Source organism: Reichenbachiella sp. 5M10, assembly GCF_002742335.1.
Lineage (GTDB): Bacteria > Bacteroidota > Bacteroidia > Cytophagales > Cyclobacteriaceae > Reichenbachiella.
This window is the reverse complement of the sequence record NZ_MDGR01000007.1, coordinates 735,515-966,200: the sequence shown is the minus strand read 5'-3', so window position 1 is coordinate 966,200 and position 230,686 is coordinate 735,515. Positions and strand designations below refer to the sequence as shown.

At 43.7% G+C, this 230,686-nt stretch carries 214 protein-coding genes, 1 tRNA gene and 1 other RNA gene (2 of these 216 cut by a window edge); 79 read left to right on the top strand and 137 right to left on the bottom strand.

Features of this window, described 5'->3' with window-relative positions; genetic code table 11:
- The 4 genes from BFP72_RS04065 to BFP72_RS04050 all read left to right on the top strand — a co-directional run.
- A protein-coding gene (locus BFP72_RS04065; RefSeq protein ID WP_158233274.1) for a T9SS type A sorting domain-containing protein crosses the window boundary here: on the top strand, positions 1-1,430 show its 3' portion. Its footprint begins 559 nt before the window's first position; the window shows 1,430 of its 1,989 coding nt (coding positions 560-1,989); its start codon lies beyond the left edge, outside the window; the stop codon is at positions 1,428-1,430.
- Positions 1,431-1,508: 78 nt separating this feature from the next.
- Positions 1,509-2,804, top strand: coding sequence for an acyltransferase (locus BFP72_RS04060; protein ID WP_099597915.1), 1,296 nt, complete (start codon positions 1,509-1,511; stop codon positions 2,802-2,804).
- Positions 2,805-2,850: 46 nt separating this feature from the next.
- The gene (locus tag BFP72_RS04055; RefSeq protein ID WP_099597914.1) at positions 2,851-3,504 is read left to right on the top strand and encodes a bifunctional 2-polyprenyl-6-hydroxyphenol methylase/3-demethylubiquinol 3-O-methyltransferase UbiG; all 654 of its coding nucleotides are present in this window, start codon (positions 2,851-2,853) and stop codon (positions 3,502-3,504) included.
- 55 nt (positions 3,505-3,559) lie between these two features.
- The gene (locus tag BFP72_RS04050; RefSeq protein WP_099597912.1) at positions 3,560-4,585 is read left to right on the top strand and encodes a hypothetical protein; all 1,026 of its coding nucleotides are present in this window, start codon (positions 3,560-3,562) and stop codon (positions 4,583-4,585) included.
- Positions 4,586-4,595: 10 nt separating this feature from the next.
- On the opposite strand, the gene BFP72_RS19435 is transcribed toward BFP72_RS04050, so the two are convergent.
- The 4 genes from BFP72_RS19435 to BFP72_RS04030 are packed head-to-tail and all read right to left on the bottom strand — an operon-like array spanning position 4,596 to position 13,927.
- The gene (locus BFP72_RS19435) at positions 4,596-5,606 is read right to left on the bottom strand and encodes an acyltransferase (RefSeq protein ID WP_158233273.1); all 1,011 of its coding nucleotides are present in this window, start codon (positions 5,604-5,606) and stop codon (positions 4,596-4,598) included.
- Positions 5,582-6,550 carry an HTTM domain-containing protein gene (locus BFP72_RS04040; RefSeq protein ID WP_158233272.1) on the bottom strand — a complete coding sequence of 323 codons (969 nt, stop codon included), beginning with the start codon at positions 6,548-6,550 and terminating at the stop codon, positions 5,582-5,584. The genes BFP72_RS19435 and BFP72_RS04040 overlap by 25 nt, the downstream gene beginning before the upstream one ends.
- A 32-nt stretch (positions 6,551-6,582) precedes the next feature.
- Positions 6,583-7,068, bottom strand: coding sequence for a hypothetical protein (locus BFP72_RS04035; protein ID WP_099597908.1), 486 nt, complete (start codon positions 7,066-7,068; stop codon positions 6,583-6,585).
- Positions 7,069-7,096: 28 nt separating this feature from the next.
- The gene (locus tag BFP72_RS04030) at positions 7,097-13,927 is read right to left on the bottom strand and encodes a fibronectin type III domain-containing protein (RefSeq protein WP_099597907.1); all 6,831 of its coding nucleotides are present in this window, start codon (positions 13,925-13,927) and stop codon (positions 7,097-7,099) included.
- A gap of 535 nt (positions 13,928-14,462) precedes the next feature.
- Between BFP72_RS04030 and BFP72_RS04025 the strand changes: the two genes are divergently transcribed.
- From BFP72_RS04025 to BFP72_RS04015, 3 genes are read left to right on the top strand one after another with little or no spacing between them, the layout of a single operon-like run.
- Positions 14,463-15,809, top strand: coding sequence for an oligosaccharide flippase family protein (locus BFP72_RS04025; RefSeq protein WP_099597905.1), 1,347 nt, complete (start codon positions 14,463-14,465; stop codon positions 15,807-15,809).
- 3 nt (positions 15,810-15,812) lie between these two features.
- Complete coding sequence (locus BFP72_RS04020) at positions 15,813-16,994, top strand: glycosyltransferase (RefSeq protein ID WP_099597904.1); 1,182 nt, start codon at positions 15,813-15,815, stop codon at positions 16,992-16,994.
- Positions 16,994-17,680 carry a TolC family protein gene (locus BFP72_RS04015; protein WP_158233270.1) on the top strand — a complete coding sequence of 229 codons (687 nt, stop codon included), beginning with the start codon at positions 16,994-16,996 and terminating at the stop codon, positions 17,678-17,680. Before BFP72_RS04020 ends, BFP72_RS04015 begins: the two co-directional genes overlap by 1 nt.
- Before the next feature lie 72 nt (positions 17,681-17,752).
- On the opposite strand, the gene BFP72_RS04010 is transcribed toward BFP72_RS04015, so the two are convergent.
- The 3 genes from BFP72_RS04010 to BFP72_RS04000 form a co-directional block, all read right to left on the bottom strand.
- Positions 17,753-18,661, bottom strand: coding sequence for a beta-1,6-N-acetylglucosaminyltransferase (locus BFP72_RS04010; RefSeq protein ID WP_099597902.1), 909 nt, complete (start codon positions 18,659-18,661; stop codon positions 17,753-17,755).
- Complete coding sequence (locus BFP72_RS04005) at positions 18,654-19,817, bottom strand: O-antigen ligase (protein WP_158233269.1); 1,164 nt, start codon at positions 19,815-19,817, stop codon at positions 18,654-18,656. The genes BFP72_RS04010 and BFP72_RS04005 overlap by 8 nt, the downstream gene beginning before the upstream one ends.
- A 377-nt stretch (positions 19,818-20,194) precedes the next feature.
- A complete protein-coding gene (locus BFP72_RS04000; RefSeq protein WP_158233268.1) occupies positions 20,195-22,399 on the bottom strand; it encodes an exopolysaccharide transport family protein in 2,205 nt (734 codons plus the stop codon).
- 388 nt (positions 22,400-22,787) lie between these two features.
- Here BFP72_RS04000 and BFP72_RS03995 point away from each other — a divergent pair, with 388 nt between their 5' ends.
- Genes BFP72_RS03995 through BFP72_RS03985 form a run of 3 tightly spaced genes read left to right on the top strand, consistent with a single transcriptional unit; the run spans position 22,788 to position 25,422 of the window.
- Positions 22,788-23,663 (top strand): UbiA prenyltransferase family protein, encoded by an 876-nt coding sequence (locus tag BFP72_RS03995; RefSeq protein ID WP_099597897.1) that lies wholly within the window; start codon positions 22,788-22,790, stop codon positions 23,661-23,663.
- A gap of 6 nt (positions 23,664-23,669) precedes the next feature.
- Entirely contained in the window at positions 23,670-24,260 is a 591-nt protein-coding gene (locus BFP72_RS03990) for an HAD family hydrolase (RefSeq protein WP_099597895.1), read from the top strand.
- 1 nt (position 24,261) lies between these two features.
- On the top strand, positions 24,262-25,422 hold the full coding sequence (locus BFP72_RS03985; RefSeq protein ID WP_099597894.1) for a glycosyltransferase family 2 protein: 1,161 nt from the start codon (positions 24,262-24,264) through the stop codon (positions 25,420-25,422).
- A gap of 12 nt (positions 25,423-25,434) precedes the next feature.
- Here BFP72_RS03985 and BFP72_RS03980 read toward each other — a convergent pair whose 3' ends face one another.
- Genes BFP72_RS03980 through BFP72_RS03970 form a run of 3 tightly spaced genes read right to left on the bottom strand, consistent with a single transcriptional unit; the run spans position 25,435 to position 28,678 of the window.
- A complete protein-coding gene (locus BFP72_RS03980) occupies positions 25,435-26,028 on the bottom strand; it encodes a tRNA-(ms[2]io[6]A)-hydroxylase (RefSeq protein ID WP_099597892.1) in 594 nt (197 codons plus the stop codon).
- A 55-nt stretch (positions 26,029-26,083) separates the two neighbouring features.
- Complete coding sequence (locus tag BFP72_RS03975) at positions 26,084-27,913, bottom strand: putative porin (protein WP_099597891.1); 1,830 nt, start codon at positions 27,911-27,913, stop codon at positions 26,084-26,086.
- Positions 27,914-27,928: 15 nt separating this feature from the next.
- Complete coding sequence (locus tag BFP72_RS03970; RefSeq protein WP_143519929.1) at positions 27,929-28,678, bottom strand: hypothetical protein; 750 nt, start codon at positions 28,676-28,678, stop codon at positions 27,929-27,931.
- A gap of 42 nt (positions 28,679-28,720) precedes the next feature.
- Here BFP72_RS03970 and BFP72_RS03965 point away from each other — a divergent pair, with 42 nt between their 5' ends.
- From BFP72_RS03965 to BFP72_RS03955, 3 genes are read left to right on the top strand one after another with little or no spacing between them, the layout of a single operon-like run.
- Positions 28,721-29,860: a Nif3-like dinuclear metal center hexameric protein gene (locus BFP72_RS03965; protein WP_369824011.1), complete on the top strand. Its 1,140-nt coding sequence runs from the start codon at positions 28,721-28,723 to the stop codon at positions 29,858-29,860.
- A 7-nt stretch (positions 29,861-29,867) separates the two neighbouring features.
- A complete protein-coding gene (locus BFP72_RS03960) occupies positions 29,868-30,650 on the top strand; it encodes a zinc ribbon domain-containing protein (RefSeq protein ID WP_099597887.1) in 783 nt (260 codons plus the stop codon).
- Between the two features lie 37 nt (positions 30,651-30,687).
- Complete coding sequence (locus tag BFP72_RS03955) at positions 30,688-32,160, top strand: tol-pal system YbgF family protein (protein ID WP_099597886.1); 1,473 nt, start codon at positions 30,688-30,690, stop codon at positions 32,158-32,160.
- A 380-nt stretch (positions 32,161-32,540) separates the two neighbouring features.
- Here the strand turns inward: BFP72_RS03955 and BFP72_RS03950 are convergent, their stop codons facing one another.
- Positions 32,541-33,695, bottom strand: a complete 1,155-nt coding sequence (locus tag BFP72_RS03950) for a hypothetical protein (protein ID WP_099597885.1) — start codon at positions 33,693-33,695, stop codon at positions 32,541-32,543.
- Positions 33,696-33,713: 18 nt separating this feature from the next.
- On the bottom strand, positions 33,714-36,254 hold the full coding sequence (locus BFP72_RS03945; RefSeq protein ID WP_099597884.1) for a TonB-dependent receptor: 2,541 nt from the start codon (positions 36,252-36,254) through the stop codon (positions 33,714-33,716).
- Between the two features lie 201 nt (positions 36,255-36,455).
- On the opposite strand from BFP72_RS03945, the gene BFP72_RS03940 reads away from it, so the two are divergent.
- Positions 36,456-37,007, top strand: a complete 552-nt coding sequence (locus tag BFP72_RS03940) for a hypothetical protein (RefSeq protein ID WP_099597883.1) — start codon at positions 36,456-36,458, stop codon at positions 37,005-37,007.
- A gap of 6 nt (positions 37,008-37,013) precedes the next feature.
- Here BFP72_RS03940 and BFP72_RS03935 read toward each other — a convergent pair whose 3' ends face one another.
- Both BFP72_RS03935 and BFP72_RS03930 read right to left on the bottom strand, forming a co-directional pair.
- Positions 37,014-37,289 (bottom strand): acylphosphatase, encoded by a 276-nt coding sequence (locus tag BFP72_RS03935; RefSeq protein ID WP_099597881.1) that lies wholly within the window; start codon positions 37,287-37,289, stop codon positions 37,014-37,016.
- 29 nt (positions 37,290-37,318) lie between these two features.
- Positions 37,319-37,630: a hypothetical protein gene (locus BFP72_RS03930; RefSeq protein ID WP_143519928.1), complete on the bottom strand. Its 312-nt coding sequence runs from the start codon at positions 37,628-37,630 to the stop codon at positions 37,319-37,321.
- Between the two features lie 206 nt (positions 37,631-37,836).
- Between BFP72_RS03930 and BFP72_RS03925 the strand changes: the two genes are divergently transcribed.
- The gene (locus BFP72_RS03925) at positions 37,837-38,736 is read left to right on the top strand and encodes a sugar phosphate nucleotidyltransferase (RefSeq protein WP_099597879.1); all 900 of its coding nucleotides are present in this window, start codon (positions 37,837-37,839) and stop codon (positions 38,734-38,736) included.
- 72 nt (positions 38,737-38,808) lie between these two features.
- On the opposite strand, the gene BFP72_RS03920 is transcribed toward BFP72_RS03925, so the two are convergent.
- Positions 38,809-39,663 carry a hypothetical protein gene (locus BFP72_RS03920; protein WP_099597877.1) on the bottom strand — a complete coding sequence of 285 codons (855 nt, stop codon included), beginning with the start codon at positions 39,661-39,663 and terminating at the stop codon, positions 38,809-38,811.
- A gap of 131 nt (positions 39,664-39,794) precedes the next feature.
- On the opposite strand from BFP72_RS03920, the gene ffs reads away from it, so the two are divergent.
- The 3 genes from ffs to BFP72_RS03905 all read left to right on the top strand — a co-directional run bounded on the left by ffs (position 39,795) and on the right by BFP72_RS03905 (position 40,835).
- Positions 39,795-39,892, top strand: an RNA gene (gene ffs, locus BFP72_RS03915) — signal recognition particle sRNA small type.
- A 26-nt stretch (positions 39,893-39,918) separates the two neighbouring features.
- Entirely contained in the window at positions 39,919-40,122 is a 204-nt protein-coding gene (locus tag BFP72_RS03910) for a fructose-6-phosphate aldolase (RefSeq protein WP_099597876.1), read from the top strand.
- Positions 40,123-40,124: 2 nt separating this feature from the next.
- Positions 40,125-40,835 carry a cell division ATP-binding protein FtsE gene (locus tag BFP72_RS03905; RefSeq protein WP_099597875.1) on the top strand — a complete coding sequence of 237 codons (711 nt, stop codon included), beginning with the start codon at positions 40,125-40,127 and terminating at the stop codon, positions 40,833-40,835.
- Here the strand turns inward: BFP72_RS03905 and BFP72_RS03900 are convergent, their stop codons facing one another.
- The 3 genes from BFP72_RS03900 to BFP72_RS03890 are packed head-to-tail and all read right to left on the bottom strand — an operon-like array spanning position 40,836 to position 42,961.
- Complete coding sequence (locus tag BFP72_RS03900) at positions 40,836-41,885, bottom strand: hypothetical protein (RefSeq protein ID WP_099597873.1); 1,050 nt, start codon at positions 41,883-41,885, stop codon at positions 40,836-40,838.
- Positions 41,866-42,414 (bottom strand): hypothetical protein, encoded by a 549-nt coding sequence (locus tag BFP72_RS03895; protein ID WP_099597872.1) that lies wholly within the window; start codon positions 42,412-42,414, stop codon positions 41,866-41,868. The genes BFP72_RS03900 and BFP72_RS03895 overlap by 20 nt, the downstream gene beginning before the upstream one ends.
- Positions 42,404-42,961, bottom strand: coding sequence for an RNA polymerase sigma factor (locus BFP72_RS03890; RefSeq protein WP_255397152.1), 558 nt, complete (start codon positions 42,959-42,961; stop codon positions 42,404-42,406). The genes BFP72_RS03895 and BFP72_RS03890 overlap by 11 nt, the downstream gene beginning before the upstream one ends.
- Before the next feature lie 143 nt (positions 42,962-43,104).
- Here BFP72_RS03890 and BFP72_RS03885 point away from each other — a divergent pair, with 143 nt between their 5' ends.
- Both BFP72_RS03885 and BFP72_RS19110 read left to right on the top strand, forming a co-directional pair.
- Entirely contained in the window at positions 43,105-44,628 is a 1,524-nt protein-coding gene (locus tag BFP72_RS03885; protein ID WP_099597868.1) for an FMN-binding glutamate synthase family protein, read from the top strand.
- Between the two features lie 132 nt (positions 44,629-44,760).
- A complete protein-coding gene (locus tag BFP72_RS19110) occupies positions 44,761-44,901 on the top strand; it encodes a hypothetical protein (protein ID WP_158233267.1) in 141 nt (46 codons plus the stop codon).
- Here the strand turns inward: BFP72_RS19110 and BFP72_RS03880 are convergent.
- Positions 44,888-46,093 carry a molybdopterin molybdotransferase MoeA gene (locus BFP72_RS03880; RefSeq protein ID WP_099597867.1) on the bottom strand — a complete coding sequence of 402 codons (1,206 nt, stop codon included), beginning with the start codon at positions 46,091-46,093 and terminating at the stop codon, positions 44,888-44,890. The genes BFP72_RS19110 and BFP72_RS03880 overlap by 14 nt on opposite strands.
- Before the next feature lie 20 nt (positions 46,094-46,113).
- On the opposite strand from BFP72_RS03880, the gene moaC reads away from it, so the two are divergent.
- Entirely contained in the window at positions 46,114-46,632 is a 519-nt protein-coding gene (gene moaC, locus BFP72_RS03875) for a cyclic pyranopterin monophosphate synthase MoaC (protein ID WP_255397151.1), read from the top strand.
- On the top strand, positions 46,625-47,761 hold the full coding sequence (locus BFP72_RS03870; RefSeq protein ID WP_099597864.1) for an NTP transferase domain-containing protein: 1,137 nt from the start codon (positions 46,625-46,627) through the stop codon (positions 47,759-47,761). The genes moaC and BFP72_RS03870 overlap by 8 nt, the downstream gene beginning before the upstream one ends.
- Positions 47,762-47,766: 5 nt before the next feature.
- Here BFP72_RS03870 and BFP72_RS03865 read toward each other — a convergent pair whose 3' ends face one another.
- Together BFP72_RS03865 and moaD are read right to left on the bottom strand one after the other, a co-directional pair.
- On the bottom strand, positions 47,767-48,177 hold the full coding sequence (locus BFP72_RS03865) for a molybdenum cofactor biosynthesis protein MoaE (protein ID WP_099597862.1): 411 nt from the start codon (positions 48,175-48,177) through the stop codon (positions 47,767-47,769).
- A gap of 1 nt (position 48,178) precedes the next feature.
- The gene (gene moaD / locus BFP72_RS03860) at positions 48,179-48,421 is read right to left on the bottom strand and encodes a molybdopterin converting factor subunit 1 (RefSeq protein WP_099597861.1); all 243 of its coding nucleotides are present in this window, start codon (positions 48,419-48,421) and stop codon (positions 48,179-48,181) included.
- A 103-nt stretch (positions 48,422-48,524) separates the two neighbouring features.
- Here moaD and BFP72_RS03855 point away from each other — a divergent pair, with 103 nt between their 5' ends.
- Positions 48,525-48,881: a hypothetical protein gene (locus tag BFP72_RS03855; protein ID WP_099597859.1), complete on the top strand. Its 357-nt coding sequence runs from the start codon at positions 48,525-48,527 to the stop codon at positions 48,879-48,881.
- A gap of 10 nt (positions 48,882-48,891) precedes the next feature.
- Positions 48,892-49,896: a GTP 3',8-cyclase MoaA gene (moaA, locus tag BFP72_RS03850; RefSeq protein ID WP_099597858.1), complete on the top strand. Its 1,005-nt coding sequence runs from the start codon at positions 48,892-48,894 to the stop codon at positions 49,894-49,896.
- A gap of 53 nt (positions 49,897-49,949) precedes the next feature.
- Here moaA and BFP72_RS19430 read toward each other — a convergent pair whose 3' ends face one another.
- Positions 49,950-50,207, bottom strand: coding sequence for a hypothetical protein (locus BFP72_RS19430; protein WP_369824010.1), 258 nt, complete (start codon positions 50,205-50,207; stop codon positions 49,950-49,952).
- Between the two features lie 93 nt (positions 50,208-50,300).
- On the opposite strand from BFP72_RS19430, the gene BFP72_RS19425 reads away from it, so the two are divergent.
- Positions 50,301-50,555, top strand: coding sequence for a GxxExxY protein (locus tag BFP72_RS19425; RefSeq protein ID WP_369824009.1), 255 nt, complete (start codon positions 50,301-50,303; stop codon positions 50,553-50,555).
- Positions 50,556-50,917: 362 nt separating this feature from the next.
- Here BFP72_RS19425 and BFP72_RS03840 read toward each other — a convergent pair whose 3' ends face one another.
- A complete protein-coding gene (locus BFP72_RS03840) occupies positions 50,918-51,613 on the bottom strand; it encodes an NAD-dependent deacylase (RefSeq protein WP_099597855.1) in 696 nt (231 codons plus the stop codon).
- Positions 51,614-51,721: 108 nt separating this feature from the next.
- Here BFP72_RS03840 and pta point away from each other — a divergent pair, with 108 nt between their 5' ends.
- From pta to BFP72_RS03825, 3 genes are all read left to right on the top strand, one after another.
- Positions 51,722-53,827 (top strand): phosphate acetyltransferase, encoded by a 2,106-nt coding sequence (gene pta, locus BFP72_RS03835; RefSeq protein ID WP_099600677.1) that lies wholly within the window; start codon positions 51,722-51,724, stop codon positions 53,825-53,827.
- A gap of 56 nt (positions 53,828-53,883) precedes the next feature.
- Positions 53,884-55,080: an acetate/propionate family kinase gene (locus BFP72_RS03830; protein WP_099597854.1), complete on the top strand. Its 1,197-nt coding sequence runs from the start codon at positions 53,884-53,886 to the stop codon at positions 55,078-55,080.
- Between the two features lie 72 nt (positions 55,081-55,152).
- A complete protein-coding gene (locus BFP72_RS03825; RefSeq protein ID WP_099597852.1) occupies positions 55,153-56,121 on the top strand; it encodes a GSCFA domain-containing protein in 969 nt (322 codons plus the stop codon).
- An 81-nt stretch (positions 56,122-56,202) separates the two neighbouring features.
- On the opposite strand, the gene BFP72_RS03820 is transcribed toward BFP72_RS03825, so the two are convergent.
- Complete coding sequence (locus BFP72_RS03820; protein WP_099597850.1) at positions 56,203-57,153, bottom strand: ROK family protein; 951 nt, start codon at positions 57,151-57,153, stop codon at positions 56,203-56,205.
- An 89-nt stretch (positions 57,154-57,242) separates the two neighbouring features.
- Here BFP72_RS03820 and BFP72_RS03815 point away from each other — a divergent pair, with 89 nt between their 5' ends.
- Positions 57,243-58,229, top strand: coding sequence for a YheT family hydrolase (locus tag BFP72_RS03815; protein WP_099597848.1), 987 nt, complete (start codon positions 57,243-57,245; stop codon positions 58,227-58,229).
- Between the two features lie 3 nt (positions 58,230-58,232).
- Here BFP72_RS03815 and BFP72_RS03810 read toward each other — a convergent pair whose 3' ends face one another.
- The 4 genes from BFP72_RS03810 to BFP72_RS03795 form a co-directional block, all read right to left on the bottom strand.
- Positions 58,233-58,910, bottom strand: coding sequence for a porin family protein (locus tag BFP72_RS03810; protein ID WP_099597847.1), 678 nt, complete (start codon positions 58,908-58,910; stop codon positions 58,233-58,235).
- 50 nt (positions 58,911-58,960) lie between these two features.
- Positions 58,961-59,608: an alpha/beta hydrolase gene (locus BFP72_RS03805; protein ID WP_099597846.1), complete on the bottom strand. Its 648-nt coding sequence runs from the start codon at positions 59,606-59,608 to the stop codon at positions 58,961-58,963.
- A gap of 28 nt (positions 59,609-59,636) precedes the next feature.
- The gene (locus BFP72_RS03800) at positions 59,637-61,961 is read right to left on the bottom strand and encodes an acyl-CoA dehydrogenase (protein WP_099597844.1); all 2,325 of its coding nucleotides are present in this window, start codon (positions 61,959-61,961) and stop codon (positions 59,637-59,639) included.
- Between the two features lie 306 nt (positions 61,962-62,267).
- Positions 62,268-62,498 carry a hypothetical protein gene (locus tag BFP72_RS03795; RefSeq protein WP_143519926.1) on the bottom strand — a complete coding sequence of 77 codons (231 nt, stop codon included), beginning with the start codon at positions 62,496-62,498 and terminating at the stop codon, positions 62,268-62,270.
- A gap of 132 nt (positions 62,499-62,630) precedes the next feature.
- Here BFP72_RS03795 and BFP72_RS03790 point away from each other — a divergent pair, with 132 nt between their 5' ends.
- Both BFP72_RS03790 and BFP72_RS03785 read left to right on the top strand, forming a co-directional pair.
- On the top strand, positions 62,631-62,906 hold the full coding sequence (locus tag BFP72_RS03790; RefSeq protein ID WP_099597841.1) for a transposase: 276 nt from the start codon (positions 62,631-62,633) through the stop codon (positions 62,904-62,906).
- Positions 62,907-62,929: 23 nt separating this feature from the next.
- Positions 62,930-63,754: an IS3 family transposase gene (locus BFP72_RS03785; RefSeq protein WP_099597840.1), complete on the top strand. Its 825-nt coding sequence runs from the start codon at positions 62,930-62,932 to the stop codon at positions 63,752-63,754.
- Between the two features lie 388 nt (positions 63,755-64,142).
- Here BFP72_RS03785 and BFP72_RS03780 read toward each other — a convergent pair whose 3' ends face one another.
- The 4 genes from BFP72_RS03780 to BFP72_RS03765 all read right to left on the bottom strand — a co-directional run bounded on the left by BFP72_RS03780 (position 64,143) and on the right by BFP72_RS03765 (position 67,378).
- Positions 64,143-65,381, bottom strand: coding sequence for a hypothetical protein (locus BFP72_RS03780; protein WP_099597839.1), 1,239 nt, complete (start codon positions 65,379-65,381; stop codon positions 64,143-64,145).
- A gap of 249 nt (positions 65,382-65,630) precedes the next feature.
- Entirely contained in the window at positions 65,631-66,107 is a 477-nt protein-coding gene (locus BFP72_RS03775) for a hypothetical protein (RefSeq protein WP_099597838.1), read from the bottom strand.
- A 212-nt stretch (positions 66,108-66,319) separates the two neighbouring features.
- The gene (locus tag BFP72_RS03770) at positions 66,320-66,955 is read right to left on the bottom strand and encodes a hypothetical protein (RefSeq protein WP_099597836.1); all 636 of its coding nucleotides are present in this window, start codon (positions 66,953-66,955) and stop codon (positions 66,320-66,322) included.
- A gap of 21 nt (positions 66,956-66,976) precedes the next feature.
- On the bottom strand, positions 66,977-67,378 hold the full coding sequence (locus BFP72_RS03765; RefSeq protein WP_099597835.1) for a hypothetical protein: 402 nt from the start codon (positions 67,376-67,378) through the stop codon (positions 66,977-66,979).
- Positions 67,379-67,385: 7 nt separating this feature from the next.
- Between BFP72_RS03765 and BFP72_RS18950 the strand changes: the two genes are divergently transcribed.
- Positions 67,386-67,601 (top strand): hypothetical protein, encoded by a 216-nt coding sequence (locus tag BFP72_RS18950; protein ID WP_143519925.1) that lies wholly within the window; start codon positions 67,386-67,388, stop codon positions 67,599-67,601.
- 26 nt (positions 67,602-67,627) lie between these two features.
- Here BFP72_RS18950 and BFP72_RS03760 read toward each other — a convergent pair whose 3' ends face one another.
- The 20 genes from BFP72_RS03760 to xerA all read right to left on the bottom strand — a co-directional run bounded on the left by BFP72_RS03760 (position 67,628) and on the right by xerA (position 84,149).
- Positions 67,628-68,260, bottom strand: a complete 633-nt coding sequence (locus BFP72_RS03760) for a hypothetical protein (RefSeq protein ID WP_143519924.1) — start codon at positions 68,258-68,260, stop codon at positions 67,628-67,630.
- 490 nt (positions 68,261-68,750) lie between these two features.
- A complete protein-coding gene (locus tag BFP72_RS03755; RefSeq protein ID WP_099597832.1) occupies positions 68,751-69,131 on the bottom strand; it encodes a hypothetical protein in 381 nt (126 codons plus the stop codon).
- A 260-nt stretch (positions 69,132-69,391) separates the two neighbouring features.
- A complete protein-coding gene (locus BFP72_RS03750) occupies positions 69,392-69,970 on the bottom strand; it encodes a hypothetical protein (protein WP_143519923.1) in 579 nt (192 codons plus the stop codon).
- Between the two features lie 155 nt (positions 69,971-70,125).
- Positions 70,126-71,124, bottom strand: a complete 999-nt coding sequence (locus BFP72_RS03745; protein WP_099597829.1) for an aldo/keto reductase — start codon at positions 71,122-71,124, stop codon at positions 70,126-70,128.
- 92 nt (positions 71,125-71,216) lie between these two features.
- A complete protein-coding gene (locus tag BFP72_RS03740; protein WP_099597827.1) occupies positions 71,217-71,783 on the bottom strand; it encodes a Crp/Fnr family transcriptional regulator in 567 nt (188 codons plus the stop codon).
- A 222-nt stretch (positions 71,784-72,005) separates the two neighbouring features.
- Positions 72,006-72,542 (bottom strand): hypothetical protein, encoded by a 537-nt coding sequence (locus tag BFP72_RS03735; protein WP_143519922.1) that lies wholly within the window; start codon positions 72,540-72,542, stop codon positions 72,006-72,008.
- A 260-nt stretch (positions 72,543-72,802) separates the two neighbouring features.
- Positions 72,803-73,291, bottom strand: a complete 489-nt coding sequence (locus BFP72_RS03730) for a hypothetical protein (protein ID WP_099597825.1) — start codon at positions 73,289-73,291, stop codon at positions 72,803-72,805.
- 212 nt (positions 73,292-73,503) lie between these two features.
- Positions 73,504-74,145 carry a hypothetical protein gene (locus BFP72_RS03725; protein WP_099597147.1) on the bottom strand — a complete coding sequence of 214 codons (642 nt, stop codon included), beginning with the start codon at positions 74,143-74,145 and terminating at the stop codon, positions 73,504-73,506.
- Between the two features lie 11 nt (positions 74,146-74,156).
- Positions 74,157-74,309 carry a hypothetical protein gene (locus tag BFP72_RS19105; protein ID WP_158233261.1) on the bottom strand — a complete coding sequence of 51 codons (153 nt, stop codon included), beginning with the start codon at positions 74,307-74,309 and terminating at the stop codon, positions 74,157-74,159.
- Between the two features lie 225 nt (positions 74,310-74,534).
- Positions 74,535-75,356: a DUF4349 domain-containing protein gene (locus tag BFP72_RS03715; protein WP_099597824.1), complete on the bottom strand. Its 822-nt coding sequence runs from the start codon at positions 75,354-75,356 to the stop codon at positions 74,535-74,537.
- Between the two features lie 218 nt (positions 75,357-75,574).
- Positions 75,575-77,002, bottom strand: coding sequence for a hypothetical protein (locus BFP72_RS03710; RefSeq protein ID WP_099597823.1), 1,428 nt, complete (start codon positions 77,000-77,002; stop codon positions 75,575-75,577).
- Positions 77,003-77,228: 226 nt separating this feature from the next.
- Positions 77,229-77,510, bottom strand: coding sequence for a helix-turn-helix domain-containing protein (locus BFP72_RS03705; RefSeq protein ID WP_221406467.1), 282 nt, complete (start codon positions 77,508-77,510; stop codon positions 77,229-77,231).
- Positions 77,511-77,513: 3 nt separating this feature from the next.
- Positions 77,514-77,855: a type II toxin-antitoxin system RelE/ParE family toxin gene (locus BFP72_RS03700; protein ID WP_099597822.1), complete on the bottom strand. Its 342-nt coding sequence runs from the start codon at positions 77,853-77,855 to the stop codon at positions 77,514-77,516.
- Positions 77,856-78,705: 850 nt separating this feature from the next.
- Positions 78,706-79,230, bottom strand: a complete 525-nt coding sequence (locus BFP72_RS03690; RefSeq protein ID WP_099597819.1) for a hypothetical protein — start codon at positions 79,228-79,230, stop codon at positions 78,706-78,708.
- Between the two features lie 3 nt (positions 79,231-79,233).
- On the bottom strand, positions 79,234-79,569 hold the full coding sequence (locus BFP72_RS03685; RefSeq protein ID WP_099597818.1) for a hypothetical protein: 336 nt from the start codon (positions 79,567-79,569) through the stop codon (positions 79,234-79,236).
- A gap of 180 nt (positions 79,570-79,749) precedes the next feature.
- Complete coding sequence (locus BFP72_RS03680) at positions 79,750-80,484, bottom strand: hypothetical protein (RefSeq protein WP_221406466.1); 735 nt, start codon at positions 80,482-80,484, stop codon at positions 79,750-79,752.
- A 255-nt stretch (positions 80,485-80,739) separates the two neighbouring features.
- Positions 80,740-81,177, bottom strand: a complete 438-nt coding sequence (locus BFP72_RS03675; protein ID WP_158233265.1) for a DUF1493 family protein — start codon at positions 81,175-81,177, stop codon at positions 80,740-80,742.
- Positions 81,178-81,377: 200 nt separating this feature from the next.
- Positions 81,378-81,914, bottom strand: a complete 537-nt coding sequence (locus tag BFP72_RS03670; protein ID WP_143519921.1) for a hypothetical protein — start codon at positions 81,912-81,914, stop codon at positions 81,378-81,380.
- Positions 81,915-82,079: 165 nt separating this feature from the next.
- Entirely contained in the window at positions 82,080-82,943 is an 864-nt protein-coding gene (locus BFP72_RS03665) for a YiiX/YebB-like N1pC/P60 family cysteine hydrolase (protein ID WP_099597812.1), read from the bottom strand.
- Positions 82,944-83,003: 60 nt separating this feature from the next.
- On the bottom strand, positions 83,004-84,149 hold the full coding sequence (gene xerA, locus BFP72_RS03660) for a site-specific tyrosine recombinase/integron integrase (protein WP_099597810.1): 1,146 nt from the start codon (positions 84,147-84,149) through the stop codon (positions 83,004-83,006).
- Between the two features lie 174 nt (positions 84,150-84,323).
- On the opposite strand from xerA, the gene BFP72_RS03655 reads away from it, so the two are divergent.
- Entirely contained in the window at positions 84,324-84,653 is a 330-nt protein-coding gene (locus BFP72_RS03655; RefSeq protein ID WP_099597809.1) for a hypothetical protein, read from the top strand.
- Between the two features lie 817 nt (positions 84,654-85,470).
- Here the strand turns inward: BFP72_RS03655 and BFP72_RS03650 are convergent.
- Positions 85,471-87,540 (bottom strand): M3 family metallopeptidase, encoded by a 2,070-nt coding sequence (locus tag BFP72_RS03650; protein WP_099597808.1) that lies wholly within the window; start codon positions 87,538-87,540, stop codon positions 85,471-85,473.
- Between the two features lie 326 nt (positions 87,541-87,866).
- Here BFP72_RS03650 and BFP72_RS03645 point away from each other — a divergent pair, with 326 nt between their 5' ends.
- From BFP72_RS03645 to BFP72_RS03625, 5 genes are all read left to right on the top strand, one after another.
- The gene (locus BFP72_RS03645) at positions 87,867-88,361 is read left to right on the top strand and encodes an HAD family hydrolase (RefSeq protein WP_099597806.1); all 495 of its coding nucleotides are present in this window, start codon (positions 87,867-87,869) and stop codon (positions 88,359-88,361) included.
- A gap of 66 nt (positions 88,362-88,427) precedes the next feature.
- Entirely contained in the window at positions 88,428-89,300 is an 873-nt protein-coding gene (gene sucD, locus BFP72_RS03640) for a succinate--CoA ligase subunit alpha (RefSeq protein WP_099597805.1), read from the top strand.
- Between the two features lie 208 nt (positions 89,301-89,508).
- On the top strand, positions 89,509-90,462 hold the full coding sequence (locus tag BFP72_RS03635) for an aldo/keto reductase (protein ID WP_099597804.1): 954 nt from the start codon (positions 89,509-89,511) through the stop codon (positions 90,460-90,462).
- A gap of 84 nt (positions 90,463-90,546) precedes the next feature.
- Entirely contained in the window at positions 90,547-91,356 is an 810-nt protein-coding gene (locus BFP72_RS03630; protein ID WP_099597802.1) for a hypothetical protein, read from the top strand.
- Between the two features lie 86 nt (positions 91,357-91,442).
- Positions 91,443-94,529 (top strand): ATP-binding cassette domain-containing protein, encoded by a 3,087-nt coding sequence (locus tag BFP72_RS03625; RefSeq protein ID WP_158233264.1) that lies wholly within the window; start codon positions 91,443-91,445, stop codon positions 94,527-94,529.
- Positions 94,530-94,531: 2 nt separating this feature from the next.
- On the opposite strand, the gene BFP72_RS03620 is transcribed toward BFP72_RS03625, so the two are convergent.
- Genes BFP72_RS03620 through aspS form a run of 4 tightly spaced genes read right to left on the bottom strand, consistent with a single transcriptional unit; the run spans position 94,532 to position 98,217 of the window.
- The gene (locus BFP72_RS03620) at positions 94,532-94,933 is read right to left on the bottom strand and encodes a DUF2721 domain-containing protein (RefSeq protein ID WP_099597800.1); all 402 of its coding nucleotides are present in this window, start codon (positions 94,931-94,933) and stop codon (positions 94,532-94,534) included.
- A gap of 3 nt (positions 94,934-94,936) precedes the next feature.
- Positions 94,937-95,305: a response regulator gene (locus BFP72_RS03615; RefSeq protein ID WP_099597799.1), complete on the bottom strand. Its 369-nt coding sequence runs from the start codon at positions 95,303-95,305 to the stop codon at positions 94,937-94,939.
- A 57-nt stretch (positions 95,306-95,362) separates the two neighbouring features.
- Positions 95,363-96,430, bottom strand: coding sequence for a BamA/TamA family outer membrane protein (locus BFP72_RS03610; protein ID WP_158233263.1), 1,068 nt, complete (start codon positions 96,428-96,430; stop codon positions 95,363-95,365).
- 32 nt (positions 96,431-96,462) lie between these two features.
- The gene (gene aspS, locus BFP72_RS03605; RefSeq protein WP_099597797.1) at positions 96,463-98,217 is read right to left on the bottom strand and encodes an aspartate--tRNA ligase; all 1,755 of its coding nucleotides are present in this window, start codon (positions 98,215-98,217) and stop codon (positions 96,463-96,465) included.
- 118 nt (positions 98,218-98,335) lie between these two features.
- Between aspS and BFP72_RS03600 the strand changes: the two genes are divergently transcribed.
- The 3 genes from BFP72_RS03600 to BFP72_RS03590 all read left to right on the top strand — a co-directional run bounded on the left by BFP72_RS03600 (position 98,336) and on the right by BFP72_RS03590 (position 100,048).
- Positions 98,336-98,893: a hypothetical protein gene (locus BFP72_RS03600; RefSeq protein WP_099597796.1), complete on the top strand. Its 558-nt coding sequence runs from the start codon at positions 98,336-98,338 to the stop codon at positions 98,891-98,893.
- Entirely contained in the window at positions 98,890-99,339 is a 450-nt protein-coding gene (locus BFP72_RS03595) for a nucleoside deaminase (protein ID WP_099597795.1), read from the top strand. The genes BFP72_RS03600 and BFP72_RS03595 overlap by 4 nt, the downstream gene beginning before the upstream one ends.
- Before the next feature lie 106 nt (positions 99,340-99,445).
- Complete coding sequence (locus tag BFP72_RS03590; RefSeq protein WP_099597794.1) at positions 99,446-100,048, top strand: superoxide dismutase; 603 nt, start codon at positions 99,446-99,448, stop codon at positions 100,046-100,048.
- Positions 100,049-100,134: 86 nt separating this feature from the next.
- Here BFP72_RS03590 and BFP72_RS03585 read toward each other — a convergent pair whose 3' ends face one another.
- The 5 genes from BFP72_RS03585 to BFP72_RS03565 all read right to left on the bottom strand — a co-directional run bounded on the left by BFP72_RS03585 (position 100,135) and on the right by BFP72_RS03565 (position 105,545).
- The gene (locus tag BFP72_RS03585) at positions 100,135-101,214 is read right to left on the bottom strand and encodes a hypothetical protein (RefSeq protein WP_099597793.1); all 1,080 of its coding nucleotides are present in this window, start codon (positions 101,212-101,214) and stop codon (positions 100,135-100,137) included.
- 6 nt (positions 101,215-101,220) lie between these two features.
- Positions 101,221-101,862: a hypothetical protein gene (locus BFP72_RS03580; RefSeq protein ID WP_143519919.1), complete on the bottom strand. Its 642-nt coding sequence runs from the start codon at positions 101,860-101,862 to the stop codon at positions 101,221-101,223.
- Positions 101,852-102,484: an RNA polymerase sigma factor gene (locus BFP72_RS03575; protein ID WP_255397150.1), complete on the bottom strand. Its 633-nt coding sequence runs from the start codon at positions 102,482-102,484 to the stop codon at positions 101,852-101,854. The genes BFP72_RS03580 and BFP72_RS03575 overlap by 11 nt, the downstream gene beginning before the upstream one ends.
- 129 nt (positions 102,485-102,613) lie before the next feature.
- A complete protein-coding gene (locus tag BFP72_RS03570) occupies positions 102,614-105,154 on the bottom strand; it encodes a GIN domain-containing protein (protein ID WP_099597791.1) in 2,541 nt (846 codons plus the stop codon).
- Positions 105,155-105,209: 55 nt separating this feature from the next.
- Positions 105,210-105,545 carry a PadR family transcriptional regulator gene (locus BFP72_RS03565; RefSeq protein WP_099600674.1) on the bottom strand — a complete coding sequence of 112 codons (336 nt, stop codon included), beginning with the start codon at positions 105,543-105,545 and terminating at the stop codon, positions 105,210-105,212.
- 345 nt (positions 105,546-105,890) lie between these two features.
- Between BFP72_RS03565 and BFP72_RS03560 the strand changes: the two genes are divergently transcribed.
- On the top strand, positions 105,891-106,967 hold the full coding sequence (locus BFP72_RS03560; RefSeq protein WP_255397149.1) for a PorV/PorQ family protein: 1,077 nt from the start codon (positions 105,891-105,893) through the stop codon (positions 106,965-106,967).
- Positions 106,954-111,981 carry a C25 family cysteine peptidase gene (locus BFP72_RS03555; protein WP_099597790.1) on the top strand — a complete coding sequence of 1,676 codons (5,028 nt, stop codon included), beginning with the start codon at positions 106,954-106,956 and terminating at the stop codon, positions 111,979-111,981. The genes BFP72_RS03560 and BFP72_RS03555 overlap by 14 nt, the downstream gene beginning before the upstream one ends.
- 2 nt (positions 111,982-111,983) lie before the next feature.
- On the opposite strand, the gene BFP72_RS03550 is transcribed toward BFP72_RS03555, so the two are convergent.
- Together BFP72_RS03550 and BFP72_RS03545 are read right to left on the bottom strand one after the other, a co-directional pair.
- Positions 111,984-112,853, bottom strand: a complete 870-nt coding sequence (locus BFP72_RS03550; protein ID WP_099597789.1) for a hypothetical protein — start codon at positions 112,851-112,853, stop codon at positions 111,984-111,986.
- Positions 112,850-113,722, bottom strand: coding sequence for a hypothetical protein (locus tag BFP72_RS03545; RefSeq protein ID WP_143519918.1), 873 nt, complete (start codon positions 113,720-113,722; stop codon positions 112,850-112,852). The genes BFP72_RS03550 and BFP72_RS03545 overlap by 4 nt, the downstream gene beginning before the upstream one ends.
- 256 nt (positions 113,723-113,978) lie before the next feature.
- Between BFP72_RS03545 and BFP72_RS03540 the strand changes: the two genes are divergently transcribed.
- Positions 113,979-114,863: a cation diffusion facilitator family transporter gene (locus BFP72_RS03540; protein ID WP_099597787.1), complete on the top strand. Its 885-nt coding sequence runs from the start codon at positions 113,979-113,981 to the stop codon at positions 114,861-114,863.
- Positions 114,864-114,867: 4 nt separating this feature from the next.
- Here the strand turns inward: BFP72_RS03540 and BFP72_RS03535 are convergent, their stop codons facing one another.
- Entirely contained in the window at positions 114,868-115,863 is a 996-nt protein-coding gene (locus BFP72_RS03535) for an acyl-CoA reductase (RefSeq protein WP_099597786.1), read from the bottom strand.
- A 107-nt stretch (positions 115,864-115,970) separates the two neighbouring features.
- Between BFP72_RS03535 and BFP72_RS03530 the strand changes: the two genes are divergently transcribed.
- A complete protein-coding gene (locus BFP72_RS03530) occupies positions 115,971-116,318 on the top strand; it encodes a 4Fe-4S dicluster domain-containing protein (RefSeq protein ID WP_099597785.1) in 348 nt (115 codons plus the stop codon).
- Positions 116,319-116,556: 238 nt separating this feature from the next.
- On the opposite strand, the gene BFP72_RS03525 is transcribed toward BFP72_RS03530, so the two are convergent.
- The 18 genes from BFP72_RS03525 to BFP72_RS03440 form a co-directional block, all read right to left on the bottom strand.
- Positions 116,557-116,916 carry a response regulator gene (locus BFP72_RS03525; RefSeq protein ID WP_099597784.1) on the bottom strand — a complete coding sequence of 120 codons (360 nt, stop codon included), beginning with the start codon at positions 116,914-116,916 and terminating at the stop codon, positions 116,557-116,559.
- 4 nt (positions 116,917-116,920) lie between these two features.
- Positions 116,921-117,748: a protein-glutamate O-methyltransferase CheR gene (locus BFP72_RS03520; protein WP_099597783.1), complete on the bottom strand. Its 828-nt coding sequence runs from the start codon at positions 117,746-117,748 to the stop codon at positions 116,921-116,923.
- A gap of 39 nt (positions 117,749-117,787) precedes the next feature.
- Positions 117,788-118,423 carry a chemotaxis protein CheC gene (locus BFP72_RS03515; protein WP_099597782.1) on the bottom strand — a complete coding sequence of 212 codons (636 nt, stop codon included), beginning with the start codon at positions 118,421-118,423 and terminating at the stop codon, positions 117,788-117,790.
- A gap of 24 nt (positions 118,424-118,447) precedes the next feature.
- The gene (locus BFP72_RS03510; protein WP_099597781.1) at positions 118,448-120,223 is read right to left on the bottom strand and encodes a chemotaxis protein CheA; all 1,776 of its coding nucleotides are present in this window, start codon (positions 120,221-120,223) and stop codon (positions 118,448-118,450) included.
- A 10-nt stretch (positions 120,224-120,233) separates the two neighbouring features.
- Positions 120,234-121,268: a chemotaxis-specific protein-glutamate methyltransferase CheB gene (gene cheB, locus BFP72_RS03505; protein WP_099597780.1), complete on the bottom strand. Its 1,035-nt coding sequence runs from the start codon at positions 121,266-121,268 to the stop codon at positions 120,234-120,236.
- A gap of 11 nt (positions 121,269-121,279) precedes the next feature.
- Positions 121,280-122,323, bottom strand: a complete 1,044-nt coding sequence (locus tag BFP72_RS03500) for a chemotaxis protein CheW (RefSeq protein ID WP_099597779.1) — start codon at positions 122,321-122,323, stop codon at positions 121,280-121,282.
- 4 nt (positions 122,324-122,327) lie between these two features.
- Entirely contained in the window at positions 122,328-123,077 is a 750-nt protein-coding gene (locus BFP72_RS03495) for a ParA family protein (RefSeq protein ID WP_099597778.1), read from the bottom strand.
- A gap of 5 nt (positions 123,078-123,082) precedes the next feature.
- Positions 123,083-126,421, bottom strand: coding sequence for a methyl-accepting chemotaxis protein (locus tag BFP72_RS03490; protein ID WP_158233262.1), 3,339 nt, complete (start codon positions 126,419-126,421; stop codon positions 123,083-123,085).
- A gap of 20 nt (positions 126,422-126,441) precedes the next feature.
- Positions 126,442-127,038, bottom strand: a complete 597-nt coding sequence (locus tag BFP72_RS03485; RefSeq protein WP_099597776.1) for a chemotaxis protein CheW — start codon at positions 127,036-127,038, stop codon at positions 126,442-126,444.
- Positions 127,039-127,059: 21 nt separating this feature from the next.
- Positions 127,060-128,346, bottom strand: coding sequence for a response regulator (locus tag BFP72_RS03480; RefSeq protein ID WP_099597775.1), 1,287 nt, complete (start codon positions 128,344-128,346; stop codon positions 127,060-127,062).
- A 21-nt stretch (positions 128,347-128,367) separates the two neighbouring features.
- Positions 128,368-129,657: a sensor histidine kinase gene (locus BFP72_RS03475; RefSeq protein WP_143519917.1), complete on the bottom strand. Its 1,290-nt coding sequence runs from the start codon at positions 129,655-129,657 to the stop codon at positions 128,368-128,370.
- Between the two features lie 65 nt (positions 129,658-129,722).
- Entirely contained in the window at positions 129,723-130,127 is a 405-nt protein-coding gene (locus BFP72_RS03470; RefSeq protein ID WP_099597773.1) for a DUF1987 domain-containing protein, read from the bottom strand.
- A gap of 170 nt (positions 130,128-130,297) precedes the next feature.
- The gene (locus BFP72_RS03465; RefSeq protein WP_099597772.1) at positions 130,298-130,921 is read right to left on the bottom strand and encodes a SiaB family protein kinase; all 624 of its coding nucleotides are present in this window, start codon (positions 130,919-130,921) and stop codon (positions 130,298-130,300) included.
- 51 nt (positions 130,922-130,972) lie between these two features.
- Positions 130,973-131,566, bottom strand: coding sequence for an aminotransferase class IV (locus tag BFP72_RS03460; protein WP_099597771.1), 594 nt, complete (start codon positions 131,564-131,566; stop codon positions 130,973-130,975).
- Positions 131,550-132,524 carry an aminodeoxychorismate synthase component I gene (locus BFP72_RS03455; protein ID WP_099597770.1) on the bottom strand — a complete coding sequence of 325 codons (975 nt, stop codon included), beginning with the start codon at positions 132,522-132,524 and terminating at the stop codon, positions 131,550-131,552. Before BFP72_RS03455 ends, BFP72_RS03460 begins: the two co-directional genes overlap by 17 nt.
- Positions 132,514-132,828, bottom strand: coding sequence for a DUF6787 family protein (locus BFP72_RS03450; RefSeq protein WP_099597769.1), 315 nt, complete (start codon positions 132,826-132,828; stop codon positions 132,514-132,516). Before BFP72_RS03450 ends, BFP72_RS03455 begins: the two co-directional genes overlap by 11 nt.
- Positions 132,829-133,566, bottom strand: a complete 738-nt coding sequence (locus BFP72_RS03445) for an RluA family pseudouridine synthase (protein ID WP_099597768.1) — start codon at positions 133,564-133,566, stop codon at positions 132,829-132,831.
- 33 nt (positions 133,567-133,599) lie between these two features.
- Entirely contained in the window at positions 133,600-135,183 is a 1,584-nt protein-coding gene (locus BFP72_RS03440) for a peptide chain release factor 3 (RefSeq protein WP_099597767.1), read from the bottom strand.
- Between the two features lie 169 nt (positions 135,184-135,352).
- Between BFP72_RS03440 and BFP72_RS03435 the strand changes: the two genes are divergently transcribed.
- The 4 genes from BFP72_RS03435 (at position 135,353) to BFP72_RS03420 (ending at position 140,537) form a co-directional block, all read left to right on the top strand.
- Positions 135,353-135,697 carry a phage holin family protein gene (locus BFP72_RS03435; protein ID WP_099597766.1) on the top strand — a complete coding sequence of 115 codons (345 nt, stop codon included), beginning with the start codon at positions 135,353-135,355 and terminating at the stop codon, positions 135,695-135,697.
- 558 nt (positions 135,698-136,255) lie between these two features.
- Complete coding sequence (gene dnaK, locus BFP72_RS03430) at positions 136,256-138,178, top strand: molecular chaperone DnaK (protein ID WP_099597765.1); 1,923 nt, start codon at positions 136,256-136,258, stop codon at positions 138,176-138,178.
- A 417-nt stretch (positions 138,179-138,595) separates the two neighbouring features.
- The gene (locus BFP72_RS03425; RefSeq protein ID WP_099597764.1) at positions 138,596-139,186 is read left to right on the top strand and encodes an outer membrane beta-barrel protein; all 591 of its coding nucleotides are present in this window, start codon (positions 138,596-138,598) and stop codon (positions 139,184-139,186) included.
- An 88-nt stretch (positions 139,187-139,274) separates the two neighbouring features.
- On the top strand, positions 139,275-140,537 hold the full coding sequence (locus BFP72_RS03420; protein WP_099597763.1) for a glycosyltransferase: 1,263 nt from the start codon (positions 139,275-139,277) through the stop codon (positions 140,535-140,537).
- Here the strand turns inward: BFP72_RS03420 and BFP72_RS03415 are convergent.
- Both BFP72_RS03415 and BFP72_RS03410 read right to left on the bottom strand, forming a co-directional pair.
- Complete coding sequence (locus BFP72_RS03415) at positions 140,531-141,682, bottom strand: hypothetical protein (RefSeq protein WP_099597762.1); 1,152 nt, start codon at positions 141,680-141,682, stop codon at positions 140,531-140,533. The genes BFP72_RS03420 and BFP72_RS03415 overlap by 7 nt on opposite strands.
- Before the next feature lie 46 nt (positions 141,683-141,728).
- Complete coding sequence (locus tag BFP72_RS03410; protein ID WP_099597761.1) at positions 141,729-143,924, bottom strand: radical SAM protein; 2,196 nt, start codon at positions 143,922-143,924, stop codon at positions 141,729-141,731.
- 111 nt (positions 143,925-144,035) lie between these two features.
- Here BFP72_RS03410 and BFP72_RS03405 point away from each other — a divergent pair, with 111 nt between their 5' ends.
- The gene (locus BFP72_RS03405; RefSeq protein ID WP_099597760.1) at positions 144,036-144,605 is read left to right on the top strand and encodes an acyl-CoA thioesterase; all 570 of its coding nucleotides are present in this window, start codon (positions 144,036-144,038) and stop codon (positions 144,603-144,605) included.
- A gap of 7 nt (positions 144,606-144,612) precedes the next feature.
- On the opposite strand, the gene BFP72_RS03400 is transcribed toward BFP72_RS03405, so the two are convergent.
- From BFP72_RS03400 to BFP72_RS03345, 12 genes are all read right to left on the bottom strand, one after another.
- Positions 144,613-145,227: a hypothetical protein gene (locus BFP72_RS03400; protein WP_099597759.1), complete on the bottom strand. Its 615-nt coding sequence runs from the start codon at positions 145,225-145,227 to the stop codon at positions 144,613-144,615.
- Positions 145,224-145,778, bottom strand: coding sequence for a hypothetical protein (locus BFP72_RS03395; RefSeq protein WP_099597758.1), 555 nt, complete (start codon positions 145,776-145,778; stop codon positions 145,224-145,226). Before BFP72_RS03395 ends, BFP72_RS03400 begins: the two co-directional genes overlap by 4 nt.
- Before the next feature lie 32 nt (positions 145,779-145,810).
- Positions 145,811-146,680, bottom strand: a complete 870-nt coding sequence (gene purU, locus BFP72_RS03390; protein ID WP_099597757.1) for a formyltetrahydrofolate deformylase — start codon at positions 146,678-146,680, stop codon at positions 145,811-145,813.
- 389 nt (positions 146,681-147,069) lie between these two features.
- Positions 147,070-147,303: a hypothetical protein gene (locus tag BFP72_RS03385; RefSeq protein ID WP_215976413.1), complete on the bottom strand. Its 234-nt coding sequence runs from the start codon at positions 147,301-147,303 to the stop codon at positions 147,070-147,072.
- On the bottom strand, positions 147,304-147,906 hold the full coding sequence (gene msrA, locus BFP72_RS03380) for a peptide-methionine (S)-S-oxide reductase MsrA (RefSeq protein WP_369824008.1): 603 nt from the start codon (positions 147,904-147,906) through the stop codon (positions 147,304-147,306).
- A gap of 352 nt (positions 147,907-148,258) precedes the next feature.
- Complete coding sequence (locus tag BFP72_RS03375; RefSeq protein WP_143519916.1) at positions 148,259-148,678, bottom strand: hypothetical protein; 420 nt, start codon at positions 148,676-148,678, stop codon at positions 148,259-148,261.
- 153 nt (positions 148,679-148,831) lie between these two features.
- Positions 148,832-149,590, bottom strand: coding sequence for a LytTR family DNA-binding domain-containing protein (locus BFP72_RS03370; RefSeq protein ID WP_099597754.1), 759 nt, complete (start codon positions 149,588-149,590; stop codon positions 148,832-148,834).
- A complete protein-coding gene (locus BFP72_RS03365) occupies positions 149,587-150,669 on the bottom strand; it encodes a sensor histidine kinase (RefSeq protein ID WP_099597753.1) in 1,083 nt (360 codons plus the stop codon). The genes BFP72_RS03370 and BFP72_RS03365 overlap by 4 nt, the downstream gene beginning before the upstream one ends.
- Before the next feature lie 159 nt (positions 150,670-150,828).
- Positions 150,829-151,473 (bottom strand): hypothetical protein, encoded by a 645-nt coding sequence (locus BFP72_RS03360; RefSeq protein ID WP_099597752.1) that lies wholly within the window; start codon positions 151,471-151,473, stop codon positions 150,829-150,831.
- 20 nt (positions 151,474-151,493) lie between these two features.
- On the bottom strand, positions 151,494-151,910 hold the full coding sequence (locus BFP72_RS03355) for a DUF2141 domain-containing protein (protein WP_099597751.1): 417 nt from the start codon (positions 151,908-151,910) through the stop codon (positions 151,494-151,496).
- 22 nt (positions 151,911-151,932) lie between these two features.
- Positions 151,933-154,089, bottom strand: coding sequence for a TonB-dependent receptor (locus BFP72_RS03350; RefSeq protein WP_099597750.1), 2,157 nt, complete (start codon positions 154,087-154,089; stop codon positions 151,933-151,935).
- Between the two features lie 215 nt (positions 154,090-154,304).
- Positions 154,305-155,519 carry a multidrug effflux MFS transporter gene (locus BFP72_RS03345; RefSeq protein WP_099597749.1) on the bottom strand — a complete coding sequence of 405 codons (1,215 nt, stop codon included), beginning with the start codon at positions 155,517-155,519 and terminating at the stop codon, positions 154,305-154,307.
- 402 nt (positions 155,520-155,921) lie between these two features.
- Between BFP72_RS03345 and BFP72_RS03340 the strand changes: the two genes are divergently transcribed.
- Positions 155,922-157,718 carry an acyl-CoA dehydrogenase family protein gene (locus tag BFP72_RS03340; protein ID WP_099597748.1) on the top strand — a complete coding sequence of 599 codons (1,797 nt, stop codon included), beginning with the start codon at positions 155,922-155,924 and terminating at the stop codon, positions 157,716-157,718.
- Positions 157,719-158,252: 534 nt separating this feature from the next.
- Here BFP72_RS03340 and BFP72_RS03335 read toward each other — a convergent pair.
- From BFP72_RS03335 to BFP72_RS03195, 29 genes are all read right to left on the bottom strand, one after another.
- Positions 158,253-158,513, bottom strand: coding sequence for a type II toxin-antitoxin system PemK/MazF family toxin (locus BFP72_RS03335; protein WP_099597747.1), 261 nt, complete (start codon positions 158,511-158,513; stop codon positions 158,253-158,255).
- Positions 158,514-158,622: 109 nt separating this feature from the next.
- Complete coding sequence (locus BFP72_RS03330; protein ID WP_099600672.1) at positions 158,623-159,540, bottom strand: SDR family NAD(P)-dependent oxidoreductase; 918 nt, start codon at positions 159,538-159,540, stop codon at positions 158,623-158,625.
- 148 nt (positions 159,541-159,688) lie between these two features.
- The gene (locus tag BFP72_RS03325; protein ID WP_185123718.1) at positions 159,689-160,255 is read right to left on the bottom strand and encodes a Crp/Fnr family transcriptional regulator; all 567 of its coding nucleotides are present in this window, start codon (positions 160,253-160,255) and stop codon (positions 159,689-159,691) included.
- A gap of 237 nt (positions 160,256-160,492) precedes the next feature.
- Entirely contained in the window at positions 160,493-161,404 is a 912-nt protein-coding gene (locus tag BFP72_RS03320) for an AraC family transcriptional regulator (RefSeq protein WP_099597745.1), read from the bottom strand.
- Positions 161,405-161,545: 141 nt separating this feature from the next.
- Entirely contained in the window at positions 161,546-161,869 is a 324-nt protein-coding gene (locus BFP72_RS03315) for an SDR family NAD(P)-dependent oxidoreductase (protein WP_255397148.1), read from the bottom strand.
- Positions 161,870-161,928: 59 nt separating this feature from the next.
- The gene (locus BFP72_RS03310; protein WP_099597744.1) at positions 161,929-162,831 is read right to left on the bottom strand and encodes an NAD(P)H-binding protein; all 903 of its coding nucleotides are present in this window, start codon (positions 162,829-162,831) and stop codon (positions 161,929-161,931) included.
- A gap of 236 nt (positions 162,832-163,067) precedes the next feature.
- Positions 163,068-163,253, bottom strand: coding sequence for a hypothetical protein (locus BFP72_RS03305; RefSeq protein WP_099597743.1), 186 nt, complete (start codon positions 163,251-163,253; stop codon positions 163,068-163,070).
- The gene (locus tag BFP72_RS19305; RefSeq protein ID WP_221406465.1) at positions 163,243-163,416 is read right to left on the bottom strand and encodes a hypothetical protein; all 174 of its coding nucleotides are present in this window, start codon (positions 163,414-163,416) and stop codon (positions 163,243-163,245) included. Before BFP72_RS19305 ends, BFP72_RS03305 begins: the two co-directional genes overlap by 11 nt.
- 102 nt (positions 163,417-163,518) lie before the next feature.
- Positions 163,519-163,794: a hypothetical protein gene (locus BFP72_RS19300; RefSeq protein ID WP_255397264.1), complete on the bottom strand. Its 276-nt coding sequence runs from the start codon at positions 163,792-163,794 to the stop codon at positions 163,519-163,521.
- A 99-nt stretch (positions 163,795-163,893) separates the two neighbouring features.
- Positions 163,894-164,175 carry a hypothetical protein gene (locus BFP72_RS03295; protein ID WP_099597742.1) on the bottom strand — a complete coding sequence of 94 codons (282 nt, stop codon included), beginning with the start codon at positions 164,173-164,175 and terminating at the stop codon, positions 163,894-163,896.
- Between the two features lies 1 nt (position 164,176).
- Positions 164,177-164,575 (bottom strand): hypothetical protein, encoded by a 399-nt coding sequence (locus tag BFP72_RS03290; protein ID WP_099597741.1) that lies wholly within the window; start codon positions 164,573-164,575, stop codon positions 164,177-164,179.
- A 297-nt stretch (positions 164,576-164,872) separates the two neighbouring features.
- The gene (locus BFP72_RS03285; protein WP_099597740.1) at positions 164,873-165,442 is read right to left on the bottom strand and encodes a hypothetical protein; all 570 of its coding nucleotides are present in this window, start codon (positions 165,440-165,442) and stop codon (positions 164,873-164,875) included.
- Positions 165,443-165,692: 250 nt separating this feature from the next.
- Positions 165,693-166,043 (bottom strand): hypothetical protein, encoded by a 351-nt coding sequence (locus tag BFP72_RS03280; RefSeq protein WP_099597739.1) that lies wholly within the window; start codon positions 166,041-166,043, stop codon positions 165,693-165,695.
- Positions 166,044-166,304: 261 nt separating this feature from the next.
- The gene (locus BFP72_RS03275; protein WP_099597738.1) at positions 166,305-167,300 is read right to left on the bottom strand and encodes a DUF4365 domain-containing protein; all 996 of its coding nucleotides are present in this window, start codon (positions 167,298-167,300) and stop codon (positions 166,305-166,307) included.
- 215 nt (positions 167,301-167,515) lie between these two features.
- Entirely contained in the window at positions 167,516-168,157 is a 642-nt protein-coding gene (locus BFP72_RS03270; protein ID WP_099597147.1) for a hypothetical protein, read from the bottom strand.
- Between the two features lie 11 nt (positions 168,158-168,168).
- On the bottom strand, positions 168,169-168,321 hold the full coding sequence (locus BFP72_RS19100) for a hypothetical protein (protein WP_158233261.1): 153 nt from the start codon (positions 168,319-168,321) through the stop codon (positions 168,169-168,171).
- 682 nt (positions 168,322-169,003) lie between these two features.
- Positions 169,004-169,450, bottom strand: coding sequence for an acetyltransferase (locus BFP72_RS03260; RefSeq protein WP_099597736.1), 447 nt, complete (start codon positions 169,448-169,450; stop codon positions 169,004-169,006).
- A gap of 219 nt (positions 169,451-169,669) precedes the next feature.
- A complete protein-coding gene (locus BFP72_RS03250) occupies positions 169,670-170,224 on the bottom strand; it encodes a YbhB/YbcL family Raf kinase inhibitor-like protein (protein WP_099597734.1) in 555 nt (184 codons plus the stop codon).
- A gap of 88 nt (positions 170,225-170,312) precedes the next feature.
- Entirely contained in the window at positions 170,313-171,248 is a 936-nt protein-coding gene (locus tag BFP72_RS03245; protein WP_099597733.1) for an AraC family transcriptional regulator, read from the bottom strand.
- 130 nt (positions 171,249-171,378) lie between these two features.
- On the bottom strand, positions 171,379-172,068 hold the full coding sequence (locus BFP72_RS03240) for a hypothetical protein (protein ID WP_099597732.1): 690 nt from the start codon (positions 172,066-172,068) through the stop codon (positions 171,379-171,381).
- 164 nt (positions 172,069-172,232) lie between these two features.
- The gene (locus tag BFP72_RS03235) at positions 172,233-173,180 is read right to left on the bottom strand and encodes a hypothetical protein (protein ID WP_099597731.1); all 948 of its coding nucleotides are present in this window, start codon (positions 173,178-173,180) and stop codon (positions 172,233-172,235) included.
- A gap of 76 nt (positions 173,181-173,256) precedes the next feature.
- Positions 173,257-175,233 carry an ATP-binding protein gene (locus BFP72_RS03230; protein ID WP_099597730.1) on the bottom strand — a complete coding sequence of 659 codons (1,977 nt, stop codon included), beginning with the start codon at positions 175,231-175,233 and terminating at the stop codon, positions 173,257-173,259.
- A 191-nt stretch (positions 175,234-175,424) separates the two neighbouring features.
- On the bottom strand, positions 175,425-175,880 hold the full coding sequence (locus BFP72_RS03225) for a hypothetical protein (RefSeq protein ID WP_099597729.1): 456 nt from the start codon (positions 175,878-175,880) through the stop codon (positions 175,425-175,427).
- On the bottom strand, positions 175,880-176,278 hold the full coding sequence (locus tag BFP72_RS03220) for a hypothetical protein (RefSeq protein ID WP_099597728.1): 399 nt from the start codon (positions 176,276-176,278) through the stop codon (positions 175,880-175,882). Before BFP72_RS03220 ends, BFP72_RS03225 begins: the two co-directional genes overlap by 1 nt.
- Positions 176,279-176,914: 636 nt before the next feature.
- A complete protein-coding gene (locus tag BFP72_RS03215) occupies positions 176,915-177,616 on the bottom strand; it encodes a hypothetical protein (protein ID WP_099597727.1) in 702 nt (233 codons plus the stop codon).
- A 302-nt stretch (positions 177,617-177,918) separates the two neighbouring features.
- Positions 177,919-180,762 (bottom strand): PD-(D/E)XK nuclease family protein, encoded by a 2,844-nt coding sequence (locus BFP72_RS03210; RefSeq protein ID WP_143519915.1) that lies wholly within the window; start codon positions 180,760-180,762, stop codon positions 177,919-177,921.
- 12 nt (positions 180,763-180,774) lie between these two features.
- Complete coding sequence (locus BFP72_RS03205; protein ID WP_099597725.1) at positions 180,775-181,353, bottom strand: 3'-5' exonuclease; 579 nt, start codon at positions 181,351-181,353, stop codon at positions 180,775-180,777.
- Entirely contained in the window at positions 181,353-182,804 is a 1,452-nt protein-coding gene (gene nhaC / locus BFP72_RS03200; RefSeq protein WP_099597724.1) for a Na+/H+ antiporter NhaC, read from the bottom strand. The genes BFP72_RS03205 and nhaC overlap by 1 nt, the downstream gene beginning before the upstream one ends.
- 83 nt (positions 182,805-182,887) lie before the next feature.
- On the bottom strand, positions 182,888-184,069 hold the full coding sequence (locus tag BFP72_RS03195; RefSeq protein WP_099597723.1) for a proline dehydrogenase family protein: 1,182 nt from the start codon (positions 184,067-184,069) through the stop codon (positions 182,888-182,890).
- Between the two features lie 243 nt (positions 184,070-184,312).
- Between BFP72_RS03195 and BFP72_RS03190 the strand changes: the two genes are divergently transcribed.
- Positions 184,313-185,458 (top strand): TlpA disulfide reductase family protein, encoded by a 1,146-nt coding sequence (locus tag BFP72_RS03190; RefSeq protein WP_158233260.1) that lies wholly within the window; start codon positions 184,313-184,315, stop codon positions 185,456-185,458.
- 300 nt (positions 185,459-185,758) lie between these two features.
- On the opposite strand, the gene BFP72_RS03185 is transcribed toward BFP72_RS03190, so the two are convergent.
- The 4 genes from BFP72_RS03185 to BFP72_RS03170 are packed head-to-tail and all read right to left on the bottom strand — an operon-like array spanning position 185,759 to position 192,398.
- Positions 185,759-189,232 (bottom strand): efflux RND transporter permease subunit, encoded by a 3,474-nt coding sequence (locus BFP72_RS03185; protein ID WP_099597721.1) that lies wholly within the window; start codon positions 189,230-189,232, stop codon positions 185,759-185,761.
- Between the two features lie 3 nt (positions 189,233-189,235).
- Entirely contained in the window at positions 189,236-190,402 is a 1,167-nt protein-coding gene (locus BFP72_RS03180) for an efflux RND transporter periplasmic adaptor subunit (protein WP_099600671.1), read from the bottom strand.
- 33 nt (positions 190,403-190,435) lie between these two features.
- Positions 190,436-191,785 (bottom strand): TolC family protein, encoded by a 1,350-nt coding sequence (locus BFP72_RS03175; RefSeq protein ID WP_084190329.1) that lies wholly within the window; start codon positions 191,783-191,785, stop codon positions 190,436-190,438.
- Positions 191,778-192,398 (bottom strand): TetR/AcrR family transcriptional regulator, encoded by a 621-nt coding sequence (locus BFP72_RS03170; RefSeq protein ID WP_084190330.1) that lies wholly within the window; start codon positions 192,396-192,398, stop codon positions 191,778-191,780. Before BFP72_RS03170 ends, BFP72_RS03175 begins: the two co-directional genes overlap by 8 nt.
- Positions 192,399-192,509: 111 nt before the next feature.
- Here BFP72_RS03170 and BFP72_RS03165 point away from each other — a divergent pair, with 111 nt between their 5' ends.
- The 9 genes from BFP72_RS03165 (at position 192,510) to BFP72_RS03130 (ending at position 201,966) form a co-directional block, all read left to right on the top strand.
- Positions 192,510-193,355 (top strand): alpha/beta fold hydrolase, encoded by an 846-nt coding sequence (locus tag BFP72_RS03165; RefSeq protein ID WP_099597720.1) that lies wholly within the window; start codon positions 192,510-192,512, stop codon positions 193,353-193,355.
- Between the two features lie 103 nt (positions 193,356-193,458).
- On the top strand, positions 193,459-197,127 hold the full coding sequence (gene purL, locus BFP72_RS03160) for a phosphoribosylformylglycinamidine synthase (RefSeq protein ID WP_099597719.1): 3,669 nt from the start codon (positions 193,459-193,461) through the stop codon (positions 197,125-197,127).
- A gap of 96 nt (positions 197,128-197,223) precedes the next feature.
- A tRNA-Gln gene (locus BFP72_RS03155) sits at positions 197,224-197,296 on the top strand.
- A gap of 53 nt (positions 197,297-197,349) precedes the next feature.
- A complete protein-coding gene (locus BFP72_RS03150) occupies positions 197,350-198,279 on the top strand; it encodes a ribose-phosphate pyrophosphokinase (protein WP_099597718.1) in 930 nt (309 codons plus the stop codon).
- Between the two features lie 11 nt (positions 198,280-198,290).
- A complete protein-coding gene (locus BFP72_RS03145; protein ID WP_099597717.1) occupies positions 198,291-198,899 on the top strand; it encodes a 50S ribosomal protein L25/general stress protein Ctc in 609 nt (202 codons plus the stop codon).
- A 119-nt stretch (positions 198,900-199,018) separates the two neighbouring features.
- A complete protein-coding gene (gene pth, locus BFP72_RS03140) occupies positions 199,019-199,579 on the top strand; it encodes an aminoacyl-tRNA hydrolase (protein ID WP_099597716.1) in 561 nt (186 codons plus the stop codon).
- Between the two features lie 119 nt (positions 199,580-199,698).
- Positions 199,699-199,929 (top strand): hypothetical protein, encoded by a 231-nt coding sequence (locus BFP72_RS18945; protein WP_143519914.1) that lies wholly within the window; start codon positions 199,699-199,701, stop codon positions 199,927-199,929.
- Between the two features lie 250 nt (positions 199,930-200,179).
- On the top strand, positions 200,180-201,226 hold the full coding sequence (queA, locus tag BFP72_RS03135) for a tRNA preQ1(34) S-adenosylmethionine ribosyltransferase-isomerase QueA (RefSeq protein WP_099597715.1): 1,047 nt from the start codon (positions 200,180-200,182) through the stop codon (positions 201,224-201,226).
- 62 nt (positions 201,227-201,288) lie between these two features.
- A complete protein-coding gene (locus tag BFP72_RS03130) occupies positions 201,289-201,966 on the top strand; it encodes a 2-C-methyl-D-erythritol 4-phosphate cytidylyltransferase (RefSeq protein WP_099597714.1) in 678 nt (225 codons plus the stop codon).
- 57 nt (positions 201,967-202,023) lie between these two features.
- On the opposite strand, the gene BFP72_RS03125 is transcribed toward BFP72_RS03130, so the two are convergent.
- Both BFP72_RS03125 and BFP72_RS03120 read right to left on the bottom strand, forming a co-directional pair.
- Entirely contained in the window at positions 202,024-202,245 is a 222-nt protein-coding gene (locus BFP72_RS03125) for a DUF2795 domain-containing protein (protein WP_073119581.1), read from the bottom strand.
- Between the two features lie 186 nt (positions 202,246-202,431).
- Positions 202,432-203,745, bottom strand: a complete 1,314-nt coding sequence (locus BFP72_RS03120; protein ID WP_099597713.1) for a DUF349 domain-containing protein — start codon at positions 203,743-203,745, stop codon at positions 202,432-202,434.
- Positions 203,746-203,798: 53 nt separating this feature from the next.
- Here BFP72_RS03120 and ettA point away from each other — a divergent pair, with 53 nt between their 5' ends.
- Positions 203,799-205,478 carry an energy-dependent translational throttle protein EttA gene (gene ettA, locus BFP72_RS03115; RefSeq protein WP_099597712.1) on the top strand — a complete coding sequence of 560 codons (1,680 nt, stop codon included), beginning with the start codon at positions 203,799-203,801 and terminating at the stop codon, positions 205,476-205,478.
- A gap of 22 nt (positions 205,479-205,500) precedes the next feature.
- On the opposite strand, the gene BFP72_RS03110 is transcribed toward ettA, so the two are convergent.
- Positions 205,501-206,475 (bottom strand): zinc dependent phospholipase C family protein, encoded by a 975-nt coding sequence (locus tag BFP72_RS03110; protein WP_099597711.1) that lies wholly within the window; start codon positions 206,473-206,475, stop codon positions 205,501-205,503.
- 95 nt (positions 206,476-206,570) lie between these two features.
- On the opposite strand from BFP72_RS03110, the gene BFP72_RS03105 reads away from it, so the two are divergent.
- From BFP72_RS03105 to BFP72_RS03035, 16 genes are all read left to right on the top strand, one after another.
- Complete coding sequence (locus tag BFP72_RS03105) at positions 206,571-207,893, top strand: D-alanyl-D-alanine carboxypeptidase (protein ID WP_158233259.1); 1,323 nt, start codon at positions 206,571-206,573, stop codon at positions 207,891-207,893.
- Positions 207,894-207,996: 103 nt separating this feature from the next.
- Positions 207,997-208,455 carry a MarR family winged helix-turn-helix transcriptional regulator gene (locus tag BFP72_RS03100; protein WP_158233258.1) on the top strand — a complete coding sequence of 153 codons (459 nt, stop codon included), beginning with the start codon at positions 207,997-207,999 and terminating at the stop codon, positions 208,453-208,455.
- Between the two features lie 3 nt (positions 208,456-208,458).
- Positions 208,459-209,577, top strand: coding sequence for an efflux RND transporter periplasmic adaptor subunit (locus BFP72_RS03095; RefSeq protein WP_099597708.1), 1,119 nt, complete (start codon positions 208,459-208,461; stop codon positions 209,575-209,577).
- A gap of 3 nt (positions 209,578-209,580) precedes the next feature.
- On the top strand, positions 209,581-212,736 hold the full coding sequence (locus tag BFP72_RS03090; RefSeq protein WP_099597707.1) for an efflux RND transporter permease subunit: 3,156 nt from the start codon (positions 209,581-209,583) through the stop codon (positions 212,734-212,736).
- On the top strand, positions 212,729-214,042 hold the full coding sequence (locus BFP72_RS03085; RefSeq protein ID WP_221406463.1) for a TolC family protein: 1,314 nt from the start codon (positions 212,729-212,731) through the stop codon (positions 214,040-214,042). Before BFP72_RS03090 ends, BFP72_RS03085 begins: the two co-directional genes overlap by 8 nt.
- Positions 214,043-214,388: 346 nt before the next feature.
- On the top strand, positions 214,389-215,150 hold the full coding sequence (locus tag BFP72_RS03080) for an isocitrate lyase/phosphoenolpyruvate mutase family protein (RefSeq protein ID WP_099600669.1): 762 nt from the start codon (positions 214,389-214,391) through the stop codon (positions 215,148-215,150).
- Entirely contained in the window at positions 215,144-216,205 is a 1,062-nt protein-coding gene (locus BFP72_RS03075; protein WP_099597706.1) for a bifunctional transcriptional activator/DNA repair enzyme AdaA, read from the top strand. The genes BFP72_RS03080 and BFP72_RS03075 overlap by 7 nt, the downstream gene beginning before the upstream one ends.
- A gap of 163 nt (positions 216,206-216,368) precedes the next feature.
- A complete protein-coding gene (locus BFP72_RS03070; protein WP_099597705.1) occupies positions 216,369-217,208 on the top strand; it encodes a sterol desaturase family protein in 840 nt (279 codons plus the stop codon).
- 226 nt (positions 217,209-217,434) lie between these two features.
- Positions 217,435-217,584, top strand: a complete 150-nt coding sequence (locus BFP72_RS19095; protein WP_158233257.1) for a hypothetical protein — start codon at positions 217,435-217,437, stop codon at positions 217,582-217,584.
- Between the two features lie 162 nt (positions 217,585-217,746).
- Positions 217,747-220,650, top strand: a complete 2,904-nt coding sequence (locus BFP72_RS03065) for a hypothetical protein (RefSeq protein WP_099597704.1) — start codon at positions 217,747-217,749, stop codon at positions 220,648-220,650.
- Positions 220,647-221,375 carry a hypothetical protein gene (locus BFP72_RS03060; RefSeq protein WP_099597703.1) on the top strand — a complete coding sequence of 243 codons (729 nt, stop codon included), beginning with the start codon at positions 220,647-220,649 and terminating at the stop codon, positions 221,373-221,375. The genes BFP72_RS03065 and BFP72_RS03060 overlap by 4 nt, the downstream gene beginning before the upstream one ends.
- Before the next feature lie 122 nt (positions 221,376-221,497).
- A complete protein-coding gene (locus tag BFP72_RS03055) occupies positions 221,498-222,235 on the top strand; it encodes a hypothetical protein (RefSeq protein ID WP_099597702.1) in 738 nt (245 codons plus the stop codon).
- A 312-nt stretch (positions 222,236-222,547) separates the two neighbouring features.
- Positions 222,548-223,306, top strand: coding sequence for an SDR family NAD(P)-dependent oxidoreductase (locus BFP72_RS03050; RefSeq protein ID WP_099597701.1), 759 nt, complete (start codon positions 222,548-222,550; stop codon positions 223,304-223,306).
- 129 nt (positions 223,307-223,435) lie between these two features.
- A complete protein-coding gene (locus BFP72_RS03045; RefSeq protein WP_099597700.1) occupies positions 223,436-224,350 on the top strand; it encodes an AraC family transcriptional regulator in 915 nt (304 codons plus the stop codon).
- A 277-nt stretch (positions 224,351-224,627) separates the two neighbouring features.
- Positions 224,628-224,939 (top strand): hypothetical protein, encoded by a 312-nt coding sequence (locus BFP72_RS03040; protein WP_099597699.1) that lies wholly within the window; start codon positions 224,628-224,630, stop codon positions 224,937-224,939.
- A 35-nt stretch (positions 224,940-224,974) separates the two neighbouring features.
- Complete coding sequence (locus BFP72_RS03035) at positions 224,975-225,535, top strand: DUF2867 domain-containing protein (protein ID WP_158233256.1); 561 nt, start codon at positions 224,975-224,977, stop codon at positions 225,533-225,535.
- Positions 225,536-225,548: 13 nt separating this feature from the next.
- Here BFP72_RS03035 and BFP72_RS03030 read toward each other — a convergent pair whose 3' ends face one another.
- Positions 225,549-227,891, bottom strand: coding sequence for a type IA DNA topoisomerase (locus BFP72_RS03030; RefSeq protein WP_099597697.1), 2,343 nt, complete (start codon positions 227,889-227,891; stop codon positions 225,549-225,551).
- Between the two features lie 43 nt (positions 227,892-227,934).
- Positions 227,935-228,411, bottom strand: coding sequence for a YchJ family protein (locus BFP72_RS03025; RefSeq protein ID WP_099597696.1), 477 nt, complete (start codon positions 228,409-228,411; stop codon positions 227,935-227,937).
- A 198-nt stretch (positions 228,412-228,609) separates the two neighbouring features.
- Between BFP72_RS03025 and BFP72_RS03020 the strand changes: the two genes are divergently transcribed.
- The gene (locus BFP72_RS03020; protein WP_099597695.1) at positions 228,610-228,816 is read left to right on the top strand and encodes a hypothetical protein; all 207 of its coding nucleotides are present in this window, start codon (positions 228,610-228,612) and stop codon (positions 228,814-228,816) included.
- A gap of 17 nt (positions 228,817-228,833) precedes the next feature.
- Here the strand turns inward: BFP72_RS03020 and BFP72_RS03015 are convergent, their stop codons facing one another.
- Both BFP72_RS03015 and BFP72_RS03010 read right to left on the bottom strand, forming a co-directional pair.
- Complete coding sequence (locus BFP72_RS03015; protein WP_099600668.1) at positions 228,834-229,826, bottom strand: 2-hydroxyacid dehydrogenase; 993 nt, start codon at positions 229,824-229,826, stop codon at positions 228,834-228,836.
- Positions 229,827-229,950: 124 nt separating this feature from the next.
- On the bottom strand, positions 229,951-230,686 hold the 3' portion of the coding sequence (locus tag BFP72_RS03010; RefSeq protein ID WP_099597694.1) for a DUF952 domain-containing protein. It continues 26 nt past the right edge of the window; 736 of the gene's 762 nt are visible here — the last part of the coding sequence; its start codon lies off the right edge, out of view; its stop codon occupies positions 229,951-229,953.

The following is a 230,686-nucleotide window of genomic DNA, read 5'->3' as shown; positions in this document are numbered from 1 at the left end:
AAGTCCATGACACCTATGTATCTAATACAGGTGCAGAAGGCTTTTATGTAGGAGACTCTCACTATCAAAAATCTGTACCCTGTGTAGGTGGCGGAGGTACGACCGTCGAAGAGCAATCCATCCTAAAAGCGGAAATATACAATAACATAGTAGAGAATGTTGGAAATGACGGCATACAGGTAGGAAGCGTGATCGAAGAGGCTCTTTTATACAACAATGAAGTAAGAGGCTTTGGAATAAAAGACAACACAGGCGTGCACATGTCTGGTTTCCAAATCAACCCAGGAACCAAAGCTGTCATATATGACAATATAGTCGTCGATGGCAAAGGCACTGCATACTACCTCTCAGGTGATGGTGCCAAGGTCTACAACAACCTCTCCATCAACACCAAATCAGCCGTCGAAGGGTATGACGGAAACAGTCAATTGACTAGCCCTGGTTCAAAAATGGAAATCTACAACAACACTTTTGTAGATATCTTTGAATCAGGTGTATCCATACAAGCGGCCCCTGCTTCGGTAAGTTCAAACGTGTTTTACAACAACATCCTGCACATAGGCCCCAATGCTGTCAACTACGGTACCAACAGTGACTTGGCCTGGAAGGATGAAAACAACAAAAACAACATCTTCACCAAAGACAAAAGCTCATTAAACTTCGTAGACCCTGACAAACAAGACTATCGTCTGACCTCAGCATCTACACTTGCTGTTGATTTAGGCGACTGCAGTATCAATTCGGATATTAGCACGGATGCATCAGGTTATACACGTTCTGAGGGCAGTGCTTGTGATATTGGTGCACACGAGTATACTGTGGCTACCTTAAAGATTGACAACACAGAATTTGATTTTGGAGAACTCGCCGAAGAGTTCGATGTAGATGACGTTTCTTATACCATCACTGGAACTAACCTAAGAGATACAGTAAAAATCCCCATGCCAAAAAACTTTCTACTCTCTCTCGACGAAACAAATTTCGAAAAAGCTGACACACTAAAAGTAGTGTACGGCGATCTCCGTGCCTTGAATAAAAAGATCTACGTCAAGTTAGCACCTCAAACTTTAGGAGAAATCGAAGAAGATATCATTCACATATCTGAAGAAGTAGAAAGTGTGACACTTAAGTTAAAAGCTGAGGTTGGTGTATTGTCCACCGAGGATATTTTTGTGGAAAACATTAAAATATATCCGAACCCTCTCAAAAGATCTACACAAGAGCTACAAATAGAACTAAATAAAGCACCTCACTCTACTTCTACATTGGTCGTTTTCAATTCACTTGGTATGAAAATCCTAGAAGTGGACAATCTCAACAAAAAATTCACTATCAATCTCCCAGAGCAAACTCCGCCAGGAGTATACTTTGTAAAAGCTCGCATAGATGGTGAATGGGATGTGACTAAAAAAATACTCATTGCCAACTAATTGAATTAACACAATCTTTCAACCCAACGGTTCCATGCAATCGTTGGGCTGATCAACTTGAATCATGTTCTATTCTCAATGAACAAAAAAATCGCGCAGTATTTCCAAAGAAGAACCTCTGGAAAATATATTGAAGAAATAGATGGCCTTAGGTTCTTTGCCATATTCCCTGTATTGATCCACCACCTAGCAGAGAGGTTAATTCGACTATCAGAGACATCAGGACAGGCTACATCATTAGACATCATGTATTTTGAAGCCATTCCCAACGGAAAGCTTGGTGTAGAATTGTTTTTCATCATTAGTGGTTTTGTGATTTCATTGCCTCTGATCAAAAACTGGTACACCCAATTCCCTAACCCCATCAAGTTTGACTATCTGAAGTATTTTCTACGAAGATTGACACGCCTAGAGCCTCCCTATCTACTCGTAATGTTGATGAGTTTTATAGCCCTGTCTATCATCCTTACTCACAATCCGCACGCCTTCGATGGCACTCAATCTCTGTCTATAAACTCCATTCCTCTCGTCCAGAGTTTTTTGGTCAGCCTAGTCTATTTGCATGGGGTAGTATTCTACACTTATCCAAGAATCAACCCTCCGGCCTGGTCACTTGAGATTGAGTTTCAGTTCTATATACTTGCACCTATCCTTTTACTTGGTGTCTTTTACCTTGTCAAAAACTTGCCTTCCAAAAAATGGTTCATCCCTACTTTAACTGTTGCCGTGGTACTTATTAAACTAATTGCGCTCAATACGATTCCCAGTGGCAAACAAATCTTCTACGTGATGGATTACATCCAATATTTCGTGTTGGGTTTTGTCCTATGTTACCTATACGTTAGTGGAGTTTTTTCGCGGTACGAAAACCCCATCACTGGAAGTATCATGTTTCTAGTTGGTATCGGGATCTTTCTATTTACTAACCATCTGATGAAAGATTACTACCCCAATATCCTTAAATTCCCCTTGGAGGACAGAGTATACATCACTCTTCTCTCATTGACAAAACTTGTGGGATTTCTGACCTTTTTTATGGGCGTATTTCTAGGGGGTATAGGTAGGGTTGTTACGAAAAACACGTGGATTGCCACCATTGGTGGCATGTGTTACTCCATCTACTTGTTACATTTGTTCATCCTACAATTGGGGGTACCTTTACTTTTTCAACTTGACATACTACCTAAAGGATTCATGTTTCAGCTGATTTTTATGTCGACAGTTCTAATCCCTGTTGTACTTATCTGTTCAGCGATATTCTATGTACTGATAGAAAAACCATGCATGGATCATAGCTGGCCCAAAAAACTATTCCTGTGGTTTAGTTCCATATTTAGTGCGACCAATTCTAGTAGTAAAAACCCTATTTCTTAAGAAAACAAAATGAACCGAACTTACTTGCCAAACAGACCTTCTCACCATGTTGACTAATAAAGAACTTACTCAATTTCTCAAACAGACCTCAGTCAATCTCTCTTTTATAGACAAACTGAAAGTATACTATAGACCGTTAGTATGCCCTCTCAACACGCTACTATCTTATCTCAAACCTGGGGAAAAAGTATTTGACATTGGTTGTGGTTCTGGACAGTTCTCATTGTTAGTCGCACATTACTGCAAACCAAAAAAAATATTTGGAATAGAAATTTCCCAGACATTGGTTACAAATGCTCGGGCTCTACTACACCCCTACCGGGAGACACTAGATTACACATTCGAATACTTTGACGGAATCACCATACCAGATGCCATCAATGAGTACGACACCATTTTCATGATAGATGTCGTTCATCATATCCCTAAAGATGGCCAAAGAGCATTTATCAAGCAGCTTTATGAAAAAATGTCACCAGGAAGTAGACTTATTATAAAAGACATTAATGCAGCATCTCCACTGGTCTATTTCAATAAATTTCACGATTTAGTTTTCGCAAGAGAAATCGGGAATGAATGGACAAAGCAAAATATGCTCACATTATTATCAGACCTCAACCTAACAATTACTCTTTACAATGAAACCAGAACTCTACTCTACCCCCACTATACCATTATTGCCCAAAAAGAACCTGTATAAGGTCTTACTTTTCGCGGCAATAGCCTTCGCTTCTTTCCATTCCATATACACTACTTTGTATAGAGGAAAAGGGCTGGACAACTATGACCGTCACAGAGCTGTCATGGAGCAAACTACGATGTTCTATAACCCCTGGCAATACCGGATCCTTGCGCCTTTGGCTGTTGAAGGGGTATATCAAGTGATGGATCATACCATCTATCAAGCCATTGATTTCGAATTGATAGCAAAGCGCATGCAATCCGTAAACCTCGAAGGAAAAGATGATATCACCACCACACTGATCACTAGAGCTCAAAACCCAGACTATATCAAATACTTAATTGTATTCATCCTCGTTCGATGGGCTCTAAACATCCTCCTTTTCATCGTTCTGATACTCTATTGGAGACTATTTACCGACAATAAGTATCTTCTTTATTTAGCTCTGTTATTTTTCAGTTTAATACTTGGCAACTCGGTAAATGACAGTGATTTTTCATTCAATACTATTATTGACAACTTACTCTATCTATTTGCTGGAATTGTAATCCTGCAAAAACGACACCCCATCTACATTGTTCTGATAGCTATCATAGGGTCATTCAATAGAGAAACATCGATCATGATCCCTGGGCTCTATTTTTTAAATCAAGTTGATTTCAAAAACTTGAGTATCCATAACATCCTTGGTATGAAAAAACCCATCACGTACACGGCTGTGAGTTACCTACTGTTTTTCGCCATATTTATCGGTATTAGAATGCACTTTGGGTATGTCCCTCAAGAACAATGGAGAGTCCCTGCTGGTCTACCTATGCTCAAGCTAAATATGCTAAGCCTAGTCAGTGTAAAATCCTATTTCGAAATGTACGGTACAGTTCTTTTCCTTCCGTTCCTTATCTTCTTTGGTCTCAAAAAATACTCACACTACCTTATCATAGGTTTTTTCTACCTTGTACCCGTATGGTTCGCCATACACTTGGTAATGGTTGTTGCTTATCAGAGTAGGTTATTCTTAGTTCCAACCTTACTGATACTTATCCCTATGCTACTTCAATTGGTGAGCACCGAATCCAAACGCCTATACAAGCTAAACTAGGAGACACTCATCAACTTCCGATCAACCATCGACTGTATTTTCTAAATACCAATTGGACTATACAAACAATCAGAAATGAAATAACCATAACACCTATGAAAGAAACACACCACATCCATATCGTAGATGGGTACTCCGTGTGCAGATAGTACAAGGACAAGTATCTGACTCCCAGTACCACGTAAAAATGGATAAAATAGATCCCAAAACTAGTATCAGCCAAGTACTGCAACGGTCGATGGATCCATCGACTCCTAATATTTCGAAGGAGAAAGATCAATACAGGAATACAGAGGATCTTCTGTACAAACACAACTTGACTAGCATACTGCCAATCCATATAAGACAACCCCGTAAACAGCACAAAAACTGCTATTAGAGAATAAATATGTTTGAACACATAGACATCAACTACTGCTCTATACCTACTATAAAACATCCCTAGAACATACACTGATAAGAAGTGTCCTGCCATGACAAATATTTCATTGATGTTATAAGGGTCTCTAGGTAGACAAAAGGATAGTATAAAAAGAAGAGGGAGTATTCCATACCCTCTTCTTTCATCTATAAATTTGAACAACGGTGCACCCAAAAAATACAAAGCAATCATCGGTATATACCACAAGGGCAATAAATGAGCTCCCGTCCCCAAATAGTAGACAACCTGAAGTGCAAACGGCGAGTCCCCTATCGTAGGCCAATGATACAGAGCCATATAAGATGGTCCACCAGCCCAACGAATACCTATGGCAGGGATGGAAACTAGCAAATAAGGTAGAATTACGAATTTGGCCTTCTTTGTCAGATACTTAGCGTATTCGTATCGTCCCAGTAGATGCTGAAACAAATACCCCGAAATGAAAGCAAAAAAAATAGTAGAGTTTAAAAAAACAATACGCAACACCCCATACGATGACGATTCTAAATCTGCATACAAAATATGGCTTGCAACTATCAATAGTATCGCAAGTCCGCGAAAACTATGCAGCTCTGCTAAGTAGTTTTGCTTTTCATCCATATAAAAAATAGTGATAGTTTGGTAGAGACATACTTCCAATCGACAAGCGCCAGGCATATAACCTGATAGTCTAAAAACCCTAAGCCCATGAACACCCGAATGGAAAAATGGAAGAGTACGGCAGATAATAAATATAGGGTTCGGTAAGGCAACCAAAAAAGCATGAATATGGAACCTAACTCAAATATCAATGTAGCGATAGAAAGGAATATCATCATCACATCATTGGAGGCGACCCATTTTCCAAATTCAATAAACTGTGGTCTTGTCTGAAAGTTACCATACGTATACGCGACTATACCATCACTACCCTTCCAATCCAAATCCTCCGAAACTGGAATAAACTTTTGTGCTGGACTATTCACAAATGAAGCTCTACCCGATAAATAATATTGTAGAGTTTTACCATCTAACCATTCTACTCCCCCATACCTGATCTTGGAAACCCCTGCCGTAAAATACCCTACCATGACTAGCAGCAATACGAGTTTCAACCCCCAATCACTATACGAAACGATACTTTTGGTTGCACGATAACCATATTTGATCCATCGATCCAAAGACCAGTTTTGAACTCCGGGTGCAAAAATCAAAACGAACAAAATTTGAATAGTCAACCCAGCCTCGTGATTGTATATCCCGAGGCTATTATCAAAATAAAATAGAACGGAATACAAGAGAACATATACAGCCAAGCTGTACCGTGCCAACAAACCGACTGATGCAAGTACACCAAACAGTACTGCACCCCATATTAATACTTCGTGGTAGGTATACAAAAAATCGTATACAAAATCTGTCACTAGGCCTTCATGATAAAACAGGTACTCTGAAGAAAAGTACCCTCTCATTTTATGCCCCACGACAAGCACTTCCTTTAGGCTCACCAAAGTCAAAAATATCCGAAGACATGGAATGATTGGCTTAGATATTGATTTAAACATCAAATGATACAATTGATCTGTCCTGACTAGAATCATTTCATGGAGAATTTACCCTGTATAGGCGAATATGAACCGATGATTTTACGATTTTCAAGTTCATCCTGAGCATTGAGTTGGTCAATGGCTAGGTACAACTGGTTGTGCTGTACATCATTCGAAGCTAAGATCAGTGACAGCTTTTCAAAAAAGTGGGTATTTGCTTCAATAAACTCCTTTTGGCTTTTCCTTTCCCCCTGAGGCGAATGCTCTTGAGACGAGCCATAGACATAAGTCATATAATACCTCTTTAGCCTCACTTCCCATAGTCCTATCTCTTCGTACTGCAGACTAGATAAAGAATCATTGTCGGAGACTAAAAAGGTAAAAGTGACCAATCTATCCGTATCTTGTACATAATGCCCAAACATCGGATTATTTGAAAATGGAAAACTCTCCTTTTGAAATACAATAGCATAAATGTTGGGTGACAGCACCACAACAAAAAAGAACAGTACCAGTAAAGAGGTCCACTTTCGCATAATTTAGATGACTATCGTTTTTCCTCTTTTATCGTTTTGCCATTTTGAATACTACCACTTTACTGGATTCAGTTTGGACTTGAACAAAATAGAGTCCTGATCTCAAGGCAGCAGTATTTACGTTGATTTTCTGACCTATTGTCTGCAATCTATCACGATAAACCGTTTTACCCATCTGGTCGAATATCGCAATACTCAATTCCTCATCAGAAGGCATTCCACTGATGGTCAAACTATTATCAAATGGATTAGGGTATGATTGCAATTCTTGACTTTCAGTTTCTTGATCCACGCTCGAATCACCCACTGTCCTAGCAGCATACTGAGCATTGTCACCAAAAGCACTAGACGCCCGGATAACTATTGCGTTGATGTAAGCATTACCCAATCCTGCCATAGAGGTCATATCTACATATACATCTCCTAGCTCGTCTGATACTACATTTCGAATAGTCACCGTCTCAGAAGTATTGTAGGAGACATTCAATGATACAGATTCTCCATCGATAATAAACGTAGATCCTCTTTCTGGCCCAGCTCTACTACCAAAAAATTCAAAATCAAACTGCTGATTCAATGGAAGACTACTGAACTTCAAAGAAACATAGTCCCCTTGCACCCACCAGTAGTAGGACTGTGTCACCACATCGGGAAATACGCCCGAATCATCGCCTGTGATTGCTCCCAAATTCCCCGCAGCATCAAATTTGGTGTTATGCACATTTTCGATGATCTCCATGCTAATCCCCGTATTGTTACCTTGATCATTTTTCAGGTTAGCAGTCACATTTCCTACAAAAGGATCTTGTGCGGTATTGTTCCATGGTGCAGCTGCGATAGCACTTTCATCACCTATGTTCAAGAGTACTACATATGAATACGTTGACTCTCCGACTACCTCACTATACAGCGATGGACTCACTTCATTGAATGCCCTCACTTGGTAATAATAAACCGTATTAGGAGTCAAGTCACTATCCTCATAGCTTGTCACATTTGCTCCTACAATCGCTAGTAATTCCCAAGGCCCATTAGCATCATCGGAAGTATAGATCTCAAACCCATCTTCATTTCCGCTATTGTCGTTCCAGCTTAAGTCAATGGCTTGTTTTGATTTTGCATTTGCAACTAAGCCAGATGGAGCATCTGGATATTCTGGTTCCTCATAGTAGCGAATCTCTAGCGCATTGATATACTTAAATGGTGCTCCAGACAATTTGTTGACAGTGAAACGAATCTCACCATCTTCATTCGGCTTAATTGCACTGATAGTGGCAGTCTCTGAAGAGTTATTGGACACATTCAAATTGACCGAAACTCCATTGACCGTGTAAATAGAGACCCTAGCATCAGATACCGCTGCTCTACTACCAAAGAACACCAGCTCATACGTCTTGGATTCATCTAGACCTGATAAAACCATTTCTTTATTTAAGGTAGAGTTGTCAGCCAAGTAGGTATTCATGACTACATCAGGATAAACACCAGAATCATCTCCAGTAATCACTCCATTGCTATTGCCACCTGCCCAACCATCTATTAGAGTCAAAGCCATACCAGTATTTTGACCTTCGGTATCGTTGATGTTACTGATTGACAAGCCCGCTTCAGGCGTCCCAATCAAATTATTCCATGGCGATGGTGCCACTATATTGACCTCCGACAAATTGACCAATGCGACCTCATATGCTACATCTGTCACTGCCAGCTGTACAGTCACTATCGAGCTATTCCCTTGGTCATCAGAAGCATGTAGCTCAAACTCATAGGCCCCTAGGTCATATATACTCGCCAAAATATCAACACGTCCATGATTGGCATCTATCTGCGTAAACTCTGCAAAATCTGGTAAGCCTATTACCTCGATAAACATCGGGTTAGCCTCTGGATCAGTCACCTCGTAAACCAACTCTGCTAATACATTGGGATTCACGATGATATCTGACACCTCCCCAAATACAGGAGCTCTATTGGTATACGTATAATGAACTGATGCTGAAAAACTTGAATAACCAAACTGATTGACTGCTCGCACCTTGTAGAACTGATCCACTTGTCCAGTCGCATTGTCTACATAAGTATTATTGGGGGTCGTGTCGATGAGCTCATAGTTGTTTTCATCAACTGATGATCGATATATCTCAAAAGCCGTCTCATTGTAGGAATTATCTATCCACTCCAATTCAACTTCAGGGCTGCTTGAAAGCTGAAGGCCTGTAGGAGCTAATGGAGCTAACCCTTCTTGCGAAATCGCTTCTATTACCATTGAGTTCAAGTAAGCGACACTATACCCTGAACTACCAGAGATATTTTCAACAGAGATTACTAATTCTCCATTTTCATCAGGAATCACTCCTTCAATTCTTGCTACATCATTCGTGTTAAAAGCCGCTTGTAAAGAACTCGTTTGTCCTCCCACACCAAATATAGTCGTCCTATCTCCAGACTTGTTTCTACTTCCAAAAAACTCAAAATTATAGGTAGAGGATTGATCAAGTCCTGAGACTCTGATATACTCAGGGGAATTATCCGTCCAGAAATACGACATTCGTACTGGGTCCTCATAGATACCTGTAGGCATCCCACCTGCAACCCCCACTCCGTTCCATCCCGACTCCAAAGTGATCGATACATCCATAGGGAACCCCTGATCATTTATCAAACCCGAAAGTGCTGTACCTGACCCTGGCCAACCTATCATCATATTATTCCATGGTTCTGGAGCTTCGGATTGGTCTCCAAAGTTGACGTACAGTTTATGCTGAGGGTCATACGCCACTACCTGCAGTACAAGCTCTATTTCATCGACCCCTGTTCTAATCGGATTGTCATCTTCGACATGTATCGTGATCACATGCTGTCCACCATCATCAGACAAACTTGGGTTGAAAGTCAAGTTTACACTTTCTCCTGATTCACTGACTTCATAAGAAGCAAATGAAGGTAGATTTGAAAAAGACCAACTCAGGTTTTCTCCATTTTGATCTGTAGCAGCAACTTCCACACTCAGAGATTCCCCTCCTAGCATATTGTACGTTTCTAACGGAACGATGACCGGGTCATGATTACTAATCACGCTGACATCAAAGTACACCATACTATCCTCAAAACCATCATTGACGACCACTGCAATTTGCTCATACACTCCTTCATCAACTGCCTGTGGCGTGATACTCAATAGTGCAGTATTGTCTCCATTATCAGATAGATCGACAAAACTCGGAAAATTCACCCCTTCAAATGAAACTATGTCATTGTCATCATCTTGAGCTGTCAACAACAACGAGATATTCTCTGAGAAAAACAAACTATAGTCTGGAATCTTAGTCTCTAGGGCTGGCGTAGTGTTCAATGTACTCACCGATACTGTATCCGAATTGACAGAGTATCCAAATTCACTAAATGACCTGACTACATAAAAATACTCCATCCGAGGAGTCAATGTCGAATCCCTATAGTTCAACAGCCCTCCTTGTCGTACGGCAGCTAATGTGAAATTTTGATCATTGCCTTCAGATCGATAGACAAGATATGCGGAAGCACCCGTACTACTCCATGTCAACTCTACCGAGCGATTACTTAAGGCCGCTGCCTCCACATCAACTGGAGGATCTGTAGGCTTTGGCAATTCAAAGGTGGTCGCCTTGGAGGTATCCACTGAACGCTGAATCAGACGAGCTACTTCTACTGAAGTGATGGCTTGATCGAATACAAACAAATCATCTATCCAACCATTGAAATTATTGTTTGATTCATCAAAGGCATTGCTTCCATTGGTAGCACCTAACCCTCCCGCATCACTGTGAGCACTTACTTCGGTATACCCGACATTCAATTCCTCGGCTACCAAAACACCGTCCAGATATAGTCCCAAATATCCTTGTTCAAAAACTCCAACAATATGAACCCACTTATTGGATTGAATGGCCCCTGATACAATCATCATGTTTTGATCATCTCGTACTGCCAGCTCCACCGTACCATTGTTTATTCGTATACCAATTCCATTGGTACTCCCTCCCTCGTCAAACAAATCTTGAATACCGCTTGTAACATTGGCATACACCCAAAATGCAACTGATCGCTCAGAAAACTCCTCATGTATGAAGCGATTGCTATTGTCTAAGTTTACATAGTCTGCACTACCATGAAAATAGAGAGAATGTGAGCCTTGAACTCTTTGGTCTTCATCAAACAAAGGTGTTTTGACTAAAGTGGAAGAACCATTTTGTCCTGAATCATCGTCCAAATTATTATCTAACTCCAGTTGCAACACCACACCTTCAAATGTCTCTTCCAACATCTCTGATTGACTATATTCTCCTAGCGCGACTGCTTTATAAAAATAAGTTGTACCTGGCGCTAATCCCGAATCTGTATACTCTGTTGTCCCTGCCGGCAATACAGCAATGGAAGAATACACACTCGCCTCCCCTTGGGCTCTAAACACCTGAAATGAAATTTCATTATCACTGTTATCGTTCCATGTCAACAGTATCTCTTCAGTAGAAACAGCAGTTGCTACTACTTCAGAAGGGGACTCTACAAGCTCATTAGGCAGGTTTACTTCATCAGCAAATGCACTACTTGGCACAAGCTGCCTTGAGTTTCCAATCCCGTGGGCAGTATTTTTCCAGTACACCCGCATGGTATTCCCTCCCGTCTTCTCAAAATAAGTAATGACAATTGGGTAAGCTCCCGCAGCAGGAAAATCATAAGTCCCTTCTCTATACCTACTCCCGTGCAAGCCGTCATTGTCAACCAAAGGCGTAACATTATACCCATACTCTCCTATGTACAACCTGCTCCCATCATCCGAATAGGTCTCAAATGTATATTCCCCAGCAACAGGTATTTTGATATATCCCTCCCAATAAAAGGCAAAATTATCTCCTTGCTCTGCCGTTGAAATATCAACGTTCTCAGTAACTCCAGTTTTAATAGGAGTCAAAGCATCAAAATCAGGCAAGGCACTGCCCCATGACCCTTCAAAATATTTGTAATTAAGCCCGGCAAACACTGGAACGGCTATCACCCGATTGCTAAAGGCCGAAACATTGTTGGATACATCTACCGCTACCACATTGAACTTATAACTGACTCCCTCGGTCAAGTTGTATATGGTCATATCAGTATTGGTCGTGGAGAGTACTTTTACTCCATCTTGGTATACATCATATTTTTTGATTCCCACATCATCTGTAGATTCTTCCCATTCCAAACTCACACTAAAATTCGTCGTAGCTGAAATTCTCAAATTAGAAGGGGCCGATGGGTTTACCTGATCTCTATCTGTCAAACCAGAAATTTCAGGCGTCAAAGGCGAAGCGCCATTGACATTAATTGCTCTCAAAGAATAGATATAATCTGTCCCAGGTAGAAGTTCCTCGTCGGTATAACTAACTGCTCCTTCTCCCAAAACAGCAATCAAGGCATAAGGTTCATTTATTGTACCTCTTCTATACAATTCAAAACCCGATTCATTGTTTGAATTATCATTCCAGTTTATAATCAATTCCGTTTTGGAAGCTGTACTCACTGCAAGGTTTGAGGGTACTTCAGGAATATCCACACCTGTACTCCCTAAAACCTCATAGGGCTCAGAAAACTGACTCGAACAACCATACAACTCCTGCACAAGTGCTCGGTACACACCAGGAGTCGCATCAAGTACTTGATTGGTACCTACCAATATCTCACCTCTGTACCATTCATATGTCTCATACCCTTCTGGCAAGGTGAGCTGCACAGTAGTACTCCCATTTGGATCAGGAAGTACAGTACTACTCATCACTGTCTGAGAAATTGGCGGTGTTTGTGTCGGCTGTCGTTCTTCCACAGTCACCGTCTCAGCCCAACTCGTCCATTCATCATCTATCAGTACTCGTACTGAGTAATCACCATACTCAGTGACATGCAATTCATGACCAGATTCCCCTTCGATCACTACTCCATTTTTTGTCCACTCATAGGCAGCATTGCCTGGACTGACCCCCAAGCTAACATCTACCTCGTCCTCAGGACAGACATCCTTGTAGTCATATCTAACAAAAATCTTCTGAATGCTTTGTTCCAAAAACCAAGGAAAAAAGTCATTTCTATTGTACATATTGTTCCATGTACCATGCCCCGAATTCTCTAAATAAAAGTATTCAATATGCCCCCCTAAGTTTTGTATCTCTGTTACTTCACCGTTGGTAAAACTTGGAACCGGATTCTTATCCAAACCTCCCTGCACCAATCGAATAGGCGTATAAATGACGTCCGTATAATCTTCGTCCACGGCACCAGACATAGGAAATGCAGCTGCAACCAACTCAGGGTAATCCAACAGCATCTTCCAAGTGTAATTGGCTCCACCTGATAATCCATGTACATACACTCTGCTCTTATCGATAGGTAAACCTTCCTCAATGAGTCGATCAAACAATTTCTTCATGGTAGCCGCATCAGCATTCTGTGGAAACATAAGAAAGCCTGGAAACTTACCACTTTGTACGGCCTCTTTATGGATTTTCCCTCCATGCTTCAATTGCAGGTTATTCCCATTTCCTGCTTCGCCACGCCCATGAAAGAACATAATAATAGGATACTTTTCTCCTTCCTCAAACGCCCATGTCTCAGTGGCTCCATCATAGGTCACACCATTTGGAGGCATCAATCTAAAGGTCACATAATCGTGAATAAATGGAAGATAAGGTGATGTATCCCAGTTGGTGCCATCATCATCATAGCCCCACGGCTCTATTTTAGTTGGATCTGGGTTCGTTGGAAACGGAACAGTTTGTGTCCAAGCTACATTATACGAATATAGCACCATACACAGTATGACAAGACAGGTTAGGTTAAGGTTCTTCATTTCAATGAAAATAGGCTAGGTAAAAGGGTATGTTGAAAAACTTAACTGGTTGTTCTTACGAAAGTAGATTATTATTAATCTCGATAAAATGAATATTCTAAGAAAATTTCAAATTCTAGAAAATCATTATACTAATTATACACAAAGTACAAATCAACTCAAACAAACACTACTCGAACAACAGCTTGTATCCACTCATTCAGCTCCCCCTTACTGTATCATAGTAAAAAAACCACTCTCAAACACTGTATTACAAACAGTTATACACAATACATAAACAACATCAATCGCACCCTCACTCTCAAATCACTAAAACAAAAAACATATAACCACAGCCAAACAAACCTTATCTCACGCAATACTCTCTCGCTTTACCCTAACTATTTATTCAAAAAATCCAATTTAACTACTTTTAACAAAAACTATTTGACACAGGATAAAAATAGGCTACTTGCATCTCTTGTGAATCCCAGTCTACTTATTAATTTAGCCTTATCAACCGCGCTAGTTAACTAACACCAAAGACCTAACCTACATGCCCAACACATCCTACTGGCTAAACAAAGCCAGTTTCTCACTAATCAACAGATTCATTATATTCTTTTTTGGGTTTGCCGCATACTTTGTATTGGTCCGAGTATTGGACAAGAGTGATTTTGGGATCTATACTTTATACACCATCATCATCACATTTGTTGAAATGTCCAGAAATGCCTTCATTCAGAATGGCTTTGTCAAGTATTTTTTGGACAAAAATTATAATAAGAAAGACATTATTAGCTCCTCCATCTGGCTCAATACAACGCTAACCATTGTCACGACTTTCGCCTTGTACCTTTTAGCTGACTACATAGGTCATACGTATGATTCTAAGGTACTTTCTCGAATGATTCGTCTTTACTGCCTCTTTTCACTCTGCATGGTCCCCTACTCTCAGGTCATGTATTATTATAGTGCTCTGGTCAATTTCAAAATACTTTCTGTTCTCTCATTTATCCGCTATGGCTCATACTTTGTGCTTATTCTGGGAGCAATACTCTTTGATAAGAGTATTGACCTAATGGATGTTGCTACTTTACAAGTTGCATCCATCTTCTTAGGTGGGTTTTTCTCTATATTCTACTTGATGCGTATCGAGTTCTTGAGTTTCTCGTTTTCAGCAAAAGTCATTAAAGAACTACTTAACTTCGGAAAATACACATTCGGTGTAGGGCTTACTTCCCTTCTAACTCGGAGCGTAGACCAATTGATGATAGGTTATTTCATCTCTGCAGAAGCGGTCGCTAGTTACAACGTGGCTGGCCGGTTCATGAATTTTATAGAAATCCCGATCGCTTCACTATCGCAAGTCTTGTATCCCCGTTTTGCCGAAACCGCAAACCATCCAGAACCACAATTAGCAAGAGCTAGGTTATTCGAGAAATCATCTGGAACTATCCTTGCTGCAATCACTCCATTTGTATTAATGATATTCATCCTCCCATCCTTCTTCATCTCAATTGTTGCAGGTCAAAAATACCTTGATGCAGTCCCCATCCTCCAAATATTCATGCTTTTGAATCTTCTCAAACCATTCTCAACACAAGCAGGTTCTGTATTAGAAGTAAGTGGAAAACCGAAAGTGGGATTTTATGCTCTACTAACCAGCACAGGTATCAACATTGTCTTGAACTACTATTTTATTCAAATGGACAATTCTTTCGGAGGCATACTTGGTGCAGCCATTGCTTCTGTTATATCTGGGGCGTCCTTCGTAATGATCGCTTTGCTGGCCATCAACCGAGAATCACCATTCTCTGTAACCAATACTTTCGAGCAATTTCTCAATGCTTACCGCATCGGATTCAATTTTCTTACCAATCAGATAAAAGCTAAACTATAACCTATGCCTGTTCAAAATTTTGTAATTATTAGTTTGTCCCCCTGGGATTTCGAGTATGGAAGCAACATCAGAGACATTGCTCTGGAACTATCACAGAAGCATAAAGTGTGGTTTGTTAACATTCCAGTCAAACGCTCTGAAGTATTCAGAAAAAAGAAAAAATGGATCAATAGCCGCAAAGAAGTAATCCGTTCAAAAAAGCCTTCTTACCAAGAAATCAACTCCAATTGCACAGTAGTCACTCTTCCAACGCTTTTTGAGTCCATCAATAGAATTAAACCCAAGAGAATATTTGATCTACTCAACCAACTCAACGGCAAAAGGTACGCCAAGGCCATTGAGCAAATGCTAACCGAAAAGGGCATACACAACTATTATCTCATCAATGACAATGATTTCTATTCAGGGCTTTATCTCCCAGATTACTTGTCTGCCAAAAAGAACATCTACTATTTGCGTGACTACATGCGCGCCATGTCCTACTGGAAGACTCATTCTGAGCGGATCGAACCCCTACTGATCAGCAAGTACGACATAACCTTGGCCAACTCTACATTTCTAGCACAGTATGCCGCAGCCTTCAACTCAGAATCATACTACGTAGGTCAAGGCTGTGACATAGACTATTTCACAGATCACACCCCTCCCCAGGCTCCTCCTATTGACTTGGCCTCAATAAAAGGTGAAATCATAGGATATGTAGGTGCACTAAACTCCGAACGGCTCAATATAGATCTCATTGAGTATATAGCACAAAACAACCCTAGTTATCAAATTGTATTGATCGGCCCTGAGGACAGTGGCTTTCAAGTATCAAATCTGCATCACATCTCCAATGTACACTTTTTGGGCAAAAAGGACTTCTCCGAATTGTATGCCTACATGTATTATTTTAATGTTTGCATCAACCCTCAAAACATCAACGAAATAACTATTGGAAACTATCCACGAAAAATAGACGAATACTTGGCTATGGGCAAGCCCACAGTAGCAACTCACACCATCAGCATGGAGCCGTTTCAAACAGTTTGTTATTTGGCAAAAGACAAAGAAGCTTTCTCTCAATGCATTCAAACTGCCCTTGAAGAAAACACCTCATCGAAGGAGCAGACTAGAAAACAACTTGCCCAATCTCATACATGGAAAAATTCAGTACATTTAATGACTCAATACCTCAACCTATAATGAAAAGAATACTAACACTCATTCTTCTACTTGGCACTTGCCTCCCTCTATTGGCTCAATCTGACGACAACCTATTGATCATTCAAGAAGATTTAGACAGGCTCATTCTTTCGGCCATTGAGAACAGTACAAAATTGGATGTACACCAACTGTCTCTAGAGTCTGCAGCATATCAAAAGAAAATGATCAATAATGAGCACCTTAGTATCATTTCGCTCTCAGGGAACCTAAACGAATATAGTATACGTGAACTGAGCGGCGATCAAACAGTTTCTAGCTTTTATCCGCGATACAATGTCGGGCTAAGCTTTCGTCTTAATCATTTTTCAGAAATTAAGAATCGAAAAAAGCTACTAGAAAAAGATCAACAGGTCATCCTCAAACAGGCCGAAATTTTGGAACGGGATCTCATAGAGGAAGTCAAGAAAAAATACATTGAATACTTAAAAACCAAGCAAGTACTCAACATAAGAAAAAGGCTGGAACAGTTCAGTGTAGCGGATTTCAATGCCGTCGAACAGAAATTCAGTGAAGGATCCATCGATCTGCCAGAGTACTCCGCAGCTAGGCGAGATTACTACAGCACCAAAATGCAAGTACTGGAAGCGGAAAGCCGCTACCAACAGGCTAAGACGGAACTAGAAACTGTCGTAAATAACTCATTGGAAAGCATGGGCATAGAATAAGGGCATACATATAGAAACATGACATACACCCTACTTCTACAGGACTCCATACTTGACTGACTATAGCCAAACCTATCCATTTGTAGGGAGTGAGGTAAGCAGTTCGGTATCGATACGATCCAATACACCTTTGTCAGTAGTCTCATCAAATTTTCTAGCAAATAGGTGAGGCAAACTTTTCAACTCCTCAAAATGCTCACTAGTCAAAACAGCAGGATGCGGGACATCACCCTGGGGCCATTTAGCATACGTTAGGCCTGGACGTACAGCCCCCATTCCCTTTTGTAGGTTACCCAATACTGTGTGTAAATAAATCTCGTCTGAAGACAAACAATGCTGTACATACTTCATTAAATCGGGTCGCATTGCATGAAATGACAATACATCTCGGACTGTTTCTCTACTAAAGCTAAACCAAACCCATCCACCATATGCTACCAAGCCCTTTGGGAATTCGCGTGTCTTTGGAAGTATCAAGCTCAACCCCATATCAAGCATCTTTCTCAACAAACTGGGACTATTGGGATTGATTGGGTACTCAAACAGCTTATCCTTGACAAAAAAATAATACTTCCTAATCCGCTGTATTTTTGCTTCTGACCAGCCACTCTGGTCAAAACTCACGATATCAATGAAGTCACTCGATGGATGCTCATCAAAAAATTTCAAGATTCGCTCCACAGGTTTTAGAGGGTAATCCATACCACTCAATAAAGTCACTCTAGAGATTCCGGGTATCAACCTAATCGCTTCGAGCCCGCCCATGATAGCCTTTATCATTCCAATACTACCCCATTGAGAGCGACTCCTCTTGAGCCAGACGACCTCTACATCATCCAGTGCATATTCAAAAGGTTTAATGTCTACTTTCTTATCCACGTGAATAAAAAACACAACACGCTCAGAGACCAACCGACCTACCAATCTCCTCAGCTGTTCGGGGTTCTTGTGAGCGATGATCAAAAAAGCTACTTTATCCATTTTCTACTTCCTGTTTCATTTGACTTGAATCCAAACTGATGTACGCCAAACACAAGGCAAACAATATTTTTAACGAACCGATATTCATGATCTCCTGAGGGTACTGTCCCAACAAGAACATAAACAACAATGCGACCAACACCATCCTAAAATTATCAGAGAAGTCATCCACCCGAATCTTCAAGGAATCCAAGGATCTTTTGATCGCATAAAAGTTAATATACAACCATAGTGCGAGCCCTATAAACCCTGTCTCTATCACTATCCTGACCAGTTCTGAATCAGGGGGAAAGGAACCTAAAAAAGTATGTGGAGAATACTTCATACCCAAATACCCTGTACTCCCTAGCCCATACCCAATAGGTGACCTGACTAGGTATGTTCTCAACCTCATTTGATTATTGTATCGTACTTGCATGGATGGATCTTCGTCCGGGTTGAATGCGGTCGTCATGACATACAAAGCCTGACCACCTCCTGTCACAGCGATATAGGCTACCAACATACATGTCACGAAAGCGGTATAAAGTAACAACTCTCTCCTCCTACTCAAAATAACATAAATCGCCGCACCAGCGACAAACATCACTGTCGCTGTACGTGTCCCTGTATAAATCATCGCCCATGCCGAAAGCATACTCAGTACCAAATACCCATACTTATGCCACATTTTCATCCCCCGTTGAAAGGCCAGCCCCAAGCACATGACCCCATTGAAAGCTAAAACCACCCCATTTTCCATAGGCCCAGAAAAAAAGGAGATTTTTCTCATCCTACCAAAAGTATTGATGAGTGACATGGCATTTTCATCTCTAGCGATATAATTATAATCCCAAGGAGGGTACCCTCCAAACTCTTGAACCAACGTATACAGTGCCGCCAACGTGGTAAACAATACCCACGTTCCCAGCAGATAATTAATGGATTTTTTTTGATACAACAGAATGGAGTAAATGATAAAAAAAGGGATGATATTGTTGACAACCTGTCTAATCGCATGAAACCACGCACCGCGTGATGCAGCAAATGGATTAAACAATTCAATAAAACAAAGCAACAACCACAACAGCAACAACCCTCCTATTCGCTGTTGATGACCACTCAGTTTGCCCCGAAACAAGAGAACAAATAAGGCCAAGAAATTCAGCCCCTCCAAAGCAAAACCTAATGGAATCGAGGTAACTTTCAGTACTCTATAAAAAAGAAAAAACAACAAGAAAGTGCAAAACCAATTGATAATAACGGCATAGAGTGGGTTCAAATAGATTGAATAAATAACCATCAATGCAATCAAAAGCCCAATAAAGAATATCGCCAGTGTCAAGCTTAATGCCCCCAATAGATTAGCACATAAGGAAACACCACTCGCGACTAACACAAATACCCAAAAGCTATTTTTTATCTTGTCTAGTATGAAATAATACATCTTAAGCTTAGAGAATCATGATCTTCAACCAGAAAAAAAACGCTATCACCGCAGCACCTAACTTCATTGACACAATCAAAATCCTCAAAAAAGGGTCTTTATTTTGATCAAATGACATCTTCACTACGAACCTTATTCAAAACTTTTAGGCTCAGTTTTCCTTTCACCTCTTCGAAAAACTGCATGGAATTCTGATCACGTGATGTAAATTCATCTTCAACCGAAAACACCGGCACGATATAATCTGCATATCTCGACAACTCCTTCGAATCAGAGTACAGATTCAATGCTGCTCCCTCTATAAATATAAAATCAAAGCGCTCCTTCAAATAACCCAACAAATTGCTAAACTGCAATTTGGAAAATATCTCTTCAGGTGACTGGTGAATATTCTGTCCTTTCATCAGGAATACATATGGATTATTCGTTTTGGATATGATATCTCCTTCTGAAAAATCCATCTTATACTTCTCATTCACGACCATTGGCTTGCCTCCCAATGATTTCAAGATCACATTAAACCCTTCAAACTCCTTTTGGAAGTCAGGGTTTCCTAAACCATTGGTTAGGGCATTGCTCCTAAAATTTGTATCGATTATTAGGACCTTCTTCTGCACCAAACTCAACGAAAAAGCCAGTGCGGTGAGTAAGAACGACTTGCCCGAACCTTCCCTTAGAGAAGTGAACAAAAATATACTTCCTTTCAAGTCTTGGATATTGTACCGGAGCTTTCTCAAAGACTGCAACAACACGGTAGAGTCTCCCTCCTTCAGCATACTAAAGTCCCCGACGAGTATTTTCTCCAACTTTCCAATATTGGAAAAACTCTGTATGTACCCAGATGCGTCCATCTTGGTCTCTCTCTTAAACTTGATTGGGTTCTTGATCCGCTGGTCCAAAAACTCAAAAGCCAAAATCATAAACAACGTAATAACAAAACCAATCACCAGACCTAACGCCGTAAACATAATCGTCTTTCTAGACTGAGGATCCTCTGGTATATCCCCATAATACGACAATTTGATCGCACTACTTCCAGCCAGAAGCTCACTCCTCGCTTGGTTGTATTTATCCTGTGCAGCAATCATTTCATCACGGGATTGCTTAACTTCTGTTTCAATATTCTCCAACACAGATTTTGTATTGGCGAGACTCTGTACAGCTCCCTTCTCTATCGCAAATTGATCGTATAGCTTTTGCAAATCCACCAGAGCAATCTCATACTCTACCTTCAATTCATTCTCTTTATCGAACAGAGCATCTAGGTTTACTTTGTCTCCACTTGTCGAAGTGTGCATATACATTTCAGACTGCAATTTCCCTCTCAATAAATCCAATGAATCACGTACTACCTTGTTTTTAGGCTCGGCGATTAACTCAGAGCTCAATCGATCAATGTCGTTTTTCAACTTGATAATTCGTTTGCGTCCATTGTACGAACTTGTCTTATCTGTCTCTGCGATCTTTCCTCGTAGATTTTGCAACCTATAGTTAATGCTTCGAATATTGCTTTCCTTCTCCCTGATCAGTCGCTCATACTCACCAATAGGATCAGAATCTGGGTTCGAAGACATGAACATATATCGAGATCTATACCGGTTCAACTTCGCGATATTCTGACTAAGTAAGTCCTGCTTATCCTCAAGGATCTGTGACAATACTCCCAGTGACTCATTGAGACGATTGTTCTTTTGAAAATCATAATAATCAATAAATGTATCTGCCCATAGATTGACTACATATGCTGATAGACCTGGTACTTCCGAGGAATACCTTATATTGATAAAATCAGTGTTTCCAATTCGACTGATACTGACATTAGACAACAACTCCTTTTCATCATATTTGTACATCTCCAATAAATCAAAAATATACCTCCCAGTAGAATTGGTGCGATTAATAATCTTGAAGCCATCCTTGGCATCAGCCAATTGACTCAACACGCTATCCAATACTTCTCCTGTGGGAGCTGAGATATACTCATCTTCCTCAAACTTAGGTCTTCGAAACGGCTCGTCGCTAGACAAATCACGATACAGCAACTTATACGACAGGTTATTCACAACCATCTTGGAAGCCATGTTTTCAATCAAATTACCAAAATTCAACGCAGTCTGAAATGGACTGATATTGTTCTTCTCATTGGAAAAATCATTGGCAATCGTCAATCCTGTAGAGATCTGAGACTCCGACACATAGTATCTCTCTGATGCGAATCGAAGCGCAAACGCAATCGCTGCTGATATTAAGGGAATGATAAAAAGAAGCAATTTCTTTCTATTCAGTACTTTGAATAATTCTTGAAACTCCATAAATAGATAATGAACAGTTGTGTTTCTATAGACCAACCGTCCATACCATATAGGTCCAAAAAAAGAATGTATCCCTCTTCGTTGATGAGACGGATACATCGCTTATTTGTAGAGATGAGGATAGGTTTAGGATGGTTATCTCTTTCAGTAAACGCATGACATTGCACCTGTTAGCAAATCATGCGGCCAATTTACAAAAAAACTTAGCTTACAATCACTCTTACCTAGAGAGATTCAAGACTTTTTTCAATGAACTAGAATCAAATAAAACATTACGGAGAACAAATTGTACTTATCAACAATTCCCTATCAACTAAGACTTAGTTCTATGACTTTTCAACCAATCAATTTTATATTGCAATCAAATACAAATTGACCTCCTAACCTAATGCATTACCTAATCTTACTTTACCAGGTGTTTCGTGTCAAACACTGGATCAAGAACACCTTTATCTTTATCCCAAGTTTCTTTGCAGGACACTTTTTCTTCGAGGGTGAAATTCCACGCCTAGTAGCGGGATTCTTCTCGTTCTCGCTAGTGGCCAGCTCGATCTATATCATCAATGACATCCGCGACCGTGAGATGGATCGCCTCCACCCCAAAAAGAAAGAACGCCCATTTGCTGCCAACAAAATCACTCCTACTCAGGGCATCCTATTGATGCTGATCACCTTATCCATTGGCCTGGCATCTGCCTACTACTTGTCGGTAGACTTTCTGATACTTACAGGTATCTACCTTCTGCTCAATATCGGCTATTCGATGGGACTCAAAACCGTCCCAATTGTCGATCTATTGATTGTATCCTTGGGATTCATCATCCGCATCTATATGGGGGGAATACTCTCCGGAGTAGCTGTTTCTCACTGGCTGTCCATCATGATCTTCCTACTGTCTTTATTCATCGTACTGGCCAAACGAAGTGACGATATACGCATATTTGAAGAAAACGGCACCATGGTGCGCAAAACATCTTCCAAGTACAACGCGAGCTTCATTCACGCCTGCATCACCATGGTCAGTGGTATCATCATTGTCTCTTACATTCTCTATTGTGTATCACCTGAGATCACGCAGCAGTGGGACTCCCAGTACATTTTTGTGACGACCATATTTGTCATCGCTGGGATCATGCGCTATCTTCAAATCACGATGGTCGAAAAAAACACAGGTTCACCGATCCAAATTTTATACAAAGACAAGTTCATCATCATTACCTTGATCTGTTGGCTGGCCAGTTTTGGAATCATCATCTACCTCTAGATTGCCATGAAAAAACTTGCACTTTTTGATTTTGACGGCACCATCACAAGCAAAGACACCCTCTTTGAGATCGCTAAGTTCTCTACCACTCCAGTCAAATATTACACCAATCTCCTCTTGCTCTCTCCCGTTTTCGTAGGAGTCAAAGGAGGATGGATCTCTGCCCAAAAAGGAAAAGAACATTTCTTGAAAATGTTCTTTGGTGGCATGGACACGCTCGCATTTGCGGGGCTGTGCGAACGATTTTGTGACAAGCACTTGCCTCAAATCATTCGTCCACAGGCACTCAAAGAGATCCAAAAACACTTGCGTGAAAAAACGGACATCTACATCGTCTCAGCTTCTCCTCAGGATTGGATCAAACCCTGGACAGACCTATTGGGCATCTCCTGTATTTCTACTGCTTTGGAGACAGACCAGTCCGTGATCACTGGAAAAATCCTAGGAACCAACTGCAACGGAGAGGAAAAAGTCATACGAATACGCAAAATCCTGGACCTCACAGGATACGATACCATCGAAGCATACGGAGATACCAAAGGCGACATTCCGATGCTCAAACTCGCCAATACCAAACACTTCAAACCTTTCACCTAACATGGAACTTTTATTTTGGATCTTGATCGCTCTAGTAGGCTACACCTATGTCGGGTATGGCATCCTGCTTTACATTCTGGTCAAACTCAGAGGGTCAAAAATCAACCCATCCGTATATACCTCCAATCACGAAATCCCCATCACCCATATCGTAGCTGCATTCAACGAAGAAGACTACATCGAAGAAAAAATCAAGAATGCACTCGCACTTGACTACCCAAGTGCGCTCAATGAACTATGGATCGTGACCGATGGCAGCACAGACAGTACTCCTGATTTGGTCAAAAAACACGAAAATGTGAAGCTCTTTCATAGTCCCGAACGAAAGGGGAAAATCCATGCTGTGAACCGCGTCATGCCTCTCGTCAAAACACCAGTAGTCGTCTATTCAGATGCCAACACCATCCTCAACGCAGAATCACTCCATCACATCACACGACACTACCTTGACCCTGCGGTCGGGTGTGTCTCTGGAGAAAAAAGAATTCGCCAAGAGGATAGTGACGAAGCATCCAGTGCTGGGGAAGGCATGTATTGGAAGTATGAGTCATTCCTCAAGAAGTATGACTACCACCTCTACTCAGTCGTAGGTGCAGCAGGCGAACTCTTCTCTATCCGCACCGACCTCTACCAAGAGATCCAAACAGATACGCTCATCGAGGACTTTTACTTGTCGCTGAGCATCGCTAAGAAAGGCTACAAAATCGCATACGAACCCGATGCCTACGCCCTCGAAAACTCCTCCGACTCGATCAAGGAAGAATCCAAACGAAAAATAAGAATTGCTGCGGGAGGACATCAAGCCATCTGGAGATTACGAGCTTTACTCAATGTCTTCAAATATGGCTGGCTCAGTTTCCAATTCATCTCTCACCGTGTCTTGCGATGGACACTGACCCCTCTAGCGCTACTAGGACTACTCGTACTCAATGTACTCCTGGCACAGCACAGCCTACTCTATCTTGGTCTGCTCTTTGCACAAGTAGCGTTCTATCTGTTGGCTTACTTGGGCTATTTTTTCCAAAAACGAAAAATCAAAGTCAAAGCTTTCTTTGTCCCTTTCTACTTCACCTTTATGAATCTATCCGTGTACCAAGGGTTTGCACGTTTCGTCCGAGGCAGTCAATCCGTGCTCTGGGAACGGGCATCAAGAAAAAAGTAAAGACCTAGAAAATTAGTGCATCCGATCAGAGCGCACTTCGAGATTCTTCATAATTTCGGCCTCTGCCACGAGAAATTCCGACCAACGTTGGGACACATGCTCCTCACTAGTATACTTCTTGGCGAGATCCAAAAACGTGTGATAGTGCCCTGCCTCTGAAACCATCAGTTCGTAGTAAAACTTGGACAAATCCTCGTCCTCGATGTGCTGCCAGAGCAACTTGAAGCGCTCACAGCTTCGTGCTTCGATCAGCGCATTGAGTAGAAGTTTCTCTACGAGCTGCTCGTCTCTAGACCCTCCCGTTTTGAGGATCTGACTGATCGCCGCGACGTACTCGTCCTTGCGCTTGCGTCCGAGGCTTACACCCCGTGCTTTCATCTTCTCCAATACGCGCTCAAAGTGTCCCCACTCCTCTGCGACCAACTCTGTCATAACCTCCACCAAATCCTCGCGCTCGGGATATGTCACAATCAGTGAGATGCCAGACGAGGCAGCTTTCTGTTCACAATAAGCATGATCAATCAATATCTCAGCGATATCTTTCTCGGCAATATTGACCCACCGAGGGTCTGTAGGAAGGTTCAGTCCTAATGTGGTCTTTTCCATATGGAGTCATTTCTTTTGGCTCTCCTGACTTGAGGAGAAGTACCCATCTTACATTCTAATCAAAAAACATCCACCTCAGCCCCAAATCAATGGCTCTACGCTGACCTGGGTAATAAGGGCTAGCAAAGTAGCCCTGGTCACGGCCTTGGTTGAGATACTCTACATTGATGAAGAGCGAAAGGTCGTTGGCCTTCATCACGAAAAACACATCTGCCGTAAAGTACGACGGCAATTCAAAATCGTCCTGTAGATAAAACTGCTGAGTAATCGGGTCATATGCCTTCGCCTGATACGCCGACTGCCATCGCAAATTGAACCCCAGCTGAAACTCCATGAAATCATTGAATACAATATTGGAGTAATAGAGCTTGCCGAAGTAATTCCAATCTGGCACTCTCATGGCGTTGGCTCCTTTGCCCGACACGTTGTTCCATACGAGACGATTGTCAAGATGCATGTGCTTCAAAAAAGTCAAATTAGCCTTCGCCGAATACTTATTGACAAAAATGGCATCACTCTCCTGTTTCGCCTTTTGGTCATAGCCAAAATAAACATACTCATCAATCGTCGAGATCGTCACCTCTGGCTCTACATACAAAAACGGCAAAGTGAAGAAAATAGAACCGTTAATGCTATTGGCTAAGGTCGAATTGAAGCTATTGTCCCATTCATAGTGGTTGCCATAATAGCGGTCAGCCAAAAACGAAGGTTCGTACAAACTGCTCGTGTAGCTAGCTCGGAGAAATGAATTTTTGAAATAGCCCGTAAAATAGTAGTTGCCTTGATCCATCACTTCAGCCCGTCCCCCCAACTCGTTGGTTTTGGTGACCAGCAGCTTGATATCTCCTCCAAGGTAGTTTTCTCCCACATTTTCAAAGGGGCTGATGTATCGATAGCGAAAATCCAAATCTCTACGCTTGACATAGGCCGAATAATAAATACGATCCGACACCCTACCTTTGATTCCAGCTTCGATTTTGGTCTCTGTCATGGTCGATGCATCCTCAGTAGAGTCCGTCCTAATCAACAAGTCTTTGTAATAATCCACAGATTCGTCCAACGGCGTATCGGTGTATTCATTCGTCACCACCGATCGTTCGATCGTATTGTACACCTCAAAAAACGGCTTCAAAGAATACTCATGATAGAGATACAAGCGTCCACGCTTGTCAAAGCTCTGTGCATTGCGCAAATAAATATCTGCATCCTGATAAAGATAGTAATCCGTTTGGTCCGTTGTCTCTACTATACCACCCGTCTCTAGGATCACTTGATCGTTGGTATAGGCATGAAACATCGCATGATACTTTTTGTTTTTGGTCCGGTAGTATACATAAAAATCCGCCGCAGTGCTCTTGACCTGATTTTCTTTGAGAGACGAAGTTCCAATTTGCTTTTCGGACGAAACGTGAGTGATATCAAAGCCTACGTTCCATTGGGGATTGATATTGCGAGAAAACGCAAAATCGACCATATTCCTTCCCTTTCCACCAAAGACCACATTGAGATCAATGAAAGGGGACTTGGTGTCGTAATACTTGAACTGCTCCGGTGTCTTGACATAGGGATCGTAGGCATGAAAACCCGTCGTGCGCCCGATCATTGTAGGGATGTCATAGTACATGGGTTTGAGTGCTGTCCCGTTGTTTCCCAAGTTTTGGTAGTCTACCTCAGAGCCTCTCGGCAAGAGAAATTTCTCCAAGTTGTACAGTGATGTATCCATCGTATGATACAGCGTATCGCTCTGCTTGAGATCATCGACGGTGATGTACTGCGTAGAAGTCGGTCCATAGACCAAGCGAGTAGAATCATCCAAAATTTGTGCCTCAGCCACTACAGATAGTGCTACTAGCAATACAAACAGACCAATATTTTTGATTCTCACTCCGATGGTTTAGTTCTAAAATAGCGAATTTATAAACAAGCGCTCAAAGGTATCATGATCCTCAATATTTTCTGATTGATCCCCACAATAATATACCGATTGCACTAGAGAGTGCTCTCCTGACGACATCTGGATCAGTACAACCTCCACCGACGCATGGCACCAACACTGCGCTTGCTCTCTCCAATACACCTCGTCAGGACGCTCTCCCGTGTAGGTATAGAGCACAAAATCAACCGAAGACAACATGCGAGTGGACTCAAAGCGAGATCCTATCGGCCACATTTCCTCTTCCCAAAACAGCCGGTTCACACTCGTCACCAATATCACCCGCTGGTGGCGTACTTCGCTCATGAGCTTATGCTTGGTCAGTACAAACACATCTCTCCCTGGGTACAGAGACACGGACTCAGACATCGGTAGTACAGGACTTCCCTTGTAGACCAACGCATCACTCGTCGGACTCATCGCTGACTGGGTCACGTACTCGGCTCCTTCTACAGGCAATCCTACCAGTCCCAATTCTTTGGCCGTCTTCTGCTCCACCATCACAAACTCCCCGAGCCCAGCAGATCGAAACAACTCACTCAAATACACCAATACTGGACGGGTATTTTCGTCTTTGATACTCAGTATGGCCACAGTAGGGAGCTCAAACTCCACCGATTTCCAAGTACCCACATCAAATTGACGCTTTCGCCAAAAGGCAAAAAAACGAGTCAGTAGACTCAGAGGGTACAATATCACATGCGAAAGCCAATTCATGGTCGCAAAAATATTCATATTGGACGGTAAAAAACCTTAGTTTTGACCCCTAAGTTTAATCAAGTATTGGAACCAAATCCCGAACACATGCAGATCAGTGAAGTAATCGGACACCTCAACCAATGGGCCCCTCCTGCCTATCAAGAATCCTACGACAACTCCCGATTGATCGTCGGTGACGCTCATACAGCAATCACAGGCATACTCATCTCTCTTGATTGCACGGAAGCAGTCGTCGAAGAAGCCATCACCAAAGGCTGCAATCTGATCGTTTCGCATCATCCAATCGTATTCTCTGGTCTCAAGAGTCTAACCGGCAAAAACTACGTTGAGCGAACAGTCATCAAGGCCATCAAAAACGATATCGCATTGTTCAGCATCCACACCAACCTCGACAATGTACACACCGGTGTCAACAAAAAGATCTGTGACCTAATCGGGCTAAATCAGACCCGTATCCTTGCTCCCAAAAGCGGCCTATTGACCAAACTCACGAGCTTCGTACCTCTGGACCACCGCGAAGCAGTACTTCAAGCGCTGTATCTAGCAGGAGCAGGCAGCATCGGCAACTACGACCAATGCAGCTTCACCGTCGAAGGCACAGGTACCTTCCGTCCCAATGCTTCGGCCAATCCATACAGTGGACAAGCCGGAGAGGTCAGTACAGCTGCAGAATCACGTATCGAGGTACTCCTACCCCGACACCTTCAAAGCCAAATCGTACGTGCGCTACAAAAAAGCCACCCTTATGAAGAGGTAGCCTACTACCTCACAGAGCTCAGTAACACCCACCAAGAAGTAGGTTCAGGAATGATCGGTCAGCTCACCGAGCCGATGAGCAGTACCGCCTTCTTGCAACACCTCAAGGATACATTCCATCTCTCGGTGATCAAACACACCGCGATCCACCGCGATCAAATACAGAAAATAGCAGTATGTGGAGGAGCGGGTAGCTTCCTACTAAGATCAGCCAAAAGCGCTGGCGCTGATGTATTTGTGACAGGAGATTTCAAGTACCATGAATTTTTCGATGCAGAGGATTCAATACTCATTGCAGATATCGGACACTATGAAAGTGAAGTCTTTACAAAAGAATTAATTTATGATTTTTTAATAGAAAAATTGGGTAATATTGCACTCAATTTCTCCGAGGAGAACACAAATCCGGTTAAATACTTTTAGAAAATTCATGGAAAGTACTGTAGCGCAAAAGCTTGAAGCTCTCACTAAATTACAATCAATAGATTCTAAACTTGACGAAATCATAAAGGTTCGAGGTGCATTGCCAGAAGAGGTAATGGACTTGGAAGATGAGGTCGCAGGGTACGAAACAAGAGTGGGAAACCACAACAGTGCTATTGAAGAACTAGAGTTGTCGATCACCAACAACAAAACTGCCATCAAAGATTCAGAAAAACTGATTCAAAAATACGAGGAGCAGCAGATGAACGTGAGAAACAACCGTGAGTATGATGCCATCACCAAGGAGGTAGAATTGCAACAACTAGAGATTCAAATTCTCGAAAAAAGAATCAAAGAAGCTCACGCCAAAATCGAGTCTAAAAACTTCGAAATCGAGGACACCAAATCTGCCCTCTTGGAGAGACAAAAAGACTTGGACAACAAAAAAGGTGAACTAGACAATATCACTGCCGAGAGCGAAGAAGAAGAAAAGAAACTCTTGAAAAACAGAGAAAAGGCATCTGGTCAGATCGAAGAAAGACTTTTGACCGCCTACAACAAAATCAGAGGAAACGTGCGAAACGGCCTTGCAGTAGTCCCTGTCAAAAGAGACGCGTGTGGCGGATGTTTCAACGTCGTGCCTCCACAAAAGCAAGCAGAAATCCGGGAGAAGAAAAAACTCATCGTGTGCGAGCACTGTGGCAGAGTCCTCTCTGATGTAGAGGATGTGATCGTTGAAGAAAAGAAGCCTACAAGAACAAGAAGAACGGCGGCTAAGAAGAAAGCATAATTTGAACTGTGTAAGCAGACATATTGAAAATATAAAGGTGAGTTATGCTCACCTTTTTTTGTTTTTACTCTGCTGGACCTGTCGTACAGAGCTCATAGCTCAAAAATCCATAGACCAACATCCCAAAATCTATTCGGCGTACCAGGACATCCTCAAACTCAAGCTGAATTCGGGAAGGAGTAAGCTCAAATCCATCATCCCCAGTCACGAAGAGCTCGGCCACTACCATTATACTCAGAGTCTCGCCGACGTGCTAGAGATTCTCGTCTCCGAAGATGCCCGACTGTTCAAAAAATACGAGGACAGTGAAGAAGACCACTTGGATGGAATCGACGAGCTAGAAGGAGACGATCCCTACAAAAGATTCTATTCGGCAGAGATCAAGATACAATGGGCTATCGTCAAAACGATGTTTCAGGATGACATCCGTGCGGGCTGGGCACTAAAAAGTGCCTACAGCGACATAGAAGACAACCTTGAGCGGTACCCTGACTTCTCACCCAACTACAAATCTCTAGGGACCTTGCATGTACTCTTTTCGGTCGTACCCGAAAGCTACCACTGGATTCTCAAATTCTTTGGACTCAAGTCCAGTACCATCCAAGGATGGAACGAGCTGTCCAAAATTGAAGAAAATAGCCCCTACTGGCTCGAAGCAAACCTAACCAAGAGCCTCATCGCACTCAACATCATCAACCAAGAAGAGGTCACCATGGAGATTCTCGACGATCTACTGCGCAAGAACAAGGACAATTTGATCGTCAACTACTTTTACAACATCGCTCTGATCAAATATGCCAAAAGTGAGCAAGCTCTAGCCTCCCTCACTCGGCTCAACTATGTAGGTAGCAGCTACTATTCCATCCCAAACATCTACTACAAACTCGGGGAGATCTACATCCAAAAGCAGCAGTACGCTATGGCGCGACTCAATTATTCCAAGTTTCTCAATCGTCAAAAAGGAAGCAATTTCGTCAAGGACACTTGGTTCAAGATATTCCTCACCTACTGGCTAGAGGGACAAGACAAGATTGCTGAAGTACATTGGCAAAAAGCAAAAAAAACAGGCAGCACGATAGTCGCCGCAGACAAAAATGCCGCGGACCTGCTAGCCAACGACCATTACCCAAACAAGAACTTGATCAAAGCTCGGCTCGCTACAGATGGCGGCTACTTTGCGCTGGCACACCGCACACTCAAAAACATCCAACAAGAGAGCATCAAAAACGAACGCGACGAAGCAGAATACTTCTACCGCTACGGTAGACTCTACGACAAAGAGGGCAAAGAAGAGGATGCACTATTCAACTACCTCAATACAATCAAAAAATCTGGGAAAGAAAACTGGTATTTTGCTCCATCGGCCTGCCTACAAACAGGCTATATCTACCAAGCCCGACAGGACACCGAAAAAGCCGAATACTACTTCCGAAAGGTCTTCACCTACAACAAGTATAAATACAAAGAAGACATCGACTACAAAGCCAAAGCAGCATTGGCTTTGCTATAACCGACCAGCTCGGTAGCCTCCTGACTCAATAATCACTTCTGCTCAACACGATGACCTACTGCCCCCCCTTCTTGGATTGGGTATGCAACCATTATTTAGCACTGGACGGTGAGTTGTCAAATAGGCTGCCCTACTGACAGTCATCGCGATCTTCGTATCCTATGGTATCAATCTAGGACAGGTTACCTTTTCCAAAACTTACCATTACCAACCCCCAAACTTCGCCTAATCTGGGGGGGGGTACATGACACTTAACCTCTTCGCCCAAGGCCAGGGGTTAAAAAAGCTTGACTTGCCAAACGCTAGCTTTCCGAAAAAATCAAACATAAAAAAAAGGGACACTGACGTGTCCCTTTTTTTTATGTTATTCATTCTGAATCTTACTCCTCTACCTTCACGAAGTTTTCCCCATCATATATCAACAGGATGTCACTCGCTCCCGCAGGATTGTAGGTCGCATATGTGATCAAATATTTCTGATCCACCTCTTTGATGAAAGTACTGCTATCCAACATAAATTCGTTGAGTGCAGCGATGATTTGCTCCTCCGACCATAGCGATAGATCAAAGTTACCGTACTGAAGTACACTCGCTGATCCACCAGGATTGCTCTCAGCCGTATTGGTACCGATGACTGTAAAATCAGCTCCAGACAATGTGTACTTGATTGTGTTGTCAGGTACCCATGTATCTCCCACTTTGCCAAAAGACAAAGTTACGTCAGTTGTCTGGAATGCGGCTCCATATGAGATCCAATCCATGCCATCAAACTCGTAAATCACAAAAGCTGGAGTCGTAGGATCTGTATCTTCACCATTGTCATAATTGAATTGGATCAACTTACGATCCCCTTCGTTGACGAATTTATAGGTATCCTTGAGGTAAACTGGAATTTTCTCAACTCCCTCGTCCTCGTTGCTAAAATCAATACCACTTTCGCCGAAGTAATCACCGTACACATTGTCAGGCAATATCTCCGCATACATCCAGCCATACGCTACCGTATAACCTGCTCTACTCGTCGTATCAGGCACTGCTCCCGTACTAGAGCTATAGAAAGCATGCTCTATATCCATGTAGTCACCATCTCCAGCATCCGGCTGTTTGTAAGTCGCATACTTAGGAATATCAGCAGTCAAGTTGCTGAAGTTACCGTATGTAAAACCAAGCTCGGCGTACTCTGCATCTGTCACAGTGTACGCATTGTAATCGCCTCTCAAATCTGGCGAACTACCATGGTACAAGGCGTAAGTCACCACTGCAGATGACCCAGCACCAAAGGCTGGAAATGCACTATTCAAAGCAAACGGCACATACTCTTTTGCCTCGTCTTCTGTACTGAAAGTTCCATAACCTGTGCACTCACATTCATCGTTGATCAGATCATAATCATCCTCGGTCAACGTATACGTCACATCCTTCACAAAACCTGAGCTAGAAGCATTGATCTCTTCCAAATCATCTTCCATCGGATCACAGGCAAAACACATTGTCAGTGCCAACAAAAAGAGGGTATATATATTGAATTTATTCATCTCTAATTTTCTTTTCTATTAAAATCTCATTTTCAATCCGAGGTTCCAAGTAGTCCCTGCTCCATAGTACACGCTAGACGATGCTGCATCATGGTTTGATCCATCATTGGCATCCGATACATATTTGGTATTCGCTACGTTGTAGACGTTACCGTAGAGCGAAGAGTTGAAGCCAGCGATCTCAAAATCATAGGTCAAGTTCAAATCAACCAATCCAAACGCAGGAATCTCCCATGAATCGATGTTGTTACCATCGCTATCCTTTGACTCTCTAGAAGTCGGATCAAACTGCGCATAATATCTCGCTGCATAATTGTAATCCACTCCGAATCTGAGGCCTTTCAACAATTCGTACTGTACTCCGAGAGCTGCTGTAGTCTGCGCCGCATCCGATACGTGTACATCTTTGATGAATATATTGACCGTTTCGATCAAGTTTTGCTCCTCATCGTAAAGATTTACGTTCTCTAGGTCATTTTGCCATCTCCAGTCTCCGATAGAGATCATACCTGTGAATCTCAAACCTGCGTAAGGCTCAAAAACTGCATCGAGTTCTACCCCTTGGTGCAATGCATCTACCCCAAGCAGGTTACCAAATATAACGGTACCATCTGGCTGATTAGAGGTAGCCGTATAGGTTCTGTCTTTCCACTGTGTACGGTAAGCATTCAAGTTCGCATTGAACTTAGAGCTTCTGAAGTTATAGCCTACTTCGTAGCTGATCACCTTTTGGTTCACTGCATCTTCGTTGATATCGTTTTGGAAGTTCAAGAATACCCCGTCAAAGAACGGTGCTCTTTGAAAATATCCGACATTGAAATACACACCGTGGTTATCCGTCAAGTTGTAGTTTGCTCCACCCTTGACACCATAAGCGAAAAAGCTAATCCAATCTGTCTCTTGTTCTGGATCAGAATCCAAGTAGTTGTAATAATCGATACGCTTGTACGAAGTATTCGAAGCATTGACTGTGACAAATGCAGAGAGTTTTTCTTTCTTATATTCTACCTGTCCAAATACTCCACCCCAACCAACGAGACCGTCGTTGTAGTAGCTAAATTTGTCTCCAGTTTTGACCACTTTATTTGGATTATTCTCATCACTACCGTCGATGTAGTAGTCAGCACCCAATAGGTCGGTAACTTCCTGATAGTGCTTACCTTGGTAGAATCTACCGTCCACACCTCCCATGACAGAGAATCCATTTCCGAGATCCTTGGTCAAAGTAGACAAGATACCGTACCACTTGTGATCATTGCGCGAAGCTCTCAAGAAAGCCAAAGCATTGCCATCTACAGTCGCTTCGTTTCTATCTACCAAGTAATCCAAATCGATCGGGCCATAGGTACCGCCTACTCTGTTTTTGACAAAGTCAGGTCCGCCTGTACCTCCACCTCCACCAGAACCAAACGAAGCATAGACAGATGTCGCCAACTCCGTATCCTGATTGATCGTCCAGTAGTGGTTCAATGAAAGTTGTGGTTTGTGGTAGAAGTTATCTTCTACATGTACCACTTGACCATTTTTGTATCCCCAATCCGCATTGTATCGGATACCGTCAGGACTGGCGTCAAACGTAGACAAAGACTGCATGTTTTGTCTCTGACCGTGTCTTTGCAACGCGCCCACTGCGGTAAATACCAACTCGTGCTTTTTATTGATTTTCTTTGCTACGTTCAAGAAGTATGAGTAGCCCAAAAACTCTGTACCTTTGACGAAACCATCGCCTTGAGTTCTTGATCCTGAGAGAGTCACCGCCCAGTTTTTGTCTGTCAAACCAGTCGACAAGGTCAACCCCAGTTTTGAGTAGGCGTTGTTGCCAGTCGCCATGTACAAAGAGCCACCTTGCTCTCTATCTGATGCTTTGGACACGACGTTGATTGTCCCTCCTATAGATGGCACAGCGATCTTAGAAGCTCCCAATCCACGTTGTACCTGTACATTTTGAGCGATATCCATGATCCCTGCCCAGTTCGACCAATACACACGGCCGTTTTCCATATCATTGACCGGCACACCATTGATCAACACCGCTACGTTTTCGTCACTAAATCCACGGACATTGACACGTCCATCACCGAAACCTCCACCAGCTCTGGTTGCATACACTCCTGGTGTTGCTTTCAGAATCTCAGGAAATTCCTGGCTACCAATCTTAGACTCAATCTGCGCTGCTTTGACTGTCGACACAGCAACTGGAGTCTGTCGGTCTACCGCTACGGATGCCAAGACCATCACTTCCTCTAGTCCAATAGATGAAGAGTTCAACGCTACAGGCTCAAGGCGTAGAACAGAATTATTGAGTTCAACTGTTTGCTTTTTTTCGGCATAGCCGACGAAATTGAATAACACGGTATACGAACCGTAATCCAGACCTTCGAGGGTAAACTCGCCCGCTACGTCTGCAACTGCACCTGTACTAGTGCCCTGAATCGTCACGGTCGCTCCTATCAAAGCCTCCCCAGATTCTTCATCAATGACTTGACCTGAGATCGCTCCCGTTTGAGCCCAAGCCGTCATGGATGTTAAACATAATAGTAGTAAAAATGTTTTCTTCATAGTTTAAATGTTGTAGTAGTTTTAAAGAAACAATTTATAAGTTTCTAGGCTATCCGTCGTTGAATAATCCTCCTAAATGTTTCAGTTCGCAATTTTACATATTCATAACTGATAAAACACACCCTAAAAATTACCTCAACGTTAATTTTTTATTAGCAGGATAGATTCCTAATTTTGTCCCGCAATCAGAAGCATACATAGGTGTATTACATTATTACAGACGAACTACTACAACAGAGCTTTGAGAAGGACAAAAATGTCATACTCAAAGCAGCACAAGAGGTTCACTTCACTGAGCTAGCCAACGTGTTCGTTGCGAAAACAATTGAAAAATACACCGACCTATTCAATCCTCTAGGTCTCGTCGATGACACGTACCAAAAAATCATGGATTACCCTTACCACAATCTCGATGAGATCAAAGGCATCTATGACAACCTATGTGTGACCTACAGATACAAAAACAGTGACAATCAGTTGGAAATCATATGGGACGGATCGTCTCAAGAAGAAAAGTATGCCAGCGAATGGAAGAAAACCTTTGAAGAATGGGTCGACACACTGACCAACACCCCTTCTTTTGTCAAAGCTATCCTGCAACTCACCGTATTCAATGACGACCACCGCAATCTGGTTTTCGTGCGCAACTCCGTCAAGGCCATGATCAATGAGCACTTTGAGATCAAAGTCTTGACACGAAAAGGCATCAAAAAGGTAGTAATTCAACAAAAAAGAAAGAAGAAAGTGGCCTAGGCCATGCTAGTAGCGAATCTCGAAGGTATCGTAGGATGGTTCGTATAGCAAATCACTTGCCACTACCTCCTCCACATGCGAAAACTCTGAGCCCGTCCCGCACCAAACCACCAACTCTGCCAAATCAGCAACGTCACCGTGAGCTTCAATCTCTACACTGCCGTCTGGTCGATTCATGACCCATCCTGTCAGGCCGAGTCGCTCAGCTACTTCGTATGTAGAGGCTCTAAAAAACACCCCTTGCACTTTGCCTTTGACGATGATTGATTTCCCTATTTCCATACTTGACATTGGCCTTTACTACCCCTCGGTCAGTGCTTGATCCCACACTCTTTACACATTTTTCGTTTGCCCACAGGTCGCTTCTTGGGTGGGCGCTTGTGACCAAAATACGAAGGGTCGGAGTATTGAGGCTTTTCCATTTCTTTCGCTTGCTTCTTGTACTTCTTCTTATTTTGCTTCATCAACGCCTCATAATCTTTGAGCGCTTGATCCTCTTGCTTACGAAAAACCTGCTTCGCTCCTTTCTTGCTTTGAGAAAACTTCGCCTCTGACGAAGACTTAGACCTCTCCGAATCTCGAGATGTCTGAGCCCTAAGCTCTGTGGTCAATAGGAATAACAAGAAAATACTTACTAGGGTGAAAAGCCTCATATTGAATGATTGATTTTACAAATAAACGAAAAATACACAGATTAGTACCTAGTCTCCCTAGAGAAAAAGGGATTGAAGCAACCTGCCGACTGCTCCTACTAGCTAAAACTTTGCCAGCTTTTCTTTAGTCAGAAAGTTCTTATCATTGCGTACTCAAACTCTAAAATTAAAATTGAATGAAACCCACTTTGCTCATATTGGCAGCCGGTAGAGGCAGCAGATTTGGTGGAGCCAAACAGGTATTCCCTATGGGGCCACATGGTGAAACCATCATGGAATACAGCATATACGATGCACTCAACCATGGCTTTGGCCAAGTCGTACTCGTCATCAACAAAGACGTGGAAGAAGACACCATGAACCTCGTCCACAAAATGGCGGGGGTCAAGGAAAAAATATCCTATGCCTACCAAGACTTGCACACCAGTATGATACCTGCCGAGATACAAGCCAAACGACTCAAACCTTGGGGCACTGCTCATGCCATCATGAGTGCAGAGACACTCATAAACGGTAGCTTCGCAATGATCAATGCCGACGATTTCTATGGCGCTGCAGCCTATCGCACCATGGCAGACTATCTCTCCACTCATCAGCAAGATGACCAATACAGCATGGTAGGCTATGATCTAGAAAACACCCTCTCACTCAACGGCACAGTATCTCGTGGCATATCTATCGGTGATGCAGCGGGCAAACTTAGTTCCATCACAGAGACGCACGGCATCTATGCCAAAGAAGGTAAAATATACTGTCAAGGAAAAGATGGACAAGAAGCAGAAATCACCGAAGGATACGCTTCCATGAACTTCTGGGGCTTCCAAAACAACCTGTTTGAGGAAATGAACCAACAGTTTCAAGTATTCTTGCAACAAACTAAGGACCTCTCCAAAGACGAATTTCAAATCCCTACGGTCATCGATCAAATGATCAAAAAAAACATGATCCAAGTCGATTTGTTGCATTCGGACGCCAAGTGGTTTGGTGTCACATACAAAGAAGACAAGGACCACGCTGCTGCATCGATCCAGCAATCTGTCAAAGCAGGAGATTACCCTTCCCCTCTTTGGGGTTGACAAACCAAGATTTCGACATAAGAAGGGCCAATAGTCAAACTATGGCCCCTTCTTATGTCGTATAGATAATGGCTAAAACCGCCCTATTTTCATCATGAGTGTATAATTCCAATCGTCAAACTCATCATGTTCTGTACCAATCAGACGCAGATCCTGCGTAAACCGCTTAGAGACAGCAAAATTTAACCGGAAGGCTCGCGACAAATTCAACTCCACAGCAGCTCCTGGCTCCACATACCAAAAAACATCATCATCGAGTAGGTCACCACTATTGAGATCGCTATACATATCCGGCACATAGCCTAACCACCCCGCACCAGCAGACACTGGAAACGTCACATGTATCACTTGATTGGAGAGCACTATTGGCTCCAAAATAATCCCACCATATCCTCCGACAAGGTTGACCTGAGACACGCCAAGGTTAGGGATACTGTTGTACTCGCTCGTAGGGATCACTCCCCAAATATCTGCGCCGAAAGCTAGTGCTCGATTGATCACCCATGCACCACGAACCCCCAGCATGGCCAATGACTCTTTGTTGAATGAAGAGATCTTGACGCCTACCCCACCATATCCTCCACCCTGATTTTTAGAACCCGAAATCGTTCGAATTTCATCCTTCTTCTCCATTTTATCTTCTTTTTCAGCCGACTCTCCTTCTTCTTTGGGCTCTTCGGTCTGATAGTACTGTACCACTATGGCCTCCTGCGAGGCAGTATCTGCTACGACCGATTCTGGCACAACAGCTACTTCCTCCACGGCCGGGGCAGTCTGAACAGGTTTTACAGGTTCGGGTTGCACTTCTTGCACCTGAGCAGTAGACACCGTATCACTTTTCACATCAATTTGCTGAAAATAAGAAGCGAAAGAAGCAGGTAAACCCAAAACAAAAAGTACGGCGGTTAGTAGTAGATGATTTTTCATAGATATGTGAAAATTGAAACAATAAATTGACCTAAAGACATGCAACTAACGTTTAGGTTTCCTGTTCGTATAATATTTAACAAATTAATTCACTCATCCTTGTTTACAGAAAAAATCCAACTAGTTTTGCAGCGGCAAATCGATACGACCAGCTCCTATCGAACTCCCCCAGGGCCGGAAGGAAGCAAGGGTAGGTAGTCGTAGCGGTGCGATATTGGTTTGCCACTTTTCTTTCAGATACTACACCCCTTCTGAATGCACATCATCAAAATCAAAGGCAAGGCAAAAATTCCGGATTATATCCAACTCAGGGATGAAGATTTTGTACTAATTGCCTATTTTCGTGCAGATCGCCCACTCAAAAAACTTGAAAAATACGGTCTAGAAGGCAAGGAGGAGCAATTGAAGCAGATCATAGACACCCTTGCCTACGGAAAGATTCAACTTTTAAACCTCTAAGTATGGAAATAGATAGTCGCCCGGTAGTAGAAGTCAGTGAAGCTGACATCAAACAAGAAAACCACACAGTACTCAGCGGCATCAATTTCAAAATAGAAAAAGGAGAATTCGTCTACCTCATTGGCCGTACTGGTAGTGGCAAGTCATCGCTCATGAAAACTCTCTATGCTGACCTTGGGTTCGATACGGGGGCAATCGAAGTAGCGGGACACAACCTCTCTAAAATCAAAGCCAACAAAGTCCCCTACCTGCGTAGAAAAATCGGAATCATCTTTCAAGACTTTCAATTGTTTCCTGATCGTACGGTTACCGAAAACTTGATCTTTGTCATGAAGGCAACTGGCTGGAAAGACCGCATCAAAATGAAAGGAAGGTTGGCCGAAGTACTCATGCGCGTAGGACTAGGCGCCGCTGCAGACAAGATGCCACACCAGCTATCAGGAGGAGAACAACAGCGTGTCGTCATCGCCCGTGCGCTACTCAACGAACCAGTCATACTCTTTGCTGATGAGCCTACAGGCAACCTGGATCCCGAGGTATCCAGTGGGATTTTCAAGTTGTTTACCGAGATCAACCGAAGTGGCACAGCCATCATGATGGCTACTCACAACCACAAATTCATCGATGATCATCCAGCACGTATACTCAAATGTGAAGAAGGCAAACTACTCGACTCAGCCAAGGATGAGTTCAACTGGAACAGCCACTACTAATTACCTCAGTTCTATATTGCCATAGCTAGTCTCAACCCTGACTTCCCCACCCTTTCCGCTTCCAATGCTTCCTTTGTACTCCGATCTCGCATCAGAGTGATCACGGTACGATGCATTCATCTTGGTACTCGAATAGTCAATATCACCAAACTTAACCCGTGCCTCAAAAGTACCGTTGGCCCCTTCGTCGAACCCCAACTCGAAACTAGTGAACTTCCCTTGAAGTTCAATGCGCTGAAAATCATGAGCGATGTGTTCGACCTCAAAACTACTTGAGTAAGATGCTTCCATAACCATCTCTATCCCCAAGGATTCGATGGTCATATCAGAAAAACCAACATAGCCCTTGATCCCATCCACACTTTGGATATCTACCTCACCGTACTTACTTGTCAGGTCCATAGTCTTGACACGACCAATCTCCACGTCCGAAAACCCCTGCTCCATCCTCACTACACCCAATTGCTCAAACGACACATCCGAATACTTGATCTCTAGATCGCCCTTCGCTACATACTTGAACTCTCCATTGCCAAATGACACTTTTACCTTCGCATCCCCATTGAGCTTCTCTACTTTCACGTCTCCGTAGCGGATCTCCAACGCTACGTCCCCCTCTCGATCCGATACGTAGGCATTCCCAAAACTATTTTTGAGTTGAAGAGGGTTGATTCGTGGCATACTGACCATATAGTTGATCTCAAAACTCTCAGAACTACGACTCGTTAGCTTACCATCTATTTCTGTTTTGAATGAAATCTCATCGCTACTCTCGTCGATCTCGATCTCGATCATATCAAGGAGCTCCATAGCTCTCTCCTCATTTTTGCGCCGTGCAATTACCTCCACTTTCACATCGATCGTATGACCACTGGTCGAATTGACATGCACCTTCCCAAAACTATTTTCTATATTGAGTTTCACAAAGTCCTTGACCGTGTACGTCTTTTGTATTCTACGGACCTTTTCCACATTATTCTTTGCATGAGTTTCTGCCCCCACAAAGAGCACAAAAACCAACAGAATTACTTTATATTGTGATATTTTCATCGTTTTCGTATTTAATCAGCTGATCCAAAATCTTCAATTGCTTATTTAGAATCTCGACTCTTAGTTGAAGATTGCGAATCATCGCATGTATCAATTTCTCATTGTTCTGGTTTTTGGCCAGATCTTTTTTCAATTCGGCGTACATCAGATCTAGATCATCCAAATCATCTAGCAGTTGCTCATCCATCACATCAGATTGACTCATCACCAAACGTATCTCAGCCTTTCGCTCCTGAATGAGTGCGGTATAATATCTCTCGACCTCCTGTATATCTTCTTGCTCCACCTCGACTGGACCCGCCACATCGATCGGCTGTTTCAAACTACGCTCTACAAGAAGCCCTAAGGTCACACAAACAAAAACTACCGCAGCAGCCTGCCAAACCCAGGCATATTTCTTGAGAGGAATCGACTCGGCATTTCGTTTCTCCATGTCTCCTGCGATCCTGTCCCACAAGTCAGATCGTGGCTCTAAGTCATCGAAATCATTCCGATGCTCTACAACCCATTTTTCCAGTCTATCTTTCATAGTTGTACATCGTTTTTAGTATTTCTCTCAATTTGTCTTTGGCACGTTTATACTGTGACTTGCTCGTTGACTCGGTCACATCCAATATTTGAGCAATTTCCTTGTGATCATAGCCTTCGAGCAAGTACAAAGAAAACACCACTCGAAACCCATCAGGCAGTTGAGCTATCGCTGCTTTGATCTGTTCCAAACTGAGACCATCCCATACCTCTGATGTCTCCTCAGCCAAATCCTCCTCGATTTCATTCGTACCGTACAATTCCTTTCGCTTTTTGAGGACATTGAGTGCCCCATTTACAACAATCCGTTTGAGCCATGAACCAAACGAAGCATCTCCTCTGAATTGATCTATACCACTGAATGCCTTGACGAAAGCCTCCTGCACCACATCTTCTGCCTCAGCAAGATCATAGACAATACGGTAGCTTGTATTGAGCATGGCTTTGGCATACAGCTGATAGATCCGATGTTGCGCTGACCGCTCTTGTCTACGCACACCTTCTATCAGTTCAAAATGGAGCTCCCTATGATGATTAGTTTCCTTCAAAAAGTTTCGAAATTCTATACCAATGACCAGACAAAATCGAAAGAGTTGCATTAGGCCAAACAATTCTGACTTTTTCTTTCAAATGATAAAGTACACACGATTTTTTACTAATTTGATCAAAATTGAATCTAACCTCTCCCGACATGAGAAGACAGTTTATCGCTTTTTCTATTTTATCGCTTGTAGCCGTAGGCATTACCTATTATTTGTATTGGCCTCCAATCCTTTGGTCGTTGATAGTGATCCTCCCACTGATCCTCCAAGGCATCTACGATTTGTTTCAACACAAACACACTTTGAGAAGAAATTTCCCCGTCTTAGGTGTTGGGCGTTATTTGATGGAAGACCTTCGTCCCAAAATCTACCAATACTTCATTGAATCAGAAACAGACGGTACACCTATCAATAGGATGTTTCGATCGATCGTCTACCAGCGAGCCAAGGGAGCACTCTCTACCAACCCTTTTGGGACCAAAATCAACGTATACCAAACAGGATACGAATGGGCCAATCACTCCATCATGGCTCTCAATCACGAAGACTTAGATCCACACCCACGTACACTCGTGGGTGGACCAGATTGCAAACAACCATACAGTGCGAGTATATTCAACATCTCGGCAATGAGCTTTGGTGCATTGAGTAAAAACGCCATCTTGGCCCTCAATGGAGGAGCAAGCAAAGGAGGGTTCGCGCACAACACAGGCGAGGGCAGCATCAGCTCCTACCACCTCAAGTATGGTGGAGATCTCATCTGGCAGATTGGCACAGGGCATTTTGGTTGCCGCAACGAAGACGGTTCGTTCAACGGAGAGAAATTCAGAGAAAAAGCTCTCCTCAACAATGTCAAGATGATTGAAATCAAGCTATCCCAAGGTGCCAAACCCGGACATGGAGGTATACTCCCTGCTGAAAAAAACACCCCGGAGATTGCAGAGATACGAGGTGTAGAGCCCTACACTCGAGTCGACTCCCCTCCTACACACAAGGAATTCACCAATGTAGAAGAAATGATGTTCTTCATCCAAAAACTACGAGACTTGTCTGATGGCAAACCCATAGGCTTCAAACTTTGCGTCGGCAACAAACTAGAGTTTACAGACATCTGCATCGCCATGCAAAACACAGGCATCAAACCAGATTTCATCACAGTCGATGGCGGAGAAGGAGGCACAGGAGCGGCCCCACTAGAATTTTCTAACAGCATTGGGATGCCATTGCGAGATGGGTTGGCATTTGTACATGACGCACTACAAGGATACGATCTCCGCAAAGACATCAAGCTCTTTGCATCAGGCAAGATACTGACAGGATTCCACATGTTTAGGTTGTTTGCACTCGGAGCAGATGCGTGCTACAGTGCACGAGGCATGATGCTCTCACTAGGCTGTATTCAGGCCCTTGAGTGCCACAGCAACAATTGCCCAACGGGTATTGCTACTCAGAAAAACCACTTGATCAAAGGACTAGATGTAGAAGACAAAATCAACCGTACAGCCAAGTTTCATAGCGAGACAGTCAAGAGTTTTGTCGAATTCATGGGGGCAACAGGTGTCAACTCAACGCATAAAATCAAAAGACACCATGTCTATCGACGTGTCTCTCAAGATAAAATCAAAACTTACGCTGAGATTTACCCTCAAGTCAAGATAGGTGAATTTGTTTGATTCAGTCTGTTTTCTATACATCAGACAGCTGAATTTCTAAAGCCAGTGATTTGAAAAAAGTTATTGTTTTCTATCCAAACCAACTTTGGCAGGAGTATTGCATAGCTCTGACCAACACCTATTCATCCAGATATGAAATCAATAAAAAAACAAGTGAAATTCGTGATCAGTTTTGTTTTCTACATCCTGTTTCTGAGTTTTTTGGGGTGCAAGGAAAACCTCCTCACCTACAACCCTTTCTCCAAGCCCAACACCTTCGCTAAAGCGGACTAAAAGGAACAAAAACATATCGTCCCCCCTTTGGGTAAATATCTTGACCTGCTGGCAAATATAGAAACCCGGTGCTCTTGCCTAAATTGGCCAAGTCACCTGACCCATTTCCTCCTTGAGGATGAGCCAACATTTCTCCATTGACCATCTTCATCGTCACTTGTAGAAAATACCCCAAATCAGGTTTGAATGTCACCTCCTCAGTCAGCGTGGCAAAAGGAAAATCTCTCCCCAGTCCCAGTAATCGACGCATCCAAGGCAGAAAATACACTTCGAAACACATCATCGCAGATATCGGATTGCCTGGAAAAGCAAACACCGAAACTCCCTCCTGTATTCCATACCAAAATGGCTTACCAGGCCTCTGCGCTACCTTGTGAAATTTCTTCTCCACACCTAACTCCTCAAGTATCTCTGGCAAGTAATCTGCCTTGCCTTTAGATACTCCTCCACTCAATAATAGGACATCGAACCCCTTCAAAATCCCTGGTAACCGCTCCCTCAATTCCTCCTTGTTATCGGTGAGGTGATACGTCATACACTCAATCCCCAAGTGTCTCAATACCGCCTCTATCATCACCACATTGGACTTCCGTATTTGATAAGCTTTCGGTTCTTCTCCCACCTCTACGAGTTCGTCTCCGGTAGAAATCACTGCTATTCTGGGATATGTATGAACCTCTACTCGCTGACAACCGACAGTAGCCAATAGGGCTAGAGTACCTGTATGAATTGGCTGGCCACCCTTCATGAGAAGTTCGCCCATATACTGATCACTTCCTTGACGATGTACATTCTTCCATTGGAAAGCCGCTTCGTCCTGGACCCTGGCTATTTTCTTCCCCTCCAAGGTGACAAACTCTACATCTTCGTAGCGAATGACCACATCACCTGTCCTATCCAACATCGCACCAGTCATGATTTCTATACAGAGGTTGCTCCCCACTAGTGCCATCGGCTCTTCCCCAGCATACTGCGTACCGATCACCTCATACTCCCGCTGCCCAGCTTGATAATCCTCATAACGGATAGCAACTCCATCCATCGTCACTCGATCAAATGGAGGAAAATCTCGATCAGCATACACATCCTGAGCCAGCACTCTACCCAAACTTTCCGATAATGGAACCGACTCTTGCCCCCATTGCACGGCTTGCACAGCAATAATATTTCTAGCTTCTTCGACACTAATCATCCGATGATATTATAATTTTGATGCTAAAATTAACACTTCTCCCCCTTGTAATCATGGATACCAAAGGACTTTCGCACATCGATGACCACAACGCCCCTGCCATGGTCAATGTCTCCGAAAAACAAATCACCCTACGTACAGCCACCGCCAGATCGATCGTCACAGTATCTGATGAAATCCTATCTCAAATCGATGATCAAGGCGATATCCAGTCCAAAAAAGGCTCCGTGTTTCATACCGCCATCATCGCAGGTACTATGGCTGCAAAAAAAACCGGAGAACTCATCCCTCTCTGCCACCCGATTGGCATGGATGGCTGTGATCTTGTCATTGAGATTAAAAACAAAGAAATCGTCATCCTATGTACCTGCAGTGTAAAGGCCAAAACAGGGATCGAGATGGAAGCGCTAACAGGTGCTAGTGTCGCTGCGCTCACGATCTACGACATGTGCAAAGCCCTCTCTCACGACATAGTTATCAAAGAAACACGACTCATCTCCAAAACTGGGGGCAAAAAAGATTTTCAGCACCATGAGTAAAAAACATCAAAAACACGCCAAAATCACCAAACCTAAGCTAGGTGTATATGCAAGAACCGAACTATCGCTCCTAGGCACCCCCTGTGGAGCAATAAAAAATATCGTAGCGCACCTCCACCACGTACTCTCTCCAACATCAAACATCGCCTATGTCGATGCAGATCACCACAATGCCGACGAAGAGACTCCTCTCGCTAAGAGCAACTTGTCTACTGGCAATCAATTGGCATTCACAGACAAAATAGGCTACCACCAAATCGAAACCCTCGCTCTACTTAACCCTTGGACACAGAAAGAAATCTTCAAAGACCAAGACCTAGTTCTAGTGAACGGCAACCACTTCGAGGCAGCCTGTCAAATTCTCATCATTGATTCACGCAAGTCCCTCGAAAAAAAACTCCACAAACTGACAGACGTCCGTGCCATCATATTTCAAAAAGGAGAACACGTCATCCCAGATTACCTACTCAAACACAACCCTAACCTTCCAAACCTTCCTGCTTTTGATGTGGAGAACCTTACAGCTTTGGCAGAATGGGTCAAAAATTTTGTAGCCCAAAACAGCCCCGTATTGCATGGTTTGGTACTATCAGGGGGCAAAAGCGAACGTATGCAACGTGACAAAAGTCTCATTGACTATCACGGCAAGAGCCAAAAACAACACATGTACCAACTACTCCACCCGTACACCGACAAGACCTACTATGCCATCCGAGAAGACCAAGCGGCAGACACTGAAAGTATCCAAGACAGTTTTACGGGGTTAGGGCCATATGGGGCAATTTTATCGGCTTTTCGGGAGCATCCTGACGCAGCCTGGCTTGTGACAGCTTGTGATCAACCCTTCCTCACCGAAGAAATCATCCAGCAACTCATCACCCGAAGAAACACCTCCAAAGTCGCTACCGCCTTCTACAACCCAGACACGGACTTTCCAGAGCCTCTCGTTACGATATGGGAACCCAAAGCCTATACATACATGCTGGCTTTTTTGGCTCAGGGCTACTCTTGCCCAAGAAAAGTACTGATCAATACGGATATCGAATTGGTCCATTTAAAAGACGCCTCCGTCTTACGGAATGTAAATACGCCTGAAGAATACCAACAAGCCATCCATGAACTAAAATAAAGAAATCAAGGGTGTGCGGCAACCCAAACATCACCATCTTCAAACACCTCTCTTTTCCAGATGGGAACCGTCTTTTTGAGTTCGTCAATGATAAATTTGCACGCAAGGAAAGCATCCTCACGGTGAGGCGTAGATACAGCGATTGCCACTGCTTTGTCTCCTATCTCCACGACCCCTACACGATGTACCACCGCATATTTAAGGATAGACCATCGTGACGAAGCACGGTCTACAATCTTTTGTAGTTCTTTGAGAGCCATCGGTTCATAGGCTTCAAAATCCAACTTGACAACCTTCTTTCCATCGGTATTGTTGCGGGTTGTACCCACAAACACGTCGATTGCCCCTGCTTGGTCATCCTCCACTTGCTCCATGAGCCAAGCCACATCTATTTTCTGCGCTGTAATTTGAATCATTTCACCCTCCACTTACTGGTGGTATAATCGCCAGTTCATCCCCTTCTTTGACGACATAATCGTCCGGTACATAACTTTCATTGACCGCCACTAGCATGGACGACAATTTGGCTAAATCATTGTAGCGCTGCATCAACTCAGCCACTACAGTCCCTACGGTCTGTCCCGTGGCTAGATCTAGATCCAGCGTACGTGTCCCGAGTATATCCCGAGCGATCCCAAAAGCCAAAACACTTACTCTCATTTGTATAGATTTGACTCCAAAGATAACAGGTCTAATTAGAGTACAAACACAATTAAAAACTAGATTTGATTCATAGAAGGTCAAAGAAGAAGTAATTTTGAGAATGAAATTGAGAATACTAAACAATTCCATTCGACTCAGACTCAGCCAGACCGAAGTAGACACCTTCGCAGAGACTGGTCAGGTCAGCGCGCAAACCCACTTTGGCACACAGACGCTCACCTATACCCTCTCTAGGGCAGAAGTTAATGACGTCCAAGCAAGTCTTTCACACAACGAAATAACAGTCGCAGTACCTATACACATCGCTGACAAATGGCTGTCACCAGAAGAAGTTGGCTTTGATAATGAGGGTCAAACCGAAACAAGTGTATTGGTGGAAAAAGACTTTCAGTGTTTGCACAAAAGGCCCAACGAAGACGAGTCAGACAGTTTTCCTAACCCTCTCGCTACACACTAGATATATCCAGATGTCAGCTAGCAGCCAAACAAGACTCACCGATCAATGGGGCAGACAAATGGACTACCTCCGCATCGCTGTGACCGATCGTTGCAATCTTCGCTGCTTCTACTGTATGCCAGCAGAGGGGATACAGTACCTTCCCAAAAAGGAACTTTTGACCTACGAAGAGATTCTAAGGCTCACACGACTCTCTGCGGAACTTGGAGTGACCAAAGTACGCATTACTGGAGGAGAACCATTTCTCCGAAAGGATCTCACAAGCCTACTCCACAACATCAAAAACACCGAAGGGATCCAATCTCTCAACCTCACTACCAATGGGGTATTGACTCTTCCTTACCTCGACGAATTACAAGAAATTGGTATAGATCACGTCAACTTAAGTCTTGACAGTTTAGACAGAGATAACTTTCGTCGAATCACGAGACGTGACGAATACGATCGTGTGCTTGACACCCTCCATGGTCTCATCCACCGGGGAATCAAAACCAAAATCAACATGGTCGTGATGCAAGGCAAAAACACGCACGAAATCATAGACATGGCAGCACTGACTCGTGAGCATGACATCAGTGTACGATTCATTGAGGAGATGCCCTTCAACGGATCAACCGACATGCAGAACACCTGGACGGCCACACAAATCCTACAAGAACTCAGTACTCGTTTTGGTACACTGACCCCCATCGTCACTGATGCCAATGCCCCCTCTACAGACTACCTCATCGACGACCATCTTGGCAAAGTAGGTATCATTGCTGCATTTAGCCGCTCCTTTTGTGGGACTTGCAACCGTCTAAGATTGACCGCTACTGGCTCCATCAAAAACTGTCTCTACGATGAGGGAGTGTTGGACATCAAAAACTTGATACGCAGTGGCTATTCGGACGAACAGTTAAAAAACGCCCTAGTATCAACTGTCAAGCATAAGGAAAAAAATGGATTTTTGGCAGAAGCCAAAAGAAAAAAGGGCGGACAAATCACCGAATCTATGTCGACGATTGGAGGTTGATCTAAACCTTTGGACACTTCATCCTTATACCCAACCTCATACGAAGTAGGATATTAAAATACTTTTCGAATTGAAATCATTGCTTCGTTCTCCATGGGCACGAACCTTTTCTCCTCATATTGATAAAACTTCACTCCGATCACTAGCACGGTGGCAGCATTTTGAGACAATGGCCCGCTCTCCATCAACCTCAACTGAGAAGTCATCGGCTGGGTGGAGGTTTTGAGTATCGGCAACATTGGTGACTGGAAACTCCCTCGCTTGCCATCTGCATTTGGAGAAATCATTTCGAAAGCATCTGATTTGCGCATATAGTCCGATACAGAAACGAGCCGTGCCGCTATTTTAAAATTCGTCGCACCTTCAGGCACTTCTATATCATTGTTGGGTACAAAAGAAGGGATATGAAAAATCGCATGTCCCTTATGGGATCCTGCCTTGATGCAAAGCTTGATGTTGACATGCTCGTCAAAAGACTTCTCGTCGTTCAAATCAAAGCCTACCAAGTCTTCCGAAATATGCGCCAGAGACAACTTACTCGATTCGTCAAATGCACCGTTGATTTTAGACGCCAGTTTTTTGGTATTGTAGGCACTCGTCATGGTTGCCAACTCAGCCCCCAACCCTTGATGGATGGTCTGACTCAAGTGAGTAGCTAGGGCAAACTTATTTTTAAAACTTAGCCTATCTACCTCTACTTGGGGCGACACTTCCGATGTGGGTTTAGAAGTCACATTGGGAGTAGAACTGACCGACCCCAATCCCTCTGAGTATAAGTATGTGCTGCGTAATTCTAAGTTTGTAGGCATAGCTGAATTCTCAATTTTTCGTGCTTCGACTCTCTGTCAAAAGAATAATTATATTTCTCAATGAGTGAATATATAAATTTAATTCAAGAACACAACACGAAACACCTTAATACCAGCACTTTATAGGTGTTTACATTATCAAATTACGCAAATACCCTATACGTTTTCAACACACCTGCGATATCGCATAAAAACAACTGATTCATGAAATACTACAATTTCAAACTCTCCCTCAAATATGCAGCAACCTTTTTCACTCCAGTCGTGGCTTTCTCTGGGTACAAGTATAGGTTGTCCGATGCGGGCAATGGAGGCATGTTTGGATCAATCACAAACTTAGGCACCTCCGCACCCACATAGTTTATCAATCCGGCAGCAGGATAGACTGCCAGCGATGTGCCCACCACGATGAATACATCAGCAGTCATTGCTTCTCTCACGGCCTCTTCCATCATAGGCACCATCTCTCCAAACCAAACAATGTGTGGTCTGAGTTGAGAACCTTTATCACAGCGATCTCCGAGATTCATCTCCCAACCGTCCAGATCATATACCAAAGACTCGTCAATGGTACTCCGTACCTTGAACAATTCACCATGCAGGTGAATCACCTGACTCGATCCAGCCTTCTCATGTAGATTGTCCACATTTTGTGTGACTACTACCACTTCATAATCCTGTTCCAGCTGTGCCAACTCGAGGTGTCCGGCATTGGGTTGAGCTGCCAAAGCTTGTTTTCTTCTTTGGTTGTAAAAATCTAGTACCAAAGCTCTATCCTTCTTCCACCCTGCAGGAGAAGCAACTTCCATCACGTCATGTCCCTCCCATAATCCATCAGCATCTCGAAAGGTACGTATCCCGCTTTCGGCACTGATCCCTGCCCCAGATAACACTACTATTTTTTTCATAGAATATTAAAATAAGATCGACCTATGCAACTAACAAAACGTTACTATATTTATGTGAAATCGCACTTTTTCCATTCTCAAAGTGCCTACCAAAAGTACACTTATAATATGTCTAATTCCGTATTCATCTCTACCATAGAGCCCAATTCAGGAAAATCACTGATTTCGCTGGGGCTTATGGAACTTCTCCTTCGCAAATCAGATAAAATTGGGTATTTCCGCCCCATCATCAAGGCCAAGCCAAACAGAAAAGACAGTCATACTGATTTGATTCTTTCGTATTTCAACCTAACCCAAACCTACGAAGACACTTATGTATTTTCTAGCGAGGAAGTCAATACGATGCTGGGATCAGGACAAATGGAACAGGTCATTGACAAGATCATCGATCAATACAAGAAAATCGAGAAAGATTTTGACTTCATACTGGTAGAGGGAACGGATTTCGTAGGTGAGAATATTGCCTTTGAGTTCGAACTCAATGCTGCCATCGCCAAAAACCTCGGCAGCCCAGTACTCATCGTCTCGTCCGGGCAAGACAAGACCCCCACTGACGCGACGAGCACACTCAAATATGCCCTAGACTCGTTTGAGGTAGAGGAGTGCGAGGTGATCGGTGCAATCATCAATAGGGTGAAAGAAGAAGAACACGACGCTTTCAAAACCGTACTCAAGAAAAAGCTAGGAGGTACTGGCAAAAACAAAGAACTCGCCGTAATCCCCAACAACATACTCCTGAGCAGTCCAAGCGTCGCAGAAGTCGCCGAACAACTCAATGCCAAGATACTCTTCGGAGAAGACATCATCCACCAAAAAAGCGTCTACCGCTATTCGGTTGCTGGCATGACATTGGCCAACTACTTGACCTTTATCACTGAAAATTGTGCTGTCATCGCCTCTGCCGATAGAGCGGAGATCATCATGGGCTCACTACAAGCCCACCTCTCCGACACTTATCCCAACATCTCTGCCCTCATACTTACCGGAGGGTTCGATTTGCCCGAATCCATCTACAAATTACTCAAAGGGCTCAATACTTCGGTCCCAATCCTAAAAGTCAGCCCGAATACCTTCCAAACAGCCATTCACCTCAATGATGTCAAATCCAATCTCAGTGTAAAGAACCCTGACAAAATCAAATTGGCTCTTAAATACTTCAACGATCAAATCGATGCGACCAATTTAGAAACCAAAATCATAGACTTTAGACCTAGAGGCATGACGCCAAAGATGTTTAAGTACACGCTCAACCAAAAGGCCCGTACCAAAAAAATGCATATCGTATTGCCAGAAGGCAATGACGACCGCATCCTCAAAGCAACAGAAATGCTACAAACCCTTGACCTGGTACAGTTGACCCTGCTCTACCGAGATCCAGAGCAGGTCATCCAAAAAATAAAGGAAGCTTCTCTCAACATCGATTTGGACAAAGTCAATATCGTAGCACCTGCTTCTTCACCGAAATTTGCCCAATATGTCAAGCAGCTCTATGCATACCGCCAAGCAAAGGGATTGACCCTAGCTGCAGCGGAGGACCTCATGAATGACGTTTCGTACTTTGGTACGATGATGGTCCAACTCGGTGATGCCGACGGCATGGTCTCTGGAGCCGTCAACACGACGCAGCACACCATTCGTCCCGCCTTGCAATTCGTCAAAACCAAGCCCGGCATCAAGGTAGTTTCTTCAGTGTTTTTCATGTGTCTCGACAACCGAGTCCTGGTCTATGGAGACTGTGCAGTCAACCCCAACCCAACGGCCGAACAACTCGCAGAGATTGCTATCTCTTCGGCGCAAACAGCCAAGGCTTTCGGAGTAGAACCAAAAATCGCCATGCTATCGTACTCTTCTGGAGCATCTGGCAAGGGGGAGGAAGTTGAAAAAGTCCGTCATGCTACCGCTATCGCCAAAGAAATGGCTCCTGACCTACTCATCGAAGGCCCCATCCAGTACGATGCGGCGGTCGACCCTGTAGTAGGTAAGAAAAAAATGCCCGATTCACAAGTAGCCGGGCAAGCCACGGTACTTATCTTCCCAGATCTCAACACTGGCAACAACACCTATAAAGCTGTACAACGTGAAACAGGCGCCATAGCCATTGGCCCTGTCCTACAAGGTCTCAACAAACCCGTCAATGACTTGAGTAGGGGCTGCACGGTCGAAGACATTGTCAACACGGTCGTCATCACAGCGATACAATCACAAATGAAATAAATCACTCAAGCTACTGCCACTAGAAGGTGGAGCTGATGACTATAAATAACACACGAATGAAAGTATTGGTTTTAAATTCGGGAAGTTCATCCCTCAAGTATCAACTGTTTGAAATGCCTGAGGGCAAAGTACTTTGTGCTGGGCTAGTCGAAAAGATTGGAGAATCCACTGGAAAACTCGAACTCCAAATCGACGACAATCGTATCGAAATCAACGAACCCTTTGCCGACCACAAAGTCGCCCTCCACAAAGTTGCGCAACTCCTCACAGACCCGCAATATCAAATCCTCAACTCAGCATCAGAGATAGAAGCCGTTGGTCACCGAGTAGTACATGGTGGCGAACGATTCAGCGCGACCACATTGATCACTCCCGAGGTAAAAACAAACATCCAAGATCTATTTTCGTTGGCACCTCTCCACAATCCCGCCAACTTGCAAGGAATCGAAGTAGCAGAAAAGGTATTTGCAGAAGCCAAACAATACGCAGTCTTTGACACGGCATTTCACTCATCGATCCCTGAGCATGCTTATCGGTTTGCCATCCCCAAGGAGCTCTATAGCAAATACGGCACCCGTGTCTATGGATTTCACGGTACTTCGCACCGCTATGTAGCCAACCAAGCCATCAAGCATCTCGGACTCATCAACCAAGACAGTAAAATCATCACAGTCCACTTGGGCAATGGGTGCAGCATCGCTGCGGTCAAAAACGGCCAAAGTATCGACACATCGATGGGCTTGGGACCTCTATCAGGGCTGATCATGGGGACAAGATCTGGAGATATCGATCCATCGGTTCTGTTTTACCTACTCGAACAAGGGTATGAAATCGAACAGATCAAAACAATACTCAACAAACAAAGCGGCATGAAAGGGCTCACTGGAGATAATGATCTTCGAAACATCAATACCCGTGCACTAGAAGGCGACCTAGATGCCCAACTCGCTCTAGACATGTATAGCTACCGTATCAAAAAATACATCGGTGCCTACATGGCTGCCTTGGGAGGGGTAGACGCCATCGTTTTCACAGCTGGTGTAGGCGAAAATGATGCCGCTACACGAGCTAAATCATGTGCAGGGATGCACGGCTTTGGTATAGAAATTGATTCTGTAGCTAACGAAACAAGAAAAAAGGGAATCAGAGAAATTCAGCATGGAAAAGTCAAAATACTCGTGATACCGACAGACGAAGAGTATGAGATTGCCCGCCAGAGTTACAACCTCATACTCGGCAAGTCGCCGTATTGACACAAACATATTGACTACAGTCAAAGCATGAAATCTCTGATTTTGATTATATTACTTTAAACCGATTGAAAGATGACACACTTCAGAACAGAACTCTTCATAGACGAGAATCCAGATAAAATAGCCTACAAATCAAAAATCCTATCCATTGGATCCGGATTTACGCGGACGATTACAGATCCTCTATTAAAGTACAATTTCAATGTCCTAAACAACCCATACGGCACAATCTACAATCCTATTTCGATATTTAACCTACTCCGGATGACTATCAACAATAGTGAAGTAGATCAATCATTGGTCACTGAGAGTGAAGGGTTTTGGAGTCACTACGACTTCCACCCCAAAACCAAAGCAGGGACACGTGCCGAGTTGATCAATGGTCTACAAGACAAAGTAGAAACCACACACGAATACCTCAAAAACACAGACTACCTCGTAATCACACTGGGGTCAGCCTTCGTCTATCGACTCAACTCCAACAATCGCATAGTTGCCAACTGTCACCGTGTCGAACGAAACGAGTTTAGCAAGGACCTGCTCACCCCACAAGCGATCGTAGATGGCTTTCGGACCGTCTACAAATCCCTCAACAACGTCAAGAACATTATCTTGGTCGTGAGCCCCGTACAGCACACCAAAGATTCGCTGACACTCAATGCCGTCAGCAAGTCTGTTTTGCGTTTGGCTTGTCACATGATCATGAGTGAATTTGCCTACGTCAAGTACTTCCCTGCGTACGAATTCCTATTGAGTGATCTGAGGGATTATCGTTTCTATCAAAAGGACTTGATTCACCCCAATGAATTGGCTACCGATTACATCTTCAAGAAATTCGTAGAGAGTTACATCCATCCGGACATCAAAGACGATATCTTGTCAATCGAAGATTTGCTGAGTGACATGCATCATGCTCCTTACAATCCGCAAAGCAAAGAGTATCAAAAAAGTCTCAAAGATGTCATGACACGCATCGACGGACTGACGGATAAAATGGACCTTTCAGAGCTCCTAGAAAGCCTCAAGGATCGAATGATTTAATGTAGACATAAAAAACCCCTGTTTATCACTATGCTAAACAGGGGTTTTAATCTCAATCTTATTCTCGGCTCGAGTTTGGTACTATTTCGACCCAAACTCGGTCCATCCAAGTGCTGCACCACCTAAGACTGCTGCATTCTTATCCATCAAGGCTGAAGGCCTCAAGTCTACCATGTTTTTGAATGGTTTGAACATCTTCTCCTCCATGTAATGTTTGGCAGGGTCAATCAAGTATTCGCCTGCCTTCACCAACCCTCCAAACAAGAAAATTGTCTTCGGGCTAGTGTGCAGTACCGTATCGGCTAACTTCTGACCAAGAATTTTCCCCGTGTATTCGAAGGCTTTGATCGCGATGTAGTCATGATTTTTGGCTGCCTCAGTGATGACACGCCCGTCGATTTCGTTGTACGGCACGTCACGAAGGACACTCGGGCGAGTATAATCCGCCATCAATTTGGACACAGTACGCTTGATCCCTGTCGCAGACACGTAAGTTTCCAAGCACCCCTTGCGCCCACAAGCACAATGACGACCGTCAGGATTGACACTGACGTGACCAATCTCTCCTGCCATCCCAGAGTAACCATAGACCAACTTGCCATCCACGACGATTCCGCTACCCAACCCTGTACCAAGGGTAAACACCACAAAATCTTTCATGCCTCGAGCTCCTCCAAATAGCATTTCACCAAGAGCAGCAGCATTGGCATCATTGGTCAACGCCACTGGAATCTTAAACTTCTCCTCGAAGAGCTCTTTGAACTCCACAATTTCCCCCCAATTCAGATTCGGAGCATGCTCGATTGTCCCCTTATAGTAGTTGCCATTTGGTGCACCTACCCCAGCACCGATCACGTGATGATCCGCTATCAGAGTAGCAATATGACTGTGCAACAAGTCCAAAAATGCATTGATATCAGCGTCTGCCTGTGTTGGAAAATGCCCTTCATGTAGGATATTTCCTTCCCGATCTACAAGACCAAACTTGGTATTTGTTCCACCAATGTCAATTCCCAGTACGTATTCAGCCATATTATTCTTATTTTTAGCTGCCAAAAATAGATCACGAATGAAAAGAAATGGAATAATGCTGTTCTTTTTTAGATCCTAACCGAAAAAAAATGCCCATCATCACAAGCTCTACTTATGGAAATTTCTTACCTCAACTGAGAAATGGACACTTGGAGACAATCCTACCGAGTTTGCTTCGCAAAATAGAAGGGATACACTACGAACGAGAGCGCATCGGGACACCAGATGACGATTTTCTAGATCTAGACTGGCTCAAAAACAATTCCAACCGATTGGTCATCCTCTCTCATGGACTCGAAGGGAACACCACACGACACTATATCAAGAGTGCCGCGGCGTATTTTCATCAGCGAGGATACGACGTACTGGCTTGGAACTACCGCAGTTGCAGTGAAGAAATGAACCGCAACCTCCGACTCTACCATCATGGCGTCACTGACGATCTGGAAACCGTCATCAATCATGCTATTGATACACGCTGCTACAAACGCATCGGGCTCATTGGCTATTCTATGGGCGGCAGTACGACTCTCAAATACCTTGGTGAAAACGGTGTAAACACCCCCAAGCACATCGTCGCTTCTGCCGTATTTTCTGTCCCCTGCAACCTCTGGAACAGTGCCCATCAGCTCACTTTTATGCGAAACTCATTTTACAAGAAACGATTTTTGAGAAAACTCATCGCGAAAGTCAAACGAAAACACGCGCAATACCCAGACCAGATCAACATCGACGGCATAGATAAAATCAACTCATTTGGCGTATTTGACGAGGTGTATACCGCTCCGATACACGGTTTCCGCAATGCACGACACTTCTACAAGACGGCCAGTTCGGACCTACACTACGCCAGTATCAAGACTCCCTCTCTCATCGTCAATGCCATCAATGACCCCATGCTCGGGGAGAGTTGCTACCCTTATGCTGCTTGTCGACAAAATTCCTTTTTGACCTTAGAGACCCCTCGCTGCGGAGGACATGTAGGCTTTAGCCTTCGCGGCAAAGACTATAGTTGGATGGACGTACGTGCATTTGAATACATCAACAGCTTCATGACAGAGTGGTCGCTACATTAGTCGCTACAGTTCCCCAAAAGAAATCAGATATCCTACCGTGATGCTGAGCACATAGTGATTGGATAAGGTGGGCAGACCCGAGTCGAAGGTCTTAGGATCAATAAAGTTGCTCAAGCTATAGCTAAAATCAGCCGACACCATGAAGGTTCCAAAATTGAAATCGTAAAAACTCCCTACTCCTCCTCTAAACCCATACCCAAACTTCGGATCACGAGACTCCACATAGGGATCAAAACTCCAATCTCCCGTATCCTGTGGAGCGGCACTCTGCTCTACATTGACGAGATACTCAAAAAAACAACCCGCATTTGCGAACATATGGAAGCGATTTTTGCCCGTATAGACATTGACCAAAAAAGGCAGCTCTAGATAATTGAACTGTGCACTATAGTCGGGCTGTCCTGGATCAAACTTCTGTATGTAGCCCTTTTGAGTATAATTGAGCTCTGCTTGTATTCCTACGTGATTGCGCAGAAAATTCATCACCACAATACCTGCTTGATACCCTGTCTGAACTCCCTGATCCATATTGTAACCATAGAAAGCATGGTATTCGTTGACCTGAGACAAATTGTAGCCTCCCTTGACTCCCAGATAGGTCTTGCGGTCATCTTGTGACTGAGCACTGAAGCACACTCCTAAGATCAGTATGACAACATATGAAATGAATCTGATTTTCATGAAGGCCAAAATTATAGAAATGACTGGAATAAAAGGCAGAGATTCAAAAGCTATTCTGCCCGTTTCACACTTTGATTGAGAATACGACTCACCTCCTCTGATCGATCCATGACCATGAAATGTCCTGCTCCTTGGAGCAGAATCGCTTCGTCTGGTGTCGTACACCTCAAAATTCGATCCGCTGTACCATGCACTCTCAACAGGTTGCTCGGCGACTGATGGTTGTTCCACTGCAAGATCACCCCGATAGCCCACCGTAGAAAATCGGTATCCGTATCGTCCACGACATCTTGGAGCAGTGCTTTGTACTTGGCATCAGAGACTCCAAAAAACCAGTTGTTGACGAAAGCTGGTGGTTTCATCATAGGCTTGGGAATGACACGAAGCAAGCCAGACTGCCCAGCGATCCGAAACGACCGAGGGATATCCTCTCGCCGAGTAGCAGAGGAAAGCAGTACAATCTGTACTGGATCTAGGATTTTGTTGAGTTCGATAGCCATCATCCCACCAAACGACACTCCTACAATCGAAAATGGTGTATTACGATCGATTTGTTCTGCAAACCGACGCGTGTAGCTTTCCAAAGACTCCTTGTGCAGCGGAACTATCCACTCCAAGGGAGTCAACTCAAAATCCAAATTAAGCTCTGCAAAGACCCTATTGTCGACCCCCAGTCCTCCGATACCGTACACTTTCATATATGAAGCTTTTGCCTATATGTATGCATCAAGACTGCATGGCAATGGGTGCTGCCAAACAACTATCCGGTATTCCAAAAGCATCCACGAGAGGGACGGCATTTTCGCGTACGACAGAGCACAGCTGGTTGATCTCTCGTCGTATAGCTTTGGTTTTGACCCCTTCCATATATCCATTTTCGAGATACCACCCCTTGTTCTTCTCTATCAGAGACAGCGCAAAAAGTTGACACAACTGAGTAAGCACAGCTTGACAGCCCGTGTCAGATGTCTTCTCTACCTGCTCTACAAACTGCTCCAGCACCACCCGTTCGACATAGGCTGTACCGACAGCAAGCATATGATTCTGTGTCTGGTTGAAGGCGTCAAACGAATCCATGCCCTCATCTATGTGATGTTTGATACGACGAGCAGCCGAAGACAAAATTTCCTTTTCGCGAAAGCGGAAAGCACTCAGATGAAAATCAAAACTCAAGAGATGTTCTGCGCTGGTGTTGCGCACTATGATCGGGTTGCGCTCGGTCACAGAAGTCTTGGCTTGGTCCGCGACATAGCCGATGATCCCAAAGAGGTTGATGTCCGAAAATTCTTTTTTGAACTCCGACAGACGACTCTTCGCTACGAGCTGCATCAGTACGGTATTGTCTCCTTCAAATGTCGTGTAAACGTCTGTATCATTTTTGAGGCGATCGATACGGTTTTCCGACAAGTAGCCCTTTCCTCCACAGGCTTCTCGACATTCTTGCAATGCAGCTGTCGTGTGCCATGTGGTGAAAGATTTGAGCCCTGCCGCCAAAGCTTCTATCTCCTGCATGTCATCCTCTTTGCGGTGGAGGTAGCGGTCCGTCAGGTGCTGCAACGCGAAATGCAACGCATAGGTCTGAGCCAACAGCGGCATGAGTCGCCGCTGATGTGTACGATAATTGAGAATAGGCACTTCGGGTTCATTTTCAGGACCAAACTGTGGTCGCTGATCACCGTATCGAATAGCGATCGCCAGCCCCGACTTGGTCGCACTGAGTCCAGACCTAGGAATGCCGATACGCCCTCCCACCAACGTGCCAAGCATCGTAAAAAAGCGACGATTGTCACTGGTGATCGGGCTCTCAAACTGACCATCGACGCTCACTGAGGCAAAGCGATCCAACATCTGATCGTAAGGAATACTCACTTGGTCAAACCATATTTTACCATTATCCACGCCATTGAGCCCCATTTTTCGGCCACAATCCTCTATACGAATACCTGGCAGACAGTTTTTTTGTTTGTCCCGTAGTGGGACCAAGAAGGCATTGACCCCATAGTCCACTTCATCAATGACCAACTTGGCAAACACAGTCGCCATCTCTCCATGCATGGCTGCATTGCCAATGTATTCCTTGCAGGCCTTGGCATGCGGAGTCTGAATCGTAAAACTACGCTTTTCGTGATCATAAGTCGCAGTGGTTTCTATTCCCTTGACATTGGAGCCATGCCTCGTCTCGGTCATCGCAAAGCATCCAGGCAGCTCCAAACTACCAATATCGGCAAGGTACTTCTCATGATGTTTTTTCGTCCCAAGTAGATTGACACTCATCCCAAACAATCCAAACTGCACTCCAAATTTGATCACCAAACTCAGGTCATGGTAAGACAAGGTCTCCATGATGCTGAAGTACGAACGCATGTCTCCTCCCCCACCGAATTCGCTCGGATATGCCATCCCTCCAAAGCTTTCTTCGGCTAGGCTTTTGCACCAGTCCAAAACCTGCTCGCGGTACTCCGCTAGGTTGTCTGTATCGAGATAAGCAAAATCTGGCCGTGAGATGACCGACTTCACTCGACGAATGATCTCCTGATCCTGACCGTCCAACAGCTCTGCCAAAACTTGAACTTCAAATGTCTGATCGGTACTCTGCGTACTGGTCTCTGTCTCTCGATGACCTGAGCGCAAGTGATATACCGCCTCGTTGCTGATTACTCCGAGGGCTTGTTCGACTTGTGTCAAAGACTCCCTCGTCTTTCGTATAGACTCCTCCTCTTGGCTGTCGGAATTGAGCGCTGCGAGTTTCATCCCGATATCCACCAGCGAGGTGCGCATCTTTGGGCTGATCTGGTCTGCGATACGGCGGATCTCTACCAGCCAAGCCTTGAGTTGCTGTGGAGAAGGGGGATTACTCGGATCCAAGTTGGATAGCAAAAATGCCCGCTCATCTGTGCTGAGCCATGTCTGCTCATCCATTAGTTCACGGACTTTGGCTACTTCGCTAGGTGTCAATACTGCATCGGCCCAAACCATATAGAGCATGGGCAAGAAAGCATACAGAGAAGGATTGTTATTGAAATATGGAGAAGCTAAAAAATCGTCTTTCATAGGACTGAGGATCGTATTTGTAGTATTGATTTAGTTCGTACCGAAGTTAAACGGATAATTGTGAGAAGCGATGGATTGAGATTAGAAAAAATGAACCCAGCCTACGAAATCTTCCCTGCAATAAGGCCTCTCCGCTCCTTTGATCCCTGACTAACCTCTGCGGGAGCGGAGGTGCATGTGCAAGAGCCCCTTACTTGCAAACCTATCTAATGTTGTACTTTAGTTTTTTCTCCGTTCCAAAAATATTGTTCCAATAGTTCGTAGAATAGCCTTTCAATTCATCTAAAGTCAATGTGTAATCTTCCCTTAGTTTGAAGCATTCAAAACTAATGATTTCCCTACTGCTCTCATCAGGGCTTGATGTTTAAAGTTTTTTTTTAAATCATCCAAGCTTTTATAGCCCATATTCTCGGCTGCTACTTCTAAATAAGAGTCAAGCATTAGATTGTCCAGATCTTTCTTCAAGAGTAAGTCTTTGAGTTGCTGGACTTCTTTTTGGAGCTCCTTAATGCGCCCGATTTCGTCTGTTGTTTCCACGGTTACACGAGTGTTCATAAGGTCTTTCCGGTCATACTTTTCGATCCACTTATTGAGGGTGGTGCGGTTTGATCATACCCCAAAAAATGGGACAGTGAGTTTAGTTCAGAAATGACAACTAAATTTACTGATATGACACGCAAGAAGTACACATCAAAATTCAAGACAAAGGTGGTTTTAGAAGCCATCAAAGAGCAATCAACCGTTGCAGAGCTGGCACAGAAATATGAACTGGCCCCTCTACAAATCAATCTCTGGAAAAGAGAGTTTTTAGCCAATGCAGAGGGCGTTTTCGAGAAAAAGGGCAAGAGCAAGAAGTCGCAAGCTGACGATGAAAAGGATCAATTGCTCAAGGCTATCGGTCAGCTAAAAGTGGAAAATGATTTTTTAAAAGACGCCTTGCGGTAAGACCATTGCCTGAACGGCGATCAATGATAGGCAAGGGTCAATTGAGTATGTCAAAGCAGTGCAAACTGCTGTCCATACACCGTTCAGGGATTTATTATAAGCCCAAAGGGGAATCAGAATTGAACTTAAAGCTAATGCGCATGATTGACGAGCATTATCTGCACCACCCGTTCAAGGGAGCGGGCAGGATGCATACTTGGCTGACCAAAGACAAAGGGATGCTTGTGAGCAAGAATAGGATCGAGCGCCTCTATTATCGGGTGATGGGTTTACAAGCTGTGATGCCAAGGAAACATACGTCCAGACGTCATAAAGCCCACAAGGTGTATCCTTATCTACTTCGTAACCTGACAGTGGAGCGCACCAATCAGGTCTGGGCAATGGACATTACCTACATCCCCATGAAGAAAGGGTTCATGTATTTGACAGCCATTATTGACCTCTACAGTAGGTATGTGGTCAATTGGTCAGTATCTAACTCCATGGATGCAGAATGGTGCCAACGGTGTCTAGAAGAGGCCATAGAGACGCATGGAAAGCCTGAGATTATTAATACCGATCAAGGCTCTCAATTTACTGCCGAAGTCTTCGCCAACTTCGTCTTAGGACAAGACATCAAGTTGAGCATGGACGGTAAAGGCAGAGCTATTGACAATGCCTTTATTGAGCGGTTGTGGAGAAGTGTAAAGTATGAAAAGCTGTACCTCAATCCACCTAAGGACGGTATGGATCTGTACCTACTTATAGCGGAATACTTCAACTACTACAACATGGAAAGAAGGCATACAAATATCGAGGATCAGAGACCGATTGATCTCTATCAAACCACCCAAAAACAGGCCGCCTAATGAGCAGATCATTTTTGGGTTTTATTGTTAATGAAAGGAATATTAAACACTATTGTGGAACTTAAAACCGAACAAACCCTGTCCTAACTATTGGGGTATGATCATTCCTTCTTCGAAAAGTCTCGCAGGTCTTTTCCTGTTACATGGTAGCTTCTTGCCATTTAGTTTCTTCGTTTCAGTAATGCACGCCAACGTTTAATATATGAATTGTAGTGGACTTAAAAGCGATGAACTTTCAGTTTACTACATAGCCAAATTTGTGATTTGGTATTTAAATTTTCAATTCCCTTAAATGCCAAATCGCAGATTTGACGGGATAACATGTAACCACAAAACTTTGGTAATCCAACGGACCCGCTATAATTTCATATATAGTGTTGGCAATCGTTTATTTTATGACGTTGACGAATTTACTTATTATTTCAAGGCTGTCTTTTACCTTCAATGCTTGTTCGTAGACTAGAATGGCAAAATCAATTAGATAAATTTCCTTGTGAATATTTACTTTTTCCGGAGCCTTATTTGGGAAGTATTTTATTAATTGATTTTTAGCCTCATACTTAGTTTTTAGATGTCCAATTCCATTTCTTAATTGACTATTTAATGTATCAATGAAGTAATCATTTAAAACGTTATGCTTTTTAATAATATCTTTCTTGATACCATTGTCTTTTTTGAAATAATCGGATAATTCATTGCAATCAGGAATAGATCCAAAGTCGTCAAAATTATTTCTTTCAGCCAAATTGATTAAACCAAAATACAGGGCTGAGATTCGAGATAAATATTCAAATTGTTCAATGTAAAGTTCTTTTAAGTCTAAAAATTCGAATGTTGTTAGACTGATTTTGTCCTCGTATTGTTTTAGATAATTACCGTTATACGATAAGGCTATTACAGGAAAAAAACTTCGGATATTTTGGAGGAATTTACCGACCAAATTAAGCCCTTTACTAAATTCTAATTCAAGGTTAATAAAGCTGTCTAATTGTAACTTTAGATTGACTAAATCTGTTTTTTTACCTAAAACCTTATCAATTGATTCATTTTGAAGCTTGGATGTGAAATCTGTCTTATACTTATCTGTTGCTAAGTTTGAAAAGAAATCTTTATTAATTTCCTTAGCTATAGTTGTACAATCTTCGAATGTTTTTAGGTCTAAACTAATATTTTTTCTAAAGTGCTTTTTTACCTCCATTAGATAATGTTCCCAGCTGTTGCTTTCAAAAAGTTCGAATGAGGTTATTAACGAGTTGTAATGTTTCTCATAAAAAGAGATAAACTCTTTCGTCTTTAATTCGAACTTCTTAACATTTTCAAAACCTAAAATTTGTCCAATCCCAATAAATGGAGACAAAGCAATAGGCCCATCAATATTTGAAACTCCGTTCAATACAGGTAATTCTGTTGATATACTAACTGTTTGCGTTGTTTCTTCATATTTAGCATGGAATATATCATTTGGAAAATCAAAGGCAGGGTTTGCTTTTCGAACATGTCCTTTAATAATCTTACCACATCCATTACAAGCAATTTTAACCGAAACAGGATAGATATAACCTACTTGATGGCGAAGTCTTATTTTGTGCTCACAAGTAGAGCATTCTATTATTCCTGATATTGTCATTGTCTATATTATGATTGCCAACGTCCGCGTATGGCGATGTGCCCACACGGATTGATAAAGTACTAAAGTAGCCGAATTGCGACAAACTACAAAAGTTCGTTTAGCCGTTCCTGTTGATCGGGAGTGCTTGAGTCACGAATGACCATTCCTCGGTATTTTATTGATTCTAAGCGAAGCGGCGGTGCTGTTCCCCGCATATATTCGGTTATGCAGCATGGGCATTCGCTATACGCATTGTTAGGCATATTTTTAGAATGTTGCTCGAAGCGTTTGCCCAAGTAACTGTAAGGTTCGATCGAATTGACTTGATGTGGTTACTAACCGATCCATTCCTTCATCTTTAGATTTAGCAATAGGAATGGTTGCAAGGTCATTTTTTATTTCGGTAAGTTGATTCCTCAAATCTTGCTGTTCAACTCGCTCAATAAAACAAGTTAATTCTCTAAGGGAATAGCTCAAATTATCAGCAAGCTCTTCATTCAATAAGCTGTCATTATTGCTTCCTCGTTCCAAAACAGCCCTTAAGGTCAGTCTAAAGTGATGGTAAAGCTTCTCTTGGATTACTAACAGGTTATCTCTTTGAAAATCTTTCGCCAAATTTTCTCTTCTTACTTTTTCCAACTTCAATTGAAGTTTCACGGAATTTCGAGAGTTGATTAATGTAGTTAATATACTTGCTCCAGCACCAATCAATGCTCCAATAAAACCCCAAATTGCCTCGTTCATTAGATTCTCTTATTATGCCTAACGCTTCGGGTAAGAACCGTGGCGTGATTTAGTAGTAGTTCGTTTCTGTTTTCAAAGTAGCGAATTCTTCGAATTCGCAAAGTAATTTTGTTCGTCTAATTTGCGAATTCGAAGAATTCGCGGGGCTGGCAAGTAACCACAAGACTCTCGTGACTTGCTGACACGCTATGGTTTCTTACCCATTGTTAGCATCATTTTAATTCATATGCTATACCTCCTAGACAACTAATTGCCCACTCTTTTAAATCACCATCATCTTCAGAATCAGGTTTAAAATACCATTTATAAAATTCGTGTGGTTCTGCTGGGAACTTACTAAAGTTCCATGCCCCATCTTCTGTCCATATGAATCCTCCAGTCAATTCAGCAATTGAAGCACTAATGATTCCATAGGCCACATTGATTGATGCTCTCTGCCCAGCTGAACGTCTAAGCCTCCAATAAATATTGAGTTTTTTTGACTTATCTATTTTAAGTTCAAAATCCTTGATGGTCTTATTGTTTAAAATCATTTCTTCGAATATCCCCCAAGGATTAGACTCGTCAAAATCATCTTTTATTCGTTCACAATAAGCATCTGTTCCTCCTGGAATTCCATTAATTGTAAACCATACATATTCATTATCTGTCCAAAAGAATTCAGAATCCAAGTCAACTTCTTTAACGTACCGTTCTGAGATTTCATGAAGATTGATTTCTAACTTGATGTTTGATTTGATTTTAAGCGAATCAAAAAATGAGTTGATTCTTTGTTCAGATAAATCAATTACTTGCCGAAAAGTAATGTTCTTTTTTTCTACTGGTATGATTTCAAAAGTAGTGCTCAAGGTTAAAATTTATTGTGTTCGCTATTTGAGTGAAATTATTTCAATAGTTTCTGTATAATCATCAATAGAGCAAATATCAGTTTTAATTCGTTCGTAAAGTCCAGATTCAACGTTCTTTATAAACTTGTTAACCAATTCTATAATTGACTGATAGTTGCAGGTAATTCGTTTTTCTAAAAGTTGACAATTATGCCAGTTGTTTCCTCGATATAAGTACAGAATGAAATGTCCTTTTTTACCTTCACCATACCAGCCCAAATCTAGATTGAATTCCCCGCTAGATATCCAAAAAAGGTCCTCTTGGAAGTAAAGATCATTGAACTTTCTTTCGTCATCTATAGATTTATCTAGAGGATCAATCTCATAGAATACGTCTCTTTTCACTTCCCATTTATCTGATATTAATATTGATGGGTTTTTCATCTTATTGATGCTAACGCCTAACTATCGGTTTGTGTGCCCACAGTTGGCAAGTACAGCTAAAATAGCGGAAGTGCACCACAAGCACAACGGTATCTACGAAGAGCTGCGTTCCACAAGTCAAAATCCAGAAGCACTGAACTATGAGGTGACGATACAGTATCAGAAGGTGCACTGCAGCGGTCGAGTCCCACTAAAGCCAGCAAAGAGGCAGTTTGGCACATAACCGATAGTGACTGTTATCCACAGTTTTCACGACATCCAGAGATTCATTTGATAAATGATTTCCCAGGTTCCGTTGACGTTCCTCATGAAAATTATATCTCCACTTGCATAGAGGTTCGCAACATGGTGGCCCATGTAGAAACAGGCGAAATCACCATCATAAACTACTTGACTTAGTTCGAAGAATCCAAAAGTTGAGGGGTACTTCCGATAAAACTTCTTCCAAAGTTTATCAACCTTGTTGGCATTGAATTCTCTGTAGTTCGTGATTTTGGTTGGCAAGGACAGACTTAATGTTGAGTCGTTCAATGTTGGAGGTTCTGTGAATACACGATCTAGTTCAGCGATCAGTCTAAAAAGTTCAGGGTTATTGTTGAAGAGTTTAATTTCATCTTCTTTGTAGTAAATGGCGGAATAGAAAAGATTTTTGTCTTCTTGTGTTAGTTCGTTTATGCCACCAACGGCAGCATGTGCAAATTCAAGCCAATCTCCCTGAAACTGTTCGATGAGTATTATCGATGTTAATGAGTCACGATCTTCGTCGACATAGTTCAATCGCTGCTCAATTGCCAGTTCGTACAATTTAGAGTTGTTCGGCTGTTGAGCAGAAAGTTCGATCGCCAAAAGTGTTAAGAATGCTATGATGAGTGAAATCTTCAATCTGAAGGCTATTGTGGATAACGCCCATGTATGAGGCGTGTGCTCTCACTTTATGGATAGCACTAAAGTAGTGAAGTCTGCCGGTGCTTCCAAAGTTTGTAGAAAGCACTGCGTTCTGAAGTGAAAAAATCCCGCGAACTGAAGCCTCCAAATGACATAAATCTTTCTCGGTGGCAGACGAAACGGTCAAGTCCTGATGCAGATTGTAGAAAGCACTTAAGCACATGCCTTATACATATTGTTGAGTGCCGTTTAGTCTATATCCCACGTCTTGTTGCAGGCGTTACACCACCAGTAAGTCCTTTCATTATCTTGAAGTCTCAATCTTGTTGATGTTCGGCATTCTTCACATGGACGTTCATAGGATTCATCTTCCATCGCAGAATAACCGCAATTTCTACAACCCCATCTTGTAAGCGGTGATTCTTCTTCATCAATCGACCAACTGAATTGTTCTTCTTGACAAGATGGACATTTAAGTTCGGCCATTTCAATGTTCAGTTTTAAAGGTCACAATCTCAACCTTTGGTTTTTCGTTCGAATATGACTCAATGGCTTGTGGAAGATCAAGTGTTGCTAATAAGTAGTTTGTCTCCTCGTTTGTTAGTCCAACGGCTGCAACTTTCTCGGTTAAGATTTCAGTTAGTTCGTCAAATGCATCCTCCAGATTTTCTTCAGGTGTACCTAGATCAAAGTGGTTATGGAGTTCGTTGATACCAACCATTAATCCATCTTCATCTTTGGCTATCCAAGTGTTATAACGAGAGTTCGAAAAGTCCAAGGTTATGGTAGTCTGATGTTCGTCCGACTCAGTTCTTGCCTTGGTTATCAGTTCTGGAAATCTTTTCTCGAATTCAGTTTGCAGGTTCATGTGCGGTTTGCAGGTATGGCACTCAACGCCCAGCTATCGGGCGTATGTCCGCAGCTAGTGAATAGCACTAAAATAGTGAAATCTGCCGAAGCTCACAACGGTTCCAAATGGCACTGCGTTCCGAAAGTCTAAAAATCCTGCGAGCAAAAGATAGTAGAAAGCACTGCCGTATCTCAGCGGCAGATATCACGGTCGAGTTGCACAAAAACCAGCCAGAAAGCACTGAGACATATGCCCGATCAGCGTCTGTTAGCGATCTGCTATTTTCGAGTTGTTGATACAGAGAATTCCCCGTTGCTCGTATTGATGGTTATTTCAATTAGTGCCTCCGAGTTGCTCTGCCTTTGGTCAATTATGTAGCGCTCCATAAGTTCAGCACTCTTGAAAAAGCAGGTTTTCATACGTTTAGGAGAAATTGTTTTTAGGAATTCATTGTTATCGAATTCTGAAATGTAGTACCTACCAAATGATGTTAGCACGTAGTTACATTGAGAGTTCAGCTGGAATGAATAGATTATTTCGCCGTTAAAGTAGCCGATGATGTCATAATTGAAACCACAGAATAATGCATCTTCGGTACTTTTAAAATTCAGGCTTGTCATAAGTTGGAGTACCTTATCTTGAGAGGTTATGTGGAAATTCGGATGTTCAGGGTAACAAAACTCAGACAATCCTTTATTGACTAGTTCACCCGGAAAGATTAGTTCTTCATCCTCAAAACCTTGATCTATCATTAAAACCGAATCGGCTTTCAGAAAAAGTTCTTCGAGTTCAGGAGTTGACTGTGAATAGCAAGAGTTCCAGTAGATGATTAATATGAGAAAAAGAAGTTGTTTCATCTTGCAGAAGTGATCGCTAACGTCCAACTATCATACGTAAGCTGAACTTTTCAAATTTCTATAAAAGTATCTGCTCCTCACTCACTTTGCAAATAGCTCAGTTAGTGCGGCTGGCTAGGCTTATGGATGATAGTGTTTGTTGTGTGGAGTCTTTTCTACCTTTTACCTACCCAATGCGGATAAAGTAGGTTAGGCTGTGTTAAGGTATTTAACTCCTCAATATGTTGTGGCAGTAATGACCAACCAACCGAATCCAAATTATCAATAAGTTGTCTTTCATTTCTAGCACCTATAACTATACTTGAAACCGTATCATTTTGCAACAGCCAATTGATGGCAACTTGAGGAATGCTTTTATCCATTTCTAAGGCAATACGTTCTAGTGAATCAACAACATCATATACTAGCTCATCATTAACAGGAGGGGAACCAATAGCACCTCCTGATTTTATTCTTCCTTCACCAACAGGCTGATTTCGCTTGATTTTCCCAGTTAATCTTCCCCATCCTAAAGGACTCCATACCATTAATCCCAATTCTTGGTCTTTGACTAAAGGCATCAATTCTTGTTCGTAATCCCTACCAATAACTGAATAATAACCTTGGTAGACTATGTATTTCTCCAGATTCAACCTATCAGAAACTGACAGAGATTTCATGAGCTGCCATGCTGCAAAATTAGAACATCCAATGTAGCGCACTTTTCCACTATTAACCATTTTTTCCAGTGTTCGCAAAGTCTCCTCAATGGGTGTATTAGTATCAAACCCATGCATAATGTATAAATCAATATAATCTGTTTGCAAACGCCTTAAGCTGTCTTCCAAAGCATTTGTTAGATGAAAGCGTGATGCCCCCTGATCATTTGGCCCTCCTCCCATTTGAAATGTTGCCTTTGTTGAAATAATACTGTTTTGTCTTTTACCTGATAAAGCTGCACCGAGAATGGATTCAGAATCTCCCTGAGAGTACACATTTGCCGTATCAAAGAAATTCACACCGCGCTCCAAACATATGTCTATGAGTTTGGAGGCTTCTTTCACATCAGTTTTACCCCATCGACCAAAAAACTCGTTGGTACCACCGAATGTCCCTGTTCCGTAACTGAGTACGGGTACTTTTAATCCTGACTTGCCTAAATTTCTGTATTCCATAATTTTTACTGAGCTTGTTTTCAGCAAAATTCAGATATGCAGTACTCAAATCACAGGAGGATTGTCACAGAGATGATGTGCGGATTGTCACACTAAGCAGGAATTAGGCGACTAAGTGTTTCTCTGGAAACGCCTAAATATGAAGCAATCATTGTTTTTGGGATGCGCTGAATCAAGTCAGGGTATTGCTCTAGTAAATTATGATAGCGATCGCTTGCGCTACTACTGATAAAACACATAATTCTTTTTTGCAATGCAATATATCCCGCGGTTGTTTTCTTGCGAAAAAAATATTCCATTTTTTGCAAGTCACGACACAGTTTCTCCTTATTCTCCAGAGTTAAGGAAAAAACGACTGTATCTTCAAGGCAGTCTACAGATAAGCTTGCTTTGGTGCCATAATGAAATGCCTCCGGGTCGGTTATCCACCAATTTTCCATGGCAAAGTGAATTATATGCTCTTTCCCTTCAGAACTTATACTAGCAGCTTTCATCAATCCTTTTGCAACAAAATAGTCATGTTGTACATAATCGCCCTGTTGGATAATGAGGTGATGTTTTTTAAATGCTTTTTGCTCGAAGTGACATAATACACATTCAAACTCTTCATCAGTAAGAGAAACAATTTCTTCTATCTGCTGTCTAAGCTTTATTTTCATTTGAACTAAGGGTGAATTTTTAGTCGTAGATTACACACAACGATCCTGTATGAATCGTGCGTTTTGGTGAATATAATGTTTCGTCTACTAAATAGCCAACTCTGCGAAATGGGCTATTACATTTTTCATTTCTCAATAGGCCAATTCGCAGAATTGGCGGGGCATCCAGAAAGCAGAAAACTTCCGTCTTGCACTGCCCACGCATGATTTCATCACAGCATGTTATGTACCTTTTTGAACATTCCTAATGATCTTCCCATCTTCAAATACAAACTCAAACCTTAACATTTGATTGTTTGTGGATTCTAGAAGGTTTACTTGAGTCACATCTTCTATCTCCAAATATTCATCCGACAATTCGAAATGGAATTCAGTCGACCCAACCTCCTTTTCGAATACCCAGAAATTCTGCGTTATTGATATGTATGGCATTCCGATAACGCTTTTTACGGTTTTAAACACCCTGTAATCTGAATTCACTTGAATTGAAGGTTCATTAGTTAGAGCAAAAGAGATGGTTGATAAAACTGGGATTCCCATTGGGAATAGACCTAAGATTGTGAGGGCGAATAGAAAGAATGCGTAACGCTTTGCCCATCTGAATTTAAATTGAGAAATAATCAAGTAAATCGTTCCAAGAAACCATACCCAAAATACTCCTTGATCGAGTAGTCTTCCTGGAAAGGAAATGCTCATTGTGAGATATAGAGTTAAATCGATCAAAAGAAGCAATGTTATACCTATGTAGATTTTGATCATTCTATTCATTCTTCATAATGCTCATCTTGGTACATAACGCCTGCGTATAGTGCGTGTGCGTGTCGTTTGATAATACAGCCAAAGTAGTGAAAATCTGCCGAACCTACTAGCGAATCGGTGAGAGCTGCGTTCCGCCGATCTTCCGGTGCGGCGAACTGACCTCACTATAAGCAGAAAAGAGATTTCCGCCGGCAGATGCACGGGTTCGTTCCGCCGAGGCTGGCTAAATGCTCAGTTCGCACATGCACTATGACGCCATGTTACAGACCGTATTTTTCGATCTGTTCAGTTAGGAGTTGCCTAAGCAGGTTAGCATCTTCACGTACCCTCCAAATAACAACTAAAAGTTGAGCAGTAAAGGCTATTGGTAGGTAGATCAACCAATCATTCTGATGTTCAAGGTAAAAGTAGATAGATAACGGCCACCAAATAACGATTCCAAAAATCAGAAGGTTTCTAAGGCCATTCTTCACTTGTACCGTTAAGTTGATGGAGACAGCATCTTCGATTGGTTCGTATTCACCCGTTACGACGCTAAACCACATTTCGAAGAAGTTGTCCATTGAATAGTTCTCCTTCTTTTGAAACCAGAATGCTTTGTTCTCTCGGCTTCCCATCAAAAGTTGGTTGGTTGCAGCGAATTGATTTCCTAAGTTGTTAGGGTCAGCTACAGACGTTCGAAACCAATGGATGAATTGACTTTCAGCCACTTTAACTTTAAAATCTATCTGTTTGCTGAAGATTGACATGTTCGTTCTGGCATGGTCTGTAACGCCTAGCTATCCTCTGTGGTGCTTGACGTGTGTTTTGTTTCGGTTACAAATTAGGAAAATCTTCGATTTTCATCACTACCTTTTTTCAACCATGTGAGGAAAAGCGAAGATTTTCCGGTGCTAGTAGAAACCGCCAACCTCAATTCTAGCAGGAATCACCATGGAGGATAGGTGATGTTAGCGTGTCGTTATTTTTGTTTGCCAATCCATGTGTTTCCCCGTTTTAGTACAAACGCCTTTTCTATTCCATCTTCAGTTTGTATCGTTCGGGTTGGTGTATTGTTTTTCACAAGTTTCCTATATGATCTAACGTCATCAAAAAAATCTTCAGGGCTCCAATAATCATTAATATCGAGATCAGAATATTCAGACTCAAACACTAAATCCTCATCTTCTGTTGAATCCCAATGAAACATAGAAACTCTATCTTCTTCGTTGTTAAATAGTTTGATAGGAAATTTCAAAGGTTCTTCATGAAGGTTCCACATTTGTTGATAATGTTCAGCTCGGTCGCCAATTGCTGATACTACTTGAGAATCGATAAATCGTCTATCGTTTAACCAAATCGCAAGATAGAAGTCATCAAAGTTATCTTCTAGTTGTTTCTTCCAAAGTTCGTAGATACTCAAAAGATGAGAAAACAGCTGTCTTCTGTAATTCGCAGGATAATCTACTTCATAGTAGAGGTTAGACCAAGGATCTACTTTTGACTTGCAATAATAGTACTTCGACTCCTTTAGAATTTCAAGGTTAATTCGTTGATGCCCTTCGAACCATTTATCAATATTCTTTTGTCTTCTTTTAAGCCCTCTTAGTTTTTTTGATCTCAATGTATGCGGAATTATTGTGTTCTGAAAATACCCCAAATAATTGTCGCAATTAAGGCTACTATCGCAAGAATGGTTACGGCAATTAACTCTGTTTTTCTCGACTTCTCTCGTTCCTTGATGACAAGTCGTTTAAGTTGATGTTCACTTAGTTTTTCTTCTTCCATTCTGGTAGATCTTCGGTCTTTCGCCATGCACGCTAACGCCTCTGTATCAATCGTGGCGTGTGATTTAGTTTAAGTTTCGGCTACAAGATAGCCAAATCTCTGATTTTCGCTATCCCTTTTTGATTACATAGAGCTAATCTGAGATATGGCGGGGCTTCCAGAATGCAGAGAACTTTCTTTCACAACTGAACCGCCATGATTTGATCACAGCATGTTAGACACTTTTTAACTTTTCCGTTTGCTTCTAAATTTTCGATACAGATAAATGCCAGCAATTATTAGAAATACAAATGGCCATAACGTTGTTACTCCAACTAAAAATGATAGAAACCCTTGCCAACCGTTATCTAGAGCGCTGAAAATTCGTGCCCAAAACCCCGTTCGTTGAGATGAATCATATACATAAGGTAGAATTTCATAGAATGATACATTAATGGTACTTAGGTTAACCTGCTTACTAAGATAATTGAACTGACCTTGAAGACGTTCGATATCCGTTCTCACTTCATTAAGGTTCCGTTCAATTTCCAGAATATCTTTGATTAAAGAGGCTTTTTTTAGAAGTTCAACGTATCGTTGTTCTAAGGCTTTTTTGTTCGTGATTCTAGATTTAAGGTCATAATAACGAGCTGTAACGTCTTCAATGTTCGAATACTTATTGTTAAGGCGAATTCCAAAGCTTGAAAGTAAAGAATACAGAGTGTCGTATCCAATTGAAGGTACTCTTATAGTTAGATTATAATTGATTCTTTGGTCTGATTTGGTCTGATTTTCATTCTCAATATAAGCATCATATTTTGGTAATATTGCTCGGATTTTTTGATAGTCATTTCGAATATTCTCTGATTGAAAGTCAATACCACCTGTTTTAACAACCTTCTTTGTTATTGATTCAGACTTATTTTTTTGAGTTGGTGCAGGTTGTTGAGTCATGGGTATCTCCATTATGTCCTCGAATTCCGCCTCGACATCACCATACATCTCTTGGTTGGAATTTTGACAGGAGAGAGAAAAAAGTAAAATGATAATGAAGAAGAAGTTTTTCATAATGAAGTAGTTGTGTCTAACGCTTCTTGTATGTGATCGTAGCGTTTTTATTGTAATATAGTTAACGTTTGTCTACATAGTCAATCCTGCGGATTGACTTGCTAAATTTTTCTTGAGAAGCTAGTCAGTCCGCAGGATTGACGGGGCGTCCGAGTAGTACCGAAGCTACGATAACATGCGAACTAGCTATGACATCATACAAATTGTTGTATGCATTTTTAAATCTTTTCGAAGTAGTCTTCATCTGTATCAATGTTTAAGTGGACTTCTAGATATTTGGCTTGATTATAAACATATCCGACGTACCCAACGCTCTTAAGAATAAGCTTACTAATAAGAGTGAATAGCTTTGCAGATACATAGGTCATGTAAAGGTTCGTCATATCTGTATTCCTATCCTCATTGTCTTTGAGTAATATATTTCCGTGCAACAGATCGTTACGATGTTCAATGATTTTTATGTCATGAAGTGTTAAATGAATTCCCAGTTGTTCAAAAGGTCTGGTTAGTTTTTCATTGTTTGTTAAATGTTGCTTGTTTATTGGTTTGTTTATCTCGTTTAGGCGTCTCTTCAGTTTTAATGTTGATTCGGGAGAAAGAGAGGGCTCTTGGTCAATTACTTTATGAAGATTCTCAATAATATTAGCTTGCAATTCTTGGTCATTGATAGGTCTTTCTAAGCCACGTTCTTCAAAACTAAGGTGTTTTGAGAGTTGCTCAATAATAACAGCGAATGAGCTAGGAATAAGAAGTAATGATCGGAGGGATGTGGCTTCTAGAATTACCAAAATCGCTGAGGAAAAGTCTGGTTCCCTGTGGATTCGTTGAACTAAATTTGATAATTGACTCAATGATATTCGCGTTAGTTTATTCAAATATTCTTCCGCAATATCCCTGTCTATATCAAGGTATGAATAAGGGTTTGTTGTAATTGGACTATACATTCCTTTGATCTTCGGTCTTGCATAGTTACTATAAAGTAGTTCTCCTGATTCGTCGAAAATAAATCTCTCCCCACCGAGCATCAATCTTGTTATAAATCCAATGGCTTGCTGAATAGAAAAACAAGCTTCGCTAAAATCACTTATTGTTTGTTCTTGAAGACACTCGAATACATAATAACCAAATCCATTATGTTTCAACTGGGTTACATCATATTGCCTGTCGTTTAAATTGATTCTTAAACAATCATAGAAGTATTCCCTGTTGTTTCTACTATGGGTAATTGTTTCGAATTGGTCATGAAAGGTATTGGTTTCTTTTTGGCTAGTTCTGAAAAAAGCTTTGAACAAGCTACTAGCCTTGAAACGGTTGGATTGAAATGAGTTTAAATCAAAGGACGTTTGAAAGTTGCTTGATTTATCAGCACTGAAATTGGCATGACTAGATCTATTTCCAATATGAGTCGTCTTATACTCTTTCTGGTGCAGGGTGAAGGAGAAATTAATGTTGTCATCTAAGTTTTCATCTACTCTAGCAAACACTTGAACCTTGTACGACTCTTCCGTTTTGGTAATGTTGGCTTCAACATCATCGTTATCGGTTATTTTTATTATCGAAGTGTTTAGGTCGCACAAATTTTGAATTGATCCTATTTCAGAGTCAAAGTTTTTGTCGTTATCTAATCTCGTAGTAGGAGTATTCATTAAATAGAAAGGATGCTTGAAACATCATTGCATACAACGCCTCTGTATGAATCGTGCGTTTTTGGAAAGTTAATCTATCTGATTCTAAATAGCCAAATCTGCGAAATGGTCTATAAATTTTTTCTTCTCAATAGGCCAATTCGCAGAATTGGCGGGCATTCCAAAACCACCGCCCTCTCGTCTAGCACCAACCGCGCATGATTTTATACACCATGTTGTGATTTCGTTATTTCGCCGTTACTTCGATTGATAGGTTTAGCGCATTTGCCACTAGCGTTAGATTTGATATTCGAATGTCTTCGCCGTTTTCGATTCTTGAAATATATGGGCGCTGTTTTCCAATAAGTTCCGCTAGTTGATTCTGGCTTAGATTCAGTTCCTTTCTTCTGTTCTTTATTATCTCTCCAAAATAATATGAGAAAGCTTCTTCTCTAAATTCCTCTCGTTGTTCCGTACCTCTCTTGCCGTAACGTTCGTTCAAAAGATCCTTTGCGTTTATTGCTTTCATGATTCAATTGTTTTGGTTCAAATAATCCTCAAGAATGCGTTCAGCCTGTTTAATTGCTTTTGTATAATCTTTGGTTGATTTTTTTAGAAATCCACAAAGGCAAACGGCTTTTTTACATTCATTGAAATTCAAGTGATCGATAGCAAAAATTACAACTCTATATTCGCTTCCAGCCTTTATTCGGAGTTCATAAAACTTACTTGATTCGAGTTTCTTTATGAAATTTGAATGAACGACTCTTACTTCGCCAATTACTTCAATTAGCTGGAAAAATTTATCAACTACTCGTTGATCTTGGCTGTCAATAAATTCTAGACAATCAGTTGTAATGTCGATTTCTCTCACATCACAAATGTAACGTATTCGTTACATAAATTGTTCGATTCTGGAGATTTTTCTCTTTACAAGACATGAATCACAACGCCCGTGTATGGCGCTGTGTGCGCCCCACTGGCTAATGGTACTAAAATAGTGAATCTGCCGGTGCTTCCAAAGTATCAAAGAGGCAGTGCGTTCAGAAGATAAAAAATCCTGCGAACTGAGCTTGGTAGAAAGCAGAGAAGTTTCCTCAGCGGCAGATTCACGGTCGAGTTCCAAGGAAACTGGCTAAATGCTCAGTTCGCACATGCGTCCATACACAATGTTGTGCATCGTCTTAAATAATACCGATCAGGAGTTTGAGAGTTAAGTAGGCTGTTAGGATAACTACTGCAGAAATTGAAAGTTCCAGGGACTTCTTCCTAAATGCCAGAAACGCCAAAGTAAGAATTTGTCCTATTGAAGTTAAGTCGGCATTAAATTCAGGTGCCTGTGCGCTCGCTCCCCATCCCAATACCAAGAATTCGAAAAACACAGAAGCATAAATTAGTACGACAAATAGGATTAAGTTCGCCGTTACTATGATTCCAGTTCTCAATGCTATGTTCTGAGGCAATTTCATTGGCAGTTCAGTTGGCTATTCGGTAAAATATTACGATACGGGTGATGATGCACAACGCTCTGGCTATGCACCGTGGCGTGTTTAAGTTCGTATTTCGTTTCGTTTATCTAAGTAGCGAATTCTTCGAATTCGCATAGTATTTTCTTTTTTACACTAGGCGAATTCGAAGAATTCGCGGAGCTTGTAAGTAATCACAAACCTATCGTAACCCACTGACACGACATGGTGTCATAGGTGTTGTTGGCGTGTCGTTTTTTATTTTTGTTCATCCCACATTTTTTGAATGCTGTTCCACCATTCGGTGCCCCAACTTTTCATTTTGTCTAGAGTCATTTCATTCATTTCGTTATCATAAATTCGGTAGTCCTTGGCATTCAATTCTATTCTTCCAAATTCTATTTGTCCGATTTGGTCTCCATGTGAGCTTGAACTGTTGCAATGAAGTATAAAGTTGTCTGGTTCTTTAAATTCATGATTCTGAACATCTAATTCAAGTTTTATTATTTCATTTAGGTCAGTCGTTATATATTCTTGACTTGGGTAATAAACGCCCTTTTCCCATTCTTTAAGTTCATTACTAGTTCGCTTCCAATAATGACATTTTAGGCCATTGCACCCATCAAACCGAAACGTCATTATATAATCTTCTATACCCCACATTTCACTCCACGGAAGAAGAATCTCAAAAGTCAGAATATTGCCATCCACTTTTAGTCCAACGATTTCAAAGTCGTGGAACATGGAAAACAATTCATCAATTTCTTTTATTCGGTCTTTCATTTATTAATCAGCACATGTACTAACTCCTTTTTGTTCAGCAACGAGTCGATTTAGGATCTCCTCCATTTTGTCAACTGCTGTACTAGTAAATCCTGAAATCTGTAACACATCGTTTTTTCGATCATCAAATCTTTTTTTGATTCTGATCACCTCTTCATGTGTAAGAACAACATCGTCAAAGTACGGTAAGCTCTCAACAGGGTCAGGTAAATGTCCAGTTTCACCCGTCATCAGAAATCCATTTTGCTGCAGCCAATAATGCTCATCCATTTCCATTTGACCGATGTATTCGCCTAAATCGTCAATTCCTCCTTGTCCTATATGAAATCCTAATCCCATTTTTTTAATGCACGCCAACAGCCAGCTATGATGAGTGGGGATTAGAAAGCACTAGCCTCTCGTCTCGCACATAGCCACGCCTTGATTTAAATTTAAAACTTGTGGCGGACTTTCCAATCCCCACGAAACTATCCTGACAGATGAAACCCCATTCATTCATAGCATATGTTATCTTTCTTTTCAGATTTTTAGCAGTTCTTCGTCTTTCCAGATGTCGATGTAGCCTGAGTTGTCCGTTAGAAACCGATACCCTGGTTCGAGCCCGAGAAATTGAATAAGTTCTGGCTTCATCTGAAGAAGATGTTCAACACATAGTGGCTTGAAGAAATCAGAATCTTCGGAATAATCACCTGACCAAATGAACCAACCTGTCGTTCCGGGTTCAGCTGGATGTCTAAGTCCATGAATTGGTTCTTGGTTCAAGTTCCCTCCAAGTCCGATGTTCAGTTTCTTGTTAATTGGAACCCATTTAGAGTCATGATTTCGGCAATTTTTTTTCTGAGGTTCGATGTGAACATTCCAGATGTTATGCTTTTGAAGTTGGTTGTCACCAGATTCGAGGAAAAGTCTCCACAGTTCAAGGTTGGTTCTTGTTACCGGATAATCAATGGTTTGGTTGTTCCAGTTGAAAAGGGTTTCAGAAATCCTGTCTGAGTCCCATTCAAAATAGTCAGAGCCAATCAGAGCAAAGGAAATTATATCAAGATGTTCTGGATTGAGTTGACCATCGAACGCATCATTGCAAAGTTGAATCAGATGACTTTCCAGTAGTTGAAAGTTACCGTTGGTTAGGACGTCTACTTGATGGGAAAATACATCATGGCTGGTTTGTTGAATCGTTCCTTTCAGATTCTTCCTGAGTTCGTCAGTTGATAGAGTTCCTTCGAAATACTTTTTAAGAGCTGATTCTGTCATGATGCAGATATGAAAGATAACGCCTAGCTATCGGGCGTATGTCCGCAGCTAGTGAATAGCACTAAAGTAGTGAAATCTGCCGAAGCTCACAACGGTTCCAAATGGCACTGCGTTGCGAAAGTCTAAAACTCCTGCGAGCAGAAGTAAGTAGAAAGCACGGCCGATTCTCAGCGGCAGATATCACGGTCGAGTCGCACTGAAATCAGCCAGAAAGCACGTTGACATATGCCCGATCAGCGTTTGTTGGCATGCGTGTTATTTCACCAAGAAGTTGTAAATCAGCGTTATTGCAATGATGACTAACAAAGTCGCTCCAAAGATTGTATTTGTCTGAATGTCATATCTCTTACTTGGAAGTTGATGTTCAGGGTAATTCAGTTTCCATGTTCCAGTGTTTGCAAATTTGAGAAGAAGTTCAGGAGTTACAGGAATTCGAGTAACACGTTCATATGGTGGTTTGAAAAAGAGAGCCCCTGGAAAATTAAGTCCTTCTTCATCAGCATGGAAATACCAAATGTAGGAGTCCATGTTGACGTTAAATTGCTTCTGATATTGTTCAATGAGTTCGTGGAAGTCGTCTCCAACCAAACCCAGATCTTTGAAAATATCTGTACTGGGGTTTAAGGGTTCGTTCGAAATGAAATAACGAATTTCGGAGTATATATCTTCAAGTTGGTAGTTTCCTGTGTTCATGTGGATCATGCATGCCAACGATCCTGTATGAATCGTGCGTTTTGGTGAATATAATGTTTCGTCTACTAAATAGCCAACTCTGCGAAATGGGCTATTACATTTTTCATTTCTCAATAGGCCAATTCGCAGAATTGGCGGGGCATCCAGAAAGCAGAAAACTTCCGTCTTGCACTGCCCACGCATGATTTCATCACAGCATGTTATGTACCTTTTTGAACATTCCTAATGATCTTCCCATCTTCAAATACAAACTCAAACCTTAACATTTGATTGTTTGTGGATTCTAGAAGGTTTACTTGAGTCACATCTTCTATCTCCAAATATTCATCCGACAATTCGAAATGGAATTCAGTCGACCCAACCTCCTTTTCGAATACCCAGAAATTCTGCGTTATTGATATGTATGGCATTCCGATAACGCTTTTTACGGTTTTAAACACCCTGTGATCTGAATTCACTTGAATTGAAGGTTCATTAGTTAGAGCAAAAGAGATGGTTGATAAAACTGGGATTCCCATTGGGAATAGACCTAAGATTGTGAGGGCGAATAGAAAGAATGCGTAACGCTTTGCCCATCTGAATTTAAATTGAGAAATAATCAAGTAAATCGTTCCAAGAAACCATACCCAAAATACTCCTTGATCGAGTAGTCTTCCTGGAAAGGAAATGCTCATTGTGAGATATAGAGTTAAATCGATCAAAAGAAGCAATGTTATACCTATGTAGATTTTGATCATTCTATTCATTCTTCATAATGCTCATCTTGGTACATAACGTCTCGGCTAAAAAATCGTAGGGCACTTCGGAGTGAATAACTGTCCACCAGCAGAAAGTTTGCTATGTGGACTAACCCTTCTGTAACCCTTAACTGCCCTATGTTTTTTAGCCATTGTTGGCATACGTTATTTTTTTATTACAGTCATTAATTTGTCAGAATTAAAAATCGTACTTGGTCTGATTTCAAGTCTCTCAACTGAGTCAGTTTTTATAGTGTCTAATGTACCAAGTTCGATATTAAAAGTCCTTTCATATAATTTCCAAATGAGTTCTGAATTGTACATTTTATCATCAGACCAATCATTCGAATTGTCGTATTCTTTCATGATATTGTTCCGAACTTGTTTTGTTAGGTTTTGAATGTCTAAACTCGTAAGCAAATTGTCTGCGTTTCGAAGCCTTTTCGCAACATATTCATTGTTCTTTCCATTCTCTACCCATTTTCTAATTGATACGTATTGAACTTGGTCAGTAGTCTCAAGTAGTGCATAATTATCACCGTCAATAAATGCAATTCCAATGTTATTATAGTCAAAGTCAGAAGTTAAGGAGTCGTCCTTATTTACCTTCTGAAATAACAAATCTCCTGTCTTGAGGTGATGGAAATCGGCTTCGTCTCTTTTATTGTTCATTGCTATTCGTTCGTCCCGTTCTTTATTTCTTGAATAGTCGGTATACACAATAATAATTGTCAAGAGGATTAAAGGTACGGTTGAAATAGTCAGGAACTTTATTTTGTTTTTACTTGATTTAAATACCCTAATTATTGGGCTAATCAACAAGGATAGAGCTCCCCACAATAGGAGATAGTAAAGATAAATCAATATAGATGCTCCGCCCGTGAAGCCAATTCCAAATGGGATTAGATGAAAAATGAAGGCAAAATCAAATGCTACGGACATTGCATGACCAAATGCAATCCATCCTGTCACTAAAATTAATAGTGCTGAAATTATGCTACTCGTAATTAGTACTGAGTATTTCTTCATTTCGTTCTAATGTATGCCAACATTTGTGTATAGTGCACAGTGCACTTTATACGCACTGCATCAATCCAAATCTAATGGATTTTTTATTCCTAATAAATTGGTGTTCGCTACATGTGTGTAGATTTCTGTAGTACGAGACGAATTATGCCCCAGTAGCACCTGAATGTATCGCAAATCTGTGCCAGATTCCAACAAATGAGTGGCAAAGGAGTGCCTCAGCATGTGTGGAGTCACTCGCTTGGCTATACCTGCTTTCAGGGCAGCCCTACGTACTATTTTCATGATACTTGTTGGGCTATATCTACCTCCATTTGCCCCCTCAAACAAATACTGCTTGGGCTGGGCCTTTTTATAGTAGTCTCTCAAGTCGTCCAGTACTTGCCTGCCAAGCAATGTGTAGCGATCCTTTCCCCCTTTGCCCCCTCTGACTCTTATCATCATTCTTTCACTTTCTATGTCTGCTGGTATCAGATTGAGCAACTCAGCCCGGCGCAAACCTGCACTATATAACAGGCTAATTATACAGCGATGCTTCAAGTTGTGAGTTACCTTAATCATGGCCAACACCTCATTTTTTCCCAACACTTTTGGCAATGGCTCTCGTTTGATAGGGCGCTCAATGTCATAAAATCGATTGGGCATTTCTTTTACTACCTCGTAGTAAAATTTGATAGCATTGAGCGCTTGATTGAGATAACTGTCAGATTTTCCTTGATTCACCAGGTGCTGCATGTATTTCTTCACTTCCATTTCACTCAGCCGCATCAAGTCTTCTTCTTTGCTATAATAATTCATGAAATTTTCGAACATAGAAATATATATCCTTGCCGTGTTCAGCGAGTATTTTCTGATTTCCAATTTTAGATAAAACTCCTCTGGACAGTACCTCCTCCCCTGCTTCGGCTTGCGCTTGCGAAAGTCATCTACAGAGAGATTTACCTCTCCATGATTGACCGGACGGTTCAAAAAAAAGTATTGAGTATTGACCCAAGCCACACCTTTGAACCTGTCGAATATCTCCTGCAGGTTAGTCGGATTGTTGGGCAACACGGCCATTTGGAAGAAATTGCTCCATCCGATACCTGGAAGCGACTTGATCATCGCCTGAATCACCTTGTCCGGATAAAATTTTATACCAATAAATCGACTACCACCAATCACCAGATGTTTCAGAGCAATGGATCGATCGAGAATTTGAATTGTCATGTAGCAAATACAGCTAGAATAATTATCTTAAGCTTTCGAATAAACACTTATATACGTTTATAAGCATTTATAAAAATGGATAATCAACCTACTTGCCTCCATTGTCATAGACCACTTCACGGCCGAATCGGTAAAAAATTTTGCGATGCGCAATGCCGAAACTCCTACCACAACATGCATAAAAGAACGGGTGAGAAATATATGATCCGTATCAATAGTCAGCTGCGGCAAAACAGGCGAATTTTGAAAGATCTCTGTCCCGAAGGCAAGACCACCGTACGTCGCGACATACTGGAAGCGAAAAATTTCGATTTCAACTTTTTCAATTCGATCTACCCTACTACTAAAGGTGTATATTATCTGTGCTACGATTTTGGATTTATGCCCATTGTTCAACCTTCGAGTCGTTCGGGGCAGTGGGTGCAAAAAGTATTGATTGTTCAAAAACAGGACTACATGGAGCAGGTCTTTGACCCATGGAAGTATCTGAAAACCAACAACTAGCATATATCAATACTTTCAAATCCAGTGGGATGGATTATAATCAAATGACATAAGCTGCGGGCAAGAAAGGTTCATGGAAGATTTCAACCTCCTTCACGTCCCCGTAGCGTGATCTGTCTGGCTAACTACAGCAATCCTCCGATACAAATGTAAAGAGCCTCCTAAGTGAGACCTACAAGGCTTCACTCGTCCACGCAGAGCATTCATGAAGTGCATTGTAATACTACAACTTGTCAAAGCTAGAGGCCATGACGGAGTTTCACTCGAGTCGCTTGAGCATCTGGAATCGTAATTTCTTTACGCCAAGGCGAGACGAGCATTTGATGAAAATCATAACTGTTGAATAACGATCACAAATAGGGTCATTATTTGCCTTCCAATAATAGGGACGAAAGCTTGCTATAAACTAAATCAGGGCTGCTTTGGCTCCAACGACACTATACCGACCAACGGGCCTATCTAATGGCCTAATCTACGGCATGGAATTTACTCTGTGGGCACCACACCATCGTGCTTTTGCTGAATAGGGAGGCGATCAGGCGATGCGATAGGTTCTCATCAGACTGTATGGAATTCGAGGGGGCTGCCAGACACAGGGGCAATACATTGGAGGGTATTTCTGTTTCCTGCTAAGCCTCTGCATCATTTTCTCACTGCTTTGTACGGCAGGGATAGGGTGGCACTCGTTGGAATCAGGCACAAATATGACGCTCCCACTGGTCATGTACTCGTGCTTTGTACATACAAAAGCCCAGACCATACCGTCTGAGCTTTTGTATGCTTTGAAAACAACGTACCCTCTGAGAGGTGTACTAAATTATTCGCTTATTTCTACTCCTTCTCCTTTTAGGAACGCATCATTCTGAGGCGCTCGACCGAGGAAGTCAACCAACATCTGGTTTTCATCCATAGATCCTCCTGGCTTCAATATCGACTCACGGTAGCGCATCCCTGTCTCTTGATCGAGTACTCCGTTTTGCTCGAAGAGCGAAAACATATCCTGTGCATAAACCTTGGACCAGAGGTATCCATAGTAGCTCGCACCATAGCCGTCTAGGTGTCCAAAAGACGTCTGGAGATGTGTACCCTCTGGGAAGGGATAGAGCAACAGTTTGTGGTGCAGCGACCGGGCCACGTCGTCCGTAGACATGCCGTCACTTTTGAGGTCGTATAGCGTGAAATCATACATACCGTAGTAGATCTGACGCTGTAGATTCATTCCAGACCCGACGTTTTTGGACCGAATCATTTTGTCAAAGAGTGCTTTGGGTAGCACTTCTCCTGTCTCATAGTGCTTGGCGAATAACTTCAAAGCGTCGTAGTTCCACGTCCAGTTTTCGAAAATCTGCGACGGTGCCTCGACAAAATCACGCGACACGCTCGTCCCAGACTGGCTGGCTAGCTCTGTCTCGCTCAGCATATGGTGCAAGACATGCCCAAACTCGTGAAACAAAGTCTCCACTTGATTGTGCAGCATGAGTGAAGGCTTGTCGTCTGTCGCTTTGGGGAAGTTGCACACCAAAGCTGCCGTAGGGATCTGACGTCCCCGGTCACTAGCCTTGCCACTGATGATCGGAAAGCACGCCGCATGAGAGTACTTGTTGGCACGTGGGAAGAAATCCAAATAGAACCTCCCGATCACCTGCTCTCCCTGTAGCACCTCAAAGAGACGCACATCGTCGTTCCACACGGAAGGATCCTCGAGCTCGCGGTAGGTCACCCCAAACAACTGCTGAGTGATCGTAAACAAGCCCTCGATACTCCCGTCCAGCGGAAAATACTGCTTGATCAACTCCCCATCGAGCTGGTACGAGTCCTTGAGCAAAATATTCTCATAGTAAGACAAGCTCCACGCATCAATCTCACTGGCTTGGGTGCCCGTACTGGTAGACTTCACTTCTAGCAATTCGGCATAATCCGCCTCTGCCTTGGGGCGAACCTTGCCCACCAAGTCGTTTTCAAAATCCCATACGTTTTGGGTGGTCTTGGCCATACGATCTGCCACACGGTAGGCAGCATAGGTATCATACCCCAGCAGTTGGGCCTTTTGCGTACGCATCAGTATCAGACTGTCTAGCACAGCCATGTTGCTCTCTGCAGCTCTACTCCTAAACTTGACAAACAGCTGCTGACGTGCTGTTGCAGATTGGGCATACTTGAAGAAAGGCAATACCGACGGGTAAGACATATCGATCTTGTACATCCCGTCCTCGGTCTGGCGTGCCTGCTTATAATCCTCCGGTAGCCCCGCGATACCCGCCTCGTCTACAATCAGATGGTCCTCAAACGACGCGATATTGTTGCCAAAGGTATTGCCTAGTTCGGACAGTTTGTCGTCGATTACTTGGAGTTGGGCACGTCCCGCTTCGTCCAGGCCAAACCCGTTGCGTTCGAAACTCTGCACCGTCTCCGTGAGGTACTTGGCACGAGGACCTGTCAGTGTCTTTGCCTCATCGGTCTGTGCGTATGCTTTGACCGCTTGGTAGAGCGTGTCGTTGAGACTTAGGCTGTTGAAGTACTTCTCCATTACGACGACCTCACCCAAGGCGGCATTGCGAATAGCCGAATCCGGATGCGTACTCCCCATCAGGTAGATCACCCCATAGAGGCTGGATATCTCGTCGTACATCTCATCGATCTCTCTCATGGTGTTTTCGAAAGAGCGGTCTTTGGTTTCATGTATTTTTTGTACCCAAAGTCTAGATTTAGGGATCTGATAGGCCGTCGCAGCGGCAAAATCCTCTGCTCGCAAACTATCAAAGTCAATGGTAGCGTTGAACCCTCTAAAAAGGGCATTGTCCGCTGGAGGTACAGGCATCACTAGCGTACTATTTGGCTCACAAGCCATCAAAAGCACCAGTGACAGTAGAGTCAATAGGTATTTCATGATTTTCGTTTTTGAGTTAAGCTAGTAATAAAGCAACCCCTATTTACAATGTAAAGCAATAGTACACGAGTGGTTGTTTATTGATTTAACCCCCAACCATGGCATGGGTGTCTAGGGCTAATACAAAGCTGGAATAGTGAATCGTGTTGGAACTGAACGTCAATTGTAGAGGAATCCAATGGGTGAAAACCATACATTTGGTAAAATGCTGTTCGGCACATGGGTTATCTAATCTTTAACTCCAAAATTGAATAATTCAGGTTTAATAACACAGAATCGCCGAGTCCTACTTTCACATGTAGGCGGCTTGACCTATCATTGTCATCATGATAGACACCTCCCATATCAAAATGGTCGTCTTGGACGTGGACGGGACCATGACCGACGGCAGTATCAACGTCATGGATGACGGATCACAGTTCAAGAAATTCAGCGCCAAAGATGGGCTGGGCATCAAAATGCTCCTCCAGCAAGGCATAGTTGTCGGTATCATCAGCCACAGTTCGACAGCCCAAGCCATCGAAGCACGCGCAAAAATGCTCGGTATCTCCTATGTCTATGCTGGGCACGAAGAGAAGGACGTGATCCTCAGTGGATGGCTCCAAAAACTGGGAATCAGCTATGAAGAAGTAGCCTTCATAGGTGACGATCTCAACGATCTCCCTGCCATGAACAAGGTCAGTATATCGGTCTGTCCAGCCGATGCATCAGACGATGTGGTCTCCTATGCCGATGTTGTACTCTCTAGCAAAGGTGGCGATGGATGTATCCGAGAATTCATCGACAAATATATGTCTGTCGAGTATCGGAAAATTAAGTAGTTAAACCCTATTTCAAGGCTTGCGAAAGCCATTAATTATCCTATTTTTGCACAAAATTGAAATCAAATGAGTGTATTAGTAAATAAAGATTCTAAAATCATAGTTCAGGGATTCACCGGGACAGAAGGTACGTTTCATGCTTCTCAAATGATTGAGTACGGTAGCAATGTAGTAGGCGGTGTGACTCCAGGAAAAGGAGGTCAGACGCACCTCGATAGACCGGTATTCAACACAGTACAAGATGCTGTGGATCAAGCGGGTGCCAATGTATCCATTATTTTTGTTCCACCGGCGTTTGCTGCTGATGCTATCATGGAAGCTGCTGACGCAGGTATCAAGGTCATCATCACGATCACTGAGGGTATCCCAGTGAAGGACATGATCGCCGCAAAACAATACATCTCAGGAAAAGATTTGACCTTGATCGGGCCTAACTGCCCAGGTGTCATCACCCCAGGCGAAGCAAAAGTGGGTATCATGCCTGGTTTCGTATTCAAGACAGGTAGAATCGGTATCGTTTCTAAGTCTGGTACTTTGACTTACGAAGCAGCGGATCAAGTCGTAAAAGCAGGTATGGGTATCTCTACAGCTATCGGAATCGGTGGTGACCCTATCATCGGCACTTCGACCAAGCAAGCGGTAGAAATGCTCATGAACGATCCTGAAACAGACGGTATCGTCATGATCGGTGAGATCGGAGGTAGCTACGAAGCAGAAGCCGCTCGATGGATCAAAGCACAAGGCAATCCAAAGCCAGTCGTAGGATTCATCGCTGGACAAACTGCTCCTAAAGGTAAAAGAATGGGACATGCTGGTGCAATCATCGGTGGTGCAGACGATACGGCAGAAGCCAAGATGAAGATCATGGCCGAGTGTGGGCTACACGTGGTGAACTCACCTGCGGATATCGGAGAGACTATGGCAAAAGCCATCGGATAATCCCTCCCCAAAAAAACATACTCGAAAAGCCTCTGATTAGTCATCAGAGGCTTTTTTTATATTCCAACAAAACATCTATACTTTGGTCCCGCTTCGACACATCCGCACGAAGCTCTACATACTGTCCGACACATTGATTATCCACCTTTACCCCTCTTCTTTTCAACTTTTAACTCCTGAATTGCGTAATTCGGAATAAATTACCCTTATGAAGCACTATGCATTGAAAAATGGAGACCAAATGCCTGCGCTAGGGCTTGGTACTTGGAAATCGACTCCCGGAGAGGTCTACGATGCGGTACGTACTGCCCTTCAGATCGGATATCGCCACTTTGATTGCGCCTTCCTATATGACAATGAGAAAGAAGTAGGTCAAGCACTTAAAGACGCCATCACAGCTGGAGAGGTCACACGCAAAGACCTATGGATCACTTCCAAAGTCTGGAACACCCATCACCGCACCGAAGATGTCATCGTAGCACTCAAGCATACACTTGCAGATCTCCAACTGGCCTATCTGGACCTATACCTCGTCCATTGGCCCGTCGCCCAAAAGAAAAGCGTCCTCTTCCCTAGTGGACCAGAAGACCTCATCAGTGACCAAGACATCAGTCTAGAGGATACTTGGTCTGGCATGGAAGAATGCTTCCTAGCAGGACTCACGAAACACATCGGCGTATCCAACTTCAACCAAAAGAAAATCAAGCGAGTCAACCAAAGTGCAAAAATCAAAATCGAGGTACTACAAGTCGAAAGCCACCCCTACCTGCAACAACAACCCCTCCTTGACTTTTGTCAACAACACAACATCATCTATACCGCCTTCGGACCACTCGGATCGCTCACTACCGCCATCAAATCAGGAGACCACAACGTCCCCTACCTCTCAGAGCACCCTACCCTCCTGGCCATAGCCCAAAGTCATCAGGCCAGTTATGCACAAATCCTCATCGCATGGGCCATCCAACGCGGCACTTCGGTCATCCCTAAATCCGTCAACCCTAGTAGACTCCAAGAAAACTTTGAAGCCAGTCAAATCGAGCTCACTACCGAGGAGATGAAACAGCTCAGCGAACTTGACTGCCACTACCGCTATGTCGATGGCCACCTCTTCACCTTTGAGGGCAGCCCTTTCACAGCCAAAAAACTCTGGGACGAATGATTAATTTGATAGGCTGATTCTATATTCAACAAGCATTCGCTAAATTGCCCACCATCTAATTTTGATTATTACCAAAGACAAACTATGAAAAACATACTGAACTCAGCCTTCCTTGTATTACTCACTGGTCTTGTGATCAGCTGTGGCAGCAAAAAAGAAGCTCCCACCGAAAAAGTCACAACAGCCAATGTCAAAGAAGTCGTAAAAAGAGAGTTTGACTACCCAATACCTACTTCGTTTGAAGTCACAACTGTACTCCAAGATGCAGGTGCCGCTTTCGTACTCAACGTCACCAATCCTGTCGAAAACGTAGACAAATACGAGACACAACGTGCCAAAGCATTGAACCTCGGCATCTACGGTGCTGACTTGAGCTATGCCAGCACCTACAACATGAACACTGAGACCATGGCACTATTCAAAGCATCTAAGAAGCTCATCGATGGTTTGGACGTGCCGGGGGTATTCAACGAGAAAATGGTCTCCCGTGTGCAGCAAAATATCGACAACCAGGATTCTTTGATTTTGATCATCACCGAGTCGTTTTACAACACTTACGAGCAGCTCAACCAAACAGGACAAGACAAAATCTCGTTCCTCGTGGTGACTGCCAGCTGGATCGAAGGACTCTATATCACTACACAGCTAACCGTATCGAGCAACTACGACAAGCGACTCATGGCCATCGTCGCTGAGCAAAAGAAAAGTGCTCAGATCTTGACAGAAGCAGCTGCCAAATACGCGGATGACGAGGACATCCAATCCATCATGCCCCTACTCAACTTCATGCAGTTGACCTACGACGGCATAGACCCAGCTGTGGGCATCACCAAAGGCCAACTAGACGATATCATGGAAAATGTAGAGTCTACACGCAACGAAATCACGGGGTGACATAAAATCTCACCCTAAGTCAAAAGGCATATTGATTATTCGGTATGCCTTTTTTAGTTTACAGGTCTCAAAGAAATTCGACATACATGAGTGAATCCATTATTAATGCATTGATGCGCCTGTTTGCCATCATCGAAAGTGTGAAAGATGAAGTAGTGGATACGGGACATATGATTGTGAAGCCCTATTTGGAAAAGCAGCTCAATCATGAACTCTCTGAGCAATACCTCAACCTGTTTCAAGACTATGTCGAATTTTACCGTCGAGAAGCCTCCTCAGCTACACCCGAGATCGAAAACGAAACAAAAAACATCATACAGGTCACCAAGATCTGTCAACAACTCAATAAAGAACTGCTGCAGCACGAGCGCGTACTGGTATTCATTGAGCTCGTCGAGCTCATCAATACAGACAAGAAAGTATCCACACGTGAAAATGACTTCATGCAGCTGGTCGCACTCAACTTCAACCTCCCCAAGCGAGAGATTGATGACATCTGCTCTTTCATCCTAGACGAAGACATCAAAAACGTCCACAAAGGCAATGGGATGATCATCGACAACAAAGTCACCGAATGGCCCAAAGAGATCGCCTGGATGATGAAACGAAAAAACGAGCCTGGAATTACAGATTTTCGACATGTACAGGTCGAAAACCTCTTTGGCACGATCTACATCCTCCACATAGAAAGTGTCCACAACTTTGTCTTTCGCTACAAGGGACCGCTCAATCTCTTCGCGGAAGGAAAGAGAATACAACCCGGCAAAGTTTACATTTTCAACCCGGGAGCCATCATCAAAGGCAGCACTATCAAGCCCATCTACGAGTCCGAAATCAGTAAGAAATTTCTGATGGACGTCCAAAAAACCAAACTCATCCTGCAAGCGGATGAGATGGCCTACAACTTCAAAAACAGTGACAATGGCATCAAGCCCTTTAGCTTCAGTGAAGAATCCGGACAGCTCATTGGTATCATGGGGGGCAGTGGAACAGGGAAATCCACACTGATGAACCTGCTCAATGGCAAACTAACACCCGTCCAAGGCGACATTAAAATCAATGGACATAGCATCCCCGAAAGCGTCCAATCTGGTGTCATAGGATACGTCCCGCAAGACGACCTGCTCTTCGAAGAACTGACGGTCTACGAAAACCTCTACTTCAATGCCAAACTCTGCTTTGGAGATTTCCCAGAAGCACGCATCCAGCGTGAAGTCAACAAGATACTCGACGACCTAGACATTGAAGACATTCAGGACCTCAAAGTCGGTGACCCACTCAACAAAACCATCAGTGGCGGACAACGCAAACGGCTCAACATCGCCCTAGAGTTACTGAGAGAACCCTCGGTACTCTTTATCGACGAACCCACCTCTGGCCTATCATCTATGGACTCAGAGAAAGTCATGCACCTACTCAAAGAGCAAACCCGAAATGGCAAATTGGTCGTCATCATCATACACCAACCCTCATCGGAGATCTACAAGCTCTTTGACAAAATATGGATTCTAGACAAGGGAGGCTATCCCATCTATGCGGGCAATCCGATAGATGCCATCGTCTATTTCAAAACCATGAACACCCAGGTCAATGCCGCAGAAAGTGAATGTAGGACTTGTGGCAATGTGATCCCAGAACAAATCCTACACATCATCGAAACCAAAGAGATCGATGAAAAAGGCAGTTCGACCAAGCACCGCAAAACTTCCCCAAGGGAATGGTACAAGATGTTCAAAGAGAATATCGTCGACAAAATCGAAAAGATACGCTATGAGACTTCCCTGCCCCCTTCGGATTTCTTGATCCCCAACCGCTTTCAGCAATCTATCATTTACCTCAAGCGGGTTTTGCTCTCCAAAAAGTCCAACATACAATACATCCTCATCAATGTACTAGAGCCACCTCTCCTCGCCTTGATCTTGGGCTTCTTGGCCAAATACTCTGAGACGAGTGAATATGTCTTCAGCGACAACCGAAACATTCCAATCTATCTCTTCATGACCATCGTCGTGTCGCTATTCACAGGGCTCTCTGTCAGTGCCGAGGAGATATTCAAAGACAGGAGGATTCTTGAGCGCGAATCTTTCCTAAACTTGAGCCGATTCAGCTACATCAATGCCAAGATCATCTACCTCTTTGGGCTGTCTGCTTTGCAAGTGCTCGTCTTTACCCTTTTTGGAAACTATCTCCTAGAAATCAAAGGACTCAATGTACAGTACTGGTTGATTCTATTTTCTACTGCTTGCTTTGCCAACATGGTGGGACTCAATATTTCGTCAGCCTTCAACTCCATCGTGACAATCTACATCTTGATCCCTCTGATCCTTGTGCCCCAGTTGCTACTCGGCGGTGCAATGATCAAATTCGACGATCTCAACTATGACATTGGAGACAAAAAGAACGTCCCTTGGATAGGGGATCTCATGGTCTCACGTTGGGCTTATGAAGCACTCGCTGTAGAGCAAGCCACAGACAATCTCTACCAGCGCAACTTCTCTGCCTACGACAAAAAAATGAGTGACGCAAGCTACATGTTTGCCTATTTGATACCTGACATCTCTGGCAAGCTCAACAATGCCTATGCCGAAGTACAACAGGACAACCATAGCCAACTCGCCATATACTACCTCCACCTCTGCAAAAACGAAATCAATAAGCTCGGGCAGCTAGATGACAATCCCTACTTTGCACAGGCGGATCAATTGCAGTTTGACCAACTTGACTCTACCTTGTACGAAGAAGCCTTGGGTTACCTTCGTGGACTCAAGAAAAAATACAAACTAATCAAGAGCGAGGCGGTCACCGAGCGTGACTCAGTCTACCAAGCCCTCGTCAAAAAAATCGGGAAAGATGGGTTGTATGCTCTAAAGCGTGACAATCACAACGACGCGATGTATTCGCTGGCTCTCAATCGAGACAAAATAAACAAGGTCTACGAAGGAGAAAACGAATTGATCCGTAAAAAGGACCCTGTCTACATGACTCCAGATTCCAAATTTGGCAATGCCCACTTCTATGCACCCGTCAAAGTACTTGGCAATTGGCAGATCAAGACATTTTATTTCAACCTAGCCGTGATTTGGATCATCACTGCGATGGGCTACGTCACGCTATACTACGACACCTTCCGAAAAGTCCTCAGATGGTTTTCCAAAAAACTCAGCAAACATTAAATTTATTTGATATCGTCTTCCATATCACTCAATTCGATATTGAGTGCTCGCGTAGAAATCTGGATTTCTATCAAGGAAAAAACCAAAGACAGCAACAAGGAAATCAGACTCGCTGCAAATAGGATATTGGCTAGTGCGAAGCTACTCTCAAAAAGAGCGATCATGCACCCCACTGTAAACAAGAAACTCAATACCGCTAAAAATTGCATCTTGCGAATCATATTGAGCCGTATTCTCAGGTTCTTGATCTGATCCACGACCACTTTGAGTCCATTGTTTTTTTGATACTCACTATGCAATCCTCGGATCAGCGATGCAATCCCTAAAAAACGATTGGTATACGCCAAGAGTAGCAACGTAATGGCTGGAAAAAGAAGGGCCGGTGTGGATATATCCAACTGCACAAACTAGCTTTTCGCGTGGTTTTCGATGATTGAGATGAGTTCAGTAGCATCCCATGGTTTCCCCATACTACCGTCGAGATTGTATGACTTGATAGCATGACGGATGATCTCGTCGTTGATATACTCAGAAATGATGATTCGGATCATGTCAGGGAATTTCTCACTGACCACAGCGAGCATTTCAACCCCTGTCATACCAGGCATGCGATGGTCACATACGACGATATCAAACTTCTCACTTTCCAATAGCTCCATACCCTCCTCTGCACTACCCGCAGTAGTCACATCATACCTTCTTTTGAAGGCTATTCTAAAAACGTTGAGATTGGCCACCTCATCGTCCACATACAGAAGCTTTTTTTTATCTGCCATATAATTATTCTCGTTTTCCTAGCTGTGCCAACGCAAAGTAGTAAATAAATCCAACAATCAAAACGCCTCTCTTACTGAGAGATAGATCGCGTGCTGTCCATTGTCAGTGAAGCCGATATCCATACGCAAGTTGAGTTTTTTGTCCTTGATGGCTTGAAATCTACCTCCCAATCCATATACAAAGCGAATATCATCCACATCATACTGAGCAAAGGAATCAAACACCTGCCCCGCACCCGCAAATATCACTCCTCCCAGCCTCCAAAACAACTCTTGACGAGCTTCTACTTGGAAATAAACCGATTGATTGTCAACATATAAGTTTCCATGATCGAACCCTCTCAAGCGGTTGTCGCCACCGATGAAGTTCAATTTGTAGAACGGCACATCCTTGCCAGAGGTTAGGTCTGCGCGAAATTGATAGGTTAAAATATTTTTGGGTCCTAGCAATTCGAAATAGTGCCGAAAATCAAAAGAGTACTTCACATAGTTGTACTCTCCCCCCAGCGCTTCTCCAAAGAAGCTCACAGAGGTATTGATGTACTTGCCATGCGTCGGATAGATAGTGCTATTTCGTGTATCATAGCTAAAAGCCGGACCAATCCCCATGTTTCGTCCTCCCTCAATCCCCACAGGATCTTGTGTCGCGAGCATACCGTTTTGGATAGGGTCGATGTAGTTGTACTGCAAGTCGTAGGTCAAACCATAAAACAAATGCTTGGTGTAGGGCTTTAGCACTTTGCCCTCTAGTTGAATGTAATTGTTCCCATAGCGCTCACTGACATCCACGTCTGTGTCATTGCCTATACCATAGTAATAGTCGGGATACTTGTAGATCCGAGAGATGAGATTGAAATTGATTCCATTTTTCAGAAAAAAATCAAACTCAGATTTGAACTGAATTTGCTTATTGGTCGTGAAGACCAAATAGGGCGTAATGGATGTGGGGCGATAATAAAGAGAGTCCTTTTTTCTGACATTCTGGTCAAAGACAAAAAACGCAATCGCACCAAAATTGAACTTTGTCTCTGGCGTATACGCAAAGACGGGATAGACTGCTAGGCTCGTATTTTTGTACTGTGTGCTGTCACTTTCTTGTCCAAAGGCAATTTGGCTCAAAAACAAGAAAGTGACAACTAACCCACAGTACCTCACCTCTAATCGTTGGGAAGTACATCCAAGCCTAGTTCTTTCAATTGCGCACTAGCAATCGGCGAAGGAGACTCGATCATGACGTCTCTAGCTGACGTATTTTTTGGAAACGCGATGAAGTCACGGATAGAATCAGAGCCTCCAAACATTGAGCACAAACGATCAAATCCAAAGGCGATTCCACCGTGTGGAGGAGCACCATATTCGAAAGCTTCCATCAAGAAACCAAATTGTGCTTTAGCCTCTTCTTCACTAAACCCAAGATGCTTAAACATCAAGGCTTGTGTCTGCTGATCGTGAATCCGGATCGACCCGCCTCCAATTTCCACCCCGTTGATTACCAAATCATAGGCATTGGCTTTCACCGCTCCTGGATCAGTATCCAACATAGGGATTTGCTCGGCCTTCGGTGAGGTAAATGGATGGTGCATGGCATGGTATCTCTTCGTCTCTTCATCCCACTCTAGCAAAGGGAAATCCAACACCCATAGCGGCTTAAAATTCATCGGATCTTTCAACTCGAGCAAGTCACCCATGTGCAAACGCAAATCGTTCATTTGCTTTCGCGTGCTGTGCGTATCACCCGACAGTACAAGAATCAAATCTCCTGGCTTTGCTCCAGCTTTGTCTGCCCATGCTTTCAAATCCTCTTGCGAGTAAAATTTATCCACTGACGATTTGAACGTACCGTCCGCATTGCATTTGACATGCACGAGGCCTTTGGCTCCCACCTGTGGTCGCTTGACGAAGTCCGTCAGAGCATCCAGTTGCTTTCTTGTCCATTCTGCACAGCCTTCTGCACAGATACCTACTACCAACTCCGCTTGATCAAACACATTGAACCCTTTGTTCTGTGCCACGTCATTGAGTTCGACAAACTGCATTCCAAAACGTACGTCAGGCTTATCCGATCCATACAGTCGCATGGCATCATCGTACTGCATGTGTACAAATTCGCCCACCTCTACATCCAACGCTTCCTTGAACAAAAATCGAGTCAGTCCTTCGAATGTATCCAATATATCTTGCTGCGTCACAAACGACATCTCACAATCAATCTGTGTAAACTCAGGCTGACGATCCGCACGCAAATCTTCGTCTCTAAAACACTTGACAATCTGAAAATACCGGTCAAACCCAGACACCATCAGCAACTGCTTGAACGTCTGAGGAGACTGTGGCAAGGCATAAAATTCGCCCTTATTGACACGTGATGGCACCACAAAATCTCGAGCGCCCTCAGGAGTCGACTTGATCAAAACAGGTGTCTCTACTTCCATAAACTCCGAATCGGACAAGTACTTGCGTGTCGCTTGCAACATCTTGTGTCGGAGCATAAGTTTGTCTCTCACTTCGCCTCGACGTAAGTCGAGGTATCTATACTTCATACGGAGCTCTTCACCTCCATCTGTATCATTGTCAATGATGAACGGCGGCACTTTGGATGCATTGAGTATCTCTAGCGAAGATACTTTGACTTCCACATCGCCTGTCGCCATCTTGTCATTCTTAGCATACCGCTCAACTACCTCTCCAGTAGCTTTGAGTACAAACTCTCTTCCGAGGGTTTTGGCTTGCTCCAAAACAGCCATCTCCGTAGACCCTTCTTCGAATATCAACTGAGTCACCCCATATCTATCCCTGAGATCTACCCAGACCATTCCTCCTTTGTCTCTTACTTTTTGCACCCAACCACATAGGGTTGCCTGGCTTCCGGTGTCCCCGGCTCTTAATTCTCCACAAGTATGAGTTCTAAGCATGCGTATTGTATTTGTTTGTAAAAAAACGAGGCGCAAATTTAATCATTGTAAGGTATTGGGCTTCATAGCGAACTACTTTAATTTTGACTTTTTAAAGATTCTCTATAAATCATCATACATGCATCTATTCGTCCTTTCATTCTTTCTGATATTTCATCCCACACCGGGTCAAGATCTGGTCAAAACACAGGTCACCGAAAACATCACCATGCCGATCCCTGGCGAGTTTCGACTCATGACAGACGATGAGATCGCAAGCAAGTACTTCACTACGACCAAACCACTCGTTCTTTACACCAATCCAGATTTGACCATTGATCTAGGAGTCAACAAGTCCGTGACCCAATGGGCTGCAAAGGACCTAGAAATCATGGTGAGTTTTCAAAAATCCAACATTTATAACTTGTACGACGACATACAGATGTTGTCAGAGGGTACCCAAGAAATCAATGGCAGGCAATTCGCTCACTTAGAGTTCATCTCGACGGTCAAACCTGATGCAGACTCCTTCAGACAGGAGGGCAACATCCAAAAATACACTTACATGCAGTATGTGATCATAGGGCAAAGCACCCTCGTATTCAATTTCACTGCGCCAATCGAACTCAAAGAAACCTGGCAATCTACGGCTCATGAGATCATGCAAGGTGTCCACATCAAAGGCAAACTCAAATGATACCTGGCTTGCATAGTGATGAGGCTTACATGAAGGAGGCACTCAAGCAGGCGCAATACGCCTACGAGGAAGGGGAAGTCCCTGTCGGTGCTGTAGTTGTATGTGACAACAAGATCATCGCACGAGCCTACAACCAAACCGAACGGCTCCAGGACGTAACGGCTCATGCCGAAATGTTGGCCATTACTTCGGCTGCCAATTTTTTGGGTGCCAAGTATCTGACTAACTGCAAGCTTTATGTCACCATGGAACCTTGCGTGATGTGCGCGGGGGCGACCTTTTGGGCCCAAGTAGATGAAATCATCTACGGTGCTCACGATCCCAAGCGAGGATATAGTACACTCCAAGGCCAAGTCCTCCACCCCAAAGCCAATATCAAAGGTGGCGTGATGGAAAAAGAGTGCAGCGATTTGGTTACATCATTCTTTGCAAAACTGAGAGATTGACGTCAACAATCTATTCATAGAATAGAATGATACATTTTCCTTATTTTCTGTCAAAGAAATTCTACTTTTACGAGTAAATATTTTTCAAACATAAAACGAAATAATCATGGCTTTCGAATTACCATCTTTACCATACGCACATGACGCATTGGAACCAAACATTGACAAAGCGACAATGGAGATCCATCACGGCAAACACCACGCGGCATACATCAGCAAACTCAACGATGCGATCGCTGGCACTGAGCTAGAAAGCAAATCCATCGACGAATTGGTCAAAAACCACAGTGACAATGCTGCTGTAAGAAACAATGGTGGGGGTCACTTCAACCACACTTTGTTTTGGACGATCATGAGCCCAAACGGTGGCGGCAACCCTACAGGTGATGTAGCTGCTGCAATCGACGCTGCATTCGGTTCATACGATGCATTCAAGGAGAAATTTGCCGCTGCTGCAGCGACAAGATTCGGATCAGGATGGGCATGGTTGTGCGTCAAAGACGGCAAACTAGAAGTTTGCTCGACTGCTAATCAGGACAACCCATTGATGCCAGTAGCTGGATGTGACGGTACCCCTATCCTTGGATTGGATGTATGGGAGCACGCCTACTACTTGAACTACCAAAACAGAAGACCTGATTACATCTCTGCGTTTTTCAACGTGATCAATTGGGACGAAGTAAACAAAAGATTCGCTGCTGCTAAATAAACAGTACGCGCCATAAACGACAAATCCCTGCTTGATACCAACCCAAGCAGGGATTTTTTTTGTACCTCGGCATCAGCAAAACAGGGTCATAGAATAATCCCAAAGCTAAGCCCATTGAGCTCTGGTCCTCGATCCTCGGCAAACACGTTGTTGAGGTCGTAGTTGACAAACATGTCCATCCCTCTGAACCCCATCTGTCCCCTAACTCCATAGCGGAAGCCATTCATAAAATAATTGCTCTTCGTTTTGTCTTTCTGCTTGTCCCCGTTGTCCTTATAAACAAACTTGGTCCAACTGTCTATGCGGTACCCCATATATCCTCCGAGTCCAATCCGGAAGCCTTTTTGGCTATACTTACGAAACGATCCATATTGATTTTCCTCTTTCGAGTAACCAAAATCCAACATCGGCACGAGTGTCGCATTGATGAACGTGGCGGACAGTTTACTCTTGGTCCCGTTGACATTAGGATCTTCAACGAAGACAGTCGCATCTGGATCTTTGATGATGCGTACGTTAGTATTTTCTAGTTTCCAAGTATACCAGGACACGCCAGCTCCCCAATTGATCAACAGTGGTCCGGTGACATGCGTACGATTGGTATGCCCCAACCCAAAATACCATGACCCCCATGGCTTGATACTATACAGCTCCCCGTTGGCGTCCGGAAACTTCCCTTTCTCTAGCCAATTATTCATCCCTATCTCGATCTCAAAGGCCCCTCTTGTACGTTTGTACTCGTCATCATCCGAATCCCAAAAATCCTCCCAAGAGATCTCCTTCTCGCTCTCCTCATCTGGATCTTCCCATTCACTTTCCTTCCAGTTGCTATCTGTGGTACTGCTCTCTCCATAATACACTAGCCCCCCTTCTTGGCGCTCTACAGTGTCCCGCTGATACACTGCACCAGTTGAATCCTCTATAATGATCTCCAGTGCCACTTGCCCACTGTCCAAACTAGAGTTGAGGTCACTGATCATCTGATTGATGTCCAATGTTGCGAGTTTCCTCATGTCCTCCGCTGTCTGTGTGATGATGACTACCCTGCTATTCTTTCCGAATTCTATGATGACTGTATCTTCCTTGGCGCTATGTGGTCCATTAGCCATAGCTGTCATGCTAAGACATAGTAGTCCCATGCACAGTAATGTGTTGATCTTTTTCATGATTGATTATTTTAGTTTTTGACGTTCCTTTTGCAAACCGAAAGGATTCTGAAGGGCTTTATTTTTGGCTTCACGTATATCCGCCCATACATTACCCGCTTCTAGCTCTTGCGCCTGATGAATCAGTTCTTTCACCTTGCTTTTACTCACTATCGGCATATCCTCTGGTGTAGAGTCTGCGCTGCGCTTGTAAGTTATCTTGACAGGCACCTTCGCTACAGTCTCTGATTCCTCGATCATCGGCGTGTCAAGCGATTTGGCCTCTACCCGCTGTGGCTCCATCTGTACCCGCTTTGGGACACTTGCTACTACCTGCTGTGCAACGGGTGGATTCACCACCACAGGAACCAAACGTACTTGCGCTGGTTGGAGAGGCACTATCTGGCTTGATACGACAGTTTTGGGCCGAAGCTCTTCTAATCCATGCTCAAAAGCCAGTTGATCATCCGTCACCACGGCGAAGTAAACCACCGCAGATATCAACAGCACAACCAGAGAAGCAGCCACTTGCCACATCACTATAGGCCTACGACGAACGGACCGGTTGTCCAACATCATTTCCAACTTGGACCAGCTATCGGCTTGTACCTCTGTCGACATCTGTGACAATCCAGATTTGAATACCTCATCTATTCTATCAGCTCCCATGATCCATTCTGTTTTGCGTTACATATTTTTCACTCTTAGATATCTTGTCTTGTAGCAGTTTTCTTGCTCTACTGAGCTGCGACTTGGAGGTATTGATCGAAATCCCCAATTGCGCCGCAATCTCTGGGTGCGAATAACCCTCGATGGCATACATATTGAATATCGTCCGATATCCCTGAGGCAACTCCATCACCATAGCTAGTAAATCCGCGGACTCCAACGTATTGGCTGCTTGTATAGCATCTATCTCAGATTCGACATTTTCGAGTTCTACTTCCATGTAGAGTGCCTTATTCTTTCGAATCCACTCAAGGCATGTCGTCACCATCACCCTTCGAATCCACCCCTGCAAACTCCCCTCAGACTTGAATTGGTGCATCTTATCAAACACCTTCATGAAGCCAATCAGCATCAATTCCTCTGCGGTATGATCATCTCCGATGTATCGACGACAGACCGTCAGCATGATCTTTGATTCTTGCTCAAACATCAACCTCTGGGCTCTCTTATCGTTCTTCTTGCAAAGAGCAACAAGCTGTGCTTCGGTATATGTGATTTGTTGATCAGCAGTCATGGTTCCGTTGGTTCTGTATATTTTATTCCTGATTTCGGATATCTTCATAAGCAAGATGGAGATTCTCACCCAAGGGTTGCATCATGATTTGAAAATTAGTTAGAAATCTACAACTCCTAAGAACACAAAAACCCGAACCAACGTTTTGGCTCGGGTCACTCACTTGAATTCTAACCTTTAGTCGAAAGACCGCTTGACATGTCCCATGCCGCTTTCGTCAAATCTTTTGTTTTTGGGATCTCCCTGGTAACGAACATTACTGATACCAGAAACCTCAACCTCCAATCTCTCTATCGCTCGGACTTTGCCTGCAGAAGCTCCTTTGGCAGACACATCCAAGGACTTGGCTTCCATATCGTACCCCTTGAGTGTCGAAGCTCCAGACAGGTCTACACTCATATAATCTGCTCTGCCTCCTAGCTCCAGCACCGCAGCTCCGGATAGCTCCACATCCAGCTCCTGAGCATCCAAGTGCAGGGTACATATTGCAGCACCAGACAAGTCGACCTCAAACTCGTCTACATCATAGCGATCTACACTGATCTCACATAACCCCGATGATTCGATCCCCTTGAGCGCAGGCATCGTGATGTAGAGCTCTGGTTTATCCTCCATGTTTACATCCTTTAGCAAACCCCATTTTTTGTCAATCATATTGACTTCAAGAATACGATCATATTGCTTGACCACTACGTTGCGCTTCATCTCGTCACTACCACGCACCATGACATGATAGGCATCACTCTGCTCGATAAACACTCGATACACACCATGCACCTCTACCCTATCAAAGCCTTCCAAATCAAAAACCATCGAATTCTCATCCCCTTGACGATGGAGCTCTGACTCGACTTTTCGTTCGATCTCCTTCTCATCATGTACTCCCTTTTCGATTGCATTTTCACGTTCCTCTTGGTCATCTGCCTCACACGTGACACACTTCAATCCGTCTTCCACAAATACCCATTCGTTGCTTTCATTGACATCATAGTAGTTGAACCCTGAGCGAAGGAAACTCCAGTTCAATACTTCCCTCATTTCATCATCCATCACAAACACCTTTCCATAGGGAACATAGAGTGTCATCTCGATTTTCTGTCCCCTAAACTTGGCCTCTTTGGCAAACATAAAACGCGAATCAAAAGTCAGTTCATTTCCATCTTGGCTCACGCCATAAGTTATCATTTTTGAGTTTTGAATAGCTTCCGCTCTGGATTTGCCCCGTCCTACTTTGGTCATTCGCAAGTGGACCAGCGTATCTCTACTCTCTTTCAGAAAGAGGCTCGGGGCTCGCAAATAACTGACCTGTTCTTCCGAAAGCAGTAAAATCAACGGCTCTTCGGGGTTGATTTCAAATACCAACTCCTCCTTGTACTCGCCTTCTTCTTTGAAGCTATAGATAACATTGGGTATAGTAAATAGCGCCATGACTACCCCGATCAACCACACCCCCAAAACAGCCCAGCCGATCGCCGCACTGATCACTAGACGCTTGGCCAGCAATGAAACGCCTAGCAGAGTCACCATCAATACGGGCATGAAAGACACGATCAACACTGCCACGTAGGCCCAAGGAGAAAAACTCTGTGGCAGAATTTCCAATGGCAACACATCCATGGTCAATATATCCGAACTCCCAGCAAACAGACCAATGAAAACGCCCGCAGCAGCCAGCAAACCTACCATCGACACCAACCCTAGCAATACGATCACAATACCTACAAAAACTCGCACTATATTGACAATCAACTTGGACAAAGGGCCTATCAGTTTGGCTAGGACTCGAAACAGTTCCGACACAACACGAAACGGGAATAATAAAACCTTAGCGAAAGCACTTTCTTCCCCCTCTTTGTTCTTTAAACTACGCGTCACTGTGTTTTGTATATTGGAAAGCGTCACAGGCTCTCCTTGCATCTGCATCTTTTCGGTGATCGTCTTGGCGACTGGAGTGATCATCCAGAGGATGATGTACAATATGACCCCCGAACCACCCAAAAAGATTGACAAGACAAAAAGCAAGCGTACGACCGTGACATCTATACCGAAATACGCTGCAATCCCTGATGCGATCCCGCCAACCACTTGGTTTTCTGGGTTCCGAAACATCTTCTTGACACTCTCTTCATCACCCAATGTAGACGACACAGGAATGACAATCCAAAGCACAAGGTAAGTCAAGAAAACACCCCCGCTAAACCCAAAATTGAATAAATTGATCAGTAGCGCAACCATCAGCAAACGAACCCAAAGTGGGTCAATGGAGAAAAAATAAGCTACCCCTGCTGCCACTCCTCCGAGGACTTTGCGACGCTCGTCTCTAAACAGGCGTTTCTTTCCCAAATCATCGGCTCCCCCACTTTGTTCTTTTGATCTTTCGTCTGCTTCGTATGCTGACTCATCTTCGGTAGAGGTACGCTGACTCGTATTAGAAGCAGAGTCATCGTCAGATTCGATCGCATCAAAATCTGCAATAGTCCCCATTGTTTGGATGAGAGCTTCTACATCCTCAAGCGTAATGACTTGCTTGCCATCACTGAGTTTGGTCAAAAAAATCTCGGCAATACGGCTCTCTATGTCTGAGATAATCTCAAGACTATCTTCATAACTGGAGAAGTATCGATTGATTGTTTCGAGATAGGATTTGAGGCTGGAATATCCATCCTCCTCGATGTGAAATATGATTCCACTTATATTTATACTGATATTCTTTTTCATTGTCCTTTCATTTTGTTCGACTGGTTATGACTGTATCCATCGCTGATCCGCTTCATCACGAAGCCTTGTTGGTCGATATTTTCTTTGTAGAAGCAACCAACTGCTTCCATGTCTCGTCCAAGTGTCCGAGAAACTCTACCCCCTCCGAGGTAATCGTGTAATACTTACGCGGCGGTCCCGAATTTGACTCCACCCATTTGTAGTCTACAAGCCCCGCTTTTCTCAATCGTGTCAACAAAGGATAGAGCGTACCTTCCACCACCATGATTTTGGCGGAGGTCAACTCCTCGATCATATCTGATGCGTATACCTCGCCTCGTGATATGATTTTCAAAACACAGTACTCGAGGATACCCTTTCTCATTTGGACTTGTGTATTCTCTATCTTCATACTCTTTCTCTTTTGCTCCATTGCTATCACCCCAGTGTATACACCAAGAATACCAACAGAATAATTAATAATGAAATCATAGTTTTAGAATTCAAGTTCGTCTTGCCAGTCTGGCATTTTTTTCATTGGATATTATTCTGTACGGAAAAGTACCTTGCATAGCCCAGTACTGGGTGAGAAAACTTCACTTTTTCTTACATTACTTGAAATAATCAAATAAAAACTCGGAATAAATCAATAAAAAATCATGAATTGCCATTACATGTCCCATCTTGATATACACTTTGTATTGACCAATCAGCACAATGTATCTACCTTTGCTAGGGTTACTCTTAACGTTTCAATTTGAAATATACGCTACTGTTTTTTGTGTTTTGGTGGGCTACACTGGAGGTGCTGGCACAGACCAATACTCCCAAATACAGCAATGAATTTTTGGCCATCGGAGTAGATGCTAGAGCCCTCGCAATGAGTGGTGCCTATACCTCAGTGTCAGATGACGTCACCGCTGGTTACTGGAATCCCGCTGGACTCAACCGTCAAGTAGATCAGTACAACGCCTCTCTCATGCATGCACAGTATTTCGCAGGGATTGCCAACTACGATTATGCCGCCTTCTCAACACGCATCGACAGCCTCAGCACACTCGGTCTATCAGCTATCCGACTCGGAATCGATGACATCCCCGACACCCGCTACCTTTATGATGCCAACGGCGCACTCAACTACGACAACATCAAGTTTTTTTCGTCCGCTGACTATGCCTTTTTGTTCTCCTACGCAAGAAAACTCAAGGTACTCGGCGGTTTGCAAGCTGGAGTCAATGCCAAAATCATCTATCGCAGTGCAGGTAGTTTTGCTTCGGCATGGGGTTACGGTCTCGATGTAGGTTTTCAAAAAAAACTCAAAAACGTCCACCTAGGACTCATGCTCAAGGATATCACAGGTACATATAACACCTGGAGCCACAACACTTCGATGATTGCAGACATCTACACGCAGACAGGCAACACCATTCCCGAAAACTCCATCGAAATCACCTTGCCTCGAGCTCTATTGGGTGCCAGCTATCTGCTAGACATCAAAGAGCGATTCAGTATACTATGGTCTCTCGATCTAGAGATGACCCTAGATGGCAAACGCAATACCGTCATCAAATCCGAAAGCTTATCACTTGACCCAAGAGCGGGGATAGAAATCGCTTATGTCGACCGCTTCTTCGTTCGTTTTGGAGTCGGACAGTTTCAAGAAATTCAAAACTTTGACCGTTCGTACACGACCATCTTCCAACCCAATTTTGGAGTAGGAGTGCAATTGACCAGTTTCAGCATCGACTATGCACTGACAGACATTGGAGATCAAGCAGAGTCCCCCTATTCACATGTATTATCATTAAAAGCCAGGTTCAATGACAAAAAATAAGCTACACCTACTGATATTGCTGGCCGTAGCACTGACCTGTCACTCTGTGCTAGCACAACCCTATGGCAATGAATGGATCAACCACAACCAGAGCTACTTCAAAATAACAATCGCCGAAGACGGCATCTATCAACTCACGCGCGCCCAACTCGCAGCGGCAGGCATCCCTGTAGGCAGTATCGATCCTCGTAAGTTCCAAATGTATCACTTGGGCCAAGAAATAGCCCTATGGGTCGAAGGTCAACAAGACGGGGTTTTCAACTCTGGAGATTACATTGCCTTCTATGGACAAAAAAATGACGGCACCACGGACACCCCTCTCTATGTCGATCCCAGTGCGCAACCTCACACGTATTACAACCTCTTCTCAGACTCTTCGGCATACTTCCTGACCTATCGATTGGACTTGAATTTTGGCAAGCGAATTACCGAATTCTCAGAAAATAATATCGACGGATTACCTACCGAAAGCTACTACATCGAAGAAAAGCGCAACGTGTTTTCCAACACCTATTACGAAGGACAGAGCTATGGGTTCACGAACGAAACGATTCTAGGTAGTTATGACTTTTACGAAGGATGGACGGGTACTTTCTACCGTCAAAATCAATCCATCACTCACACATTGACAGGATTGACCCCTGTGGTGCAGGGGGGCTATACGCCAAGTATAGAGATGCTACTCTCCGGCGGCAACAACAATGCACATGAAGTTGATGTCTACGTAGGCCCCAACTCCACCAGTCTACGCCTCATCGAGACAGCCAGCTTCAACAAAGACGAGAACTATCTAATCAATCAACCGCTACAATGGACTGATATCTCGGCAGCAGGAGACCTCTACATCCAAGCCAGTATCAAAGGCGTCAATGGCGCAGGAGATCGAGTAGCCATGGCGTATACCAAAGTCTTATACAGCAAAGGCTTTGATTTCAACAACAGCTCTGAGCACCACCTACTCCTCCCTACAAGCACCCAAGGCAAGTCCTACATCGAAGTACAAAATTCACTCACCAACATCCTCCTCTATGACATCACTACTCCATCCGATCCCGTACAAATCGGCCTCAATGAATTCGTGTCGGAGTTCAATGCCATCATACCCAATACAGACATCGATCGTTCACTATACGCCCAGTCGGGTTACAAAACAGTGGGGCAGATTCAGGCGACCTCCTTCCGCAACTTTGACCCCAGCCAATACAACTACTTGATCATTTCTCATTCCAACCTCCACGCCAACACCTCAGACGGACAACCTGATCAGATTGCTGCCTATAGCAGCTATCGTGAAACCTTGGCAGGTGGAGGACACCAAGTACTTGCCCTCGACATAGACATGGTATTTGATCAATTCAATTACGGATTACCTTCTCCCCTCGCCATCCGACGATTTTGTGAGTACATGTATGACCAAGGGGCTCCAGAGTTTCTTTTCCTTATCGGAAAAAGCTCGAATGTCCAAGCAAGTTACTACCGACAAGACCCCAATACTGCAACCGTACGACATCTCGTACCTACCTTTGGCTACCCAGGAGGTGATGCCGAATTTTCGACTGGGCTAGACGGTGGCGCAGGGTACGAAACCATCGCCACGGGGCGCATCAACGCTACAGAGCCAGATCATGTCCAAGCCTATCTCGACAAGATGATAGAAGAAGAAAGCCTCCCCTACGACAACCTCCGAAAGAAAAACCTCATCCACCTAAGTGGAGGAAACTCCGAACAGGAACTCAAGACCTTCAAAACCTACATCAACGGGTTTGCTCAAATCGCCGCAGACACCATCCTTGGAGGAGAAACCGCACAAATCTCCAAAAACAATAATAGCAGTGTTGAGCTGATCAATATTTCTGATGAAATCAACGATGGAGCCATGATGGTTACGTTTTTTGGGCACTCCAGTGGCTTTGTCACAGATATCGAAATTGGACTAGTATCCGACCCATCGTTTGGCTATGACAACAAGGGGAAGTACCCTACCTTTTTGGTCAACGGCTGTTTTGCAGGAGATTTTTTCAGTGAAAACGAGTCCTTTGGAGTAGATTGGATATTGACTCCAGACCTAGGTGCATCAGCTTTCATGGCCAACAGCTACCTCGCCTTTCCTAGCAACCTCAAGCGTTTCACCGACGAGTTTTACACCCTCGCCTTCAATCACTCTGAATTTTCTAGTCTTGGCGTAGGCCAAATCAAAGCAGAAACAGGCAAGCGTTATCTCGCCGATTACGGCACCAGTGAAGCCAATCTAGCACAAGTGCAACTCACCAACCTACAAGGAGATCCTGCCGCCAAAGTCTTCGGTGCAAACAAGGCTGACTATGCTCTCGATGACAACCTGATCAGCATCAAGACCTTCAACAACGAACAGCTCCTCGCCACCATTGATTCATTCCAAATCGAATTCAACATCAAAAACTTCGGCATCTATGATGACACACCGATGACCCTACAAGTCATCCGAACACTCGCTGACGGTACAAGCTTGACCTATGGCCCCATCGTATATAACCCAACCTTGCGCCAAGACACACTTGCTTTCACGATCGACAACCAGATCACCAACGCGGCGGGCCAAAACACCCTGCGCGTTGAAGTTGATCCTTTTGGAGAAGTAGACGAACTCAACGAGACCAACAATACTGCCTCTATTGATCTATTCCTCACCAAAGGAAGCACACTCAACCTTCTACCGACCGACTTTAGCATTCAGACGGACCCCACGATCACCTTCTTTTTCCAAACGAGCGACATCTTCTCTACAGAGCGATCTTTTGATTTCCAAATCGACACAGTCAGTACTTTCAACAGCCCCTACTTCAGCACACAGTCGATGAGTGCCAAAGTAGTCGGACAAATATCCGTTGACCTAAATTCCAAAGGAGCCATCCCCAACGAAACGGTATTTTATTGGCGCACACGGTTCTCTGACCCACTACCAGACGAGAATGACGAATGGGTCACTAGTTCGTTTAGTTATCAACCAGGAGCAAGTGAAGGCTGGGCTCAGGTCAGTGACGGACAACTCTCACAGTCCAACCTCACAGGACTCACCTTACAAAACGACGTTTGGGATTTTGTCACTACCCAACTTGATCTTTATGTAGAAACCTACGGTTCACAAAACCCCACCAATACATTCAGTGACACCAAAGTCCTACTCGAAGGCCGCAATTACTTCACCACCAATTCCACACACACCTATGCCCATTGCGAAAACAACACCATCAATTTCTTGGCATTCCAACGGCAATCCTCAGCCCCCTTTAGCCCCATCACATTCACTACTGCACCAGAACTAAACCCACTCATCTGTGGTGTACTGCCCGAGTATATTTTCAACTTCAAAGAATCCAATTATACTGGAGCGGTCACCCCCATAGACTACATCAATGCCCTCTCTGATGGGGACAAAGCACTCGTGTTTTCATTAGGCACTTTGGACTATTCACTGTGGACGGATGCATTCAAGACCGCACTAGAATCACTGGGTATACCACGAACTACCCTGGACAACCTGACTACAGATGATCCCTTTATCTTTTTGGGATCAAAGAATACAGGTCAGCCTGCCATAGAAATATTGGCCACTACTACACCTGCCAATCAAGCGACACTCGTGATGCCAGATGATGTCATTGGTAGCTACGACACAGGAGACATCTCTACCAACAAGATTGGACCTGCCAAAACATGGAATTCCGTGAGTCTAAATCTCGAAGATTCTAGCAACCCTGCAGATGACATACATACCCTACGGATCTACGGCATAACACCTACTGGCAATGAAACACTACTAGCTGGCAACTCCGTCGATCTCAGCTATGACTTGAGCAGTATCAATGCAAGTCTATACCCCTACCTACGTCTCGACCTAGAGCTGAGTGACAAGGTAGATTTCTCCCCCCCACAATTGAAAGGATGGATGGTCAACTACGAGAGCTCTCCCGAAGGAGTCCTCCTCACACACACTCAGGAATCCAATTTAGCCTTAGATGAAGGAGAAGAGCACACAGCCTCTTATACCTTTTGGAACATCTCCAACAAGACGTTTTCCGATTCGATCAAGGTGCGGTTCAAATTGCTCAATAGCACACTATCTAAATCCACCGAAGACTCGGTACTCATAGCTGCTTTGGAAGGAGGCGATTCCGCTCAATTTGAGCTAGAACTACAAACCCTTAACAATACTGGAAAAAGTGATCTAGTGGTAGAAGTCAACACCACAGACCAATACGAAATCTATACCGCCAACAACACCCTCCGCATCGCAGACTACATGGACGTGAGTGGAGATGAGTACAACCCCACACTCGACGTGCTATTTGATGGAATAAAAATCATGGACGGAGACATCGTCTCCCCCAATCCCAAAATCCAAATATCGATGACTGATGAAAACCAATACCTCCACAAAGAAGACACATTGGGGATCAACTTCTATGTCAAATCTCCCTGCGAAGGCTGTGATTATGTGCGAGTTCCTTTCAGCAGTGCTGCAGTCAATTGGCAACCTGCGACGGATGATCAGGATTTCATCATTGACTACAGTCCTGACAAAATGAGTGATGGTCTCTATGGTCTACGAGTACAAGCATCCGACGCCTCGGGCAATGCGTCAGGCGTTCACCCCTACGAAATCAACTTTGAAGTCATCAACGAATCGACCATTACCAATTTTTATCCCTATCCGAACCCTTTCTCTTTGCAAACACGCTTTGTTTTCACGCTCACAGGAGATACTTACCCGGAGGATCTCAAAATTCAAATCATGACCGTGACAGGGAGAGTAGTCAAAGAGATATTCATGGATGAGCTCGGTCCGATCAATATTGGCAACAACCTCTCCAACTACGCGTGGGATGGCCGGGACAATTACGGAGACCTATTGGCCAACGGAGTATATCTCTATCGCATCCTCATCAAAAACCCTGGGGAAGATTTCAAACATAGAAAAACAGCTGGCGACAAAGGCTTCAAAAACGGCTTTGGCAAAATGTATATTTTGAGATAGGTCTAATCCAGCAATTCATTTACTTTCCTTAAGGATTGATCCAGTATAGTCGATTCCCGCGCAATCTTAGCCAATTGTTGAGCCTCCTCTCCTTTCTCTGTCTCTTGACTCATCAAATCCACGATAGCCAATATATTCGTCAAAGGGGCTCTGAGATGATGTGCGTTGCTGTACGCGATTCTTGACAATTCTGCATTTTTTCGCTTGAGATCGACCGTATTCTTTTCGACCGTTTGCTGAAGATCACGCTTGATGACTTCTATTTCATTTCTTTGATGGAGGAGTTTCATCCTCCGTGCAAGTACCGTCTCATTGACCTGATCGAGCTCCGAATTGTGTTGGTAATAAAGGGTTCTTCGTTGGTCATAAAACCTCTTGAGATAGATGACAGTCACTGCAATCAAAACCATATTGATCACATAACTGATGACCACTCCTTCGTCCACTTGTTCAGGAGTAGGAACAGAAAATTCACTAAGCACCAAACATTCCAACGACAACACTACACCGTAGATCATCTTAGATTTCCCCGGCAAAATCACGGCATAAATTGCAATCAACGTGAAAAACAAATAAGAATAGGCTCCATTGACCCCATCATGCAATTGCCAAAGCAAACCAAAAGCCACCAACGACATCCCTGCATACAAATGATAAGAATAGACCTTGAGCACTCTCGAGTAATACATCATCAACGAAATCGTCGAGACCATAAAAACCACGGAGTACACCATCATCACATCGATCGACTCCCCTTCGACAATGGACCAAATGGATCGTATCAAAAAAAACAACACACTCCCCCACAACAGAAAGCCATAGTATGTATCATCATAAGGGATTCGATATTTAGAATTGAAAAAATCCTTCACTTCGACTTGGTTTTCCCTTTCTTCACCTTATTGGATTGGACAGCACGAGACAACTCCACCACAGACTGCTGTAGCAATCCATACAGCTCATGCTCCGAATTCATCTCATCGATCAATCTAGTCAACCTTTGTACACCTGGTGTGATTTCATGACTGCTCACCTCTAGATAGTCACGAATGGATTGATTGCTACCACTCAGTTCGCTACTACGATCAGACACCTTTCTCTCGAGGAGTTTATTCATGCGTGACAATTCCTGCTCTTGCTCTTCTAGGCGCACATTTTCGATCTCTAGATCTTCAATACCTTGGGACAATTCCTCTTCACGCTGCAGCTGTTTTTCGGTTTCTATACCATACCTGTAGGTCATGTAAATGAAACTTGTCGCTACGACAAATAGCGTCACTTGAAAAAATCGAACATTGTAAATGTAAGGCAAGACCATCTCAGAAATAAGATCAAATTGGAAGTACCATACATACACGAGTACCAGCTGAGCCATACAAGCCAGGCCCGTCAAAACGATCACCCATATCCCTCGGTTGATCATCCCAATGATGACCATCACAGCCATAAAACTAAACTCAGAGATCGCCACCAATCCTCCCGTATAAATCCAAAGCATTGACATCACCACCAACAAAAAAACACTCAGGGGAACACTGATATAGTTGATCCGTTCCACGACAAACGTACAGACCAATGTAAAGCAAAGCACGCCACTCAACACGAGGTAAAGCAAGCCCATCGTGGTACTCAACTCCGAAGAATAGATCACCATCATCCCATGCAACACCTTGATCAGGCATGCGAGACAAATCACCACAAGTACACTTCTTTCTAAGGAGTACTGTTTGACATCAATCATCAACTGCTTAATTGGCTTGGTCCAAAAATAATTCTCTCTATTTGGGGGTAGTAGAGGATCGGATAAGACTATATGAGGAATCAAAACGTGAGCAAAAACATATGCTTCACTCTCCCTTTTCTCAAACACACTCCATAGCCAATCTGACTTTCCTAATGTTGCTAGGTAGCCAATATACATACTAAAAATATATTTTTCTAAAATTGAACTACTGACTTTCACTATTTTAGTAACTCGCTTTAGACGCTAATACCCAATGCACGATCACCCCCCTCATGATGATGTACAAAACATCAAAACAGCTTTTTTTCTCAACCTGGCATTCACAATCATTGAATTCATAGGAGGCTACTATGTCAACAGTGTAGCCATCATATCGGATGCCATTCATGATCTAGGGGACTCCATCAGTCTGCTATCGTCTTGGTACTTTCAAAAACTATCTCACAAGGGCCGCACCAAAAGATACTCATACGGCTACAAACGCTTTTCGGTACTGAGCGCCATCATCAATTCTACCGTGCTGCTGATCGGTTCGGTTTTCATCCTCTCCAAAACCATCCCAAGACTCCTACACCCCGAACAACCAGACACTACTGGAATGATATGGTTGGCAGTTTTAGGCGTATTGGTCAATGGCGCAGCGGTAGTCAAAACCAGAAAAGGAAAATCCATGAACGAACGCGTCGTCTCCCTTCACCTCATGGAAGATGTACTCGGTTGGATCGCCGTATTGATCGGAAGTCTAGTCATGACATTTTTTGACGTACCGATTTTGGATCCAATCCTTTCGATATTAATTACGGCATACATACTCATCAATGTCTTCAAAAACCTAAATGCAAGTTTCAAAATCATCCTACAAGGTACTCCATCCAATGTCAATGTAGATGAACTCAAAACGAAACTCTTAGATATACCTGAAGTTACTGACATCCATGACCTACACACTTGGAGCATGGATGGAGAGTACCATATCGTCACATTACACTTGGTACTAGCCGAAGAAGACTCCTTTGTTCGCCGCAAAGAGATCAAACAACATGCACGGCAAATTTTGGAAGAACAGACGATACATCATGCAACCATCGAACTAGAGCTTGCGAACGAATGCTATACGACCATAGACCCTCATCGCTAAATCGTCATAGGCTACTCAAAAAACCCAAGGTGTCGATTCCATCGGCATAGTCATCAATAGTAGGCGTTTGAGCCTGCCCAAAAGGAATATAATCCCTCCCTACTATACACTGAATCTTCGTCTCATACCTAGTCAAGTAGTGCTTCAATACTGCCTCACTCTCATATGTCTGGTAGTAAAGCACAGAAATAGGAGAGACCAAATCTTCACTCTCTCTCACGAGCAAAAACTCATTGTCAAGATGAGGCTCTCGATTGACCAAATAGATTGATTTATTGTAATCGTAATTGTTGCGATACTTGTGGTGATCGATGACCCATTCGTAGGGTTGCAGCGCATCCAACAGGGTCGTCAAATCAAACCCCTCCGGTACCAGTATTTTAGAAACATTCCTACATCCTAGCCCATAATATTGAAAAATATCCTGTCCGAGGGCAGCCAGCTCTTCCTTGGACTCCTCACCTGTCAGTACAGACACCGAGCTCCTATTGGCTCGAATGATACTTGGTTTGTCTTTGAAGTAATATTTGAAATACCTAGCCGTATTGTCACTACCCGTTGCGATGAAAGCATCTGCATCATTGAGTCGATCCACAAGCATAAAACTTGATGCAATCCGATCATCTATTTGCACCAGTTCGTTGAGAATCCATCGCGTCAAATAACTATCATCCGAACTAGGCTTAATCAGTAATTTATGTCCTGAAATCAATACCGAAAGTATGTCATGAAATCCCACCAAAGGGATATTTCCAGCAGCAATAACACCAATTTTTTGAGGGGCAACGGCTCTCAAATCGTATCCATTGACCCAATCTTCGAGTACAGCTTGATCAAGAAACGATCGTATCCCTCCCAAAGCAAACTCCACACTCTGCTGTGTAAACCAACTATTGTGATTATGAGCTGACACAGCCACTTCCTCCAATTCCTCCGCAGATAGTGTTTCCAACCGCTGACCCAGTGCTACAAATAACTTTATCCTCTCTTCAATAAACATATCTTTTGGAAATCGTATACTTAAACTAATGCCATAATATCTTTGGCAGGCAAAATTAATCTTTATTTTTGCACACTTAATTTTTAGGATAATTAAAGTAAACTAAAATGGCAATTATTATTACCGATGAATGCATCAACTGCGGAGCATGTGAGCCGGAATGCCCAAATACAGCCATCTATGAAGGTGGTGTAGAATGGGATTGGGCCGGAGGCACAAGCCTCACGGAAGTTGAGCTAGAAGACGGGACTCAGGTAGATGCCAATGATGCACAAGAGCCTGTGTCTGAAGATTTGTACTATATCGTTCCTGGTAAGTGTACCGAGTGTAATGGATTTCACGAGGAACCTCAGTGTGCGGCTGTCTGTCCGGTAGATTGCTGTGTCGATGATCCAGACTATGTAGAAGATGAAGACGAGCTACTGGCAAAGAAAGCTTGGCTTCACAACGAATAATATTACTTTCAAAAGCTACGCTACAGCGTAGCTTTTTTTTGTCCCCTGTCCCATCCTTCTGATTTACTCCCTTTTACATTTAAAAAAAGCAATTTCACAGGTCTCCAACCTCGCTCCTACAAAAAAACCTTGCCAGTTGACTGACAAGGTTTTTGATACGACAAATCACCTCACCGATCGCTATCGGAGGTGATTGCCAGTATTTCCACACACGATCCAGTGGATCGATGCTCTGAGACTATATATGCTTCTTGACTACATCGACCAAATCGTCCGCCGTAAACGGCTTAACAATATAATCTGATGCTCCTAGTTCAATTCCTTCATTGATCACAGACTGTTGTCCCACAGCACTTACCATGATAACTTTGGACTCCAATCCTTCGTCCATCAACACTCTCAAGATGTCCGTACCGATCATGTCCGGCAGGATGTTGTCAAGAGTGATTAGATCTGGCTTCAGCTCCATCGCTAGGTCAATAGCAGTTTCTCCATTCGGAGCTTCTCCTACTATTTCGAATCCCTCATTGGATAGTGCATCCTTGATCAACGTGCGCATGTACATAGAGTCGTCTACTACTAATATTCTCTTGCTCATAAGCTCAATATTTAATTATTTTCTTTTTGTAAATTCTTGTTTTAACATCATAAGTATCAAATATCTGCTTTCCTCCATCCGGCATGATATCATAATACCCTATTACCAAATAGCCTCCCTCGTTCAAACAATCATTGAACAAGTTTAGCACTTTTAATTTCAAAGTTTCGTCAAAATATATCATAACATTTCGACAAAAGATTATATCAAATTTCTCATGGACTTGATCTTGAACCAAATTATGCTTTTTAAAGGTCACGTGCTTTTTGTACGTATCCTTGATGACGGCATCCTTCTCTTTAAATTCAAAAAAGTCATCCATTTTCCTATTAGGATAGTATTCCAAAAATGGTCTTAGATATTGCTTCATTATCATGAGCGAATACACTCCATTTTTTGCTTTGCTCAGAGCTGCATCACTCAAATCAGTAGCTAGCGATTTGGTTTTATAAAGCATCCCTTTGTCATCCAATACCATACTCATGGTAAATACTTCCTCTCCAGTCGAACATCCCGCATGCCAGATTTTCAGTTGAGACTTGTTTTTGAACTTGTCCAAAATCTGGTCTCGAATCATTATCCATGCATCGGGGTTTCGAAACAATTCGGTCAAGTTGACCAATAAGTCGTCGATACCATCCAAGAAAAACTGCTTATCCTTCAAAATCCTAGACCACAACTCGAGCATCGACCCGATTTTGTGCTTCATCATCAATCTGACGATACTTCTCTTGAAGGACTTTTTCTCGTAATTGGTAAAGTCCAACCCATACCTATTTTTCATCGCCTGCATCAAAGCATTCAACTCTTCATCTGATATACTTTCTACCACGCGATTACAGTTAGATTATAGTTTGAACCAATAGACCACTTATATAGCAACAAATTCTTTCGCCTTTTCGCTGGAAGCAAACTCCGAGATCAGCTCGATAAATCTGTCTTGAAACAGCCACACAAATTCCGCAAAAATATTCAATTCAGGAACGTGATATACTGTTTTGACTAGATGAGTCGAATTGTGATCCACAGACTCAGCATCGATGTGGCTATTGGCCTCAGCTGCTTGCATGGTCGTCAAAATAGGCACATTCCCGTATACTTCAAGATTGAGATAATTAGCCAACTGCGTAACGACAGAGCCCGCGACCATGTTGTCTATCTCTGTCATGAACTCCAGCTTCATCAATCTACTTTGAGAATTGTTGCCTTCCATGATATCTGGAGGCAAGCATTTGGTTTGAACCTTGTGGACATCCTCCTCAGAAAAGATGAGGTGACAAAATCCCTTGAGGTCTCCCACCAGCTCAGTTTTGAGCAGATAGAGTTTTTGATCCTCTTTGTTGGTATATTGGTGTACGCCCTTTACACTAGGCAACCCCAATTCCACATTTTTCATCACCACGGGAGAGCCGACCATCATTTCTAAGGACAGCGCGCCCTTGGCAAGCCCAAACTTCATCAGCCTTTCTGCTATGCCTTTTTCATTTTCAGTCAAATCGCTAAACATACCGTTTATGGTTTTTGTAAAACATTATTTCATTGTAGCATTTTGAGTCATCGTCTTGAACAACAACTCGGTGATGGCCGCCACATCCACGATCAAACAGACCTTACCATTACCTAAAATGGTAGATCCGCTCAACAATCTCACTTGATCCAGTGGTCGAGCCAATGATTTCTCTAATATTTCCTTTTGCTGCAATAGTTTGTCCACTACAAGGCCTACTAATTTACCCATATAAGACACAACAATCACATCTAAGTCTTGATTTTCTATTTGGTCAAAACTGCGGTGCAACGCACCTGTTTCTGCCAAATCTGTCAATTTATCTGCTTCTAAAAAGTCCCTCAAAAACACAATAGAGATCGTATCCTCCAAATAATTGGCCATCAAACCGTCTCCTATTTTGTGTATCTCACTTTTTGGCAAAGAGACTACTGCTTCAGTATAGGTCAGTGGTACAGCATACTCGTGTGCATCTACCTCAAAGAGTAAAGCCCCTTTGAGAGCCATTGACGAAGGCAAGATCAAATTGACTGTGGAACCCTTGCCTACATCCGTCGATACAGAAATCTGTCCTCCTATCGATTCGGTGGCCCGCTTCACTACATCCATCCCAACTCCCCGACCAGAGATCTCTGTAATCGTCTCGGCATTAGAAAACCCAGGTTCGAAGATATACATGATCAGCTCATTTTCAGACAATTGGTCTGCAACCTCCGCTCTCAAGAGTCCCTTTTCGATGGCCTTTTTCTTGATGACCTGAGCATCGATCCCATTCCCATCATCCGATACTTCTATGACTACATTGTCACGTTCATAGCGTGCATTGAGCGTCACTGTCCCTGACTTCTTCTTGCCTCGGGAGACACGCTTGTCCTCTGTCTCGATACCATGACTCACTGCATTCCTGACTAGGTGAATCATCGAATCACTCATGATTTTGAGGATATTTCGATCGATTTCTACATCCGTACCTTTGATCACTAGATCGACATGTTTCTTCTCGATATGCGCAACGTCCCGTACAATTCGGTGAAACTTGTTGAACAAGAACCCTACCTGCACCATCCGTGCATTCATCACGCTGTACTGGAGATCCGAAGAAATCCTTTGTAGCCCTTCGAACTCTGATGAGCGCCCTGCTTGGCCATTCATACTGATCAAACGGTCACGTTCGATCATGAGCTGGCCCACGAGATTCATGAGCTCGTCCATCTTCTTGACAGGGATCTGGATGACATCCGTAAATGTTATTGTAGGTTGCTCTTCTGTTTGAGAGCTACTTTCATCATTTTCGCTATCTTTATCGTCATCAGAAGAAGGAGAAGACTCCGTAGACCCAGATTCTTGTGCAGTAGAATGTTTCACTGGATCTGGAGCCTTCTTTTCTTCCTGATTGCCTTGTCCCTCTACGGGCTGAGCGATGTTTTTCAACACCACTCCTAATTTCGTTTTGATACCAAGATAACTCACTTTCGCTCCTGACTTGAGCGCAGCGATAAGGTCTCCGAGTTTATCATTGGCTTTGAATAACCCTTCGAATATCTCGTTGTTGAGTTGGAGGTCACCACTTTTGATTGCCCCCATGATGTCTTCCATGATATGCGACAGTTTCGCAATATCATCAAACCCCATCCCCATGGCATTGCCTTTGATCGTATGAGTAATCCTAAATATAGAATCGATCGCACTTTGGTTGCTATGATCCTTCTCTAGGTCTGTAAATAACCTATTGAGTTCCTCAAAGCTCTCAATGGCTTCCTGATGGAATAAATCTCGGTATTGTTCTTCTTTAGAGTCCAAGTCTTTTGTATTATAAACTGTTAACTAAAAATCCTCCTATTTCTTTGATATCGACGGATCGATCTACTGCTCTTTGTTCCACAGCTGCCTTAGGCATTCCATAGATCACACAGGACTTTTCACTTTGCGCTACGGTAAAACCACCTTGCCTTTTGATTTCCTTCATCCCCAACATCCCGTCTTTACCCATCCCTGTCAGTATCACCCCAATACTGCGGTCTTTGTAAGCCTCCGCTACAGATAGCATCAATGCATTGATGGAAGGATTGTTGTACTCTGGGAATACTTCGTCCGTAAACCCAATGGTCACGCTCCCGCTTCTTTTCTTCTTCACTACCATGTTGGATTCACCTGGCGCTACGATGATTTTGCCTGCCTGAGGTCTCATATTCTCTCTGCCTACTTCGATTTGCAGTGGAGTCATGCCATTGAGACGCTTGACAAACGAACTGATAAAATTAGGAGGCATATGCTGGCAGATGAGTACGGGTACATTCAAGTTTCCAGGCAAGGAATTGATTACTTTTTCGATCGCACTCGGCCCCCCAGTAGACGCCCCTATCACGATGATATCGTATTTACTTTTCTCAGCAAACGTGTGCTCAAAGGTGTTGACCTTTGCTCGAGGATCTGGAATGGCCTTGGCATTGGCACGCTTGGCATTCTTGATCTTTTGGATGAGCTCCATCTCTATATTTCTGAGCTTTGAATTGCCCTTTTGTGGCTTATTCAAATAATCCACGGCACCTAAGTCCAATGCGTCAAAGATCGGCTGCAGATTGGTATTGCCAATCGAACTCAAAATCACAATAGGTAGAGGAGTCTCTTCCATGATACGTTTGACAGCATACAAGCCATCAAACTCCCCCATATTCATATCAAGCAGCAATACATCAGGCTGAAGCTCTGCTACCTTAAGGGCAGCATCTTTGCCATCGATGGCGGTACCTACCACCTCAACACTCCCGCTCTCAGTCAATATGTCAGAGATCAATAATCTCATAAACCCTGAATCATCTGCTACTACTACTCGAATTTTATTCAATTCCTTATCCTTTAGGCTGTCCCAAGCAATGATTGGGAAATTATACTTACTTCATCCTCTTGCACAAGCTCTGCTATATCTATGAATATAATCATATCCTGCTCGGTTTTGATTATTCCTTTGATGTAGGTCTCGTCTAGTGAGGTATTTCTCAACAGTCCTGATGAACTCACGATGTTGTCTCCTGGCACTTTCATTGCCAATGGCACCTCATCCACCAGTATACCCGCTTTGAATTCATCATTGTGGATGACCAAGATAAACTGCTTGGTCTCTGTACTTTCGTCTATCCCGAATTTCAACCCAAGATCCAGCACGACCATCACTGATCCTCGTACGTTTCCTACCCCTTTGATGAAGTCGGGCGCATGAGGTATTTTAGATATACGTGGTGTATGTACGACTTCTTTGATCCTATCAATCTCAATGGCGTATCTCTCCCCTCCCATCTTGAAGACAATAAGCTGGACATCCTTACCTGAGTAGCCTTTGATTTCTTCATCAAACTTATCCTTGAGTCGTTTCTTCTCTTGGTACTCCTCTTCGGTGAGGTACTTGACCGTTCCAATTTTCTGACGAACGAGCTCACGAGTCTGCGACTGCTGTGGAGACTCTTGCTTGCGATGCATAGGTGCTACAGCGGGCACAATATCCACATCCACGGATACCGAATCTTCTTTGGTCACAACTGGCTCAGCCACCTCCTTTTCTTTGACTGCAGCCTTTTCCGATTCTTCTTGTGCTCTTTTTTTATCCTCCTCCTCTAAAACCAAAGCAGCCAATTGCCCCGGTGTCAACTTCTCTTCTTCCGACACAACTGCTTTCTGTATAGACTTGTCTTCCACTTTCTTTTTTGCACTCTCCTTGGCAGTCTTTTTCTTAGGTGGACTGGCCTTTTTTGCCTTGGCTTTCGGGGTAGCTTTTTTGGCAGCTTTAGAATCCCCCCGTTTCTTAGCCTTCGGACTAGAGGTCGTATGCGCCACAGCCTCTTGCTTCTCCTCCTTCTTTTCTGAAGGAATCAAGGTGTCTTTCTTCAAGTTTTTTCCTAGTGGCATAACTTTAGTTCTTCGTTAAACGAATAATTTCTTTGGCAAAGGCTTTGTAATCCTCTGCTCCATTGGAAGATGGAGAATAGCTCAACACACTTTCCCCAAAAGAAGGAGCTTCACTCACACGGACATTGCTACGAATCTTGCTTTTGAATATTTTCAAATCGTAGTTTTCGTCAATGTATTCATGTATCTCCCTACTCAATTTTCTTCTACTATCTACCATCACAGGCAGCAGACCCAAAATCTCTATCTTGTCATTCAGTACTCCTTTGATCCGGTCTATACTGTTGACTATTTGATCCAAGCCTTGCAAACTCAGCACCTCCATCTGTAAGGGCACGATGACTTTGTCTGTAGCTGATAGAGCGTTGACAGTCAGCAGAGACAACGAAGGGGGACAATCAATGATGACATAATCATACTGATCCGCTAGAGGTATCAATGCCCTTTTCAAAACAGACTCTCGATTCTCTACACTAGCGATATTGATCTCTACATCTGCGAGATGCATGTCCGATGGAGCCACCTTCAATCCTTCTCTCTCGTGCAAGATGTCCTCAAGAGCAATCTCTTCCATCATCACTTCGGCCATGGTATGCGCTGGATCACTGATTCCCAACCAATAGCTCAGGTTGCCCTGGGGATCGAGATCCACCAACAGCACCTTCTTTTTGGCATATGCCAAAGCACACCCCAAATTGACTGATGTAGTCGTTTTGCCCGTTCCTCCTTTTTGATTAATTACTGTGATGATCATTGGCCTTATTTTTTACTTTCGTCTATAGTGTCCGTCACATCTCTCGAAATACCCATCGTACCGATGACTTTTCCATCCACGTCCTTCAATACCATTTTATTATTCGACACGTATCTGTAGCTACCATCAGGGTTTTTCTCTTTCGAGATGACATTGAGGCTTGGTTTTCCTGTACGAATGATTTCTTGTTCACCTTCGAAGGCTTCACGTGCATCCTCAGAGAAGTCTAAATCTGACTTACCTATGATATCCTTAGGATCATTCTTGCCAAAGTACTGCGCCACTGATTTACTCGCTCGAATGAATTTACTATTCAAGTCTTTGAAATATATGGCATCAGGCATGTAATTCAACAATGCATCCAATAGTGACTTCTCCTTTAGATATGCTTCTTCCTTTTCTTTGAGTTCCTGTGTCTGTCCTGCCGCTCGCAACTCAGACTCCTTCATGTCCGTCACATCACGAGTGATTCCAAATGTCCCTACTACATTGCCGTCCAGATCTATCAGTGGTATTTTGGTAGAAGACCCATACCCTACCTTGCCATTTGCCATATCCTCCTTCTGCACCTTATTCAATACCGGCACTCTGGTACGGATAATCTCTTGCTCTTCCTCGTAAGCAATTTTGGCATGGTCGCCAAAAAAGTCAAAATCACTCTTCCCTACGAGCTCAGCTGGACTCTCCAGTCCAAATTGCTTCGCATGAGAGACACTATTTCTAATAAATTTACTCTCTAGATCCTTGAAATAGATCTTGTCTGGCATGTGATTGAGCAATGCATCCAACAGATACTTTTCTTTCTCATAAGCCTCCTTCATTTTAAAGATCGCTGTATTTTCAGACGCCGTACCTGAGAGTTTCACCATACTAATCCCCTCTTTCAGCGTCTCAGCAATCTCTGCCAGCTTTTGAGATTTTTCATTGTATGTATCCATACCAGAGGACAGTTCAGTCGCCGAACTAGCAACCTCCTCGGTCCCAGCAGCGGTTTGCTCTGCTATCACTACTACTCCCTCGATGATAGTCACCACATTGTTGATTCCTTCAGTTTGCCCTTTGGCAGAATTCAATATTTCCTCAGAGTAGCTCAACGTCTCGTTGGATGCATTGAGTATTCGCTCAAAAACCTGTGCAGCTTCTTTGGAAGTCTTCTCTCCACTCTCTACACTACTCATCATGATCTCAATCACTTTGGTAGCACTCATGGTATCGGATTGTACGTCCGTGACCAACTTCTCAATTTCCTGAGCCGACTTTCTAGAATCTTCTGCGAGCTTCCTAATCTCCTCTGCAACCACTGCAAATCCACGTCCTGCGTCTCCTGCCTGTGCTGCTTCGATCGCCGCATTCAGGGCCAGCAAATTAGTCTGAGAAGCAATATCGGTAATGACCCCCAATACGCGAGCAATTTCTTTGGAACGTTCGGCCAACACCTTGATCGAATCGTTGGTTTGGTTTGAAAAGGCTGAAATATCCCCCATATTGAAAACGACCTTTTTGACCATCTCCATTCCCTTTTCACTACTCTCCAAACCAGCTTTTGCCGCTTCATTGATTGTTTCTGCCTTCTCTCCCATTTGAGTAGATGAAGCCAAAATTTCTTCGATGAGGTTGGAAGACTCATCCACTTTGGACACCTGAGTCTGAGCACCATGACTCATCTGAGAAATCGCCGAGGCAATCTCCCGGGTATTGGTACTCATCTCTTCGCTCGAAGACTTCATCTCTATAGACGACTCATCTACAAACATGGCACTTTGAGATATCTGATGTATCAAACCATCAAGATTACTGAGTGCAAGGTTGAGGTTGTCAGCCATGGATTTGATATCGCCTTTGGCATTGTCCGCATATCTCATAGTCAAATCTCCGGTAGACATGGCGTTGAGAATACGACTAAATCGCATCAGAGGTCTATAAAACGACTCTAAGAGCGTGTTGATCGACTCACCCAAATCAGACCAAGCCCCTGTTTTTCCTTCGATATTGATTCGTGAAGACAGTTTACCATACTCTCCAGCATCTACGATGACTGCCTGGGTATCTACCAAAGTAGCGTTGAGGTTGTCACGCATCTGCAGCAATGCCATCCCTAATTCGTCGCTTTCACTCGAGGCACTAAACTCCCTGTCGAGTTCTCCCTGCCCTATCGATTGAGCAAAAGCCGTCTTTTCTTTGAGATCAACGATGAGTTTGTTCATCAGAGACTGCATTTGACTCAGCTCGTTATTTCTGTTATCAATTTCCAACTCACTGGAATCCAACTGCCCCAACGACAACAACTGCAGCACGCGGTGAGTCCGTTCGATCGCTACCGTGATTTGGTTCGAGTATCTATAAACAATAAACGTCAATAGAATCAGCCCTAAAACCCCTACGAGAATCGTAATCCGAAGCGTCTGAACAAAAGAATTGGTGATCTCATCATAGGGAACCACCGTCGCAATCATCCATGGCCTCTCTACCCTTCCCATATTGAGAGGCGAAAGCGCCATATAGACTTTGTCACCCAAGACTTTATCATCTACCGTAAAACTTGTGAATTCGGCTTCATGGATTTTATCTAGAAGATTAAAACCTAGAGATTGATTGATCTCCAATTCTTGGATATTGGTATTGATCAATGCTTCGTTGGGGTGAGAAACAATCGTCCCATCATAAGCAGTCAAAAAGGTATACCCCTGATCAAAACCATCAAAGGCAGTCATCTGTTTGTACTGGTCGAGTGACATATCCGTTCCTATTTGCCCCATATACTCTCCTTCTTTGGAGATAATGGGTACAATCGGAGAAATCCCAAGAATCACTTTGTCAGAATTGAGGTCGTAATCTTCGTATGTATAAGGCGGAGAGATCGTTTCTTTCAGTTTGATCTTGGTATCAAGATAGAGGCTCCCTTCATCGTCACCATCTAAGTTGAGTTGGGTCACCACCTTTTTTCTAACTCCATTTTCTAAATAACAAGTGGTACGCTCCCTACCGTAAGTTTTGGTCCAAGCCGTATCTATCGCACTCAGCTCCCAACTCATCCATGTGGATTCATAGATAGGGTACTCTTCCAAGACATTGAACAAGAGGTTGTCCTGCAACTGGACCCTCTGTCCGCGAGGCAAATCAGCATAATCGCGAACAATCACAGCCATCGCTCTCGCCGAAGACATGACATCATCTAAGCTAGCCTTGACTTCATTGGATTTTTGGATAGCTACGGAGTTGACCAATTTCTCAGCATCCTGAATAGACTTTTCCCTCATGTTGTAGCCAACATAGGTCAGTGTGACGGCATAGATACCTAGCGTCACACCTAGAACGAGAAAGATCATCTTTCTCCTAATGTTCATGTCATTTAGCATTTTTGTTGTTATTTATTATCGCCTAATTCTTCATTTTCCATGATGTCAATGATGTCCACCCAGACCACTATCCTTTGATCCCTTCTCACTATTCCTTTGACATAGTTCAACCCGAGTGTTGTTTGGTTGATGATGTTCGTCGCTTGAGAGATTTCACTTCTCTTGACCATCATCGTATTGGGCACAGCATTGACACTGATTGCAAACTTCAATTCTTCACTTTTCATCACCAGTACAAACTTGCCTTGTTCTCCTTGCTGATCTAATCCAAATTTGATCGACAAATCAATGATTGCAAGAACATTGCCTCGTACATTGGCCACACCCTTTACAAAACTCGGCACTTGAGGCACTGGTGCAATCGGAGGACAAGAGACTACTTCTTTGATCTGATCTATCGTCAAAGCATACTCTTCATTCCCTACACTAAATGCCACCAACATTACCGTCTCCTCATGCTCATCTTTCAATCTACTCTCCGAGTCGAGCGAATTGATCTCCTTCACGGCGCTGGCCGTGTCATTGATCAATTTCAATTTCTCAGCATCAGACAAGCCTGATTTACCAGTATTCATATCTTGTTTTGCCACGAGTTCCTTTTCCATTTTATCTATTCTGTCGGTCCATTACATTTTTATTCCTATGACGCTTCGGTATCCATAATCCACAAACATCTTGGCCTGCATACCAAACGGGAATTTATGTACTTCGCTCAAAAGCATTTTTAGCGCTCCTGCATCGTTTTTGTTATCATTTGTTGCCTCGATGATATTGAATGGCACAATATAAATCGCATTGATTTGCTCAGCACTCAGACTATTCACGTCATATACGGTCTCTTTACCTGGCACCAATACTTCCTGATTACCCTTCAACACCTTGAACTCATTGCGGTCATTGAGCAAATACACGTCATGGTACGCCCCCGAATGTGTCACTTTTTCTCTGTCCTTGTCATACACCAATACTGCTATGTCCAGCGGACAGGAATGCTCATTGTTTTTGTCCAAAAACCGCACTTGTATACGTGTCGACAGCCTCTTGATTATCTCATCAGGCTGAATACATTCCTCTTTGTAAACAATCTCGGTCAGCATCGCGCTGACAAAAGAATTGAGTGCCAATGACTCTCGAGTATGCGTATTGGAATGATACGAAGCGATCACCAAACAATCATCCTGTTCGCCAAACCAATACCCGTTTTGGTTCATTCCATTTTTGTCATACACGACAAATGAATCATCCGTGTAGAGTTTCAGCTCCTGTTGAATCGGCAACATGGCATCCTTTAGATTCATGAGGTAATTGATTCCTCCATCCATGAATTCCGAACGCTTTGTTTTTGATTCTTTGACCAGATTGTTGATATCCTTTTTGAGTTGACGTGTCTCGTTGGTCTCGATCAGCGACATAGTCGACTCCAACAAATCAATACTCGTGTCTTTCTTTGTAGCAGCGGGCGCGCTTTTCTTTCGAGGTGTGGGTTGCTTCTCTACGAGTCCCTCCTCTCGCAATTCGAGCGCACTATCAAACTCCGCTCGCAGTTGGTTCGGGTCCCACGGTTTCTTCAAAAACCGGTGCAATCCCACCTTCTCTTCCACATCACTAATGTCCTGCTCGTCACTGAACCCCGTCATGATCATTCGAATAATATCTGGATACTGAGGCACAATTTTGATCAGTAGTTCCGAGCCGTTCATTCGAGGCATACATTGATCCGTCATGATCAAATCCACCTTATTGGCTGCCAATACATTTTGCGCTTCAAAAGCATCTATTGCAGTCAGTACGTGATAGTACTTGCTGAAATTCCGATTGAATACACGCAAATTGACCTCTTCATCATCTACATACAAAACCGTATACTTCTTTTCTATTTCTGTCTTATATGAGCGATTGAGTAGGTTTTCCACAGTTTATTCGGTGTTTGTAGGTTACGCGTTTCTGCTTTTCTTGAGTTTGATTTTTTTAGGGATAGTCACGGTAAACACAGTTCCTTTGCCTTCAGTACTGTCCACGACTATAGTACCACCGTGTTTATCAATGATGCTATAGGTGATCGAGAGCCCAAGCCCTGTACCTTTCCCCACAGGTTTTGTGGTATAAAATGGGTCAAAAATCTTTTTCCGCACTTCTTCCGGGATACCCTTCCCGTCATCCTGAACTTGAATCTGGATATTGTCGGCGTCCTTGTCTACGGTACGGATGGTAATCGTACCTTTGAAGTCAATCGCATCTGCAGCATTCCCAATGAGATTGACCAATGCCTGATTCAACTGTCCCGGCAGACATTTTATAGCCTTGAGATTATGATCAAAGTCCTTGAGGATCTTGGCCTTTTTCTTATACTTCGGTTTGAGAATCAACAAGGCATTGTCAATGATAGTCCCGATTTCTGCTTCTTTGACTTCATGCTCATCCTGACGAGAAAATATTCTCAAACCATTGACAATTTCTGTAATACGACTTGTTCCATAACTCACATCATCAATAGACTCTTCAGTCAAGGTGCGAAGCTCCTGGTATTCCTTGTCATCGTCACGAATGGATTTGTATAGCTTCTTGACTTCTTCTATCGTCTCTTGCTCACAGATCGTGCGGTAATTTTCTATGAATAGCTGATATTTCTCAAAGTTCTCTTTGATCGAATTCACCCCGTTGGACACGAAGTTTACCGGATTGTTGATCTCATGTGCAATACCAGCCGTCAGCTGACCAAGAGAAGCCATTTTCTCCGAATGGAGGACCATAGCCTGCGCATCTTCAAGCTTGTCGTATATCTTTTCGATTTCTGTCTGGTTTCCTCCTTTTTGATTGACTCCTAGACGGCCCTTGAGCTCGGTATTTTGAGCGATGACTTTGTCATATGCCTCCTTGAAGACCTGCTTAATCTCTTTGTTCTTGCTATTGAGGCCCTGAAGCTTCTGATAGAGGCCTTGTCCTTGAACTCTCGATTCCTTCAATTCATCGTTGAGCTGATCCAATTGTTTTCTAAATCGCCCTTCGATCTTCTGATTTTCGGCTTCCAGAAATTTGATATGCTTCAGCTTGCCAATGGCTATCACAGCGCCAATGACCAAAGCTATGAACAAGATAATGGATATGACCATGTACAACGTCGATGACGATGCCTGAGCAGTCTCAGGAGAGGCGGTCTGGGATATCCCCTCTGTAGCAACTAGAAGGGACATCAATAAAATAAACGGGAACTTCTTACTCTTCACAATACTTTTCTTTTCTTAAATGTAGCAGTAGAAAGAAAAATATTCACCAAAACAGGAACAAACTTTTAGCTAGCCTGCCTCAAGGATTGTTTTATTTTGAAAACACCTATGTAATTGAACGGATGCTGGTAATGCTGGCTGATCTCCTTGCCGGTTTCTAGTATTTTTTCATTGTTTTTCTCATAGTACCAGTTGAATGTAACCTTTCGGTTGTCATTCGTCAGAGAAATCAATTTTTTGACAAGGATGTAAATATAGGTAGTGGATCCAGTCATATTTTTTAAGCCAAAATTCACCACGATTTCTTTGTTGTTTGAACTTTCGAATTCGTGCAAAAGGCTAAAAATATGACCATAAAAACTCAAAGGATCGTCAGGAGTCGATACCCCGGTGATCTCCAAGAGTCCTTTGGAAGGACTAAACTCAATCGACGGTGTGGACCCTGTTGCTCTAATGAAATATCCATCCATAGCATTTGAGGTTTGCAGGACGGCCTGTCCTACGGTGAAACATTTATTCTACTGCTAGCACAAATGTAGAGAACTAATACCCTGCATACAACTGGCTATTCTACCTATTTTGGGAATAGGAGATTCTCGTAAAGCTGAAATAGATCAGTTTTACACCTGTCAGAAAAGGGTTAAAAGTCTTTGACAGACTCTTTCAATATTCGTATGGTCAATATAAAAAAGCAGTGGTCCGCACTGACTGGGTCAAAATAATACTCATACTCTGTACCTGTTTTCTTCTTGATATCGATAAACCCTAGACCAGCACCTCCTACTTCAGAAATCTCTCCACCGGCCATGGCCTGTTTATGCATTTCACGCAAGCCGTCTTTGTCCAGAGCATTGATTTTGTCCAGAGTATCTCTAAGACGAATCGTGTTTTCGGTAGTGATTTGGTTTCCGGTGGTGACGTAGTATTCTTCCTCATTGTGGCCAATCAAAAAGATTCCGTCCTTGGCCAATCCCTGTTCTAGGCTGTTGGAAGCATAATCTGCAGTACTATCAGCGTGTTTACATATATTTTGGAGTGCCTCTATCATCACATGATACACACGCTTGGTTGTCTGTCGACTCTCTTGACGTTCGATCATACTTTCCTCCATCATGTCGGTGATCCCATCGATGGTCGATTGGGTCACTTTACCCAAGTACACGATGTTTGCATCTGACTCCTGCATCAATTCGCTAAACGCAATGATGTTTTTCAGGTGATTGAGCTGGTTGGTTTGCTTACTTCTGTTTCTTGATTTTCTCATCACTTATCGGTCGGGTTACCAAATCTACCTCAATATTAAAATAAATCCATTTCAGTTTAAAATAATACCATTAACATTAATTTCTACTTCGCCGAGATTCAGCATTGCATTGATCAGCGATACCTTTTCAAATTGCATCACCTCTGAGAGTCTGATGGGTTGCACCTCGACCATCCCTTGCTCGAGCAGTGAGCTTCTCTTTACCCCCTCCAATAGACACGTATCTGGCGTGACCCATTTCTCCCCGTCGTAGAATGCCAAATTGGCAAAATAACTATCTGTCACATACCCATCTCGGACAATGAGCACATCATCAGCCTCCCCACGTTGATCATATGCTCGGGTAAGGCCGCCACGCTCTATCGCTTTCAACGAATACACAATATCATCTGAATGTACTACTCGCAAAGTACTGATCTGGGGCACAAAATACTCGATAAACTCAACGTATATCTCACTAGCATCATACAGCACTCGACACTTGAAGCGCTGATGATCAGGAATCTCTGGCAACAAAACAGTCAAATCATGAGGTTCAACACCTGGATAACAGACCGCAAAAGTACGATTCATACGCGACTGATGCAGTGCCAATGACTCTGGCCTACCTCCTCGGTAGCAAATACTCTCAATATACTGGCACATAGACTTTGTCGATCATTTCTTGATATTCTGAGGCGGCATCACTCAAGGAGTGTATTCCTCCGCCACTCTTGTATATCCACTTTCCTCGTTGATTCTGAATGAAACGAATCATCACACCACTATCAAAATGCTGTCCGTCAAAATACCCCATTACCCCTGTATAAAAGCCTCTGTCGTACCCTTCCACCTCTTCTATGATTTCCAACGTTCTGGCTTTAGGTGCTCCGCTGATCGATCCCGCGGGCAAAAGTGAAAAAATAATCTCTCCCATTCGCTCCAAATAATCCGTGGGCAACTGACCTGTAATCTTAGAACTTGCCTGCAAAAGATGCTTATGATTGGTCCTGATCTCATCTAGATAACGAAACTGCTCCACCCGCACGTTCGATGCATGAATACTCATGTCGTTGCGAATGAGGTCAACAATCGTAGCGTGCTCAGCCAGCTCTTTCTTGCTATTCAGCAAAGTATCTCGGGCATGTGGCAAATCTGCATCAATCGTCCCTTTCATAGGAAAGGAAGAAATTTGTCCCTCGTAAATCTGTACAAATATCTCAGGCGAAAAAACCACAAACTCATCGCGACACCACAGTCGATAGCGGGCATTGCTACGAAAAAACACATCTTGTAAACTACAATCTCCCTGCACAGGCGTAGGGCAAGTCAAATTGAGTAGGTAACTATTACCTTGTGTCAGTTCGTGATGGACTCGGTTGTATTTTTCCTCATATGCTGCGAAAGACATCGGCCTCCTCTCTAGCTGCGTAGACACATCTCTGCGATCACTCCCCTGCGCATTGCCATGGTCGTTGATCTGATACATGATCTGTGTCGGATCGATCTCTTCTGTGGTCAGTACTAGATTATTCTGCCCTTTGAAGTCAGAAATAAACAAGAATGGAGTACGCGCAGATGCCAATTCATTGATCCGAGCGATTGCCTCGGTTTTACTGCGCATCGAGTTTTGATTTTTGACGGGTCATCCGGTACCACGTCCTTTTGACAAAGCCCCAAAAAAACGCAAATTGGCCAAACAAAAAACCATAAAAAAGAAGGATACCCAAGTAAACAGGAAGGATAAAAATGTAGTAAAAAATAGTAAACAGAAACTCATATTGGTCTGTATCCGTGATCATGCCCATAATGGGTTTTCTCAAAAACATCACAGAAAACCCCGTACAAGCAAAAACTAGAAGTACCGCTACTACTTGCCAAACATTTTTCAGCTTCCACCTCGCTTGCAACTTATCCAAAAAATCCATTTACTGCAGTTTATCCATATACTTGTCCTTGCTCTTGATTTTAGGGGACTTCTTGTCCAAAACGAGAAACTGCTCCCAAAAATCATTAACTGGCACTCCTGCAAAAACCTTGACAGGCTCTTTGCTCACAGGATGAATAAAGTCCAATGACCTTGCATGTAGGTTGATACTCCCTTCTGGATTGGGTCTCACAAAACCATACTTGACATCTCCACGAATCGGACACCCCATACTTGCCAACTGCACCCTAATCTGATGCGGTCTACCTGTCGTTGGCTGCACTTCAAGCAGATAATGATCGTTGAGATTGCCGAGTACCTTGTACTTGAGTTCGGCACGCTGCGCCCCATCTACCTCTTTGTCAAATGCTTCCGTCTTGTTTTTCGACGAATCCTTTTTGAGCCAATGCACCAGTTTATCTTCTTTCTTCGGAGGTCTATTTTTGACTACTGCCCAATAAACCTTCTTGATTTTCCTGTCTTTGAAAAGTTTATTCATCCGTTCCAAACTCTTGGAAGTACGAGCAAACACCACCAAACCACTAACCGGGCGATCCAATCTGTGCACCGTACCCAAAAACACCGCTCCGGGTTTGTTGTATTTCTCTTTGATGTAATCCTTGCAATGATCCAAGAGGGGCTTATCGCCTGTCTTGTCCCCCTGCACGAGTATACCGGGTTTCTTATCTACAATCAATAAATGATTGTCCTCATATACGGAAATAAATGGCTGTCGCATGGCTGTAAGTTAATCTATGAACAAACGATTCTTTTAAAACTCACTTGTAAAGTGAAACTCAATGTCTGGAAAATTGTCCTGCACCATTTGCAACCACGCTTTGGACTCGGCCATGAACACCAATTTACCGTCTTTGTCCTTGGCCACATGCCTATACTTTGACTTGATGAACTCATCCAATTTTTTCTTGTCTTTACTTGTAAACCAACACGCCTTGAAGAGATTCATCGGAGCAAACCGGCAAGATGCTCCATACTCATGTAGCAACCTATGCTGAATCACCTCAAACTGCAAAGCCCCGACCGTACCGACGGCTTTTCTAGACCCCATCTCGTAGGTAAACAGCTGTGCTACTCCCTCATCCATGAGCTGATTCAAGCCCTTTTCCAGCTGCTTGGTCTTCATCGCATCGGTATTGATCACCTCTCTGAATATCTCTGGAGAGAAACTCGGTATTCCCTTATACATCCCCTTTTCTCCTTCGCTCAGTGTATCACCTATCTTGAGGTTGCCAGTATCGTAGAGCCCGACGATATCACCAGGCCATGCCTCATCGATGATTTCCTTGCTCTGCGCCATAAAGGCCGTCGCATTCGAGAACCTAAACTTCTTGTCCAACCGCGTATGATAATAAGTACTGCCTCGCTGAAAAGTCCCCGCACATACCCGTACAAACGCAATACGGTTTCTGTGCTTGGGATCCATGTTGGCGTGAATCTTAAAGATAAACCCTGAAAACTTCGACTCCTCTGGCTCAATCACACGCTCGTCTGTTTCCCGTTTCATCGGGTTGGGTGCGATATCGATGAAGCAATCCAAAAGTTCTTGTACCCCAAAATTATTGACCGCACTGCCAAAGAACACAGGGGCAACCTCACCACTACGGTAAGTATCGATTTCAAACTCTGGATACCCACCATCTACCAACTCCACATCCTCACGTAGCGTCTTGGCATAGTTCTCCCCGATCAATTCATCCAATTTAGGGTCATTGATATCTGTGATACTGATGTCATTCTCCGTATCGAGTTTTTGCTTACTTGCCGTAAATAATTTTAGTTTCTTCTCATACAAACTGTAGACCCCTTTGAAGGTCTTACCCATACTGATCGGCCAACTGAGTGGCCTCACCTTGATATTTAGTTTTTCTTCGATCTCATCTAGGAGATCATAAGGATCCTGCCCCTCACGGTCCAATTTATTGATAAACACCATGACAGGCGTGTTTCGCATACGGCAAACTTCCATAAGTTTCTCTGTCTGGATTTCAACTCCCTTGACACAATCCACGACGAGTACCACACTATCCACCGCGGTAAGCGTACGATAGGTGTCCTCCGCAAAATCCTGGTGACCGGGTGTATCTAGCAGATTGATCTTTCGGCCCTTGTACTCAAACCCCATCACAGAAGTCGCTACAGAAATCCCTCTCTGTTTCTCTATCTCCATAAAATCTGAAGTAGCATGTCGATCAATCTTGTTGGACTTGACAGCCCCTGCTGTTTTGATCGCTCCCCCAAAGAGCAATAGCTTTTCCGTCAAGGTAGTCTTGCCTGCATCAGGGTGACTGATGATACCAAATGTCCGTCTCTTCTTTATTTCTTCCTGTATTGTCATGGATTCACTTCAAAATGAGGCGCAAAGATAGTATGGCATTTTTTAGTTGTGAAAGGATGTTGACAACTACCTACAATTTGATCATTCACGAATCAAATTCTTAGCCGAAAGCCTCTAATGATTGTATTATAATCCTTATTTTGCCCCTACTAACAAGACACACAAACCTATGCTCAATACTTTGATTCGACTAATACTCTCAGCAATTGCCGTACTGATATGTGCCTACATCTTGCCTGGCGCCCATGTCGATGGTTTTTGGACTGCACTCGTGGTAGCTGGCGTGCTAGCTGTCGTCAACATCCTTTTCAAACCAATTTTGGTGATTTTGACCATTCCTGTCACGATTCTGACACTAGGGCTCTTCCTGCTCGTCATCAATACACTCATGATCATGCTCGTCAGTGCGCTTGTACCTGGGTTCACGGTAGATGGCTTTTGGTGGTCCTTTTTATTCAGCTTAATACTCTCATTGATCAACTCAATATTGGGAGGTTTGAACAACAACGAATAGCTTAATCGTGCTGGACAGGTCACCAATCTAAGTCCAGCACTACTTTCAAATTGAAACGTCTCGACATCCTCAACCCAACAAGAAACCATCATTCTCCAACCCTCTAACTCGCGCAACACCTCAGCAGAGCTCGCATATACCGCCTGCAAATCCTGCCGCATCAATCGGCGTTTTTGGAACTGATTGTAAAACTTTAGGACCTCGTTGATGTACTTGTTTCTTTTCTTATTGATTTGGGAAAGAATCTCCTCGGTCTCCAAAAATATACTTTCGTTCAGTTTGAGTGATAAGTTTTTCATGTCGATGTTCTTTATTCAAATACACTAAAAGTATATACTGCAATTTTTCCTGTTTCGAGATTTCTTTATCGGTGACTCACATGTTGTCACACTTTTCAGCCACCTAAGTTTACAATTCGGCAGACATCTTCTTATTTCTTGGGTCACATTTATGACAATGTGTCACTTCTGTCAGTCAAACTTGAATTGGCACAGCTGTTGTTAAAAGCAGAGTATCAATTAGAAAAAGAATTTAGAAGCGATAAATTAAAATTAGATCATGGGAAAAATAATCGGAATCGATTTAGGAACTACCAACTCTTGTGTCGCTGTAATGGAAGGTAACGAGCCAGTTGTCATCCCTAACAGTGAAGGAAAGAGAACAACTCCTTCTATCGTTGCATTTTTGGACGGTGGAAAAGGCGAAAGAAAAGTAGGTGATCCTGCCAAAAGACAGGCCATCACAAACCCTGAGAACACCATCAGCTCAGTCAAAAGATTCATGGGTAAGAAGTTTGGTGAAATCTCTGAGGAAGCCAAAACGGTATCTTACAAACTAGAAAGTGGCAACAATGACACGATCAGAGTAGCGATCGGTGACAGAAAATATACCGCTCAAGAGCTATCTGCAGTGATCCTTCAGAAAATGAAGTCTACTGCCGAAGATTACTTGGGCACTGAAGTGAAAGAGGCGGTGATCACCGTACCTGCTTACTTCAACGACGCAGAGCGTCAAGCAACCAAAGAAGCTGGCGCTATCGCTGGTCTAGACGTCAAGAGAATCATCAACGAGCCTACTGCTGCGGCATTGGCTTATGGTCTCGACAAGAAAAACGCTGACATGAAAATCGCAGTGTTTGACCTTGGAGGGGGTACATTCGATATCTCTATCCTAGAGCTCGGTGACGGAGTATTCGAAGTGAAGTCTACCAACGGTGACGTACACCTCGGTGGAGACAACTTTGATACAGTGATCATCGACTGGTTGGCTGCTGAGTTCAAAAACGACGAAGGTCTGGACTTGAAAAAAGATCCAATGGCCCTACAGCGTCTGAAAGAAGCTGCTGAAAAAGCTAAAATCGAATTGTCAAGCGGCAACTCTACGGAGATCAACTTGCCATACATCATGCCCGTAGACGGTGTGCCGAAGCACTTGGTGAGAACTTTGACAAGATCGAAGTTCGAGCAGTTGGCTGACTCTTTGGTCAAAAGATCAATGGAGCCTGTCAAACAAGCGTTGAAAGACTCTGGCCTCTCTCTCTCTGATATCGACGAAGTGATCTTGGTCGGTGGATCGACTCGTATTCCGATCATCCAGGAGGAAGTAGAAAAATTCTTTGGCAAAAAGCCATCTAAAGGTGTAAACCCTGACGAAGTAGTAGCCATCGGTGCTGCGATCCAAGGTGGTGTCTTGACAGGTGAGGTCAAAGATGTATTGCTACTCGATGTGACGCCATTGTCTCTAGGTATCGAAACCATGGGCGGTGTATTCACCAAATTGATCGAGGCAAACACGACAATCCCTACCAAAAAGTCCGAGGTATTCTCTACAGCAGCTGACAACCAGCCATCTGTGGAAATCCACGTACTACAAGGGGAGCGTCCAATGGCCAAAGACAACAGAAGCCTAGGTAGATTCCACTTGGACGGTATTCCTCCAGCACAAAGAGGCATCCCACAAATCGAAGTAACCTTCGACATAGATGCCAACGGGATCATGCACGTGACTTCTAAAGACAAAGGATCTAACAAAGAGCAAAGCATCCGTATCGAGGCTTCGTCTGGATTGACAGAAGAAGAAATCGAAAAGATGAGACAAGAGGCTGAAGCAAACGCTGAGTCTGACAAAGCAGAAAAAGAGAAAATCGAAAAAGTAAATGCTGCCGATTCGATGATCTTCCAAACTGAGAAGCAGTTGAAAGAATTTGGCGACAAGCTGTCTGATGACAACAAAACCAAAATCAACACAGCACTCGAAAAGCTCAAAGAAGCGCATAAAAGTGGCGATCTAGCAGCCATCGATACAGCCCTAGAGGAAATCAACGCCGCATGGCAGGGAGCTTCTCAGGAGATGTATCAGGATACGCAAGGTGGTGCAGCAGGTGCTGCCGGTGCACAACCAGGCCCTGATGCTGGCGCAGATGCTAACGCTGATTCTGATGTCTCTGACGTAGAATTCGAAGAAGTAGACGACAAAAAGTAAACCCTAGGTACTAGACATTAGAGTCTAGTATTGAGAGAATAGACAAAAGCCTTTCTGGGAGACCAGAAGGGCTTTTTTATTTTCCATTGTCATGAGAGAAATGAACAAAAGCAAACCCTCCCCCACCTTGTATAACTAGGTGTTTTCCGATTTTTCTTCAAAGACTACTGAATTCATTTCATTGTATAAATCAGGCTCATATTGTTGCTCCCGTCATTTGTGAGCAAGAGCAACACTCTTCCATTCAAAAATTCACTTTCCGTTCACACCAATTTAATATGGAGCAAAGCATAAAACACCATATAATCTTCCCCACTTCGCTTGCTATACTGTAATATTGCCTCACTGGATAAGACCGACAAATATTATCTAGGTATTGAAGACAAATATTATTATTGACCGTTAGCATATCATCAAATGAAGCTGAAGCTACTTCTATTCCTTCCGCTGCTCCTTATCGGCTTTGGCAGCTTAGCACAAAACTCCTATTTCGCCATCAAGGGAGGTTACAACCTATCCTCACTCCATTCGTCGGATGATCCCAGTCCTAGTCTATCGACACGTCCTGCCTTTAGCATCAGTGGCGTATTTGCAGAGCAATTTGACTACATCGGATTCTCTACTGAACTGGGCTACACACGCAAAGGCACCAAGGTAAACCAGGATACTCTCGACTACAAGTTCAACTATGCCACCGGAGCGCTCCTTCTTGATATCTACCCTCTGGACTGGCTCAAAATCAGTGTGGGGCCAGAATTTGGTTACCTGTTAGGGGCCACCAACTATGCCACCGACTCCACCAGTCAAAACCTTTTGAATACCTATGATCAACGATTTGAAGTCTCTGGGACAATAGGCGCGAGTGTATCGGTCCTTTACTTCCTAGATTTGGGGGTTCGCTACAACCGATCCTTCACCACTGTCTCCCAATACGATGCGATTCTAAACCGCAAAGACCTCTACAATAGTTATCTACAGTTCTTCGTACTGCTCAAGATCGCTAACTAGTCCTTTTTTCTCTATTGGATATTTCATTAGGAGAAAGAAATGTAGCTTTGAGAAGCTACATTTCTATTCAATTAAATAATCCACCCCTATGAAAATCCTCCTTTCCTCTATCGGTACGCGTGGCGACATGGAACCTTTTCTTGCTATTGGCAAATTGCTACAACAAAAAGGGCATGAGGTCATTTACCTGTTTCCAGAGCAGTTCAAAACACTTGTAGATCATCCAGGTGCTCGTTTCGAATCCTTAGGTCCAGAGTTCATGAAAATGCTCCAAAGCGAACTAGGCAAAACCGCCCTCGGGGGTAGCAGCTCGACATGGAAAAAAATCATCTCCTACGCCAAACTCGCCAAGCATCAGATGAGAATCAACAAAGCTATGATCCGAAAACAACATGAGCTGATCCATAACGAAGAACCAGACCGAATCGTCCACAGCGGCAAAGTCATCTACCCAGTCATATGGGAGACACAGCATCCTGGCCAATCGATCATGATCAGCCCTGTCCCATACCTTCACTACGTCAAAGGCCATACTCACCTAGCGTTTCACAGCAACTACGGCTCCTTCTTCAACAAACTGACCTACCGACTGGCCGATTGGGGACTGATCAAAACCATAGTCACTGCACTCAAAACACTGCAGATCACCGATGTATCCAAACGCCAAATCAAGCAAGCTCTCAATGAGCACAAAGTCATCTACACCCTCTCCCCGACTCTTTTTCCTAGGCCCAAAGATTGGAAGCAAAACCTACAAATACTCGGCTACCACGAGCGAGACAAAACCGTCGACTGGACGCCTAGCAGCGAACTCACGAAGTTTATTCAGCGACACGGCAAATTGCTGTTTGTGACTTTTGGAAGCATGACCAACCCTCAACCTGTCGAAAAAACCCAAATCATACTGGATATCCTCGAGCGCAACCGCATCCCCGCCATCATCAACACCGCCGCAGGCGGACTGGCAGAGCCCACTAGATACAACACAGACTTCATCCACTTCGTACACGACATCCCCTACGACTGGATATTCGGTCAGGTCTACGCCATCGTGCATCATGGAGGATCTGGCACGACACATATGGCACTCAAACACGGCTGTGCCAGCATGATCGTACCTCATATCATTGACCAGTTCCTTTGGAACAAAATAGTGCATCAGCTTGGTGCAGGCCCACTCGGCATCAAAATCAACAACTTATCAATCCAAAACCTGGAGCCCAAACTCATCGAACTCCTCTCCAATCCAAATTACAAGAAAAAGGCAGAGCAGATCGCCTACCAAATGAATCACGAGGACCTCACAGAGAGACTCTATAAAGAAATAATCAGAGAAGACTCCCGTCAGTAGTCATCATAGAAGCGCACGAGGCGAGTACGTAACTGATCGTAGATCGGTTTGGTAAACTCTACAAAGAGATCCTGAGCCGGTGGGGGCATGATCATCTTGTGGTTGCAGATGTTCAACTGCTCCTGGCTAAGTGCTCGCTCGTCCCCGTTGAAACTCCCCCACTCGTTGTACCATACAAACTCCCCGTTGAAATCCTCCTTGTCCAGTGTCACATTCGTATACTCATCCTGTACTTCGAGTCGCAACCTCCCGCTGGACCTGACCTCCATACGACGGATAGACAGTTTGGCTGACACGGTATTGTACACATCCTTGGTGGTGCCATCATCAAGCGTGACCGAACCTACGATCACACTGTCGCGCTGGACCTGCTCTACACGCTCCAGAGTGTGTGTATCACCCACTCGAAAATCCACAAAATTGACTTTCAACAGATGATGCGGCTGCCCCAAATTGACCCGCTCTGCCTCTGTTGCATTATAAAACCGTATAAATTCGTTGCTTTCGATCTGTCGAAAAACTTTGACCACTTGGTCGTAAAAGAAATCACCACTGAGCTGATACGCCTCTGACTGCACCGGTTGCAATACATACAACACCGTCAATATAGACATGTTGTAGGCTTCTTCGATTCTACGTACCACATCCCTGTAACCCGGCACGTACTTGTTGGCCATCTGAAAATACCCGTAGGCTATTTTGGCATGGGATCGCTGCCCGTAGGAGAGCTCTCTCATCCCTTCTGTATATTGCTCCTCAGCTGCTCCAAGCTTAGCGTCTGCCAACTGCTGATGATAACTCATCGGCTCTGGTATCACGCGCAAAGCACCTGGAGATCGCTTGATCTCATCATACATCCTGTTGAGCTTCTCGTATAGGTAAACCTCTTCTGTATTTTGAAACTGTGGATTGGCAACCTTGGCTCGGTCCACTTGAGACAGCAACGCCTCCACAGCCATAGGATAGGCACGTCTCAGCGCATCTTGGGTCTTGGCATGATCTGGGTTTTTACGCAGCTTGTCTGCAGATTTGAGCACCGCTTGGTAGTAGTCTCCTTGCTCATATAACTTTTGGGCCGACCCACATCCATACATACACGCCATCCATACGACAGCCAGCACTACTATATTCAGTCTCGATTTCATGGTTATAAAGTTGCTCATAATTTCACTAATCAGAAAAACATCCTCCTCATACGATCAATAAACCTGCGTTGCGCAGGTCGTTCCAGGCCTGACTCTGAAAGAGCCGCTCGACAGGCTGCCCAAACTCCTCCTCGTAGCTCGTTCGCAAGGCGGAAAAAATCGTCTTCTCCTTAGCTGAAATCGCCATCTCAGCCAAGCGATTGCGCAACCACTCGCCTTCCTCTAGAGGAGCCGTCACCTCTACCACATAGGATTTCATCTCCACCGATAACCGTACTCGCTGTGTGACCTTCCCTTTTTTTCGCTTTTCATAATAGCTCAAGGTTGGTACTGCGCCCAACCATACCAAGCGCGACGAGTCATTGATGTATGTGCCCTCGTTGGTGGCCAAAGCCTGCTCGATGAAATGACTAGGGATACTTGTCTCGGGCACGTTAAAATCAAACCACTCCTGTAGGGTATAGTCAAAGCACAAGCCATGCATGTAGTTGAACAGCGACTTTTTCAGCCCCTCGCTGTAGCGGATATGATCCGCTCCCGAAGCATCCAGATGCTGCAAGTCGTTGTTTGCAAACCCCTCGAATACCGGCCCCACACGCTCCACCCCAAAAGACTCAGGCTCTAGTCCTGCAGGTGCATGAGCGGTCATCGCAAACTGGTGCCAAAACCCCGATTGAATCACTCCATGCATAAACAACTGCCGCACCATCTCCAATGAATCGATCGTCTCCTGGTCTGTCTGTGTCGGAAATCCATACATCAAATAAGCATGCACCATGATGCCCGACTCTGTGAAATTCTGAGTAACCTGAGCAACTTGCTCAACCGTGACCCCTTTCTTCATTTTCTCCAACAGGCGATCAGAGGCTACCTCGAGCCCACCCGATACTGCGATGCACCCCGACGCCTTGAGCAATCGACAGAGGTCAGGGCTAAAACGGCTCTCAAAGCGAATGTTCGTCCACCAGGTCACCACGAGTTTTCTGCGCAGTATCTCGAGTGCCAACTCCCGCATCAGCGCAGGGGGAGCTGCCTCATCGACGAAGTGAAAGCCCGTTTCGCCTGTCTGTGCCATTTGCTCCTCCATCCGGTTGCATAGAATAGTGGCACTGACTGGCTCATAATTTTTGATATAATCAAGTGATATATCACAGAAGCTACATTTCTTCCAATAGCACCCATGTGCCATGGTCAGCTTGTTCCAGCGACCATCACTCCAGAGTCGATGCATGGGATTGGCTACTTCGAGTACAGACAGATAACGGTCCAAAGCCAGATCCTCATAATCTGGTGTCCCAGTCTGCGAAAATGGCACATCACGATCCTTTGACCCATCGAGATAGACCACCACTCCCTCCACCAAAGCAAAGGTTCGTTTGAGGTTTTCCAATACTCTGTCTCCAAACACATGCTCCAAAAGGTGCTGAATCGGTCGCTCACCATCGTCCAATGTGATGTAATCGATGTAGCGAAAAACCCGTGAATCAGAGATAGATCGCAGTTCGGTATTGGGGTATCCCCCACCCATCACGACAGCCATGTGAGGATACTTTGCTTTGATATATTGGCCACAGCGAAACGCTCCATAGAGGTTGCCAGGAAAAGGCACCGAGAGGCACAGCATATTGGGTTGTTGCTTCGTGATGATTTCTTCGAGTACGCTGAGCAGGATCTCATCAATATGCGAAAGCGGTGCTTGTAGCGCCTCATTCATTTCGTCGAAAGACGAGGCTGACATTCCCAATCGCTCGGCATATCTACTGAATCCAAAATGGGGGTCAACCGCCTCCTTGATATAGTCCGCCAAGTCCTCTAGATACAGAGTCGCCAAGTGTCGTGCTTTGTCTTGTACACCGAGACTCCCAAACGCCCACTCTAGATCCGTCAACTGATCAAAACGACTCGCTTCTGGCAAAAACTCCCGTTCAGCAATCGAATAGGCCAGCGTGGGGTTCTTGTGTTGCAAAAACCGAATCACCGCATCCACAGTCGCGATGTAGTCTTCTCGCAGATGGAAGATACGTTGGGCATTGGGGCTGAGATGACCTTCGGCCTGCACCGCAAACAAATCCATCAGTCCTGCACGGCTAAACAAGCGCTGTATCACCTCGATCCCAAGATCAACCTGATACGATGCGACTCCCAAGGTATTGAGATAGCCTTTGAGATAGCAGGTGCCTGGATAGGGTGTATTGAGCTGGGTGAAAGGAGGGGTAATAAGAAGCACCTTGGGATTTGACATCTGCAAATCTCTACTTGTTTGGGGATTAAATCAAAAAATGGTTGGTGAATGTTCCGCTAGCGGTCTAATGTGCTTATTTTCGCTACTTCTAGTGAATACAAAGCAATAATCATGAGTATACCAAAAGCCAAGACCGTCAGTTTTTCGAAGACCACAATCACCGAATTGATGATTCCTTCTTATGCCAATTTTGGAGGAAAAATCCACGGAGGGATTTTGCTCTCTTTGATTGACAAAGTCGCCTACGCCTGTGCCAGCAAGCATGCCGGCAACTATTGCGTCACGGTATCGGTAGACAATGTCGACTTTTTGGAACCTGTAGAGGTCGGTGATCTCGTACATCTCAAGGCTTCTGTAGTTCATGTAGGCAACTCATCGCTCGTCGTTGGCATCAACGTGATCGCCGAAAACGTCAAGGAAGGCTCCGTCAAAAAAACCAACAACTCCTACGTCACCATGGTGGCCAAAGGAGACGATGACAAACCTACACAAGTCCCAGAACTGATCTTAGAATCACACGAAGAAGTCCGTTTATTCATGGAGGCTATCAAACGCAAAGAGCTCAAAAAGGACTTTAGAAACAAAATCAAGGAGGTCTCTGCTTCTATCATGGATGCCACACATGAGGACGCTTTGGAAAACGAAAGATGTCATCTCGAACTGAAAAAGTTCTCGCTGTAGCTCCTTATCATTCTATCGACCATTTGGAATCGCGGTGTACTTTTTCCTTTCGTATTTGTCGACAGGCACGCCGAATGGCTTTGTACATCAAGGCATTGACGGAGGTCACATCGAGAAACATGTCTCGTCCCAAAGGCAATGGTATATGCTGTGCCGTGCTGTAAAACGAAGAAGAAACAGTCAAATCCTTTAGATCTACTGCATCGATTCGAAAAGTCACGTAGGTACCTTCGTTGGGTACATCTGTGTCTCGTAGCAACTGATACGCTCCCGACTCGTAGGTGATGCGCAAAAAATACGTCACCCCTAGAATCTCTGCCACTCGCTCACTGACCGCCACGTCATAGCCGATCTGTGCAAGCTCCTCAGTTGTCACACCCTGAGCTTTCAGGTCATACTCCACCTGTGGCAGATAACTCAGCGTTCCAAAATCCTCCTTCAGTCCCTCCTCCACACGCTCATACAGCTGCCAAGAAGTCCACTCGTCAACAGGTTCGATTTCAGCGACCAAAATATCCTCATACTCCACCAAATGAGTCCAGCCAGTGATTTTCGACACTTTGGCCACCGTACAGCTCCCCAAAAGCACTGTTGATAGGACTACTGCTAGGACACGACTCATTGCCGAAGATTTAGACCTATGTTGAGCTGTAGCATCAGCGGAAACCAACCGCTATTGCCCTCGGTATCAATGACAAACTGTGGCCCCACATCAAAGAGAACATGCACCTTGCCGATGCTCCGTTGGATCCCCCATGTCGGCCCCAAGCCAAAGTACAGATTGGTATACCTGTAAAAATTGGATTCGAGAGAATTGCCTACCATCAGCAAGCGTCCCGATATGTAATTGGCAGAATTGCCACGAATCGATTTGCCGTTGGTATACCGACGGTTGAGCGAATAAAAGAACTTGTACTGCGTATCAAAGAAAGGGGCAATATCATAGAGTAGCTCCCCGTATGGGCCACCGTAGGTCACCCCTTTGATCGCAGGGATATACCCTACTCCCACCCCATAGGAAAGCGTCGAACGCTGACCCGTTGGGATTTCCAGTTCGACACCAGGGTTGATGAAATTAACTCGCCAGGCTTTTTCGGTCATAGCTGGGAGTTGGTCTTGAGCAATCGCTGCACTGCTCCACAGGAGCAACAGCAGCACAGTCAGTCGGTGCATAAGGGTTAGTTGGTATTATGAGCATGATTGAATTACCCCTCCGTCTCTGGAAAGACGATGGTACGGTTGCCCGTCACGATGATGCGGTGGTCTAGGTGGAACTTCACGGCCTTGGAGAGCACTTTTCGTTCGATCTCCGAGCCAATCTGCGTCAACCCTGCGGGCGAACTGGCATGAGAGACACGCTCTACATCCTGCTCGATGATGGGGCCTTCGTCTAGGTCATCTGTCGCGTAGTGAGCCGTCGCTCCGATCATCTTCACGCCTCGCTCGTAGGCACGGCGATAAGGATTCGCTCCTTGGAAAGCCGGCAAAAAAGCATGATGGATGTTGATGATTTTCTCTTTGAATGAATTGATAAAGTCAGAGGACAAGATGCGCATGAAACGCGCCATCACCACCAACTCTGTGTTGTGTGCCTTGAGCAGTTTTTTCATCTCTTCCTGCTGCATCACCCAGTTGTCTGCTGTGACAGGCAAATGATGAAAAGGAATATTGAATTGATCCGCCACGTACTTGACCGTCTCGTGGTTGCTGATGATGAGGGGGATGTTGCAATGCAGTTTGCCCTCGCTGTGTTTTTCCAGTAGGTCAAACAAGCAATGGCTGGTCTTAGAAGCTAAAATCGCTACGTTGGCCTTGTCTACAGAGTAATACACCCTCCAGTCCAACTTCAAGGGCTCGGCGATCTGGCGAAACTTCTCGGAGAGCTCTTCTCTGGACATCACTAGGTCTTTGGCATCCAGACTCACCCGCATGAAATACGCATCCTCGATGTTGTCCGTGAACTGCTGACAGGTTAGGATGTTGAATCCCTCGTCGTAAAAAAATGTAGTGACCTTGGCGATGATCCCTTTGCTATCCTCGCACTGGATCAGAAATGTAATTCTATTCTCAGACATTGATCTCTGTTAATCTCGGGTTTGTTGTCACCTCGAAAATAGTAGAAAAGAACGAATCTTTGACGGAAAAAGAATCTTAAAGCAGCAGCGCATTGTCTCACTAAGACATAGGTCAAATCAGGATCGAACAAGACCTCCTATACCAGACAGTCCAGATCAGATTTCAACATTCGACATTGGGTGTTCGATAGTCAGCATTCCAATATTAAATCACAGACTTATACCGATAGTCTTTCGTACAGAACAATACCCAACCTGTCTACCGTTTCAGACAGGTTTTGAACTATAGAATTTTGAACAACGAGTGAATTCGCTTTCATACAAAACACGAACGAATCCACTCATACCTTATTTGAATTTCATCGCCACCCTTTTTACTTTCAATTGCTCTACTCCGCATACTCCGCGCGATGCGGTCTCAGGTTGTCTCTCACGGTGATCATGTCGCTCTCGTCGATGATCATGTAGGCCACTACATAGGCATCATTGACGACTTCTGTCCCTGCTTCGTGTAGCGTCATGTTCCACTTGGCTGCATACTCTTTGAGATGGATGGCGTGGTGCTCTGCCATCCCTTTGGCATCTCCCCCACGCATGTCCCAGATCATCTTTACTTTCTTCACTTAGTCTTTGAGTTTGTCCTTGAATACCTTTCTAAACTTCTCCACTTTTGGCTTGATCACGAAGTTGCAATAGGGCTGTGAGCCGTTAAGGTTGTAATAGTTCTGGTGGTAGTCCTCTGCTACGTAGAACTTGTCAAAAGCCGTGATCTCTGTCACGATCGGGTCGTTGAACGCGCCAGAGGCGTTGAGTTCCTTCTTGTACTTCTCAGCCAATACCTTTTGTTCGTCATTGTGATAGAACACCACCGAACGGTACTGGGTCCCGACATCATTGCCTTGGCGATTGAGCGTCGTGGGGTCATGCGTCTTCCAAAACACCTCTAGCAACTCGTCGAACGAAATCACTGCTGGATCATAAGTGATCTGCAGCACCTCCGCATGGCCAGTCGTACCCGTACATACTTCTTTGTAAGTAGGGTCTAGCGTCTGTCCGCCAGAGTAGCCCGACTCCACTTTACTCACTCCCTTCAAATCCTGAAAAATAGCTTCTGTACACCAGAAACATCCATTCCCAAACGTTGCTACATCCATTTCTTTGGCTTCTAATTGTTTATTCGGCAAAATTGCACCGATAATTATTGATAAAAAAACTAATACCTTCATGTCTTTACTTTTAAACCTTACTCATCCATAACCCTCCCTCCGTACTTTTAATTCCCCAACCCGCGCGCAATACGACGATAGGTGCTTGGTCTCCTTCATCTGACCAGACGACCGGGAGCAGATCCTCTACATACGGATCAACGTCTCCAATGGATTTGATCTTTCCGATGATTTCACGACTGATTCAGAAAAAGTACCGCTGAAGCGAACATCCAGCATGCCTTTATGCCTCCGTTTATCTATTCTAAACTGAAACTTATCTTCCAATTGATATGGTAAATGATACGCTGTATTATATTTTCATCGGTGGAGACACACGAGTCACAAGCTCTTTCTAGCGGGCCTTCGCTCTTCATGAAATTGCAGAAATAAAAAAGAGAATCAATGTAATCACACTAACTACAGTCGTGAAAATCCCCGTTCCTTTAGACTTGGTCCAGCCCGACAATCCTATAATCGTCAACAGTGAAAAAACCCCAACTAAATATCCCAAAAAGCCAATTATTCTTGGTGTATTCAGTCCACTTTGGGTGACTACACTAGGGTAGCCCTCGGTAGTAGCCATTAGGATGTTGGTCATGGCAAATACTGTAGTGAGAAATCCACCAGAAGATGTTGTAGCCAGCTTTAAAATGATATTGGAAAGCCTAGTTTTCGATTCACTTATCAGCAAGTTTGCCGTCAAGGCTATCGAAAAGCCACCGAGGAACACTGACATTAGGATGAATTGACTTGAAAGTTTATTCCAGTACTCTAAAGATAATTCTACCATTCTACGTTTGATTAGATGTGATCATGAAACCCCGCACAGTTGGGTACACCATACGCTCTATACCCGCTATGCTTTATCCAAATCTAAAGAATTTTTGGTTGGCTGGGGAGCATTCGTTTAGGAGTATATTCCTGCTTTTGGGCATACTTTCGCTTAGCCATCCAGCCATGCTTTGAATGCTGCGACGCGCTCGCGAGACACGATGAGTTCATTGTCATCCCAGTGAGGCAAGACGATCTTGAGCCGACTGTTCGAGTAGGAGACGATGTCTCGAATGGCTTTCATCTGTACGATGAATTTGCGATTGACTCGAAAGAAAACACTTGGATCAAGTAGCTCGGTCAGTTGATCCAGTGTGAAGTCAATGATGAATTTTTTCCCCTCCTCGTGCTGCAAATAGGTACTCCCCTCCTCACTGTAGAGGCAGGCGATGGCATCCGTCGGGATCGTCTTGATGTGCTCTCCGACCTTGACGACAAAGCGCTCCTTGTAGGACTTGGCTGGTGCTCCCAGCATCTGCTGGAGCTGTGACACATCGATCATCGGATTGGCGGCTTTGCTGAGGTGCTCAAACTTGTCCAGGGCCCGCTCCAGTTTCTCCAAGACAATGGGCTTGAGCAGATAGTCGATGCTGTTGACCTCAAAGGCCTTGATGGCATACTGGTCATAGGCAGTGGTGAAAATCACCGGGCAATCAACACTCACCTGTTCGAAGATCTCGAAGCTAGACCCATCAGCCAGATGAATATCAAAGAACAGTAAATCAGGGCTCTGGTTGGATCGCAACCAAGCCACAGCAGACTTGACGGTATCCAGCACGTCCAATACCCTGAGGTCGGGCTGGAGCTCTCCGAGCAGTCTCGCCAAACGGTCCGCAGCGATCCCCTCGTCTTCTACGATGAGTACATTCATGAGGTCTCTAGTTTGATGATGGGTACCTCGACGGTGAACTGGCTTTGATCGGTCGTGACTTTGACTTCACGGTCGCTGAGATAGCTGTAGCGCGAAGTGATGTTTTTTAGTCCTAGTCCCGTCGAATCGGGCTTTTCTTGCTGTATCGGGTTCAGGTTATTGGACACGAGGACAGAGTCTGAGCGATAGTCTATCTGTATCGACAAGGGTCTTTCTTTGGAGATCTCGTTGTGCTTGATACAGTTCTCTACAAGCATCTGTAGCGCCAGAGGAGGCACATGATCTTGGCCAGCCATTTGATCCATACCGGTAATGGTCACGGCAAAGTTCTTCCCAAAGCGGATCTCGTTGAGATAGACAAACGACTGGGTGAACGCCAGTTCGTCCGAGAGCGGCACCAATTCCTGATTTTGGCTTTGGAGTACATAGCGGTAGACATCCGACAGCTTATGGATGAAGTCCACCGCCTTTTGCTGGTCATCGTAGACCAATGAAGTCAGGGCATTGAGACTGTTGAACAGGAAGTGCGGATTGACCTGGCTCTTGAGGGTTTCTAGTTTGGAGGTAGCGTTTTCCGTATTCAGTTTCTCGTTTTGCACCGCTGCATCTCGCCACGACACGAAAAAACCACGCGCATGAAAGAACATCGAGATAAACAAGGCAATAGAAACCGTCGTAATGATGCTTCCCTTGAGGTGTCCACCGTACAGCATCTCCCAAAAGTCCTTGTGCATCAAGTACGCTACGATGACATAGTTCATCACAAAAACGACAAACACCGTATAGAGAATCATCAGGATCAACGAGGCGATGGTTCGCTCGACAGGTTTGTGCAACCAATCAAGGTATCGTCCCAGACCATCTACCAACAAGCTGTTGCCTACCGAGAGTGCGATCCAATAGAGGTACGACACCAATACCGAAAGAGCAAACTGACCATAGTCCCCCTCACTGATGCACTGCGGACAAAAAAAGTAGGAGATTACCAAACTCCCGATGATCGGAATCACCACAAGCATTCGTACCTGTCTCTTCCATTTGTCTCTGCGGGAGACACATCCGCCATTTTCATTCGTCATATCAAACAAATCTAATCATCAATCTCTTTAGATAACAAGTACCAAGAATCAAGAGTTAAGAATCAAGGCTTGAGACCACTAGACGCTAGACCTTAGACCGAACAGGCTTCCCCGTTTTTGTCTAAAATCTAAGGTCTAAATACCAATCGCTAACAAAGGTTATTCTGCTCCGTTGCACTTACTGGTCCACTCTTCGAGCCCATAGCTGCCCCAGGTCGGCGCGAGTGGATTGCTTGACGCTTGCGTATCAAACATCTCCAGTGACTTCATGATCAACTGACAGGATTGATCCAATGGCTGTCCAAAAAACTCCGCTGTACCCATTTGCATCTGCCCCATAAACAGTACCGCCCTTGGGTTGTTAGGATCCAATTGCATGGCTTTGGTAAACAAGCCGTAAATCTTCGGAGACAGTGTCTGCCCTCTCGTACCAGGGTCCACGCCTATTTTGATCATGTAGATGAATCCCTCCATGGCCTTGATCTCCGAATTGTTCGCACTGAGATCATCCGCCTTGGACAAACTCACCAATGCCTCGTCCAGTACCTTGTCCTGCACCTGTGCATCCTTGATGCGAAATGCCTTGAACACCTGCGACAAAGACGCATAGTAGTAGGGCTCCCATTTGTCCTTTTCGGCATCCCCTATCCGGGAAAAAGTATTCGTAAGTCGGTCTAGGTCTGCTGTAGACGCTGCGGTGTAGATGGACTGGATATTGTCCAGCATGGCTTTTTCGTACTTTCCATTGTCAGCTGATACTGCGAGGGAACAAATTGCGAGTAATAGTGTGAATATCGTTTTCATGATTTCGAATGTTTTAGTTTTTAATGAAGTGTGATCGTAATATTTTGATCAGTCGCTACCTCGAATTGCGCATCTGCGAAACTCGGAGGGCCATAAGAGCCCTTGGCGTCATTGGAGAAACCATAGGGTTCGGCAGGGATCCCAAACACCCAAGTGTCCAGTTCGCCGTTGGCATTTTCGTCATGGTAGATGCTGACCGCATAGACGCCAGCTTCTACAGGGTCAAAGACCAGTGTCAGTTCATCGTTTCCCGTTACCTTTTGAGAGACGTAGACTCCTTGTTTGAGGAAACTCGATTCGCTGACATACAGGCCTGCTCTGATCTCACCCGTATTGGCTTTGATATTTTTGACCACTACGGTCACTTGGTGTTTGTTGCCTCCTGCCTGAGCAGTCCAGGTCAACAAACACATGGCGATAAGGAATAGTTTTTTCATGATTTGTAAGATTTAAGTTGATTTATAAATATTCTAGTTGGTTGGTTTTCTTGTCTTTGGTCAGGGAGATAAACACGCCCACGAAGAAGAAGCGCTTGGCCTGCTGGCCTATCGCTTGCGAATCGTACACTCCGCTAGCATCTGGCATGTCGGCATAGTCATAGCCGAAGACATTGTCTCTGCCGAGCAGATTGGTCGCAGATGCATAGAGGATGACATGGGGTCGGTACAAAAAGGCAAAGTTGAAACTCAAATTGGCATAGTACTTCGTTTTCTGATTGTTGAATTCATCCTCGTTGGGGTCGTTGTACGGGCGACCACTGTTGAAGTCCCACGTCGCACCAATCTGCGTACGGATCACAGGAATGAAATGCTTGTACACCACCGACACATTGTGCATCGCCGCAAACTCCGGTCGCACTTGCTGAGGATAGTTGCGGTAGTCCCGCTTGCTGTCTATGAAGGAGTACGATATCCAGTAGTCTGCATTCTTGATCGTTTTGGCATCCCTAAAGAATAAGTCGATCCCGCGCGCATAGCCCTCCCCTGAATTGATGTAGGTCGTCGGGTTGTACATATCATCCGCATCGTACTTCACCAAATCCTCATAGGTCTTGTAGTACAGCTCCCCGCGGAAGGTGAAACCTTCTTTGATACGCTGGTAGCTGAGGATGTAGTGATCCGCCTGCTCTGGCAAGATGTAATCCTGCGCGGCGAGCATCAGGTCACGCTGCGGCAACTGATGAAACTGCCCAAAAGCTGCGGAGACCTGCGAGTATTCACCTGTCTTGTAAGCCATCGAGACACGTGGTGACCACTGTCCCTCCTCAAACACCGAATAGTGCGCATAGCGAAGGCCTGCACGCAGCGTCAGTGCCTGTGTCAGGAAATAGTCCCCTTCTACAAACCCCGCCAGTTGTGTATTGTCATAGGCACGATCAAACGCTGAGTTGTCCGCCAATCGGGTATCCTCCTTTTCGTCCGCGCGGATCATCTCCCCTCCTGCTTTGAGGGACAAACTCCCGATGTCCGTGGTATAGTAGCTCTTGGCATGCACTGCCTTATTTTGCCCCTCTACCCGGATGGCATTGTAGTCGGTATCTTGGTGGTATAGACCATAGGATACCCCAAAGTAAGCCATGCCTGCATCCCCAAGACCTTTCTTGTAAGTCGCATTGAGATAAGTGTTGTCGTTTTGGACTTTGGTATCGTCTCCCGCGGGGTTGTTGATGCTGGGGATGATGGCATGAAATCCACTGCGGTCATAGTTGGCATAGACCTTCAGCATGTCTTGTTTGTTGATCTTCTGTCGAAGCATAAACGTGCCATTGGCTGACGTGAAACCATCCTTCCAATCGTACGTCTGCTTGACGAGGTTCATGTAGGGGTCCAGGTTCATGTATTCTATCTTGGCATACACCGACCCCTGATCCCAACGCTGCGTATGGGCTACAGCTCCTCCTACCGACATCAGACTGATATCGGTAATCGTCTCATCGGCCAGATCCAGCGAATTGAGTGAAAGCACAGAAGACAGCGCCTGTCCATACTCCGCAGAGTAGCCCCCAGTACTGAAGAATGTCCCTTTGAATAAAAACGGATCGAATCGCCCCCGGCTAGGGACGTTGCTCGGTGTGGTGGTGTAGAAGTTGCTCACCCAGATCCCATCGACAAAGGCCTGCGTCTCGTTGGCTGTACCTCCTCGGACAAAGAGACGTCCCGTCTCCCCATTGGTAGTCGTCCCGGGCAGCATATTGAGTGCGCCCGAAACATCCGCCCCCGCACCAGCAGTCATCGCAATATCCAGCGGTTTGAGTACGGTAGCCTTTTGCTCATCACTCGCCTCAAAACTCCCTGCCGTGATGGTGACACCTGAGAGGCGGTTGACTTCCTCTTTGAGACGAATGTCTAAGCGATGTGACTCGCCCATCGTCAGTACCTCCTCGTGGGTCTTGTACCCGATGAAACTAGCGACCAAAGTCTGCTCGCCTACCTCATGTGTGCGAAACGAGAACCGGCCCTCTATATCCGTGGTAGTGCCATCATAGCTCCCCATGATGTAGACACTCACGCCCGGCAATGGCTCGCCATCCGTGTCATGTACCTGTCCCGTGATCTGTCCCAAAAGGATGGGAATACAGAGTAGATTAAATAGTGCGGTTAGAATTGAATTTTTCATTCGGTTTGTTTGATTTTGATAGCTCAAACATCGAATGACAGGCAATGATTACATAATGGAAATGGGTGAGTTGTAGGATTTTGAGAATGAACTGTGAAAGAAACTGAATGAACCGGAATCGTGTTTCATACATTTTACCTCCTGAGCACAGGACCAAACACAGAGACTGGCCTCTGCCACTTATCTAGTAGACCGCTGATCTATGACACCCAGCATCAGCTGACTGCCCTGTGCCCTTTGTAGCGCATCCCGATGTTGTACATCACATTCCCCGCAAGGGTACAGAGAAACATCGCCGTACCGACTGGCACCAAGTCATCGGCGTGGAACAGTGCGATAACACTACCTACCAGAAACCCCAAAACAAACCTAGAAATCCCTATCGCAGCATTGGCAGATGAACTCACCTTGGGGTTGTGATTCAAGATGACCGCTGTGCCATTGCCAAACACCAACCCCAGACTACCGATAAAGAGCACGACACCTCCGAACACTCCCCAAAACGAAGGTTCGTCCAGGCGGACAGACACGAATAGAATCACGCCCGCCACCAACTGCAACAGCATCCCCGCACGCAGAATGTATCTCGGACGATAGTATTTGAGCAACTGCGTATTGACGAAGGACAACATGACATTCAAAATGATGTTGGCGGCAAACAAATACGGAAAGTAATACGGATCAACCGCGAAGAAATCCAAATAGATAAAGGATGCACTGGTGATGAAAACATACATTCCAGACATGGACAGGCTAATCGAGAACAAGAATATAATCGATTGGCGGTCTTCAAAGAAGGTCTTGTACTTGTCAAACAACTGCCGTGTCGTGAGTCTCCGCGTGATCAAGGCTTGATCCCTAGATTCGGATACAAAAACCGAGAAGACCAGAAACAGCACACATGAAAAACCAAACAGAAAGTAAAAGACCGACTCCCAACCAAAATGACTGATCAAAACAGCGCCTAACACAGGAGCAATCAACGGTGCAAGCATCATCATCATACTGGTGATGGTCACCAACCGAGCGACATGCTTGCCTTCGTACCAGTCACTGATGAAGACATTGGAGGTGACCGTGGCAAAACCTCCACCAAATGCCTGCAAGACCCGCAGCACCAAGATCACCTCAATCGAAGTACTGACAGAGATCAACAAAGACGAAAGCCCATACAGCCCTATTCCTAGCAGAGCCACGGTCTTGCGCCCAAACGAATCAGACAGCGGCCCTCCTATAAAGTTCCCGATGGCAAACCCTAGAAAATACAACGTAATCGTAAGCTCAATGACGCTGAGATGCACGCCAAACACCTCTGCCATCATCGGCATAGCGGCTAGGTAAGTATCTATAGCAAACGGCGATAGTGTCACCAGACTGGCCAACAAAATCGTAATCAGGAATGACTCCTTAGGTATTTTCCAACTTCTCATTCTTATTCGACGGGTTCAAATCGGTCTGTACAGACCATAGGGATTGTTGTTCGTCTCTCTCATCGTGCAGGTCGCAATGATATCGCATTTGGACACTAGGTCAAACCACTTTTCCACCAGTGGCAATACAGGTATCACTCCTTATCGTTATACTCTATCCAGGTCAGAAGGTTTGGTCACATATGCTACCTGCCCTTCCGATGATGAATAGCGTATATTATCTCCCGACGAAACACCTGCTATTGAGCAAGATACCCCCCATTTCTTTTCTCATCTGAGTGATTCCTTTCACAAATAATTTTCTCAACTTAGTATGCACGCATAATAAATTTCATATATATTTGATATTGTTATGCACGCATAACAGACCACAAAAAACCGAACATCATAAAGTTAAAGCATATGGAAGCCCAAACAGCAAAAAGATCTATCAAAGGCGGAGAGTTCCTCATCAGAGAAACTGCCGCTGCGGATATTTTCATTCCTTCGGAGTTCACCGAAGAGCAAAAGATGATGGCGCAGGCCACCAAGGATTTTATTGACAAAGAAATTCAGCCTATTCGTGAAAAGATCGAAAAGCAAGAAGGCAACATCGTACCCGACCTGATGACCAAAGCGGGTGAGCTCGGCCTACTGGGTGTATCCATCCCCGAAGAGTATGGCGGGCTGGGCATGAACTTCAACACCTCCATGCTGATCGCAGACATCATCGGCGAGACGGGTTCGTTTTCGACGACCTACGGTGCACACACAGGGATCGGCACACTCCCTATACTCTACTACGGTACCGAAGAACAAAAGAAAAAATACCTCCCCCTCATCTCATCGGGCGAATGGAAATCCTGCTACTGCCTCACGGAACCAGACGCGGGGTCAGATGCCAACTCTGGCAAAACCAAAGCAACACTATCCGATGACGGCAAACACTACCTCATCAACGGACAAAAAATGTGGATCTCCAATGCGGGATTTGCAGATCTATTCATCGTCTTTGCGAAGATCGATGACGACAAAAAACTCACGGCTTTCATCGTCGAAAAGACATTTGGTGGGATCACGATGAACGACGAAGAAGTGAAGTTGGGAATCAAGGGGTCATCGACCCGCCAAGTTTTTTTCAACGACTGCAAAGTCCCCGTAGAAAACATGCTCTCTGACCGAGAAAACGGTTTCAAAATCGCCGTAAACATCCTCAACATCGGCCGAATCAAACTCGGTGCGGGTGTACTCGGAGGATGCAAGGAAGTAGCAAACTACTCGGTCAACTATGCCAACGAAAGAAAGCAGTTCAACACGGCGATCTCTAGCTTTGGCGCCATCAAGCACAAGCTCGCAGAGATGGCCATCCAAACTTGGGTCACCGAAGCGGCCTCCTACCGTGCGGGTCAAAACATCGACGACTGCATAGCAGATCTGATTGCCGACGGCATGGAAGACGGACAGGCCAAACTCAAGAGTTTTGAGCAGTTCTCCATCGAGTGTGCCATCATCAAAATCATCGGATCAGAAGCCCTCGACTATGTGGTCGATCAAGGCGTACAGATCTACGGTGGCATGGGATTCTCAGAAGACGCGCCTATGGCACGTGCCTACCGAGATGCACGGATCACACGCATCTACGAAGGCACCAACGAGATCAACCGCATGCTCATGGTCGGTATGATCCTCAAGCGCGCGATGAAAGGCGAGCTCAACATCATGGAACCTGCCATGGCAGTCGCCAAAGAATTGACTGCAGTGCCGTCATTCGACATGCCGGATATGTCCAAGCCCTTTGCCGAAGAAAAAGAAGTCCTCAAGCGACTCAAAAAATCCGTGCTCATGGTAGCGGGTAAGGCTGCACAGACTTTCGGCCCGGCATTTGAGACGGAGCAAGAGATCATGATGGATGTAGCGGATATGATGATTCAGATCTACGCTGCTGAGTCCGCTGTACTACGCGCGGAGAAGCTCGTATCTATCCAAGGCGCCGAAGCGAGCAAGCTGCAAATCAATGCAGCGAAAGTGTACCTCTACGATGCAGCAGACAAAATCAACAAAGCAGGCAAGGATGCCATCGCATCGTTCACCGCTGGAGACGAACAAAAGGTCATGCTGATGGGATTGAAACGATTCACCAAGACGAACCCCGTCAACGTGAAAGTACTCCGACGTGAGATTGCTGAGCACATGATCGCCGAAAACAAATACACTCTTTGATTAAACCAACCTGAATAACCCAAAATTGATTGTTTGGTTTAGCCCTTTGCGTCTACGATGCGAAGGGCTTTTTTATGTCCCGCCGAAACCTTCCTTTACCCAAAGTTGGTGCACAATGACTGATAACGTTTGACTAGGTAAAACGATGAAGTCAACCTACCGCAATCAAACAACACCAAAAAAATGGTCTCAGGAGCAGGAAATAAATGACTCCAAACCTGCCGGGAGTTGAGAGGGAAGTCCAGCGGGTCTACATCCAAAACCGTAGGGAATATCTCAGAATAACCGTTAGCTCCCCCCAAAGAGGCTCTGTGCTCTAAACGAGGAAGACCTCAGACCCCTGCAGTTGCATTGCCTAGGCAGCCCAAAAGGACATTGGCATGTTTTCATGTCAAGCAGATGACATTGCGGGGAACGATCAGATATGGCGATGTGACTCTGCGGTATTCTACCACTTCCCGAGTCGAGTGAATCGGCGGAGCATGTTATGGCATTGATGGGGTCACACAGCTATGGGCATTGTTATCCTTCTTTTCAATCAACGAATGTTTCTTTGATCGCTTGTTTGACTTCTGAGATTTCTTTATCAGAAAGCTTGTCATAGAATTTGATAATTCTTTGCTTGTCGATCGTTCTGATTTGATCGAGTACAACCCAACCTTTTTTCCTGTTTTGGTAAACTTGGATTCTCGTTGGGTAATTATGCGACTTAGTAGTCATCGGAGCAACCGTAACTGTTTTGATGTTGAAGTTTAGTTCGTTTGGAGATATTATCACGTATGGCCTTGTCTTCAGAAAGCAGAATACTTAACTAAACACAAAAACGGTTCGAGTTCACGCAAGCACCGCTATTGCTTTTATACATTGTTACCTGCTGCCATTTTTTTTTGAAAACATCTTTATATTATTCTGTAAATGTGGTTTTTGTCAGTTCTAGGCTGCCATTCCACAGGTCTTTTTGAAAATCCTTTTTGTAAGAATCAACAGATGTTTTAACCACTTTACTGTCTGAGAAATAAATTCCTTTTAAGTCTTTGTATTTCTCAGAATACGCAAGGTTTGCTAAATTTTTTCCTGCTTGCGCTGGTGTATGGATATTGCTTTTGAATAAGGTCAATACAGGGAAGATATTTTTCCACAAAAATCGCATGACAGGTGTGTAAGTTCTTGCAAGTCCTGTACCTGGTGTTAATCCTGGGTCGTAAGCATTTACCCTGATATTTGTGTGTTTTAATCGCTCTTGTAATTCGTATGCCGTCATTATGTTGCACAACTTTGACGTGGAATACCTTCTTTGTCCAACTATGTTAGGTTTTTCGGTAGTTTCTTTTGGGTAAGCAAGTTCTTGGGCACTTGTATAAATAGGAGGTTCTATGGGTGTTTTTAATGCTGGGTCGTGAGTCTCACTAGATGTGAATGTTATATGGCCGTTATTTTTCATGAAGGGCAGTAATTGCATTGTCAAGGCAAATGCACCTAAATGATTTACACCAAATGTCTGTTCAAATCCGTCTGTGGTATATTGCGTTTCACCAATATTCTGTACGCCTGCATTGTTTATCAAAATAGAAATGGATAGTTCTTTTTCTCTTGATAATTTCTCCGAGAATTCACGGATAGATTGTAATGAAGCCAAATCCAATTCCAAAGACGTTAGGTTTTTATGACCTGTTTTGTCCCTTATCTTTTCAATCACTTCTTTTCCTGCTTTTATATTTCTGGCAGGAATGATAATTTGTTCGTTTTTGGCCATTCGAGCCATTTGTAAGGCACACTCATAACCAATACCGCTGGTTGCACCTGTAATAATTATTGAATCCATATTTTTTTGCTTTTTATTTAAATGATGAAGCAAAGTTCAGCGCTTCAAAAGCAAAAACATTTGCCATTTGGCAAATAATGAATTCATGTATATTTAATTCATTTTAAAGGTTACATGGAATTCGTACCGAAAGCCTTCGGTGCTCATTTCAGATGCTTTTTCTAATTCTACTTAGTGATGATTGTGTGATCCCCAAGTAGGATGCAAGATAGGAAAGCGGAATTCTGTTGGCTAAATTCGGAAACTTTTCAAGAAAATTTAGATACCGTGTAGTGGCATCCTCGGCTAACATTGGGCTTAGTTTATTTACTTTATCAACCAATGCTTTTTCGGTTATTTTATTGATAATACTGTCCCATTGAATGATAGTAGCTGATAAATCATTAAGTGACTCTGAAGAAAATACAAGCAGTGTACAATCTGTTACAGCCTGTACATATTCCGAAGATGGGATTTTTTGATTGAAGCTGTATATGTCCACTGCAAAATTGTTTTCATCAACAAAGTATTTGGTGATTTCATCTCCTTCGCTGTTGTAGTAACAAACTCGAAAGATGCCTTCTTCTATGAATGCTACTTGTCTTGGAATTTTCCCTGCTTCAGAAAAGTAATTGCCTTTTTTCAACTCCAATACCTGTGCTTTTCTCTTTATCAAGTCAAGTTGCTGTTGATTTAGCTGCCCAAATTCCAACAGATAGTTTATTAATTTGTCCATAGTCACAAAGATTGTCATTGCATTTTATTCGGAATTTGTCAAATGGCAAAAAGGGTTGATTGATTTTGGTTTTGCTCCATTTGGATGGGTTCTCTGGTTGCAGATAACGTTTAGTACATGAGAAGTAGGCGATTTCGAAGCACTTAACTTTCGATTAAGTACAGAGTTTTACACGAGCCTATAGCCTGATTTTTTATATACATTGTTAGCTGTAGTGGTTTTCGGTTCGCTGTTGGTTTAGTTAAAGGATTGCCTGAATTCCAGAGGGGAAAGGTTTGTTTTTGACTTGAAAAGCTTGCTAAATGATTGAGCGTGTTCAAACCCCAGTTCATAGGCAATTTCGCTCACCGTAAAATTTGTCGTAGACAGCTTTTCTTTGGCCTTTTCAATGAGTTTACTGTGGATGTAGTGCTGGGCACTTTGCCCAATCAAAGAACGTAAAAGGTCGCTTAAATAACTTGATGAAATATTGAGCTGTTCAGCAAGAGACTGTACGGTCGGAATCCCTTGAGTTAAGGTTTTATTATTGTTGAAGTAATCATCTAAAATTTCTTCCAACTTCTGTAGCAAGTCGTTGTTTACTACTTTTCGGGTGATGAATTGTCTTTTGTAATAGCGGTTGCTATAATTCAACAATAGTTCTATCTGTGAGATGATTACATCTTGGCTAAAATCATCAATTCTACTTCGTAATTCCTCATCAATTATTTTGAATATTGAAAATATAGTCTCTTTCTCCTTGTCTGAAATATGTAATGCCTCGTTGGTCGCATATCCAAAAAAACCAAATTGCTTGATTTTATTTGCCAATGGATAGCTTAACAAAAAGTCAGGATGAATGAGTAATAAAAAACCAGTACTCGGTTGGTGATTCAATTCAAAAACTTGATTTGGTGCGGTGTATACCAATCCGCCTTCGCCAAAGTCATAATAATGCTGTCCATATTTAGCTTGTCCGCAAAGGGTTGATTTATAAGATATTTTGTAGAAGTTAAGGATATAAGTATTTCCTAATTCTTCTGGTAAAATTTTGATGTCCTTAATGTCTGTAAAACTTATCATCGGGTGCAACGGCTTTGGCAAACCAAGCACCCGATGCAAGTCGGATAAAGATTGAAATACTTGAAAATTGTTTTTCCCTTTTTTCATATTATGAATTTACAAAATATTTGGCTGGCATTCTACCAAGGACATTCGCCTGTCTGTGGATTATATTCTTCACTAATGAATTTCCCTGTCGGCCCATCTTCGTCAATTGTGGCATATTTTGCAATGCGAGGCTGTTCTGATTTACCTAATAAACCTCCAAATGCTTGGGTAACTCTCACCACACCATACAAGCTTGGTGTCGAACACAGTTTGCAATTGGTCAATGGTTGTACTCAATGCTTGTTGTGGCATTCCCCCATTAATACCTGCATTGTTTATAAGTGCGTCCAACACATCTGTCTTTTTACCTAATTCGATTCTTGCTTTATCCACCGAAGCGGTATCGTTTACATCTAAATGAATAGATTCGGCATTTGTTACCCCTTTATTTTTCCGTTTTTCTATGGCAAGATTTCCTCTTTCAATGCTACGACTACCTATATAAAGATAATACCCTTGTTGCAATTGTTGTCTAGCTGTTTCAAATCCAATACTTTAATTGGCTCCTGTAATTAGTGCTTTTGTCATTGCTTATAAACTGCTGCGAATTCCTTGACAAAATCTGTCATTTTCACCTTGCCTAAGTCTGGTTTGTTTTTATAAAAATCTTCGTATAAAATGCCACTTCCTTGTGCGGCTTGCATTTCTATAAAACCTTTAGCAACCCACTCATTCATCCCTGACGCCAGTACACCACGCAGTAACTCTTCAGCCGGTACAGTTTGCCATTTCAAATCTGGGTTTCCTATGGCTTCTCCTAAAATTGTAGCTACCTCATTGGGTGAAACTTCATCACTTGCTATATAGCGAGAGTTTCTGCCATCAAAAGGTTTCTCCATTTCTTCTACAATAGCATCTGCAATATCTAATGGTGAAACCCATGGCTCTTTTTTGTCGCCACCATAACTTTGCATAATAGCTCCATTGGTCTTGATACTTTCCATAAACCTAAAAAGGTTAGGATAAAACGCAACAGGTCGCATAAATTTGATGGACACATCAGTAGGCAATTGATTCATTATGTCCTCAACACCATTATAAACAGAAAGGCTGCCAATACCTTGGTTAGTATGTGCCCCGATACTACTCAAATGCACCACTTTTTTTACACCTGCCTGTTTGACAGCTTGCTTATACTTGCTGGCAATTTTGCTGAATTCAGTAGGGAAATCTATGCTTTTGTCAAAGATGTTACCTATGGCATCCCAGGCTATCATCAAGTAAACAACATCAGCATCTTTAAATGTTGTACTTAAAAAATCAACATCCTGCATACTGCCGATTGCTGCTTTTGCCCCAAGAGTTTCGATTTCTTTTTGTCTATCGGTTTTACTGCTAATAACGGTTACCGAATGCCCGATTTTTACTAAACTTTTTGTTAGTGGTTTCCCAATACGACCCAATGAGCCTGTCAATACTATTTTCATATCTCTCTTTTAAATTTTGAAATACAAAAGTCGTATGGCTGGTTTTGCGAAATGTGTTCTAAATGAGGATTTGTGTAGTCAAAATGAGAATGGAATCAAATATTTATATAGGTTATGGAATTCGGGTTGTTTTTGTTGCCATTACAGATAACGCCCAGCTAAAACCGTAGGCTTGACCTTTGCTAAAATCAATAAAAGTATCTGATTCAAATGCTCTTTGCAAGTAGCTCATTAGCCTATGGATTTTTAGCACTTGTTGTAGGGAGTATTTCATTGGCAGGTATAGATACTACTTCACCATTTCGAGACACAATTAATGGGCTATTGTTCCTTTTTTTGAATTCGGCCATTTTTCGATAGGCTTCCTTGAGTCCTAAACTTACTTTCTCTTCTAGTTCTTGTAATTGTTGGCTAATTTCCATTATACTTTTCGTTTAATTGAGACCATATCTTTTCACTTCTTACGACAAGGTCAGCACCTGATCCTTCGGCAATAAATTCAAAATTCTCAGTTGAGTTATCTACTGACAATTGACTTATATATTTTAAAAAAGTTGGTAAGTCCACTTGAGTATCTTCTTTCAATGGTTTGAATAGGTATGTTATGTCCTCCCTCTTTAACTCTTGTTTGAACTCGTTGTTTTGCAAGTTCGATCGAATCCAGTGCAAGAAAAAGCAAAGTGGTGTCTATCCTAAATCCATAGCTCGGTCTATAAAACCACGATATGACTTAGTTGAAAGGGTGGTTTCAAAGGCGAATGACTCTCCTTTAGAAACGAGTTCCTGAAGTCGTTCAAGCATTAAACGACCTGCTCTAATTCCTGCTTTATCAGGGTTCAAAGGAGAAATGCCACGTGCAATTTCATCTGCGTTAACAAATTCATCACAATCGAATATTTCAGGAAGAATTGTGTAGGACAAAGTTGTCTTACCTGCTCCGTTCGGCCCTGCTATTACATACATTTTTTTCACGCCACAAATATAGCAGTTATCTGTTCAGTTCCCATCAGGCTCAATTCCCCTCAACGGTTTGAGTATGATGCGTGTCCCGCAGGGCATGCACTATACCCGTTGTTGTAGGGCGTTTTTCTTTATTCTTTTTATTACTCGATAAATTACAATTCCAATCAGAACCGCGTTAATTACATACCAAAGATTGAAACTTATATAATTTACTTTTTGCCAAAAGGTCATACTTTCCAAACTCCAATATTCGCCTTTACTCGCATCATAAAAATCATCGTAGTTCATCAATAACAAGGCAAGGACAAAATAGATAAACAAGTCAATAATAATTACAGCTAATCCAATAAGTATATTTTTAAGTGTAAAGATTTTAGCCATATTATTTCATTTCCGGAATTCTCAATTTCAAAAAGTTCTTCTTTATCAACTCGGTCTGTGAAATCTCAAGGGTTTGTTCGTCTTTTTCGTCCGCTTTCCATTTTGTCACCGCATTAACAGTAAATTCAATTGTGTCATTCATTCTTGGTGGCGAAAAGGCTTTTTCAAAGTCAGTCCAAATAGTTGTTTCCAAAATTTCCAATTTGGTCAAGTCGCAGTTGTGATTTGCGAAGTGGTCTGGTAGCCAATCCAAATAGTCATTTAATAACTGTCGGCTCTCTTTGGATTCTGCTTGGTCGGGCTGAATTGTCTTATTGATAAAGTCAAATGTTGTCTTACTTCCAAGTCCGAGGTTGTACAAGTCAATCAATACATTCACAGCAATTCGTCCACTTTTCATATAGTCAATGCTTATGAAGGAGTGAGTGAAATTGTGAATTGTCGATTTATAATTCTTGTACTTCATCGTCTTTTTTTAATGCCCTACAACGCCTGTGTAGGACGATGTGCCCTCACGGCTTGGTTAAAGCAGAAAGATAGCCGATCCGCGCACAACCACAAAAGCTCGTTTAGCCATTAGTCCAAAGTTAGACAGCCAAGGAAACCACGAATGCGTTATCGGTATTCTAGAGATTCCGCGTGGAGCGGTGGTGTTGCTTCTGGCATTGATTCGGAAAGCTCGCATGGGCATTCGTGCCTACACCTTGTTATCATTTTTATTTTTTGGTCTCCAGCTCTCATCAAACGGTTTGATTTCTGGTGTTAACTTTCCAACATAGAAGGTAGTACCGCGATCTGCATCTTTGCCGTTTTTGTAATTGTCGAGACTAATAATAATAGAACAAATAAGAGGCTGGTCAGCATCTGGATTGAGGTGTATCTGATACTTTCTTGTTTCTAGCCATTCTAGTTCATTCTGTTCGTAATATCCAATTTGTATGTCGTTCAGAAATATTGATGTTTTCAGCCCTTTGTGGCTAATTAGTTGATAGACATCTGTGTTGTTTGAACATTTATAGTAGCCTTTCCAGCTTGATTTGATCTGTAATATCGATGTAGAATTGCCATGTTTAATAATATAAGTTGGTTTATATATGCTCCATTTTTTGTTAACGCTTGCGAGTGTATTTAAGCTGGAATTATGGATTAGAGTATTAGAAAATAACCAACCCCAGCTGTTAACTCCTTTATACACCAAATCTTCTCCATTATTTATGTAGTATTTGGTAGCAAAAAATGAGGAGACAACTTCTAATTCTAAAAACATCGATTAATGATAACGTCCGCGTATGGCGATGTGCCCACACGGTTTGATAAAGCACTAAAGTAGCCGAATCGCGACAAACTACAAAAGTCTATTTAGCCATTCCTGTTGATCGAGACAGCTTGAGTCACGAATGACCATTCCTCGGTATTCTATTGATTCCTGAGCGGAGCGGCGGTGCTGTTTCCCGCACACCTTCGGTCACGCAGCTTGGGCATTCGCTATACGCAATGTTACCTGTCTTTTTTCGTACTTACTGTTTGAAAAGTTCCACAGATTGTAGTTGACCTATTGAATCCGATTTGAGCTCTAATATGTCATAATCCCATGTGTGATTTTCTGGGTTGTTCAGGGTAGTTCCAATGATATACGATGTTGAGGTACTTGTTAGAATTTCTGTTGAGGTTGAGATTTCCAATATAAGAGAGTCTGTTGCGGTATTTGAAAGGTTAGCTAGTCCGTTGGCAACTGCGCTTAGTGTAACAAATGCTCTGTTTCTTTGTTCGATTACACTTCTAAGTTCTTCCGTTCGACTGGATTCTACAAAGTAGAGAGTTCCGAAAATAAGGGTTGAAATTGAAGCAATTATCGCAAGTATTTTCATTGACTTTTTTGTTTAAGAGGGTTGGATCAACGTAGAGATTTTGCAGTTAGATTAATGACAGGTAACGCTCTGGCTATGCACCGTGACGTGTTTAAGTTCGTATTTCGTTTCGTTTATCTAAGTAGCGAATTCTTTGAATTCGCATAGTAATTTCTTTTTCACACTAGGCGAATTCAGAGAATTCGCGGGGCTTGTAAGTAACCACAAATCTTTCTTAACCCACTGACACGACATGGTGTCATAGGTGATGTTGTGCTTTCGTTATTTTTTCACCTCAATCGATTCTGGTACTTCTGGATATGACATCATAAAACTCAAATATTTAGGCATATACCACTCTCTTGTTAATTCCTCGTACATATTGCCAAGATTTGTTAGCCCGTGCCAAACTCTTATGATTTCTAATTTCACTGTATTCATTTCGGTACCATCAAGTAAGCTTTTCTTCAATTGTTTAATTTCTGTTTTAGCAAGAGGAAGAGGTTGCCAGTTTTGATAGTCCCATATTTCTAGATATTCTATCTGTTCGATGAAATACAAAACTTGGGTCTTAATTTCATCAGCATAAATATTTGCTTCATTGGCTAAAGAATCTCGATAAGTGAAAAGAGGAAAGTCTTTATAATTCAATAAATGATTGATTTCATTTTTTTGATAGGCAAACTTTGCAAATGCTGACAGCATCTTTGCACGCTTTCCATAATATTCTAAGGCTGGCTTACTTATATGCTTTAACGATAACTCATTTAAGACAGGAATCGTTATAGTTACATCTTTTTGAGATCCGTAATTGGGGTTTCTCGGAAATAGAATTTTGTCTATATAATCATTGAGACAAATGAAATACACTTTCCTTGTATCTATATCGACAACAAATAAGAGAAAAGAAATACTAGAGCCAAGAGATTGAATTGTGTAAATGCTGTCCGTGTCTATCACAAACTTAATAACATCTATGTTAAAATATTTACTCTTATCTTCTCTCCAACCAACTTTTGCTACGTTTCCAACAGGATATATTTTTTCGGTCTTTATTTCTATACACTGTACTGACTTAACTTGAACATACAAATACTCTCCCAATGCCTCTGAAACCTTTTCATTTACTTTGTCAAAGATTTCGATAACTATATCGACTCCATAATCAGGTCTATTAAATTCTCGAATTACCCAGTTATTTGGTAATACATCCTTAATAATTTTATAAGATTCATCCTCCATTTCATGTTGGAAGACTCTCTGCTTTTTACGAGCCATTTATTTTTTTTCTAAATGAAGCACAACGCCTAGCTATCCTCTGTGGTGCTTGACGTGTGTTTTGTTTCGGTTACAAATTAGGAAAATCTTCGATTTTCATCACTACCTTTTTTCAACCATGTGAGGAAAAGCGAAGATTTTCCGGTGCTAGTAGAAACCGCCAACCTCAATTCTAGCAGGAATCACCATGGAGGATAGGTGATGTTAGCGTGTCGTTATTTTTGTTTGCCAATCCATGTGTTTCCCCGTTTTAGTACAAACGCCTTTTCTATTCCATCTTCAGTTTGTATCGTTCGGGTTGGTGTATTGTTTTTCACAAGTTTCCTATATGATCTAACGTCATCAAAAAAATCTTCAGGGCTCCAATAATCATTAATATCGAGATCAGAATATTCAGACTCAAACACTAAATCCTCATCTTCTGTTGAATCCCAATGAAACATAGAAACTCTATCTTCTTCGTTGTTAAATAGTTTGATAGGAAATTTCAAAGGTTCTTCATGAAGGTTCCACATTTGTTGATAATGTTCAGCTCGGTCGCCAATTGCTGATACTACTTGAGAATCGATAAATCGTCTATCGTTTAACCAAATCGCAAGATAGAAGTCATCAAAGTTATCTTCTAGTTGTTTCTTCCAAAGTTCGTAGATACTCAAAAGATGAGAAAACAGCTGTCTTCTGTAATTCGCAGGATAATCTACTTCATAGTAGAGGTTAGACCAAGGATCTACTTTTGACTTGCAATAATAGTACTTCGACTCCTTTAGAATTTCAAGGTTAATTCGTTGATGCCCTTCGAACCATTTATCAATATTCTTTTGTCTTCTTTTAAGCCCTCTTAGTTTTTTTGATCTCAATGTATGCGGAATTATTGTGTTCTGAAAATACCCCAAATAATTGTCGCAATTAAGGCTACTATCGCAAGAATGGTTACGGCAATTAACTCTGTTTTTCTCGACTTCTCTCGTTCCTTGATGACAAGTCGTTTAAGTTGATGTTCACTTAGTTTTTCTTCTTCCATTCTGGTAGATCTTCGGTCTTTCGCCATGCACGCTAACATTTGTGTAAAGTGCACAGTGCACTTTATATCTACTATGTCTTTTATACTGTTCTTTATTTTTCTACGTAGTGACAGCTCTCAATAAGGCGAATAGCCCACAGGGTAGAGATAGCTGCACACTTCGAAGATAGTGATAGTCTAGTGACCAAACAACAATCCTAGGTTGATACCTACTTGCTCCAAAAACCTACAGAAGGGCTATTCGGATTCCGAGTAATGCCTCAGGCGAAGGGGCCAAAGCATATAGCAAGCTTCCCTTGATCGTGTACTTATTTCTCGAACTTATGCTGCAGGATGCCGACTGCTGATCGGCTTGGTGAGGCCAAACTAGTATTTCCCGTCGATATTTCCCAAGGCTACAGGCAAACCCCTTCGAATAGCACAAAACGCCATGAGATGGGTGCTATATTTGGGATTGGGAGGGGGATAAGACCTGACCTGTCCAACCTAAGCTTAGTTCGGCTCCCATGTTGCCTTACCTCAGGGTCGAGGTAAGCTTAGGTTCACCCTGCAGTAAGCTTAGGTTGGGGCTTTGGTAAGCTTACCTTCAGGCTCAGGTAAGCTAAGTTTTTGCTCAAAACGCATAAACCCTGCTCAAATGCCTTTTTAGAAGGTTTTTGAGTTGTTAGTATTTCGTATTTTCTTATTTCTCTAGTTTCATATGTAAAGTCGGATAAGGTTTTCCTGATGAATCTAACTCTGAACGTTCATATGTTTTAAATCCAAACTTCTCATAAAATCCAACAGCCTGTTTATTATCTTCATTCACGTCAACTTTTGTAACTTTATGTTCTTTGATTGAATATTCTAAAAGTACTTTCCCGATACCATTTCCTCTTACATCTGGGTGTATAAATAGCATCTCAAGATTACCATCAGCAACGCCACTAAACCCTATTATTTCTTCTTTTTCGTTCCTGACACATCTCAAGTCAACCGCATCAAGGTATGTGTTTAAAATCAAGGGTTTGAAATATTCAATATCCTCCTCTTTCAAAAAATCATGAGTTGCTCTAACTGAGGCTTCCCAAACATTTACAACTTCCTGATATTCTTCTTTTCTGATGTTATCAATTTTGTATTGTATCATTCTTATTCTCCTTCTATTTTGTTGGTATTGGGTCCCTCCCCAAGAAGTGTTGTGCACGAATCACCAATGGCGATGATGTCAGTTTTGAGGAACTGGCCGGTATTATCAGCAATGTTTAGTATCAGACCATGAAACGGTCTCACTGCTGTGAGACCGTTTTTCGTTAGAGGGCATTTAGCCTGAGTGTCTACCATGTGCCCTATCGTTTGTTAGAGACTTTTACTTTTTCTCTCTTTGATAGTAGGTGATTATACTTGCTTTCGCTATAGTATTGCTCCATAGATAGTATCCTACTATTGCCGGATTTGTGTTTTCATCTAAGCCTAGCTTTGCTGTTTTCAAGGCATATACGGTAATTACATATTTATGTAGTCCATGACCTTCGGGTGGGCAAGGACCGCCATATCCTTTAGCTCCATAATTGGTGATACTTTGAATAGCATTTTTTGGCGCAAGGTCGGCCGAGACATTTCCAGCATTACTAACTAATTCGTTTATATCCGACGGGATATCAAACATTACCCAATGCCACCACCCACTTCCTGTTGGAGCATCTGGATCATACATCGTCACGGCAAAGCTTTGAGTTCCTGCAGGAGCATTCTTCCATGTTAATTGAGGCGACTCGTTCTTGCCTACACAACCAAAACCATTAAACTCTTCTGTTAAAGTTGCTTGTCCTCCGAGATTCTGACTTGACAAAGTAAATGTTGATTGGCTAAATGACACTTGAGTGATGATGCCAAAGGCAACCGATAAGATTATCTTTTTCATAATTGTATATTTTAAATTCGTGGACAAATATCATTTCTAATTCAACAGTGCCGTTAGTTGAGCTGGCTCAAAAAGTATTGCTAAAAGCTCAATCCAATTGATATTGCTTTGGAGTCATTCCATACTTGGATTTGAAGGCTTGAATAAAGTTGGTCAGTGAATCATAGCCAACTTGTAAATAAATATCGGTGGGTCTTTTTCCCTCGCTTTTAAGTAACAAGGCGGCATATTCTAACCTTCTTTCCTGAAACCATTTACTTGGAGAAGTATGAAATTGTCTCTCAAATGTTCGCTTAAAAGTAGATATACTCATGTTGCACAAGAAGGCGAGTTCATTGATTGTTAGTCGGTTGAGCTTGTTGTTTTCCACTATTTCCTGAAAGTGATGTTCATGTTCGTTTGTACTAATTACGAATGAAGAGAGTAATTCCACCCCCTCCTTATCAATCAGATACAGCATGAGCTCCTCAAACTTTACTTGTAGAACTTTATCCCTGTGAACAGAAGATAGGTTGACTAGGTGAGCAAGACTCTTAGCAAAAGATCGTAGGTAATCATCATATTTAATGGATTGAACTGATTTCCTTTCTGTCATCTTGGATAGCACAATAGAGTATTTCCTTATAAAGCGTAGCAGAGCTTCATCCGTGAAAAAGAAAAGAATGCTTCTATACCTTTTCAGCGTATCGGTAAATTTCTCCGTCATAAGGCACTTACCTGACTTCATTAAAAGGAATTCGCTATTCGAAATGGCACTAAATTTCGTATCTGAGTAAACCTCTTTATTCCCTTCGGTCAGGAAACTGAAGGTATTCATAGATAGGTTTACTTGCTGTTTGGTCGATTCTTGCTCCACTTGGTAATCGAAGGCTACAACGCTTGAGCCTTTATTGATAATTAATTGTTCTGGAAGGGAGATTGTTTTCAAGGTGCAATTGTCTCTAACGCCTGTGTAGGACGATGTGCCCTCACAGGTATCTAAGATAGGCGAATCGCTCGATACTGCAAAAGTCTGTTTAGCCATTCCTGTTGATCGAGGCTGATTGGCTTACGAATGACCATTCCTCGCTATTCTATCGATTCCCGAGCGAAGCGGCGGAGCTGTTACCTGTAGCGTTTCGTTGTGGTGGCATGGGCATTCGCTATACGCGCTGTTACCTAGCGTTTTTTAGCCATTCAGTTAAGCGAATACATAAGGCGTTTGCGTATTCTGATGTTGCTCCGTAGTTCTTGGTTCTTAGTTCGACAGCAACTTCGGGTTGTGAATTTCTGAGGTTAAGCATCACGCAGGTGTTCTTGCCACTTTGATTGACTGATAATGATTCAAAATCGAAAGGTGAATATTGGGAAGTGAATTTTCTTCTGTTCAAACCTCTTTTAATCGTTATAGAGTTCGAGTTCAGAATGAAGTACTTAAAATCGTAGAATCCCATTCTTATGTATCCTGCAACAAGAGCTACTATTGAAATGTACATCCATCTTATACCTGCAGATTGATTTCCTAAAGAAAAATAGATAATGCACATGAATGCTAATAAAACGCCAATTCCTATTAGGCTCATGCCCGTTAATCCGGTCTTATTGTCTCTGTAAATCTTTAAAGTATCTGAGGAAGTTGAGAAGTTCAACCGATAGTCTTTCAATATATTTAGTAAGTCTATAAGATCATACTTGGAATATTCAGGTTTGAGCTTCTTCAATAGTTCAGTTTCGTCTCGTTCTTCAAGTAATTTTGTGGCAGCTGATCTTGCATCGCTCTGGTATTTCGGACTATTCGCAATCTCATACAGTTCGGAAGATAATTTGGTGTTGTACTGCCTCTTGAGACTGGATTCGACTGTCATTTCTTTATGCTAGGTAACGCCTATACATCAAGCGTGCGTTTTTTATGTAGTTAAGTTTCGGATGCAAAATAGCTGAATCTGCGATTCAGCGGGGCTAGAGTAAACTCAAAACCTTTCCTCTAGTAGCCAAAAGCATGATTTGATGTATGATGTTATACACCTTTTCACCTCATACCCATTATATCGGTGGGTGCATATTGATCACAGTATATTTCAATTCCAAATTTCATTATTAGTGCAATTACCGGCACAGCCAGAGCTTTAACACCAATACCAAGATTAATAAAAGCCTCAGAAACAGCGATTCCGATTGAATACTTGTTTAGGATTGCACCCATTCCTTGTTTGTACCAAGCTTGATAAATATCACTCTCTTTATCGCATAATGATTTATACAAAACTCTTTTTACAGAAGAGAATATAGTTTTGCCTACTTGCTTCGTTTGGATGGCTTGTTTGGGTGGTGGTAATTTGAGCCTCTCTGCTGAAGGTAGAAGGTTCTTTGAAAACTCATCTATTCTAAGAAGTATGTTGATCGCATGCTCTGGAACTTCCTTCCCAATATCTTCGAAAAGATCTTCTTCAGATTTAGATGACGCTATTAGTATTCCCGCTTCGTCTTGAATCTCTTTTGGGTCTAATTTTTGAGCAAAGTTCTCCTTAATCGCGAAAAGAGCTCCCTCTTGGTCAAACCTTGTGATTATCTGTTTCCTAAATTCTTCGCGCTTCGGTTGTGACTTAATTACTTGATCGTTTGATAGTACCTCCTGAATTATTGGCTCAGCTTTAACTAAATCACTTTGTCGCAAATAGCAGATTGCAAGAAGTGATGATGCTTCTAAATATACCCTCGTTCGATTATTGACTCTCTGACGTACACCAATTAGACCCCTTTCAGCAAAATCAAGCTTGCCAGCTTCCATAGCTGATTCAAAAAGTCTGTTTTTTGCCATCATGAGTTTTGCATCATGACCTTTAGGTAAGTAGATAGATTGCAGGTCAACGATTATAGATTTTGCTGTTTGTAAATCACCGCGTTTGGCCGCTTGTTTTAAGGCTGGTTCGAGCCTCTTAATTCTCTCTTTCTGAACTTTGTCTAATTTTTGTATCATTTAGGATAAGTGGTGTATAAGGTTTGTATATGAGCCGTATCCCGAAGGGTATGGCTTATATATGTTGTTGTGCGCTTTATTCTTCATATTTTTCTTCCTGAAATTCAATGGCTGAATCAGGATCGTTAAGAAAATCGATAAGTTCACTCAGGACTATCAAATCCATTTCTTTCTGTCCTGAACTTATGTTGGTCATAGTGTGGGTTATACCGTGATATTCTCTTAAACTTAAATTGTCAGGGTTTATTAAAGATGTAATGGAATAATTCTGTTCATATTCTTTTCCCGTTTCCCAACAAACCACAATACTTACATCATTTGAATTTTTGTTTCCATTTTCAATGTCCTCAATTAAACCATCAAGGGAGAACTTATATTCAAGTATCCTTGGTGAGCTTTTGAAAGGTAAATTAATTCCTTCAACATTTTCTTCCAGGACTCCCAAAGGATTCGTTTCTTCATTATACAAATGGTGTTCTTTTGGAGGGTCAATAATGACGCGTACCAAACCATCATAAGTTAATCTCTCATTCGTAGACATTACACGTATTCCACGTATCACACCACCAGCTAATAGCTGATTAAAAAGTGCAATGACATCTTGTTCACGAGTTGGTATAGAAGTAATGGCAATCTCTCGAGAAGGAAGGAAAAAATTCGGATTTTGAATCAATAAGGGTTTGTTAGTTTCGTGTTCCTCCATTTCCTTTTTCCAATCCTCAACTTTTGCTTCCCTTGTTAGATTAGGTGTACTTCCAGTATTTGTTTTTAGATACTTCTTAATTTTAAGGAGAGGTCCATCTGCTATTTTCTTCGAAATTTCTTTTGCAAAATCAACAAATTCACTCTGAAACCCTTTGCGACCTAAATCTGGGCTACAATTGTCAAAATGAATGAACACATGAATCTGATTTTGACGTCCAATATTTCTATTTAAAGGTATCTGGATGGTCTCTCCTTGTGGCATATTATTAGCTCCTATTTGAATTCCTCCATACGCTAATGATTGCCCACTTCTGATATTTAAAGAATTGTTGATGGCTTCCCAAATCTTCAATGAATAAACATACACTACATATATTTGAGGTGTATGGGATTTTAAGATTTCTTTTTCATCCTCTGTTAATCGAATTTCTTTAGCTTTCTCCAAAGCAAGAATTTCTTCGGCATTCCATTTTTGATATATTGAATCCAGATTCTTAAACTTTGAAGGCATACTAAAGTTGGCGCCTTTCTTTTGGAAGAGCTCAAGTTCTTTAGCTTTTAATTCGGATACTGACGCGGATTTTTTAACATGTTCATGAGGTGAAAAGTATTTAGTCCCTTCTTTGGTAGTTTCTGTTTCTTTACCATTTCTGTCTATAACTTTTATATGAACCTTGATTTTGTTGTTTTCTATGAAAGCACCAATACCAGTTTTTATTGATAAAATTTTTTCCCAAGATTCAGCTTCTGAAGCAACAATCCATTTTAAATCTTTAGGATGAGTTTGTTTATCAAACTTTAAATAAATAGAAACACCTCTGTCAAGATTTTCGAAATTAGAGTCTTTAGAGCCGCTTGTGTCCGGTTTAATTTTGGGGTTTCCAGAGGGGTTCTGGTCATTTAACCATTTTCGCGCATCTTCCATTTTGCCAATTGCACTGAAATCTGAGGTTTTAGTAGCCACTTGAATAAAGTTGAATCCATATGCTAAATACGTTGCACCAACTCCTTTGTGCCCACGAGTATCCCCAGATTTAAAAGAAATATCTGGACAAAGAAACTGTTTGAATTCATCTTCTTTTAAACCTACACCATTGTCCGTAACAGTAAGTGAGTTGTCTTGAATGTTAACGGTTATCCAAATTTCAGGAGAATAACTATTGTCCTCTGATTTATTTCTTAGTTCAACTGAGTCCAGAGAGTTTTGAATTAACTCACAAAACGGATCATACCATCCCACATAAGAACTTAAGATATTATTGATTTCTCTCTTTTGGGCTAATGCAGCTACATCCGTATCAGCGTTTCCTTTAGCCTTTAATGGGTCAAATGCTTCAAATTCATTCATATATGGTGTTCATTTTTTTATTGCGCACAACGCTCAGCTATGATGAGTGGGGATTGTAAAGTACTAACCTCTCGTCTCGCACATAGCCACGCCTTAATTTAAAATTAATAATTGTGGCGGACTTTCCAATCCCCACCAAAACATCCTGCTTGATGAAACCCCATTCATTCATAGCGTTTGTTGTATGGCGTTTATCCTATTTCAGCTGACCCTAGAATTAGTTCGATTTCTTTGTTCAATTTCTCATCATTAGGATATGGTGTCATCCAAGTGAATTGAAGTAGTGTTTGATTGAGTCCGATTTCGAAGTGTTTATATGTTACATTGGCAGATTCATCTGATTTGCAATAAACGACTGCACCATGCTTAGAAATATTAACCAGTTTGGGTGAGTTCTCTGAGTTGATTTCTAAGGATTTATTTCGAGTGTATTGATACTCTGGATTTTTGTTAGTTAGTTCAGATGCATACAGAATTCCATCTAGCTCCTTATTAAAGAATGTGAAAGTTGATTCGCCTTTTTTGTGAGCGTACATTTTCCAGTTTCGAGGAAAGATAATCCTTGATTTTCCAGTTGGGAACGTGAAATATTCTATTGGCTCAGACTTTAGAGGTCTTTTGAAAAAATTAAAGAGCTTCTGAATCATCAGTTCAAAGTTTCAAGAAAATCTAGTTCAACCGTTCCAATGTATTGCATCAAATGTCCACGACTTTTTGCATTGTATGTCCCTTGGATTCTTAACTTTCGGCCTTTGAGTTTCAGAAATTGTTCATCTGTGATTTGCTCATGAAGTTCATCTGAAAAGTTAACCCAAACAGCCTCGTTAGTATCGCTACGTTTGCGTTCGAAAAGTCCACTCATTTCAAATTCAGAGAAGTAGTAGCCAGTTAGCTCAATTTTTTGTTCGTGGAAGTTGATTTTGTTCGCCAGTTCAGAAATTTCTAGAGTTGGTAGGTTAGAGGTTTCCGTTCCCCTTCGGATTGGTTCAGATGTACATCCGAGAGTTATGATGATAATTGCTAAGAATGTGAATTTGCTCTTCATGTAGTCAATGCCATACAACGTCGACTGTATGTTTAGCTTTAGCGTCGTTGATTATTTGTAAGCTGACCATTCAGTCGTCTAATTTAAACAGCTTACAAGTTAATCAATGAAATATACGCAGTGTTATTGTTCGTTTGAAAATTGGAATCTACCCCTGCTTTACGCTGTTTTGGTCTGAAAAAAATATGAGTTATAGACCGGGCTATGAATCGTCTTTTTGAAGAAGAGAGGTCCTTTTTAACTGCTTAACCCTTGAAATTGTGGCGATTTTCGCCTAACTTAAATCTCAAGTTTTGTCAACGTGTCCACGTTTTGAAAGGAAAGACTGCTTTCAACGAGTCCTGACGAGCAAAACTTGATCCTTCGGATAAACCACACTTTCAGCCAATATCATTCGACTTAAATCCGCTCTAAAAGCAGCGAAATGTCCTCGCCAATTTTCTTATGAACTCTAACGCCCAGCTATAATCCGTGGTGTTGGGATATGCAGGCTGTTTCTGTGACAATCTAGGAAAATCTTCGATTTTCATCACTACCTTTTTTCTACCATGTGAAGAAAATCGAAGATTTTCCGCCCCCGAGAAAACCGCCACTCACCGACTCTAGCACCAAACCACCATGGATTTATAGGTAATGTTAGCGAGATTTTTGGATCGTTTCAGCTCCGAGCTTCATTAAGCCATCATATGTCATCTCTTCAACGATTTTTGCTGAAACCTTTTCTTTCTTATTTTGCACTTGCTTCATCAAGAAACTTGATAAAATCATGAAGTTTTCCAGTTCATCTTCATGAAATGAGTAATTAGCCGCCTCAGCGTAGTTCATTCTTGATACCAACTGACCATCTATATATTCAAATTGAATAAATGCGATTACTTGCTCTAAATGATAATTGTTAGCATGAGCAATAAAGTTGTTTCTTATTTCTACAATTCGATTGTGAAATTCGATTGTGTTGTCAGCATTCATTAAAGAGTTTGGAAAATTACGTTTTATAAAGTCTTGATTAATTGAGAGTCTGCCTTTTGATGAATTAAAACATCTACAATACCCGATTATTGTAGATACAAAAAGAGACCGCTTTATTAATAAAATAGGATCTTCATAATCGTCCTTGCTGTATTTTTCATATTCTTCAATTCGAATATCGCCTAATTCAGAAATCGACCGTTTTACCATTTCTAGATCACTTTCTATTGAACAGTAATCGATGAATTGTTTGACGAATTTACTCTTAGGATCAAGAACTGCTGAGTTAGGAGGTAATCGTCCGATTAGATGTTCGGTTAATTTATCCTTCGTAATTGGATCAAATATTTTGAATGATCTTTCTTCCATATATACGTTCTCGCTAACATTTGTGTAAAGTGCACAGTGCACTTTATATCTGCTATGTCTTTTATACTGTTCTTTATTTTTCTACGTAGTGACAGCTCTCAATAAGGCGAATAGCTCACAGGGTAGAGATGGCTGCACACTTCGAAGATAGTGATAGTCTAGTGACCAAACAACAATCCTAGGTTGATACCTACTTGCTCCAAAAACCTGACGGAGGGGCTATTCGGGTTCCGAGTAATGCCTCAGGCGAAGGGTTCAAAGCTTATAGCAAGCTTCCCCTGACCGTGTACTTCATGACTATGCTAAGCTCGTCTACAGATTTGGATGTAGGGGCAATACTTGCACTTGTCCAAGTCCTCCGTCTGACTAAAATCCTTGGCCGTATCAAAAATCTCCGTAAGCAAGCGCCCCAAGACTTCCAAAAATTCTTCTTCAACCCAGGCATAATCACTCAACACACGAGTGGATGATCTTCTCCCTTTCTTTTGAGTAATTTGCCCATCAAAATCAACCTGATGCAGGTCTCTGCTGTTGTACAAGATAGGCTGGATGGGTTTCTGCATCCCTGGATGGTTGTCCTTGTAGAGCATCGAATAGTAGAGCAACTGAAACACACCCTTGTTGCGGTGGTCCTTAGCCTCTGCATCGATCAGTTGCTCGACCTCCGTAAACTCACGCTTGTCACGTCCCGACTTATAATCCACGATACGAATCGTATCGTCTTTGCGATCCACACGATCTATCACTCCTTTGAGTCCGACTTTGGCTGGACCTTCGTGCATCTCTATTGGGAAATCCACGGTGTAGTCCTTCGACTCCAGTGCCACGATCTCCAGCGGACTTTGGCGTGCATCGGCCTGTAGGATATACTGTACGAACTTCTTGATCACTTCATGCACAATCAGCTGGCGACCGATGGTATTGTTGGCATTCTCCACATCCAGTTTGTGCTCCTCAAACGAACGGTTGACCGCCGTCTCGATGTGTTGTTCAAGTGATTTCACTCGCTCTGTGGTCAATACCCCTTTGTCTTCGTAGAGCACCTCTAGGGTATGATGCAGCAGATTGCCCAGCAGTGAGGGGTCAATGTCTTCTTTGATTGCATTGGGTTCGTAGATTTCTTCGATGTAGTTGAAGTAAAATTTGAGCGAGCAATCAATGTAAGTATTCAATGCAGAGGGAGACAGTCGGCGAGAGTGGTCACTCCCTACCAAATACCGCTGGAGTTGCTTCAATGCCTCTCCGGATTTCTGCTTGACAATCTTGTCCACGGGGTCTGCACTGACCTTGGTCAAGACGGACGACTCGACAAACTGGATTTTTGACTCATGCTGCAACTGCTGCACATAGCGACTCAATTCCCCGTTTTTGTTGAACTCCGTGATGTTGTTGTAGGTGATCCAAAGCTGCTCCGTATTGTGGAGGAGCCTGTAAAACAGGTACGCTTGCATGGCGTCCTGATGTTCCATAGTAGGCAAGTCAAAGGCCTTTCGGATGTTGTATGGGATGAAGGACGACTGGCTCGAATCCTTGGGCCATGCGCCTTCATTCATGCCTACGATCAGCACTTTGCGAAAACTCAGGTTTCGCGTTTCGAGAATCCCCATCACCTGTAGGCCTCCCTCGATCTCCCCTGTGAATGGCAGCTTCATCGACTGCCCGAGTTTCTTGTACAACCGCAACAATGACGCAATGGGTAGGGCAATTTGATATTCAGAATACGCGGTAGACAACCGCTTGAAAGTCGCATGCAGCAAGATTGCCACGGACTTGTCCAAGCTACCCAAAGTTTCCAACTCCATTCGTTCGATAAACTCGACCAATGACCTCAAATATTGCTCCGCGCTATCTGCCACAACCAAAAGTTCGGCTATTTGAGGCAGGTCCTCCTCGATCTGTTCGTACTTGAAGTAAAATTGGTTTTGCTCCAAACACTTGGCCTTGAACCCTTCCACCACTTCGTCTGAGATCCCCAGCAAATCGTGAAACGACAGCAGCATTTGGATCTCCTTGTAGTTGAACTGTCTCCCCTTGTTTTTGTGCACACGAAGCTGAAACTCTATCATCTTTAGCAGCAGCAAATAAAAGCGCGCGTGACTTATGCCCCATCCCATGGTGACATTGGCCGTCTCTACCGCCTCGGGTAGCTTGTCTAGCAAGCTCGGCAGGTAGGACTCATCAGCGAGGATGACCAGTGTATCTTTCAGCCCCTCCGCAGAGAGAGACAGGGTCTCGATCTGCTGACAAGTCGCCATCACTTGACCCATCTTGAGCGGTGCTGACACGAGCTCGATAGACCGATGCGCTTGATTGAGGTTGGCTTGTAGGTCTCGCTGTATGCTTGGTCCCAAGATGGGATCTTTGCCGTATTCACGAAAAAACAAACCCGACTCTTGGTAAGCATCGCTATAATAGTAGTCGTCCAGTTCCCAAAAAATATCCGAATGCCCTGATTCCAAACATTTCTTGATGATTTTTTCTTCTGCACGAGTCAGGGCGTTGAACCCCGCAAACCATACTTGTTTTTGGGCCAAGCTCTCGCACCGAGTGGAATACTCCCTAAACAAACGCCCCTTGTAGGTTAGGTTTTTCTCTGCCAACAGTTCGTTGAACCGAAGGTATAGCTCATCCAGTATCTCCCAAGACTTGATAAACTCCGTTTGTTTCTTGTCCGGCTCGGGAAGAAATCCTTGCCAAAAACCTTGTACAATCTTTTGATCTTCCTCCGACAAAAACTGAAACGAATCATCCAGTTCCTTTTGTGACTTGATCACTCGAAATACGTACCCTGTCTCGACCAAGTAGTTGTCAATATCGTTGAAATCCTTGAGGATCATTTCCCCCCAAGGGAGAAACGCATCAAAGGGCTCAGCATTCGGTACCAGTGTTTGATAGGCTTTGTAGAGCACAAAGCTGAGCTGCAGTTCGTCCGCCAATCGCCTGTCCTGCTCTTCCTCTACAAGCGCCTCAAAGGAGGTAATCACCGGCGACCAGACGGGTTTGTCATAGAGTGAGGCCAGGTAGCTTGCAAAATATACCCCGGCACGTTTGTTTGGAAAAACCACATGTAGCTGTCCGCAGTTGCTACCAAACTGCTCCTTGCATCGCTGAGCGAGGGAGCGCAAAAAATTAGAATTGCTTTTCAAAACGGATCGTTTTTACGGTTCCAGCTCATCCATTTGGTTGTATACATCGATGCATATCCATGCATCCGTAGCAGCATAGCTTATTTGTGCATCGGTGAGTTCCTCGTTTTCCCAATTGGATACTTGCTGACTTTTTGAGATCCGACCGTCCATGAACATCCCCGCAAAATTGCGTGCGCCAATACTCTCAAAGCCCAGTGCTCTTGCCTTTTCATTGAGATCGACAAACCCTGCAGGTTTGAAGTCCTTCATCTTCTTCAAATCCTTGATATCGTCTCTGATCCCGATCCCCGCGATGATGATCTTGGGGTCTTCAAATAAATCTACGATAGCCTGTGGAAGGCCTGTTTGCAACAAGCGAATCAAGTAGACACGCTCCGGGGTAGCCAACTGCAGCAGCGCGACTGGAAAAAACTGCCCTTTTTTGAATGCTGGCTTGGTCTCAGTATCAAACCCCAACAGGCTAAATTGACTCAAAAACCGAGCGGCCTCTATGGCACCCGCCTCGTCCTCTACGACGATACTTTTCCCTTCATACTTGATCAACGGAAGTTCGTTCACCTCCTGCTTTGTTATTTTTCTTACTTCCATCAAACTTTTTCTTTGTTTGTCAATTTTCGAATCTTCAGATTCAAGTATCCAAATAATACAGTCATGATAGGGCTAATGATGTTGAAAAAACAATAAGGAGCAAAGGCCAAAGTACTCACACCAAGTACAGAAGAGTGGTAGGCACCACAGGTATTCCAAGGGATGAGCACGGAAGTCACCGTCCCAGAATCTTCGAGGGTACGGCTTAGGTTTTCGGGGGCGAGTCCTTTTTCGCGGTAGATGTCGGCATACATCCTACCAGGTACGACGATTGCCAAATATTGGTCCGAGGCGGTCACGTTGAAAAACAAACATGTCCCTGCCGTAGAGGCAATCAAGGATCCAGTTGAGTTGACCACCTGAATGATCGAATGAGCGATTTTTTTGAGTAAGCCAGAGCCTTCCATCACTCCTCCGAAAATCATCGCACTGATGATCAGCCATACCGTATTGAGCATACCGTACATGCCTCCAGAACTCAACAATTCATTGACCATCTCATGACTCGTATTGACGCCTACCGACCCATACAGAGCCTTCATACAACCGACAAACATCACCTGCCAAGCAGCGCCATCATATTGGGCGACTTCCCGAACCACCTCTGGCTGAAAAACCAGTGCAAACACAATTCCAAGCAAAGTACCGGCGAGTAGAGCCGGCAATGCTGGTACTTTTTTGACAATCATGAAAATCACAACTGCCGGCACGATAAACAGGTAAATCGACACATGAAACTTGGCTTCAATCGCCTGCAAAACCGCCGCAGTACCTAAATCTTCGGATGCAGTATCGTGCATGAACCCAAGTACAAAAAAGATGACCAATGTGATACTGATCGACGGCAAAGTCGTGTAAGCCATGTAGCGAATATGTGTAAACAAGTCCGTCCCTGCCATGGCAGGTGCAAGATTGGTCGTATCTGATAGTGGAGACATCTTGTCTCCAAAATAGGCTCCCGACAAGATTGCTCCTGCGACTAACCCTTCGTGTATCCCCATGGTCTGTCCGATACCTATGAGTGCAATCCCTACAGTCGCGGAGGTCGTCCATGAGCTCCCTGTCGCCATGGACACAATCGCACAAACCACACAGGCCGCAAACAAAAAGATCGTCGGACTGAGTATCAACAGTCCATAATAGATCATCGCAGGTACAATCCCACTGATCAGCCAACTCCCTGCGAGCGAGCCAATCATCAACAGGATCAACATAGAAGGCATGGCCGAATTGATACTCTTGGTCACCCCACCGAGAATCTCGTCCCAGGTATAGCCCAATCGAAAGGCCATCAAAGCAGCGACTCCTCCGGAGAGTATCAGTACGATCTGATTGGAACCATCCAATGCCGCGTCACCAAAGATGTACACATTGACACTGAGAAATACAATAAGAAATAGGATGGGGACAAATGCCTCAAGCAGGCTAGCTTCACGTTTCACTCTTATCATCTACTATTGGATAATACTTAAAATGCGGAAGTTAACCATTTTTTTGCCTTTGCACTCCACGAACCTCCCGCTATCTATTTACTTCACTTTCTTTTCCTTCTTTTTAGTTCGCTCTTTACGAGCAAAAACTCCCTACTACTCTGTCCAGCAATGGAGGTATTTTCCTCCGCTCGTCGCATCAAATAGGGCAATACTTTTTTGACCGGGCCATAGGGCACGTACTTCGCCACGTTATATTGATGGTGCGCCAAGGTGTAGGACAAGTTGTCACTCATACCATACAGTTGCGCATAAAAAATCCTCGGGTCATTATGAGGCAGCTCTTGCTCCTCCATCAGCTGGGAGAGATACTTCGAACTCTTTTCGTTGTGCGTGCCTGCACAGAGATAGATATCATTGATATGTTCTATGCAATAGGCCACCGCGGCATCATAGGCTTCATCGGTAGCAGCCTTAGACACCTGAATCGGATCTGGATACCCCTTCTCCTGCGCTCGGTTTCTTTCTTTTTCCATATAGGCTCCCCTGACTAGCTTGGCTCCTACTTTGAACCCTTCTTGCTGCCCTCGTCTATGCACTGCTTTGAGGGTTTCGAGAGAGGACTTCTTGTACATCTGATAGGTATTGAAGATGTATACCTGCTCCCTGTTGTACTTGCCCATCATTTCATCTACCAGTTCATCGATGGCGTCTTGTATCCAAGATTCCTCTGCATCGATGAACAAATACTTTTGACAAGCCACCGCATACGCGCAAATCTCCTCCACACGAGCGATGAATTTATCCCAACGGCTCTGTTCTTCTGCCGTGAAAACTTCACCTGCTTGTTTTTTGACCAACAGCGAGAAAGACACAAAACCGGTCAGCTTCATGACCCCCGTAGGGATGTGTGGTGACTCCTTCGCCAATGTCAGAGATTGCAGGATCTCCGCTTTGTTGTGATCAAAGGTTTTCTCCTTGCTCTCTCCCTCCACCGAATAATCCAAAATGGTGTGTATCTGCGATGCTCCCAACTTCTCCACTGTCTTGATCGAATCACGGAGCGACTCACCTCCACAAAACTGTGCGAAAATGGTCTTCTTGATCAAAACCTTGATGGGCAAGTGAATTCGAAGCGCGAATTGTGTCAGCCTCATGCCAATTTTTGTTACCCATGGGTTGTTCATGGTTGAAAACAAAAAATACATGCGCTTTAGGTCAAAATTGCTTTTGTCACCAAAAGCCAGTTCCGTATCGTCAAAACGGATTTCCTCTTTTACATTCATACTATCATTTTTGGGTGTACAAAGATAAGTGGAGATCACAAGATTCGATATAGCCTCTATGCGAGAATTGACAGAACATCCCACCAGCGGTATATTTGAGGTGAGATTGGTCAATGTGTAGCTTCAAAGAAAGGGTCAAAGGTTTCACAATTTTAGAAAAATGAGTAATCACGACAGATAGCAAGATAGCAAACCCAAAATCAGCTTATTCCCTTACTTTCGTTTATTCAAACAATGAACCTTATGAAAATCACCGCCTCATTTCTCCACTTGTCCTTAGCTGCGCTACTGTTTTTCTCTGCTTGTAGCACTCCCGAACCTCACCACTCCCAAGGCTTCACCTTGGAAGTCAAAGGCCTAGACCCCAGTACTTCTCCTAAAGAAATCCTACTCTACCAAATCACAGACCCCGCTCAAAACAGCTACTCCATCGTCGATACGATCGCATATACCACTGGGACCTCCATCAAAAAAAGCATTGACCTGCCTCCAAACTACTACGTCCTCCATATCGACGAGACCCAAGTACCCCTTTTGGCAAACAAAGGACAACACATCCTCATCAACCTTTCGACAGACGGCAGCTATGAGGTCAGTGGCTCTGAAGACACAGAGCTTTTCCAAGCCTACGAGAGTTTTCGCCATTCGATTTTGGAAAAAACCGTTTACCCTGTACGAAAAGAACTCTACCAACTCCGTGACATCAACAACCCCAAAGACGCAGAGTTGATCGAAAAACTCGGCAGACAACAGCTCCACGCAGAGCAAAACTACCGGGACACCTTGATTCATTTCGTCAAGAAAATGGGTACATCCATCGCCATCTACCCTACCACGGTTCGTTGGACCAACGATGACGACATCCCATACTACGACAGTTTAGCCACTGCTTTTGCGCTGGTCTATCCAGAAAGCGAAATCTCTCAATATGTCACTCTCAAGGTCCAACAAATGAAACGAGTAGCCATCGGAGCAAAAGCACCTGGTATCATCGCCAAAGATACCTCAGGACACAACCTCTCTCTCTACCAAAACCTGAAGACCTACACACTCGTGGACTTCTGGGGGAGCTGGTGCTCGCCTTGCCGCACCGAAAATCCAATACTCCAACAACTCTACGCTACCTACAAAAATCAAGGCTTTGAGATCTATGGGATCGCACTAGAACAAAACAAAAAACTATGGACCAATGCGCTGCTCAAAGACGGCAGGTCATGGATCAATGTCTCTGAACTCAATGGCTACAAAACGAATGCTTCGCAGGATTACTCCGTCACAGCTCTGCCTAAAAACTTCTTGCTAGACAAAGACGGCATCATCATCGCCAAAGACATCCATGGGCAAGAACTACAGGATAAGATCGCTGCTCTATTTGCAGCACAGCAATAATTTCATCCACTCAAAACCGTACCGTGTCAAAGAATCAAGCCTCCATGAACTGCATTGAGCGTTCGTGGCAGCTTGCCCCTCATCCTTTAGCAAGGGTTTAATTCACTCCGGTGCTGGAGTAGCTACTTGCCAAAAAAACCTTCAAATCGACTGCCCTCATCCCTTCTCTAGGATAGAAAAAAAGAAGCAACACACACATACTACCCTATCTACCTCACTCATCGGTTTGATAGCTGTGCATAAAAAAAGCGAAAGACAGAAGTCCTTCGCTCTTACATTATATCAGTCTATTATCTTATGCTACTTTGCCCTTCTGGCATAAAACCAGTACTTGATACGGTAGACGATGGTAAACAACACCGGCACAATGATCAGCGTCAAGAATGTCGCTACGATCAAACCAAAGATCACCGTCCAAGCCAATGGTCCCCAGAAGATCACATTGTCTCCTCCCATGTAGATATGTGGATTGAACTCCGTAAACAATGCAAAGAAGTCAATATTGAGCCCTATGGCCAATGGCACCAACCCAAGCACGGTCGTGATAGCAGTCAACAATACAGGGCGCAACCTCGCTTTCCCACCTTTGACTACTGCCTTCTTCACTTCAGCTTTGGAGAGATATTCTTCCTTCGGCATGTTCAGCTCGTCCTTTCTCCTATCGATGAGCAACTGTGTATAATCAAGTAGCACTACGCCATTGTTCACCACGATACCTGCGAGAGAGATGATCCCCATCATGGTCATCATGATCACAAATGACCACCCCGTGATGATCAATCCACCAAACACTCCTATGAAACTCAAAAAGATGGCAACCATAATGATCGCTGGCTTGGAAACACCTCCGAATTGGAAAATCAAAATCAGCATAATCAATCCAAGCCCTGTAAAGAACGCCCCCACCAAGAAGCTCATTTGCTTGTTTTGCTCCTCGAGCTGTCCGGTGTAGTCTATGCGTACCCCCTCAGGCAGCTCAGTAAAACTCGCCATTTCATCACGAATCTCTGATACAATCGCACCAGCATCGGTAAAGCCCGGCTTCAACCCAGAGTATACCGTCACGACACGACGCGTATCTCTACGCTTGATCGCACTGAAAGCAGAGGTATTGCGATGCGAAGCTATGGTCGATAGCGGCACTTCTTTCAACTGTCCCGAAGACTGATCTCTGAAGATGATGTTCTGATTGAACAACGCACTCGTATTGTATCTCAAATCCTCGTTGAAGCGCACATTGATATCATAGTCATCGCCGTATTTCTTGTAGACACCAGCCTTCTCGCCGAACAATGATCGTCTCAACTGACTCCCCACTTGGCCTACTGCCACGCCCAATTCTCCAGCTTTCTTACGATCTACATCTACGACCATCGAAGGCTTATCCTTGTTCACGTCAATTTTGAGTTCCTCTATCCCATCGATATTTTTCTCATTGATGAAATTCCTCATTTTCTCTGCAGTGACGATCAGCTCATCATAGTCCTTGCCATCTATCTCGATATTGATCGGGTATCCTGCAGGTGGGCCAGAGGCCTCTTTCTCTACAGAGATGGCTACTCCAGGGTAGACCCCTGTCAGTGCTGCCTGGACCTTCTGTCTCAGCTCCTCCGTATCTTTGCCTCGGCGGTACTTGTACTCACGCATCGAGGCGGTGATTTTGCCGCGGTGAGGCATCTCTGCCGCTGAACCACCGTCGGTCTGTGGATTTCCTGCTCCTTCGCCCACCTGAGAGACTGCAGACTCCACGAGGAAATTGTCCCCATTTTCATCCAAGTACTCCTCGGCATTGAGGATAGAGTACATCTTCTCTTCTATCTCTTTGGTGATCTGGTTCGTCTTTTCGATCGCTGTACCCTGAGGATACTCGATGTAGACGATGATCTGGTTCGGTACATTGTCCGGGAAGAACTCAATTTTGGTTCTCCCTCCTCCTACTGACATCCCAAAAAACACGAACGAAGCAATGAGCAAAATGAAAGTTGCTCCGAAGTACCAGTATACATTGTTTCCTCTTACCGCTTTGAGCAGATGCTTTTCGTAAAAATTCTCGAATTTGACCAACGCACTTCTCTGAAACTTATTCGCTAATCGCTTGATCGCATATTTGTAGACCCAAAACAATATCGCCGTGAATATCATCAACGTACCCAAGCCACGCGCATCACCTCCCACGATCATGATGAATGTACCAAACCCAACCAGAATAATCGTCAAGCGAATGAGGCTCTTGAGGCTCAATTCTTTGTCGCCTATTTCCATAAACTTGGAAACCAACATGGAGTTCATGAATACCGCCACAAATAGGGACGAGCCCAACACGACCGACAAGGTAATCGGGAAGTACTTCATAAACTGCCCAAATATCCCAGGCCACAGTCCGAGCGGAACAAAAGCCGCCACCGTAGTAGCAGTAGATATGATGATCGGAAAGGCAATCTCTCCAATACCCACTTTGGTCGCTTGGATTCGAGACATTCCTTCTTCTTCCATCAGACGGTAGACGTTTTCGACTACCACGATCCCGTTATCAACAAGCATCCCTAGTCCCATGATGAGACCAAAAAGTATCATCGTATTGAGTGTGTAACCCATGAGATTGAGGATCATGAACGACATGAACATCGACATAGGGATCGCAAACCCGACAAACAAGGCATTGCGGAAACCTAAGAAGAACATCAGTACGACAACCACTAGTAGAATACCAAATATGATGTTGTTGACCAGGTCCTCTACTTGATTGAGCGTACGAGGGGCCGAATCGTTCGACACAGTGACCGTCAAGTCATGTGGAAAGTAATTTTCCCGTGCATCTTGGAGTATCAATTTGATTTCGTCTGCTGCGTGAATCATGTTTTTTCCTGCACGCTTTTTGACATCTAGCATCACTACGCTGTGACCAAATTCACGGGCATATGTCGTTTTATCTTCTTCTTTAAAACTGACTTTGGCCACATCTTTTAGGTACACGGGTGAGTTCTTCTCCGTCTTCACGACGAAGTTTTCCAACTCCATAGGATTCTCGATTTCACCAATGATGCGAATGGTACGGCGCTGACCACTGGTTTTCATATTTCCAGCAGAGAGCGTCATGTTTCCATTTCGAATGGTATTGAGTACATCATCGAAACTCACCTTGGCAGCCATCATTTTGAAAATATCGACCGCTACTTCTACTTCTTTCTCTTGTGCCCCACGGATATCTACCCCTTTGATCTCGGGCAAATTTTCGATCTCATCTTCGAGGTATTCACCATACTCCTTGAGTCGATCTACTGGATAGTCTCCAGAGATGTTGATATTCATGATTGCCACTTCCTCTGAGAGGTTCAGATCAAACACATTCGGTTCTACTTTGGCATCATTGAACAGCGGCCAGTCTTCGTTGGCCTTCTCTCCATCAACTTTATCCTTGACCTTTTGCTTGGCCAACTCCACGGTGATCTCCTCATCAAACTCCACAGTGATGATCGAATAATCCTCTTGTGAGGTAGAGATGATCTCCACCACATTGCTGATGTTTTTCAATTCATCCTCCAGAGGATCAGTAATCAGCCGCTCTATATCTTCGGCAGTATTTCCGGGATAGGGAGTACTGATATATATCTTGGTCTCGATGATCTCTGGAAAATCCTCCCGTGGCATGTCGAAATACGCCGACAAGCCGATGAAAAAGAATATCCCAATCATCACATAGATCACTGATGGATTATCGATGGACCATGAGGCCAACCGAAACTCTTTGTTCTTATTATTGACTTGATTATCCATCTACTATCTTGTTAGAATTTTAACTTTCTGGCCGTCTTTCACACTTCTAGCTCCTTCTTGGATGATATTTTCACCTGCCTTGATTCCAGATAGGATTTCCACATCGTCTCCTTGTGTCTTTCCTGTAGTGATGATTCTCTTTTGCGCTACGGCTACATTTTCTTTGGTGATATCGGTAGCCACGTAGACGTACTGTTCTCCTTCGGCATTTTCAGAAATCACGCTCTGTGCAATCAAAATAGCTTCGGGACTAGAGTAATCATTGATACGTACCTGAGCCGTCATGTTTGGCTTGATACTTTTCTTGTCATTGGGCACAGGGATCTCCACGTTGAACGAGCGGTTGTTTGGGTTGATAAAATTCCCTGTCTGCTTCACGGTTGACTCTACAGTCTCATCCAGTACCGGGAAGTAGACGATCACTTTGGTCCCTGAGTGTATGCTCGCTATGAAGTTTTCGGGCACTGGTACCTCGATACGCATCTCGGAGAGATTGATGATTCTGAACACCTCCGAACCTGGCCCCGTCGGAGCGACCACTGTTCCTTCGTCCTTGATCACGTCATCGATAAGTCCCGAAAACGGCGCAGTGATTCTAAATTTCCCCAATTGGCTTTGCATCTGCTCCACCGATTTTTTCTGCGCCTCATAGTTAGACTCAGCTTGTAGGTACTGGATCTCCGTCCCGATTTTTTGTTCCCATAGTCTCTTTTGTCTTTCGTAGGTCGTTCTGGAGAGCTCCAGTTGCGTCTTCATCTGTTGCAACTGACTCGCTGCTCCCCCATTGTCGATCGTCGCAAGCAACTGCCCTTTTTTGACAGACTGTCCTTCTTCGACGTAGACTTTGAGTAGCACTCCTGACACTTCAGGGTAGATCAATACGTTCTTCTTGGTCGCGACATCTCCACGTAACTCCACATAGTGCACGAACTCCTGCTGCTTGGCTTGGAGTGTAGTGATGAGCGAGTACTTCTCCTCAGACTGCCCCATGATTGCCTCGTCCAACAACGCAATCTCCGCTTCGATTTCTTTTTGCTGCAGAGACAATTCGTTCTTCCTTTCTCTGATTTTTTCTACGTCAGCACCTTCTATCAGATCGCTGACCGATTGGTTCTTGCCACATCCCACTACTAGGAACAGGACCGTTAGTATTAGTACAGTATTCTTCATTTTTGATTTTTTATATGAATCGTTCATCGGTTGTTATAGCAGTACTCCGTATGCTTTTTGTAATTCTACTTTGGATATCAATGCCTCATAGACAGCATTGTAAAAATTGGTTTGTGCTTCTTTGTATTCTCGATCTGCATCGATCACTTCGATATTGGACCCTACACCTTCTTCGTATTTGATCTTTGCTACGTCATAGACTTCTCGGGCGAGATCCATATTTTCACGTTGTGCTTCGATGTTCTCTACTTGCTTGCGGTAATTGGCCTCTGCCTGTTCGATCTCATAGTCGATATTGTACTGTAGCAACTCAAACTGATTGGTGATTTGCCGTGCTGCCAATTGCTTTTGCTGCACTTGTCGACGCTTCATCATGCCGTCAAAAACGGGCATACTAAACCGAAGCCCTACTGCGCCCGCGCCAAACCACTGGTCCGTAAACACTCCACTAAACTCTGTATTCCCTGTATTGCGACCGTAGCTGGCAAAGAGATCAACTTTGGGATAGTATTGTGCTCTGACGTTCTTGATATCTAGTTCATTCAAATCTTGACGCACATTGAGCTGAGCATACTCGATCCGGTGATCGTACGAAAAGTCATTGGCTAGACTGAAGTCAAAAAAGTTGATACTCTGAATATCATCTGTCAACTCTACGGTAGCATTGGAGGGCAAGCCCATCTGAAATTTGAGCAAAGACTCGGTCAAATGCACCACTGCCTCATAGTTGTCCAACTCTACTTTCAAGTTGTTGTACTGCACCTTGACACGACTCACGTCTATCTTCTCTGCCATACCACTTTCGTACAGCAAGCGCGTATCATTGAGTAGAGAGTCTACCCGGGCAAAGTTGCTTTTGACAAGTTCGAAACGCTCCCGGTTGACCAACACACCAAAGTAGGCCTTGGACACTGCTTCTGCTACATCGATGTTGTTCTTGATGTTGTCTTTTTTGGAAAGCTCTGTAAAGGTCTTGGCAGCCTCCAGTCCGACGATAAACGAACCATCAAAAATCATCTGAGTCGCCGACAAACCAAAAGTAGAGGTGTAATCAATCCCAAACTCCGTGGCAATCGTAGCATTAGGATCTGCCGTAGGATCAAAAGTATTCGCTGGCAAGACCATCTCCTGAATCTTGTAGTTGTACGTAAAATCCGCATTGGCATTGACCTGTGGCAAGCCTGTCGAGACGATCTCGTCGACCTGCCGCTCTGCGATCTCCATATCCAACCTCGCATTTTTTGCAGTTTGGTTATTGAGAATAGCAAAATTGACCGCTTCTTCCAGCGAGAAGCTCGTTTGTTGTTCTTGGCCATATCCAGCAGTAGATAGCAGCCACATCATCAGTACTAGTGTGACACTTGTTCGTTTATTCCTATTCATTATTTATGGTGTTATTCAATTCTTCGTATACATCGTATCCTTTTCTGGTCAGCATCCCTCTGACAAAATGCTCCAGCAGCTCCATTTGCAGCTCTATAAACTCATACTTCTCCGTCGAAAAAATCTTCGGATCAAAAGTCATCTCAATTGTCTCTATTCGATAGGTCGCCAGGATATCTGCCTTGATCTCCTCTCTAAACAATCCCTCCTTCTTGCCTCGCTCAATGGTACACAGCACCGTCCTTTTGATGAAGTCGTTCTTAAAACTCAACCACTTTTCCCAAGCCTGAGGATGAAATTTCCTCAGATCAAACAGTACCGTCGGGTTCACCTCTGCAATATTCTTGCGCAGGCATTTCGAAAAACGAAGTATCTCATCGATAGCATTCTCTGCATCACGCATCACCTCTCCAAACTCCTTCTTCTCCTTTTCGATGTGTTGTTCCACTCCCATCATCACTATCTGATCCTTGTCTTTAAAGTTCTGATAGATTGTCTTTTTGGATATAGACAACTCCCTGGCAATATCATCCATCGATACGCTCCTAATCCCGTATCTACTAAACAGCTGTCCCGCTGTTTCCTTTATCTTATCGTGAATCTTACAAATCATTTTGGCAAAGAAACCTAGGAAACTACTGACTTCCTAAAAGTTTCCTGAGTTTCTACGGTGTGATTTGATTTAGGGTTCGGTTATTCCATTATTTTTTCATTAAACTTGAAAATGCCCATTTCCATTTACTCACATGCCTCTGGGGCACAATTAGAATACCAGACTTTTGGCACTGGAAACCAGACACTTATATGCTTTCATGGTTTTGGGCAAAATACGGACAGCTTTGCCTGCTTAGAAGAGCACCTACCCAATCACACCCTGGTCTCCATCCGCCTCTTTTATCATGGAGGCAGTCGTCGTTCTCCCTATGCACCAGGACGCCTACGCACTCCCGAATGGAAAGAACTATTCGCAGACTTTCTCAGCGAACTGCAGATTAACCGATTCTCTCTTCTCGCCTATTCGATGGGCGGCCGATTTGCACTGGCGACATTATCCAGCTTCGTCTCGCAGGTCGAGCAGGTAATCCTCGTCGCAGCAGACGGCCTTGTCAAACGCTTCTCCTACCAACTCGCCACTGCACCCTTGATCTGCCGGCTCTTTCGGTATTGGATGTCGCACCCCACGTCCTTTTTCTGGATGATGAACCGCCTCGAAGCAATCGGCATCCTCAACCCTTCTCTTTTCAAATTTGCTCGTACACAACTGCAATCTGCGACACACCGTACCCTCGTCTACCACACATGGACAGCCTTCAAATATTTTGGCATGTCACAAAAGGAATTGCTCCAACTCATCCATAGCCAATCGCTACCAATCACCTTCATTTTCGGAACAAAAGACAGGATCATAGCTCCTCAGGCACATCATGGATTCTTGGCCCAAATCCCGCAAAACCACACACACATCCTTCCCTACGGCCACCACAAACTCGTACAGAACGCCACTCCTCTCATCCAAGACCTTCTGCACCAAGACCATGACAGACCCCATCACCTACCCTCTGGTGATTAGAGCCTACAAGTGCCAAACCACCGTCTTCAAATATTCAACAGCCATCACTCCATAAATTCCCCAAATACTTCTATTTTTGCGGCTTATTAAAGTCCTTCCATAGATGATTTCAATATTCAAGAAAAATGACTCCACCTACTACCTCGTAGGTTCACAATCTCAACTATCATCCACTGACATAGAAAAGCTCAACTGGCTTTTCGGCGAAGCGACGCACTTGGAGGTGGGTTCCATCTCAGGCTCATTCATCGGACCGAGAAAAGAAATGCTCACTCCATGGAGCACCAACGCCGTAGAAATCACCCAAAACATGGGTATAGAAGGCATCTATCGTATCGAGGAATTTTTCACCGAAGGGAATTTTGACCCCATGCTGAACCAGAAATACGACACATTAGATCAGTCGACTTTCATCATCAGCAAAGACGCAGAAGACATCCTAGAGATTGACGACATCTCCGCCTACAACCAAGCCGAAGGACTAGCACTGAGCGACGAAGAAGTCACCTACTTGGAAGGAGTAGCGACCGATCTCGGACGCAAACTAACGGACAGTGAAGTATTTGGCTTTTCACAAGTCAACTCTGAGCACTGCCGTCACAAGATATTCAATGGCAAGTTCATCATCGATGGGGAAGAAAAAGAAGACACCCTCTTCAAACTCATCAAGAAAACATCTGCTGCCACTCCAGGCAAAATCGTATCGGCGTACAAGGACAACGTTGCATTCATAGAAGGACCGAGAGTACAGCAATTCGCTCCCAAGACACAAAACAAACCCGACTACTTCGAGACCAAGGATTTTGATTCGGTCATTTCGCTCAAAGCGGAAACCCACAATTTCCCAACGACCGTAGAACCCTTCAACGGTGCTGCCACCGGATCGGGAGGAGAGATCAGAGACCGTATGGCGGGTGGACAAGGCAGCATCCCGCTCGCAGGCACAGCCGTCTACATGACATCCTACCCAAGACTCGACGGCAAGAAGCCTTGGGAAAACAACATACAAGCCAGAGACTGGCTCTACCAGACTCCTCTAGAGATACTCATCAAAGCATCCAACGGCGCGAGTGATTTCGGCAACAAATTTGGTCAGCCAGTCATCTGTGGTAGTGTTTTGACCTTTGAGCACGAAGAAAACAACGAAACGCAAGGTTTTGACAAGGTCATCATGATGGCTGGAGGTGTAGGTTATGGCAAGAAAGAAAGCGCCCAAAAGAAAGAAGTACTGACAGGTGACAAAATCGTCATCATGGGAGGTGACAACTACCGCATCGGCATGGGAGGTAGTGCTGTATCTTCGGTCACTACGGGTGAGTTTGCCAATGCGATCGAGCTCAACGCCATCCAACGTTCCAACCCTGAAATGCAGAAAAGAGTCTCCAACGCCATCCGTGCGATGGTCGAGGGTGACGACAACCCAATACACTCTGTACATGACCATGGAGCAGGAGGTCACCTCAACTGTCTATCTGAACTCGTCGAAGATTCGGGAGGAAAAATAGACATCAACAAACTCCCTGTGGGCGACCCTACCCTTTCGGACAAAGAAATCATCGGAAACGAATCACAGGAGAGAATGGGACTCGCACTTCCTGCATCTGCCATCCCAAAACTCAAAGAAATCTCTGCTCGCGAAAGAGCTCCTTTCTTCGAAGTAGGAGAAGCTACCGGAGACATGCAGTTCACCTTTGCTCGTGAAGGAAAAGAAAAAGCAGCAGTCAATTGGGGACTGGACAAAATGTTTGGCTCTTCGCCAAAAACTATCTTAGAGGACAAAACGCTCAACAAAAAGTACAAAGCGGTCACAGCAAGCAATGAAACCTTCGAATCGGACCTCAACCATCTCCTACAACTCGAAGCAGTAGCATGTAAGGACTGGTTGACCAACAAAGTCGATCGATCCGTCACAGGACGCGTCGCTACACAGCAAACCTGTGGAGAAATCCAACTCCCTCTCAACAACGTGGCAGTCATGGCGATGGATTTTGCCAGCAACAAAGGGATCGCGACTTCTATAGGACACGCTCCCGTAGCAGCCATCTGTGATCCTGTCAAAGGCTCTCAATTGGCCATCACCAAAGCATTGACCAACCTGGTATTCGCACCACAGACATATGGATTTGAAGGAATATCCCTGAGCGCCAACTGGATGTGGCCTACCAAGACCGAAGGAGAAAAAACAAGACTATACAATGCGGTCAAAGCTGTCAGCGACTATGCCATTGCACTGGGAATCAACATCCCTACAGGAAAAGACTCCTTATCCATGACACAAAAGTATAGCGATGGCAAAACAGTGGACTCACCAGGTACAGTCATTATTTCCAGTGTAGCAGAAGTCAGCGACATCAATCAAACCGTCACTCCAGACATCAAAGAAGTCCCCAACACTTCCTTGATCTATATTCCCCTATCGGACGGCAACTTCTCCCTTGACGGCAGTAGCTACGCACAAACAAAAAATTTACTTGGCAATTGTCCTGCTGGTTCACCCGAACCCGCACACTTCATCAAGACCTTTGCGACTATACAGCAGTTGATCAAAGGAAATCACGTTTTGGCAGGTCATGATGTATCTGCAGGTGGGCTAATCACAACCTTATTAGAAATGCATTTCCCTGCAATATGCAGTGGAGCAACGGTAGACTTGTCCTCATTTGGTCAATCGATGAGCCAAGTCCTATTTAGTGAAAGTCCTGCAGTAGTACTACAAGTGCGAGACATTGAAGAAGCAGAAATTTCTGCCTCAGGTCTTGACTACATCACACTCGGGCAGATCAATCACGAACGCAGCTTCATTGTCAAATCAGACGCAGAAGAAATTCACCTAAACATCGACGAGCTACGAGACACTTGGATGAGAACTTCGTACCTACTAGACACCCATCAAACCAAACCTAGTCTAGCCAAAGACCGCTTTGACAACTACGAATGTCAACCTCTGATCTACAGCTTCCCAAAGAGTTTCCAAGGAGACCTCTCCAAACTAGGACTAGATCAACAACGAAAAGAGACAAGTGGCATCAAAGCAGCCATCATTCGTGAAAAAGGTGTCAACGGAGACAGAGAAATGGCATACGCCCTACATCTTGCAGGTTTTGATGTCAAAGATGTACACATGACCGATTTGATGACTGGCAGAGATGATCTCTCAGATGTCAGCATGATCGTATTTGTAGGAGGGTTTTCCAATTCCGACGTACTAGGATCGGCCAAAGGTTGGGCGGGAGCCTTCCGATACAACGCCAAAGCAAACAAGGCACTTCAAGATTTCTATGCAAGACCTGACACGATGAGCCTCGGTGTCTGCAATGGTTGCCAACTCATGATGGAGCTTGGACTACTTTTCCCAGACATGGACAGTCATCCCAAAATGCACCACAACGAATCCGGCAAATTCGAATCGACATTCCTATCCGTCAACATCCCAGACAATGACTCCATCATGCTTGGCAACCTATCTGGCAGCAGTCTCGGTATTGCAGTAGCACATGGGGAAGGAAAGTTTGAGCTGCCACTCGCCGAAAACGAATACAGTATCTGTCTCAAATACAACTACAGCGCCTACCCTGCCAACCCGAATGGGTCAGACTATAATGTAGCCGGTGTTTACTCCAAAGACGGCAGACATCTCGCGATGATGCCTCACCTAGAGCGATCCATATTCTCATGGAACTGGGCACACTATCCGCAAGACAGAAACGAACTCGTGACTCCATGGATTCAAGCTTTTGTCAACGCAAAAGACTGGATATCAAAGAAGAAGTAAAAAAGAGTAGAAATAAAGAGAAAATTACTCGCCAAAAGTTTGATTTAGCGAAACTAAATTCTACTTTTGTACTCCCAAATAAATGGGGCAAACGATTGGTCTATGGTGTAACTGGCAACACGTCTGGTTTTGGTCCAGAAGAGTCTAGGTTCGAGCCCTAGTAGACCAACAAAAAATCCCGGCTTTTTGTCGGGATTTTTTGTTAATACTAAACACCAAAGAATGTCATCTGTTAAACTATTTGCAGGCGTAGGTTCGAGCTCACTAGCCGAACAAATCGCTCAGAAGTACGGTCAACCCTTAGGTAAATCCACATCCAAAAAGTTTAGCGATGGCGAGATATACTACAGTTATGACGAGTCCATCAGAGGTTGTGACGTGTTCCTCATCCAATCTACTCATGGACCTTCAGACAACATCCTCGAACTCCTCTTGATGATTGATGCGGCCAAAAGAGCCAGTGCAAAAACCATCAACCTGGTTGTACCCTATTATGGATATGCAAGACAGGACAGAAAAGACAAGCCAAGAGTTTCTATTGCTGCCAAATTGATGGCCAATCTCGTACAAGCTGCGGGAGCTACTCGACTCATGACTTGTGATCTACACGCAGATCAGATCCAAGGATTCTTTGACATACCAGTAGACCACTTGGTCGCAGGCATGATTTTCGTGCCTTACATCAACAACCTCAACCTTGACAATCTCATCTTCGCAGCACCTGACGTAGGGAGCACCAAACGCGTAAGAGAATTCGCCAAGTTTTTCAAAGCAGACATGGTCGTATGTGACAAGCACCGTAAAAGAGCCAATGAGATCGCGTCTATGCAAGTAATTGGTGATGTCACAGATAAAAACGTCATCTTAGTAGACGACATCATCGACACGGCTGGTACGCTTACCAAAGCAGCCAACTTACTCAAAGAAAAAGGAGCAAAATCCGTCCGTGCTTTTTGTACACACGCCATCTTATCAGGTAGTGCCTACGAAAACGTGGACAATTCATCACTCGAAGAACTCGTAGTGACAGACAGCATCCCACTCAAGGGAAGCTCTGACAAAATACATGTGGCCAGCATGGCTCCCTTGTTCGCCGATGCGATCAAGAGAATTCACGGTCACCAATCCATTAGCAAATTATTTGAACAATAAACATATAAGTTATGAAAACGATTGAGATTATAGGGTATAAAAGAGCAAATCTCGGCAAAGCTGACTCCAAAAAATTACGCAACGAAGGAATGATTCCTTGCGTCGTGTATGGTGGAGGAGAGCAGATCCACTTTTACGCTCCAGCTATACTTTTCAGAGACCTCGTTTACACTTCTGAAGCACACTTCGTGAAAGTAAACGTAGAAGGAACAGAGTACGATGCAATCATGCAAGACATACAGTTCCACCCAGTAAGTGAAATGATCCTACACGTAGACTTCCTACAATGGACTGCTGGCACGACCATCAAAATGGACATCCCAGTACATATCACAGGACAGTCTCCAGCGGTACAAAACGGAGGAACATTGATCGTCAAAAGAAGAACTTTGTCTATCAAATCCTTGCCTAAAAACATGCCTGAGCACATCGATGTAAACATCAGCAAGCTCGAGTTTGGCAAAGCAGTCAAAGTAGGTGACTTGACTTCAGAAAACTACGAAATCCTAGATGCGCCACAAGCCTCTATCGCAGTAGCTGAGATCCCAAGAGCACTAAGAGGAAAATCTGCAAGTGAATTGAACGAAGGTGAAGCTGCAGAAGCAGAAGCGGAAGCATAACCCAGCGTTTGATTGAAAAACTTAAAATCCTGTTCAGAAACGAACAGGATTTTTTTTGCCTTCACTTTTTTGACCCACACCTCCTCTATAGTAAAAACGATAATCCATACCTTTGACATATGAAGTATTTAATCATTGGGCTCGGCAATATCGGCCCAGAATATGAGCTCACTCGTCACAACATTGGTTTCTTGACACTAGACAAACTAGCGGAAGATCAACATGCCACATTCGAACACCTCAAGCTTGCCAACAAAACCGAATTCAAACACAAGGGTAGAACCATCCACCTCATCAAACCCACTACATATATGAACCTCAGTGGCAAAGCAGTGAACTACTGGATGCAAGAACTCAAAGTCAACAAAAGCAACATCCTCGTAGTGACAGACGATCTCGCGCTACCTTATGGCAATCTAAGACTGAGAGTCAAAGGCAGTCATGCCGGACATAATGGACTCAGAGACATAGACGCCATGACTGGAGGCAACGACTATGCCCGACTCAAATTCGGGGTAGGCAATGACTTCCATCCAGGCCAACAAGCAGACTATGTCTTGAGTAATTTCACCAAAGATCAGTTCATTGACTTACCCCTCAAAATAGAAAAGGCTTGCCACATGATCTTATCGTTTTGCACACAGGGAGCGCAACGAACCATGAATGAATACAATGATTAAGATGCTTTTTAGCAGAATCTTTTTATTTTATTAATAATTATAAAAAAAGTACACTTTGCGAGTTGACAATGCAAAATTAACAACCTACTTTCATGGTCTTAAATCAAAACTTATTACCAATGAAAATTTTGAAAAACGTTAATTTATTAGTGGCTGCATTTATTCTATCATTTGCTATGGTTTCTTGTTCGTCACAAGGTAGCGCAAGCCAAAGCGAAGAAGTAACAGAAGAAGAAATTGTAGAAGTAGAAACAGAAGTTGTCCTCGATAGCGCTGTGGTAGACTCAGATACAACAGCTATGGAAATGGACTCTGTAGAAGTAGAAGCAGATACTGTAGTAGCAGAATAACAAAACCAACAGATGTTCTGAAAAGAACGTACATAAAATAAAAGGGAGACCAATGGTCTCCCTTTTATTTTACTCAACTCTCATAATTATTAGCTTCTTTTCCTCAACTTATGACTTCAATTCACTAATTTTGCCCTCTTATTTTTATAGAATGAGCGTATTATGCGCTTACATAACCATTGAATTTGAATGTTTCCACTTCTCTCAGAGAATATTCAATACGAGTTCCAGTCCACAAAACATTTAACGAATGAAATTATCTGAATTTAAGTTTGACCTGCCACCAGGGCTACTAGCACTTTATCCTACAGAAAACCGTGACGAATCCAGAATGATGGTCGTACACAAGGATTCTGGAAAGATCGAGCACAAAGTATTCAAGGACTTTATTGAATATTTCAATGAAGGTGACAGTGTCATCATCAACGACACCAAGGTTTTTCCGGCGAGACTATATGGAAACAAGGAAAAAACAGGTGCCAAGATCGAAGTATTCCTATTGAGAGAGCTCAACAAAGAGCTACACCTTTGGGACGTACTGGTCGACCCAGCTAGAAAAATTCGTGTCGGCAATAAACTCTACTTTGGTGAGGGTGATCTCGTGGCAGAAGTAATTGATAATACAACCTCTAGAGGCCGTACGATTCGATTTCTGTTTGACGGGACCGATGAGGAATTCTACAAAACCATCGATGAGTTGGGAGAAACACCTCTGCCGAAAGAAATCGCTCGCAAGACCGAAGAAGAAGACCGAGAAAGATTCCAAACCATCTACGCTGACAAGGTCGGTGCAGTAGCTGCTCCTACAGCAGGTATACACTTCACCATGTCAGTACTGAAGAGACTGGAACTACAGGGGGTAGACGTGAGTCCTATTACCCTACATTTAGGGCTGGGCACCTTCAGGCCTGTGGACGTAGAAGATCTCACCAAGCACAAAATGGATTCTGAGAACTTCATGGTAGGAGAAAAGACTACAGACATCGTCAACACCGCGCTCGACACCAAGCACAACGTATGTGCGGTGGGCACTACTGTGCTCAGAGCACTCGAATCATCTGTCTCTGCCAATGACAGACTGAAACCAAACGAAGGCTGGACGGACAAGTTCATCTTCCCTCCTTACGAAAGCAAAATTGTAAAATCACTACTAACCAACTTTCATCTGCCTGAATCAACACTGTTGATGAATGCAGCGGCATTTGGAGGGTATGACTTGATCATGGAAGCATACCAAGTAGCCATCAAAGAGAAATATAGGTTCTTCAGTTATGGTGACGCTATGCTGATTATCTAAATCACAAAAAACAAAAGCTCCGATGAATCATCGGAGCTTTTTTATGACCTTTGTTTTCAGGTATGGATAAGTATGTCATCATCGTAGCGGGAGGAAGTGGCAGCCGAATGAAAGCTGACCGCCCCAAACAATTTCTATCGCTCCAAGGGAAACCCATCTTGATGCACACGCTAGAAGCATTTCACCACTACGACAAGCATCTACACATCTTGCTGGTATTGCCTGCAGCCCACCTCGAGACCTGGCAGAGACTCGTAGAGGAGCATGACTTCCCTGTCTCCCATCGTGTCACCACAGGTGGGGACACACGCTTCGATTCGGTACGCAACGGACTACAGCTCATCGACACGGATGGTCTCGTAGCTATCCACGACGGTGCTCGCCCTCTGGTATGCTCCGAAGTGATACACAGGACGTACACACATGCACAACTGCATCAGAATGCCGTGGCCTCAGTAGCCATCAAAGACTCGTTGAGAGAAATCAAATCCGACCACAACCAAGCAGTTGACCGCTCTGCCTATGTAGCTATACAGACCCCACAGACCTTTCAGGTCCAAACTATCCGACATGCGTTTGCTACAGCAAACCCACAGCAGTCATTCACCGATGATGCCAGTGTCCTAGAAAGTATCGGAGGTCAAATCAACTTGGTACAAGGAAGCTATGAAAACATCAAAATCACAACACCAGAAGACATCATCCTCGCAGAAGCATTGTTGACTCATAGAAAAAAATAATGCCCGACTATTGCCGAGCATCTATATTCTTTTATTCTGAGTAGTTGTTTGTTACAATCAATACTCGTCTTCGTTGAAGAAGAAATCCTCTTTCGTAGGATAATCTGGCCATATCTCCTCAATATTCTCAAAAGGCTGCCCATCATCTTCCAACTCCTGTAAATTCTCCACAACCTCCAAAGGGGCTCCTGACCTGATAGAGTAATCAATCAATTCATCTTTTGAAGCTGGCCAAGGAGCATCTTCCAAGTATGACGCTAATTCTAATGTCCAATACATATTAAAATCCTTGTTTTAGTGGTTTCTAAATTTGTCGTGCAAAAATATATTTTAAAACGACATTTCAAACATTCTTGTTTAATATCTGCTTTATTATTACACTTTTTATCACTTGAATATACATTCTCTAGATAAAAATCGCAAATCCAACTCTAAGGGGTTAGACAAAGTGTCCAAAAACAAGAATCAACTCTCTTTGATCTTCGCTTGAATACCTTTCAGTATCCCTTGTTTCATGGCTACTTTTTCTTGCTGAGCCTTCAATTTGGCGTCCAACATATCCACAAACGACCCTTTGTTGATGTGCATTTTATCCAAATTTTCCTGAAACAACTGCAATTCACTTTCGTCTCTACGCAGCAAGTCGCGTACCACTTTTTGCAATGCTTGGTATTTTTCCTTCTCCGCCTTGGTGTCAAAACCTTTGTTTTTCCGCTTAGCCAACTGATACACAAACCCTCGCTCTTGAATCTCTCGAGACAATGCCAAATAGCTTTGATGAATCTCCGGATTATCCTTGCGGGAAACCTGACCACTATTTTTCCACTCATTGGCAAGTTCCTTTTGCTGCTTTCCTACCTCTGTAGTGAGGGCTTGCTCTTTGAGAGCCTCTATCTTCTCGATGACCTTTTGGCGCTGTGCCAAACTCTCCTTCTTAGTCTGTGCCTTATTTTTAGACACCTCCTTTTGCACGGCCCTTTTTTTATCAAAAAACTGCTGACACAATTCCCAATAACTGTCATTGAGCTTCTGAAACTCCGCCTCTGGGATACGCCCTACTTCTTTCCACTGACCTTGCAGGCTTTTGACTTTATCCTGCGCTTTGACAAGCCCTTTCCCTTTGAGAATCTCTTTGATCTGCTTGATGATCTCCTGATACTCAGAGATTCTCGCCTCTACCAGTTCTTTCTTGTCTTCAAAAAATGAATTTCTTTTTTCAAAAAACCGATCCACTCCTTCGGTAAACTTCCCTTCCAACTCGGCTTTGAGATCTTCGCTTGGACTACCTGTCTTGATCCACCGAGCTTTCAACTCCTTAATTTGCTCAAAAGCCTCTTCTAAATCATTGTTCGCTAAAATCACTTCCAACTCCAACAACAAAGCTTGCTTGATGTCTGTGTTTTTCTGACGATTTTTAGTGACATAGTCTACCAACAGATTCTCATAGCTCTGAATTTTCTCAAGCAATCCCACATAATCCCCGAGCCCTTCGTGCGTAGACAACTGCTCCTTGATATTAAGGAGGCTTGACAAGAACGAACCCTTGTTGTTCGATGAATTGATCTTTTCTTCAACGGTCAAGAACTTCCCCTTGAGCTTTTCAAAACTTGCTATATACAAAGAAACAGACTGCTGTGCTTCCTCCTCTGAAACCTCCACCAGTTTCAGTTCACTAAAATCGCCAGCAGCATCTCTATACAATATGCCGTCTGTAATATGTCCAAAAGGTATTTCCACTATGTATTTTCCATGGTTAAAAACGGCTGCAAATTTAGGCATTCAGCCCAAAGACAGAATTATTTTCTCCATATTTGTCGAAAAAAACTGACACAATGAGTGACGAAAAAGTAATCTTTTCCATGGCTGGGGTATCCAAAATCTACCCTCCACAAAAGCAAGTTTTAAAGAATATCTATCTCTCCTTTTTCTATGGAGCCAAAATCGGTGTTTTGGGTCTCAACGGATCGGGTAAGTCATCATTGCTGAGAATCATCGCTGGGATCGATACCGAATACCAAGGAGAAGTAGTGTTTTCGGATGGCTACTCCATCGGGTTGCTCGAGCAAGAGCCCAAATTGGACCCCAAAAAGACCGTCAAGGAAGTTGTACAAGAAGGAGTCCAAGAGACCATGGACCTACTGGCCCAATTCGAAGAAATCAATCTAAAATTCGCTGACCCAGACATCCTCGACAACCCTGACGCCATGGACAAACTAATGGCAGATCAGGCCTCTGTCCAAGAAAAACTCGACAATCTCAATGCTTGGGAGCTCGATAGTCGACTCGACCGTGCCATGGATGCGCTGCGTACACCGCCAGCCGAAGCCCTCGTCGAAAACCTCTCGGGAGGAGAAAAAAGAAGAGTCGCTCTATGTCGACTACTACTCCAAGAACCCGACGTACTCCTACTCGATGAGCCTACCAATCACCTCGATGCAGAATCTGTACACTGGCTTGAGCAACACCTCAATCAGTACAAAGGAACCGTCATCGCTGTGACTCACGATAGATACTTCCTCGACAATGTCGCTGGATGGATACTCGAACTCGATCGTGGCGAAGGGATACCTTGGAAAGGCAATTACTCGTCATGGCTTGACCAAAAACAAAAAAGACTAGAGAAAGAAGAAAAGACGGAATCCAAACGTCAAAAAACCCTACAACGTGAACTTGAATGGGTACGCATGGCTCCCAAAGGGCGTCAGGCCAAAGCCAAAGCAAGGTTAAACGCCTACGACAAACTCGCAGGACAAGATGCCGCAGAGCGAGAAGCTAAACTAGAGCTATACATCCCTGCCGGAGAGCGTCTAGGTTCCAAAGTCATCGAAGTAGAAGGCGTTTCTAAATCTTTTGGCGACAAGCTCCTTTATGAAAACTTGAGCTTTTCTCTACCGCAAGGAGGGATCGTGGGGATCGTGGGGCCAAACGGCGCAGGTAAAACCACGTTATTCAACATGATCACGGGCAAAGAACAACCAGACACGGGTAGTTTTGATATCGGATCTACAGTGCAAATCGCCTATGTCGATCAGGAGCACGACAACCTCGATCCAAACAAAACGGTCTGGGAAACCATCTCAGAAGGCAACGAACTCATCAACCTTGGTGGTCGCCAAATGAACTCCCGAGCATACGTCAGCAAATTCAACTTCGGTGGCGGAGACCAAGGCAAAAAAGTCGGCGAACTCTCAGGTGGCGAGCGCAACAGAGTACATCTCGCAATGACTCTCAAGCAAGGGGCAAACCTCCTTCTACTTGATGAGCCTACCAATGATCTGGACGTCAATACACTCCGTGCACTAGAAGAAGGGCTAGACAACTTCGCAGGCTGTGCAGTCATCATCAGTCACGATAGATGGTTCTTGGATAGGGTGTGTACCCATACCTTGGCTTTCGAAGGAGATAGCCAAGTAGTATTCTTTGAGGGCAGCTTCTCAGACTATGAAGAAGCCAAAATCAAGCGTCTAGGCAATGCTGAGCCCAAGCGCATCAAATACAAAAAACTACAGTAAGCCTAACATCGAAGAGCAGAGCTCAATTGTGTGCTCTGCTCTTTACTATCCTTTCCTTCCAAGACGCTCTTTCCTGCTTGAGTTTTTCGATCGCTCTAGCATCCAAATCCAATTGCAATAAATCTACCACATCAGGCTGTCCAGCATCCACCCAGCAGCTGTACCAAATATCGCCGACCATCTGGATACTTGCACGCATCTGCCGCTCCACCATACCGTCTAGCCTAGTGTGATACGCTTCTGTAAATTTCTTTGAGTAGACCTTGACACTTTGGCTGCCCCGGTCCTCGTAGGAGTACTTCTTGCTCTCTGGAAACACCTCCGTCAGCTCTCGCTCAAAACGCAACACAGAATCTACCGCATGATGTGCCTGAGCCACCCCTTCCCATACCCGTGCACTGACATCCTCCACATACTCCGCACGCCCCACAAAGAAATCATAGTCCTCATCCAACAACTCTGGAATACGAGACTCCCAAAATCCATGAATCCCCTCTTGATTGGTCAACTGACCGTTGTAGTTTTCGGTGGTATGTAGCGGTACATTGGAATCTGCAATATAATGGCCTATATCTGCCGAATAGCGCAAAATATCATCGAGGTTGCGCTGCTCAAATGCCTGAGTCAACTGCCACTTCATCAATGCAATGTGCCACGGCACAATCCCATACGCCTGCAAAGTATCCTCACTATATACTGCCACCGCACTATCCCAACGATGCGGCAATACCTCTAGAGCCTCATCGCCATAGACATCCAAGTCAATATAATGCCGAGGTGCTTCCCAAGGCACAGCATAGCGCCGTTCGTCTGGGTTGACTGCATTTTCGGTGAGGTACACGATGTGCTTCTTGTAGAAGTCAATCAAATCTGGAGGTAGGGTAAACACTGCCAGACGGTTGATCTTCTTGTGGGCATGAAAACCCCAAAAACTAGCACGAAAGGACAAACAAAGAAAACTTAGAGCAATCAGCCCATAGAGCATTTGTTTCTTCATAAAGACAAGGATTGGTTCACTACAAATTAGTAGATATGTACCAAAACATTGCTCACACGTCTCAAATTTTTAAGGAGAAAACTGTAACATTGGGCATGATAATCCACAGGGCAGCGGCTTTCCTACTCCTCAGTCTATGCGTCACATCATGTGTGACGATGAAACAAAACCTCCACAACAGGAGTGTCACAAAAAGCATCGAAAAGGATGCCCTTTTCCAAGGCCACTTCACAGGTTTCATCCTACACGACCCCACTACACAAGAAAACCTTGTAGAGATCAATGCAGACAAGTATTTCGCTCCCGCATCCAATGTCAAACTCCTCACATTTTATGGTTGTCTTGTCGCTCTTGGAGACTCCATCCCTGGCTTGATCTATGAAGTCAGAGACGACACACTTTTCTTCACCGGCACAGGCGACCCGACCTTGTTGTGGCCCGACTTTGACAACCAACCCGTGTTTGACCTCTTGGCAGAGACTACACATACCTTGGCCTATATCCAACCGGACTTCAAAGACGAAGTACACGAGGCAGGTTGGACTTGGGAAGACTACGAATACTACTACCAAGTCGAGCGTAGTGGCTTCCCTCTCTATGGCAATGCGCTCAACTTCCTCTACGACACTACTCACCACCAATTCGACATTGCTCCGCCGTTTTTTGAAGACCATGTAGAGCTATTTGCCACCTACAACAAAAGCTACGCACATGCCCGCCATATAGATGCTAACATCTTTCAATTTGCACCGGACACATCTCGCTCGGATTACAAAAATCGCGTGCCGTTCAAAACCTCCGACGAGCTGACCGTAGCTCTACTTCAGGACACCTTGCACCGTCCAATCGTACGCCTGCGTCACCACGATTTTGAACAGCCCAACATCAAGTACTCCACCGAATCCAAGGATCTCTATGCACTCATGCTCAAACGCAGCGACAACTTCATCGCCGAACAACTCCAATATATCGCCACTCAGGCACTCGGTCTAGACATGCGCTCGGCTTCCTTTCGCAATCACATCCTGCTGCACGCTCTATACGATTACCGCAACCAAGTCATCTGGAAAGATGGATCGGGCCTCTCCCGCTACAACCTCGTCACACCACGCTTCATGATCGCACTGCTCAACGAAACTCTAAAAAAAATCAGCATGGAGGAGTTCAAAGCTCTGCTGCCCAACGGTGGACAGGACGGCACCATCCGCAACTACTACAAGCCCTCCTCGGGTGATGAGCCTTACGTATTTGCTAAGACCGGTACACTCAGCAACAACCACAACCTCACAGGTATCATTCGCACGCAATCGGGCAGAGACCTCCTTTTCACCTTCATGAACAACAACTACAAGGGCAGTTCCTATCCTGTCAAAATAGAGATGGAAAAGATACTCCGGGCAATTCACGAAAAGTACTGACACGACCGCTCATCCTTGAGATCAACCTTTTCTACAAATAGTTGGTTGCACATACAACTATCCCCATCTACTTTCGTATTCCCATTCGAAGATGAGCAAAAATATGCACCCATTAGACAAATCATTGTTGCCCTGGATTGGCAAAACTACCAAGGCATTGGATCATTTCATCACTGAAATGTTTGCCAGTAATGGCATCCAGCTGACCAAGGCACAATTCATTCTGCTGCGGGTTCTTTCCAAACACGAAGGAATCAAGCAAAATGATCTGGCCAGTTTTGCAAGCCGAGAGAAAACGACGCTCGCACGACTGCTCACGACGATGGAGAAAAAAAACCTCGTCTACCGAAAAGGTTCTGACACGGACAAGCGAACCAATTTGGTATTCATTTCCCCGCAGGGAAAAGAAGAACTGGACCGAGCCCTACCTGCACTGGTAGAGTCAATCCAACTGATACAGTCCGGCATCACAAAAGAAGAACTATCAACAACATTAGGAGTATTACAAAGGATCAGAGAAAACATCAATGCGGATGAGTTTCTTATTCCTTGCAAGCATTAAATCATGAACAGAAAAGTCACAATTGTATTAGGGTTAGCACTGATTGCTGCAGGTATCTTCGGGTACAACAAAATATCCAACCTCGAAAAGGATGAAAAAAAGCCGGCAGAGAAAGCACTCTCCACCATTTTCACAGAAAGGGTAAAAAACCAGTCCGAGTCCATCCACATCACCGAAAGTGGCCGACTCACCGCCAAATACAAAGCAGATATCTATGCTGAGGTACAAGGCGTGATGCAGACTACGGGAAAGGAATTCAAAGCGGGAGTGCCTTTTAGCAAAGGACAAGTCCTCGTCAAAATCAAGAGCAGTGACGCCTATGCCAATCTACAGGCGCAGAAGAGTGTCCTCCAAAACTTGGTCACCAGCATCCTTCCTGACCTCAGACTGGATTATCCAGAATCATTCGAGCAGTGGAACCAATATGTGATGAATTTTGACATAGACAAGCCCATACCGGCATTGCCAAAGACGACTTCTGACAAGGAGAAATACTTCATCACTGGCAAAAACATCTATACCACCTACTACAACACCAAGAATCTAGAAATAGTCCAAAGTAAATACACTATCCGCGCCCCTTACAGTGGTGTGGTCACTGAGGCGCTGGTCCGTCCAGGTACCGTCATCCGTACAGGGCAAAAACTGGGAGAGTTCATCGATCCGTCCGTCTATGAGTTAGAAATCGCCATCAGCCATTCGATGATTTCTTCTTTGGCACCAGGCCAAAATGTAATGGTCTCGTCCCCAGAGTCAGATCAAGCGTGGGTAGGAAAAGTCGCCCGTATCAATGGCAAAGTAGACGCTACTACCCAGACCATACTCGTATTCATCGACGTAAAGGGAGAAGGTCTCAAAGAAGGGCTCTACCTCGAAGCACACATCGAAGGACAAAAAGTAGATCAAGTCTACGAAATGAATAGTAAACTGCTCGTCGGTGGTAGCAAAGTATACACCGTCGTGGATCACAAACTCAAGCTCGCCCCCATCCAGATCATCCACAAAACCCAAGAGACCGTCATCGTCTCAGGTCTAGCCGATGGGACAGAGATCGTATCCAAACTGATCCCTGGTGCCTACGAAGGCATGGAAGTCAAAGTATACAGCGAAAACAAGCAGTAAGTCATGCAAAAAATCATTGACCATTTCATCAAATATCCAGTCGCAGGCTGGATCATCGTCATTGCGTTTGTCTTTTTGGGACTGACGGGGCTCTTCAACCTCAAGTCTTCCTTTTTTCCCTTGGTGGAAAGCCGAGACATCACGGTCAGCGTGACCTACCCAGGAGCCTCTCCTCAAGAGATGGAAGAAGGAATCGTCCTCAAGATCGAAGACAATATCCGTGGACTAGTAGGTATTGATAGGTTCACTTCTACCTCCTCCGAAAACAGTGCCAGTATCTACGTCGAAGTACTCAAAGGGTACGACATAGATGCCGTACTCGCAGATGTCAAAAATGCCGTCGACCGTATCCCTTCTTTCCCTGTCGGGATGGAGCCCCCCGTAGTCTCCAAAGGGATATTCATCACAGAGGTAATCTCGATGACCCTCAGCGGAGACAACGTCCCGTTGACTTCTCTCAAATCCATGGCACGAGATGTCGAAACAGACCTCAAAAACATCCCTGGCATCTCACAGGTAGACATCATCGGCTATCCAGAAGAAGAGATTGAAATTGCGCTGAGCGAAGACAAACTAAGAGCCTATGACTTGACTTTCGAAGATGTGGCACGTGCCATCTCCTCGACCAACATCCTAGTCACAGGTGGTACCATCAAGACCCCTACAGAGGAATACCTGATCCGAGTCAGCAACCGCGCATACTACGGTGACGAACTGGATCACCTGATCGTCAAAGCCAGTGACAATGGTAACCTCATCCGTCTACGTGACATAGCTATTGTGCGTGACCGCTGGTCTGAGACACCTGACAGGCTGTTTTACAACGGGAAACAGGCCGTTCGCCTACGGACAGACGCGACGATCTCCGAAGACTTGATCGATGTAGCAGAAAAAACCAAGGCCTACATCACCGAATTCAACGCGACACATGACAATGTCCAACTGGACATCATCCGTGACTCATCCATCACAGTGCTACAACGCTCACAGCTACTGCTCGAAAACGGCGTAGTGGGGATGCTACTCGTGCTCTTTTTCTTAGCCATCTTCTTGAAACCAAGGCTTGCCTTTTGGGTAGCCTTCGGTTTACCGATTGCATTTTTGGGGATGTTCATCTTCGCATCATTTGCTGGAGTCACAATCAACGTCCTCTCCCTCTTTGGGATGATCATCGTGATCGGTATCCTCGTCGATGATGGGATCGTGATCGCAGAAAACATCTACTACCACTACGAGCGTGGGCTGAGCCCGATCCAAGCAGCAGTAGTCGGTACACGCGAAGTATTCCCAGCGATCATCTCGGCGATTCTGACGACATTGGTAGCCTTCTCGACCTTCTTCTTTTTGGAGGGACGTATCGGAGAGTTCTTTGGAGAGGTCGCAACCATCGTGATCTTGACGCTAAGTATCTCACTAGTAGAGGCACTCATCATCCTGCCTTCACACGTAGCACACTCCAAGGCCCTATCCAAGGAACAAAAGACCTACGCATTCAACCGCTATGCAGAGCAAGGCATGAATTGGTTCAGGGACAAAGCCTATGTCCCCTTCTTAGAGTTCTTTTTGCATCACAAACTTCTAGGGTTTGCCATTCCGGTATTCATGCTGGCACTGACGATAGGCTCAATGAACGCTGGAATCATTCGTACGACTTTCTTTCCTCAGATAGCCAGTGATCGAGTCACCATCTCACTCACCATGCCACAAGGGACTCATGAGTCCATCACAGACTCGATTATTACAGAAATCGAACGAATCACTTGGGAAGTAAGTGAGCGCTTTGATCAGAAACAAGACAAGGACGCCATCGAAAACATCATCCGAAGAATTGGCCCTGGCACATCCAAAGCCACACTGTACATCCACCTCCTCCCTGGCGAAGAACGGATGTTTCCATCCTATGAACTCTCTACAGCGGTCAGCGAAGCAGTAGGTGAAATTCATAGTGCAGAAAGCGTGGTGTACAGTTCGGGGGGTAACTTCGGTGGTCTACCGATCTCCATCTCCCTGCTCAGTGACAACATCGAAGAGCTCAAAGGAGCCAAAGCAGATCTCAAGGAATACATGAAAGAAAATGCACTCCTCAAAGACATCCAAGACAACGACCCACAGGGCATCAAGGAGATCAAAATCACACTCAAGGATCGCGCCTATGCCATGGGCTTCAGGCTCGACGATGTGATTGGTCAAGTTCGTAACGGCTTCTTTGGCTACCAAGCCCAGAGATTTCAGCGTCGCAGAGATGAAATCAAAGTCTGGGTACGCTACGACGAGGAAGAACGCTCCTCGATCAAAAACCTAGACGACATGCGTATCGTCAGCCCACAGGGTGATCGTGTACCACTCAGCGAAATTGTGAATTATGAAATCGCTCGTGGTGAGATCTCTATCAATCACCTCAACGGGAAACGGGAAATCCGTGTCGATGCGGATTTCAAAGACCCGAAGACAAGTGCAACTGAGGTCATGGCTACCATCAAGGAAGACATGCTTCCTATACTCAAAGCCAAATACCCCAACGTCTCGCCGATATTTGAAGGACAAAATCGTGAAGCAAACAAGACGCAGACTTCTGCGGCAAAAGTCATTCCGATTATCTTTTTCTCCATCTTCCTGATCATTGCCTTTACGTTCCGGTCGTTCAGCCAGCCCCTCTTGCTGTTGCTAATGATCCCGTTTAGTCTGATTGGTGTAGCTTGGGGACACTGGATACATGAGTTCCCGATCAACATGCTGTCCTTCCTCGGTATCATCGCATTGATCGGTATAGTCGTCAACGACGGGTTGGTGCTCATCGGCAAGATGAACAGTAACTTGAAAGAAGGCATGAACTACAACGATGCGCTAATCGAAGCGGGCAAGTCAAGGTTCCGGGCCATCTTTTTGACATCCATCACGACAGTAGCAGGTTTAGCTCCATTGATTTTTGAGACGAGTCGTCAGGCACAGTTTCTGATCCCAATGGCCATCGCCATCGCCTACGGTATCGTCATGGCGACTGTGCTGACGCTGGTCATGCTACCACTCATGCTCGCTACAGGCAATGACGTCAAAGTCTATTGTCTATGGTTATGGCATGGCAAGAAGCCAACCCAAGAAGAAGTAGAACGTGCAGTAAAAGAATTAGAAGTAGAAAACGGTGAACACGGTCATGAATAAATACATCATCATAGCAATCTTGAGTCTGGGGTCCATGCCCTCAGCCCTGGGACAAGAAGTACTGAGCAAATCCGATGCGGTATCCATCGCCTTGGAAAACAATTTTGACATCCGAGCAGCCACAATCGACCAAGAGGTCGCCGAAAACAACGCCGGTTTGCTCAACAGTGGCTACCTGCCGACAGTCAATGGCTCTGCTGCTGGAAACTATTCGGTATCCAACTCCAACCTGTCCTACAGCTCTGGAGCAGACACCACGATCAATGGAGCAAACAGCTACGGTGCGAATGCTCAAGTACAGCTCAACTACACGGTGTTTGATGGTATGGGTAGATTGTATGATTACAAAATCCTACAGGTCAACTATCAACTCAGTGAGCTACAGGCACGCACTGTGATGGAAAACACGTTGATCAACCTATTTACGGGATACTATGAGATCGCGCGCCTCACCGAAAACGAGCTCAATCAAAAGCAAACGTTGGACATCTCTCGTGATCGCTTGCAGCGCGCCAAGTACAGCTATGACTATGGTCAAAACACCAATCTAGATGTACTCAATGCCGAGGTGGATTACAACACAGACAGTATCAGTTACTTGACGATCCAGCAGCAGCTCCGCAACGAAAAGCGAAACCTCAACTTGATGATGGGACGAGACGTGAGCGTGGAATTTGAGGTAGATACTACGTTGGTATTTGACGGCCTCTTGTACAACACCCTAGCAGAAAATGCACAAGCATACAACGCTACTTTGCTGCAAGAAAGAAGTCGCCTCACCAGTAGCCATTATGGCATCCGGACGGCTCAATCCGCCATCATTCCAAAAATCGGAATCAACGGATCCTACGGATACAACTACAACCACAATGCGCCCGGCAACTTCCTCAGCGAGATCAACTCGACCACCGCTACGGTCGGTGCCTCTCTATCTTGGAACATCTTCGATGGAGGAAAATCCAATATCCAGCGACAAAACAGTAGACTCGCCTATGAAAACCAGCAAGTCACGCTCGAAAAAGCAGAGCTAACTCTCGAGACGCAGTTGCAAAACGCCTGGACAATCTACCAGACGGCACTCTTCGTCATGCAGGCTGAAGCCAAAAACCTGCAAACCAACGAGCGCAACTTTGACCGATCTCAAGAGCAATACCAACTCGGACAGATCACCTCGATTGAATTTAGACAGGCGCAGTTCAACCTACTCAACGCCAACCTCAACTACAACCAAGCCAAGTACAGCGCCAAACAAGCAGAGCTCGCACTCCTGCAACTCAGCGGCACCCTACTACAAGCTAGCTTCTAGTTCCTGAGCCACTGATATCAACCCCCAACGAATTACATCTTCGTTGGGGGTTTCTTTTTCCGTTTCAATCCGAATGATGCAATAGCCCCTCAGAGTTAATAGAAGAACAGAATAGATAATTTCTTTGGAACTCAATCTTCACCCAATTGGTCATTATCATTACGCTCAGTGAAACCTCATTCGGCAAATTGATGATCTAGCTTTTAACCCCTGAATTGCACAATTCAGGTTCAACCCAGCTCAATAACCAATCAACCTCCTTCACTACCTAGAAAAAAATACTCGTCCAATTTTCGGTTGCTCCACAAAAGTCTTCATCGGTACTTTGCATCAAAAGAATCAAAAGATGACATTCAAAGACTTACACAATCAAAGTAGCCCCTTACTCATCGGGAATGTATGGGATGTACCCAGTACGAAAACCGCCAATACACTAAACTTTCAAGCCATTGGAACATCTAGTGCAGCCATTGCAGCCCTTCTAGGCTACCAAGATGGCGAAGAGATGGCGTTTTCCGAATTGGAGTATTTCATAAAGAAAATCACCCAAAACACAAGCCTTCCTGTATCTGTGGATATAGAAGCAGGCTACAGCCGCAAACCCAAAGTAATAGTCAACCACATCAAACGATTGGTACAGTTGGGGGTCGTAGGAATCAATATGGAAGATAGTGTGATCAAAAAGACACGAACCCTAGTGCCTGCCGATGACTTTGCAGAAATGCTAAATGAAGTGAATGCACTTTTAGAGCAGGCAGAGATCGATATTTTCATCAATGTCAGGACAGATACATTTATCTTGCTGCAAGACAACATCTTAGAAGAAACAAAAAAGAGAATGGAGCTGTACGAACGTGTAGGAGCAAACGGAATATTCATCCCTTGCTTAGAAAAAGAGTCAGACATCAAAGAAATCGTTGCAGCTACAGACTTACCCATCAACGTCATGTCCATGCCTAATCTCCCAGACTTTGACACCTTGGGACGGCTAGGTGTCAAACGCATCAGTACGGGCAACTTCCTCTTTGATAAGATGTATCAGTATTTTGAAAAAACAACGAAAGACATCCTGAATGAAGCTTCATTTAGCCCCCTATTCAAATGCTAATCACGGAAAACAAACAAATACAATCCTATTACAAAGCCCTACTCGACAGAGATCAAGCCTTTGTCGGTATATTCTTTGTCGCTGTGAAAACCACCTCGGTTTTTTGTATAGCGACTTGTAGAGCGAGGAAACCCAAACTACAGAATGTTGAATTTTTTACGTCATTCAAAGAGGCATTGGATCATGGGTACAGGCCTTGCAAAGTGTGCAAACCCACCGAAAACACCAATGAGGCTCCCGATCAAGTCCAAGACGCCATCGAGCTAATCAAAAACCACCCAAAAGAGAAAATAACAGACTACCAACTTCGTGAAAAGAACATCAGTCCCGAAGTAGTCCGTCGCTGGTTCAATAAAAACTACGGCATGACTTTCCAAACCTATCAAAGAATGTACAGAATCAACAATGCCTATCAAGAGCTGCGCAAAGGGAAAAACGCGACGAACACAGCCTTTGACACTGGATTCGAGTCGTTGAGTGGTTTTGGATATACCTACAAAAAACTCATTGGCAACTCTCCCAAAAGAAGCTTAGACAAAAACCTCATTCTCATCAACCGACTCACCACACCACTTGGTCCCATGTTCGTATGTGCAACGAACCGCGGCATATGCCTACTAGAATTTGTAGACCGGAGAATGCTCGAAACTGAATTCGATGATATACAAAGACGCTTGAATGCCAACATCATCTCCGGAGAAAACGAACACATCAAGCAAGTCAAGAAAGAGTTACAAGAGTATTTTGAAGGCAAAAGGCAATCCTTTGACGTCAAACTAGAGACACCAGGGACGGATTTCCAAAATTCGGCCTGGGCATATTTGCAAAAAATCGAGTACGGACAAACGGTCACCTATCAACAGCAAGCTGAAAAAATCAATCACCCAAAAGCAATCAGAGCAGTAGCAAGAGCAAACGGACACAACCGGATTTCAATAATCATCCCATGTCATCGAGTGATAGGGAAAGACGGAACCATGACAGGGTATGGTGGAGGGATAGAACGAAAAAAATGGTTGATCGCTCACGAGCAAAACCATATCCTCTCTGACTAGTAATCCAACGTCCACATCACACTTGACTAAAGCGAGGAGCATGCCTCTCCCCAAAGCTCCACTGCGGAGAATGCAACAATATCAACCGAATTGACTAAATTAAACCACTCGTAATGTGACACTTAAGACAATAAAAAGTAAAACAACCTAACCAAAAAAAATAATGGACTTCCTCAACAAACTATTAGGTATTAACCCCAATTACATCGTGATTGGGTTCATTGCCTTCTTCTTCTCTCTAGAGCAGATCACCAAAACACCCTTCACTTTTCCAAGTAGGATCAAACACCTCCTCCAAAACATCCAGTTCCAACTCGTATTGATCATACTCAACCTCTTTTTTGTCACTTTTCAGGTTTTTATTATCCAATGGCTCAACAGCCAGCACATCGGTCTGCTTTATCTCTTCGAGCTCCCACTATGGGTCAAACTCTGCCTCTCTGTCGCACTGTATGATATCACAGCCTATTGGGTGCATCGTTGGACACACCGTATCCCCCTACTGTGGAGGTTTCATCGAGTCCACCATAGCGACACGACGATGGATTCCTCGACAGTCTTTCGCTTTCACCCCATCGAACTCCTCTTGGTCTTTGGTACGGGCAACATCCTCACGGCAGCCTTGTTTGGAACTGATGTCTTCTCTATGGCACTGTACTATTTTGTCCTCTATTTGTTCTTTTTTGTTCAACATGCCAACCTACACTACCCTTCTTGGCTCAACTCCACCCTCGGCCTGCTTTTCGTCATGCCAGACCATCACAGAGTGCATCACCAGCAGGATCAGTACTACACAGACTCCAACTATGCTGATGTCTTCATCTTGTGGGACAGAATCTTCGGAACCTTTAAAATCATGCCTATTGACAAAATGAAATACGGACTGGCAGAATTCGACGAAGAAGACAAACAAAACTTCCTCTATCTCATGAGAAGCCCCTTCGTCCACATCCCTCGCGTCCACTCCAACAAACGTCAACCAGCCCAAACCAATCCAGATTAAGTAAGAGTCACTCCTCATTTCTGACACCCAAATGTAGTAATGTGATGTTAAAAGCCTGAACCATAATCAAGCCATCATCTACCCGCATCCTTCAAACACATGCGTTAGGAAAATCAAAAAGTCATACATTTGGACTAGAAAACACCCTAGAATATGTAAAAAATAATTTCTTACGGACCATTTAAAGACAGCAAACTACGCAGCAGATTGTTTAAAAGAAATCATATTGATCGTACAGCGGCTTTCATATACACGTCCCAACAAAGATTTACTGTTTTCGAACCTCAACCTGACAGTAAACACCCAAGACAAAATAGCGGCAATCGGCAACAACGGTGCAGAAAAATCGACCTTGCTCAAAATCAAAAATTATTAAGTTGAGAGAAGTACAAAAACACTGCTTCTCCACCTGATCGAGCTACTGCCTACCTCATGCTCAACAGCACCAAATCTACAGGGTATAAACACGCGAGACCATCAACATGTATTATTTCAAAATATTCTTAGATTTGCCATATTAAAACCAGCCAATCAACCCATGTACTACGCCGACAAAGAAAGAAAAAACAACCCACCTAACTACCGATCAGTAGCTGCACATACAGATCAAGAAAAAAAAGCCATAAAAAAAGCTACTCAACCCAACCAACGGATCATGGAGCACCAGACTCCTGAACAAATCGAAAGGGAAATAGAAGAGCTATACGAGGCTCAAACCAAGCAGCAACAAGAAGCAGATGCCTCTAACACGAGACAAAATGTAAATGAGAACAAGCCTCAAGAACAAACAGACAAAATAGAGGCTGAAAGACGTGCCAAGGAAGAAGCTTCCAAACAAGCAGTAGAGCGTGCAGGTGCCTACAAACACTACTCAAAACTCAAAAAAAACACCCTCTTCGTATACGGCAAGAAACTACCTCTCCTCAAAGTCTCCTTTCAGAATTTTGAATCCAAGATGTATAGTGAAGGCCATGAAGTAGGCACCCGAGCTTTTGTCGATCAACTAGAGTCCGAATTCGTGGGGTTGAAATGGGGCGCAATGGTCAGAGGCGAACCCTATAGAGAATTTACCGGTTCCTATGCATCACTCAAAAACGATGCAGAAGCCAAGAAAGTCACACCCGAAAACACCTCAATCACAGCTGGTGTAGGCGCAGGCAAGGCGCAAAACATCAAGACAGACGTATTGATCATTCAAAAAGCACTGCTCAATCTGGGGCTACTCTCAGAGTCAGACTTTGCCAACGAAACCACGGCAGTCAACAATACCCCCACCCCATCGGTAGAACAAGAGAAAATTCAGCAAACCATTGCTGCCATCCGTAGGTTTCAAGAAGAAGTACTACACTGGAACAAATCAGACGGCAACATAGCTGGACCAGACAGCAAGACTCTTTTGAAGATGCGGTCCGAAGGCATGGACTGTGATCATGTACAGAAGAAATTAGCCGAGTACCCAGCCATCAAAGCCAAACGCGCTGCAGCAGCGAAAACCGAAGAACAACAAAAGAAAGCTACAGAAGCAGCCCGCCAAAGAGCAGAAGAGGAAGCGGATCGAATCAAGTGTATCCAGGCAGAGCCCGCAACGGATGAGCACATAGAGAAGAATTTCATTACACAATATGAGGATTTGGATGCTTTGGCCGCTGTATTGGTGGAGTATGTGATTCACAATCCATCTATAGTCCAAAAAGTTCTTCAGAAAAACGATAACGAAGAGTTAGCTGTCAAATTATTAAACCTGCTAACTGACGCTCAGATAGCTAGTACTCATAAAGAACTTCTTCAGACCTTGCTCAACTCATTGACCCATTGGTATGATGAAATTTATAATGAGTTTCAAACCGAGAAGACAAGACTATACAAAGCATTAGGTCCCAAGAAATCACCTACGCCAGTAACACAACCCCCTGAATATGAAACAACAACCGATATAAGTGTAGACAAGCGACTACTCAAGAAGACCTTTAACCACAATCTGTCAGGCAGCGTAGGCGCCAACAATGCCGACAACTACAAAGATGATGTAAAAATGGTCGCTCGCAAGCTCAAAGAAAAAGGCTATGAGCTTTCCAATGACAATCTTCAAAATGGCCTTAGTGATAAAAAGCTCATCACTGCGATTGAAGATTTTCAAAAAGACCAATTTGGAAAAAACAAAAGTGACGGCATCATCTCTCCAGGCAAAGGCACCATCAAAGCACTATTTCCTGAATCAGGCTCATTTGATAGTGGGCTTGAAAAAATCTATGCCAATAGGAATAAACTAAACACCATTCTAGCCAAAGGCTTTACATCCAAACTGACAGGTGATGTGGGAGCCGATTATACTAATAAAGACAAGAGCGTAAACAAGGCAGAAAACAACAAAGCAGACGTCATCAGAGTAGCCAAAGCTCTACAAGCTAGTAAGCATAATGTGCCCGAAGATTCGCTTATCAAAGGTATCAGCTCCAAAGAGTTCATCGATGTGATCAAGGCCTTCCAGACAAGCAAAGGCATTGGAGCAGATGGCAACATTACTATAGGTGGAAAAACAGACAAAGAGCTATCCAACTATAAACAATATACCTTTGGCATGATAGAAAAAATCAGTGCAACAGAATACAGCAATGAAACCTCTGCAGAAGAATACTACAAAAAAACACAGGCACTGGAAAAAGCTCTAGGCATCAAAGAGGATAGCGACTATGCCAAGGTACTTCAGCTCGCCGAAAAAGCTGCCAGAGAAACTAAATACTTTGATAAACTAACAGCAGACGTCACCGCCCAATTTATTCTCCCGTCTGAAGAAGCCAATGCCGACGGTGCTCAACTCAGTGGTGTATTCCAGTCCAGAATGGAGCGATTTCACAAGTTTCTCGTAATGGCAGGGCTATACCAAGGCGACATGAAGGTCAATGACGGAGTACGAAGTCCGAAAAGAGCACATGGTTTCGCAGTACAGTATTATATACTGACTGGCAAGAGTGCTGCCACGGTCAAAGCTAATTTGATCATGATGTATAACAGTGATGAGGGTTACTTAGTTGGAGATTTTGTTGAGGACGAGCATGAATATAAATGGGCGAAAAGAACAGATTTCATCTTGGACAAGCAAGGCAAAGCCATAGATGTGGATTATAACAAAGTCAAAGCCTACGTCGCTACGCTCAATATGGGAAGAAGTAATAAAGCCGATGCAGCATCTGCCGGAAACAGTAAAAAACCAATGTGCCTACCTTTGCCAGAAGATCTTCGTATTTCATTACATACACTTGGTGTAGCTATGGATATTGACCGACACAAATTCTTGAACCAAAAAGAAACCATAATAGATTTGATTGCTCACCAATTTGGTGTAGTCCGAGCGGGTGGCGCAGGAGAAACGTGGCATTTTGAATTGACAGACCTGGCCGTATCGAATACAGAAAAAGACTACGCCAAAAACAAAAAGAGATGAAAAAACACCTTACAATCGTTGCGTTCATTGCGAGTGTAATGCTATGCTGTTCATGCACTCCAAACGATCATTTGGACTTGGCGAATTATAGTTACTCCCCAGATAGCACCCATTGGAAAAATCAAGAACAAGCACAACTAAAAAGAACTGTAATCAATACGTATAAAAACATAGATCAATGGTATCAGCGGAGTAACCGAAGTATGAGGTTGTACGAAAATACCAAGTGGCGAATGCGTGGTGTATCAAGGAGAGAAAATGCTGCCCAGAACATTTTAGAATACATGCATTCTGATTTGCAGGACTCTATTGCAAAGACAAATTTATTAACCGAGAACTTCAAGTCTGCCTTGATCCAGCGCTGTAAAACTGCTGCAAACCCTATGAATCTCGCAGGATTAATGTCTCAGGATTCTGTAACCTATGAATTGCGAAAGCTGTATGAGAACCATTCTCCGTCATATCAAGAATATCTCGAAAGTGAGCATAAAATATTTAATACCCCAATAGAATCGGAGTTTATACCTAAACTCGAAATAGACTCAGTTCAAAACTGTTTGATGGAGATGGTTTCATTTCCAAGCACATCAAGCGCCATCATGGCTATGCCTTATTATATCCTCCAGTCTAGTGGTCTTCGTTCAAACAAATTTTTCTTATTCTTCTATGTCAAAGAAGATAATCACTGGCTCTTGGATAATTTCATAGTAACTGAGGATCACTAAAGAAGCATTCCTCACTAATTTGGTGTAGTCCGAGCGGGTGGCTGGGATGAAACGTGGCATTTTGAATTGACAGACCTGGCCGTATCGAATACAGAAAAAGACTACGCTAAAAACAAAAAGAGATGAAAAAACACCTTACAATCGTTGCGTTCATTGCGAGTGTAATGCTATGCTATTCATGCACTCCAAACGATCATTTGGACTCTGCGAATTATAGTTACACCCCGGACAGCACCCATTGGAAAAATCAAGAACAAGCACAACTAAAAAGAACTGTAATCAATACGTATAAAAACATAGATCAATGGTATCAGCGGAGTAACCGAAGTATGAGGTTGTACGAAAATATCAAGTGGCGAATGCGTGGTGTATCAAGGAGAGAAAATGCTGCCCAGAACATTTTAGAATACATGCATGCTGATTTACAGGACTCTATTGCAAAGACAAATTTATTAACCGAGAACTTCAAGTCTGCCTTGATCCAGCGCTGTAAAAAGGCTGCAAACCCTATGAATCTCGCAGGATTAATGTCTCAGGATTCTGTAACCTATGAATTGCGAAAGCTGTATCAGGAGCAATTCCATTCCTACAGAGAATATTTAGAGTATGAACATGGCATTAAAGGCCGGCTTGTTGAGGAAAATGATGATGGTATAGCTGTTGATGTTAGTGCCGATTCAGTTCAAAACTGTTTGATGGAGATGGTTTCATTTTCAAGCACATCAAGCGCCATCATGGCTGTGCCTTATTATATCCTCCAGTCTAGTGGTCTTCGTTCAAACAAATTTTTCTTATTCTTCTATGTCAAAGAAGATAATCACTGGCTCTTGGATGATTTCATAGTAACTGAGGATCACTAAAGAAGCATTCCTCACCAATTTGGTGTAGTCCGAGCAGGAGAAGTGACATTTTGAATATATGGATAAAACGATCCCTGATGAAGAGACAACTATGGTAAAATGATCGAACACTTTACGATCGCACGAGTAGCTTACTCCTGTTTTACAAGGATGAATAAAAGATTAACGAATTGATTGCACACTGGGGCTGCTCCACAACCAACAGTGTCTTTGTATAGGTCATGCCCACCATCTGGCTACAAGAAGGAGAGATTTGGATACATCGATGAATAGGAGTCTGTAGAGATTTGCAGAAACCAAAATTCAAAAAAGATGACAAAAAAAATTGCACTCGTGACAGGGGGCAGCCGTGGGCTAGGTAGAGACATGGCTCTCCACCTCGCTCATCAAGGAATCGACCTCATCCTGACCTACCACTCCAACCGACCAGCTGCTGACGAAGTAGTCGCAGCTATCGAACAGACGGGACAAAAGGCTGTGGCTCTACCATTGGATACCAGTGACAGTTCTTCCTTTGCGGCCTTCTATGAGCAGGTAACGGCTTACCTCTCCGAACAGTACGACTCACCACGCTTTGACTTCCTCATCAACAACGCCGGTACGGGGCTGCAACAGTCCTTCGCTGACACGAGCGAAGCTCAGTTTGACGCTATGTTCAACATCCATCTCAAGGGCGTCTATTTTTTGACACAAAAAGCGCTGCCTCACCTTCGGGATGGAGGGCGAATCATCAACATCTCCTCAGGGCTAGCCCGCTTCTCCTTCCCCGGGGCATCAGCCTATGCCAGTATGAAAGGGGCCGTCGAAGTATTCACGCGCTACTTGGCCAAGGAGCTGGGAACAAGAAGCATCACTGCCAATGTCGTCGCACCTGGAGCGATAGCTACAGATTTTGGTGGTGGATCCAACCGAGACAACCCAACCAAACGAGGAATCATTGCCAACGTCACTGCGCTCGGTCGAGTCGGTGAGGCAGAAGACATCGGTGGAGTAGTGGCATTCTTATGCTCGGACGCCGCTCGGTGGATCAACGGCCAACGTATCGAAGTATCCGGCGGCATGCTGGTCTAAAAACACCCCGGACTAAAATCGATGAAAGGATCCGTCTGACCCTCAACAGCGGCTCGTTTCATCGATATCCCTACGAACACAACTTGCACAGCTGTTCTCCGTTTCAACTACCACTTAAGTCCCACAGTCATGACACACAAACTGCGAAAAATTGAAAGCATCAGTGACTTTCATCGTGTGAGAGGCTTGTCTAGTCCCTTGCACCCTATGATCAGCCTGATAGACTATAGTCAGGTCCAGACGCTTCCCGAACACATCGGCGAACGATGGTTGATGAACTTCTATTCGATAGGACTCAAGCGCAATGTCGGCAAACTCCGCTATGGACAGCAAGAATATGATTTTGACGAAGGATTGATGTCCTTCATTGCGCCCGGCCAGATCCTGAGTATCGAACCCAACACCAACCCAAAGGTGAAACCGAGTGGATGGCTGCTGCTGATTCATCCCAATTTCTTGTGGCATACGCCTTTGGCTACCAAAATCAAGCAACACGAATTCTTTGGCTACACGATCCATGAGGCCCTGTTTCTTTCTGAAAAGGAAGAGCACACCATCGTAGGTATATTCAACAACATCCAACAAGAGTACGACTCCACGATCGATGCCTTCAGTCAGCGCATCATCATCGCACAGATCGAGCTACTACTCAACTACGCCGAGCGATTTTATCAACGGCAGTTCATCACCCGCAAGATCAGCAATCACCAAATCCTCGGTGAACTGGAACGAGTACTCGACGAGTACTATGCTGGACAAAACTTGGCCAGTCGAGGTATCGTGACGGTACAATATGTCGCCGATGCCTTGCACGTCTCGCCCAACTACCTCAGTAGCCTGCTCAAATCCCTCACTGGGCAAAGCACCCAGCAACACATCCATGAAAAGCTGATCCAAAAAGCAAAGGAACAACTCTCCACTACCGACTTGTCCGTGAGCGAAATCGCATATGCACTGGGTTTTGAACACCCCCAATCTCTCAGCAAGCTCTTCAAAAGCAAAACCCAACTCTCCCCAGTAGAATTCAGGCAATCCTTCCAATGAACTTCTATAGAAAAACCTTGTCCTAGGTTTGAAATAAAACGTCATTCCCTGCATTTTCAGTCCCAAGACACAAGGCCTTACACATCAAAAACTGTACGCACATAGAGTGGGGTCTAGCTACTGAAATCTACACCCGTCCGACTGATCAAATTTTGTAGAAACTCCTTATGGGCAATACAACGGGATCAACTAACTTTCCCTTCCAGTCGCCACTGTGTCGTGTTTGAGATTGAAATCAACACGTCCCTTTGGCACACAACACCTAAACAGAATTAGAATGATAGTATGGTCAGGAAAGGGTATTCTCTCTGTCTTAATATTAGTACTCGCATTTGTACTGCTCTTTGCATTGTTGCCAGCAGCACATTTTCAATGGGCCTTTTCACTAAGTTTTTTCATAGCCGGAGCGTTCAGCTGGTTCATGGGCAAAAAATGGAATGCGCAACAGAGCAGAATTGTCATTGACAAAGCCAGTGGACAAGAGATCGAACTCAAAACCAATCACAGCCTCTTCTGGATCAAAATGCAATATTGGGGCATCCTATTCGGTATCATCGGAGTACTCTTCTTGGTACTCATGTTCAAATGATCCCCGCTTGTATGGAGGCAAAATTGACAAACGATATGAAAATCACTAAAACAGATCTTCCCCAAAAATCCATACTGAGCACAAGCGAATACAACTATGACTATGTCGATAGTTTTCGAGGTGCATTTGTAGACGAAACTAAGCGCGTCGATTCTACACAAATTGGGCAGTCATTTTTCAGCGCTGGACCCAAATGGGTAGAAAACCTGTTCGAACTGAGAAACAAATTGGTCGGACTGATTGGGCTCAAAACGTCGGGAGATGCTACGACCAGACAGCAAATGCTGAATCGTTTCAACTGTGAGCCAGGTGAACAAATGGGGCTTTTCAAAGTACTTCATAAAACCCCACACGAAGTGGTACTGGGGGAAGATGACAAACATCTAAATTTTAGAGTATCCCTGTGGATTGACAATCACTCCTCTGACAAGACGCTCAAAAATCTAACCATCTCTACGACTGTACAATTCAACAATTGGTTTGGGAGATTGTACTTCATACCCGTCCGCCCTTTTCACAAAATCATTGTACCCACGATCCTCAAGGGCATCATTCGTGATATAGAACGTCTCAACGAAAAGCTCATGGCAAATTGAGCCGCAAGACTACCTACGCTCCCAAAAGCTGTAGAACGAGCGCTCTAGTCAAGGGTTGGCCCTTGGCATTGGCTTTGAGTTCTTGGTAAGCATACCTAAAATCACAGCCTTCCTTCCAACGGCTACAGCCATAGGCCGTTTGCCCCTTGATTAGCGTGCCTTGCTTACATTTAGGACAAACTGGCATCTCTGCCTCACCCGTAGAGGCAGAGGTCTTTGACTTTTTCGTCTGAGCTGTAGATCTGTCTTCAAACTCGATCTCATAGCCATCAGTCAGCTTCAAAATACCATCAACTTTTCCCCCCTCACGTACAAACCCCTTGAGCTTGGTGGTGGCCTTCTTTTCAAGCAAGCGCTGTAGTTGCTTCTCAGTGAGTTTTTTGTCTAGGTACTTGAAGGGCAATCGCAATTTGCAGCCCTCCTTCCACTGACTACATCCATAGCCTTGTTTTCCCTTGAGGATCTGTCCTTTTTGGCATTTGGGACAAAGTGTGCCTACCAGCCCTACTTTAGTTGCAGTTTTGGCAGGGGATTTCTTGGCCGCCTTCATCTCTTCTGCCGTAGCGAGTCTCGGCTTGCCCGTCTCCATCCTCACCTCGTAGACGAGCTCATCCACCATTTTTTTCATGTTGACAATAAACTGCCTAGCACTGTACTCCCCCTCTTCGATCTCTTTGAGCTGTTTCTCCCATTGGCCTGTGAGCTCTGCGGATTTGAGGAGTTGGTTTTGGATGGTATCGATAAGCTGGATCCCCATCTGCGTCGGCACAACCTGTTTTTTGCGTCGCTCGGTGTACTTCCTACGAAACAGCGTCTCGATGATATTGGCCCGAGTCGACGGCCTCCCGATTCCATTGGCTTTCATCAGGTCACGGAGTTCATCATCCTCCACCTGCTTGCCTGCTGTCTCCATGGCTCGTAGGAGTGATGCCTCGGTGTAGTTCTTGGGAGGTTTGGTGGTCTTCTCGACAAATGTCGGTTCGTGAGGGCCGTGCTCTCCCTGCTCAAAAGACGGCAATAGGTTATCCTCTTCGTCCTCCTTGTTGTCCTCGTCTTCCTCACTTCCCTTTTTCCCTTTCGGGAAAAGCACACGCCAACCTTCTTTGAGTATCTCCTTGCCAGTAGCGACAAAAGGCACCCCTGCTACCTCAGCGGAGACCTGTGTCTTGGCGACCTGACAGTCTGGGTAAAAAACCGCCAAAAATCGCCGTGCGATGATGTCATAGACTTTCTGTTCGTCGGCACTCAATGACTTCTCCTCCCCTGTCGGAATGATCGCATGGTGATCCGTCACCTTCTTGTCGTTGAACACCTTGGCGGACTTGCGAATCGTCTTGTCCAGTATCAATTGAGTAAACTCCGAATAGCTCGTCATGCCTCGCAAGATTGCAGGAACTTTGGGATACATGTCGTTGGGTAGAAAAGTCGTATCCACTCTAGGGTAAGTCACAACTTTGCGTTCGTAGAGTCCTTGGATGAGTTTGAGGGTCGCATCCGCGGTAAACCCAAACTTGTTGTTGCAGTAGACCTGCAAACTCGTCAAATCAAAAAGCTTCGGTGCATATTCTTTGCCCTCCTTCTTTTCCACACCCGTGATGTGTAGATCCTCTCCATTGACTCGGTTGAGGAGCTTCTCCCCGTCTTCTTTGGTATAAAACTTCCCCTCTGTGTGGTTAAACTTCGTCTCACGGTAGAGCGTCTGCAGTTCCCAGTAAGGCTGAGGTTGAAAATTTTCGATTTCATAATAGCGGTTGACAAGCATCGCCAAGGTAGGCGTCTGTACACGCCCGATAGAGAGTACTTGCTTGAATCCCCCATACTTCAGTGTATAGAGTCGCGTAGCATTCATGCCCAACAACCAATCACCAATCGCACGAGAACTACCTGCATAATAGAGATTGTCAAACTCCTCAGCGGGTTTGAGCTGCTCAAAGCCCGTACGGATGGCTTCTGTCGTGAGCGAAGAGATCCATAGGCGCTGTACTTCTCCCTCAAAACCCGCTTCTTTGATCACCCAACGTTGGATAAGCTCTCCTTCTTGCCCAGCATCCCCGCAGTTGATGACAACTTCAGCTTGATCTAGCAAGCGCTTGATGGTCTGAAACTGTTTTTTGACCCCCGAGTCATCCATGACCTTGGTCTCAAATCTCTCGGGAAGCATTGGCAAAGTATTGAGGTCCCAGCGCTTCCAATGTGGCTTGTAATCTTCTGGAGGATAGAGCGTACAAAAATGTCCAAATGTCCAGGTCACCTGATAGCCGTTCCCCTCGAAATAGCCATCGTGGCGATCTTTCGCTCCGATCACATGAGCAATCTCTCTGGCGACACTCGGCTTCTCAGCAATACAGACTTTCATATACGGTACAATAGCGGTGAATCAACACGCCCAACCCCATGGGCTAGGCACAACATTTTTTATACTTCTTGCCACTTCCACAGGGGCACGGGTCATTTCGAGAAACTTTTTTGGTGAGGTCGATCGCTTCGGGATCAAACACCCCATCGACGTAGTACCACCCGTCCTCCTCTTGCAAAAACGACGAGCGCTCATGCAATACCTGTTCGAGTCCTTTGGCGTCTGCAAAGTAAGCTTTGAACTCTACGATACCATGCGAGTCATGAATACGACCGTGCTCTACTGCTATGATCTCAAGCTTGGTCCAGGTATTGTCAGTGGACCATTGAGCCAGCTCATCCACAGTCTGCTGAGCCCTCTTCGAGGCATGTGTCGTTTGGTACAAATAGTTCGCTTGACCCACAGCATAAGCTGTGTAGCGCGAGCGCATCAAAGCCAAAGCTGTCGGTGCAGATTGTTGGAGAATAATAGGCTCACAACATTCAGCATAGGTCTTTTTAGAACAACATGGACATTTCATCGGTTTCTAAATTTGGTGCTTCACATGGACTGCAAATATACCCTCTCTCCCATGCCATGAAAGCGATACCGCTCGATTTCTACAAATCACTTCAAAACTTCATCAGTCCATCTTCTACCAGCCTATCTCTGCGAAAATTCACCAAAGACAAACTACGTAGATATTGCTTTCAATTCCGAAAAGCAGTACCTTTAAAGCATGACAACTGAGCAAAGAAAAATATCTCTCATCAGCTGGATCTCGAACTTAGAGGACGAATCTGTGTTGAGCAAAATTGAGGATTTTCGAGATGCCAATTTGGACGAGTATCCTCATGAAATCGTAGACCTACTCAAAATATCTGATGCCCTCAGAGTGAAAGGCTGCATCGAGCGAAACAACCCCAAAGACAAAGTCGAACAATAACTCACATTCTCCTCAATTTACACCTTCACTTCATTGACAAGTGGCTCTCCTTTGCTATAGCTGGTGAGGTTATCCATCACTGTCGTCGAGATACCCTCGAGTGCCTCGTCCGTCAAAAATGCTTGATGTGAGGTAATCAACACATTGGGAAAGTTGATCAAACGTAAAATCATATCGTCTTTGATGATAGTATCCGATAGATCCTCAAAAAACAAATTCTCCTCTTGCTCATAGACGTCTATACCCAGATAACCTATCTCTCCTTTTTTGAGCGCATCAATCATATCCTGTGTATTGATCAATGCCCCACGGCTGGTATTGATCAGCATGACGTTGGGCTTCATCTCTATCAGTACTTCACGATTGATCATATGGTGAGTATCAGGGAGTAGTGGACAGTGCAACGAGATTATATCTGATGTTTCGTAAAGTTCCTCCAATGACACATATTTCACCCCCATGGTTTTGAGTTCTTCTGATGGATACATGTCATAGGCCAATAGCTCACACCCAAAACCTTTCATGATTCGGCAGAAAGCCGCTCCGATTTTACCCGTACCGATCACTCCTACAGTCTTACCGTACAGATTGAATCCTATCAAGTGATCCAACGAAAAATTCCCATCTCTTACGCGATTGTATGCTTTGTGTGTTTTGCGGTTGAGCGTGAGTATCAGAGCCACGGCATGTTCTGCAACCGATTCGGGAGAATAGGCAGGCACGCGTACAACCTTGAGCCCTGCCTCTTGTGCGGCTTTCAAGTCCACGTTATTGAACCCCGCACAACGCAGAGCAATGAGCTTCACGCCGTTTGCCGCCAACTCACTTATGACCTTAGCATCTACTGTGTCATTGACAAACACACAGACGGCATCAAACCCTCGAATCAACCCTACGATAGCGGCATCTAGGGTATGTTCAAAAAACACCAACTCATGCCGATGCTCTCGATTCATTTCTTCTAAATAGGTCCTGTCATAAGGTTTGGTACTAAATATCGCAACTTTCATTTCTATAATGGATGTGATTGAAAAATCGTGTGGCATATACTCCACGTGCTTCTAAAATAAAACAAAGTCGTATCGAACACAAACGATAAGGTCGTACTCTGCTTCCCGCCCCTTCTGGTGTTCTTCAGCTCAACAAAGCCTGTAATTTTTCTTCTCCATCAAAGGCCAGGGCCTGAAGCACACTCGACTTAGGCAACACTCCTTTGATATGCGGAAAAGAGGCTTGTCTCGCTTCGACATACTCCCATTCTAGTGGTACGTTGAGCTGACTCGGATCTATCTCTAGCAGTACCATTGCTACACTCGAATCAAAATACAGTTGATACGAGGTACTCAACTCCTCCCTAAGGGAAGCATGGATAAATCCTTCGTCATCCAGCGAAGGGTGACGATAGTTTGGCTCCCAAGTCTGCTGCTGCCAATGTTCATGAGTCGTCAGATGATAGATCAGTTGCCCAGATTTCCTTTGCTGGGTACGCAGCAGTTCATAGACAAAGCGGATCATGTCCTTGACTTCAGGATGAACCTGATAATACAAAAACAAGTGTTGGTGATTCTTCTCTTCTAGGACCAGTGCTTTTTGCCCAACAAATCCCCAGTACATCAACCCGAAAAAAAAGAATACACTAAAAAGGTTGAGTTGATAATGATACCACCCCAATCCCAAAGCCATCATGGACAAAGAAGTTCCAATCCCACCTGCCACCAGAGCAATTATGAGTTTCTTGTCTTGCACCTGCATACTTCTAATCCAGGGCATATCCACCCGTGTGTGTTTTCCCTTGTAGACAACCAAAAGCGCCCCTGCAAAGCAAACCAATCGATTGGACATGTCGCCTTCCTTGGACAAATAGCATTGC

What these genes read in the sequence shown, in the direction of transcription:
- BFP72_RS03935 (WP_099597881.1), bottom strand. Translation starts at nt 37,289, where the DNA reads ATGGAAATAGGGAAATCAATCATCGTCAAAGGCAAAGTGCAAGGGGTG.
- BFP72_RS03290 (WP_099597741.1), bottom strand. Translation starts at nt 164,575, where the DNA reads ATGAAAAGTGGACGAATTGCTGTGAATGTATTGATTGACTTGTACAAC.
- BFP72_RS03460 (WP_099597771.1), bottom strand. Translation starts at nt 131,566, where the DNA reads ATGTGCCAGTATATTGAGAGTATTTGCTACCGAGGAGGTAGGCCAGAG.
- BFP72_RS03525 (WP_099597784.1), bottom strand. Translation starts at nt 116,916, where the DNA reads ATGAGCAAGAGAATATTAGTAGTAGACGACTCTATGTACATGCGCACG.
- BFP72_RS03440 (WP_099597767.1), bottom strand. Translation starts at nt 135,183, where the DNA reads ATGACAATACAGGAAGAAATAAAGAAGAGACGGACATTTGGTATCATC.
- BFP72_RS03825 (WP_099597852.1), top strand. Translation starts at nt 55,153, where the DNA reads ATGACACACTTCAGAACAGAACTCTTCATAGACGAGAATCCAGATAAA.
- BFP72_RS03190 (WP_158233260.1), top strand. Translation starts at nt 184,313, where the DNA reads ATGAAAATCACCGCCTCATTTCTCCACTTGTCCTTAGCTGCGCTACTG.
- BFP72_RS03870 (WP_099597864.1), top strand. Translation starts at nt 46,625, where the DNA reads ATGAGTAAAAAACATCAAAAACACGCCAAAATCACCAAACCTAAGCTA.
- BFP72_RS03535 (WP_099597786.1), bottom strand. Translation starts at nt 115,863, where the DNA reads ATGTTTATTGAAGAGAGGATAAAGTTATTTGTAGCACTGGGTCAGCGG.
- BFP72_RS03195 (WP_099597723.1), bottom strand. Translation starts at nt 184,069, where the DNA reads ATGAATGTAAAAGAGGAAATCCGTTTTGACGATACGGAACTGGCTTTT.
- BFP72_RS03960 (WP_099597887.1), top strand. Translation starts at nt 29,868, where the DNA reads ATGGAAAGTACTGTAGCGCAAAAGCTTGAAGCTCTCACTAAATTACAA.
- BFP72_RS03920 (WP_099597877.1), bottom strand. Translation starts at nt 39,663, where the DNA reads ATGAAAAATCATCTACTACTAACCGCCGTACTTTTTGTTTTGGGTTTA.
- BFP72_RS03645 (WP_099597806.1), top strand. Translation starts at nt 87,867, where the DNA reads ATGATAGACACCTCCCATATCAAAATGGTCGTCTTGGACGTGGACGGG.
- BFP72_RS03225 (WP_099597729.1), bottom strand. Translation starts at nt 175,880, where the DNA reads ATGATTCAGAAGCTCTTTAATTTTTTCAAAAGACCTCTAAAGTCTGAG.
- BFP72_RS03565 (WP_099600674.1), bottom strand. Translation starts at nt 105,545, where the DNA reads ATGAAGATAGAGAATACACAAGTCCAAATGAGAAAGGGTATCCTCGAG.
- moaD (WP_099597861.1), bottom strand. Translation starts at nt 48,421, where the DNA reads ATGAGAGTAAGTGTTTTGGCTTTTGGGATCGCTCGGGATATACTCGGG.
- BFP72_RS03090 (WP_099597707.1), top strand. Translation starts at nt 209,581, where the DNA reads ATGCAAAAAATCATTGACCATTTCATCAAATATCCAGTCGCAGGCTGG.
- BFP72_RS04035 (WP_099597908.1), bottom strand. Translation starts at nt 7,068, where the DNA reads ATGCGAAAGTGGACCTCTTTACTGGTACTGTTCTTTTTTGTTGTGGTG.
- moaC (WP_255397151.1), top strand. Translation starts at nt 46,114, where the DNA reads ATGCTAAAATTAACACTTCTCCCCCTTGTAATCATGGATACCAAAGGA.
- BFP72_RS03285 (WP_099597740.1), bottom strand. Translation starts at nt 165,442, where the DNA reads ATGTTTTTAGAATTAGAAGTTGTCTCCTCATTTTTTGCTACCAAATAC.
- BFP72_RS04040 (WP_158233272.1), bottom strand. Translation starts at nt 6,550, where the DNA reads ATGTTTAAATCAATATCTAAGCCAATCATTCCATGTCTTCGGATATTT.
- BFP72_RS03705 (WP_221406467.1), bottom strand. Translation starts at nt 77,510, where the DNA reads ATGAAAGCAATAAACGCAAAGGATCTTTTGAACGAACGTTACGGCAAG.
- BFP72_RS03175 (WP_084190329.1), bottom strand. Translation starts at nt 191,785, where the DNA reads ATGAATAGGAATAAACGAACAAGTGTCACACTAGTACTGATGATGTGG.
- BFP72_RS03215 (WP_099597727.1), bottom strand. Translation starts at nt 177,616, where the DNA reads ATGGAAGAAAGATCATTCAAAATATTTGATCCAATTACGAAGGATAAA.
- BFP72_RS03540 (WP_099597787.1), top strand. Translation starts at nt 113,979, where the DNA reads ATGCACGATCACCCCCCTCATGATGATGTACAAAACATCAAAACAGCT.
- BFP72_RS03120 (WP_099597713.1), bottom strand. Translation starts at nt 203,745, where the DNA reads ATGCCTAAATTTGCAGCCGTTTTTAACCATGGAAAATACATAGTGGAA.
- BFP72_RS03885 (WP_099597868.1), top strand. Translation starts at nt 43,105, where the DNA reads ATGAGAAGACAGTTTATCGCTTTTTCTATTTTATCGCTTGTAGCCGTA.
- BFP72_RS03275 (WP_099597738.1), bottom strand. Translation starts at nt 167,300, where the DNA reads ATGGCTCGTAAAAAGCAGAGAGTCTTCCAACATGAAATGGAGGATGAA.
- BFP72_RS04060 (WP_099597915.1), top strand. Translation starts at nt 1,509, where the DNA reads ATGAACAAAAAAATCGCGCAGTATTTCCAAAGAAGAACCTCTGGAAAA.
- BFP72_RS03900 (WP_099597873.1), bottom strand. Translation starts at nt 41,885, where the DNA reads ATGAAAATATCACAATATAAAGTAATTCTGTTGGTTTTTGTGCTCTTT.
- aspS (WP_099597797.1), bottom strand. Translation starts at nt 98,217, where the DNA reads ATGCTTAGAACTCATACTTGTGGAGAATTAAGAGCCGGGGACACCGGA.
- BFP72_RS03750 (WP_143519923.1), bottom strand. Translation starts at nt 69,970, where the DNA reads ATGAAACAACTTCTTTTTCTCATATTAATCATCTACTGGAACTCTTGC.
- BFP72_RS03015 (WP_099600668.1), bottom strand. Translation starts at nt 229,826, where the DNA reads ATGAAAGTTGCGATATTTAGTACCAAACCTTATGACAGGACCTATTTA.
- BFP72_RS03945 (WP_099597884.1), bottom strand. Translation starts at nt 36,254, where the DNA reads ATGAAGAAAACATTTTTACTACTATTATGTTTAACATCCATGACGGCT.
- BFP72_RS03670 (WP_143519921.1), bottom strand. Translation starts at nt 81,914, where the DNA reads ATGATCAAAATCTACATAGGTATAACATTGCTTCTTTTGATCGATTTA.
- BFP72_RS03250 (WP_099597734.1), bottom strand. Translation starts at nt 170,224, where the DNA reads ATGAAAAAGATAATCTTATCGGTTGCCTTTGGCATCATCACTCAAGTG.
- BFP72_RS03690 (WP_099597819.1), bottom strand. Translation starts at nt 79,230, where the DNA reads ATGAAAGACCGAATAAAAGAAATTGATGAATTGTTTTCCATGTTCCAC.
- BFP72_RS03585 (WP_099597793.1), bottom strand. Translation starts at nt 101,214, where the DNA reads ATGAAAAAGATCAACACATTACTGTGCATGGGACTACTATGTCTTAGC.
- BFP72_RS03765 (WP_099597835.1), bottom strand. Translation starts at nt 67,378, where the DNA reads ATGAAAAACCCATCAATATTAATATCAGATAAATGGGAAGTGAAAAGA.
- BFP72_RS03455 (WP_099597770.1), bottom strand. Translation starts at nt 132,524, where the DNA reads ATGCGCAGTAAAACCGAGGCAATCGCTCGGATCAATGAATTGGCATCT.
- BFP72_RS03125 (WP_073119581.1), bottom strand. Translation starts at nt 202,245, where the DNA reads ATGTATTGGACATTAGAATTAGCGTCATACTTGGAAGATGCTCCTTGG.
- pta (WP_099600677.1), top strand. Translation starts at nt 51,722, where the DNA reads ATGTCTAATTCCGTATTCATCTCTACCATAGAGCCCAATTCAGGAAAA.
- BFP72_RS03340 (WP_099597748.1), top strand. Translation starts at nt 155,922, where the DNA reads ATGGAAGCCCAAACAGCAAAAAGATCTATCAAAGGCGGAGAGTTCCTC.
- queA (WP_099597715.1), top strand. Translation starts at nt 200,180, where the DNA reads ATGAAATTATCTGAATTTAAGTTTGACCTGCCACCAGGGCTACTAGCA.
- BFP72_RS03805 (WP_099597846.1), bottom strand. Translation starts at nt 59,608, where the DNA reads ATGAAAGTGTACGGTATCGGAGGACTGGGGGTCGACAATAGGGTCTTT.
- BFP72_RS03630 (WP_099597802.1), top strand. Translation starts at nt 90,547, where the DNA reads ATGAAAAACATACTGAACTCAGCCTTCCTTGTATTACTCACTGGTCTT.
- BFP72_RS03995 (WP_099597897.1), top strand. Translation starts at nt 22,788, where the DNA reads ATGCATTACCTAATCTTACTTTACCAGGTGTTTCGTGTCAAACACTGG.
- BFP72_RS03745 (WP_099597829.1), bottom strand. Translation starts at nt 71,124, where the DNA reads ATGGAATACAGAAATTTAGGCAAGTCAGGATTAAAAGTACCCGTACTC.
- BFP72_RS03775 (WP_099597838.1), bottom strand. Translation starts at nt 66,107, where the DNA reads ATGAACGAGGCAATTTGGGGTTTTATTGGAGCATTGATTGGTGCTGGA.
- BFP72_RS03145 (WP_099597717.1), top strand. Translation starts at nt 198,291, where the DNA reads ATGAAAACGATTGAGATTATAGGGTATAAAAGAGCAAATCTCGGCAAA.
- BFP72_RS03100 (WP_158233258.1), top strand. Translation starts at nt 207,997, where the DNA reads ATGCACCCATTAGACAAATCATTGTTGCCCTGGATTGGCAAAACTACC.
- BFP72_RS03685 (WP_099597818.1), bottom strand. Translation starts at nt 79,569, where the DNA reads ATGGGATTAGGATTTCATATAGGACAAGGAGGAATTGACGATTTAGGC.
- BFP72_RS03350 (WP_099597750.1), bottom strand. Translation starts at nt 154,089, where the DNA reads ATGAAAAATTCAATTCTAACCGCACTATTTAATCTACTCTGTATTCCC.
- BFP72_RS03730 (WP_099597825.1), bottom strand. Translation starts at nt 73,291, where the DNA reads ATGTCAATCTTCAGCAAACAGATAGATTTTAAAGTTAAAGTGGCTGAA.
- BFP72_RS03810 (WP_099597847.1), bottom strand. Translation starts at nt 58,910, where the DNA reads ATGAAAATCAGATTCATTTCATATGTTGTCATACTGATCTTAGGAGTG.
- BFP72_RS03780 (WP_099597839.1), bottom strand. Translation starts at nt 65,381, where the DNA reads ATGACAATATCAGGAATAATAGAATGCTCTACTTGTGAGCACAAAATA.
- BFP72_RS03235 (WP_099597731.1), bottom strand. Translation starts at nt 173,180, where the DNA reads ATGATACAAAAATTAGACAAAGTTCAGAAAGAGAGAATTAAGAGGCTC.
- BFP72_RS03855 (WP_099597859.1), top strand. Translation starts at nt 48,525, where the DNA reads ATGAAATTGAGAATACTAAACAATTCCATTCGACTCAGACTCAGCCAG.
- BFP72_RS03170 (WP_084190330.1), bottom strand. Translation starts at nt 192,398, where the DNA reads ATGATTTGTAAGATTCACGATAAGATAAAGGAAACAGCGGGACAGCTG.
- moaA (WP_099597858.1), top strand. Translation starts at nt 48,892, where the DNA reads ATGTCAGCTAGCAGCCAAACAAGACTCACCGATCAATGGGGCAGACAA.
- BFP72_RS03490 (WP_158233262.1), bottom strand. Translation starts at nt 126,421, where the DNA reads ATGAACATTAGGAGAAAGATGATCTTTCTCGTTCTAGGTGTGACGCTA.
- BFP72_RS18950 (WP_143519925.1), top strand. Translation starts at nt 67,386, where the DNA reads ATGCTAACGCCTAACTATCGGTTTGTGTGCCCACAGTTGGCAAGTACA.
- xerA (WP_099597810.1), bottom strand. Translation starts at nt 84,149, where the DNA reads ATGACAATTCAAATTCTCGATCGATCCATTGCTCTGAAACATCTGGTG.
- BFP72_RS03320 (WP_099597745.1), bottom strand. Translation starts at nt 161,404, where the DNA reads ATGAAAAAAGGGAAAAACAATTTTCAAGTATTTCAATCTTTATCCGAC.
- BFP72_RS03405 (WP_099597760.1), top strand. Translation starts at nt 144,036, where the DNA reads ATGAGTATACCAAAAGCCAAGACCGTCAGTTTTTCGAAGACCACAATC.
- BFP72_RS03410 (WP_099597761.1), bottom strand. Translation starts at nt 143,924, where the DNA reads ATGTCAAATCCCAAGGTGCTTCTTATTACCCCTCCTTTCACCCAGCTC.
- BFP72_RS03865 (WP_099597862.1), bottom strand. Translation starts at nt 48,177, where the DNA reads ATGATTCAAATTACAGCGCAGAAAATAGATGTGGCTTGGCTCATGGAG.
- BFP72_RS03445 (WP_099597768.1), bottom strand. Translation starts at nt 133,566, where the DNA reads ATGCGACAGCCATTTATTTCCGTATATGAGGACAATCATTTATTGATT.
- BFP72_RS03395 (WP_099597758.1), bottom strand. Translation starts at nt 145,778, where the DNA reads ATGCACCGACTGACTGTGCTGCTGTTGCTCCTGTGGAGCAGTGCAGCG.
- BFP72_RS18945 (WP_143519914.1), top strand. Translation starts at nt 199,699, where the DNA reads ATGAAAATTTTGAAAAACGTTAATTTATTAGTGGCTGCATTTATTCTA.
- BFP72_RS03740 (WP_099597827.1), bottom strand. Translation starts at nt 71,783, where the DNA reads ATGAAAATAAAGCTTAGACAGCAGATAGAAGAAATTGTTTCTCTTACT.
- BFP72_RS03035 (WP_158233256.1), top strand. Translation starts at nt 224,975, where the DNA reads ATGAAAATCACTAAAACAGATCTTCCCCAAAAATCCATACTGAGCACA.
- BFP72_RS03345 (WP_099597749.1), bottom strand. Translation starts at nt 155,519, where the DNA reads ATGAGAAGTTGGAAAATACCTAAGGAGTCATTCCTGATTACGATTTTG.
- BFP72_RS03370 (WP_099597754.1), bottom strand. Translation starts at nt 149,590, where the DNA reads ATGAATGTACTCATCGTAGAAGACGAGGGGATCGCTGCGGACCGTTTG.
- BFP72_RS03470 (WP_099597773.1), bottom strand. Translation starts at nt 130,127, where the DNA reads ATGGATGGATATTTCATTAGAGCAACAGGGTCCACACCGTCGATTGAG.
- BFP72_RS03710 (WP_099597823.1), bottom strand. Translation starts at nt 77,002, where the DNA reads ATGAATACTCCTACTACGAGATTAGATAACGACAAAAACTTTGACTCT.
- BFP72_RS03095 (WP_099597708.1), top strand. Translation starts at nt 208,459, where the DNA reads ATGAACAGAAAAGTCACAATTGTATTAGGGTTAGCACTGATTGCTGCA.
- BFP72_RS03830 (WP_099597854.1), top strand. Translation starts at nt 53,884, where the DNA reads ATGAAAGTATTGGTTTTAAATTCGGGAAGTTCATCCCTCAAGTATCAA.
- BFP72_RS03415 (WP_099597762.1), bottom strand. Translation starts at nt 141,682, where the DNA reads ATGAAATCGAGACTGAATATAGTAGTGCTGGCTGTCGTATGGATGGCG.
- BFP72_RS03950 (WP_099597885.1), bottom strand. Translation starts at nt 33,695, where the DNA reads ATGAATAAATTCAATATATATACCCTCTTTTTGTTGGCACTGACAATG.
- BFP72_RS19425 (WP_369824009.1), top strand. Translation starts at nt 50,301, where the DNA reads ATGAAAAATCGCATGTCCCTTATGGGATCCTGCCTTGATGCAAAGCTT.
- BFP72_RS19100 (WP_158233261.1), bottom strand. Translation starts at nt 168,321, where the DNA reads ATGGAAGAAGAAAAACTAAGTGAACATCAACTTAAACGACTTGTCATC.
- BFP72_RS03820 (WP_099597850.1), bottom strand. Translation starts at nt 57,153, where the DNA reads ATGGCTGAATACGTACTGGGAATTGACATTGGTGGAACAAATACCAAG.
- BFP72_RS03040 (WP_099597699.1), top strand. Translation starts at nt 224,628, where the DNA reads ATGATAGTATGGTCAGGAAAGGGTATTCTCTCTGTCTTAATATTAGTA.
- BFP72_RS03310 (WP_099597744.1), bottom strand. Translation starts at nt 162,831, where the DNA reads ATGAAAATAGTATTGACAGGCTCATTGGGTCGTATTGGGAAACCACTA.
- BFP72_RS03400 (WP_099597759.1), bottom strand. Translation starts at nt 145,227, where the DNA reads ATGAGTCGTGTCCTAGCAGTAGTCCTATCAACAGTGCTTTTGGGGAGC.
- BFP72_RS04055 (WP_099597914.1), top strand. Translation starts at nt 2,851, where the DNA reads ATGTTGACTAATAAAGAACTTACTCAATTTCTCAAACAGACCTCAGTC.
- BFP72_RS03545 (WP_143519918.1), bottom strand. Translation starts at nt 113,722, where the DNA reads ATGATTGATGTCAAACAGTACTCCTTAGAAAGAAGTGTACTTGTGGTG.
- BFP72_RS04000 (WP_158233268.1), bottom strand. Translation starts at nt 22,399, where the DNA reads ATGGAGTTTCAAGAATTATTCAAAGTACTGAATAGAAAGAAATTGCTT.
- BFP72_RS03665 (WP_099597812.1), bottom strand. Translation starts at nt 82,943, where the DNA reads ATGAAGAAATACTCAGTACTAATTACGAGTAGCATAATTTCAGCACTA.
- BFP72_RS03330 (WP_099600672.1), bottom strand. Translation starts at nt 159,540, where the DNA reads ATGGATTCAATAATTATTACAGGTGCAACCAGCGGTATTGGTTATGAG.
- nhaC (WP_099597724.1), bottom strand. Translation starts at nt 182,804, where the DNA reads ATGATAAGAGTGAAACGTGAAGCTAGCCTGCTTGAGGCATTTGTCCCC.
- BFP72_RS03580 (WP_143519919.1), bottom strand. Translation starts at nt 101,862, where the DNA reads ATGGGAGCTGATAGAATAGATGAGGTATTCAAATCTGGATTGTCACAG.
- BFP72_RS03165 (WP_099597720.1), top strand. Translation starts at nt 192,510, where the DNA reads ATGCCCATTTCCATTTACTCACATGCCTCTGGGGCACAATTAGAATAC.
- BFP72_RS03485 (WP_099597776.1), bottom strand. Translation starts at nt 127,038, where the DNA reads ATGGAAAAGGAACTCGTGGCAAAACAAGATATGAATACTGGTAAATCA.
- BFP72_RS03025 (WP_099597696.1), bottom strand. Translation starts at nt 228,411, where the DNA reads ATGAAATGTCCATGTTGTTCTAAAAAGACCTATGCTGAATGTTGTGAG.
- BFP72_RS03180 (WP_099600671.1), bottom strand. Translation starts at nt 190,402, where the DNA reads ATGAAGAATACTGTACTAATACTAACGGTCCTGTTCCTAGTAGTGGGA.
- BFP72_RS03375 (WP_143519916.1), bottom strand. Translation starts at nt 148,678, where the DNA reads ATGGTAGAATTATCTTTAGAGTACTGGAATAAACTTTCAAGTCAATTC.
- BFP72_RS03240 (WP_099597732.1), bottom strand. Translation starts at nt 172,068, where the DNA reads ATGACAGTCGAATCCAGTCTCAAGAGGCAGTACAACACCAAATTATCT.
- BFP72_RS03450 (WP_099597769.1), bottom strand. Translation starts at nt 132,828, where the DNA reads ATGGATTTTTTGGATAAGTTGCAAGCGAGGTGGAAGCTGAAAAATGTT.
- BFP72_RS03680 (WP_221406466.1), bottom strand. Translation starts at nt 80,484, where the DNA reads ATGACAGAATCAGCTCTTAAAAAGTATTTCGAAGGAACTCTATCAACT.
- BFP72_RS03280 (WP_099597739.1), bottom strand. Translation starts at nt 166,043, where the DNA reads ATGAAAATACTTGCGATAATTGCTTCAATTTCAACCCTTATTTTCGGA.
- BFP72_RS03065 (WP_099597704.1), top strand. Translation starts at nt 217,747, where the DNA reads ATGTACTACGCCGACAAAGAAAGAAAAAACAACCCACCTAACTACCGA.
- BFP72_RS03910 (WP_099597876.1), top strand. Translation starts at nt 39,919, where the DNA reads ATGCACATCATCAAAATCAAAGGCAAGGCAAAAATTCCGGATTATATC.
- BFP72_RS03050 (WP_099597701.1), top strand. Translation starts at nt 222,548, where the DNA reads ATGACAAAAAAAATTGCACTCGTGACAGGGGGCAGCCGTGGGCTAGGT.
- BFP72_RS03555 (WP_099597790.1), top strand. Translation starts at nt 106,954, where the DNA reads ATGACAAAAAATAAGCTACACCTACTGATATTGCTGGCCGTAGCACTG.
- BFP72_RS19300 (WP_255397264.1), bottom strand. Translation starts at nt 163,794, where the DNA reads ATGTATGTAATAGCAGGGCCGAACGGAGCAGGTAAGACAACTTTGTCC.
- BFP72_RS03840 (WP_099597855.1), bottom strand. Translation starts at nt 51,613, where the DNA reads ATGAAAAAAATAGTAGTGTTATCTGGGGCAGGGATCAGTGCCGAAAGC.
- BFP72_RS03260 (WP_099597736.1), bottom strand. Translation starts at nt 169,450, where the DNA reads ATGATACAATACAAAATTGATAACATCAGAAAAGAAGAATATCAGGAA.
- BFP72_RS03070 (WP_099597705.1), top strand. Translation starts at nt 216,369, where the DNA reads ATGGACTTCCTCAACAAACTATTAGGTATTAACCCCAATTACATCGTG.
- BFP72_RS03985 (WP_099597894.1), top strand. Translation starts at nt 24,262, where the DNA reads ATGGAACTTTTATTTTGGATCTTGATCGCTCTAGTAGGCTACACCTAT.
- BFP72_RS03635 (WP_099597804.1), top strand. Translation starts at nt 89,509, where the DNA reads ATGAAGCACTATGCATTGAAAAATGGAGACCAAATGCCTGCGCTAGGG.
- BFP72_RS03205 (WP_099597725.1), bottom strand. Translation starts at nt 181,353, where the DNA reads ATGGAAGTAAGAAAAATAACAAAGCAGGAGGTGAACGAACTTCCGTTG.
- ettA (WP_099597712.1), top strand. Translation starts at nt 203,799, where the DNA reads ATGAGTGACGAAAAAGTAATCTTTTCCATGGCTGGGGTATCCAAAATC.
- BFP72_RS04030 (WP_099597907.1), bottom strand. Translation starts at nt 13,927, where the DNA reads ATGAAGAACCTTAACCTAACCTGTCTTGTCATACTGTGTATGGTGCTA.
- BFP72_RS04025 (WP_099597905.1), top strand. Translation starts at nt 14,463, where the DNA reads ATGCCCAACACATCCTACTGGCTAAACAAAGCCAGTTTCTCACTAATC.
- BFP72_RS03365 (WP_099597753.1), bottom strand. Translation starts at nt 150,669, where the DNA reads ATGACGAATGAAAATGGCGGATGTGTCTCCCGCAGAGACAAATGGAAG.
- BFP72_RS03085 (WP_221406463.1), top strand. Translation starts at nt 212,729, where the DNA reads ATGAATAAATACATCATCATAGCAATCTTGAGTCTGGGGTCCATGCCC.
- BFP72_RS03575 (WP_255397150.1), bottom strand. Translation starts at nt 102,484, where the DNA reads ATGAAGATATCCGAAATCAGGAATAAAATATACAGAACCAACGGAACC.
- BFP72_RS03295 (WP_099597742.1), bottom strand. Translation starts at nt 164,175, where the DNA reads ATGGCTAAAATCTTTACACTTAAAAATATACTTATTGGATTAGCTGTA.
- BFP72_RS03305 (WP_099597743.1), bottom strand. Translation starts at nt 163,253, where the DNA reads ATGGAAATTAGCCAACAATTACAAGAACTAGAAGAGAAAGTAAGTTTA.
- BFP72_RS03150 (WP_099597718.1), top strand. Translation starts at nt 197,350, where the DNA reads ATGTCATCTGTTAAACTATTTGCAGGCGTAGGTTCGAGCTCACTAGCC.
- BFP72_RS04010 (WP_099597902.1), bottom strand. Translation starts at nt 18,661, where the DNA reads ATGGATAAAGTAGCTTTTTTGATCATCGCTCACAAGAACCCCGAACAG.
- BFP72_RS03735 (WP_143519922.1), bottom strand. Translation starts at nt 72,542, where the DNA reads ATGATCAAAATCTACATAGGTATAACATTGCTTCTTTTGATCGATTTA.
- BFP72_RS03675 (WP_158233265.1), bottom strand. Translation starts at nt 81,177, where the DNA reads ATGAACACAGGAAACTACCAACTTGAAGATATATACTCCGAAATTCGT.
- BFP72_RS03020 (WP_099597695.1), top strand. Translation starts at nt 228,610, where the DNA reads ATGACAACTGAGCAAAGAAAAATATCTCTCATCAGCTGGATCTCGAAC.
- BFP72_RS03530 (WP_099597785.1), top strand. Translation starts at nt 115,971, where the DNA reads ATGGCAATTATTATTACCGATGAATGCATCAACTGCGGAGCATGTGAG.
- BFP72_RS19110 (WP_158233267.1), top strand. Translation starts at nt 44,761, where the DNA reads ATGAAATCAATAAAAAAACAAGTGAAATTCGTGATCAGTTTTGTTTTC.
- BFP72_RS04020 (WP_099597904.1), top strand. Translation starts at nt 15,813, where the DNA reads ATGCCTGTTCAAAATTTTGTAATTATTAGTTTGTCCCCCTGGGATTTC.
- BFP72_RS03895 (WP_099597872.1), bottom strand. Translation starts at nt 42,414, where the DNA reads ATGAAAGATAGACTGGAAAAATGGGTTGTAGAGCATCGGAATGATTTC.
- BFP72_RS03615 (WP_099597799.1), bottom strand. Translation starts at nt 95,305, where the DNA reads ATGGCAGATAAAAAAAAGCTTCTGTATGTGGACGATGAGGTGGCCAAT.
- BFP72_RS03130 (WP_099597714.1), top strand. Translation starts at nt 201,289, where the DNA reads ATGGATAAGTATGTCATCATCGTAGCGGGAGGAAGTGGCAGCCGAATG.
- purL (WP_099597719.1), top strand. Translation starts at nt 193,459, where the DNA reads ATGATTTCAATATTCAAGAAAAATGACTCCACCTACTACCTCGTAGGT.
- BFP72_RS03715 (WP_099597824.1), bottom strand. Translation starts at nt 75,356, where the DNA reads ATGAAAAACTTCTTCTTCATTATCATTTTACTTTTTTCTCTCTCCTGT.
- BFP72_RS03755 (WP_099597832.1), bottom strand. Translation starts at nt 69,131, where the DNA reads ATGAACCTGCAAACTGAATTCGAGAAAAGATTTCCAGAACTGATAACC.
- BFP72_RS03495 (WP_099597778.1), bottom strand. Translation starts at nt 123,077, where the DNA reads ATGATCATCACAGTAATTAATCAAAAAGGAGGAACGGGCAAAACGACT.
- BFP72_RS03055 (WP_099597702.1), top strand. Translation starts at nt 221,498, where the DNA reads ATGAAAAAACACCTTACAATCGTTGCGTTCATTGCGAGTGTAATGCTA.
- BFP72_RS03220 (WP_099597728.1), bottom strand. Translation starts at nt 176,278, where the DNA reads ATGAAGAGCAAATTCACATTCTTAGCAATTATCATCATAACTCTCGGA.
- BFP72_RS03465 (WP_099597772.1), bottom strand. Translation starts at nt 130,921, where the DNA reads ATGAGAAAATCAAGAAACAGAAGTAAGCAAACCAACCAGCTCAATCAC.
- BFP72_RS03590 (WP_099597794.1), top strand. Translation starts at nt 99,446, where the DNA reads ATGGCTTTCGAATTACCATCTTTACCATACGCACATGACGCATTGGAA.
- BFP72_RS03500 (WP_099597779.1), bottom strand. Translation starts at nt 122,323, where the DNA reads ATGCCACTAGGAAAAAACTTGAAGAAAGACACCTTGATTCCTTCAGAA.
- BFP72_RS03060 (WP_099597703.1), top strand. Translation starts at nt 220,647, where the DNA reads ATGAAAAAACACCTTACAATCGTTGCGTTCATTGCGAGTGTAATGCTA.
- BFP72_RS03815 (WP_099597848.1), top strand. Translation starts at nt 57,243, where the DNA reads ATGCCCATCATCACAAGCTCTACTTATGGAAATTTCTTACCTCAACTG.
- BFP72_RS03655 (WP_099597809.1), top strand. Translation starts at nt 84,324, where the DNA reads ATGCATAAAAGAACGGGTGAGAAATATATGATCCGTATCAATAGTCAG.
- BFP72_RS03185 (WP_099597721.1), bottom strand. Translation starts at nt 189,232, where the DNA reads ATGGATAATCAAGTCAATAATAAGAACAAAGAGTTTCGGTTGGCCTCA.
- BFP72_RS03650 (WP_099597808.1), bottom strand. Translation starts at nt 87,540, where the DNA reads ATGAAATACCTATTGACTCTACTGTCACTGGTGCTTTTGATGGCTTGT.
- BFP72_RS03325 (WP_185123718.1), bottom strand. Translation starts at nt 160,255, where the DNA reads ATGGACAAATTAATAAACTATCTGTTGGAATTTGGGCAGCTAAATCAA.
- BFP72_RS03420 (WP_099597763.1), top strand. Translation starts at nt 139,275, where the DNA reads ATGAAAATCCTCCTTTCCTCTATCGGTACGCGTGGCGACATGGAACCT.
- BFP72_RS03625 (WP_158233264.1), top strand. Translation starts at nt 91,443, where the DNA reads ATGAGTGAATCCATTATTAATGCATTGATGCGCCTGTTTGCCATCATC.
- pth (WP_099597716.1), top strand. Translation starts at nt 199,019, where the DNA reads ATGAAGTATTTAATCATTGGGCTCGGCAATATCGGCCCAGAATATGAG.
- BFP72_RS03435 (WP_099597766.1), top strand. Translation starts at nt 135,353, where the DNA reads ATGCTCAATACTTTGATTCGACTAATACTCTCAGCAATTGCCGTACTG.
- sucD (WP_099597805.1), top strand. Translation starts at nt 88,428, where the DNA reads ATGAGTGTATTAGTAAATAAAGATTCTAAAATCATAGTTCAGGGATTC.
- BFP72_RS03595 (WP_099597795.1), top strand. Translation starts at nt 98,890, where the DNA reads ATGATACCTGGCTTGCATAGTGATGAGGCTTACATGAAGGAGGCACTC.
- BFP72_RS03230 (WP_099597730.1), bottom strand. Translation starts at nt 175,233, where the DNA reads ATGAATGAATTTGAAGCATTTGACCCATTAAAGGCTAAAGGAAACGCT.
- BFP72_RS03980 (WP_099597892.1), bottom strand. Translation starts at nt 26,028, where the DNA reads ATGGAAAAGACCACATTAGGACTGAACCTTCCTACAGACCCTCGGTGG.
- BFP72_RS03030 (WP_099597697.1), bottom strand. Translation starts at nt 227,891, where the DNA reads ATGAAAGTCTGTATTGCTGAGAAGCCGAGTGTCGCCAGAGAGATTGCT.
- BFP72_RS03355 (WP_099597751.1), bottom strand. Translation starts at nt 151,910, where the DNA reads ATGAAAAAACTATTCCTTATCGCCATGTGTTTGTTGACCTGGACTGCT.
- BFP72_RS03110 (WP_099597711.1), bottom strand. Translation starts at nt 206,475, where the DNA reads ATGAAGAAACAAATGCTCTATGGGCTGATTGCTCTAAGTTTTCTTTGT.
- BFP72_RS03990 (WP_099597895.1), top strand. Translation starts at nt 23,670, where the DNA reads ATGAAAAAACTTGCACTTTTTGATTTTGACGGCACCATCACAAGCAAA.
- BFP72_RS03080 (WP_099600669.1), top strand. Translation starts at nt 214,389, where the DNA reads ATGACATTCAAAGACTTACACAATCAAAGTAGCCCCTTACTCATCGGG.
- BFP72_RS03245 (WP_099597733.1), bottom strand. Translation starts at nt 171,248, where the DNA reads ATGGCTAAACAGACTTTTGCAGTATCGAGCGATTCGCCTATCTTAGAT.
- dnaK (WP_099597765.1), top strand. Translation starts at nt 136,256, where the DNA reads ATGGGAAAAATAATCGGAATCGATTTAGGAACTACCAACTCTTGTGTC.
- BFP72_RS19430 (WP_369824010.1), bottom strand. Translation starts at nt 50,207, where the DNA reads ATGCGCAAATCAGATGCTTTCGAAATGATTTCTCCAAATGCAGATGGC.
- BFP72_RS03360 (WP_099597752.1), bottom strand. Translation starts at nt 151,473, where the DNA reads ATGAAAACGATATTCACACTATTACTCGCAATTTGTTCCCTCGCAGTA.
- BFP72_RS03515 (WP_099597782.1), bottom strand. Translation starts at nt 118,423, where the DNA reads ATGTTTAGCGATTTGACTGAAAATGAAAAAGGCATAGCAGAAAGGCTG.
- purU (WP_099597757.1), bottom strand. Translation starts at nt 146,680, where the DNA reads ATGTCTGAGAATAGAATTACATTTCTGATCCAGTGCGAGGATAGCAAA.
- BFP72_RS03970 (WP_143519929.1), bottom strand. Translation starts at nt 28,678, where the DNA reads ATGAATTGGCTTTCGCATGTGATATTGTACCCTCTGAGTCTACTGACT.
- BFP72_RS03925 (WP_099597879.1), top strand. Translation starts at nt 37,837, where the DNA reads ATGAAACCCACTTTGCTCATATTGGCAGCCGGTAGAGGCAGCAGATTT.
- msrA (WP_369824008.1), bottom strand. Translation starts at nt 147,906, where the DNA reads ATGAAGGTATTAGTTTTTTTATCAATAATTATCGGTGCAATTTTGCCG.
- BFP72_RS03880 (WP_099597867.1), bottom strand. Translation starts at nt 46,093, where the DNA reads ATGATTAGTGTCGAAGAAGCTAGAAATATTATTGCTGTGCAAGCCGTG.
- BFP72_RS03425 (WP_099597764.1), top strand. Translation starts at nt 138,596, where the DNA reads ATGAAGCTGAAGCTACTTCTATTCCTTCCGCTGCTCCTTATCGGCTTT.
- BFP72_RS03800 (WP_099597844.1), bottom strand. Translation starts at nt 61,961, where the DNA reads ATGAAAGACGATTTTTTAGCTTCTCCATATTTCAATAACAATCCTTCT.
- BFP72_RS03785 (WP_099597840.1), top strand. Translation starts at nt 62,930, where the DNA reads ATGATAGGCAAGGGTCAATTGAGTATGTCAAAGCAGTGCAAACTGCTG.
- BFP72_RS03570 (WP_099597791.1), bottom strand. Translation starts at nt 105,154, where the DNA reads ATGAAAAAGAATATCAGTATAAATATAAGTGGAATCATATTTCACATC.
- BFP72_RS03905 (WP_099597875.1), top strand. Translation starts at nt 40,125, where the DNA reads ATGGAAATAGATAGTCGCCCGGTAGTAGAAGTCAGTGAAGCTGACATC.
- BFP72_RS19435 (WP_158233273.1), bottom strand. Translation starts at nt 5,606, where the DNA reads ATGGATGAAAAGCAAAACTACTTAGCAGAGCTGCATAGTTTTCGCGGA.
- BFP72_RS19105 (WP_158233261.1), bottom strand. Translation starts at nt 74,309, where the DNA reads ATGGAAGAAGAAAAACTAAGTGAACATCAACTTAAACGACTTGTCATC.
- BFP72_RS04015 (WP_158233270.1), top strand. Translation starts at nt 16,994, where the DNA reads ATGAAAAGAATACTAACACTCATTCTTCTACTTGGCACTTGCCTCCCT.
- BFP72_RS03105 (WP_158233259.1), top strand. Translation starts at nt 206,571, where the DNA reads ATGATAATCCACAGGGCAGCGGCTTTCCTACTCCTCAGTCTATGCGTC.
- BFP72_RS03790 (WP_099597841.1), top strand. Translation starts at nt 62,631, where the DNA reads ATGACACGCAAGAAGTACACATCAAAATTCAAGACAAAGGTGGTTTTA.
- BFP72_RS03045 (WP_099597700.1), top strand. Translation starts at nt 223,436, where the DNA reads ATGACACACAAACTGCGAAAAATTGAAAGCATCAGTGACTTTCATCGT.
- BFP72_RS03075 (WP_099597706.1), top strand. Translation starts at nt 215,144, where the DNA reads ATGCTAATCACGGAAAACAAACAAATACAATCCTATTACAAAGCCCTA.
- BFP72_RS03600 (WP_099597796.1), top strand. Translation starts at nt 98,336, where the DNA reads ATGCATCTATTCGTCCTTTCATTCTTTCTGATATTTCATCCCACACCG.